At 62.6% G+C, this 230,686-nt stretch carries 193 protein-coding genes and 3 pseudogenes (2 of these 196 running past the window's edge); 96 read left to right on the top strand and 100 right to left on the bottom strand.

The annotated features are described in order from the left end of the window. Nucleotides 1-1,012, top strand: partial view of a S1 family peptidase gene (locus ACZYHG_RS31685; RefSeq protein ID WP_464611951.1) — the 3' portion only. The gene continues 44 nt to the left of window position 1, outside the view; the window shows 1,012 of its 1,056 coding nt (coding positions 45-1,056); the start codon falls outside the window, past its left edge; the stop codon is at nucleotides 1,010-1,012. A gap of 64 nt (nucleotides 1,013-1,076) precedes the next feature. After that, the gene (locus ACZYHG_RS31680) at nucleotides 1,077-1,349 is read left to right on the top strand and encodes a hypothetical protein (RefSeq protein ID WP_464611950.1); all 273 of its coding nucleotides are present in this window, start codon (nucleotides 1,077-1,079) and stop codon (nucleotides 1,347-1,349) included. Nucleotides 1,350-1,458: 109 nt separating this feature from the next. On the opposite strand, the gene ACZYHG_RS31675 is transcribed toward ACZYHG_RS31680, so the two are convergent. The 3 genes from ACZYHG_RS31675 to ACZYHG_RS31665 are packed head-to-tail and all read right to left on the bottom strand — an operon-like array spanning nucleotide 1,459 to nucleotide 3,310. Further along, nucleotides 1,459-1,935 carry a HEPN domain-containing protein gene (locus ACZYHG_RS31675; protein WP_464611949.1) on the bottom strand — a complete coding sequence of 159 codons (477 nt, stop codon included), beginning with the start codon at nucleotides 1,933-1,935 and terminating at the stop codon, nucleotides 1,459-1,461. Further along, nucleotides 1,932-2,342 carry a hypothetical protein gene (locus ACZYHG_RS31670; protein ID WP_464611948.1) on the bottom strand — a complete coding sequence of 137 codons (411 nt, stop codon included), beginning with the start codon at nucleotides 2,340-2,342 and terminating at the stop codon, nucleotides 1,932-1,934. The genes ACZYHG_RS31675 and ACZYHG_RS31670 overlap by 4 nt, the downstream gene beginning before the upstream one ends. After that, nucleotides 2,339-3,310 carry a hypothetical protein gene (locus tag ACZYHG_RS31665; RefSeq protein ID WP_464611947.1) on the bottom strand — a complete coding sequence of 324 codons (972 nt, stop codon included), beginning with the start codon at nucleotides 3,308-3,310 and terminating at the stop codon, nucleotides 2,339-2,341. The genes ACZYHG_RS31670 and ACZYHG_RS31665 overlap by 4 nt, the downstream gene beginning before the upstream one ends. Nucleotides 3,311-3,476: 166 nt before the next feature. On the opposite strand from ACZYHG_RS31665, the gene ACZYHG_RS31660 reads away from it, so the two are divergent. Further along, nucleotides 3,477-5,105 carry an IS1634 family transposase gene (locus ACZYHG_RS31660; protein ID WP_464611946.1) on the top strand — a complete coding sequence of 543 codons (1,629 nt, stop codon included), beginning with the start codon at nucleotides 3,477-3,479 and terminating at the stop codon, nucleotides 5,103-5,105. A gap of 2 nt (nucleotides 5,106-5,107) precedes the next feature. On the opposite strand, the gene ACZYHG_RS31655 is transcribed toward ACZYHG_RS31660, so the two are convergent. Further along, the gene (locus ACZYHG_RS31655; RefSeq protein ID WP_464611945.1) at nucleotides 5,108-5,428 is read right to left on the bottom strand and encodes a hypothetical protein; all 321 of its coding nucleotides are present in this window, start codon (nucleotides 5,426-5,428) and stop codon (nucleotides 5,108-5,110) included. A 167-nt stretch (nucleotides 5,429-5,595) separates the two neighbouring features. Between ACZYHG_RS31655 and ACZYHG_RS31650 the strand changes: the two genes are divergently transcribed. Then, entirely contained in the window at nucleotides 5,596-5,742 is a 147-nt protein-coding gene (locus tag ACZYHG_RS31650; RefSeq protein WP_464611944.1) for a hypothetical protein, read from the top strand. Nucleotides 5,743-5,784: 42 nt separating this feature from the next. On the opposite strand, the gene ACZYHG_RS31645 is transcribed toward ACZYHG_RS31650, so the two are convergent. The 10 genes from ACZYHG_RS31645 to ACZYHG_RS31600 form a co-directional block, all read right to left on the bottom strand. Further along, on the bottom strand, nucleotides 5,785-7,785 hold the full coding sequence (locus tag ACZYHG_RS31645; protein ID WP_464611943.1) for a DEAD/DEAH box helicase: 2,001 nt from the start codon (nucleotides 7,783-7,785) through the stop codon (nucleotides 5,785-5,787). A 144-nt stretch (nucleotides 7,786-7,929) separates the two neighbouring features. Further along, nucleotides 7,930-10,464: a DEAD/DEAH box helicase gene (locus ACZYHG_RS31640; RefSeq protein WP_464611942.1), complete on the bottom strand. Its 2,535-nt coding sequence runs from the start codon at nucleotides 10,462-10,464 to the stop codon at nucleotides 7,930-7,932. Continuing rightward, the gene (locus ACZYHG_RS31635; RefSeq protein WP_464611941.1) at nucleotides 10,461-11,468 is read right to left on the bottom strand and encodes a HamA C-terminal domain-containing protein; all 1,008 of its coding nucleotides are present in this window, start codon (nucleotides 11,466-11,468) and stop codon (nucleotides 10,461-10,463) included. The genes ACZYHG_RS31640 and ACZYHG_RS31635 overlap by 4 nt, the downstream gene beginning before the upstream one ends. Before the next feature lie 156 nt (nucleotides 11,469-11,624). After that, on the bottom strand, nucleotides 11,625-12,872 hold the full coding sequence (locus ACZYHG_RS31630; RefSeq protein ID WP_464611940.1) for a type II toxin-antitoxin system HipA family toxin: 1,248 nt from the start codon (nucleotides 12,870-12,872) through the stop codon (nucleotides 11,625-11,627). Next, on the bottom strand, nucleotides 12,865-13,200 hold the full coding sequence (locus ACZYHG_RS31625) for a helix-turn-helix domain-containing protein (RefSeq protein WP_010185539.1): 336 nt from the start codon (nucleotides 13,198-13,200) through the stop codon (nucleotides 12,865-12,867). The genes ACZYHG_RS31630 and ACZYHG_RS31625 overlap by 8 nt, the downstream gene beginning before the upstream one ends. Before the next feature lie 563 nt (nucleotides 13,201-13,763). Next, on the bottom strand, nucleotides 13,764-15,395 hold the full coding sequence (locus ACZYHG_RS31620; RefSeq protein WP_464611939.1) for a GNAT family N-acetyltransferase: 1,632 nt from the start codon (nucleotides 15,393-15,395) through the stop codon (nucleotides 13,764-13,766). A gap of 38 nt (nucleotides 15,396-15,433) precedes the next feature. Then, entirely contained in the window at nucleotides 15,434-16,774 is a 1,341-nt protein-coding gene (locus tag ACZYHG_RS31615) for an HlyD family type I secretion periplasmic adaptor subunit (protein ID WP_464611938.1), read from the bottom strand. Between the two features lie 15 nt (nucleotides 16,775-16,789). Then, a complete protein-coding gene (locus tag ACZYHG_RS31610; RefSeq protein ID WP_464614837.1) occupies nucleotides 16,790-18,955 on the bottom strand; it encodes a type I secretion system permease/ATPase in 2,166 nt (721 codons plus the stop codon). A 756-nt stretch (nucleotides 18,956-19,711) separates the two neighbouring features. Next, entirely contained in the window at nucleotides 19,712-21,739 is a 2,028-nt protein-coding gene (locus ACZYHG_RS31605; RefSeq protein WP_464611937.1) for a type I secretion protein, read from the bottom strand. Between the two features lie 137 nt (nucleotides 21,740-21,876). Further along, nucleotides 21,877-23,838 carry a hypothetical protein gene (locus tag ACZYHG_RS31600; protein WP_464611936.1) on the bottom strand — a complete coding sequence of 654 codons (1,962 nt, stop codon included), beginning with the start codon at nucleotides 23,836-23,838 and terminating at the stop codon, nucleotides 21,877-21,879. A gap of 715 nt (nucleotides 23,839-24,553) precedes the next feature. Between ACZYHG_RS31600 and ACZYHG_RS31595 the strand changes: the two genes are divergently transcribed. Both ACZYHG_RS31595 and ACZYHG_RS31590 read left to right on the top strand, forming a co-directional pair. After that, nucleotides 24,554-25,318, top strand: coding sequence for a helix-turn-helix transcriptional regulator (locus tag ACZYHG_RS31595; RefSeq protein ID WP_464611935.1), 765 nt, complete (start codon nucleotides 24,554-24,556; stop codon nucleotides 25,316-25,318). 9 nt (nucleotides 25,319-25,327) lie between these two features. Next, entirely contained in the window at nucleotides 25,328-25,810 is a 483-nt protein-coding gene (locus ACZYHG_RS31590; protein ID WP_464611934.1) for a hypothetical protein, read from the top strand. Nucleotides 25,811-25,963: 153 nt separating this feature from the next. Here the strand turns inward: ACZYHG_RS31590 and ACZYHG_RS31585 are convergent, their stop codons facing one another. Beyond that, nucleotides 25,964-27,613, bottom strand: coding sequence for a GNAT family N-acetyltransferase (locus ACZYHG_RS31585; protein WP_464611933.1), 1,650 nt, complete (start codon nucleotides 27,611-27,613; stop codon nucleotides 25,964-25,966). 208 nt (nucleotides 27,614-27,821) lie between these two features. Continuing rightward, a complete protein-coding gene (locus tag ACZYHG_RS31580; RefSeq protein WP_464614836.1) occupies nucleotides 27,822-28,352 on the bottom strand; it encodes a transglutaminase-like cysteine peptidase in 531 nt (176 codons plus the stop codon). A 436-nt stretch (nucleotides 28,353-28,788) separates the two neighbouring features. On the opposite strand from ACZYHG_RS31580, the gene ACZYHG_RS31575 reads away from it, so the two are divergent. The 6 genes from ACZYHG_RS31575 to ACZYHG_RS31550 all read left to right on the top strand — a co-directional run bounded on the left by ACZYHG_RS31575 (nucleotide 28,789) and on the right by ACZYHG_RS31550 (nucleotide 36,563). Beyond that, nucleotides 28,789-29,235, top strand: coding sequence for a hypothetical protein (locus ACZYHG_RS31575; RefSeq protein ID WP_464611932.1), 447 nt, complete (start codon nucleotides 28,789-28,791; stop codon nucleotides 29,233-29,235). A 322-nt stretch (nucleotides 29,236-29,557) separates the two neighbouring features. Continuing rightward, nucleotides 29,558-29,821 carry a hypothetical protein gene (locus tag ACZYHG_RS31570; protein WP_464611931.1) on the top strand — a complete coding sequence of 88 codons (264 nt, stop codon included), beginning with the start codon at nucleotides 29,558-29,560 and terminating at the stop codon, nucleotides 29,819-29,821. A gap of 1,339 nt (nucleotides 29,822-31,160) precedes the next feature. After that, on the top strand, nucleotides 31,161-33,710 hold the full coding sequence (locus tag ACZYHG_RS31565; protein WP_464611930.1) for a caspase family protein: 2,550 nt from the start codon (nucleotides 31,161-31,163) through the stop codon (nucleotides 33,708-33,710). A 140-nt stretch (nucleotides 33,711-33,850) separates the two neighbouring features. After that, the gene (locus ACZYHG_RS31560; protein WP_464611929.1) at nucleotides 33,851-34,036 is read left to right on the top strand and encodes a hypothetical protein; all 186 of its coding nucleotides are present in this window, start codon (nucleotides 33,851-33,853) and stop codon (nucleotides 34,034-34,036) included. 174 nt (nucleotides 34,037-34,210) lie between these two features. Next, nucleotides 34,211-35,311, top strand: a complete 1,101-nt coding sequence (locus tag ACZYHG_RS31555; RefSeq protein ID WP_464611928.1) for an OmpA family protein — start codon at nucleotides 34,211-34,213, stop codon at nucleotides 35,309-35,311. Nucleotides 35,312-35,318: 7 nt separating this feature from the next. After that, entirely contained in the window at nucleotides 35,319-36,563 is a 1,245-nt protein-coding gene (locus ACZYHG_RS31550; protein ID WP_464611927.1) for a caspase family protein, read from the top strand. A gap of 6 nt (nucleotides 36,564-36,569) precedes the next feature. Here ACZYHG_RS31550 and ACZYHG_RS31545 read toward each other — a convergent pair whose 3' ends face one another. Then, nucleotides 36,570-37,145, bottom strand: a complete 576-nt coding sequence (locus ACZYHG_RS31545; RefSeq protein ID WP_464611926.1) for a DUF6931 family protein — start codon at nucleotides 37,143-37,145, stop codon at nucleotides 36,570-36,572. Between the two features lie 188 nt (nucleotides 37,146-37,333). Between ACZYHG_RS31545 and ACZYHG_RS31540 the strand changes: the two genes are divergently transcribed. Beyond that, nucleotides 37,334-37,870, top strand: a complete 537-nt coding sequence (locus ACZYHG_RS31540; RefSeq protein WP_464611925.1) for an OmpA family protein — start codon at nucleotides 37,334-37,336, stop codon at nucleotides 37,868-37,870. 10 nt (nucleotides 37,871-37,880) lie between these two features. On the opposite strand, the gene ACZYHG_RS31535 is transcribed toward ACZYHG_RS31540, so the two are convergent. From ACZYHG_RS31535 to tagH (ACZYHG_RS31500), 8 genes are all read right to left on the bottom strand, one after another. After that, entirely contained in the window at nucleotides 37,881-39,497 is a 1,617-nt protein-coding gene (locus ACZYHG_RS31535) for a caspase family protein (RefSeq protein ID WP_464611924.1), read from the bottom strand. A gap of 186 nt (nucleotides 39,498-39,683) precedes the next feature. Beyond that, a complete protein-coding gene (locus ACZYHG_RS31530) occupies nucleotides 39,684-42,107 on the bottom strand; it encodes a peptidoglycan DD-metalloendopeptidase family protein (protein WP_464611923.1) in 2,424 nt (807 codons plus the stop codon). After that, nucleotides 42,104-42,514 carry a DUF1036 domain-containing protein gene (locus ACZYHG_RS31525; protein ID WP_023767725.1) on the bottom strand — a complete coding sequence of 137 codons (411 nt, stop codon included), beginning with the start codon at nucleotides 42,512-42,514 and terminating at the stop codon, nucleotides 42,104-42,106. The genes ACZYHG_RS31530 and ACZYHG_RS31525 overlap by 4 nt, the downstream gene beginning before the upstream one ends. 108 nt (nucleotides 42,515-42,622) lie before the next feature. Further along, entirely contained in the window at nucleotides 42,623-45,190 is a 2,568-nt protein-coding gene (locus ACZYHG_RS31520; RefSeq protein WP_464611922.1) for a serine/threonine-protein kinase, read from the bottom strand. Nucleotides 45,191-45,195: 5 nt separating this feature from the next. Further along, entirely contained in the window at nucleotides 45,196-45,969 is a 774-nt protein-coding gene (locus ACZYHG_RS31515; RefSeq protein WP_464611921.1) for a PP2C family protein-serine/threonine phosphatase, read from the bottom strand. A 159-nt stretch (nucleotides 45,970-46,128) separates the two neighbouring features. After that, nucleotides 46,129-49,686 (bottom strand): type VI secretion system membrane subunit TssM, encoded by a 3,558-nt coding sequence (tssM, locus tag ACZYHG_RS31510; protein ID WP_464611920.1) that lies wholly within the window; start codon nucleotides 49,684-49,686, stop codon nucleotides 46,129-46,131. Nucleotides 49,687-49,708: 22 nt separating this feature from the next. Further along, nucleotides 49,709-51,220: a type VI secretion system protein TssL, long form gene (gene tssL / locus ACZYHG_RS31505; RefSeq protein WP_464611919.1), complete on the bottom strand. Its 1,512-nt coding sequence runs from the start codon at nucleotides 51,218-51,220 to the stop codon at nucleotides 49,709-49,711. A gap of 297 nt (nucleotides 51,221-51,517) precedes the next feature. After that, nucleotides 51,518-52,570, bottom strand: a complete 1,053-nt coding sequence (gene tagH / locus ACZYHG_RS31500; protein ID WP_464611918.1) for a type VI secretion system-associated FHA domain protein TagH — start codon at nucleotides 52,568-52,570, stop codon at nucleotides 51,518-51,520. A 249-nt stretch (nucleotides 52,571-52,819) separates the two neighbouring features. Between tagH (ACZYHG_RS31500) and ACZYHG_RS31495 the strand changes: the two genes are divergently transcribed. The 3 genes from ACZYHG_RS31495 to ACZYHG_RS31485 are packed head-to-tail and all read left to right on the top strand — an operon-like array spanning nucleotide 52,820 to nucleotide 56,746. Next, nucleotides 52,820-55,144, top strand: coding sequence for a type VI secretion system Vgr family protein (locus tag ACZYHG_RS31495; protein ID WP_464611917.1), 2,325 nt, complete (start codon nucleotides 52,820-52,822; stop codon nucleotides 55,142-55,144). Nucleotides 55,145-55,154: 10 nt separating this feature from the next. After that, complete coding sequence (locus tag ACZYHG_RS31490) at nucleotides 55,155-55,577, top strand: DUF6484 domain-containing protein (protein ID WP_464611916.1); 423 nt, start codon at nucleotides 55,155-55,157, stop codon at nucleotides 55,575-55,577. Nucleotides 55,578-55,585: 8 nt separating this feature from the next. Continuing rightward, nucleotides 55,586-56,746, top strand: coding sequence for a hypothetical protein (locus ACZYHG_RS31485; RefSeq protein WP_464611915.1), 1,161 nt, complete (start codon nucleotides 55,586-55,588; stop codon nucleotides 56,744-56,746). Here the strand turns inward: ACZYHG_RS31485 and ACZYHG_RS31480 are convergent, their stop codons facing one another. The 18 genes from ACZYHG_RS31480 to tssA are packed head-to-tail and all read right to left on the bottom strand — an operon-like array spanning nucleotide 56,747 to nucleotide 76,749. Beyond that, a complete protein-coding gene (locus tag ACZYHG_RS31480; RefSeq protein WP_464611914.1) occupies nucleotides 56,747-57,796 on the bottom strand; it encodes a hypothetical protein in 1,050 nt (349 codons plus the stop codon). It abuts the gene before it with no gap. Continuing rightward, nucleotides 57,784-58,869 carry a DUF2169 family type VI secretion system accessory protein gene (locus ACZYHG_RS31475; RefSeq protein WP_464611913.1) on the bottom strand — a complete coding sequence of 362 codons (1,086 nt, stop codon included), beginning with the start codon at nucleotides 58,867-58,869 and terminating at the stop codon, nucleotides 57,784-57,786. The genes ACZYHG_RS31480 and ACZYHG_RS31475 overlap by 13 nt, the downstream gene beginning before the upstream one ends. Nucleotides 58,870-58,872: 3 nt before the next feature. Continuing rightward, entirely contained in the window at nucleotides 58,873-59,370 is a 498-nt protein-coding gene (locus ACZYHG_RS31470; protein ID WP_464611912.1) for a hypothetical protein, read from the bottom strand. A 3-nt stretch (nucleotides 59,371-59,373) separates the two neighbouring features. Further along, entirely contained in the window at nucleotides 59,374-59,793 is a 420-nt protein-coding gene (locus tag ACZYHG_RS31465; protein ID WP_464611911.1) for a hypothetical protein, read from the bottom strand. After that, a complete protein-coding gene (locus ACZYHG_RS31460) occupies nucleotides 59,790-60,671 on the bottom strand; it encodes a PAAR-like domain-containing protein (protein ID WP_464611910.1) in 882 nt (293 codons plus the stop codon). Before ACZYHG_RS31460 ends, ACZYHG_RS31465 begins: the two co-directional genes overlap by 4 nt. Further along, nucleotides 60,668-61,207 (bottom strand): type VI secretion system-associated protein TagF, encoded by a 540-nt coding sequence (gene tagF / locus ACZYHG_RS31455; protein ID WP_464611909.1) that lies wholly within the window; start codon nucleotides 61,205-61,207, stop codon nucleotides 60,668-60,670. Before tagF ends, ACZYHG_RS31460 begins: the two co-directional genes overlap by 4 nt. Continuing rightward, complete coding sequence (gene tssM / locus ACZYHG_RS31450) at nucleotides 61,189-64,725, bottom strand: type VI secretion system membrane subunit TssM (protein ID WP_464611908.1); 3,537 nt, start codon at nucleotides 64,723-64,725, stop codon at nucleotides 61,189-61,191. Before tssM (ACZYHG_RS31450) ends, tagF begins: the two co-directional genes overlap by 19 nt. 1 nt (nucleotide 64,726) lies before the next feature. After that, complete coding sequence (icmH, locus tag ACZYHG_RS31445; RefSeq protein WP_027033807.1) at nucleotides 64,727-66,049, bottom strand: type IVB secretion system protein IcmH/DotU; 1,323 nt, start codon at nucleotides 66,047-66,049, stop codon at nucleotides 64,727-64,729. A 4-nt stretch (nucleotides 66,050-66,053) separates the two neighbouring features. Then, nucleotides 66,054-67,388, bottom strand: a complete 1,335-nt coding sequence (tssK, locus tag ACZYHG_RS31440) for a type VI secretion system baseplate subunit TssK (RefSeq protein WP_464611907.1) — start codon at nucleotides 67,386-67,388, stop codon at nucleotides 66,054-66,056. Nucleotides 67,389-67,427: 39 nt separating this feature from the next. Beyond that, nucleotides 67,428-67,880 (bottom strand): type VI secretion system lipoprotein TssJ, encoded by a 453-nt coding sequence (gene tssJ / locus ACZYHG_RS31435; protein WP_464611906.1) that lies wholly within the window; start codon nucleotides 67,878-67,880, stop codon nucleotides 67,428-67,430. 3 nt (nucleotides 67,881-67,883) lie between these two features. After that, a complete protein-coding gene (tagH, locus tag ACZYHG_RS31430; protein ID WP_464611905.1) occupies nucleotides 67,884-69,350 on the bottom strand; it encodes a type VI secretion system-associated FHA domain protein TagH in 1,467 nt (488 codons plus the stop codon). Beyond that, nucleotides 69,347-70,432, bottom strand: a complete 1,086-nt coding sequence (gene tssG / locus ACZYHG_RS31425) for a type VI secretion system baseplate subunit TssG (RefSeq protein ID WP_464611904.1) — start codon at nucleotides 70,430-70,432, stop codon at nucleotides 69,347-69,349. The genes tagH (ACZYHG_RS31430) and tssG overlap by 4 nt, the downstream gene beginning before the upstream one ends. After that, nucleotides 70,396-72,270 carry a type VI secretion system baseplate subunit TssF gene (tssF, locus tag ACZYHG_RS31420; RefSeq protein WP_464611903.1) on the bottom strand — a complete coding sequence of 625 codons (1,875 nt, stop codon included), beginning with the start codon at nucleotides 72,268-72,270 and terminating at the stop codon, nucleotides 70,396-70,398. Before tssF ends, tssG begins: the two co-directional genes overlap by 37 nt. A 1-nt stretch (nucleotide 72,271) precedes the next feature. Next, the gene (gene tssE, locus ACZYHG_RS31415; RefSeq protein ID WP_464614835.1) at nucleotides 72,272-73,027 is read right to left on the bottom strand and encodes a type VI secretion system baseplate subunit TssE; all 756 of its coding nucleotides are present in this window, start codon (nucleotides 73,025-73,027) and stop codon (nucleotides 72,272-72,274) included. Continuing rightward, a complete protein-coding gene (locus tag ACZYHG_RS31410) occupies nucleotides 73,014-73,475 on the bottom strand; it encodes an Hcp family type VI secretion system effector (protein ID WP_032926026.1) in 462 nt (153 codons plus the stop codon). Before ACZYHG_RS31410 ends, tssE begins: the two co-directional genes overlap by 14 nt. 46 nt (nucleotides 73,476-73,521) lie before the next feature. Continuing rightward, the gene (gene tssC, locus ACZYHG_RS31405) at nucleotides 73,522-75,027 is read right to left on the bottom strand and encodes a type VI secretion system contractile sheath large subunit (RefSeq protein ID WP_464611902.1); all 1,506 of its coding nucleotides are present in this window, start codon (nucleotides 75,025-75,027) and stop codon (nucleotides 73,522-73,524) included. Nucleotides 75,028-75,030: 3 nt separating this feature from the next. Next, nucleotides 75,031-75,570, bottom strand: coding sequence for a type VI secretion system contractile sheath small subunit (tssB, locus tag ACZYHG_RS31400; RefSeq protein WP_027033816.1), 540 nt, complete (start codon nucleotides 75,568-75,570; stop codon nucleotides 75,031-75,033). A 6-nt stretch (nucleotides 75,571-75,576) separates the two neighbouring features. Next, complete coding sequence (gene tssA / locus ACZYHG_RS31395) at nucleotides 75,577-76,749, bottom strand: type VI secretion system protein TssA (RefSeq protein WP_464611901.1); 1,173 nt, start codon at nucleotides 76,747-76,749, stop codon at nucleotides 75,577-75,579. Between the two features lie 336 nt (nucleotides 76,750-77,085). On the opposite strand from tssA, the gene tssH reads away from it, so the two are divergent. The 10 genes from tssH (at nucleotide 77,086) to ACZYHG_RS31345 (ending at nucleotide 92,076) form a co-directional block, all read left to right on the top strand. Continuing rightward, entirely contained in the window at nucleotides 77,086-79,890 is a 2,805-nt protein-coding gene (tssH, locus tag ACZYHG_RS31390) for a type VI secretion system ATPase TssH (RefSeq protein ID WP_464611900.1), read from the top strand. Between the two features lie 624 nt (nucleotides 79,891-80,514). Next, nucleotides 80,515-81,495, top strand: coding sequence for an AraC-like ligand-binding domain-containing protein (locus ACZYHG_RS31385; RefSeq protein WP_464611899.1), 981 nt, complete (start codon nucleotides 80,515-80,517; stop codon nucleotides 81,493-81,495). Between the two features lie 104 nt (nucleotides 81,496-81,599). Next, on the top strand, nucleotides 81,600-83,627 hold the full coding sequence (locus ACZYHG_RS31380) for a hydantoinase/oxoprolinase family protein (protein WP_464611898.1): 2,028 nt from the start codon (nucleotides 81,600-81,602) through the stop codon (nucleotides 83,625-83,627). Between the two features lie 3 nt (nucleotides 83,628-83,630). Continuing rightward, nucleotides 83,631-85,598, top strand: coding sequence for a hydantoinase B/oxoprolinase family protein (locus ACZYHG_RS31375; protein WP_464611897.1), 1,968 nt, complete (start codon nucleotides 83,631-83,633; stop codon nucleotides 85,596-85,598). Between the two features lie 156 nt (nucleotides 85,599-85,754). Further along, nucleotides 85,755-86,612 (top strand): FAD binding domain-containing protein, encoded by an 858-nt coding sequence (locus ACZYHG_RS31370; RefSeq protein ID WP_464611896.1) that lies wholly within the window; start codon nucleotides 85,755-85,757, stop codon nucleotides 86,610-86,612. Continuing rightward, complete coding sequence (locus ACZYHG_RS31365; RefSeq protein WP_464611895.1) at nucleotides 86,603-87,100, top strand: (2Fe-2S)-binding protein; 498 nt, start codon at nucleotides 86,603-86,605, stop codon at nucleotides 87,098-87,100. Before ACZYHG_RS31370 ends, ACZYHG_RS31365 begins: the two co-directional genes overlap by 10 nt. Next, nucleotides 87,093-89,441, top strand: a complete 2,349-nt coding sequence (locus ACZYHG_RS31360; protein ID WP_464611894.1) for a xanthine dehydrogenase family protein molybdopterin-binding subunit — start codon at nucleotides 87,093-87,095, stop codon at nucleotides 89,439-89,441. Before ACZYHG_RS31365 ends, ACZYHG_RS31360 begins: the two co-directional genes overlap by 8 nt. A 12-nt stretch (nucleotides 89,442-89,453) precedes the next feature. Next, nucleotides 89,454-90,185, top strand: coding sequence for a 5-oxoprolinase subunit PxpA (gene pxpA / locus ACZYHG_RS31355; RefSeq protein WP_464611893.1), 732 nt, complete (start codon nucleotides 89,454-89,456; stop codon nucleotides 90,183-90,185). 95 nt (nucleotides 90,186-90,280) lie between these two features. Next, nucleotides 90,281-91,663 carry an aspartate aminotransferase family protein gene (locus ACZYHG_RS31350; RefSeq protein ID WP_464611892.1) on the top strand — a complete coding sequence of 461 codons (1,383 nt, stop codon included), beginning with the start codon at nucleotides 90,281-90,283 and terminating at the stop codon, nucleotides 91,661-91,663. Continuing rightward, entirely contained in the window at nucleotides 91,660-92,076 is a 417-nt protein-coding gene (locus tag ACZYHG_RS31345) for a nuclear transport factor 2 family protein (protein ID WP_464611891.1), read from the top strand. Before ACZYHG_RS31350 ends, ACZYHG_RS31345 begins: the two co-directional genes overlap by 4 nt. A 100-nt stretch (nucleotides 92,077-92,176) precedes the next feature. Here the strand turns inward: ACZYHG_RS31345 and ACZYHG_RS31340 are convergent, their stop codons facing one another. The 10 genes from ACZYHG_RS31340 to ACZYHG_RS31295 all read right to left on the bottom strand — a co-directional run bounded on the left by ACZYHG_RS31340 (nucleotide 92,177) and on the right by ACZYHG_RS31295 (nucleotide 101,380). Next, the gene (locus ACZYHG_RS31340) at nucleotides 92,177-93,373 is read right to left on the bottom strand and encodes an ABC transporter substrate-binding protein (protein WP_027059549.1); all 1,197 of its coding nucleotides are present in this window, start codon (nucleotides 93,371-93,373) and stop codon (nucleotides 92,177-92,179) included. 42 nt (nucleotides 93,374-93,415) lie between these two features. After that, the gene (locus ACZYHG_RS31335; protein ID WP_464611890.1) at nucleotides 93,416-94,504 is read right to left on the bottom strand and encodes a branched-chain amino acid ABC transporter permease; all 1,089 of its coding nucleotides are present in this window, start codon (nucleotides 94,502-94,504) and stop codon (nucleotides 93,416-93,418) included. A gap of 3 nt (nucleotides 94,505-94,507) precedes the next feature. After that, on the bottom strand, nucleotides 94,508-95,413 hold the full coding sequence (locus ACZYHG_RS31330) for a branched-chain amino acid ABC transporter permease (RefSeq protein ID WP_464611889.1): 906 nt from the start codon (nucleotides 95,411-95,413) through the stop codon (nucleotides 94,508-94,510). Nucleotide 95,414: 1 nt separating this feature from the next. Then, the gene (locus tag ACZYHG_RS31325; RefSeq protein WP_464611888.1) at nucleotides 95,415-96,149 is read right to left on the bottom strand and encodes an ABC transporter ATP-binding protein; all 735 of its coding nucleotides are present in this window, start codon (nucleotides 96,147-96,149) and stop codon (nucleotides 95,415-95,417) included. Further along, a complete protein-coding gene (locus ACZYHG_RS31320) occupies nucleotides 96,146-96,898 on the bottom strand; it encodes an ABC transporter ATP-binding protein (protein ID WP_464611887.1) in 753 nt (250 codons plus the stop codon). Before ACZYHG_RS31320 ends, ACZYHG_RS31325 begins: the two co-directional genes overlap by 4 nt. Before the next feature lie 249 nt (nucleotides 96,899-97,147). Then, complete coding sequence (locus ACZYHG_RS31315; protein WP_464611886.1) at nucleotides 97,148-98,119, bottom strand: 5-oxoprolinase subunit C family protein; 972 nt, start codon at nucleotides 98,117-98,119, stop codon at nucleotides 97,148-97,150. Continuing rightward, nucleotides 98,109-98,984 (bottom strand): 5-oxoprolinase subunit B family protein, encoded by an 876-nt coding sequence (locus ACZYHG_RS31310; protein WP_464611885.1) that lies wholly within the window; start codon nucleotides 98,982-98,984, stop codon nucleotides 98,109-98,111. Before ACZYHG_RS31310 ends, ACZYHG_RS31315 begins: the two co-directional genes overlap by 11 nt. 9 nt (nucleotides 98,985-98,993) lie before the next feature. Continuing rightward, a complete protein-coding gene (locus tag ACZYHG_RS31305; protein WP_464611884.1) occupies nucleotides 98,994-100,358 on the bottom strand; it encodes an acetyl-CoA carboxylase biotin carboxylase subunit in 1,365 nt (454 codons plus the stop codon). Further along, complete coding sequence (locus ACZYHG_RS31300; protein ID WP_464611883.1) at nucleotides 100,358-100,591, bottom strand: acetyl-CoA carboxylase; 234 nt, start codon at nucleotides 100,589-100,591, stop codon at nucleotides 100,358-100,360. Before ACZYHG_RS31300 ends, ACZYHG_RS31305 begins: the two co-directional genes overlap by 1 nt. Before the next feature lie 66 nt (nucleotides 100,592-100,657). Continuing rightward, nucleotides 100,658-101,380 (bottom strand): LamB/YcsF family protein, encoded by a 723-nt coding sequence (locus ACZYHG_RS31295; protein WP_464614834.1) that lies wholly within the window; start codon nucleotides 101,378-101,380, stop codon nucleotides 100,658-100,660. 135 nt (nucleotides 101,381-101,515) lie between these two features. Here ACZYHG_RS31295 and ACZYHG_RS31290 point away from each other — a divergent pair, with 135 nt between their 5' ends. Next, nucleotides 101,516-102,421 (top strand): LysR family transcriptional regulator, encoded by a 906-nt coding sequence (locus ACZYHG_RS31290; RefSeq protein ID WP_027033829.1) that lies wholly within the window; start codon nucleotides 101,516-101,518, stop codon nucleotides 102,419-102,421. A gap of 189 nt (nucleotides 102,422-102,610) precedes the next feature. Here the strand turns inward: ACZYHG_RS31290 and ACZYHG_RS31285 are convergent, their stop codons facing one another. The 4 genes from ACZYHG_RS31285 to ACZYHG_RS31270 form a co-directional block, all read right to left on the bottom strand. Beyond that, entirely contained in the window at nucleotides 102,611-103,318 is a 708-nt protein-coding gene (locus ACZYHG_RS31285; RefSeq protein ID WP_464611882.1) for a CBS domain-containing protein, read from the bottom strand. Nucleotides 103,319-103,380: 62 nt separating this feature from the next. Further along, the gene (gene cydX / locus ACZYHG_RS31280; protein WP_464611881.1) at nucleotides 103,381-103,524 is read right to left on the bottom strand and encodes a cytochrome bd-I oxidase subunit CydX; all 144 of its coding nucleotides are present in this window, start codon (nucleotides 103,522-103,524) and stop codon (nucleotides 103,381-103,383) included. A gap of 14 nt (nucleotides 103,525-103,538) precedes the next feature. Continuing rightward, entirely contained in the window at nucleotides 103,539-104,687 is a 1,149-nt protein-coding gene (gene cydB, locus ACZYHG_RS31275) for a cytochrome d ubiquinol oxidase subunit II (RefSeq protein ID WP_464611880.1), read from the bottom strand. Between the two features lie 17 nt (nucleotides 104,688-104,704). After that, nucleotides 104,705-106,288: a cytochrome ubiquinol oxidase subunit I gene (locus ACZYHG_RS31270; RefSeq protein ID WP_464611879.1), complete on the bottom strand. Its 1,584-nt coding sequence runs from the start codon at nucleotides 106,286-106,288 to the stop codon at nucleotides 104,705-104,707. 150 nt (nucleotides 106,289-106,438) lie between these two features. On the opposite strand from ACZYHG_RS31270, the gene cydD reads away from it, so the two are divergent. Both cydD and cydC read left to right on the top strand, forming a co-directional pair. After that, entirely contained in the window at nucleotides 106,439-108,211 is a 1,773-nt protein-coding gene (gene cydD / locus ACZYHG_RS31265; RefSeq protein WP_464611878.1) for a thiol reductant ABC exporter subunit CydD, read from the top strand. Then, a complete protein-coding gene (gene cydC, locus ACZYHG_RS31260; RefSeq protein WP_464611877.1) occupies nucleotides 108,208-109,863 on the top strand; it encodes a thiol reductant ABC exporter subunit CydC in 1,656 nt (551 codons plus the stop codon). The genes cydD and cydC overlap by 4 nt, the downstream gene beginning before the upstream one ends. A gap of 24 nt (nucleotides 109,864-109,887) precedes the next feature. Here cydC and ACZYHG_RS31255 read toward each other — a convergent pair. After that, nucleotides 109,888-110,154: pseudogene (locus ACZYHG_RS31255) on the bottom strand (helix-turn-helix domain-containing protein); the annotation flags it as partial. 230 nt (nucleotides 110,155-110,384) lie between these two features. Here ACZYHG_RS31255 and ACZYHG_RS31250 point away from each other — a divergent pair. The 6 genes from ACZYHG_RS31250 (at nucleotide 110,385) to ACZYHG_RS31225 (ending at nucleotide 118,876) form a co-directional block, all read left to right on the top strand. Next, nucleotides 110,385-111,575, top strand: coding sequence for an acetate/propionate family kinase (locus tag ACZYHG_RS31250; RefSeq protein WP_464611876.1), 1,191 nt, complete (start codon nucleotides 110,385-110,387; stop codon nucleotides 111,573-111,575). Continuing rightward, nucleotides 111,575-114,196, top strand: a complete 2,622-nt coding sequence (gene mgtA / locus ACZYHG_RS31245) for a magnesium-translocating P-type ATPase (RefSeq protein WP_464611875.1) — start codon at nucleotides 111,575-111,577, stop codon at nucleotides 114,194-114,196. The genes ACZYHG_RS31250 and mgtA overlap by 1 nt, the downstream gene beginning before the upstream one ends. After that, a complete protein-coding gene (locus tag ACZYHG_RS31240) occupies nucleotides 114,193-116,589 on the top strand; it encodes a phosphoketolase family protein (protein ID WP_464611874.1) in 2,397 nt (798 codons plus the stop codon). The genes mgtA and ACZYHG_RS31240 overlap by 4 nt, the downstream gene beginning before the upstream one ends. Nucleotides 116,590-116,775: 186 nt before the next feature. Further along, nucleotides 116,776-117,783 (top strand): Acg family FMN-binding oxidoreductase, encoded by a 1,008-nt coding sequence (locus tag ACZYHG_RS31235; protein ID WP_464611873.1) that lies wholly within the window; start codon nucleotides 116,776-116,778, stop codon nucleotides 117,781-117,783. A 41-nt stretch (nucleotides 117,784-117,824) separates the two neighbouring features. Beyond that, entirely contained in the window at nucleotides 117,825-118,148 is a 324-nt protein-coding gene (locus ACZYHG_RS31230; protein WP_464611872.1) for a hypothetical protein, read from the top strand. An 11-nt stretch (nucleotides 118,149-118,159) separates the two neighbouring features. After that, the gene (locus tag ACZYHG_RS31225) at nucleotides 118,160-118,876 is read left to right on the top strand and encodes a DUF6920 family protein (protein WP_464611871.1); all 717 of its coding nucleotides are present in this window, start codon (nucleotides 118,160-118,162) and stop codon (nucleotides 118,874-118,876) included. Nucleotides 118,877-118,964: 88 nt separating this feature from the next. On the opposite strand, the gene ACZYHG_RS31220 is transcribed toward ACZYHG_RS31225, so the two are convergent. The 4 genes from ACZYHG_RS31220 to ACZYHG_RS31205 all read right to left on the bottom strand — a co-directional run bounded on the left by ACZYHG_RS31220 (nucleotide 118,965) and on the right by ACZYHG_RS31205 (nucleotide 122,169). Further along, nucleotides 118,965-119,711 (bottom strand): SDR family NAD(P)-dependent oxidoreductase, encoded by a 747-nt coding sequence (locus ACZYHG_RS31220; protein WP_464611870.1) that lies wholly within the window; start codon nucleotides 119,709-119,711, stop codon nucleotides 118,965-118,967. 5 nt (nucleotides 119,712-119,716) lie between these two features. Then, nucleotides 119,717-120,493, bottom strand: coding sequence for an SDR family NAD(P)-dependent oxidoreductase (locus ACZYHG_RS31215; RefSeq protein ID WP_464611869.1), 777 nt, complete (start codon nucleotides 120,491-120,493; stop codon nucleotides 119,717-119,719). Continuing rightward, complete coding sequence (locus tag ACZYHG_RS31210; RefSeq protein ID WP_464611868.1) at nucleotides 120,490-120,615, bottom strand: hypothetical protein; 126 nt, start codon at nucleotides 120,613-120,615, stop codon at nucleotides 120,490-120,492. Before ACZYHG_RS31210 ends, ACZYHG_RS31215 begins: the two co-directional genes overlap by 4 nt. Nucleotides 120,616-120,843: 228 nt before the next feature. Next, complete coding sequence (locus ACZYHG_RS31205) at nucleotides 120,844-122,169, bottom strand: NAD(P)/FAD-dependent oxidoreductase (protein ID WP_464611867.1); 1,326 nt, start codon at nucleotides 122,167-122,169, stop codon at nucleotides 120,844-120,846. Nucleotides 122,170-122,392: 223 nt separating this feature from the next. Between ACZYHG_RS31205 and ACZYHG_RS31200 the strand changes: the two genes are divergently transcribed. Continuing rightward, nucleotides 122,393-122,869: an Lrp/AsnC family transcriptional regulator gene (locus ACZYHG_RS31200; protein ID WP_027033867.1), complete on the top strand. Its 477-nt coding sequence runs from the start codon at nucleotides 122,393-122,395 to the stop codon at nucleotides 122,867-122,869. 129 nt (nucleotides 122,870-122,998) lie between these two features. Here ACZYHG_RS31200 and ACZYHG_RS31195 read toward each other — a convergent pair whose 3' ends face one another. The 7 genes from ACZYHG_RS31195 to ACZYHG_RS31165 form a co-directional block, all read right to left on the bottom strand. Beyond that, nucleotides 122,999-124,654, bottom strand: a complete 1,656-nt coding sequence (locus tag ACZYHG_RS31195) for an ABC transporter ATP-binding protein (protein ID WP_464611866.1) — start codon at nucleotides 124,652-124,654, stop codon at nucleotides 122,999-123,001. Next, nucleotides 124,651-125,496 carry an ABC transporter permease gene (locus tag ACZYHG_RS31190; RefSeq protein ID WP_464611865.1) on the bottom strand — a complete coding sequence of 282 codons (846 nt, stop codon included), beginning with the start codon at nucleotides 125,494-125,496 and terminating at the stop codon, nucleotides 124,651-124,653. Before ACZYHG_RS31190 ends, ACZYHG_RS31195 begins: the two co-directional genes overlap by 4 nt. 2 nt (nucleotides 125,497-125,498) lie before the next feature. Next, nucleotides 125,499-126,449: an ABC transporter permease gene (locus ACZYHG_RS31185; protein WP_027059577.1), complete on the bottom strand. Its 951-nt coding sequence runs from the start codon at nucleotides 126,447-126,449 to the stop codon at nucleotides 125,499-125,501. Nucleotides 126,450-126,537: 88 nt separating this feature from the next. Continuing rightward, a complete protein-coding gene (locus ACZYHG_RS31180) occupies nucleotides 126,538-128,148 on the bottom strand; it encodes an ABC transporter substrate-binding protein (protein WP_464611864.1) in 1,611 nt (536 codons plus the stop codon). A 64-nt stretch (nucleotides 128,149-128,212) separates the two neighbouring features. After that, complete coding sequence (locus ACZYHG_RS31175; protein ID WP_464614833.1) at nucleotides 128,213-128,905, bottom strand: HAD-IA family hydrolase; 693 nt, start codon at nucleotides 128,903-128,905, stop codon at nucleotides 128,213-128,215. 269 nt (nucleotides 128,906-129,174) lie between these two features. Then, complete coding sequence (locus ACZYHG_RS31170) at nucleotides 129,175-130,548, bottom strand: aminotransferase class III-fold pyridoxal phosphate-dependent enzyme (protein WP_464611863.1); 1,374 nt, start codon at nucleotides 130,546-130,548, stop codon at nucleotides 129,175-129,177. A gap of 13 nt (nucleotides 130,549-130,561) precedes the next feature. Next, on the bottom strand, nucleotides 130,562-131,401 hold the full coding sequence (locus tag ACZYHG_RS31165) for a GNAT family N-acetyltransferase (RefSeq protein WP_464611862.1): 840 nt from the start codon (nucleotides 131,399-131,401) through the stop codon (nucleotides 130,562-130,564). 319 nt (nucleotides 131,402-131,720) lie between these two features. Between ACZYHG_RS31165 and ACZYHG_RS31160 the strand changes: the two genes are divergently transcribed. Beyond that, nucleotides 131,721-132,389 carry a haloacid dehalogenase type II gene (locus ACZYHG_RS31160; protein WP_464611861.1) on the top strand — a complete coding sequence of 223 codons (669 nt, stop codon included), beginning with the start codon at nucleotides 131,721-131,723 and terminating at the stop codon, nucleotides 132,387-132,389. Nucleotides 132,390-132,405: 16 nt separating this feature from the next. Continuing rightward, nucleotides 132,406-133,680 carry an NAD(P)/FAD-dependent oxidoreductase gene (locus tag ACZYHG_RS31155; protein WP_464611860.1) on the top strand — a complete coding sequence of 425 codons (1,275 nt, stop codon included), beginning with the start codon at nucleotides 132,406-132,408 and terminating at the stop codon, nucleotides 133,678-133,680. Nucleotides 133,681-133,713: 33 nt separating this feature from the next. Here ACZYHG_RS31155 and ACZYHG_RS31150 read toward each other — a convergent pair whose 3' ends face one another. The 6 genes from ACZYHG_RS31150 to argE (ACZYHG_RS31125) all read right to left on the bottom strand — a co-directional run bounded on the left by ACZYHG_RS31150 (nucleotide 133,714) and on the right by argE (ACZYHG_RS31125) (nucleotide 140,292). Next, the gene (locus ACZYHG_RS31150) at nucleotides 133,714-135,171 is read right to left on the bottom strand and encodes an NAD-dependent succinate-semialdehyde dehydrogenase (RefSeq protein WP_464611859.1); all 1,458 of its coding nucleotides are present in this window, start codon (nucleotides 135,169-135,171) and stop codon (nucleotides 133,714-133,716) included. 17 nt (nucleotides 135,172-135,188) lie between these two features. Next, nucleotides 135,189-136,232, bottom strand: coding sequence for a tartrate dehydrogenase (locus tag ACZYHG_RS31145; protein WP_464611858.1), 1,044 nt, complete (start codon nucleotides 136,230-136,232; stop codon nucleotides 135,189-135,191). A 10-nt stretch (nucleotides 136,233-136,242) separates the two neighbouring features. After that, nucleotides 136,243-137,706 carry an aldehyde dehydrogenase family protein gene (locus ACZYHG_RS31140; RefSeq protein ID WP_464611857.1) on the bottom strand — a complete coding sequence of 488 codons (1,464 nt, stop codon included), beginning with the start codon at nucleotides 137,704-137,706 and terminating at the stop codon, nucleotides 136,243-136,245. 148 nt (nucleotides 137,707-137,854) lie between these two features. Next, nucleotides 137,855-138,208: a cupin domain-containing protein gene (locus ACZYHG_RS31135; protein ID WP_464614832.1), complete on the bottom strand. Its 354-nt coding sequence runs from the start codon at nucleotides 138,206-138,208 to the stop codon at nucleotides 137,855-137,857. A gap of 23 nt (nucleotides 138,209-138,231) precedes the next feature. Further along, on the bottom strand, nucleotides 138,232-139,155 hold the full coding sequence (locus ACZYHG_RS31130) for a 2-hydroxyacid dehydrogenase (RefSeq protein WP_464611856.1): 924 nt from the start codon (nucleotides 139,153-139,155) through the stop codon (nucleotides 138,232-138,234). Nucleotides 139,156-139,167: 12 nt separating this feature from the next. Then, the gene (gene argE, locus ACZYHG_RS31125; RefSeq protein WP_464611855.1) at nucleotides 139,168-140,292 is read right to left on the bottom strand and encodes an acetylornithine deacetylase; all 1,125 of its coding nucleotides are present in this window, start codon (nucleotides 140,290-140,292) and stop codon (nucleotides 139,168-139,170) included. 237 nt (nucleotides 140,293-140,529) lie between these two features. Between argE (ACZYHG_RS31125) and ACZYHG_RS31120 the strand changes: the two genes are divergently transcribed. The 10 genes from ACZYHG_RS31120 (at nucleotide 140,530) to ACZYHG_RS31075 (ending at nucleotide 151,340) form a co-directional block, all read left to right on the top strand. Then, the gene (locus ACZYHG_RS31120) at nucleotides 140,530-141,432 is read left to right on the top strand and encodes a GNAT family N-acetyltransferase (RefSeq protein ID WP_464611854.1); all 903 of its coding nucleotides are present in this window, start codon (nucleotides 140,530-140,532) and stop codon (nucleotides 141,430-141,432) included. Between the two features lie 479 nt (nucleotides 141,433-141,911). Next, complete coding sequence (locus tag ACZYHG_RS31115) at nucleotides 141,912-142,901, top strand: ABC transporter substrate-binding protein (RefSeq protein ID WP_464611853.1); 990 nt, start codon at nucleotides 141,912-141,914, stop codon at nucleotides 142,899-142,901. Nucleotides 142,902-143,022: 121 nt separating this feature from the next. After that, nucleotides 143,023-143,847 carry an ABC transporter permease gene (locus ACZYHG_RS31110; RefSeq protein WP_464611852.1) on the top strand — a complete coding sequence of 275 codons (825 nt, stop codon included), beginning with the start codon at nucleotides 143,023-143,025 and terminating at the stop codon, nucleotides 143,845-143,847. Nucleotides 143,848-143,861: 14 nt separating this feature from the next. After that, a complete protein-coding gene (locus tag ACZYHG_RS31105; RefSeq protein WP_464611851.1) occupies nucleotides 143,862-144,665 on the top strand; it encodes an ABC transporter ATP-binding protein in 804 nt (267 codons plus the stop codon). Nucleotides 144,666-144,670: 5 nt separating this feature from the next. Beyond that, nucleotides 144,671-146,269, top strand: coding sequence for a GMC family oxidoreductase (locus ACZYHG_RS31100; RefSeq protein WP_464611850.1), 1,599 nt, complete (start codon nucleotides 144,671-144,673; stop codon nucleotides 146,267-146,269). Between the two features lie 141 nt (nucleotides 146,270-146,410). Further along, nucleotides 146,411-147,685 carry a flavin-containing monooxygenase gene (locus ACZYHG_RS31095; protein WP_464611849.1) on the top strand — a complete coding sequence of 425 codons (1,275 nt, stop codon included), beginning with the start codon at nucleotides 146,411-146,413 and terminating at the stop codon, nucleotides 147,683-147,685. A 55-nt stretch (nucleotides 147,686-147,740) separates the two neighbouring features. Then, entirely contained in the window at nucleotides 147,741-148,157 is a 417-nt protein-coding gene (locus ACZYHG_RS31090; RefSeq protein ID WP_464611848.1) for a RidA family protein, read from the top strand. 4 nt (nucleotides 148,158-148,161) lie between these two features. Beyond that, complete coding sequence (locus ACZYHG_RS31085; RefSeq protein ID WP_464611847.1) at nucleotides 148,162-148,836, top strand: DUF1028 domain-containing protein; 675 nt, start codon at nucleotides 148,162-148,164, stop codon at nucleotides 148,834-148,836. Nucleotides 148,837-148,864: 28 nt separating this feature from the next. Continuing rightward, nucleotides 148,865-150,355 (top strand): aldehyde dehydrogenase, encoded by a 1,491-nt coding sequence (locus tag ACZYHG_RS31080; protein ID WP_464611846.1) that lies wholly within the window; start codon nucleotides 148,865-148,867, stop codon nucleotides 150,353-150,355. A gap of 49 nt (nucleotides 150,356-150,404) precedes the next feature. Next, nucleotides 150,405-151,340, top strand: a complete 936-nt coding sequence (locus ACZYHG_RS31075) for a LysR family transcriptional regulator (RefSeq protein WP_464611845.1) — start codon at nucleotides 150,405-150,407, stop codon at nucleotides 151,338-151,340. A gap of 98 nt (nucleotides 151,341-151,438) precedes the next feature. Here ACZYHG_RS31075 and argE (ACZYHG_RS31070) read toward each other — a convergent pair whose 3' ends face one another. After that, complete coding sequence (argE, locus tag ACZYHG_RS31070) at nucleotides 151,439-152,614, bottom strand: acetylornithine deacetylase (protein ID WP_464611844.1); 1,176 nt, start codon at nucleotides 152,612-152,614, stop codon at nucleotides 151,439-151,441. Between the two features lie 275 nt (nucleotides 152,615-152,889). Between argE (ACZYHG_RS31070) and ACZYHG_RS31065 the strand changes: the two genes are divergently transcribed. The 14 genes from ACZYHG_RS31065 (at nucleotide 152,890) to fghA (ending at nucleotide 168,047) form a co-directional block, all read left to right on the top strand. Then, a complete protein-coding gene (locus ACZYHG_RS31065) occupies nucleotides 152,890-154,959 on the top strand; it encodes an oxidoreductase (protein ID WP_464611843.1) in 2,070 nt (689 codons plus the stop codon). Nucleotides 154,960-155,346: 387 nt separating this feature from the next. Continuing rightward, a complete protein-coding gene (locus ACZYHG_RS31060) occupies nucleotides 155,347-156,768 on the top strand; it encodes an LLM class flavin-dependent oxidoreductase (protein ID WP_464611842.1) in 1,422 nt (473 codons plus the stop codon). After that, complete coding sequence (locus ACZYHG_RS31055; protein WP_027059616.1) at nucleotides 156,768-157,535, top strand: ABC transporter ATP-binding protein; 768 nt, start codon at nucleotides 156,768-156,770, stop codon at nucleotides 157,533-157,535. The genes ACZYHG_RS31060 and ACZYHG_RS31055 overlap by 1 nt, the downstream gene beginning before the upstream one ends. Before the next feature lie 7 nt (nucleotides 157,536-157,542). Next, nucleotides 157,543-158,424, top strand: coding sequence for a branched-chain amino acid ABC transporter permease (locus tag ACZYHG_RS31050; RefSeq protein WP_464611841.1), 882 nt, complete (start codon nucleotides 157,543-157,545; stop codon nucleotides 158,422-158,424). Nucleotides 158,425-158,435: 11 nt separating this feature from the next. Then, on the top strand, nucleotides 158,436-159,485 hold the full coding sequence (locus ACZYHG_RS31045; RefSeq protein ID WP_464614831.1) for a branched-chain amino acid ABC transporter permease: 1,050 nt from the start codon (nucleotides 158,436-158,438) through the stop codon (nucleotides 159,483-159,485). Between the two features lie 95 nt (nucleotides 159,486-159,580). Then, nucleotides 159,581-160,921 carry an ABC transporter substrate-binding protein gene (locus ACZYHG_RS31040; protein WP_464611840.1) on the top strand — a complete coding sequence of 447 codons (1,341 nt, stop codon included), beginning with the start codon at nucleotides 159,581-159,583 and terminating at the stop codon, nucleotides 160,919-160,921. A 28-nt stretch (nucleotides 160,922-160,949) separates the two neighbouring features. Further along, entirely contained in the window at nucleotides 160,950-161,720 is a 771-nt protein-coding gene (locus ACZYHG_RS31035; RefSeq protein WP_464611839.1) for an ABC transporter ATP-binding protein, read from the top strand. 48 nt (nucleotides 161,721-161,768) lie between these two features. After that, on the top strand, nucleotides 161,769-162,998 hold the full coding sequence (locus ACZYHG_RS31030) for an acyl-CoA dehydrogenase family protein (protein WP_464611838.1): 1,230 nt from the start codon (nucleotides 161,769-161,771) through the stop codon (nucleotides 162,996-162,998). A gap of 102 nt (nucleotides 162,999-163,100) precedes the next feature. Beyond that, a complete protein-coding gene (locus ACZYHG_RS31025; protein WP_464611837.1) occupies nucleotides 163,101-163,358 on the top strand; it encodes an alpha/beta hydrolase in 258 nt (85 codons plus the stop codon). Next, nucleotides 163,253-163,612, top strand: a complete 360-nt coding sequence (locus ACZYHG_RS31020; RefSeq protein ID WP_464611836.1) for an alpha/beta hydrolase — start codon at nucleotides 163,253-163,255, stop codon at nucleotides 163,610-163,612. Before ACZYHG_RS31025 ends, ACZYHG_RS31020 begins: the two co-directional genes overlap by 106 nt. Before the next feature lie 312 nt (nucleotides 163,613-163,924). After that, entirely contained in the window at nucleotides 163,925-164,428 is a 504-nt protein-coding gene (locus ACZYHG_RS31015) for a hypothetical protein (RefSeq protein ID WP_464611835.1), read from the top strand. Between the two features lie 137 nt (nucleotides 164,429-164,565). Beyond that, nucleotides 164,566-165,267, top strand: a complete 702-nt coding sequence (locus ACZYHG_RS31010; protein WP_464611834.1) for an SDR family oxidoreductase — start codon at nucleotides 164,566-164,568, stop codon at nucleotides 165,265-165,267. Nucleotides 165,268-165,499: 232 nt separating this feature from the next. Further along, entirely contained in the window at nucleotides 165,500-167,029 is a 1,530-nt protein-coding gene (locus tag ACZYHG_RS31005) for an FAD-dependent oxidoreductase (RefSeq protein WP_464611833.1), read from the top strand. A 145-nt stretch (nucleotides 167,030-167,174) separates the two neighbouring features. Next, on the top strand, nucleotides 167,175-168,047 hold the full coding sequence (gene fghA / locus ACZYHG_RS31000; protein WP_464611832.1) for an S-formylglutathione hydrolase: 873 nt from the start codon (nucleotides 167,175-167,177) through the stop codon (nucleotides 168,045-168,047). Between the two features lie 25 nt (nucleotides 168,048-168,072). On the opposite strand, the gene ACZYHG_RS30995 is transcribed toward fghA, so the two are convergent. The 6 genes from ACZYHG_RS30995 to ACZYHG_RS30970 form a co-directional block, all read right to left on the bottom strand. Continuing rightward, complete coding sequence (locus ACZYHG_RS30995) at nucleotides 168,073-169,005, bottom strand: nucleoside hydrolase (protein ID WP_464611831.1); 933 nt, start codon at nucleotides 169,003-169,005, stop codon at nucleotides 168,073-168,075. A gap of 11 nt (nucleotides 169,006-169,016) precedes the next feature. Continuing rightward, nucleotides 169,017-170,030, bottom strand: coding sequence for a nucleoside hydrolase (locus ACZYHG_RS30990; protein ID WP_464611830.1), 1,014 nt, complete (start codon nucleotides 170,028-170,030; stop codon nucleotides 169,017-169,019). 11 nt (nucleotides 170,031-170,041) lie between these two features. Further along, complete coding sequence (locus tag ACZYHG_RS30985) at nucleotides 170,042-171,028, bottom strand: ABC transporter permease (protein ID WP_464611829.1); 987 nt, start codon at nucleotides 171,026-171,028, stop codon at nucleotides 170,042-170,044. Then, the gene (locus ACZYHG_RS30980; RefSeq protein WP_464611828.1) at nucleotides 171,016-172,056 is read right to left on the bottom strand and encodes an ABC transporter permease; all 1,041 of its coding nucleotides are present in this window, start codon (nucleotides 172,054-172,056) and stop codon (nucleotides 171,016-171,018) included. The genes ACZYHG_RS30985 and ACZYHG_RS30980 overlap by 13 nt, the downstream gene beginning before the upstream one ends. Beyond that, entirely contained in the window at nucleotides 172,056-173,621 is a 1,566-nt protein-coding gene (locus tag ACZYHG_RS30975) for an ABC transporter ATP-binding protein (RefSeq protein WP_464611827.1), read from the bottom strand. The genes ACZYHG_RS30980 and ACZYHG_RS30975 overlap by 1 nt, the downstream gene beginning before the upstream one ends. A 107-nt stretch (nucleotides 173,622-173,728) precedes the next feature. Next, the gene (locus tag ACZYHG_RS30970) at nucleotides 173,729-174,733 is read right to left on the bottom strand and encodes a BMP family lipoprotein (protein ID WP_464611826.1); all 1,005 of its coding nucleotides are present in this window, start codon (nucleotides 174,731-174,733) and stop codon (nucleotides 173,729-173,731) included. 255 nt (nucleotides 174,734-174,988) lie between these two features. Here ACZYHG_RS30970 and ACZYHG_RS30965 point away from each other — a divergent pair, with 255 nt between their 5' ends. Further along, nucleotides 174,989-175,573, top strand: a complete 585-nt coding sequence (locus tag ACZYHG_RS30965; RefSeq protein ID WP_464611825.1) for an amino acid synthesis family protein — start codon at nucleotides 174,989-174,991, stop codon at nucleotides 175,571-175,573. Continuing rightward, nucleotides 175,570-176,154 carry an amino acid synthesis family protein gene (locus ACZYHG_RS30960; RefSeq protein WP_464611824.1) on the top strand — a complete coding sequence of 195 codons (585 nt, stop codon included), beginning with the start codon at nucleotides 175,570-175,572 and terminating at the stop codon, nucleotides 176,152-176,154. The genes ACZYHG_RS30965 and ACZYHG_RS30960 overlap by 4 nt, the downstream gene beginning before the upstream one ends. 3 nt (nucleotides 176,155-176,157) lie before the next feature. Here ACZYHG_RS30960 and ACZYHG_RS30955 read toward each other — a convergent pair whose 3' ends face one another. From ACZYHG_RS30955 to ACZYHG_RS30945, 3 genes are read right to left on the bottom strand one after another with little or no spacing between them, the layout of a single operon-like run. After that, the gene (locus tag ACZYHG_RS30955) at nucleotides 176,158-177,351 is read right to left on the bottom strand and encodes an amidohydrolase family protein (RefSeq protein WP_464611823.1); all 1,194 of its coding nucleotides are present in this window, start codon (nucleotides 177,349-177,351) and stop codon (nucleotides 176,158-176,160) included. A 43-nt stretch (nucleotides 177,352-177,394) separates the two neighbouring features. Continuing rightward, on the bottom strand, nucleotides 177,395-177,937 hold the full coding sequence (locus tag ACZYHG_RS30950) for a MarR family winged helix-turn-helix transcriptional regulator (protein ID WP_464611822.1): 543 nt from the start codon (nucleotides 177,935-177,937) through the stop codon (nucleotides 177,395-177,397). Nucleotides 177,938-177,983: 46 nt separating this feature from the next. Next, the gene (locus ACZYHG_RS30945) at nucleotides 177,984-178,628 is read right to left on the bottom strand and encodes a cysteine hydrolase family protein (protein ID WP_464614830.1); all 645 of its coding nucleotides are present in this window, start codon (nucleotides 178,626-178,628) and stop codon (nucleotides 177,984-177,986) included. A gap of 235 nt (nucleotides 178,629-178,863) precedes the next feature. Here ACZYHG_RS30945 and ACZYHG_RS30940 point away from each other — a divergent pair, with 235 nt between their 5' ends. Continuing rightward, nucleotides 178,864-179,718, top strand: a complete 855-nt coding sequence (locus ACZYHG_RS30940; RefSeq protein ID WP_464611821.1) for an NAD-dependent epimerase/dehydratase family protein — start codon at nucleotides 178,864-178,866, stop codon at nucleotides 179,716-179,718. Then, the gene (locus ACZYHG_RS30935) at nucleotides 179,715-180,521 is read left to right on the top strand and encodes an SDR family NAD(P)-dependent oxidoreductase (RefSeq protein WP_464611820.1); all 807 of its coding nucleotides are present in this window, start codon (nucleotides 179,715-179,717) and stop codon (nucleotides 180,519-180,521) included. The genes ACZYHG_RS30940 and ACZYHG_RS30935 overlap by 4 nt, the downstream gene beginning before the upstream one ends. Nucleotides 180,522-180,565: 44 nt before the next feature. Here ACZYHG_RS30935 and ACZYHG_RS30930 read toward each other — a convergent pair whose 3' ends face one another. After that, nucleotides 180,566-181,849 carry an NAD(P)/FAD-dependent oxidoreductase gene (locus ACZYHG_RS30930; RefSeq protein WP_464614829.1) on the bottom strand — a complete coding sequence of 428 codons (1,284 nt, stop codon included), beginning with the start codon at nucleotides 181,847-181,849 and terminating at the stop codon, nucleotides 180,566-180,568. A gap of 298 nt (nucleotides 181,850-182,147) precedes the next feature. Here ACZYHG_RS30930 and ACZYHG_RS30925 point away from each other — a divergent pair, with 298 nt between their 5' ends. The 5 genes and pseudogenes from ACZYHG_RS30925 to ACZYHG_RS30905 all read left to right on the top strand — a co-directional run. Next, entirely contained in the window at nucleotides 182,148-182,921 is a 774-nt protein-coding gene (locus tag ACZYHG_RS30925) for an SDR family NAD(P)-dependent oxidoreductase (RefSeq protein ID WP_464611819.1), read from the top strand. A gap of 82 nt (nucleotides 182,922-183,003) precedes the next feature. Beyond that, the gene (hisD, locus tag ACZYHG_RS30920) at nucleotides 183,004-184,326 is read left to right on the top strand and encodes a histidinol dehydrogenase (protein WP_464611818.1); all 1,323 of its coding nucleotides are present in this window, start codon (nucleotides 183,004-183,006) and stop codon (nucleotides 184,324-184,326) included. Between the two features lie 15 nt (nucleotides 184,327-184,341). Beyond that, complete coding sequence (locus ACZYHG_RS30915) at nucleotides 184,342-185,367, top strand: zinc-dependent alcohol dehydrogenase (RefSeq protein WP_464611817.1); 1,026 nt, start codon at nucleotides 184,342-184,344, stop codon at nucleotides 185,365-185,367. Between the two features lie 31 nt (nucleotides 185,368-185,398). Beyond that, entirely contained in the window at nucleotides 185,399-186,130 is a 732-nt protein-coding gene (gene hutC, locus ACZYHG_RS30910; protein WP_464611816.1) for a histidine utilization repressor, read from the top strand. Nucleotides 186,131-186,390: 260 nt separating this feature from the next. Further along, nucleotides 186,391-186,828, top strand: a pseudogene (locus ACZYHG_RS30905) (ABC transporter substrate-binding protein); the annotation flags it as partial. A 123-nt stretch (nucleotides 186,829-186,951) separates the two neighbouring features. On the opposite strand, the pseudogene ACZYHG_RS30900 reads toward ACZYHG_RS30905, so the two are convergent. The 3 genes and pseudogenes from ACZYHG_RS30900 to ACZYHG_RS30890 all read right to left on the bottom strand — a co-directional run. Continuing rightward, nucleotides 186,952-187,461 (bottom strand): annotated as a pseudogene (locus tag ACZYHG_RS30900) (ABC transporter ATP-binding protein); the annotation flags it as partial. 245 nt (nucleotides 187,462-187,706) lie between these two features. After that, on the bottom strand, nucleotides 187,707-189,599 hold the full coding sequence (locus ACZYHG_RS30895) for an ABC transporter ATP-binding protein (protein WP_464611815.1): 1,893 nt from the start codon (nucleotides 189,597-189,599) through the stop codon (nucleotides 187,707-187,709). Next, nucleotides 189,599-191,455: an ABC transporter ATP-binding protein gene (locus ACZYHG_RS30890; protein WP_464611814.1), complete on the bottom strand. Its 1,857-nt coding sequence runs from the start codon at nucleotides 191,453-191,455 to the stop codon at nucleotides 189,599-189,601. The genes ACZYHG_RS30895 and ACZYHG_RS30890 overlap by 1 nt, the downstream gene beginning before the upstream one ends. A 255-nt stretch (nucleotides 191,456-191,710) precedes the next feature. Here ACZYHG_RS30890 and ACZYHG_RS30885 point away from each other — a divergent pair, with 255 nt between their 5' ends. Continuing rightward, on the top strand, nucleotides 191,711-193,144 hold the full coding sequence (locus ACZYHG_RS30885; RefSeq protein ID WP_464611813.1) for an NAD(P)-dependent oxidoreductase: 1,434 nt from the start codon (nucleotides 191,711-191,713) through the stop codon (nucleotides 193,142-193,144). A gap of 45 nt (nucleotides 193,145-193,189) precedes the next feature. Here the strand turns inward: ACZYHG_RS30885 and ACZYHG_RS30880 are convergent, their stop codons facing one another. The 5 genes from ACZYHG_RS30880 to ACZYHG_RS30860 form a co-directional block, all read right to left on the bottom strand. Continuing rightward, nucleotides 193,190-194,686 carry an HAL/PAL/TAL family ammonia-lyase gene (locus ACZYHG_RS30880; RefSeq protein WP_464611812.1) on the bottom strand — a complete coding sequence of 499 codons (1,497 nt, stop codon included), beginning with the start codon at nucleotides 194,684-194,686 and terminating at the stop codon, nucleotides 193,190-193,192. 142 nt (nucleotides 194,687-194,828) lie between these two features. Continuing rightward, nucleotides 194,829-195,932 carry an alcohol dehydrogenase family protein gene (locus ACZYHG_RS30875; RefSeq protein WP_464611811.1) on the bottom strand — a complete coding sequence of 368 codons (1,104 nt, stop codon included), beginning with the start codon at nucleotides 195,930-195,932 and terminating at the stop codon, nucleotides 194,829-194,831. Nucleotides 195,933-195,940: 8 nt separating this feature from the next. Beyond that, nucleotides 195,941-197,320: an aminotransferase gene (locus ACZYHG_RS30870; RefSeq protein WP_464611810.1), complete on the bottom strand. Its 1,380-nt coding sequence runs from the start codon at nucleotides 197,318-197,320 to the stop codon at nucleotides 195,941-195,943. Between the two features lie 33 nt (nucleotides 197,321-197,353). Next, nucleotides 197,354-198,847 carry an NAD-dependent succinate-semialdehyde dehydrogenase gene (locus ACZYHG_RS30865; RefSeq protein WP_464611809.1) on the bottom strand — a complete coding sequence of 498 codons (1,494 nt, stop codon included), beginning with the start codon at nucleotides 198,845-198,847 and terminating at the stop codon, nucleotides 197,354-197,356. A gap of 129 nt (nucleotides 198,848-198,976) precedes the next feature. Continuing rightward, a complete protein-coding gene (locus ACZYHG_RS30860; protein WP_464611808.1) occupies nucleotides 198,977-199,468 on the bottom strand; it encodes an Lrp/AsnC family transcriptional regulator in 492 nt (163 codons plus the stop codon). Between the two features lie 82 nt (nucleotides 199,469-199,550). On the opposite strand from ACZYHG_RS30860, the gene ehuR reads away from it, so the two are divergent. The 10 genes from ehuR to doeB all read left to right on the top strand — a co-directional run bounded on the left by ehuR (nucleotide 199,551) and on the right by doeB (nucleotide 209,343). Next, a complete protein-coding gene (gene ehuR, locus ACZYHG_RS30855) occupies nucleotides 199,551-200,936 on the top strand; it encodes a MocR-like ectoine utilization transcription factor EhuR (RefSeq protein ID WP_464611807.1) in 1,386 nt (461 codons plus the stop codon). Between the two features lie 125 nt (nucleotides 200,937-201,061). Next, nucleotides 201,062-201,856, top strand: coding sequence for an ectoine/hydroxyectoine ABC transporter ATP-binding protein EhuA (ehuA, locus tag ACZYHG_RS30850; protein WP_464611806.1), 795 nt, complete (start codon nucleotides 201,062-201,064; stop codon nucleotides 201,854-201,856). Nucleotides 201,857-201,942: 86 nt separating this feature from the next. After that, complete coding sequence (gene ehuB, locus ACZYHG_RS30845; protein WP_464611805.1) at nucleotides 201,943-202,794, top strand: ectoine/hydroxyectoine ABC transporter substrate-binding protein EhuB; 852 nt, start codon at nucleotides 201,943-201,945, stop codon at nucleotides 202,792-202,794. Between the two features lie 226 nt (nucleotides 202,795-203,020). Further along, a complete protein-coding gene (gene ehuC / locus ACZYHG_RS30840) occupies nucleotides 203,021-203,680 on the top strand; it encodes an ectoine/hydroxyectoine ABC transporter permease subunit EhuC (protein WP_464611804.1) in 660 nt (219 codons plus the stop codon). Beyond that, complete coding sequence (gene ehuD / locus ACZYHG_RS30835; protein WP_027033945.1) at nucleotides 203,680-204,339, top strand: ectoine/hydroxyectoine ABC transporter permease subunit EhuD; 660 nt, start codon at nucleotides 203,680-203,682, stop codon at nucleotides 204,337-204,339. Before ehuC ends, ehuD begins: the two co-directional genes overlap by 1 nt. Nucleotides 204,340-204,342: 3 nt before the next feature. Beyond that, nucleotides 204,343-205,122, top strand: coding sequence for an ectoine utilization protein EutA (gene eutA, locus ACZYHG_RS30830; RefSeq protein WP_464611803.1), 780 nt, complete (start codon nucleotides 204,343-204,345; stop codon nucleotides 205,120-205,122). A 5-nt stretch (nucleotides 205,123-205,127) separates the two neighbouring features. Beyond that, on the top strand, nucleotides 205,128-206,114 hold the full coding sequence (gene eutB, locus ACZYHG_RS30825; protein WP_464611802.1) for a hydroxyectoine utilization dehydratase EutB: 987 nt from the start codon (nucleotides 205,128-205,130) through the stop codon (nucleotides 206,112-206,114). Then, nucleotides 206,111-207,103, top strand: coding sequence for an ectoine utilization protein EutC (eutC, locus tag ACZYHG_RS30820; RefSeq protein ID WP_464611801.1), 993 nt, complete (start codon nucleotides 206,111-206,113; stop codon nucleotides 207,101-207,103). The genes eutB and eutC overlap by 4 nt, the downstream gene beginning before the upstream one ends. Before the next feature lie 39 nt (nucleotides 207,104-207,142). Continuing rightward, on the top strand, nucleotides 207,143-208,333 hold the full coding sequence (gene doeA / locus ACZYHG_RS30815) for an ectoine hydrolase DoeA (RefSeq protein WP_464611800.1): 1,191 nt from the start codon (nucleotides 207,143-207,145) through the stop codon (nucleotides 208,331-208,333). Nucleotides 208,334-208,338: 5 nt separating this feature from the next. Then, a complete protein-coding gene (doeB, locus tag ACZYHG_RS30810) occupies nucleotides 208,339-209,343 on the top strand; it encodes a N(2)-acetyl-L-2,4-diaminobutanoate deacetylase DoeB (RefSeq protein WP_464611799.1) in 1,005 nt (334 codons plus the stop codon). An 11-nt stretch (nucleotides 209,344-209,354) separates the two neighbouring features. On the opposite strand, the gene ACZYHG_RS30805 is transcribed toward doeB, so the two are convergent. Then, the gene (locus tag ACZYHG_RS30805; protein ID WP_464611798.1) at nucleotides 209,355-209,579 is read right to left on the bottom strand and encodes a hypothetical protein; all 225 of its coding nucleotides are present in this window, start codon (nucleotides 209,577-209,579) and stop codon (nucleotides 209,355-209,357) included. On the opposite strand from ACZYHG_RS30805, the gene ACZYHG_RS30800 reads away from it, so the two are divergent. From ACZYHG_RS30800 to ACZYHG_RS30785, 4 genes are all read left to right on the top strand, one after another. Then, a complete protein-coding gene (locus ACZYHG_RS30800) occupies nucleotides 209,578-210,699 on the top strand; it encodes an acyltransferase family protein (RefSeq protein WP_464611797.1) in 1,122 nt (373 codons plus the stop codon). The genes ACZYHG_RS30805 and ACZYHG_RS30800 overlap by 2 nt on opposite strands. Nucleotides 210,700-210,842: 143 nt before the next feature. Then, nucleotides 210,843-211,523 carry a GntR family transcriptional regulator gene (locus tag ACZYHG_RS30795; protein WP_464611796.1) on the top strand — a complete coding sequence of 227 codons (681 nt, stop codon included), beginning with the start codon at nucleotides 210,843-210,845 and terminating at the stop codon, nucleotides 211,521-211,523. A 112-nt stretch (nucleotides 211,524-211,635) separates the two neighbouring features. After that, nucleotides 211,636-212,430 (top strand): DeoR/GlpR family DNA-binding transcription regulator, encoded by a 795-nt coding sequence (locus ACZYHG_RS30790; RefSeq protein WP_464611795.1) that lies wholly within the window; start codon nucleotides 211,636-211,638, stop codon nucleotides 212,428-212,430. 77 nt (nucleotides 212,431-212,507) lie between these two features. Further along, on the top strand, nucleotides 212,508-214,985 hold the full coding sequence (locus tag ACZYHG_RS30785) for a GcvT family protein (protein ID WP_464611794.1): 2,478 nt from the start codon (nucleotides 212,508-212,510) through the stop codon (nucleotides 214,983-214,985). Here ACZYHG_RS30785 and ACZYHG_RS30780 read toward each other — a convergent pair. Beyond that, nucleotides 214,982-215,851: a LysR substrate-binding domain-containing protein gene (locus tag ACZYHG_RS30780; RefSeq protein WP_464611793.1), complete on the bottom strand. Its 870-nt coding sequence runs from the start codon at nucleotides 215,849-215,851 to the stop codon at nucleotides 214,982-214,984. The two genes, ACZYHG_RS30785 and ACZYHG_RS30780, sit on opposite strands and share 4 nt — an antisense overlap. Before the next feature lie 153 nt (nucleotides 215,852-216,004). On the opposite strand from ACZYHG_RS30780, the gene ACZYHG_RS30775 reads away from it, so the two are divergent. The 10 genes from ACZYHG_RS30775 to ACZYHG_RS30730 all read left to right on the top strand — a co-directional run bounded on the left by ACZYHG_RS30775 (nucleotide 216,005) and on the right by ACZYHG_RS30730 (nucleotide 228,611). Further along, nucleotides 216,005-217,711, top strand: a complete 1,707-nt coding sequence (locus ACZYHG_RS30775; RefSeq protein WP_464611792.1) for a Na/Pi cotransporter family protein — start codon at nucleotides 216,005-216,007, stop codon at nucleotides 217,709-217,711. 142 nt (nucleotides 217,712-217,853) lie between these two features. Further along, nucleotides 217,854-219,053: a 2-aminoethylphosphonate--pyruvate transaminase gene (locus ACZYHG_RS30770; RefSeq protein ID WP_464611791.1), complete on the top strand. Its 1,200-nt coding sequence runs from the start codon at nucleotides 217,854-217,856 to the stop codon at nucleotides 219,051-219,053. Nucleotides 219,054-219,078: 25 nt separating this feature from the next. Beyond that, nucleotides 219,079-220,335 carry a phosphonoacetate hydrolase gene (gene phnA, locus ACZYHG_RS30765; RefSeq protein WP_464611790.1) on the top strand — a complete coding sequence of 419 codons (1,257 nt, stop codon included), beginning with the start codon at nucleotides 219,079-219,081 and terminating at the stop codon, nucleotides 220,333-220,335. A gap of 265 nt (nucleotides 220,336-220,600) precedes the next feature. After that, the gene (gene phnY, locus ACZYHG_RS30760; RefSeq protein ID WP_464611789.1) at nucleotides 220,601-222,058 is read left to right on the top strand and encodes a phosphonoacetaldehyde dehydrogenase; all 1,458 of its coding nucleotides are present in this window, start codon (nucleotides 220,601-220,603) and stop codon (nucleotides 222,056-222,058) included. A gap of 73 nt (nucleotides 222,059-222,131) precedes the next feature. Beyond that, complete coding sequence (gene pbfA, locus ACZYHG_RS30755; protein WP_464611788.1) at nucleotides 222,132-223,490, top strand: (R)-1-hydroxy-2-aminoethylphosphonate ammonia-lyase; 1,359 nt, start codon at nucleotides 222,132-222,134, stop codon at nucleotides 223,488-223,490. Nucleotides 223,491-223,492: 2 nt separating this feature from the next. After that, nucleotides 223,493-224,503 carry a 2-hydroxyacid dehydrogenase gene (locus ACZYHG_RS30750; RefSeq protein WP_464611787.1) on the top strand — a complete coding sequence of 337 codons (1,011 nt, stop codon included), beginning with the start codon at nucleotides 223,493-223,495 and terminating at the stop codon, nucleotides 224,501-224,503. A gap of 255 nt (nucleotides 224,504-224,758) precedes the next feature. Continuing rightward, nucleotides 224,759-225,790 carry a 2-aminoethylphosphonate ABC transporter substrate-binding protein gene (locus tag ACZYHG_RS30745; protein WP_464611786.1) on the top strand — a complete coding sequence of 344 codons (1,032 nt, stop codon included), beginning with the start codon at nucleotides 224,759-224,761 and terminating at the stop codon, nucleotides 225,788-225,790. Between the two features lie 58 nt (nucleotides 225,791-225,848). Then, entirely contained in the window at nucleotides 225,849-226,961 is a 1,113-nt protein-coding gene (locus tag ACZYHG_RS30740) for an ABC transporter ATP-binding protein (protein WP_464611785.1), read from the top strand. After that, nucleotides 226,954-227,811, top strand: coding sequence for a 2-aminoethylphosphonate ABC transporter permease subunit (locus ACZYHG_RS30735; RefSeq protein ID WP_464611784.1), 858 nt, complete (start codon nucleotides 226,954-226,956; stop codon nucleotides 227,809-227,811). The genes ACZYHG_RS30740 and ACZYHG_RS30735 overlap by 8 nt, the downstream gene beginning before the upstream one ends. A 2-nt stretch (nucleotides 227,812-227,813) precedes the next feature. Next, nucleotides 227,814-228,611, top strand: a complete 798-nt coding sequence (locus tag ACZYHG_RS30730) for an ABC transporter permease subunit (RefSeq protein WP_464611783.1) — start codon at nucleotides 227,814-227,816, stop codon at nucleotides 228,609-228,611. Nucleotides 228,612-228,622: 11 nt separating this feature from the next. Here ACZYHG_RS30730 and ACZYHG_RS30725 read toward each other — a convergent pair whose 3' ends face one another. The 4 genes in view from ACZYHG_RS30725 to ACZYHG_RS30710 are tightly spaced (at most 10 nt apart) and all read right to left on the bottom strand, a layout consistent with a single transcriptional unit that may run on beyond the window. Continuing rightward, entirely contained in the window at nucleotides 228,623-229,072 is a 450-nt protein-coding gene (locus ACZYHG_RS30725) for a MaoC/PaaZ C-terminal domain-containing protein (protein WP_464614828.1), read from the bottom strand. Beyond that, a complete protein-coding gene (locus ACZYHG_RS30720; protein ID WP_464611782.1) occupies nucleotides 229,069-230,145 on the bottom strand; it encodes a Gfo/Idh/MocA family protein in 1,077 nt (358 codons plus the stop codon). The genes ACZYHG_RS30725 and ACZYHG_RS30720 overlap by 4 nt, the downstream gene beginning before the upstream one ends. Then, a complete protein-coding gene (locus ACZYHG_RS30715) occupies nucleotides 230,138-230,467 on the bottom strand; it encodes an L-rhamnose mutarotase (protein WP_464611781.1) in 330 nt (109 codons plus the stop codon). The genes ACZYHG_RS30720 and ACZYHG_RS30715 overlap by 8 nt, the downstream gene beginning before the upstream one ends. A gap of 10 nt (nucleotides 230,468-230,477) precedes the next feature. Further along, nucleotides 230,478-230,686, bottom strand: the 3' portion of a protein-coding gene (locus ACZYHG_RS30710) for a mandelate racemase/muconate lactonizing enzyme family protein (RefSeq protein ID WP_464611780.1). Its footprint extends 904 nt past the window's final position; only the last 209 of its 1,113 coding nucleotides appear in the window; the start codon falls outside the window, past its right edge; the stop codon is at nucleotides 230,478-230,480.

The raw sequence follows: 230,686 nt of genomic DNA, 5'->3' as shown, positions 1-230,686 counted from the left end.
AGGAGCCGTGGCGTTCGTCGCCATCATTGATGGAAAGGGGGACGAGGGGATCGGTTCGGCGTTTCACATCGGCCAGGGAATTTTCGTCACAGCCCGGCATGTGATCGATGGGGTCACGATCAAGGAGATTGCCACCACAAAGTCGGCGCGTCTCAGTGAAGAAGCTGGCGGCAAAGTGGCCCCGCCGCGCCGACTGGAGATTGTCGACGGACCCTATTTTGGTCCTGACGGCCTCGACGTCGCGGTTTTTCGCGTCGATCTTGGCGACGCACCGCTGCCGGCGATCGCCGTCAGCCAGCACACGGACGCGTCGCTGGGAGAGAATGACCTCGTGCTGTCCGATATTCTCGTGATCGGCTATCCGCCGATCCCGTTCACAACGATTCCGAGCCAGGTCGTCACGCTTGGACAGATCAATGCCGTGGTGCGCGTGCGTCATTCTCCGGTCCTGCATTTCATCGCATCGGCTATGGCACGCGGCGGGTTCAGCGGAGGAGCGGCGCTCGATCAGTCCGGCACCGCCCTGGCGCTGGTGACCGAGAGCCTGGGTCAAGGCGATATGCCGGTGGAGACCGGCTATATGAGCCTGTTGTCGATCGAGCCGGCGGTGGATCTCGCTGCGGAAAAATTCGGGTTCAGTACTCACGGCGCCTATCCCGGCCGCTACAGCGACACGCTGTTCGCGGCGAAGTTCTCGAACCCGTCCAGCGACACACTCAGTTCGTTCATCTACGACGCAAGCCTGTACGTATATGATGACGATCGTGACCTGTTTGTTGAAATCAATTGCGCGGACGAAGCGCTGCTTGCCGAGGCAATCGCGACCTTTCATGCAATCACGCCGGTGAAGCGTGTCGATGTCGTCGACGGGTCGGTCCTTTATATCCCCGAAGAAAATCCCTCGGCGGCGCTGTTGCTCGAGGCAGGGGAATCTGTCGCCGTGCTGTTCGAGCAGTCTGGCTATCGGCGGATGGCGTCGGAACGTAGCCAATGGCAGCTCAAGAAGGCGTAGGGGGTACTAACTCCCAGTTGGGGCGATCAGAGTGGCTACTCAGGCTGACGGCAGGCAGTCAGATTTGGTGACGGCGAACCTCACACCCTCCATCGGCGAGAAGTGTTTGGAGCCGCGCGGCCCGACTCTCGGGGATCGCGATCGCAAAAAGGCGCTCCGCCCGCGAAAGGGGCTGGAATTTCCCGGAGTGTGGGTGGTGATGACGACTAAGACCGCTGGCGCGATCATCGGGGTGATCGGACGGTGCGAAAGGCGCAAACAATTCCCGATGCAGGTCGAGCGGATCAGCCACGATAGCCTGTCGCCGATGGGGATTTGCAACGATCTCGGTCAATAGCTGTCCGCAGCGCGCGGACACGGCGGCGTCATGTCTTTCGTCGAGTGCGCTTGCCATCGTGGCGGGCGCTTCGTCATTGCTCAGTTCTCCCCGGCTTGTGTCGCGCGCTTCAAATGAGGAATGGTTGGCGTGGGCCGGGCCACTCGTCGGTTTCCATCTGGAGCGCGAGATCTGCGCTGGCGATGCGCCGCAGGCTCGATGCGGCGATGAACTGCACCCCCAAAGCGAGCTTGACCACCTGCAGCCGCTTCAATCCTGCCGGCTTGTATCGGCTTTCGACATAGAGCGGCAGGGCACCAACGACGGCCTCCACGCGTCGATCATCGCGGTGTGGGCGCGCGTCCGCCATACGGCGGGCAAGCGACGACAGATTGTGGCCGTCCTTGCCCTTTCTGAAGGACTCCGGATCGACACCGTCCTGGACAAGGGCCGCCTTCATCGAAAGTTCGGCCACCATACAGATCGGCTGGATTACCGAGTCATGGCTGAACGTAGTCGGGAGGGTGTTCGCCACATCTTCGAGATTGGACCGCGCCATGCGCCAGAGCGTGGTCGCCGCTGGATTCCCTTGTTCGACTTCGTTCAAACCACTGGTGAGATCGTGGAGATCGGCGACCGCGAGAGAAACTTCACCGGCAATTGCCCGATCCTGCCTACACCAGTTCCACCATTCCTCGGCGCTAGGAACCCTGCTACCTGCCAGGGCTGGAGCGACACCTGGCCGAACACGACCGGGAAGGTGAGCTTGCGGACCTGATCGACGGACGCAGCGAAACCGATCCCAGCACCTGGCCAGCTCGTGCTGACCTCGGGCACCATGGCGGCATAGGTGTCCATGATCCGTTTGACTTCGGGGTTTCCGCCGACCCCCATGACGAAGTTGGAACCGAGAAGCTCCATTGCGGCACGGAATGGCCGCTGATGGACGTGGACGCCTTCCTCCGCGTATTTCAGATCGAGCCGGCGAAGATCGTCCAACGTCCATGCGGTCATGTGCGATTTTCCTTCCTTGCGGATTTCAGGATTCCAAGATCTTCGGAAATCCGCTTTTGAGACGGCGCGAGGGTCGAGAGCGCTCCGACTGCCGCCCACCACCAACAGAACCGCGGTCCCACGTCTTCTTCATTCGTAAGCTCCCCGAACAGCCCGATCATGAGATCACCGTCGTAGAGCGAGAACGGAATCTCGACATAGTGGTCGCGATGGCGAGGCAGCGCGCGACCATCGTTCGGGCCGCTCTTGGTGTGGCCGCGAACGTGCTCTCCACCTTCCTTGATGTAGGGCAGCACAACGAGGCGGCCGTGATTGGTGGAGAGGATCGTCCCTTCCTTCCAGATCGTCGCGCCTTCGGACTCGCGCGTCGACGATGTCTCCTTGACCTGCCAGCCGACACCACCATCCGGCTCGTACCAGAAGACGATGCCATTTGAGACGAGCACACGTTCGCCCCGCGCAAGCGCTTCGGCGAGCATTCGCTGAACGCTCGCGAGTTGGAGCAATTGATTGGCGCGGGGCAGAAGGATCTTTCGGATCTTGGCCTTTGCCTTTCCCCAATGGGTGCTGGCGCTCAGATCGAATCCATTGGCGATCTTCGCGCGTTCTGCGGTCTGCGCGGCCTTCTCGCCGGCGTGATAGGGCTTCGACCAAATGCCATCCGGGCCCAGGTACAGGAGGGCGTGGGTCCATCGGTTGTTCGAGCGACCCACCTTGGCCACCCTCAGATACGGCATTCCGGCCAGTTGCTCGGCGAGATCCTGACGGTAGCGCTCGGAATCCGGCGCGAGCTTCAGGGCGGCGGCGTCCGACCGTTCGTCATCGGCGTGACGGCGCAAGGCTTCCGCGAGCATCAGCGCTTCTTCGTCTTGAAGACGCTTTTTGGCCTGCAGGGCCTTGTCGATCTTGAGTTCGAGCGATCGCTTGACGATGGGGTCCAAGGCGCGCGCGGAAAGCGCCTGCAGCAAGGCCCGCCTTGAACAGTTGGAGGTGAACGGATGGCGAACGCTGTCCGTTAAGCTATTGAATTCACTCGCCTTGAGTTTTCGGCGCGAAAATGCGTGGTAACAACATTTGATCTGCTAGCCGTATGTTGTATGGATTTGATGGCATTTATTCGCTAACAACGCTGGCATGTTTGTTGTTGAGAGAGTCGCGCGCGGCCACCGCTATCTTTACCTCGTGGAAAGTGTCCGCGACGGCAAAACCGTTCGCCAGCGCACGATAAAGGCGCTGGGCCGCAAGGATGCGCTGGTTGCCAGCGGCGAACTTGACAGATTGGCGGCCTCGATTGCGCGCCATGGCGAACGCAGCCTCATCCTGTCCGACATTGACGCGGGGCGAATTGCCTCTCGCCGCATCGGCGGTCCGCTGTTGTTCGGGCGGCTGTGGCAGCGGCTCGGGATCGGCGAGGTGCTGGAAGAGGTGCTGGAAGGGCGCCAGTTCGGCTTTGCGGTGGAACGGGCGGTGTTCGTTGGCACGCTGCATCGGCTGTTCGTCTCGGGCTCGGACCGCGACTGTGCGAACTGGATGGCCGATTATGGTATCGAGGGCGCCGAGGGTCTGGCGCTCCATCACTTTTACCGGGCAATGGCGTGGCTGGGCGAGGAACTCGGCGAAAAGGCGCAAGGCGCGCTGGTGGCGCGCTGCGTGAAAGACGCAATCGAGGAAAAGCTCTTCGCGCGCCGGCAGGACCTGTTCACCGACCTCAGCCTTGTGTTCATGGACACCACCTCGTTATCCTTCTACGGCGCGGGCGGCGAGACGCTGGGCAAGCGCGGGCATTCCAAGGACTTCCGCCCCGATCTGGCGCAAATGATCCTGGCGCTGGTCGTTGATGCCGAGGGCCGGCCGATCTGCACCGAGATGGTACCCGGCAACACCGCGGACGTGACCGTCCTGTTGCCGGTGGTCGATCGGCTGCGAACGCGCTTCGGCGTCACACGCGCCTGCGTTGTCGCCGATCGCGGCATGATCAGCGCCGATACCATCGCCGCGCTCGAAAAGCTGGGCATGGAATACATTCTGGGGGCCCGCGAACGCTCGAGCAGCGTGATCCACAACGTCGTGCTCAATGACGCGGCACCGATGGTTCCGCTCGTTCTCGAGCGCCAGCGCGGTGAAACTCAGTTGTGGGTCAAAGAGGTCAAGGTCGGTAAAGACCGCTACATTGTCAGCCGCAATGACGCCGAGGCCGAGAAGGACAAGGCCGACCGCCAGGCGATCATCGCCGGCCTCGAGGCACAGCTCAAGAAGGGCGACAAGGCACTGGTCGGCAACTCGGCCTACCGGCGTTACCTCAAGGCCAGCGGCAAGAACTTCAAGATCGATGTCGGCAAGCTTGCCGAGGAAGCCCGGTACGACGGCATCACCGTGGTGCGGACCAACGCGAAGGTGACCCCGCTCCAGGCCGTGCTGCGGTATCGCGATTTGCTCGAGGTCGAGAGCCTGTTCCGCGCCGCCAAGGCAACCTTCAATACCCGGCCGATCTTCCACCAATCCGATGCCGCCATCCGCGGGCATGTGTTCTGCTCGTTCCTGGCGCTCGTGCTCAGCAAGGAACTGTACCGCCTCTGCCGGGCCAAAGGCCTGACGCCCGAATGGCAGCCGCTTCTACGCGATCTCGACCGCCTCCAGGAAGCCACCATCGAAAAGGATGGTCGCATCGTCACCACCAGAACCCACGTTACGGGCCAAGTGGGCAACGTCTTCAAGGCAGCTGGCATCGCTCTGCCACACAACCTCGACGAACAACTCGCCTGAGATCATCCCCAAAATGTAGTGGTAACACGCGCCGGCGCGCGCCTAACGTGCTGATATAATAACATATTCTTACAGGCGGTGTTTAAGTGGGGCAAGGTTGGATTGAGCGCTTTGGCGGCCGCGATAGCAGCTTGGCGATCGGGATAATGGTCGGCAAAGACCGTGTCGTTATCCCCCGGCACCATGCGCTCTCGCCAAATCGGCGCTAGCTCGCCCTTGTCGATGAGCTCTTGCATGAACCAACGCTCGAACAAGGGACGATAGTGGGGCCAGACGGCCAGGACGACATCGGACGCCCGTTTCAACTCGGACCATTTCACCATAAATAGGCGCCTCCAACGCGAGGCCGCGTGGCCTGAAGTTTCATCATCATGCGGCCTTCTTCCTACGAAGCCGTCGGCCGTCACGAGTTCTGACGGCCCGCCCCAGCCCCAGCCGTTAGACCTGGGCCTGGAGTACCGCTTCGATCGCCAACAAGTCGGTTTTTGTCTTGTCCACGATCTCCTTCGTGCAGGCGATGCAGAAGATGGGTCGAGCGGTGAAACCGCTCTTCTGCTTCGGTATCTGGAAGCAGGCCGCCGCAGTCGCGATTCTCTCTTCGCAGCGATCGCAGTTTGTCGCCTTGCCACAGGTGTGAAGAACCGGCGACCCAGTTGACATGGAGAGCAGCGACGGGGTCTTACCCTTTGGCTTTGTCACCCAAGATCCCCTTATATCTTTTTGTTAAAATGTTGAGGATTTCTTCGAGGCTCTTGATGGAGCCTTCAAATTCTTCTGTCGACCAGTCTTTGCGTTCTTTAGGATTATTCTTCTTTAGTTCTTTATTTATGAGAGTGACACAGGCGACGAAGTTATTTGTGGCGGGCACGCCGCTGTTGATAATCTCGCGGCCCGCGCGATTGATACCTAACCTGTTCACGAGCATATTTGCTGCGCGGTTGACCTCATCGTTGAGGCCTTTACGGCGCATTTCCCACTCGCGGATGGGAAGCTTCTGATAGGGCTGTGCGGCCTTCGAGGTCGTTCGAGCAGTCGAACGCGCGAGCACGATGGCCTCCGCCTGGTCCGGGTCCAAGCCAAGCCGCTCGAGATTTTCACGCAGCTCCCTGATAATGTCTTCTTGTTCTGCGGACGTGAATTGCTCTTCAATGAGGGAGTCTACGATCTCGTAATTCACGACGACCGGCTCAGACAACTTCATCCTCGCCTCGCCAGATTTTACTTCCTCTGGCGGCTCCGGTTCCTTTCCACCAATGATTTCCTCCCAGAACTTCTGGTCGTCGCTTTCGAACAATTTGAATTCGCGGAGCCGCTCATCCAAGTTCATGCCGGCGTGTGTCACGACGTGACCGTAATTGTCGGGATGGCCAGGACTATTTTGTACGATTACGCGCAGGATCCGACCGACGAATTGAATGTACGGTGCCAGGGTGCGAAACGGTCGGAAGATCGCCGCAACGCTCAATTTGGGATGGTCGAAGCCCTCGCCGAGCATCTGGACTTGAACGATGCAGTCGAGCTCGCCGCTTGTCAGCCTCCGCTTGACCTCGACCTTCTTCTCTTCGTCCATCTCGCTGTAGATGAGGTCCGCCTTAAAACCCCGCGCTTCATACATCGCCGTGATCCTGCGAGCGTGATTCACGCTGCAGGCGACGGCGATCAGCTGATGGGCAGTGCCGGTCTCTCTCAACAGCTCAAGTTTTTCGAGGCTGTTATCCACAATGGTTTGGTTGCATGGGTCTGAGAGCGCGATCCCTCGGCTAAACCAATCCTTGTCTTTCATCGCCAGCACGTCGTCGAGCGAGTAGACCTTAGTCTCGCCCTTCGCCGTGAATTCAAGTTCGGTCGGTGCTGCGTAGGATGCCGTGATCCGCTTGATGTAGCCTTTGAACGTCGCCTTCTTGAACGGATATCGATAGACGAGATCACCGGCGATTTCCTGGCCGTCGCCGCGAAACGGCGTGGCAGTCATATTGATGACGCGCGCACCGTCGAAGTGCTCAAGTACCTTTTTCCAACTTTCAGCGGGCGAATGGTGAGCTTCGTCAACGACGATCAGGTCGATGAAGTCCTTGGGAAATTTGTAGAGCCATTTGTCTGTGTTAGTTGCGAGCTGCTGCACGTTCGACACGATGAAATGGGACTTCTCACAAACGGATATGTTTCCGGTGTCCAGCGTAGTCGCGAACGGCCCGCCGATCATCGCCTCGTCAGTGAGGATATTTCGTTTCCGCCAGAAACACTTCTGCCTATTCGTGACATCAAGCGCCTCGAACAGCCCCTCCTTGATCGTAAGGTTGGGCGCAACCACGAGCACGCGCCCCCTTGCGATCCCAAACGGTGCAATCGCGGCGATGCCGGATTTCCCGCAACCGACGGGAATCTGGATGATGGCTGTCTTGCCGCCCGCTTTGAAATATTCGTACAGGGCCTGGTAAGCTTCGATCTGCGGTTCGCGGAGTTGTAGGTTTTCCTCAATGTGTGCGGGTGTTTTAAGGAAGTACTGTTCCAGCGGGATGTTTGAGCGAACCCACGCATCCAAATCGGTTTTGCTGAAGAGCCATTTGCTTCCTACCTTATTGGACGGGAGGGAGCCTTCACGCGCGAGGTCATACAGCGCCGTTTTGCCGAGCTGCAGATAGCGCGACGTTTCCTCGATCGTCATCCATTCGTCGGCCATATCGAGACTCCTTCTTATCGGAATCTATCATATGGTGCCAGATGATGCAATGACGCCACTGTGACGAGCCGGCGCCTCCTTGCACGTTCGCGTCGAGGCGGCGCGAACGGACCGTCCTCAAATCGGAACTTCGAATGTGTACCTCTAGGTAATCGCAATCGCCCGGACCTCAGCAAGCAAGAGGGGCGAAAGTCCCAGCGCCTCGAGCGGACGAGTCCGCAACCACTGCAGCGCTCCAGCGGTATCAAGGTCTTTCCGCGCTGACATTTCGTTCAGCTTCATCGCGGTAACCCGCGATAATCCTAAAGAGATAAAGCTGATCATCGTTTTGTCGGATGCGCCGATCTCCAGGTAGAGTGGCAAAGACGGAATGCTGGATACCATGTCCACCAAGCCCGCGCTGTCGAGCGCGTAAACAAGAAGCGCGCTGTAGCAACCAAACAGGCGGACAGCTTGGAAACGGATATCCCCTTCGATTAAATCCAACGTGCTTCTGATCGTCGTTCGAACAGGTTTGGAGGCATTGCGCGAAATTTGCTCGTCGATGATCTGGGGAAGTGGGAGGCCAAGCATCCAGCGTCGCGCAATCAGGGCATGGAACCGATGCAGGTTTTTCGACGTGTCGATACCGAGGATAATCTCGTGGCACAGCTCCAAAACATCTGCGTAGGACTGAAACGCTTCGCTTTCCCGGGGGTGCGAAGGAATGAGGGTTCGCGCCGCATCGGCACCTAGCGCTATTTTCGCGCTCAGCCGTTCATAAAGGCGCTGCTGTTTGTGGGCAGAGATGTTCGGAGTTCGGCGGAGAACCGCCGCTGGCAGGGTGAGTTTTTCGCTGGCCGACGCAAGTGCGGCTTCTAACAGACCGGACTGGGTATCGCCCACCGCGAGGCCGGCCCGTTCGAATGTCTGATTTAAATCGCCACCTTTGAAATCGGTATAGAGGCGAACGAAAATTGTCTCGAGATCAGTCTCATCGCTGCGGCCTGTTGTCGGGGCGCCGGCAATCACAGTCATCAACTGGTCATGATGTTCGTTGAGGCTGCTCTCAATCGCCGGAGTGACGACCGAATCTTTTGGGCCGTCGAGCGGCTTCTTCTTCCATTTGTCATAGTCGATGAGGAAGATGTTGCCTTGAAACTCCCGCTTGAGCCTGCCGGCGCGACCAGCAAGGTTCCAGAAGTCTGTCGACTCCAGTGCTCTGGTCCGACCTTTTTCCGGAGCGAACATAAAGATATTCTTGGCAGGTAGGTTGACGCCTTGAAGCAACGTGCTCGTGCAGACGAGATAATCGATCTCACCAGACGATACGGCGGCTTCGATTGCACGTCGGAGCTGGGTCGGGATATTGGAGTAGTGAAATGCTACCCCGTGTTTGACGCACTCGACCAGTGCGTAGTTGGCGTGCACCGCTTCCTTCGCCAAGTCGGATAGAGCGAGGCGTGCTTCGGTTGGCTCGCGATCGGACATCAACTCCGCGAGTTGGAGTGCGACGCTTTCCGCTTCAGCCGCACCATTCGCGTAGATGATATTTGAATGCCCCTGTCCAAGCACCGCTGGGATATGGACGAGCTTCTCTGTTCGGCTCGCCACCGTGCGCCCCAGCTGCAGCGTTGCGACTTGCCGCAGCGTTCTTGATCCGTCGCCAGCGGTGTGGATCACCAGCTTCCCTTTGGTGGCGGACTCGACGGTCGTGACTAAAAAATTTTGGGCAACGGTCGGCTCTACGGACGAGAACTCGACCACATCGTCCAGGCCAAATAGCCGTCCAAAGACATCCAGATTACGGATCGCTGGGCTGGCGAAGAGGATTTGCGATGCTGGGTTACGGATTAGTAGATCGTCGATGACCCATTGCAGTAGTACGCCGCGTGATCCGTCCGCGATCGAATGCGCTTCGTCGACGATGATGACGCTGGCGCTGAAGTCGGGGTGAGCTCCCAGCGCGAGTTGTACCCTCTCTTGAGTCATTACGTAGATGGCACGCTCGGCGAGGGGCGTTTCAGCATCGATCGGGACCGTCACGATGTCGGGGACATCTTCGTGCATTCCCTGAAACTGGATTTTCAGATCTTCGGCCACCTGGGCGATCAGGGCGCGGGTTGGGACGAGATAGACGACCGACTTTGGCTGCTCGTTGTCGAAGAGCGCCGACAGATATCCCTGCAAGACAAATGATTTTCCCGCGGATGTAGGTGCCGCCAACGCGATGCGTCGACTTTGGATGAGGTTCAGCCACAAATTCTGCTGGAAATCTGTCAACAGCACTGTTTGGCCGTTGATCGTAACCTCATGAGCATCAGCCGACGCTATTTCCTCTGCCGCAAGCATGAGCGGTAGACTTGCCCGCGCGGAGGCCACGTCCGCGCGGGTGCCGATAGAAGGAAAGTTGCCGAGACGCGTGAGCACAACACGTAGGGCTTGGTCCAAAGGTACTTGGCCAGTTCCGAACAAGTCGTACGCACAAGTCGCCACTCTGAACGCCGAGCGTCGATGATCTGCCGTCTCGGAGCAAGCCAAGATGGCCGCCGAACGCATCAATCGCGTGGCGTCCGCGATGTCGGCGTGGCCATCGACAATGCCGCCGATTTCTTTGGTTAGCCACGCAATCTCAATGCGATGCGCCGCATCGTGGAAGCCGGGGTTTCCCCAAACCTTGTCAGCCAGTTCCTGCATCATGGCAGCCAGCCAATCCGAGCCTGAAATAAATCGCGAAATTCCTGGACGGCAGGGAGCGGAAAAAAGAACAACTCCACGTCCTGGGAATCCAGCCCGGCCGTCTGGAATGCGGCTGCGACCTTCGGGGCAACTGCTGCAAGCTTCTCTTTCGCCAGGGCTCGAAATGTATCTTCAGCGGCTTGATCACCAGCAGCGCTGGCCTTCTGGAAGCCATCAAAATCGAAGCCGATTAGGCATGTGATGACATCCTTACGTTCGTTGTATTCTTCCTCATGGGGGTCCAGGTAGCGCAGTAGCGCCGCTTTTCCGTCAGCTCCTAGTCCTGTAAAATCTATATTTCGCTGAACAAGCTGGAGTTCGTGGCCCAGCTCGTCGGGCTCTAATGATTTTGCAATCGATGTCGCGGCAGCGCTGATAGCCGCACCGACATCACCGTACATTTTCGACTCGCCCCAATAGAGGAAGAGCCGCGCGGTCTCCGGGCAGTAGCGAACGTGGACCCCATCCGCGCCGTGTACAGGCATCTGCGAATTAGTTTTTAAGGTCATCTTGGCGATGAACTGCGGTGCGCCTAATATCCACTCGGTCAGCAGATAGAGCAGCAGTTCGCCAGCTTCGCCATTTCGGTTCGTCGCTTTGTGCGCCTTAATGAAAAGCTTGGCTGCCGTATCGTTTAGCTGTGTGGTTTTGATCAGAAAATCGTCGAACGGCAGGGTCGACTGAAGCGCCTTTACTGCATCGATTTCCTTTCGAGTCAGCGCAAAAGGCGTCAGGTGAAGCCATGCCAACTCCACCAATTCATGGATGGTGGTTTTGCCTTGTCGAAAGGCGGGGAAATGCAGACGAAGGGTGGCACCGGCACACTCGCACGTAACCTCGTGCTGTAGCTCCCTTATCCTCGGGCCTAGCTTCGAATAATCGCGGTGAAGCGCTGCCAGGACTACGTCCAAGTCAGAGCTTTCGGCCTGGCCTACATTCGGCTGATTCAACTCACTCCCGGTCAAATTTATCCCTCCCAGGATTAGAGCTGAGAATTGCTAATGTAAGTAGATATTCGTCCTCTGCGATCCAGCTTAAAATCGCGGAACCCAATTTTTCTAAAGCTGTATCGATCGCTTTCGGCCAGCTCGCGAAGTGTGTCGGCGATCTTGTTGCTGCCTTCATAGCGCCAGCGCCCGCTTGAGATCATCGTGCTCGAAGGCGCTGGCCATCCGTGTAATTTCTGCAGAGCGGGCGCCGGCGGCCTTGGCGGTTTCACGCCACGTCGCGGTCACGGTCGCGACCTCTTTGATGATTACGCGGGCCTGCTGCAGTGTGAGGCCAAAGAACTCCGAAGCCGCCTCAAGCAGGTCGAGCGAGCAGGTGCCCTCGTCCAGGTCGATGTTCGTCGTCAGCACACGCGCTTTGAGGTCGGTGGGCACAGGGTTGAGGTCGTAGGCGGGAGAGAGAGACCATCCCGCCTTGCCGAGCCAAAGGAAGCCATGGTTGCGCAGGTGGTCATCGACATTGGAAATCAGCACGTTGAAGACGACCCGCCGATAGAGGGCATGAGCGTCGGTCTTCCCCTGCGCGCCATATTGCGTAAGAGCGTCGACGATCTCTGGGTAGCTGCCGCGCTCACCGTCCTTGGCGCCCATCATCGCCATCGCTGACAGGAAAGGAATGCGGGTCGAGCCGGAGCGATCGAAGCGTCGCGACAACATCACCGCCTTGCCGGCGACCTCGATCAGCTCATGGTGTGGCGTGGTAATACCGGACTGCTCGGCCAGCCGCAGCGCGATCTCCTCCCATGTCTCCATGCTGTAGTCGTCTGTTTCCTTCGGAAACTTGGCGATGGAGAGATGTCCGTGCTGGTCGATGACCGATGCTTTCGGCCGGGCACCGCCGAGGGAAGAGCCGGGGGCGAAGATTAGTTGAAGGTCCTCGTCCGTTTCCTCGTCCCGGAGGATCCGTTCAGTGATCTGGAGCAGCCGCCCGAGTTCGATCAGGGCGGGGACGCCGGCGCGGATAGGCGCCTGGAACGTCTCTTCGCCTGCCCAGCGGAATCTGAGGGCGCCTAGGCGGGTCTCGTCGGCGACGCCGAGCAGGTAGTCGCTTTCCGCAAGGGTGCGAACGGCGCGGCCTTCGCGTTCGGCAAGGCGGCGCTCGGCCCGTTGCATAAGACGGCGCCCCCATGTGTCGGGAGCTGAGTCTCCGATGGAGCCGAAAGTCACCAGTCCGGCAGGAGGGGCGAAGGCGCCGCGGGTTAGGGCAAGGGCAGGTTCAAGCGAGAACCGGTCTGGATCGGCGAGCCACGCGCCATCATATTCGAAAAGGATAGTCTCCGTGCCTCGAACGCGATTGCTCCTCGCCAGTCCGATAGGGCGCGTGCGTCCATCCAGGTCGATATGTGCCTCGAAGTCAGCCATCGCGAGATGATCCGACTGTTCGCTTGAGATGGACGTGCTTGGGCAGTTCCGCGCTGGCCAGCGCTTGTCCAACCGGGTCGTTGCCGATGTCGGCGATCTGGCCCAGACCGTCGAGCAGGCCGAGCGCCTGAAGGACACCCGCATAAATGCCGATGCTGACATTGGTATCCCCAGCCTCGACCTTTTGCAGGGTCGAGCGGGACGTGAAGGCGCGCTCTGCGACGACAGCCATTGGCAGCCGGCGACGCCGACGGGCATCGTGGATGTCTGCACCGAGCTTGCGCAGGACGCGCCGCACAGCGGCGGGAGGGTTATGTGGTGTAGGCATTTGAAACCTTCGCACTGCAGATTGGCCAGATATGTAGCACGAAGATTACAATTTTTCTAGCCCATCGCGCGATGCTTATCCCATTGAGGGAGGGGATGGCGGACCGGGCCGGTGACGGTATAATTCCGGGAAACTGAATGGTGGCCGGCGTAGTCTGGCGTAGAGGCGGCGGTGCGGGCTGAGGTGAGTTTCGGGGTGATGTCGCCGCCGCGCCTGCCGATAGATGGCGGAACCACAATTTCCGCGATCTGCCAGAAAAAGCCAATGATTTCAAAGGCCGGTACTTTTGACGGTCTATATGACGGTATACGGAAATCGATAAAATATTTTTCGTAATGAATTCAGATGCTTAATATGTCAGTTGATAATCGAGTGGGAGTGAGGGGCAATAGTGTGTTTTCGGCGCGAATGTGCGCAACCGCTACTGCCATTGCCTGCTGCCAATTGATGATTTTCAAGCTCCTTTCAAAGACACGATCGATCTGAAAGCGGCGCGCTAGAGATGTAAAGCGCCGCAGCGCCCTCAGAGGGCTGTGGCGTACCATGGCGTGCAAATCGGCCGGTTATCGGGGGTTGAGAGAACTCGCTATGCTGGCCTGCGCAAAGGTCGGTGAAGTTCGCTCCGGTGGAATCATGCGAATGTAGCTAGGGTTCATGTCTTGCTTCAGCTTGTTCAGTTGAATGCGTGCCTTGGCGCGCAGTGCTGGGTCCGACCGATCCTGCACCGCGCTCAACAGCTTCGCTGCTTCCTCCAGTTCTCGGAGCTGCGCCAGGCTGCGGCCAAGGCCATACTGCGCGCCAGGAAGGTCCGGATTGAGCTCAAGCACTTTGCGAAAGGCGTTGGCAGCCTCGGCATGGCGACCTAACGCTTGGTACTCGATGGCAAGTCTCGACCAAGCCTTGATCGATTTTGGTGCGATCTCCACCAGCGAGCCGAAGCTGTCGACTGCCGACCAGTGATCGCCTTTGGCGACGAGCAATTGCCCCAATCCGTACAGGGTACGCGCATGGCGAGGATCGGTATCGAGGATCTGGCGATAGGTGTTTTCGGCATTGACCAGGTTGCCTGCCTCGTGGAAGGCGGTTGCCTGCTCGAAGACGGCGCCCACGGACCTGGCGTCGAGTCGATCGCCGAGATTGCGTCCTGTCCTGGTCTTGACCAGAACGCAATGGATCGTGGTTTCCTTGACGCCGAACGAGTATTTGTAAGGCTCGTTGCCGCGCAGGAAGTCATAGCTGCGGAAGCCCTGCTCGATCGCCCGGCGAATGCAATAGCCATGAAGCACAAGTCCCGACGGGATATCGTTTGCGGTCTCATCGCGCCCGGCGAGATGGAAGAGCATTGCCTTCTTGACCGGGTCGACCAGGAACGCCAGGCCTCCGAGTGGCTTGTCGCCTTGCCAGAGGATCGGCAGAAACAGCGTTCCGCTCTCGAAGGCATCCCTGAACAGCATCTGGTTGGACCTGATCAGTCCCGGCAGCAAATTGCCTTTGCGTGGTGCCCATTTGACGCGCCACATTTCGAGGATGATGCCGATGTCGCGTTCGATCGTACCGGCGTCGGCATGAGTGATACGAAATTCATCGGAACCGTCGAGCTTGCGTAGGAAGCGCCGAATCTTCTGGCGGGTGTTCGAGCTGGTCTTCTGCTCAAGATAGCTGTCCCAATCTCCCGGCAGTTCGGCGGCCGGGCAGATGCAATTGTCGACATTGTCGATTTTGTTGAAGCGCGGCAGCTTCTGGGCGATCAGCCGCTTGTCGGCAAGGTTGTCGAGCAGCAAGCGCCGCCGCTTCTCCGACATGCGCAGATTTTCGAGATGCAGGATGGCCCAGTTCATCTTCATCAGATGCCTGGCGAGCGCCGGGATCGCGCGATCGGCATAGCCCGGCGCGCAAATGATACCTGCATAGTCGGCCGAGTAGTTGCCTGCCATGTTGATCTCGTTGTGGCAGAGGCCGGTCTTCTTGTTCAGCCTGGTGCGCAGCCGCAGCGGCAACAGGGCAACGTAGGGAGAGCCTGGCGCACCCGACCGTACCGCCAGGATGGCCCAGGCGTCTTCATAGCGGCGGACATAGGACGACAGGAACGTCCAGGAGAGGAAGAACTGGGCTTCTGGATCCTTTTGATAAAGATCATCCCAGTTCTGCCTGAGAGCGTTCAGTTCCTCCCGTGTCGTGATGACGTCGATCTGCATGGTTTCCCCCGATTACTCCGTTGGTTCCTTGTTGGAGCTCACTGTTCCATGAATGCCCTGGACATGCTGTCGGCGATCGGCTTCGTCAGGTAGCTGAAGAATGTCCGTGGACGCTCTTGCACCATTATTTCGGCCGGCATGCCTGGGGTTGGCGAAAAACCGTGCACCTTCGCCAATTCGCTCGCCGGCACGCGCACGCGCGCCAGATAGACTTCCTTCGGAACCGGACCCTGCATTTCAGGCAAGGCATCGGCTGAGACATAGTAGATCTCGCCCTCCAGCACCGGCGTGGTGCGCCGATTGAGCGCAATTAGCCGTATCGAAGCCTTTTGCCCGACCTTGACGTTGTCGATATCGGTGCGTGGAATCTGCGCTTCGATGACCAAAGGTACATCCGAAGGCAGGATCTCGAGGATGGCCTTGCCGCTCTCAATGACGCCGCCGGCGGTATGGTAGTACATGCGAATGATGGTCCCGGGCACGGGTGCATTGATCGTCACGCGACGAAGCACGTTGTCCGCCTCGCGCGATTGCTCCTTCACTGTGTCCAACTCCGCTTCCAGGCTTTGCAAGTCCTGGAGCGCCGACTGCCGATAGGTGTCTCTCGTCTGTGTGATCTGCTGCTCGAACCTGACGATCTGTTCGCGATTCTCGGAGACTTCCGCCGCCATCTTCCCGACCTGGCCCTCGGCGTCGGCCATCGCCCGCTGAATAGCCTTCACCTCGGGCGCCCGGATAAAGCCCTGGTCAAGAAGCATTTTCTTGCCCTGATACTCTTCCTTGAGGAGCTGCAATTGTCGCCGAACCGATGAGATTTGCTCCTCAATTCCTTCGTTGCGGAATTCCATGGCTTTTATGTTCTGGTCAAAAAGCGCGATATCGCTCTCGCGTTTGCTCTCGGCTGCATCGAAATTGAGCTGCTGGCTTCCCATGATGGGCGAGACTTCCGGGTCGTAGCGATTATCGAGGATGATTGGAGGAAACTGGATCTTGCCGCTTCCCCGCACCTCGGCATTGAGCCGCGCTGCGATAGCCTCGAGCCTCGCCATCTTTAAAAATAATTGCCGTGCATTGGTTTGGGCGGCGGTTTCATCGAGCTTGATGAGCGGCTGATCCTGGCTGACATGATCGCCTTCGCTGACCAGGATTTCCTTGATGATGCCGCCTTCGAAATGTTGGATGATCTTGTTTTGCCCGGTGGCGACGAAACTGCCTTGAGCAATGATGGCCGATGCCAGCGGCGCCGTGAATGCCCAGCTGCCGAAGCCGCCGAATGTCACGAGCATGAGCAGCAGGCCAAACATCGTCTGTTTCGAGATCGAGCGTGGCACTTCAGAGTACCACTCTATGTCATGAACTTTCGCGATGTCGGTACTCATCTTCAATGTCCCCCGCTATTGGATCTGATGACCGAACGAACCGCCTTCAATGCTGAGCCCGCGGTTCGCCAACGCCTGCAGGACATCCTGCCGCATGCCGAACAGGGCGACGGTGCCGTTGGCCAGCAGAAGTATCTTGTCGACGCTCTTCAGCAGGGACGGCCGCTGTGTGATGGTGATCACTGTGATCTTGTTTTCCTTGGCGTGCTGGAGCGCACGCTCCAGTGCGGCGTCACCGGCCATGTCGAGGTTGGAGTTCGGCTCATCGAGTACGACAAGGCGCGGATTGCCGAAAAAGGCGCGTGCAAGGGCGACGCGCTGTTTCTGACCGCCGGACAGTGGGGCTCCATCAGCAGCCACGAACGTCTCGTAGCCGTGTGGCAAAGTGGAGATCATCTCGTGGACGTCGGCAAGTGAGGCGGCCTGATAGATCTCGGCGTCCGTTGCATCGTCGCGCATGCGGGCGATATTGGCCTTGATCGAGGCGGGGAATAACTGAACGTCCTGCGGCAGGTAGCCGATGTTCTCGCCGAACTGACGCGGATCCCAGTTGCGCAGGTCCATAAGGTCCAGCCGGACATTGCCTGATGTCGGTAGGATCGAGCCGACCAGCATCTTGCCCAAGGTCGTCTTGCCGGCGCCGGAATTGCCGATGATCGCCAACGAGTCACCCGGCGAGAGCGCGAACGAAATGCCGTTCAGCACGACGCGCTTGGTTCCCTGCGGCACGAAGAGAAGGCGCTCGACATCGAGGCGCCCCTCGGGACGCGGCAAGTTCAACCGTTCGAAATTGAGCGGCGACGTCTGCAGCAGCGATGCAATGCGGCCATAGGCAGCGCGGGCATGCACGACGTGGTTCCAGCCCTCGATGGCGCCTTCTATGGGTCCCAGCGCCCGGCCGGCGATAATCGATGCGGCGATGACCATGCCGCCGGTCAATTGACCATCGATCGACAGATGCGCGCCCCAGCCAAGCATTGTGACCTGGGTCAGAAGCCGCACCGCCTTCGACACCGACGCAAAGACGATGTTGCGATCCTGCGCGATGACCTGTGCGCGAAGCGAGTTCGCGGTATCCTTGCCCCAGATCTTCACCGCCTCGGGGATCATGGCGAGTGCGTTGATGATCTGGGAGTTGCGCGACATCGAATCAAGATGGATGTTGGCCTTGGTCTGGTGCGCATTCGCCTCGCTGAAGGCTGCGGCCGTCGCGCGTTGGTTGATAAGGGTGATGAGCAGCAGCAGCAGCGCCGAGGTGGCGACGATGAACCCCTGATGTGGGTGAATGAGAAACACCGCCAGCATCATGATGGGGGCCATCGGCGCGTCGAGGAACGATAGCAAGGTGCCGGATGTCAGGAAGGTTCTCAACTGCTGCAGGTCGCCCAGGACTTGGTATTCCTTGCCGTTGCTGTTCAGCGAAGCCCTGGCCGCCGCACTGAGGATCGGCGCGCCCAGCTGGGCCGCGACTTCCACAGCGGTGCGCATCAGGATGAAGCGGCGAAGCGCATCGAACATCGACTGCAGGACTACGGCGCCGACGATCACCACCGTCAGCATGATCAAGGTGTCGCCGGAGCGGCTGGTGAGAACGCGATCCGAAATCTGGAACAGATAGATCGGAATCGCCAGGACGAGCACGTTGCACGCCACGGTGAACATCATCACGATCAGCAGGTTTTTCTTGACCGCTCCCATTCCGGCCTTGAGAGCAGCGCCGAAATCGACCGGGCCGAGGCGCTTGTGAAAGATGCCGCCGCCGCCACCGCCTCCGCCACGCCGACCGCTGTCATCGCCACCGCCGGGCGGCGACCCGCCCTGGCTCGGTTCCTTCGCCTTTATCGGACCGGTGTCGCCGTCTATTGTGATCACGCCCGGCGCCTTAGGGACGTCCTTCATCTCGGAAATTGATGGTTTGTCAGGCGTTTCGGGTGTCACCTTGGCCTGTGGTTCGGCAGGCCGTTGCTGCGTTGGTTCCGGCTTTGGCGATACTGGAGCGCTTGGCTTTTCCGCTGGCGAAGCCGTCTTGGCCTCGGGTTCCCCAAGCCGCTGTTGCTGCGCGGTCTCTGGCTTTGCCGCCGCCGGTGCGGCCGCGGCACCTTGCTTCTCTTGCGTCGACGCTGCCCTTGGTTCTTGCGCGGGACGCGTTGGCGCGGTCTCGGGTTTTGTCACAACCGGCATGGGGGAGGGAACCGCCGAGGGGCGGCTCTCCGTGGCGCTCTGGCCTGACGGCCGGGCCGGCTCCGGCCTGGTGGGGAGCGGGTCTGCCTTGTCGGTGGCGGGCGCCACCTTCGGAGTTGGTGACGCCGCTGCGGGGGCTGCATGCAGACGCACGATGTTCGACGAGATCGACAGCTCGGCGGAATGCTTCATCGTATGCCCGTCGGGAGTCACTTTTTCCTCGGGCCGCGTCTCCGGTATGGCGGAGACTGGCCTGGCAGGTTCGGGCTGAGACTTCTTCGCCATCGATGTCTGCGGGGCTGCAACCGAGGTCGACCGTATTTCGGCTTGCCTGGTCTGACTGCCCCTCTCCGCGGACACAGGCCCGGTGGGCGCGGCCGTTTGTGTTGCCAGCATCACCCTGGGCTGGGACGCCGCCGCAGCCGGTCTGGCCTGCTCCGCGGTGAATGCGGCTTTGTGGGCAGCCCCCGCTGCCTGCAGGCGGGCCTGGGTTTCAACTCCATCCTGACCATCCTTGGGGGCGGGCTGTGCCGCGACGTCGTGCAACTGGCCGACAACGGTGTCGATCGCCTTCATGGTGCGATCGATAGCCCGCTCATGTTGCCGCAGGGCGCTTGAAAGTGTCTTACGAGGCATCGCCGAACTCGGCTTCCGCGAGGCGCCCTCGTCATCCTGCAGGGCGGCTTCGAGGTCCTCGGCAAATGTTTCCCAGGACAGGTCGCGATCGTCGGTCATGATATCCCCCCGGATTTCCGATCAACCCAGTATTGTTTGCATGCCGTCAGCCTGGACGTGGTCCGGCGTCGGCGCGATTTGATGGTCTGGCTGCGCAGCGTCGTGTGAAGTGTCGTCGGCTAGGAATGCGACCGCTTCGCTGGTCAGTGCGTTGGGATTGTGTCCACCAAGGTCCGGTTCGCTCGAAACAAGGTTTGCCTGGATCAGTATCTCATCCGAATAGTGCTCGCCGCCGACATAGGTCTTGCCGGTCCCGTCGACATCGACGATGCCAGCGAAATTGGCCACCTGGTTGCCGCCGGTCGTGGTCGTCCAATGCGCCTCGGGATGGGCAACGAACTGGTTCATTGCCAGGGCGACCTGGTCGCTGTCGCCAAGTATATTGGTCTGGGAGACGTATTGAATATTAAGCAGGTCGCCGGAGATGTAGAGGACCCGCAGGGCACCGAAACCGGCGAAGGCGGGGTCGTTCAGGATGTCGCCAGGGCTGGCGCCCTTGCCGGCGGCAAGATCCCGGGCTGCCGTCAGATAGGAGTCCGGCAGAGAGTCGAATTGTTTTCCGCCAACGTTAATGATGGCGGCGCCGTTCCAAAGCAGGTTCCCGGCGGTCGAGTACGAGCCTTCACCGGATGTCTCGAAGCCATCCACCGCGCCGATCTGGTCATTGTTGACCATGATGTTCAGCTGATGGATGATGTTCGCGTCGTAGATGTGACCACCGATGATGATCAAGTCGTAGTTGTAGCTCAGTTCATTGAGTGAAATGTCGTTTACCGCCGTATTCCCGCCGGTGCTGACCATAGTATTGACGCCGGAGGAAGACAGGACCGTGGTGTCGTTGTCGGTCATGAAGCTGTACTGCTGGAGCCAGTTCATGATGACGAGGTCACCGGTGACCTGCGTGACGACCCACGCCGCCGGGAATCCATCGGCGTGTGTCGGCGCTTCGTTGGCGGCCGACGGATCGATATGCTTGAACGCGGCGATGTTGAATGCCTCGTCAGGCGCCGTGCCCAGCTTCCAGCCGTTCAGGCTCGAGCTGACCGCCGCGCTGTCGCAGATCTCGTTGATCTGGACGATGGCATTTACTTCATAGACGTTGCCGACAACGGCGATGACCGGCGCTCCGGTCCAGTCGTTGGTCAAAACCGCGGAATTGAGCATTGTATTGCCGCCGGCGTCCAATTCGACGGACGGAGCCAACGTACCGTTGCCCCAGCCCGACATGAAGTTGGAAGAGTCAGGCGCCACGGTGTAATCATCCTTGGCGCTGCCGTCGTTCGAGCTGTCGCTGTTTTGGTTCTTCAGGTAGTTGAGATGGTCTTCCAGTTTTGGCGCAGCATCATCGCTGACAAGTTGCCCGTTGACGTAGGTTCCTTCGATAGGCCCCGATGCGGCGTCCGCACGCAGTATGAAAACGTTCGCGTCGCCATTTGAGCTGTCGGAATAGGCCTCGATCCGCTCACCCGCAGTCACGACGGTTGCTGCCATGTCGGCGTCGGAGCCGGGCATCGCCAGATCGTCGAGCGGAGACACTTGCGCCGCGTGGTTCATCAGCAAAGCCAGTTGGCTGCTGTCGTCGACCGTCGGAGTGAACGTGAGACCATGACCTCCCGCGCTCACATAGTCGTTGTCTGACAGGCGGTTCTCCTGATTGATGTAAACGGCGACCGAGCCTGGTGGCTCGACAATCGGCAGGATCATGCCGCCGCCGATACCCGGCAGATGCGGAAGGTGAAAATGATGGTGGGCCGGGCTCAGATGCCCGTGCATATGGATTTCGGGAGGCCTGTACCAAAAGTTCGAACTGACGGTGTACGGCACCAGATCCGGCTTGATCCCCATATAAGGAACATGCGGATCGAAATCGTCCAGCGTGTACGGAGCCTTGATAGTGATCTTGGCGCTGGGAAGGTCGGTATTGTCTTGCTTCGCGGCCTCGTCGATCTTGAAGTCGTCGTAGGTCTTTAACTGCCGTGCCTCCTCAACCGAGACCTCGAACATTCCGATGAAATGCGAGATTACTTCGGTGATCTTGTCCAGCTGCATGGAGTACACGGTAGCCTCCGTATCTTGAGATCATTTCGCGCTCGGTCCGGCGGCATGTCTCCCGGATTGGCCGGACTGCGCGGAAATATCCGCGCAGTCCATTTTGTCGCTGATCTGCTTCGAGATCAGCCGATCTGTCATGCACCGGTATGATCAGAAGAGCCTTCACCGGCAACGGTGTGATGGTAGTCGCCACCCACCACGGTCTGAGAGACCAGGTTTTCTTGCAGGTTGGCGCCCATCACGAGCTGCTGGTTGAACATGCTCGGGGAGATCGTGGCGTCCGCCGAGGCGTGGCTGTCGCCGGTCACGTAGCCGTCGTGGCCGTTGCTCGAGCCCCAGGTCCCGCCGTCGCCACCGGCGCCGCCGTCACCAGTGTAGGCCGTGCCGCCTGCGCCGCCGTCACCAGCAGCACCACCCAGGGTGAAGCCACCCTGCGCATCGCCGCCTGTGCCATCGGCCCAGGCGCCGCTCAGCGCATGACCGCCGTCGCCGCCAAGTGCCAATGCCGAGCCGCCGAGGCTTGCGCCGCCGGTAGCGCCGCCGCTGATCGCGCCGCCGCCGGTTCCGTCACCGCTCGTTCCGCTACCGCCGGTTCCGTCACCGCTCGTTCCGGCACCACCGGCTCCGGCACCGCCGATTCCGCCGTCACCACCGGTGCCCGAACCCGAGCCCGCGCCATAGCCTGAGCCATAGCCAGCGCCGAGAGCGTTGCCGCCGTCTGCCTCGGAATCGCCACCGTTCGAATGGGCATTGCCGCCATCGGCCTTGGCGTTGCCGCCATCAGCGTCGGCACCGCCGCCGCCGCCACCGCCGCCGCCACCGCCGCCACCGCCGGTGGCATCGCCGCCGTCACCCTTGGAGTTGCCGCCGTCGCCATAGCTCAGGACCGGAATCTTGGCATCGATGCCGTCGCCTGCATGGCTACCATTGCCACCGGTCACGTCGCCGCCGTTGCCGCCATCGCCGCCATTGCCGCCATCGGCCTTGGCATCGCCACCGTCAGCCTTGTTGTCGCCGCCTTCGGACTTGGCGTCACCGCCGTCCTGGGCCTTGGCGTCGCCGGCTTCAGCTGCACCGACACCGAGCCCGAGACCGAGGCCCAGACCGAGGCCGAGGCCATCGCCGCCGTTGGCGTTGCCGCCATCGCCGTCGCCGCCCTTGGCATTGCCGCTGTCGCCTTCGGCGCCCTTGGCATTGCCGCTTTCGCCGTCGCCGCCCTTGGCGTTGCCGCTCTCTCCGCCGCTGGCCTTGGAGTCGCCGGCATCAGCCTTGTTGTCGCTCTTGGTGTCACCACCGATGGCTGCGCTGAGCGCAAAGCCACCCTTGCCGTCGCCAGCTTCGACGTCGCCGGACTTGGCATCGCCGCCATTGCCGCCCTCGGCGCCGTTGGCCTTGGCATCGTCACCGCCGCTGCCGCCGCCGCCGCCGGCCGAGATGCCGTCAGCTGACTTGGCGTCGCCAGCCGTGGCGTTGAAGTTCAGGTTGAGCGGAGCGTTGTTGCTGACAGTCGCGCTGTCGATCTTGTCGTTGTCGTCCAGCTTGTTGACTTGGTTGATGATGGACGCGCTGTTGTTGCCCGAACCCGTCATCGAATTGTTCAGGATGTCCTTGAAGGTGATGTCGTCGCCAGGATCATAAGTGACGTTGCCGTCCTTGTTGCTTATGATCGTGTTGTCCTTCCAATCGCCGGTGCTATTCTTGCCAATGTCGGCGAAGTCGTCATCGGAATTACCGAGCTGACCTTCAAGCTTGACGCCGACATCGACATTGACGTCGACCTTGGTGTCGTTGACGTTCTTGTTCTCGTTCGAGTTTTCGTTCTTGGTCTCGTTCGAGTTTTCGTTCTTGTTCTCGTTCGAGGCCTGATTCTTGTTTTCGTTCTCGTTCGAGGACTTGTTGTCGTTCGAGTTGTCGTTGTCGGTCTTGTTGTCGTTTTCGTTAGAGGCCTTGTTGTCGTTTTGGTTCTCGTTCTTGGCGTCGGCCGTGTTCTGGTTCTTGTTTTCGTTCGAGTTGTCGCCACCGCCGTTGCCGAATTCGCTGTCGACGATCTGCAAACCGAATGCGTTGATGTTGTTCTTGTCGAGGTCGAGAGACATGGTTGTGTCCTCAGTTTGCCGCGACTGCCGAACCGCATTCTTCTCTTACGCGGTTTTGGGCTCTACGCGGACGTTGCGTTTAATGCGGTGAATGGATTGTCGGACCGAGGGGACTGAGGTCCGAAATCCGGAAGTCATCATCAATTTGCTTGAATACCTCCCGTTGACGTGGGGAGAGGCGGCCCAGTCAGGCATTACCGAGCGAGCGCCGGACCAGCATTGGTCCGGTCGTCAGAACGGTGAAGTCTGGATGTTCCCCAATCCCATCTTGGAACCTGAGAAGTCTGTGACCAACGGCGGTGGATTGTAAGCTGACAGTTCGGGCTAGCCCGTTTGGCAGGAATGCGAGAGACGCGTTCCTGCGTGGTCAAAACGGCTGGATTTTGCCTTGACTGAAGTCAAGACGACATCGCCGGGACACCGGTGGTCGCGACGGAACATGGTCGGCTTTGCCATAGCTCCTCAGAACTATATCAGCCCGTGCTAATTTGGTGTATAAGTCCTTAAGATTAGATCGACGTCGCTCAAAAAGCCCCCCGTGTGATCGACGAAAGACGTGGAAAGGAACAATTAGGCGCTTCGCGTAAATCTGCTTGGACGCGCCGTGCTTTGGTTTCACGAGTTGGAGAACCCCTCCGTTCGAAGGAGGGGCGAGGGCTCGAATGTCGAAATAGAAAAGTCGTTTAGTCGTGTACTATAGGGTGGGGTGGAAACAATGTCCAAAATGAACATGCGGGGCGCCGTGGGTAGCGGCGCAGGTGAAAACTGGACGAGCAGAACCATACTAACCGTTTCTCCGGTCGATAGGTTTCCGGAATGTCTTGTCTACGCAATAGAGAGGGAATTTCCCTTGATAGCCGTGGAACAGGCCACCAGCCTTGAAGCCGCCTGTGCGACATTCGAGAATCCCGTTTGCTTGATACTCGTCGACACTGAATTCCTGGACCGGATTGGCGACCATGCTGCCAGTCTTATGCGGCTCCATCCAACCGCACCGATCGTTCTTGCGCAGCGAGATAGCCGGGTGTCTATTTCCGTCCAGGACGTCCTCGATGCGAAAATCGTGCGTGGTGTTGTGCCGATGGATCTCAGGCTTGATGTCTGGCTTTCCGTCGTCAGGCTTGTGCTTCGAGGTGGCGAGTATTTTCCGCTGGCCATGTTTCAGTCATATGCAAACGGCTACTCCGACAAAGGTCCGGACACCGGACAAGCTCTTACTGCGGCGCGCCGCGATGCAAGTTTCGACGAGATGGGCGAACTGACCGAGCGCGAATTTCAGATTCTCGAGATGGTGGCACGCGGATTGCAAAACAAGATCATCGCCGCAGCGCTCCATCTTTCCGAGCATACGGTCAAGATTCATCTGCACAACATCATTACCAAACTCGGCACGCACAACAGAACCGAGGCCGCCGCGATATTCCATGGTCGCAAGGGCACACTCAACGGCGATAGGCCGCCGCACATTTCTGAGTCCTAGCGGCCGGTGATGCCCCGCTTTCAGGAAATCCTGCTGCTCGTTGGCCAGTTGAACTATACCTGGACCAACACTGAAAGCCTTTTGATCTACCTGATTGCCGGCTTGGCGAAGGTCGACAAGGAAACAGCGATCATCATTTTCCTGACGCTAAACACGACACGCGCGCGGATCGAGCTGGTCGAACGACTGGCGAAGATGCCGAAAACCTCGGCGGCCTGCCGTCAGGCGGTCCTGACAGTTACCGAAAAACTCACGCGTCAGGCGAAGCTGCGAAACAAATACAGCCATTGTATTTATTCGTTCGATGAAACAGGAACCCATGCAAGCACGCAATTGATGCGCATTGTCGATGGGAAAGATGAGGTCAGGTACGGAAAAATAGAGGCGTTGGATGACAGGGAAATAAATAAAATCCAAGAATCGATCGACTGCATAAGAGACATAAACAAAGGCATATGGTCGATCGTCGAGGGAAATTCGTTTCCAAGGTGAGGCTCGCCCGATTTGTTGTCTGCAGGCCGCGAGAAGGATGGGCCGTAGGACCACGCCATCGAGGACAAATGGCATTGCACCCGTTCGCCGGTCGCCTCTGATCGGGCAGCGGGTTGATCTGCCGTCACGTCGACAGTCGGCCAGGGATGCGCTTCAGGCCGAGATGGCCGGCGAGGCCTTCGTTTTGGCGGCGCTCGCGACAGGCTGACGGGTTTTTAGCACTTTGTCGCGGAGGGCTAGGGCCTGGCCGTGACCCGGCTCAAGCTCCATGCAGTCATCCAGACTTGCCAGGCCTTCCTTGATGCGGTCGAGCTTTATCAGCGCCAGACCACGATTGTAGTGCGCCGCGGGCACATTGCGCCTGATGTCTATCGCCTGGGTGATCTGCTGTTCCGCCTCTTCGTATCGCCCCTGTTGAAGGAAGATCACGCCGAGGAGATAGCGCACGTCAAAATGGCCAGGCTCGATATCCAGGATCTCGCGATACATCTTTTCCGCGTCGGCCAGCTTTCCAGCCTGATGCAAGCGGGCGGCCGCGCTGAGACGTTGCGGCAGAAGCGACCGTCGCGCGGCCTCCGATTGCTGAAGCAGCTGGAGCGCCCCGGCATGGGCCGGATCGGCATCCAGGATCTGCCGGCAGGCGCGAGCGGCCCCTTCGAAGTCGCCCGCCTGATGGAGCCCTTCTGCTCGCGTGAGTACAACGGGCAGGCTCCGTCTCTCCAGCCTGTCGCGGAGATTGCGGCGGGTGGCTGTGCTCACGAGAAGGCACTCGATCCTGCGCTCGAGGCCGCCAAAATCATATTTGTAGGAGAAGTCTCCAGTCTGGAGATCATAGACGGCAAAGCCGTTCTGGATGGCCCAGCGTATGCTGTAGAGATGAAGCGCAAAGCCAGGCGCCGGCTTCTTGATTTCGAGATCGCGTCCATTGAGCATGCCGATCAGCGACCGGTTCTTCCGATCGATCAAGGTGGCCTGCACCCCGATCGCGCTCTCGCCATGCCAGAGGACGGGAAGATAGAGGGCATTATCCTCGAATGCGCACCGCAGCATGTTGCGGAAATTGTTCATCATTGCCTGGGGCAAGCCCGGATGATATCGCGCCGCCAGTTTGGCGCCCCATTGATTTTCCCAGAACTGAAGAAGCGTCTGCAGGTCGCGTTCCAGCGTCGCGGCGGTGGTGTTGGTGACGCGATACTCGGCCGCATCGTCGATTGCCCTCAGCGTGCGCCTCGCGGCCTTGCGCGTCGCCGGGCCTAGTCTGTCGTTCAGGAATTCATCCCAGTCACCAGGCAAATTCACGTAGACATAGATGTCATGATCGATGTTGTCCCCGTCGTCTGGCCGCCTCACCTTGCCGGTCTGGAATTCCGGCTCGGAAAACGCCCCCCGAAACGCGTTCAGCCGCCGTGGCGACACGAACATGTTTTCAAGGTGCAGCTTGGCCCAGTTCAACTGCTTCGTTCGTTCGGCGAAGGCGCGGACAACGACCTCCTGAGCCTCCGGGTCGCAGATGAAGCCGGCATAGCCGGCAAAATATCCGCCGCCGGTTCTCAATTCGTTGTGGAATGAGCCGTCCCTTGCCGTCTCGGTACGAAGCTGCAGGGGGAAAAAGCCGAGATAGTTCGATGAATCGTCTTCCCTGGCGGCCAGAACCAGCCATTGATAGCGGAGTCGCTTGAACCAGCCTGCTATCCATGCCCAGGACATGAAATATTGAGCTTCGGGATCTGCCTCATAGACCGCATCCCAATCGCCTCTCAGTTGAACGAGAGTGTCGAAGCTGTCGATGACATCCACACGCATGGCGTTGACCTTGCTCGAAGAGCTTCGGCAAACAGGCGGTGATCGCGGTACTGGCTGCCCCCCGAAGCCGAAAATAGCTTTGATGGTCCCATGCAGGGATTGGCCTTGCAAGACGATCAAAGGATTGAGGGATCGCAGGAAATCCGCACCAAAACCTGCCGCCGGGCGCGGTCAGGCACCGCGGGTGGCCAATGGCCGAGGCAATCGGCTAGGATTCGATCCGCGTCCACTTGCCGGTTGCGCCCTGGGATTGCCGGGCAAAGTAGTGATAGGAGGTCTGCGACCAATTCTTGACGGCGCTGCTACGGTTGTCGAGGATAAGGTCGCCCTTGTCGGTGCGTACGGTAAGGACCGTATGTCCCGCACCGCCAAGTGTCACGACCGTCAGAAGAAGGGCTGAAGCAGGCCAGCCGCGCTTCATGAGCTCGGATTTCTTCAAGATCGCAAAATCCTCGCAATCGCCTTCTGTCGTCGGGAGGCGCCAATCGTCGGCACTGCCGGCGGAAGAGTCGCTACGTTCTCGGATCCTGGCGTTGACGGAACTGTTCACGGCCTGCAGTTCAGCCTGGCGCGCCGCCGTGAGCTTCACCTCTTTTGTTGGCCCGCTCGTGCTGCAGAGCCGCGGCTGTCTGGCGCAGAATGGCCGGAAGGCCGGCGGGGCGAATGCGTACCCCTTGGTGACCATTGTCGCGGAAATGCTGCTGGTATTCATGCTCTCGCTGCAGCCAGCTGTCAGCATGGCCACGGCTACAATCGCAGCCAAACGAATCACTTTGTCGTCCCCTTCTGTCAGTGGGCGACAATCAGCATTTCAGAACATACTAAATCAACCCTTGCTAATGGGGTTTGCACAGCTTTCAAAACAATGTATAGTTAACAATATGTTTCCGGTGGTCGGAAACGTTGATATAGCGCCCAGTTTGGGGACGGGAGCGCCTTTTTTCCCTTAGGAGGAAGAAATGCACCTGTACCCAGCCCGCGCGAGCAGGGTTCGCTCAACCTTGCTTGTTTCATCCGCCCTTATGGCGGCGACTTTCGTAACTCCAACAGCAGCACAGAACAATGTTCGGCCGCGCATGACGGCCGCCCAATGCCAGCCGCTGACGGAATCCAACTACGCGCTTTGCTGCATCGCGAGCAATCGCAGGAGTATCCTGACGCGTGCCCAAATCGAAATGTGCCCTCCGATCACGACTGCACTCATCGCATCTGTTACTGCAAGCGATGGTGAAGGCGGCGGTGGCGGGTCCGGTGGTCGAGGCGGTTCCGGCGGCTCGGGCGGCGGCTCGGGCGGCGGCGATGGCGGCGGCTCGGGCGGCGGCTCGGGTGGCGGCGATGGCGGCGGCTCGGGTGGCGGCGATGGCGGCGGCTCGGGTGGCGGCGATGGCGGCGGCTCGGGTGGCGGCGATGGCGGCGGCTCGGGTGGCAGCGGTGGATCCGGTGGGTCCGGCGGCAGCGGTGGATCTGGCGGCGGCTCAGGTGGCTCCGGCGGCGGCGGCGGTTCGGGTGGCTCCAGCGGGAGTGGTGGCTCCGGTGGGTCCGGCGGAAGCGGTGGGTCCGGCGGGTCCGGCGGCGGTGGTGGATCTGGCGGCAGCGGTGGATCTGGCGGTGGCGGTGGCTGAGCACCGCTCAAGCAGATAGCCACACCACGTTCGAAATACGGACGGGCGCCTCTATCGGGCGCCCGTTCGATTGTTTGGTTGGCCCCAAGGAGCGTGGAGAAAACGGAGTTCGCCAGCGTTGCGCAGCCGCCCCCGGGTACCATGAAGGGCCCGGTTTCTATCGGCGCTGCAATCAATACAGTATTACTCAGATGCAAAACCGCTTCACAACGCTGTGAGTTGCGAAAAAAGGTGGGGACTCCTCATAGGGGCGGCTTTTCATTTTCAATCGATTGTGATTGGTTTTGCTTGCTTGTGTTGCGCAGAATGCCGGAGGGGGCTTGTGCGACTTCTTTCGATAATGATCAAACTCGGCGTGATTGCCGGTGGGCTTGGCTTTGAAACCGAAGCACAGTGTCGAGACTTGGCGGCAATGGCGACCACTTCAATCCGCGATCCGGCGGAAGCAATGCGTCTTCAGGAAGAGCTGGCGACGCAGTTTTCGTTGCTATCCTATGGCTCCGGCATAGGGGCCGAACTTTCGCGTCCGTGGGACGAACTGCTCGACCTTGTCGAGTCGGTGCGATGCGCGTCTCATCTAAATTGACTGACCGGCCCGGCGAAAGGTCTAAAGCTGCCGCAGCACGGGCTGCTGTCAAATTCGCACGGCGCCTTTAAAGAACATTGCGGCCTTGCCTCGTCAGTCTCTTTTGCAGGTCACATTCAACGTTTGTTGGATGGATTTCGGCGCTCCAGACCACCGAAGAGGTCCAGACGGTCGATGTCATTTTTCATGCTCGTGAAAGGCGTTCCGAAGGCCGCTTGAGCTCCCCTAGACGTCAGAGCACGGTCTTCCGTGTAACGGAACGGTGCCCGGATTGAAGATTAAAAGTAAGATGGTCCGCCAGCTAGGCTTATCGATCTAAGCCCTATCGAGCTAATTGAGTTAATGGCAAAATAGGGACAATATGTTGCTTGCCGAGCTCAGCAAAAAAGTCACCTCCTGCTGGGATTTGCCTCGGATTGTTTGCCGAATCTCGCCTTCCCCCCCGAAGCCTGTCGGCAGGCGGGGCGGACCCGGTGTCCCCAGGGTCCGCCCTTTTTTAGAATTCTGATCCGGTACTGCGATAGGCAAGTCTCGCGCGAGGTATTGGCGTGGGTCGATCTCCACACAGCGCGGACAATTCTGTCCGTAGTGCCTGCGACGTAACGGGACACAAGCGATCTGGACGAGGCGGTGACCGCTCTCTCACGGAACGGCCGATACAGGCTTCGCTACCGGGCGAGCGAACCGCCTACGATCTAGTTCTTGCCGCCTGCTAGCTGTGCGTCCAGGGCGTCGGCGATGGCCTGCATGAGGGGGCGGCGATAGTGCGGGTTCGGCATTGTAGCCTGCGCTTTTACCATTCCTCCAGTATCAGGCGCCTTCCCAAAAGATGGCGGTAAAGCTGAACGCTGAACGTGCCAGGCATTGATGTAAAGCGCCCTTAGAACCGTGTCGCGCTTTGGCCTACAATGACGTGCAAATAGGCGGGTGAACCAGCCGCGATGGATGAATTTTAAAATCCAGTATCGCTCGCGGCGTGCCGCATGGCCTTTTCTTAGACAATCTGGCGCAGCCAGCGGTTCGGAATGGAATTGCCGCTGGTCTTGTCTTTGGCCATTGCATGACGAGGCCTTCCGACTCCACTGCACCCCGTCGCTGGGTTGAAGCTTGGCGAATGCGTCGGATCCGGACGGCAGTGCCGGTGCGGTTAGACACTCATTGCGGATGGGTCTGCTCTGAGGTACCTTGCACATTCGGATGAGGAAGGTGCCTGCTGCCGCGACGGTTTTCAGTCTTTTTCCTGTTGCTGTTTCGGCGGATTGTGAGTTCTTCAACAGACCTTGATACCGCAATCTGGGGAGCTTGTGGTCGTCAGGTCGCGGCGGTTGAGGCGGTTGCCATGCTCCGGCTTTGCGGATTCATCGCGGTTTTCCTCGTGGCCGCCTTCACGACCTTCGATGCGTCGGCCGATCGAAGGGTCGCGCTGGTGATCGGTAATTCCGAGTACCGGGAAATCCCCGCCCTCAAGAATCCTGACAAGGATGCCGAGGACGTATCCAAGACGTTTCGGCTGGCCGGCTTCGAAGTGTTCGTCGCCAAGGACCTCACAAAGCTGCAGTTCGAGGAGCAGTTCCGCAACTACCTTGCGGCGGCGGACGGCGCCGATCTGTCTGTTGTCTACTATTCCGGTCACGGCTTTCAGATTGGTGGCGAGAATTTCCTGATCCCCGTCGATGCCTCGCTGAAGAATGCGGCCGACATAGAGGTCCAGGCGATCAAGCTGGATGATGTCCTGCAGCAATTGCGCGCGAAATCGAAGATCCAGGTGATCATCCTCGACGCCTGTCGCAACAACCCGTTTCCGCGCAAGGATTATTGGTTGAGGGACCAGCTGATCACGGCCGGCAACACCGGTCTTGCACAGGTCAAAAGCTCGCTGAATACGCTGATCGCCTTTGCCACCGAGCCAGGGGCGGTCGCCTATGATGGAGGGGGAGACCTCAGCCCGTTTTCGTCCGCATTTTCGCGCCGGGCGCTGGCGCCGAACCAAGAGATACGCACGGTCATGGCCGCGGTGCGCCGGGATGTGGTCGAGGCCACCGACGGCAAGCAGGTCCCCTGGGAAAACTCCTCGCTCATTGACGATGTTGTCCTGATGCGCCGTGCCAGCCGGCCTTCGCTGCCGCCGGTTCTTGAGAAAGTCGTGCCGTCGGGTGTCGGGCCTGTTGCCCTTGACCTGCCGGAACCGGTCGATGTCGATGGCGGCTCCATCACTGTCAGCGTCGAAAGGCCGCCCGCGCTCGGACGCCTGCTGCTAGACGGCAGGGCCGTCGCGGTCGGCGAAGAGATCCAGGGCGTGGACCTGCCACGCCTGAAGATGGATGTGCCCAAGGGCGCCGGTGCGCCCGAAGAGGTGGACATGCTGGCCTACGCCACGCATGACAATTGGGGTGGCGAAGCCCGGGGCATCATGGTGTTCCGTGTCAAGGATGGCCAGGGCGCCCAAGGCGAACAGATTGTGGCTTCGCTCGAAACCGAGCAGAAGCAGCAGGTGCTGGAGCGGGGCATCCATATTACCGGCGCCGCCGAGGCGATCGAAAACCGCGAGATCAGCATCCCGGTTGGCGTCGGCCCGGTTCCGCTGAAGCTGGACTTCCCGACAAACGATCCCACGGTCAGCCTGAAACTCGCGAGCTATCCGGCAACCGGGACCCTGTCCCTGCCTGATCGTGCCCTGCCGCCGGAGTCGAGCCTGATGGCGGACGAGGTCGACCAGCTGCGCTACGAACCCCAGATCGGTGCTGCCCAACCGGTCGAGGTCGGCTTCGAAATCCGCGCCGACAGCAATTCATCCAAGCCCGCCACCATGAAGCTGTCGCCACGCGTCGATCCTTGCGACCAGGCCGCCGGCGAGCCTCTCGACCTGCAAGGCGTCGTCGCCGGCCTGCTGCCGAATGAAATCGGCACCGAGGCCGTGAAGGCCTGCGAGGCGGCGGTGAAGGCCTATCCCGACGTCGCCCGCTTCCGGTACGAACTGGGCCGAGCGCTGCTGGCAGCCGGCAAGGTCGAAGACGCGAAAAAAGCCATCCAGGCGGCCGCCGACAAAGGCCACGTCCGCGCCATGTTCGAGCTTGGCTACTTCAACGCGACAGGTACGGGAATGCCCATAGACCGCAAGCAGGCCAATAGCTTTTACGCGGCGGCATCCGACAAGGGCGATCCTTACGGAATGACTTCATGGGGACGTGCCCTGTTCAATGGCTATGGCGTCGAGCGCGACACCGTCAAGGGGCTGGACCTGCTGCTCAAGGCGGCCGCCATGGGCCATACCTACGCGATGAATGATCTTGCCGCGATCTTCACGGAGGGCCGCAATGGCGTGCCCGCCGATCCAGCCCGCGCCGTGGCCTTTCTGAAGGCAGGCGTGGAGCGGCAGGACATGTATTCGATGAACCTGCTCGGCCGCAACTACTTGGCCGGTGTGGGCGTCGGGAAGGATCCCCGGCAAGCGCAGGGGCTTTTCCAGAAGGCCATGGATCTCGGCCAGCCTTACGCTCCGGCTAGCCTGGCCCGCATGTATCGGGATGGTGTCGGCGTCGGGCAGAACCTTGATGAAGCGCAAAGACTGTTCGAGTTGGCCACGGCACGCGGCGATCAGTCCGGCGCATATGATCGCGCGGCTCTCGAAATGCAGAAGGGCGACAAGGCCGACCAAGCGATAGCGGTGCGTTATCTGGCCTTCGCGGTCGCACTTGACCTTCGCAAGGAATTACCGGGCGCCCAAGCGACGCTGACAAAATTCGGAGCGAAGGCGAAAACGGCGGCGCTCAAGCAATTGCGTGGCGAACTCAAGTCGAAGATCCCGGCGAACGGCTCGCTGGACGACCAACTAGTCACCACGGCCAGAGCGGTCTGGGAGCAAGCAAATCCGCGTCGGGACCTGTTTTGATCAATGAGGAGGCGATAGTGGGCAGGGCAATGAAAATGGTGGGCACAGCAATGAAGCAGACACTGATTGCGACCGTTCTGGCCAGTGCTCTGGCAGCGCTAACCGGCTGCATGTCCGTCGCGCCCTAGCCCGAACCGGCGGTGACGACGACGAGGCACCGGCCGAAGCTGGTTCGCACGACGTCCACGCCAAAGATCAACCAGCAGAAGAAGGTCACCGCCAAGAAAGTTGTCAAGCCGGTTGAGGACACGGCACCAGTCGTCGTTCCAGCTTTGGGCGGCGGTGGGACTGGTGGTGGTACCGGTGGTGGTGGCGGCTGGGGATAAGCGTTTGAAGGCAAGTCAGGGTCGGCCCCGTCATTTGGCAGACCAATCCCGCGTCCTCGGCCTTGACTAGAGGACCAACTCCAACTGCTCGCCAAGAGAGCGCAAGTACTCTATGCTCCGATAGCATTTGCGCGGTGTCAGTGTCGATACGGTTGTCCTGGGCAGGGGCGTTCCATGTACGAAGTCGTCGCATTCTGGTGGAAGATTATGTCGAAAGGCCCCGCTGCAAGGGCCCTTGGCCTGATCGTCGCGCTATTCGGCCTGTTGCTGCTCGGACCGCAAGCCGCCAGCGCAGCGCCGAACTGGACGCTCGATCCCGCCGCTTCGGTGATCACCTATCAGTCGGTCAAGAAGAACACGATTGTCGAGACCAACAAGATCAGGAACATCACCGGCACGCTTAGCGCGGCGGGCGATGCCAAGGTCACCTTCGATCTCAATTCGGTCGATACCGGCGTCGACCTGCGCAATGTGCGCATGCGCTTCCTGTTCTTCGAGACATTCAAATACCCGACGGCCGAGCTGACGGCGAAGGTGGATCCCGCCGCATTTGCCGACCTCGCGACAAAGCGCAGGGTGAAGGCAACGCTGCCATTCCGCCTCAATCTGCACGGCGTCGACAAGGATCTCGAGGCCAGCGTCGTCGTCACCATGATCAGCGACACCATGGTGTCTGTTGCTTCGGAGGCCCCGGTCGCTGTCCATGTTGAGGATTTCGGCCTGTTGCCGAACGTCGACAAGCTGCAGCAGGCGGCCAATGTCACCAACATCGTTCCCACCGCGTCGGTATCGTTCGATTTCGTCTTCGCCGCCGACGGCAGCAAGCCGGCCACTACCCAGGCCGCCGCGGCGAACTCGACTGATGTGGGGCCTGTTACCACCGATGCCGCCAAGGCGAACTTCAGCGACGAGGAGTGCCTGAACCGGTTCGCCGTGCTTTCGCGCACCGGCGCCATTTACTTCCGGCCGGCCAGCGCGCGGCTCGATGCAAAGAGCCGGCCGCTGCTTGAAGAGGTCGAAGGTGTCGTCGGCAAATGCCCGGGCCTGAAGGTCGAGGTCTCCGGTTATACCGATTCCGACGGCTCGCCGGAGGCGAATAAGCAATTATCCGAACGGCGGGCCCAGGCGGTCGCCAATGCCATTGTTGCCGCGGGGATTGCGCGCACGCAGATAACGGCGACCGGGTATGGCGAGGAGCGGCCGGTTGCTGCCAACGATACGCCCAAGAACAAGGCGCTCAATCGGCGGATCGAGTTTTCCGCGACCAAGCTTTGAGGGTGCGGTGAGGTCCGGTCTGATCGCCCGCTGCGGCGGCCTCTATCGCGCGGCCGGTCTGGCAGTGCTCGCCCTGCTGTTGACTGTGACGGCCGCCAGCGCCGAGCGCCGCGTCGCCCTTGTCCTCGGCAACGCCCAGTATCAGCACGCGGCACCCCTCGCCAATCCGGTGCGCGACGCCCAGGCCATGGCCGATCGCCTGAAGAATCTCGACTTCGAGGTGGTTTCCGGATTCAACCAGACCAAATCGCAGACGCAGGCAACGATCGCCCAGTTCGCAAAACAGGTGCGCGGCGCCGATATCGCGCTGTTCTTCTACGCCGGCCACGGCTTGCAGGTTTCGGGCAAGAACTACCTGCTTCCGGTCGACGCCGCGCTGGAGGACGAGACCTCGCTCGACTTCGAGGCCGTGTCGGTTGATTTCATTCTGCGCCAGATGTCGCGCGAGACCAGCATCAGGCTGGTGCTTCTCGACGCTTGCCGCGACAATCCTCTTGCCGAAGTGCTGGCCAAGACCGCGGGCGTCCATGGTGCGATGAGCGGTCTGGCCGAGATCCCGATCGAGAATGGTGGCGCCGGCACGCTCGTCGCTTTCGCCGCCAGTCCCAATCAACTCGCCTATGACGGGTCGGGCGAGCACTCGCCGTTCACCGCCGCACTGCTTCAGCACATCGGCGAAACCAACGTCTCCATCACAGAGGCGATGAACCGGGTGACCGGTGACGTCTTCAAGGCAACCGCCGGCAAGCAGCGCCCCTGGCTCAACGTTTCGCTGACCACGGAGGTCGTCCTGCACAAGGTCGATCTCAATGCGCCATTGATCGTGGGTGAGGCGAGCGCACCTCAGGCCGAAGGCGGCTCCGATGCGCGCAACACCAGCGCGGCTAGTGCGTCAGGCCAGAGCAACGACCAGCTTGCGCTCGATGTGCTGCGCCAGAAAATCCCCAAACTGGCGTCGGATGCCCCGATCCTTTTCAATCATCCGATCGACTTCGGCGATGCGGCGATCGACGGCAAGAGCATCGCCGAACTGATCAAGGGCAAGCCCCTGTTCAGCCCGGTGGAGGGGTTGGACAAGTCGATCTGGGAAGGCAAGCACTGCGACGGCTGCCATGAATGGAACGAGGCCCGGCTGTGCGATCAGGCGAAGAATTTCGCCGCCAATGATGTCTCTGTCTTGCGCCTGCAACATCCGCTGGGAACACGCTTCAAGGTGGCGCTGGCCAAATGGGCGCAAGGCGGCTGCAAGTAAGCGGCTCTAATAGGCATCAGCCGATTGGCGCGCCTCGATCTCGGCCATCTGGATGCCCATTTCGACAAATGCCGAAAGAACCGCAAACCGGTCCGCGAGAGCGACACGCGCCAGGCCGTTCAGAATCCCGGCATTGACGGCGTGGGCAGCAGGTAATGGCTGCAAGGCCGGTGTTATCGTCGCGTCCATGGCCGAACTATTGTCCCGCCATCCGGCAGCCAGCAGAATCCAGCCGACCGGCGTTGTTGCTGGTCTCGTCGCGGCCGTGCGGACGGCTGCCTGATGGCGGGGATTGTCCGGTTCAGCCACCCAGTCGCGAACATGCGCAAGCAATTCCTGATCGGTTCCATCGAACAGCTCCGTCAGATGGCTCAGGCATTCATGCGCCCACCAGACCGCGGCCCGCTCGGCAAGCAGGTAGGCACAGAATGTGATCGCTTCTTCGGGAATGCGCCCGGCCAGCAGCTCGCGGCAAAACGCGATGGAGTTTTGGTCGGTTGGAAGGGTTCTCATGTCCTCGGCAATAGCCGGACAAGCCGTGAAAAGATCTCGTGCCGTCTTGAATCGGAGCCCATTGGCCATGACCGCCACGCTTTCATCGAGAAGCCTTGGTCACTCAAGCCTCAGGCGCGGCGCGGGTCAAGTCTCGACCAATGATCCGGCAACAGCCAACGGCACTATCGTGCCGCCGGCGTTTATCGACAGACAATTGCCTTGGAATTGGGTATGATCGCCATCATCGAAACCGGATGCTCAAGGGAGTAACCGCTATGCAGTGGGGTAGTTCAGCCTTTATGTTGGCGGTCGTGTTTTTCTCGACCCACGCTTCCGCCGACCCCGTTCAGAAATCAGAAGACATCGTGAAGTTTTTTGCCGGCGCGGCCGATCTCGGTAAGTCGCGGGGAATTTGCGTCGGCACCGAGGAGGAGTGCAAGAGCAAGACCAAGGCAAAGGACGCGCCGGGGGAAAAATCCAGTCTCGATATGCTGATCAATTTCGGCCTGGATTCGGCCGCACTCGACACCACCGCGCGCGCTGAACTTGACGAGTTCGCCAAGGCGCTGAAGGATAGCCGGCTGAGCACGTTCAGCTTCGTCGTCGAAGGTTACACCGACGCCACTGGCACGGTGCATTACAATGAGGGCCTGTCGCAACGACGAGCGAAATCGGTGGCAGCCTTCCTGACGGCTAGCGGCGTCGAGGCTTCCCGTATCAACGCGATTGGGATGGGTGAAAAGAATCCGCGCAGCCCCAACCCGTATGATCCGGTCAACCGCCGCGTGGAAATGCGGATTAAGGCGCAGTAACGCGCGGCGGTCAGTGTTTGAGCACGCTGCCCACGGCCACACCAGCGCCGAAGATCAGTGCCCTGGCGAGGAAATTGTCCCGCGGCGGAGCAGGTTCATCCCGCCGCACCATGATCTCGCGGTCGCGCCACTTCTGAGCGACCTGCCGTTGTTTGCGGGGTCCTTGTGCCACCGGCTTCATCGTGCGGGCCTTCTGCACGATGGGCTTCTTCGGCTGTGCCGTACGGGCTTGATCGGCGGCATATCTGGCGCGCACGGCTGCCATTATCGGATCTGACTGGATCACGAGGAACGCCAGTTGCTCGCTCGTCAGATAGGTGGTTTGCGGCAGTCCGTTATCGGCTTGCCAGATGCCGATCGCCTCACGAGTCTGAGAGCCCAGGGTTCCGTCGATGTGCCCAATCACGTTGCCCAACGCTTCGAGCCGCAACTGCAGGTCGATGCGACCCTGGCGGTCGAGGCCGATCGCACTTTCGGACAATTCGGTGCCCGGCGTCTGCTTCACCTCGTCCGGAACGCTGACAGAGGTCCGCACGGCAGAGCTGGAACTGGCGTTCGCCTGGTTCGTATCCAGTGCCGCGACCTGCCGGTTTTGAGCGTTCGGACCGTTCAATTCGTCGATGTTCAACCGCGCCACGGTGGCGAAGCGACCGTTCGGAAACTGGTCGAGATAGGCTTGGTAGAACGGCCCGGAATTGTGCTTCGAAGCTTCATCCCAAAGACGTTGCTCAACTTCCCAGGAAAGAGAACCATTGGCGACAGGGGCAGGGGCGGATGTCGCGGATGCGTCGGCTACCGGATTTACGGCCGGCGGCGCCGCAGCGGCGACGGGTTTACCCAGGAAAACCTCGCGTCCCAGCGATGCGTTATGCCACGGCCGCTGGCGACCTTGCGTGGTTTCGGTCACCTCGCCGCGCACGCGCGTCAGCGCGCTCTGGATTTCGACGCCAGGTTCGGTCAGATGCTTGGCGAGCGCGGTGGAGTAAGGACTGTCGGCCCCGTCGCCGTCGAAGGCGATGGCGCCCGGATCCGTTGCATAGGCAATAAGCAGGCCACCAGTACCGACGCCGTCCGATCTTGCTTCGACCGGTGCCAGGCCGGTGCCCAACGAGGTGGATCGGCTTTTCGGCAGCGAGGCCGCCAGCGTCCTTGCCAGCGGATTGTCGCGGCAAGCGTCGAGGATGATGACGCCGATCGCCGGGTCGGGCGGCAGCGCGGCCATGAAGTCGTCGATCTGAATGGTGCGCGTCTTGAGATAGGCCGGCGATGTCAAATCGGCGTCGACCGGTATCAGGTAGTTCTTGCCGTCGACCTGCATGCCGTGACCGGCATAGAAAATGACCGCCAGGTCGGCGTCGTAGGCTTGCTCGGTGAACCGGCTGATGAGGCTGTGCATGCCGGCATTGTCCTGATCGACCCCTTCGATCACCTCGAAGCCGGCATTGCGCAGCGTCGATGCGATAAGGCGGGCATCGTTGGCGGGGTTGGGCAAGGTAACCGCATGGACATAGTTGCTGTTGCCGATCACCAGCGCGACGCGCTTGGCGTCAGGCACGGCTGCCTCGGCGCCGAAGGCGGCAACGAAAGCCAGGATAATCCCGCTCAGAAAGACTGTGATCGTTTTCATGGACCAGCCCTCTACCCACTGGGGGCACTGTTGATGTCTGCGGATGCCAGATTTCGTCGGCGACTGGGTCGCTTGTGCCAAAAATGGCTCCTTGGACATATGTGGTCCTGAGCGCAACTTTGGTTCACGGAGGCCCGAGGGATAGTGACACCAATGGCCTGAGGGGCTGATGCCGCACGGGCCGGGTCAAAGCGTATTCTGAATCGAGCTGATGAGGGCGGTGACGGCCTGCTTGTATTTTTCGAACTCCGGCGAAGTCTGGCGGATCTCCGTAGTCGTCGTCGGCGGGTTGGCGTCGGTGGCCACACGGCTCAGCTTCTGGCCCATCTTCCTTTCGGCCCAGTCCACCACATAGCTGGCTGTCTTGCCCGTGAGAAACGGGTTGGCCTGGATGACGGCGGACCCCAGCACGGCGCTCAATTGTGCCGAACCTGGCGCCGACAGCACCTGATGCGCGCCTTCCATTCCCAGGAAATGACAGAGGTAGAGCCGGCCGGCCGTGATCTGGTGACCGCGCGCCCGAAGATACGCTTCGCCCTCGCGCGCCAGGTTGCGAACCATCTCGCGCGAGATCGTGGCGTCGTAGCGCAGGGCGAGCAGGTCGGCGGTCGACAGCGAGCGCGCGAGGTCCGGACGGTAGGTATTCATCATCCGAATCCAGGTCTTCGTTATGAACTGGCCGGCGCCGGTCGCCGAGGAATTCGGGTTCTTGGCGCGGGCGCTGCCGCCACTCTCGACATGAACGATCCGCTCGGTCAGCGTTTCGACGGCGACATCGCCGGAATTGCCAGAATTGCCGGAATTGCCAGTCTCGTAGGTGGCGACCGTGGTGACCGTCCCTAGCGGATCGATCGCCTCGCCGTTCTGGTAGAGCTCGAAATGCAGATGCGGGCCGGTCGAAAGCCCAGTGGTGCCGATGTAGCCAATGACGTCGCCGGCCTTCACCTTGGTGCCGACGCCGCTCGCGATGGCGAATTTTTGCATATGCGCGTAGCGCGTCTCGCGCCCGTTCGCATGCGAGATCTTCACCAGATTGCCATAGCTGCCGCCATCGCCCTGGAAGCTGATCTCGCCGTCGAAGGCCGCCATGATCGGCGTGCCGACAGGGGCTGCCCAATCGACACCCTTGTGGATACGAACGACGCCCAGGATCGGGTGCTTGCGTGGGCCGAAGGTCGAGGTCATGACCCCGTTCACCGGCGTGACCATGCCGTTGGCGACAGTCAGCGAGCGCACCTCGTCATTGCCGGTAACGCAGGCGAACTGGCCGTCGCTTTGCTGGAAGACGAAACAGTCGATGGTCTTCTCACCGCCCTGGACGCCGACATAAAGGACCCGCCCGGACGTTTCTTCCTTGCCGCGCGGCGTCTGCGAGTAGATCAGCACCAGGCGCTGGTCCTCGCTGGCAAAAGCGTCGAGGTCCTGTCCTCGCGACAGGTACATGATCGCTTCGCCGATGACGCCGGTCGGAACCTTGTTGCGCGCAGCCGTCGAATAGATCGCATCGAGCAGGCGGTATTGACGCTTGGGCCCGCCTTGATCGGCACCGGAGTAGTTGAACAGATCCTCGCGCACCCAGGGATCGACACCCGACACGAAGGCGCCCGCGGCGTTGCGCGTCAGCGTGCCGACGAAGACATTCTTGGCGTAGATCGAGACCTGCATGAGCGACATCGTCGTCGTCTCGCGGTTCGGCCGGAATCCGCGCATTGCGACGACATAACCCGCTTCCAGGCCGTCCCGGTTGAAGAGCGCCTTCAAAGCTTCGCCCGCCAGCTTGGCATCGTCGGCGGAGAAATGCGCATCGAGCGCAACGCTGTCCAGGCTGCGGTCGTTGAGGATTTTCACGAAGGTGTCTTCGGTCGCCTCGAAGCGCTGGTACTCGCTGGTGGCGGTTGCGACGGTCGTATTGTTCTCGATCTGGGTCTTCTTGAAGGCGGGCAGCGCTGCCTCGCCCTGATCGATGGTCTCTCCCCAGCCGGCCTCCGGGTCGTCGGCATCCGCCTTGGGCGCCGAACCGGCCGGGGCTTCGCTCGCATCGGGTGCCGCCAGGTCATTTTCCAGGTCGCCCTGCTGGTCGTTCGGTGCCACCGGCGGGGCAGGCGGAGCGGCCTGCTCGGTGGGTGCGGCAGCCGGCGATGTCGGAGCGGTCCGCCGCTGTGCCTGGAAGAAGGCGAAGTCCTCCTGCGTCGACGGGATCGTCGTCATGAACTTTTCGCTGGCACTCAGCATGACGTCGGAGAGGATCTCGATCTGCGGTGAGGCGCCGGAACTGTCGAGCTCGGCCGGGCGCGCCACCGCATGACCCTTGCTTGCCGTGTCGGCATCGGGCGCTAGCGTAATCCACATCGGGTCTCCGGCCAGGTCGATAATGGCAGGCACATAGACGGATGCATCGGCCGGCACGTCGTCGGCGCCTTCGACCGCGTGCAATTCCTCGTCCTCGTCGCCGAACGACCAATAGTCCGCGGTGAGATAGAAGCCGGCGGCGATCGACAGCAGGACAACTACGGCGAGGCCGGCAATGAGCCGGCGCCAAAGCATGCGCCTGCGCAGCGCGGCGCGCGCCAGTTTTTTCTCCCTGAAGCTGGTGTCGATACTGTGCGTCACGGATTGCTTCCGGTCAGGAAGAAGGTCCACCGCGCCTGTTCAAGCGTATCGACTTCGAGAAATTGCGCCGCGATATGGCCGCGCTGCCAGCACTCATCGATGCCGCGGATCGAAAACCGCCGCCGCTCGATGCACATCTCGGTCGACCCGGCCAGGATCGCATGGCCAAAGACATCCGTCGCATAGATGTAGATGTAGCGGTTCGTCAGTTCCTCGCGGATGACGTTCACACATTGATTTGCGCCGATGGTCCACCAGCCGTCGGTCTGGTCCGCATTGTCGACCTTCTGGCCGACCGCGAGATTGACGACGTCGAGCGTCTGGTTGCAGACCGTGAATTCGGCGCGCGCTTCGCTGGACGACAGCACAGCCAGCAGTGCCGCTCCTGCCATGACCGCAAGCTTCATGCGGCCCGTCAGGGCAACCAGGGCTCGAGCCGGCTCACGCTGCCCTGAGGGCAGGTCGGCGGACGAGTTGGGCAAACACGAGCGGCAGCGTTCCATCGGGCGCCCATGCTATCCGCCGAGCCGGAAATACTTGGCAGTGGCTGAAAATTGCGATCCGTCGGTCTCGATCTCTTCGAGAATCTTGGGCAGCAGCACCGAGGCCGGCGTCGGCGTCGAGAAGGCCGCCGCCTGGATATCCTGCGGACCCGTGATCACCATTATGATCTGCGGCACGGCCTTCCCGGCGGCTTTGTCGGCGGCGCCGAGGCCAATCGGGATGCTGAAGGTGGCCTTGTCGGATTGTGCGACGATGCGGTCGTCGAGATTGAACACCATGCCCTTGTGATCGATCAGCAGGACGCTGGAAATGAGCCCGCCATGCGTCACCAGCGTGCCGCTGATCGGCGTACCATCAGGCACCGAAGTCCGGTCGAGAGCAAGCTGCGGCTTGTCGGTTCCAGTCTGCCCGAGAAAGCGCAGAAAGTTCGTGACCTCGCATTGGCTCGGCTCGATGAGGCGGACGCTGATGTCCGGCTCGACATGGAATTTTGCCTGGAAATCGCCCAGCATCCGTTCGAATGGCTGGACCGCCGTGCCAAAGCCCTCGATCGCGGCGGCCTTGTCGGTCGATGACGTCATGGTCGCATAGAAACAGTCGCCACCGCCGAAGTCGCGAACCCAGGAGACACGTTGCGCGCTATCGTCAAGGACCGGGGGGATCGCCGGTTTGGGCACGTTCAACGCAACGACTGGTTGGTCCGGCTGTTTGGTCGGCGGTGGCGAAGCGTCTTGGTCCTCGGCGTTAGCGGCATCCGTCTGGCTCGCGGTGGGCGCCGGCACGGTCGCCTTGGGCGCTGGCGGCTGGCTGATCTGCGGCTCGGGCTTTGGGGTCTCCACAACCCTTGGCGCGACCGGCGGCGGTATTGCGGTCTTCTCGGCAGGTGGGGCCGGAGTTGTCGCCTCAGGCGCTGGAACTGCCGTTTGACTGTTGCTGGCCATCGTATCCGGCCGGATTGCCGGCGATGCCGTTTCGGACGGCTGCTTCACCTTCGGTACGGATGGCTTCGAAGGTTCTTCAGTTTGCGGGGAGGCAGTGGGCTTCACCGGCTCCGGCGCTTGCACAGGCTTGGCATCTGCCTGGCTTTCAGCTGGTGGCGCGCTCGCCTCTGTTTGTGGTTGCGCTGCCATTGCCGGCGGCTTCACGGGTTCCTCGGCCTGCGCGGGGATTTCGGCGGGCTTGGCCGGCAGAGGCTTTTGAGCCGCCGCGGCATCTGGCTGTTTTTCGGCCGGCGCGACGCTGGCCTCCGGCTGCGCGGGCGGAACCGTCTTTGCCGGTTCCGGGGCGTTCGCGACCTTGTCCGTCGGGGTCGGCTTCGACGTTTCCGCTACAGGCTTTGACGGTTCGGGCGAAAGCGACGTCTTGCCGGCAGTCGGCGTCGCCGGCGTCATGAAGCCACTCAGATACAGGCCCGTGCCCGAAGCGACGGCCAGCGCCGCCAGGGCAGCGATCGCGATGGTTCGGGTCTTCGCGGATTTTCCGGGGGCATTGCTCGCGGCTGTGCGCGGCGGGCTGGGGACGGCCTGAGGCTGCGGCTCCGACAAATGCGCGGGCCGGACATGCGGGACGAAGCGCTGTTCGCCCGGACCCGTTGCCGCCGGCGCGTCGTGCCCCGCGACATTGGAGGGCTGGGGCTGGGGATCAGGAACAAGGGTATGTCCCGCCGCTGGCAAAGCCGGACGGTCGCGGGGTGTCCTGGATGGCGGTGGCGTTGTCGCTTCGTCTTCGCCGCGCGTCATCCTGGCGATGTCAGCCATGCTGACTGGCCGGTCTTGCGGATCCGGCTGCAGCATGGCTTCGACGATGCCCCGAAAGTCGTCGTCGATATCGGAGAGATCAGGCACGGTCCGGCGCTTTTCGATGATCTCGTACTGTGATCCGCTCATGTCGATCGGCTTGCCGCGCAGGGCGGCGGCCAGCACCAGCCCAAGGCTGTAGATGTCGGATTGCTCGCTGACGTCGCCGCTGTACAGCCCGAGCTGTTCGGGTGAAACGTAGTTGTATTTTCCCGCGAACTTGCCGCCGATCAGCGTCTCCCCGCCCACCGTCGCTGATCGCGCGATGCCGAAATCGATGATCTTTGCGCGGTCTACCCGGCCCCCCGGCAGGATGATGTTGTCGGGCGACAGGTCGCGATGGATTGCTCCGGCCTGATGCACGGCGGCCAGGCCGGATGCGAGGCGATGGCAGAGCTTGCGCACCTCTTCCGTCGGCATCGGCCCCCTTCGCATGATGTCGAACAGCGACTCGCCGTCGACGAATTCCATGGCGAGGTAGGGACGGCCGATCCCGGGATCGATGGTGAAGACGTGGTATCGAACGACCGCGTCATGCGACAAATGGTTGAGGATCGAGGCCTCCTTGCGGAACAAGGACAGGATCGTCTGGTCACGGGCAAACTCGGGCAGCACAATCTTGATCGCGACGTGGTCGCCGGTCTGGATGTTGTGGCCGCGATAGACCTCGCCCATGCCGCCAAATGCGATCCGCTCGTCAAGTTCGTAGATGCCGCTGAGCTGCGTGCCGACCGCGGTGTTGGCCACCTGCGGCGATATTCGCGTCTTGTCATCGGCGCTCATCGGCCTCAGCCCTCCGCTCTGGACAGATCAGGGTGAAGCGATTGTCCATTGCGCCCGTTTCCGATCTTTACCAGCACAATGGTGACATTGTCCGTTCCGCCCCGCGTCAGCACCGTTTGCAAAAGATTTTCGCAGGCCGCCTGAGGCGTTGCCGACACCACCGCGGCCTCGATCTCCGCATCGGTGACATGTGCCGTCAGCCCATCGGTGGCCAGCACGAAAATGTCCCCCGGCATCAGTTCGCCCTGCTGAAAATCGATCACGAAGTCGTCGCTGACGCCGACCGCATGCGTGATGACGTTGCGGCGTGGCCAGGTCAGCGCCTCGGCCGCGCTGATCATCCCTCGATCCAGTAGTTCCTGCACTTCGGTGTGGTCTTTCGAAATCTGCGAGATCGCGGCGTTGCGGATCAGATAGACCCGGCTGTCGCCAGCCCACAGGCAGGCAAACCGTCCGTCCATCGCCAACAGGGCGGCGACCGTGGAGCCGATGGTGATGCCGCGCGATTCAGATATGCTGCGGATCTCGGCATTGGCCCGGCTCAGCCTGTCCTCGAAGCGCGCCCGCAGGTCCGGAGCGGAGCTTGCGATGCCTATCGTGGCCAGGTGGTCGACAATGCTGGCCGAGGCGACTTCTCCGGCCTCATGCCCGCCCATTCCGTCGGCCACCACCCAAAGCCCGGTTCGTGGCTCGAGCAGGTAGTTGTCCTCATTGTGCTCGCGGACACAGCCCTTGTGGCTCACGCCGAAACTGTCAAAGGGAAGGGCGACATCGCTCACCTTGCCACCAAACGCTTCTCAAGCGTCCTCTGCGGCGCACTCCCGGGCGCCCGCTCACGGCAGTCTGCCACAGGCTCGACCATTAAAGTATCGAAATTAAGGTCTCGACGCCCACGGCTCGTACACGGTGTCAACGCTCTGAATAGTTCGACCTCCATCTCAAAACGCCTTCGGACAGCTGAATCCGGAAAGTGCCGGAAGCAGGAACGGGTTGGGGCCGGAGCCGGTCTGGATCGTATAGGTGACGTCGCGCCCACCAATCACGAAGCGCGCTTGGACATTATTGTCGGTGCCGGTGATGGACGCCTTGTCCATGAGCCGCTTCAGCGCCCACGGCCCTTCGAACTTAATGGTGGATTCGCGGCCTGGCATCTCCGGCGACAGGCTCAGGCTGGCGGATCCTGAGGCCGCGCCGCTCGGCCACGTCACGGTGCTCGGCGCGTTGCCAGCCTGGTTGCTCTGGACGGTCTGACCGTCGACATCGAGCACCGCCGCATCGGCATCGCCATGCAGTGAGAACGGCGTGAAGGTGATGCCGACCGAAGGCGTCGAACCGCCCTGGGGAAAGAAGGCGCTACGGATTTCGGCCGCCAACTGGAAGTTTTTCAGCGTCGATTTCGACAGGTCGCGGCCGAAACGCGCATCCTGTTTCCAGCTCCAGTCCTGGCCACTCATGTCAATCAGCGATGCGAGGTTCTGCGCGAAGAACCGGTCAAGCAGCCCGCCCGGCGCGAACAGTTTCATGAAATCCGCCATCGCCATGTCCTCGGTGCCATCGCTGGAGAAAGGATAACGGCCGTTGATCGCCGCCTCGCAAGGAGCCGTAACCGCCTGGTCGAGCATCTGGTTCAAGTTCGCCACCGAGGTCTCCGTCGCGTTGCTTTCGAACTCGTCCGCCGTCGCATTGACCATTTTGGCGAGTTGCTTGGGCAGTCGCGAGGAATTGGCGCGAAGGGTGGCTATCTGCAGCTGCAGATTGGCGTTGACGCGTTCCGTCTGCGACGGCACGTCGGTCGCCAGTTGCAGGCTCTGGTAGATGTCGCGGAAATTCTGGGTCAAGGCATCGATCGGTCGGCGTCCGGCAGGGCCGCTCACCAAGGCCTGGAACGACCTGAACTGCGCTTCGATATTGGCCCCGGGATTCTGGTTTGTTGCGGATCCTGCGCCGGCACGGCTTTGCGATTTTCCGGTAGCTATTTGTATGCCGATCCGAGCCAGACCCCCGGCCATCTTGATGGCGTCCTGCGACTGGCCTTGAACCGTGTCGGCTTCAACCCCGGTGGCTGGCTCCTTGCCAGAAGCAGCGCCCCGCGTAAGGTCAGTTTCGGCGGCGATCGCCGTAAACAGCTGTTCGATCGGCGAGTTTGGCGATGCGACGGCGGAAAGCGCGATATAGTGCGGCTTGTCCTTCAGCATCGCTTTGAATTTCAACCCATCGAGGACGCTGTTCCACGCGGTTGCGAACTCCTTGCCATAGCGATCGAGGAGCTCGGGGCCGAGCTTCAGCAACTCCTGATCGATGCCGCCCTGTTCGCCGCCGCCGCCAAGGACCCACTGGTCGTCGACGAGCATCTGCGCAATGCGCGAGAGCTGTCCGAGATAAAAACGGTTGAAGCCGGCATAGGTATAGAGGCCGGGAACACGAAGGCCTGACAGGTCGCCGCCGTCGACACGCTCGAATACCAGCGGCGTTTCCGGTCCGCCCTTCGCGGAAACGGAGAAATCGTCCAGCGCCGCCGCGTATACGGCAGACCTGATCAGCGCGGAGGCACGGTCGGCAAGGCTCATGCGCCCAAGCGAGCGCTGAGCGGCTTCGACGAGCGGCTGGTTGAGTTCGAAAACCGGATCATAGGCGTCGTCCAGGACAAGCATGGCGCGAAGGTGCTTTTCGAGCTGCTCGCGTCCTGCGCGGTTGTTTTCGCCTGGATAGCGGTTTTGTTCCCAATCCTGCTTCATCCACGAAACGATCAACGCGTCGTCGACCTTCGGCGCCTTGCCGCCGAGCATCAGGTAGATCTTCAACGGTTCATAGAGCGCGGCGGGATCGGCCATCTTGGCCTGGATCGTCCGCTCGGCCTGGATCAGCAGGCGCGATCGGAACATTCGTTCGAGCGCTTGCCGGTAAGCCGTCCTGGATGCCGAAAGCAGTCTTTCCCGTTGGCTGAGGCCGAACGTTTCCTCGATCGGTGTCGGCACGTCGCCGGTTTCGAACCCGGCCGGCAGATCGCGCAACTGGTCGAGTGGGCCAATGACGTTTTCGAGGTCGACATCGGTGACCTCGGTGCTTTTGAGCAGCGCGTCCGCCGTCGTGCGATACTGGCCCATGGCCTGTGTGGTGGAGGCGATGAGCGACCTGTTGGCGATGAAGCTTAGGGCCAGGATGCCGAGGGCCACCGCGGCGATCAACGCGATAGCGCCAAGCCCGGCAAATCTGGCGATCGCCGCCCGCCTTGCCGCCGATTTGTCGTACGAGACCCATCCGGATTCGGCAAAAATGACGCCTGTCAGCAGATCATGCAAAAAGAAGCTCTTGCCGCTTCCGGAAAGATGGGCGCTGGAACTGTTGCCGAAGCTGCGGCCGATCGCCCCCAGCACCTGATCGATGGGCGTTCCCTCCTGCGTGCCTGACGAAAAATAGAGTCCCCGCAGGCTGGCATTCACCTGGCTGCGGCCCGGATCGAACAGGCCGGCGATAAAACTCGCAATTCGGCCCTTCAGCGCGCCGAACTGCGCCGGAAAGCCAAAGACGGATATGCGCGCGACCGGGTCAGCCTCTTCTTGAAGTCGGTCGGGCATCTCCTCGACCAGGCGCCTCGCCAGGGCATCGAACTCAGCCGGAGCCTCGGCGGCCATGTTCTTCGTTCGATCGCTGGTCTGGAATGTCGCGCCCCAGACCTTGCGCCGGCGCGTCTCGTCGAAACCACCGAAATAGTCCATGAACCCGACAACAAGATCGGCCTTGGTGAACAGCAGATACACCGGAAACTGGATTTTCAGCGTTTCGTGGATTTCGCGCAGACGGCTGCGTATCTCGGCGACGTGAGCGTCAAGCTGCTGATCGTCAAGGCCGATGAGATCGGCAAGGCTGATCGCCAGGATGACGCCGTTTATCGGTTGCCGTGTGCGGTATTTCTTAAGCAGCGACAGGAAGGCGAGCCAGCTCTTGCTGTCGCTCTGGGCATTGGACTCCTGCGTCGTGTAGCGTCCGGCGGTGTCGATCAGCACGGCCTGGTCGGTGAACCACCAGTCGCAGGCGCGCGTGCCGCCAACACCGGCGATTGGCTGGGCATTACCCGAACCGGCCAGCGGAAAATTCAGGCCAGAATTGACCAGTGCCGTTGTCTTGCCTGCGCCCGGCGGACCGATGATGATGTACCAGGGGACCTCATAGAGGAAATTGCGCTTGCCGCTCGACCGTTTAAGCGCGGCGATCGCCTCGTTCATGCGCGCCTCGAGCACCTGCGAGTCGTCATCCCGGTCGTCGTTGCGGGTAACGGCGATCTCCAGCGCCTTTTGCGCCTTGCGCATCCGCCAGAAACGCAATCCGTAGAAGAGCGCTACGGCCGCCACGATCACGCCGATGATTGCCGCACGCAGCCAGACAGGCCCGAGAGGACGGCTATCGGCGAAGCGGATCAATGGTCCGGCAAACCACACCGCCGCCGCAAATCCGGCCAGCGCGATCATGCTGAAGATCCGCAGCAGCCAATGCGTCATCGGCGCTTCCAACCGGCCGTGCTCACAATGTTTCCTCCTTGGCGATCATCACATCGACACGGCGATTAGCGGCGCGGCCTTCCGGTGTTGCATTGTCGGCGATCGGCTCGTCCTCGCCCTTGCCGTCGACGGTCAGTCGCGAGGGATCGCTGAACTTCGTCGCCATCATCGTTTCGACAGCCTTCGCCCGAGCCACGGAAAGGTCGAAGTTGGACTTGAACGGGCTCGATTTTCGCGGCTTCACATTGTCGGTGTGGCCGACGATCCTGATCGGTCCGCGCTCGGGTTCCAGGGCGGCAGCGATATCAGCGGCTATGGGCTGGAACTCTGGTTTCGCATCGGCCTTGCCGGACTGGAACAGCAGGAGATTGTTGATTTCCACCACGATGAAGTCGCCCTTGGTGTCCACGGTCAACCCGCCGGCTTCGACTTCCTTGGCCAGCGCCGAGCGGATGCGATCGATCTGCGTGGTTGTGGCAGGAGGCGGGGTGACTTTCGCCGGCTCGGCTAACGGCGCCACGCTGGCCCGTTCGATGGCGATCGGCGTCGATGGGTTGAGCGTCAGCAATTCACCCGCGGCGGCGTCGCCTTCATTGGTGATGAAGACCCGCAACGCGAAGAATGCGGCAGTCAGCACCGCTGATGCCGCTGCCGCAACGACCCAGAGCGGCAGGCGTGTCGACGACTGCGTCACCGTCGCCGCCAGGCCCTGCCAGCGGGGCGAGATGTCTTCGTTCGCGCGGGGCTTGAAATAGCGAAGCGTTTCGAAGGCGTCGCGCCGGACGCGTTCGAGATTGGTGTCGTCGCGTGTCAGGCCGCGATACTGGCCCTCGAACCCCAGCGACAGGCAGACATGCATCAGTTCGAGCAGATCGTAATGTGCCTCCGGGCTGGCCAGGACTTTGTTCAGCGCTTCGAAGAAGCCCGTGCCGTTGGGCTCGACGTGGAAGAACTGCGTCAGCATACTGTGCTTCACCCAGGCGTCTTTTCGTGGCCAAGGCAGGTTGCCGATGAGGTCGTCGGCTGTTTCGCACAGGACAAATTTCGCGATCCGCCCATCCTCTTCGGCAACGCCCGATTTCTCCAATGTCCGGTCGAATTTATCGATCGCCTCAGCGACATGTTCGGCCAACGGCTCCGCTTGTCTCTCGACTGGGACAAGCCTGAGCTGGCCGAACAGCATCAGCAACGGTGCGGCCGCGGCAAGGATCGGGTTTGCCGCGGAATATCGGACACTGTCGGTGACATTGAGCAGGTTCTCCTGCCGCAGAGCAGACGTCGGCGCAGCCGCGGGAGCGCCGCTTCCTGCTGCCACCGAAGGAGCTCCCTGATAAATCACGGTCCCGGACGTCCAGCCCGGCGGTGTCAGCCGGCCGACGCCGGGATCGAACACTGTGGAGTCCCTGATCTGCGAGGGTTGGCCGCCATCCGCGACAGGCTCCTGGGGGACCGGCGCCGGCTTTCGCTCGCGCCGTGGCGTGGCGCGAATGACGGTCTTGCCGGCCGGGCCGAAAGGATCGTCTTTCGAGCTCATGGCCAATCGTCCGTCCGCGCCTGACGCCCGCGCTCTTGCCGGCCAGGCGCAAAGCTTCTCGCGGTCAGGCAAAGCAAAGGCAGGCCCTGCAGGGCAGGGCTCTGTCTTAAGGAAGGTTGGCTATATCTTGCTATCCCGCCGTAAGATGACATTGTCGCAGACCCCCAGGTCGATCAGCCTTACCCGCTTGGCGAATTGTCGTATGCGATCGTAATCTCAGAAACTCTTGATTGGAACCGGATGTCGCGCACCGAAGAGTTGTCTTCGTCGGCTACAGCGCCACGGCTCCTGAAGCGCCTATCTCTGCTTGTCGGCCTTGGCATAGGCTTCGCTGAAATAGGCCAGGAATATGTCCAGCATGCCGTTCTCGTGTGCTTCCTCCATGGTTCGCCAGGTCGCGACAAAAGCGTCCCATGCCTGGCTCTTCTTCGACGAGAACAATGTCGGCGGAAGCTTTCTTCCGATCGCTTCCGGAGACAGGTCGTCAAGCAGCCGCGACAGCGCGGCCTGCATGGCGGCATAGGTGGCGAATTCGTGGGTCTTGAGATCGCGGAATGCATCTTCGATGCTGCGCCTGGCATCGAGATAGCCGGCGCGGCGCCGTGCGAACATGATTTCGAGGATATCGTCGGTTCCCGGAACGAACTTCAGGGGGTTGTTGTCGGCGGCACTGATCATCGTTCGCTGTGTGCTCTTGGCCAGCATTTTCGCCGCCGCGCGCGCCTTCAGCAGAAGGGCCAGCTCCTCGACCACCGTTCGCAGCACCGCACCGATTTCGGCGGCAACTTCATGCGGGTCGCGCGATTGCAGCAATTCCGGCGAAATGCCGGCTCCGATGGCGATTTCCCTCAGCACTTCATCCCTGGTCGAGGGCAGGGGCGGTTGCGACGGGAACGTCGACGCCGCAACGCGTTGCCCGGACCGTTGCTCCGAGGGATCGAAAAACGGCCCATCTCCGAATTCCAGCGAGCGGCCTGCCGCAACCGGCATTTCGCGCTGCGTCGAACCGTGGCTGGGATGGCCGGTCGCAGCGCGCTCCTCATCGATCGACACGAAGACGACATAGCGGCCGATGAGCATCCGGTCGCCGTTGGCCAGCCGATGCGGACCGGTCATGCGCTGGGTTGAACCGTTGATGTAGGTTCCGTTGCGCGAGACGTCGTGCAGCCAGAACGCGCCTGCCTCGTAGCGGATCTCGCAATGCCGGCCCGAGATGAACTTGTCGGGGTCCGGCAAGGTCCAGTCGCAAGCATCGCGTCCGATCTCGAAGCTGCGATCCCGCGCCGCGTAGCCGGTCGAGATGCCCTGAGCCAAGGCGTCGACATTGTTGATTTGCAGACTGATGTACATCCAGGATCGCCGTCGAACACTGACCGATACTCCACATTCTAGCAGTTTGCACATACAACAGGACAGCAGCGTTTCGAGGGATGCATCGACAGGGTAAGGTTTTTCCGCCGTGCGTCCTCTTTGGTCGGCGGGACAACATGTGGTAGGCTCAACATGGCCTGGTGCGGCGGGTCCTGACAAGTTCCTGGGTAGATGGCGGGAACTTCAAATCCACCGCGCCGGCGGCCGCGTCCAGGAGGGGCACGACCCATGCCGAACGAACGTGCCACGGTTGTGCAGACACCGGTCGGCGCCGAGCTGACCTTCACGCATCTTGTCGGGCGCGACGAGATCAGCCGCTGCTTTGCCTATACGGTCGGGTTCGTCGGGCCAAGCTCCGAGATCGATCCGCTGAAGATGCTGGGTGGCATGGTTTCGGTCGAAGGCGAATCCGATCCGAAACGGTGGTTCAGCGGCTTGGTGTCCGAATTTCGCCTGACCCGAATCGAGGACCGGCTGGCCTACTACGAAGCGGTCGTCAGGCCGTGGCTCTGGTTCCTCGGCAATGCGACCGATTGCCGAATCTTTCAAAACATGACCGCCGTCGAGATCGTCGAAAAGATCTTCTCGAAATACGGTACGGCGAAATTCGAGAAGCGGCTGCAAGGGTCGTACCCCTCGCGCGAATATTGCGTGCAGTACGACGAGAGCGATCTGGATTTCGTGCAGCGCCTGCTCGAGCACGAAGGCATCTTCTATTTCTTCGAGCATGACGAGGGCAAGCACACGCTCGTGCTGTGCGACGCGATGAGCAAGCTGAAGCCGGCGCCGGGCTACGAGAAGATACCGTACAATTTCGAGGGACAGGGCTCGCGGCGCGACGTCGAATACATCACCGAATGGATTCCGGGCAGTTCGGTGCGGCCGGGGGCCTATGCCCATACCGACTATGATTTCCAGAAGCCTGGCGCCGATCTGATGGCGAAGTCCGCCCAGCCGTTCAGCCACAAGGAAGCCTCCGGCGAGAATTATCGCCAGCCCGGCGCGCACCTCGATGTCGGGCGCGGCGACACCCTGGCCGGTATCCGGCGCGAGGAACTCCAGGCCGTGCACCAGCGCATCACTGCCGTCGGAACCGTGCGCGGCCTCCATTCCGGCTGTACTTTCAAGCTGGAGAGCTTTCCGCGCGATGACCAGAACCAGGAGTATCTGGTCATCAGCGCCGAATACAGATTGTTCGATCCGGGCTACCGAACCCAGAACGAGGCCCACAGCGAGAATTACAAGATCGTGCTGGGCGTCGCGCCGACTGCCTTGCCCTATCGACCACCGCGGATCACGGCGCGGCCGATCATGCGCGGGCCGCAGACGGCGACGGTGGTCGGCCCTTCCGGCGAGGAGATATTCACCGACAAATATGCCCGGGTGAAGGTGCAGTTCCACTGGGACCGCCTGGGCAAGAAGAATGAAAACAGTTCTTGCTTCGTCCGTGTCTCGCAGACCTGGGCCGGCAGCGGCTGGGGCTTCATCCAGATACCGCGCATCGGCCAGGAGGTGATCGTCGACTTCCTCGAAGGCGACCCCGATCTGCCGATCATCACCGGCAGGGTCTACAACGCCTCGCAGATGCCGCCCTACGGCCTGCCGGGCAACGCAACGCAATCGGGGTGGAAATCCAATTCGTCGAAGGGCGGCGGTGGTTACAACGAGTTGATGTTCGAGGACAAGGCCGGCTCCGAACTGGTCAACTTCCAGGCGCAGAAGGACCACCACCTTCTGATCAAGCACGACCGCACCAAGCTCGTCCAGCACGACCAGTCGGACCGCATCGACCACGACGCCAAGCACTCCGTCGGCCACAACCTCGACGAGGACGTCGGCAACAACAAGACGGTCAAGGTCGGTGTCGACCAGACCACGAATATCGGCTCGAACGACACCGAGACGGTGGGCAAGAACCGCTCACTGACGGTGGGGTCGAATGAGACGATCGGCATCGGTTCGAACTCGACGGAGACGATCGGCTCCAACCACTCCCAGACCGTGGGGATTGTCCAGACGGTGACTGTTGGCGCTGCCCGCATCGATACGGTCGGCGCATCCGAGACACGAAGCGTTGGCGGGCCGCAGACAAACACCATTGGCGCGACACGGTCGGTCACCGTTGGCATCAGCCAAAGCCATGATGTCGGAACTTCCGATAGCTGGAACATCGGAGCTGGACAAACCGTCAATGTTGGCGCGGATCAAAGCGTGACAGTCGGAAGCGCTCAGACTTTCAGTGTCGGCGCCGCGCGCAGCGCCAGCATCGGAGCCGACGATTCCGCGACGGTCGGAGGAGCTCATTCGCTGGGCATCGCAAAGGGCAGTTCGATCAGCGTCGGGGAGGATAGCTCGATCAAGGTCGGTAAGAACTTGATAATCGACGCCGGAGATTCGATCACCCTCAAATGCGGCTCAGCTACGATCACGATGAAGAAGAACGGCAACATTGCCATTGAAGGCAAGGACATATCCATCAAGGGCAGCGGCAAGATCAACATCAATGCGGACAGCGATGTGAACATCAAAGGCAGCACCGTCCACAACAATTGAGGATTCGGGAATGGATGTGTTGGATAGAATAGATGGGGTCGTCATAGGCCTGCTGATTGGGTTCGAGGATGGCGCCCCGCTTGTGGTCTTCGTTGGCAATCCCCGCGAAACGGCCATTCCTGCGCGAAGTCTGGCAGATCTCGATATGGCCGCCGTCGGTTCGGAAGTGGCGCTGCTATTTGAGGGTGGTGATGCATCGAAGCCGCTCGTTGTTGGCCGTATCGTCGACCCGGCGCGCAATCGCAGCGGCGCCAAGGTAGTGCGCGACGGGGAGACAGTCACGATCAACGCAACGGATCGCATCGAGCTGCGCTGCGGGCTTGCATCGATTATCCTGGAAAAGGACGGGCGCGTCTCGATACGCGGCAGTCAACTCAATAGCCACGCCAGCGGGATCAATCGCGTCCGCGGCGCGGCAGTTCACCTAAACTAAGCGGTGCCATGAGCATGCAGCGCGTCGCGGCGATTGCTGCCATCGTAGTCCAGCATGTCGAAGATGCCTCTTTCCTGTGGTCGAGGCGCCGACGTGAGATCGACGGCCAAATTCTGGGTGAGGTCGATATCGGCCGTATTGACCAGCGCCTTCACGCCAATATCGAGGGCATGTTCGCTTCAGGCGAAGCGGCGTGGACATTGGCCTTGGCGCGCTTCTCCGACTATGAGGCACCTGCGGAACTTTTCGCCATGGGCGTGCTCGCATTGCACTGGGGCGACAAGAATTTGTTGGATGCGGCGCTCGAAGGTGCCCGCGCCATAGATGGCGGCATGGCTGGCATATCCGGTGCGATCGCATGCACGAGACGTGACAAGCTCCGCTCTTATCTACCGCAATGGCTGGATGAGCGGGACCCGTTGCTGCAGGCTCTGGGACTGAGCGCTCTGACACACCACCGGGTAGACGCTGGCGACCGCCTGCGGGACCTTATTTTGAACCCCGCCGTCGGCGTACGGAGCCGCGCCATCCGGCTGGCTGGAATCATGCGACGGTCTGACGTGATCGCGGATGTTTCCACCGCGCTGGAGGCAAACGATCCGCGCGAGAGGCTGGCGGCGGCGTGTGCGCTCTGCCTTCTCGGCGAGGCGCGGTATGCTTATGCAACCCTGGACAAACTGGCCCGGACAGACGGGCGCATAGGCAGGGAAGCGATCGACATCCGTCTCTTGACTACGCCGAAGCTGGAAGCAAAGAGATGGCTGCAAGAGCGACTTGACCAGCCATCCATGCGCCTTGCAGCGCTCGGTGCGATCGGAGTGTTGGGTGAAACGTCGATCATGCCATGGCTGGTCGAAAAGATGCGCGATCCATCGCTCACCTATGCCGCCGGTCTGGCCTTGCGCGATCTTGTCGAGACGGATTTCAACGATACGGACGTTTTTACCCTGGATCCGTCATCGTTGGGCAAGGAGTTCGACAAGGTCGAGGACTTTCCGCTACCGATCGCCAACAAGGTCGAAGCATGGTGGAATAACAGCAATGGGAAGCCCAAGCGCTTCCTGTCGATGCGGCGTCTCAAGTTCGACGCCTACCGCACCGCACTTACCAATCCGTCAGCACCGCTCGCCGATTGGCGAAGGACACGGCAGTATCCAGCCTGGATGTAGCTATCCGGCGCGGCTAACCAGGGCCGCGGCGCGAAATCCGCCTTCCGAGGCCACCTCGACCATTACCACCGGTCCTGGCGCGTAACCCTTGGTCAGGCTGTCTGCCGCGACCATCAGTGCCAGCGCCCCGCTGGCCGAGCCGACATCGCCGACGGTCATGGCAGGGTACGCCGTGGGGAGGATTTCACGGCGAGTGCGATAAAAGCGAGGCTGCGCGATCATCTGTTCCCATCCATCGTAACGCTCGCCATTGCTGTTCCTGACGACGAAAATGATATCGGGCTCGGTTGGACCTGCCCCGTCAAGAGCCTCCTGCAACGCCGCGAGCATCGCACGACCTTGACTGAAGCGCTCGGACAGCACCGAGTTGCTCTCGGTCGCCATCCCAACGCCATGAATCTGGGCCAAAGGTGTTCCCCGCAGTCTGTTCGCTTGGCCGGTAATCCTAACGAAGGCTGCCGCCTCGCCAGGTATCAAGCCGTCCGAATTGGCATCGCTGCGCAACCGTCCGGCCGCCCCCAGTCGTACGATATCCGTGTCGTTCACGAGGCTATCGACGCCGCCGAGAAGAACCTGCTGCACGTCGCCTCGCGCGAAAACTTCCGATACTCGCGTCAGAAGGCCCAATCCTGCCGCTGCGCCACCATCGGTGGCGCGGGACGAAGAGTGAAATTCACGTCCGGTCGCTCCGACCACCGCGCCGAGGAAGTCGCGCTGCGCGATATCAGCGAAGGCCGGATGGTCGCGAAATCCCTCGGGCGGAGCCAGAAGTATGCAGGTCGACCTGGCATCGACGTCTCCGCTTGCCATCGCTTCTTCCAGAGCCCTCGCTGCCATGTTGACGAGCCACTCGCCATGTGTACGCCGGAGCTGCTGATGTGCTGGGATACGGGAAACGGTTTGGACCGCCCCGAACGGATCGCCGACAACATATTCGCCATGTGCCGAGAGGCCGGCACGAATGGCGGCAATGGTTTGGCCCGAATTGAGACCGGCCGCGGTTACGGCGCCGGCGCCGCAGATGTAGAGTGGGGTGGTTAGCTTCGCCATGTCGGCCTACCCGCAATTGTCCCGTTACCTCCACGCGGATCGAAGTATTTCTTCCCTTTCCGTCGAGCGATCAGGAAAGCAGGCGTCACGTGTCCAAGGATCACCTCGCGCAATGCGGGGATATTGCGGCGCGTCACACGCGCAATGCGCGCCTTAAGGGTTACCCGCAGATTGTCCGGTTCGATCAGTACCGTGTCGATGCGTAGTGTTTCGTCCTCCGATCGGTCTTCGTAGATGAATCGCACAGGCACGGTGAGGGTCGGCAGTCGAAAGTCCCAGCGTCCCGATGGAGTCATGCCAATCACCGTTACGGCCTCACCGCCGCGAAGGGCAGGAAGTTGCTGATCAGCCGGCGTGCACAAGTTATGGCGCGGATCGTAATCCTTGGGTGGAAGAGGCCATTGTGTCGCCAACCAATCTGCATCGAACGTACCTGCATATTTCAATCGCGGCTGCCAGCCCCTGCCAACAGCTCCGAAAGCGGCGGGCGCGGGGCGATCCGTAGCGGCTTGGAAGGGCTCGTTCGGATAGGTCACATTCGGAGCCTCGGACCGTACGGCAGGATCGGCCGACGTGGCATTCCGATACCCGATGCCTACCGGATTTCGCACTTCGACATTTCCATCGGGGGTGGTCCCGCCATAGGCGCGTTCGTACACGATAGGCATCTTCGCAAAGGGATGGGGCGCGCTGTATCCGCCAGCTTCATGAACGCGGTCGCCGACGACATTCAGCACTTTGCGCAGTGCTCCTATCCGGAACCCGACCTGCATCTCCCGGACCGCTTTGCCGTCAGGCGCGTGAGCCGCGCCATTGATGATGACCTCCGCGGCTGGCTTTACGGTTGCGATGTCCGCCTCGTAGCGCGTCGAGGAAAGCATTGGATTGCCGAACGGGATATCGGAGAAAGCGATTGGCAATTGGGCGGAAACTGGAGCGAGCACGGTGCCGGAGTTTTCGCCGTGGAATGTCGCGGAGAATATGACGACAACGACCTCCTGGCCGTCCGCGTTGGGTTCGACATGTGTATCCGCGAGAAATGGCGTCCGGTTCTCGACCCAGATATCAGACATGGTTCAACACCACATTCCGCGGGCGTCCAGTCCGATCGGCCAATAAGGCATTCCGGTTAGGACGGTCCTTTCGATCGATTTCTCCGGCAGCCAGGCTAAGAGAAAAACCTCGGGCGCGACCCTGTCGGCCTTCTTCAGGGTCTCACCGATATGACAGACTTTCAGCCAGTGTTCTCGGACCGCTTCAACCACCCGGTCATTGGACGACGGGCCTGCCGGCCATCCCGAATACGCTGCCACCAGTCCTTTCTTGAAGTCACCCGCCTCCTTTTCGACAAGGCCATCCACGACGTCGTTCCACCACTCGCCCGCTTCCTCCACCGCATCGTGCAATCTGGCCCTGTAGTGCTTGAACAAGGTGCCATAACCGGGATGTGCCTCCTTGAGGTCGATCTCCTTGGCACAAAAATTCGCATGCTGCGGAATGTCCTTGGGGGACTCCATTAGCCTCTGGAAACCCGTCTCGATATTGTGAACCATGTATTTTGCCGGAAGAGCCACGGATCAGTCCTCACCATAGAGTTCGCCGAAATCGTCCGCTCCTATCGGGATAAACATGAAGTATCGAAAGTGATCGCCGAGCGCAGGATTTGCCTGAATTAGGTCTTCGATGAGAATCGACTGTGGCTTGGCGATTCGGTCCCCTTCGCCAGTTTCTCCCTTCTCCCAAAGGTCCTGTTTAGACAGATGTGGTTCGTCGATTCTTTTCTGATGCTCGTCATTAACGCGCAAGATCTCCAACATATACCGGCGGTAGATGGCAATGAAACGTGGATGACCAGAAAGCCCTAGGGGCCAGCGGTCGTCACGTCCTGTCTTCCCGCGCTTGACGCTGGCGATTTCTGACCACCAGCGCTCCAACTGAGGCAGGAGTTCCAGAACTTCGCTTTCGTAGCTGGAGTAGATGTCTGTGTAGAGGCTCATACCGCACCTATCGCAGCCATTAGCTTGTTCATCGCAGCCTCACCGTTCGCGCCGCCGCAAGAGCCGCCTTGCGACGCCGAGCATTTGGCGCATTGGGGCCGGATGCAGTTCGGGTCGTCAGCCCAGTTGTTGAATTTCTGCCGGCAGGCTTCGTCGGCGGGCGCCGGGTCGCAGGCACCTTTGCAGCCGCCAAGTTTGAGCCAGACATAATCCTGAGGCGGCTGATGGTCAGGCGTCCAGCATTTGCCCCGATTCCACTTCGTACCATTTCCGAAGGTCCCCTGGTTGCGTTTCCGCTTGCAGGACCAACATCCTCCCTGACTACCCCCACGACCTCCAATCTCATCGGCTCTCGTCTGTTGATCGGTTGTGGGATCTCGTCGCTTGAACTTACTCTTTTCGCAGTCTGTGCACTCGTATTTCTCGTCGAAGCCGTGTGCGCTCAACGTGTCTCGAATGACTTTGGAGCGTGCGCAGACAATGTTCTTCGGCGTCGACATGCCGTTCTGAAACATTGGGTGGCTGTGGCAACAAGCGCCCTTGCCCTCCACTTTCACGACGAAAGACCAAAGGAGGAACGATGCGGTTCCCTTGGTCTTGTGCGTAACGACACCCCCGCCCTGTGTGCCACCCTCGTCGCCACTGCTCGTCGAAACTTCCGACACATTTTCCATTGCCGTCGGATTGCCACCGTCAAAAAGAACGGACTTGCTACCGTTGGACAGGTCGGATGCAGAGCATGTGTTGACGTATGGCACCGGCACAGGGCCGGTTGGAGGCGGTGGCGGGCTAAGGCATACATCTATTGGCGCCGTGCCGGTGCCGCCACTGCCTTTGTGAAAAAAGCCGTTGCCCTCCGCGAAGGTCTGGCAGCTCACACGACGTCCCTCTCTTCATGACGGGGAGATCGCATTGCAGGCAGACCATTAGCAGCCAGATCATGAATGTCGGTGAAATGGAGTTCGTGGACTTCCCAGTCGTCGCGCCAGAACATAATAGGGTTTGCTCCTCCCGACGCTGGCGGCGGTAGTCCGCCCAACGCCTCGGAAGCAGATGCGCCGGCTTGCCGCCGTTCGATGCAGGCTGCCAAGATTTCCGTAACTCTGCCGAACCAGGGATCCGCTGGCTCGGGCATGGCGCCCACGGCGACGACTACGAATGGATATCTGCGTCCGACCCGATCCTGGCTCATGCGCCACACACCGGCGCAAGGTAGGTCGCCGAAGATGCCGGCCGGCACCGTGAACCGCCAGGCTCTTGGGTCGAGTTCCCCCTCATCGGGCCGCGCGCGCAACTCCATCGACATCCAGCGGTCCCAGCGGTCGATGAAAGTCCGCGGCAGGTTGGCGGCGACGAAATCGCCGGTCGCCGGGATCTTGCCGAAGAATCCGATGTTTATATCTGCGGCGGACATGAGAACTTCTTGAACATCTGCAGATTGTAGGGGTTCTCGACGCTGGCGGCCTTGAGTTCGAAATCGGCCCACATTCCCTTCGTGCCCAGGCGCAGGCTGTAGACATCGGAGAGCGACGTGCCGGCGAAACGGCCGTTGCGCAGCATCCTCAGCCACGCCCAGCTGCCTGTCTCGTTGAGCATGATTTCGGGCGAACCGTCGATCGGCTGGAAGGCGAGCGAAATGACCCCGGTGCCGTCTTTGCCGGGCCAGGTCATCGGTTGCGGCCGCGTCGCATTGTTGAAATAGACGAGCGTCTGACCATCGAGATTGAGCGTGACGCGCGTGACGTTGGGAGACAGGTCCTTCGGTTCGAGCGTGAAGCTCATCACCGGTCCGGTGCCTCCGGGAAAGAGATCGTCGCGGATATGCCTGGCCTGCTCGAACGCCGCCAGCGCCGAAGGATCGAGTCCGAAATCGGCGCGCCATTTCCACGGCTGGCTGGTGGTGTCGACATAGTTGATCAAATGGTCGTTGATGAAGCCGTCGATCAGTCCGGCCGGTCCGAACAGGCGGGCGAAATCACGCACGTTGACGTCCACCGCGCTGTCGGCGCTGAACGGATAGCGGTCGTTCAGCGCTGCCTGGCAGAAAGGCAGTATGTCCGCGCGCCAGATGGCGTTGAGTTCTGACGTGACCGCCTTCTGCGTCAAATTGCTGGTGTCACCGGCGATTCCGCTAAGCCAGACATTGATGGGGTCCGGCAGGATTTGTGCTTGCCTCGCGACCGCACCGGTCAGCTCGGCGAGGCCGCCTTGCTTCTTGATGGCATCCTGCGGATTGGGGTTGGCGGTGACCGTCTGCAGGACGTTCGACAGCGCGGTCAGCGCGACAACGGCGGCATCCAGTGCCGGCGGCTGGCCGTCGACCTCGGCAATGGTGCTCTTCAGCGGTTTGAAATGTTCGGCCACCAGATTGCCGGTCAGGTCCACCTCGCTGGCTGACCCGGCGCGGGGCAGCAGCTTCGCACCGCTCGTCGCCAGCTTGCCGAGCTTGCCCAGCTTGCCGAGCAGTTTCGAGGCGCCCTTGGCCGCCGCCTTGTCGTCGGCGGGCGCGTCGTCGGAACGCGTCAGTTCTGTTTCCTGAACGACTGCGGTCAGCAGCCGCTTCAGCGCTGAATCGGCACTCGAGAGGTCCTTCAGATTTTCGCTGGCGACATTGAGATCGGTCAATGGCGCGAGCCGCATGTCGCGTAGGAAGCTGTCCCATTGCGCGATGTAGTCGTCATAGTAGAGCTTCAGAATATCCTCGGACAGAGCCGAGACCGAGGTCTCGGAATTCTCCGAGCAGCCGCCGGCGAAAACCGCACGATCGAGCGCCGCCTGGGCGGCGACATCGTCGATGCGGTCGAGAATGGCGTCGTGGAAGCCGGCATAGGTGAAGGCTCCGGAAATGCCGACGCGAAGTGTCTTGTCGGACCGCCGCGCAAACACCTTGCCACCATTGGGGCCGGCGAAATTGGCAGGGATCCACTCCTTGAGCCCGGCCACCTCCGGATCAGCCAGCAATTGCTTGTAGGCCCGCGCCGGCAACGAGATCGTGCACACTGTTTTCAGTGCTTCGGCAACCAGCGCCTGGTCGGGCGCGACATAGCTTTCGTCGACCGCCATGCGGCGGATGGCGGCAAGTTGATGCTCTTCGGCATCGGCGGTCGGAAAGGGTGCCGCGGCCGCGAATTCCGGCAGGCTGTTCACCCACCAGTTCTGGGCGAAGTCGGGGTCCATCTGCGACAGGCCCGTCATCATGCGATAGGTCTTCAGCGCTCCGAGCATGAAATCCGGATCACGGATCTGCCGCCACATGGTCGCCTCGAGCAACGCGACCATTCGCGGCTCGAGCACGTTGCGCAGGGCGTGGTCATAAGTGTCGGTCTGTGCCCGTACCAGTTCCGCTGAGGCCGACGGTCCCAGCAGATCCTGGGGCGCGCTCGGCGGTGCTGTCCGGGCGCTTGCGACCGCGTCCATCGCCTCGAGCGCGCCGTCGATGGTTGGCTGCTGCACCGACGCCGGATTTGCGGCGGTAGCGGTCAGCGGCGCTTGCAGCGCTTCGAATTGGCCTGCCTGGGCCGTGATCGCGTTGCGGTTGTCAAAATAGGACCAGGTAAACAGCCCGCCGGCCAGCAAGGCTGCCGCCGCGCATGCAGCCGCAGCACCGCGCCAGATCCAGGCGCGGCGGCGCTGCGCCAGCGGATCGAACGTGCCTAGGCCGGCTTCCCTGAAGATGACCTCGGTGAGCAGGTTCTTCAGGAAGAAGCTGCGTTTCTCGACCCTCGGTGCGGGCAGGGCCCGCCGTGGCGGCAGGCCGAACGACGACGACAGCGCCGCGGTCAGCCGGTCGATGGGCGCCCCTTCCTGCGTCGCCGATGTCAGATAGAGCCCACGCAACCAGGCGGCCTCTTCATACCGGCTTTCGCCGAACATCGCCTCGATCAGCACCTGGATCGGTTCGGACAGGCTGGACAGTTGGGCGGGAAACCTGAAGATCTCGGCACGGGCGGCCAGTTTGTCCTCATCCTCCAGGCGCGGCACCAGCCGCCGCTCGAGTTCCGTCGAGAGCGTCGAAATTTCGCGTTCAATGGTCTTGGCGTCCACACGCGCATCCAGCGCGAAGGTCGTTCCCCAGACCTGCTCGCGCGCAGCGGTGGACAGGCTGCCGAAGAAAGCCTCGAAACCCTTGATCAGATCGGCCTTGGTCAGCATCAGATAGACCGGAAGGCGGATTTCGAGCCGGTCGTTGAGTTCGGCCAGCCGGCGGCGGATCTTGCGGCCGTGTGCCTTGATGGCTTCGTCGCCCTCCGAAAGCGCGTCGATCGAAAGCGCGACGATCACACCGTTAAGCGCGCGGCGGCCGCGATGCTTCTTCAGAAGGTCGAGGAAGCCCAGCCATTCCGCCGCGTCGACATCGGGCTGGCTCTCCTGCTGGACATAGCGGCCGGCGGTGTCGATCAGAACCGCGTTCTCGGAAAAGAACCAGTCGCAGTTGCGCGTGCCGCCGACCCCTTGCAAATCGTCGGTGAGGTCGATCGGGAAGTTCAGTCCGGACTGCCGCAGCGCCGTGGTCTTGCCGGTGGCCGGCGGCCCAACGATCACATACCATGGCATCTCGCGCAGGAACTTGCGCCCGCCGAGCTTGCGGCGCTTCAGTTCGGCCATCACCTCGGCGAACTTGGCACCGACGGCCGCGACGTTCTCTTCGCCGGGGCTGAGCGGCTTTTCCGCCACGGGTGCTGCGATCTCGGCGACGAACATGCGGTTGGCGCGGATCGCCCGGCGCTGGGCGACGATCAGCCAGATCAGCCAGAAGATGACCAGCAGCGCGATGATGACGATGCGCACATTTTCCGAGGCGAAGGGTTCGTAGGGTCCGACCCTGACGATCGGACCGAACACCCAGATGACCAGGGAAAGCAGCGTGATGCCGATCAGCGTCCACAGCCAGCGCGACGTCAGGACCGCCCAGAGGAAGCGCAGGATGAACATCTCACAGCCTCTTTTCGACGAGCACCTCGACGCGGCGGTTCAAGGCTCGCCCCTCGCGCGTGCTGTCGCTGGCCACCGGGTCGGTGGCCGCGCGGCCTTCGGAATGAACGCGGTCCTGCGGCACCCCGTTCTGCACCAGCATGTCGGCGATCGTCTGGGCTCGCGCCTCCGACAGTCGCTGGTTGGTCGACAGCGGGTTGGTCTTTTGCAGGGGAACGCCGTCCGTATGACCGATCACGGTGATGTTCCCGATCAGCTCTTGATTGGCGAGGATCACCTTGGCGATCGAACCGATCAGCGGCTCGAAGCCGTCGCTCAGTTGGGGCCGCGACGACTGGAACAGTTCGGGGTTGGAGGCCTGGATGATCAGCTTGGCCAACGATACGCTTTCGGTGCCGCTGAGGGCGGATTTGAGATCGGCCGGCGCCCCGGCCTGGAATTCGGGCAACAGCGCAAAATCCACTTTTTCAGGGGGCGGGGCATCGACCTTGGGCGACGTACGGCTGATATCGCCGCGTGCGGGCGGCGGCAGAGCGCGCACAAGGGCGGAAAGTTCGACTGCCTGGCCGCTCAGCCCCATCGACAACCCGATATGGATGGCTGTGGCAACAACCGCCGCGCCGAGCGCCATGACCCAGATAGGAACGATGAAGCGCTGCGGCTCGTCGGATGCGATGACGCCCTTCCAGTTTGGCGACAGCGGCGCACCTTCGGCATCGGCATCGCGCAGGAAGCGTGCTGCGGTCAGGCGAACCGCATTGAGCGAGCGATCGCCTGACCGGCCGGGCACACGATATTTGCCGCGGAAGCCGAGCGCCATGCAATCATACTGCAGCTCCAGCAATTCGCGATCGCGGTTGGGGTGGCGCTCCAGTTCGTCGAGCCGCGTGAAGAACTGCGTGCCGGCATCGACATCGCCGCGCAGCATCACCACAAGCGGCTGGCGCGGCCAGGCGCTGGCCCCGCCCCATGGCGTGTTCAGGGCCAGATCATCGAGCAACGCCGCGACGACCCAGGCTGCCTGATCGGCCCGCTCCATCGAGGACCCTGTCGACATTGCCGTGTCGCGTGCCCTAACCAGTTCCTCAAGCAGCCGGGTGCGCAGCGTTTCCGGGTTCTCCGGCGCCAGTGCGCTTTCAAGCTCCGGCGCGAATTCCAGCAAGGGCGCGAATGCGTTGACGAGCGCGTTCGGGTGAGTGCGCGACCGCTTTACCGCCGCGCCCGGCAACAGCGGCGCCATCGGCCTCGGCGTCGGCGCGCCGGTCAGCCGTATGCGGGTGCGTTCGCGATCCTCCGACAGTCCGAAAGGATCATCGCGGCTCATGATCTCACCTGTTCACCGAGTAGCAGTCCACCTGCGGCTCGCTTGGCAACACGCCCGAAACGCCGATGACGAAGCCAGGAGCATCGAGCAGCGACGCCCAGTGCTCGCTCTTCTGGTCCAGCTCAAGGCATAGCCGATCGCCATCGTAGGGGATCTCGCGCGGCTGGGAATGAAGCGGTTTCAGCGGAATGCCGGGCAAACGCGATTTCCACAGGCCTTCGAACTGGTCGGCCGAACCGACTGTCGCCTGATTGACGAAGATCTTGCGTAGCGCGTCCTCCGACAGCTCCGAACCGACCCGGATGACGATGCGGCTGGCCACCAGCAGCTTCGGGTTGTCGATGCGGATTTTCCAGACATTGGTCGAATGCCGCATGACCGGCAGCGCACGCGATTTCGGCTCGATGTAGCGCAGGCTGAGGATGAGCGAGCGCAGCGCGTCGGCCAGCGCCATGTACGCGGGCCCCGGTGCCATGTGGTCGTAGGCGGGCAACTCGCCCAGCCGCCGCGCGCTCGATCCATAGGTCGCCATCGAGCCGGCGAGCCCGGCAAGCTCCAGGTAAAGCTCGGCCGGATGGAAGACATCCTGCGCCAGCATGTGGGCCAGCCGCGGCCGCGCCGCATTGGCGAGATTGAGCATCAGCAGGTCTTCGACACTTCGCCCCGGTCCGCCCATGACCATCTTGCCATGCGCTTCGGCGATCTGGTCGAGGCCCGTAACAACCTCCAGAAGCAATTGCCGGTACCAGGCCACCGCACCGGTAACCAAGGTCGGCGGCAGGAAGGTCTCGTCCAGCGAGACGCCGCCATCGGCTCGAACCCCCTTGAGGTCGGCGATCGGCAAGGCGGTGTAGCCACCGACGGACTTGCCTGGTGCGAGCAGCAGCGCCTGCGGAACGGCGAGTTCGATTTCTTCAGGGTCCGAACCGCCTTGGACGGCGTCACGTACCGAGACGATCCGCCCATGATAGCGTGCCCCCGAAGTGGCGGCGTGTGCGGGATCGAAGCCGACACCGCCGGGAGGTTCGAGCGGCAAGGCCACCAGCACCGGTCCGGCAGCCGTGTCTGGCGTCACCGGCAACGGCCGCGGCGCGTCCATCATCTCCGGAATGGCGAAAGGTGTTCCGTCCGGGAAGATGCCGCGAGCAGACAGGATGGCGACCTGGCCTGCATCGAGTAACGCCTGGTCCAGCGTCAGCTGCTGAAAGCCGAACGTATGCAACTGCCCGGCCTGCAACGCGCCGCGCACGGTCGCCTCGAAGAAACGATCCTGCTGCTGAAAATGCTGGGTCCGCAGGAAAAGACCCTCGGACCACAGCACCCTGTTTGCATCGCTCATGCCGTTACTCTCTGCATCGAGCTTCCCTTGCCCTGGCCGCTAGGCGGAGATACCGCCCTTGCCAATCGTGACATTGATCGTGAATTTTGATCCCGGCGACACCGACTTGGTCGTGCGCCAGTTCCTGCCGGTGGGCTCGCGGATCAATGCGACGAAGCCCAGCGCTGTCGCATCCGGCTCGACGGTGATGGTCTTGGACGCGGATTTTCCCGGCCCGACGGCGATCTGGTCGGATCCGATGAGATCGCCTGCCAGCGCCGATCCGGCATCGCCCTGCAGGGCAAAGTAGTCGGCGGAATTGAATTTGCCGGTGCTGCGCAGCCGCATGACGAGAACCGTCACCGGCCGGTCGCCGCCGCCTGGTCCAGGGTTCATGCCTGCCCCACCGGTCACATTGATGGTGATTACCGAAGGTTTTGGCGGACCGCTCTGGCAAGCCGCAAGCAGTCCGGTTGCGCCCAGGGCAACGATGAATTCGCGTCGGTCGATCATGTCTCACTCCTCCTCATATGCATCCCGAAAATCGGCGCCGATTTCGCCCAGAAAGCTTTTCTCCGCGCTCTCGGCGATTTCACGATGGCGTTTCTGGTAGAGCTCCCACAGCTTGGCGCCGCGCCCGCCCGAAAGCAGGGTGCCGATCGCGGAATTTGATTTCAGCTCCTGCTCGATCGCTGCTGGCTCAAAACGGTCGACCATCCGACGCAGGGCGGCTTGAACGCCGCGCCAGGCACGCACGTGGTGCTGCGCGAGATCGCGAACCGCGTCGGCGATTGCCGCTTCGCCGGCGAGAAAGCCGGGGCTACGTTCGGCAAGGAGCGTGACGATGGCATCGTCGACCGTCGGTAGGAACTTCAGTGGATTGACTTCGGAAGCCCCGACCATGGTCTGGGCGACACGGGCATTGCCCTTTTCCTCGGCCCGCTTGCGCAGAAGCTGCATCAGGCCTTCCATCATCAGCCGGTATTCGCGGCCGAACTTCTCCATTTCCGCGATGCTGTCGCGGCCGGGGAAATCGGCTTCCTCGACGCCCATGCCGTGCAGGAATGCGGAGCGAAGCGCCTTGTCGCCCGGCTGGGCCACTGCCGGCGGGCGGGCGGGCGTAGCGGCAGCACCTGTCCGCGCTGGGGCCGGGCTATCAGCCGCCTGCCCGGGCAAATCCCAGGGATTGGCGGGTCGCTGGGCGACGCGCTCGCGCTGGCCAGTCGAACCGACGCCGTTTGCCGAACCGGTCGCGGCGGCGGGTCCGAAACCAAAATCATCATTGAAATCGGACGGTTTTCCATGAGCGATTTGGGCTCCACGGCCGAGGGACGGCACGAGGTCGAGGCTGAATGGATCCGTTTGGCTCGCCGCGCCGCCCGGTTCGAGGTAAGGGGCGGCGTCTTTCGCCACAGGCGTCGAAACCGGATCGAGGCTGAATGGGTCATCGAAAGCAGGCGAGCTGCGCTGGCTGGAGGCGGCACGCTCGAACGCGCCCGCAACCGGCTGCTCGAACGGATTCGGCAGATCGGCCGGACGTGGCCGTCGCGGCTCCTGCTCGACCTTGGCGGAAAAGAAGTCGTCACGGCCGATGCTGAGCGGCGCCCGCGATGCCGGCGGCAAGCGTTCCGCAACCGGCTGGCTGGCGGCAGGCGCCTGGGCAGTTGGAGTCTGTAGGTCGACATAGACGACGTAGTCGCCAAGTCTCAGCCGCATGCCGCTTTGAAGGCGCGTCGACTGGCCGGCACCAAGCGGGCTGTCGGAGTCGTTTATGAAAAGTCCACTGCTCGACGTGTCGGTGACGAAATAGCCGTCTCGCCCGCCCGTGATCTTGCAATGGGCGCGGGAAACGAACATGTCGGGATCGTTGATCTGCCAGCCCGCGTCCGCACTGCGGCCGATCACCAGCTCACCTTCGTCAAGCCGGGTCTGCCGTACCGCCTGGGTGCGTGGCCCTTGCTCCAGCGTCAGCAGCAGGCTCATGCCGCGACCCCCGCCATTTCCGGCCGCCATCCGACAATTGTCCGCAGCCGCAGATCGTCAGCATCGCCCCTTTCGGCGGGCCGCGCAAGCCAGGCGGTCCGGCCAAGCTGGACCGCTCCGAGACGGGGTTGCGGCACCGCTTCACGCGCCAGCACGATGCGCAGGTCGACGTCGAGCGATTCCCCGACCATGTCGCGAACGGCGTGCTTGAACAGTTTGAGACGCGCGCCTCCCGGCAGGAAGGCCTTGAACTCCTCAAAGGAGAGAGGGCCGACGCGCAGCTCGATCCTGCTTTGGCGGTTGAAAACGCGCGGGCCGATCGTCGCCCCCCGACCGAGCCCGGCATAGGCTTTTGCGAGGCGGGTCTGCAGCTCGGCTGGTATGGCTATCCAGGCGGCGATGAACTCCTTGATTTGAACCGGCACCCTGAACGCTTCCGCCAGAAACAGCGTCAGCCGCTCCGGGCCGTCGATCTGGCTGGCGAGCGACGCGGCCTGGCGAAGCTTGACAGCGTCGAGATCAGGATTGCGGGTGCCGGGAAGTCCGATCCCGGCCATCGCTTCCAGCATGGCGCGGACGCGGCCACCGACCGCGCGCTCGACCTGGACCGCCGGATGCGCATCCGCCCAGGCCCGATAGTAAAGGGCAATCATGCGGTGCTGGAGGATGTTGACGAAGTCCATGAAGGTCGTGTCGCTGGTCTGCTGCGCGTCGGCACCGGCAAACCAGCGCTGCGACAGGCGGTCGAGCACCCAACGTGTCAGATGCAGCGGCATCGGCCCCTCGGGTCCCAACAGACCGAGATTTGCAATCGTGACTCGGGCCGGTGCCTCGTCGGCAGCCTCGCGGAATTGCACCAGGTCCCGCGCGGAAAAGGCGAGGCGCACGTGCTGGCCGAGCCTTGCCGGCTCGCGGTCGGGGCGTCCGGAATGGCCGAATAGACCGTTCCGCTGTTCGAGACGGCGCAGCAGTTCGAAAAAGTCGAATGCTTCAGACAGACCTTCTGTCCGATCCGGGCCGATCCTGTCGAGATCAGATGTCTTGTCTAGATCAGGTAGCGATTGCCGGGCGTCATCGGCCATGGCACATCCTCCTGTTTCTGCAGTAGCCGCGTACGGGTTCGCACGAAGCCGTTTATTCCGGCGTGACGTGCAAACAGCCGCGCCAGCAAGGCCGAAAGCAGCAAGGTGCTTTGCCCCGCCAGCACCGACTGATCGACATGCAACGTCACTTCGGTGCCGCGCCCGAAGCACATCGGCCCGTCGATCTGCAGCCGTTCGATGACCGACCGCGAGTCAATGCGCACGATCGAATGCACGTTGCGGGCAAGGCTCGGATCGCCGCGGTCGGCATAAAGGTCGAGCAGCGCATGCAGCGGATCGACGCCGCGGCCCTCCTTGGCAAGGCTCAAGAAATTGAGCGCCAGCTGCGCCACCAGTCGCCAGGCGAGATCGTCGGCCCTGGATTCGCCGTCGGCCCCTGTGGGCAGCGCCGCGGGGATGGCCGGCTGCGGCGGACGCAACGCACCGAGCAGCCGAACGGATTCGACCGGGTCGCCGGCCTCTAACGTCAAGGTCGGATTGTCATCGAGGATCGGCAGGTCACGGTTGGTGCAAAGCGCCGCGATGTCGAGACGCTTCAACGGTCGGTTCGGGGGACTTGCGAGTGGCCGGGATACGGCCAGGAAGACATCGTCCCCGGTGTATGACGTGCGGGTCAGGCCGTCGCGGCGTTCATCCTCCGTCGCCCGGCGTGGGCGCCGTTCCGTCGAATAGACCCAGCCGCTGCCGCGGTTCTGCCCGAGGCTGAACAGCTCCGGTATCTCGGCATCGCTGCCTTCACTGTCGGCATCCTCGACGCGGAGAACACGATAAATCTCGAAGTCGCGCGCCCGTGTGCGGTCGGCGTGCAGCACCTGCCGTGTCTTGCGCGGATCGAGCTCGACGACGTTGCACTCACGCTCGAACAGATTGATGATCGGCGTCGCGAAAAGTTCGAAATCCGCCGGCGTCAGGTCGGCGAGTTCGGGCGCCGGGCGGCGGAACAGGAAGATGATCTCCAGTCCGCCCTCGCAGTTGCGCACCACGGGCTGCAGCCCCAGGACCCGGACATAGTGAAAGCGCTCCGGCATGACGAAGTATTCGCGCAGCAGGCGGTACCCTTCGAATGTCGGGCGGGTGCGCGGCATCAGGGCCTCGTCGTCGCTAATGCCGACCATTTCGGGTGCCGCCAAGGGCGACAGCCGGTTGCTCTTGCCTTCCGGCCTTGCGCCAATGGCCACGCAGGCGGCGAAGATCGCATCGAACAAAAGCGGCGCCTTGGTGCGTCCGGCAAAGTAGAGGTCCAACCGGTCGAGCGCCAATTCGTCGAGTTTGCCTTTTCCGGTCCGCGTCAGCGCCAGACGCAGCGCCGCCTCGCCGCCGGTGCCGCCGATCGGCCCTATGCCGGCCGCCGCCAGCGCACTGCGATCCTGAAAATAGCTGACCGAAGTGATTGCTATCGGCCAGAGCGTTATGTCCTGCGCGGTGGAGAAGGTGCAGCGCGTTGACAGGCCAGGTTGCAGACTGGCGACCAGCCGCGTGTTGCGCCTGACGACGTGGCCGGCGAGCATGGTCTGCACGTGTTGGCCGGGTTTCAGCACGGCCATCGCCGTTGCGGGCGCCGGTGTGACCAGATCGGGATAGAGGACATCGAGCACGCTGCGCGAAAATCGCGAGCGCTCGGCGTCGACTTTCAGCCGGGTGCGTGCGGCGAGGAAGGCGACGCCGTCCAGCAGCCGTTCGACATAGGGATCCGGGCAGGGCACAGTATCGAGGGACAGGTTGCGCGCCACTGCCGGATGCATGTCGGCAAATTCCGCCGCAAGGCCGCGGATATGGTTCAGTTCCTCCTCGTAATATTCGACGAAAACCCGATCCATCTCAGGCGTCCCTAATTTCGGTCCGCGCCAAGCCGTTGTCGAGATTGATCGTGGTGCGCAGGCGCATACGTTCCGGTGTCGGCGTCATGATCAGCACGGCATCGATCTCGATCTTCAGCCCTACGGTCTTATCACCAAGGGTGACGGTAACCTTCGTCGCACTTTCCTTGAGGCGGGGCTCGAAGGTGGCGAGCACCGAGCGGATTTCGCGCGCCAGCACGTCGCGGTCAAAGTCGCGGGACGACCGGCCCGAGAAGGAAGGCACGCCGTAATTGACCACGCTTCGGCGGACCTCCGGAAAATCGGCGAGCGACGGTGGATTGTCCGACATCTGCTCGTTTTCCAGGTCGGAAAGCAGCGGTGTGGCCTCGAAGCGCTCGGTGTTGAACAGCGCCTCGATGTCGCGCCGCACCGCTTCCCTGAGCACACGGGCCGATACCACCACACCACGGCTTTCGATCTCGACGCGGTGCTGGGTCTGAAAGGCTAGGCGATGCAGACGCCGTTTCTGATCGGGCGTCAGCTCCGCATCCGCGTCGATGGTCCGCGCACTGCCGGCAACCAGGGTGTCGAGACGGTCCGCGCCAAGCTCGTTCAGCAGGACATGGCGCAGCCCGTCTATCTCCGAGGTTAGGCCCGGCAGGTCGTTGACAAGGCGATCCCACAGCGACGGCTGGACGGCCTCGCTTTTCGCCCGCAGGCTGCCCGCGATCTGCTGCTTGCCCGCGCCGGGCCGCCGAACCTCACTTGCCGACATAGACATCCATTTCGGCTTCATCATTGCCGTCATAGACGAACTTGATCTTCTTGTAGGCGAAGCTGACCGCTTCCTCGATCAGGTCTGCTTCATCGTCAGCCTGCGACATGTCGTATTCCATGATAGAGGCGTCGGTCAGGGTAACGACCAGGTAATCCTTGCTTTCGCCATCGATGGTCCGCCGTGCCGAAAACACCACCTCATTGAGGGCCTTGTTCTCGAACAACGCCTTTGCCAGGTAGGGCGAGGATTTGTCGTAGTGTTTGGTGAACTTGATCATGCCCATGGACACGCGGCCACGGCGTGAGAGCGAATTCGGATCATAAGGTGCGACCATCTTGTAGTCGACGCCATGGACTTCGATCTCGTCCGAGTGGCCGTCGCGGGTGCTGGGGCCCTTGATATCGGGAACCTTCAGAAAGCCATCAATCTTCATGGTCGTGGGCATTTTCTCTCTCCACCGCTTTAAAAAACCAAGATGTTGTTGCTGCAAATCAAGTCTTCACGGACGGCAGTTCCGACACCAGTCGGAGCGAGGCATTGATGCCCTCCAGCTGGTAGTGCGGGCGCAGATAGAAGCGGGCATTGTAGTAGCCTGGCCGCCCCTCCACGCTGTCCACCTGGACCTCGGCAGCGGCAAGCGGGCGCTTGGCGCGCGCCTTGTCGTCGGCGAAGGCCGGGTTGGCCAGCACGTAGCGGTTGATCCACTCGGTCAACCAGATCTGCATGTCGGAGCGCTCCTTGAACGAGCCGACCTTGTCGCGCGCAATGGCCTTGAGGTAGTGCGCAAAGCGCGAGACCGGGAAGAGGTAGGGCAGGTTGGCGCTCAGCCGTTCGTTCGACTGTGCGTCGGGGTCGACCAGCCGGCCGGCGCGCGTTTCGTCGTCCTGCAGCGAATGAGCGCCGATGAAGGCCGCCAGATCCGTGTTCTTACGGTGCAGGATCGGCATCAGGCCGAGCTTGGCCAGTTCGGCCTCGCGCCGGTCGTCGATGGCGACTTCGGTCGGGCATTTCATCGCGATCGAGCCATCATCGGTCGGGAAGCTGTGCACCGGCAGATTGAGCACCGTGCCGCCATTCTCGACGCCGCGGATCTGCGTGCCCCAGCCGAAAAGCTTGTGGCTGCGGTTGATGTTGACGCCCATCGGGAAGGCAGCGTTCATCCAGACGTATTTGTTGTGGTCGCCCTGCACCTCTTCCTCGAAGGTGAAGCCTTTCACCGGAACGGTGTCCGTGCCATAGGGCAGCCTGGCCAAGACGCGAGGCATGGTTAGGCCGATATAGCGAGCGTCCTCGCTCTCGCGCAGGGACTGCCACGAGGCATAGGCCGGGTTGGAGACGATCTGCTGCAGGTCTTGCGGGTTCGGCAATTCCTGCCAGCTGTCCATGCGGAACAGGCGCGGCGAGGCGGCTGCGATGAACGGCGTGTGCGCCGAGGCGCAGATGCCGGAGATGTTGCGCAGCAGGCCGACGTCGCGCGGGTGGTTGGAGAATTCATAGGCACCGATTACACAGCCGATCGGCTCGCCACCCAGCATCGAATACTCGTCCGTATAAACCTTCTTGAAGATCGGGCTCTGATCCCACATCTGGCCTTCATAGTCTTCGAGCGTGTCGCCCAGCTGCTCCTTGGAGATGTTCATCACCCGGATCTTCAGCTTCTGGTCCGTCTCGGTGTTGTTGACGAGATACCAGAGGCCGCGCCAAGTGCCTTCCATCTCGCGCACTTCCGGTGCGTGCAGGATCTCGTTGACTTGTGCCGTCAGCATCTTGTCGATGCCCGCGATCAGCGACTTGATCGATTTGATCGCATTGGACGAGATGGTGGTGCTATCGGAACGCGACTGTGCCGCGAGTGCGAGATTGCGCACGAGTTGCTGCAGCTTCTCGCTGTCGTCCTTCTTGACCTTGAAATCCTTCTCGAGGAGGCCGCTGAATTCGTCGAGGTTTATGGCTTCGGCCTCGGCGGCGACGGCGGCGGTCTTTTGCTGTTCGGCCATGGTTTACTCCCCTGCCTTGTCGTCGTCGGCGAGCGCCTGGCCGGCGATCTTGCCAAGCAGCGGCTCGTTGTTCAGCAGTTGCGCGATGCGTTTTTCGGCGTCGACTCGGCCGTCCATGAAGCCCAGCAGCTCCTCGAGCTGGCGGCGCATCTTGAGGATCTCGGCCAGTTGCGGCACCTGCGCGGCAATTTTGTCGGGAGCGAAATCACCCATCTTGGTGAAGGTGAGATCGAGCGCCAGTTCCTCGTCGCGCTCCTGGCCCTCGGCCTGCGGCAGCGTGTTCTTCACCCGGGCTTTGACGCGCGGCCCGAGCGCCTCCATGAACTTGGGGAAGCGGTTGGCGTCGGTCTCGACGAAGGATCGGTCCAGCACCGATTTTGACGCTTCCTTGGTCTGCGAAGCGCCGGAAAGGTCGGCCATCACCGCCATCACAAACGGCAATTCGATCGTGGTCGGGCTACCGTAGGTTTCCACGTCATAGGCGATCTGCACCCGCGGCGCGCGATTTCGTTCGATGACCTTCGCTTTGCTTTCGGCTGGCATATGCTGTTACCTTTCATCCTTCTGGGCCGTCTTCTTGACATCGGGAACGCCGGCAAGGAGCCGGAATTCCTTCAGCCCCGACGGGGCAAGATCTTCCATCAGTTCAACGAAATCCATGTGCACCATGCGGCGCACGCGCCGTGCCAGGTGCGGTATAGGGCTCGACGGTTCGGTGCGGTCGTAGAAGGCGACGACCAGGTCGAGGCACTTCACCACGTCGTCGCGCGAGGAGATCCGGTCGGGAAGCCCCGTGCTCGAGTTCGAGTAGCTTGCCGCACTTGCCATAGTATCGGCTCCATGACCGTTTCGAGCAGGCATTGCCGGTTCTCCCGGGTTGGGCGTCCTGGCCGAGCCATTCGCCACGGCGCCGGCTGCCGAGTTCCGTTCGAGGGTCGTCAGCAAACGCTGCAGAAACCGCTTTAATTCCGGAACGGGAGCGCCGCCGCCTTCGAGGCGGGCGTTTAGGGCGGTTTCGACCGCGTCAAGAGCCGCGATCGCTGCCCGGGTGTCGGCGACGAGCGCGACCATCTCTGCACCGGCCTGATCGATCTGTGCAGCACATCCGGCACGCACCCGGTTCAACAATTGTCCGTGGGCACTGACCAGTGCGGCCTTTTCCGCCGTGTTCAATCCCGAGGCGGCTTCCTGGAGCATGACACGGTCGTCGAGCGCGCTTTGTTCCAGGTCGCGTCCGCTGATCGGTCCGATCGCGCGTGGCGCAAAGAAAATCATTTGCCGCAGGTTCGCCAGCAACCCGTCCTGACCATTCTGGAGGTCGAGCAGCGCGTTGATACGGCGCAAGGCGGCATCGCGAGGCGTAGCGTTGGACCGCAGGGCCGGATGCATGGTTTCCCAATGCTGGTCGAAGGTCTGCGCAATGAGGGTCAGACCCTGCGCCAGCCCGGCCAGTCCGTCTTCATTGGCCAGCGCACGCGTGACGATGACCAGCAGGCGCAGGTCGCGGCCATGCGCGCGCAAGTCCGCCGCCTTTGCCAGCACCGCGGACCAGTCGACCGGAATGGTGCTTTGCGACGTCGGCTTGTTGTTGCCGTCGTGGACGACCTTGACCTCGGGCTCCGTCAGGCGCTCCAGCTCATGAAAAGCCGGGTCGTTGCGCAAATCCTCACCTGACGGGTTTCCACCGTCGAGCGGACTAAGCCAGAGCGCGGCATCAATCACTCAAACCCCCAGCGACCGACCTCAAACCGTAAGTGACGCGACGTTATCACAAGGTTGCACTTTACCACAATTAAACGACGGCTCAAAAATTAACAGAAGCTAAACGCCACCGCCTCCAGAGTGCCGAAATCCCTGGTGTGGTTGCCGAAGCTGCAGGCGAACCGCATCGCGGAGTGGCGCCCACGTCCGTGGCCGTTTACAGTCAGTGGTGCGGAACTTTCCACAATGGAAACGAGCCGGCTAAACCGGGCATCGCGACAGCGGTCCATCAGGCGCTTTGTCAAGTGATGGCTTATGTGGCAATTTATCGGCTGGCAGACTGCAGGAGCACGTTCGATGGAACAGCGCCGGTCATCGCAGACTTTCAAGCGCAAGGAACTGGTCGGCAAGCTCAATCCTGTCGGTGTCCGCGCCTTCAAGGCTGCTGCCGACACCGCCAAACTGCGCGGCAACCCTTACGTCGAACTCGTCCATTTCGTCGAGCAGTTGGTGCTTTCCGACCGCTCGGACGTGCAGATGATCATCGCCGATGCGGGCGTGGATGCGAGCCGGATCACCGCCGATATGACCCGCGCCGTCGACAAGCTGCCCTATGGCGCCACATCGATCGAGGAGTTCTCCGACCATATCTTTCATGCCATTCAGGAAGCCTGGAACCTGGCTACACTTGAGTTCGGCGTGGAGGACGTCCGCAGCGCCCATATTCTGCTTGCCTGCCTGAAGACGCCGGTGCTGGAAGGCCTGCTGTCGAAGATCAGCGGCGAGTTCGACAAGATCGATGCCGACGCGGTCATCGCGCGGTTCGCCGATGTCGTGGAGGGTTCACTCGAAGCCGGCACCTCGACCACGGTCTCCGTCCCGGAGGCACCGAAGCGGGCTCCGGGCGGGGATTCGGCGCTGGCGAAATATGCCACCGACCTGACCCAGCGCGCCCGGGACGGCAAGATCGATCCGGTCGTCGGCCGCGATCCAGAAATCCGGCAGATCGTCGATATCCTGATGCGGCGCCGGCAAAACAACCCGATCCTGACCGGCGAGGCCGGGGTCGGCAAGACGGCGGTTGTCGAGGGCTTTGCCTTGCGTATCGCCGAGGGCGACGTGCCGCCCTCCTTGCAGAATGTCAGCGTGCGCATGCTCGACGTCGGATTGATGCAGGCGGGCGCCAGCGTGAAGGGCGAATTCGAAAAACGGCTGAAGACCGTCATCGATGAGGTTCAATCGTCCGAAACGCCGGTCATCCTGTTCATCGATGAAGCCCACACCTTGATCGGCGCAGGCGGTGCTGCCGGAACCGGCGATGCCGCCAATCTCCTGAAGCCAGCGCTGGCGCGCGGCGAGCTTCGCACCATCGCGGCAACTACCTGGGCCGAATACAAACAGCATATCGAGAAAGACCCGGCGCTAACCCGCCGTTTCCAGGTCGTCAAGATCGACGAGCCGTCGGAGGCGGTGGCCGTTCTGATGTTGCGCGGTGTGGCCGGCGTCCTGGAAAAGCACCACAAGGTACAGATACTGGATGAGGCGATCGAGGCGGCGGTCGGCCTGTCGCACCGCTACATCCCGGCGCGGCAACTGCCTGATAAGGCGGTGAGCCTTCTCGACACCGCTTGCGCCCGTGTCGCCATTTCGCAGCACGCCACGCCCGCCGAGGTCGAGGACATTATACGCCGCCGCCAGGCGCTGGAAGTCGAGCGCGGCATCATCGGTCGCGAGGCTGCGATAGGCATCGAGGTGACTGACCGGCAGGCCCGGGTCGACACCGGACTTGCCGAAACCGAGCTCACATTGGCCTCCGCCCGGCAACGCTGGGATCGGGAAAAGGCACTCGTCACCGAAATACTCGAACTGCGCGCCAGACTGCGCGGCGAGGGTGTTCCGCTCGATGCGGTGGAGACGCCGGAGAGCAATACCGCAACGGCGGGCTCCGACACTGTTGAGGCTCCGCCGCCGAAGACCGAAGCGCCTAAGGCCGAAGTGCCCAAGACTAAAACGACGAAAGCCAAAACAGCCAAGAACGATGTAGAAGGATTGGCCGCTGCCGCTGCACCCGATCCTACCGCCGATCTTGTGCGGCTGCGCGAACTGATGGCCGAACTGGCCGAGGCGCAAGGCGAGACACCGCTGATCTTGCCGTCGGTCGACCGCAACGCCGTCGCGGCTGTCGTCCAGGATTGGACGGGAATCCCGACTGGGCGGATGCTGTCCAGCCAGACCGAAAAGGCGCTCAAGCTCGCCGCCACTTTGTCCGAGCGCGTGGTCGGGCAGGATCATGCGATGGAGATGATAGCCAAACGCGTGCAAACCAGTCGCGCCGGGCTCGGCGCGCCCGAAAAGCCGGTCGGCGTGTTCCTGCTCTGCGGCCCGTCCGGCGTCGGCAAGACCGAAACCGCATTGGCACTGGCCGAGACGCTCTACGGTGGAGAACAGAACCTGATTTCGATCAACATGTCCGAATTCCAGGAGGCGCACACGGTCTCGACGCTCAAAGGCGCGCCGCCCGGCTATGTCGGCTACGGCAAGGGCGGCATCCTGACCGAAGCGGTTCGTAGAAAACCCTATTCGGTGATCCTGCTCGACGAGGTGGAGAAGGCGCATCCCGACGTGCACGAAATCTTCTTCCAGGTTTTCGACAAGGGCATGATGGATGACAGCGAGGGCCGCCGGATCGACTTCAAGAACACGCTGATCCTGCTCACCTCCAATGTCGGCTCGGAGGTCATCATGGACCGCACCAAAAATGGCACGCTGCGGGCCGGGCTCGACGATCTGGACGCCGCCTTGCGCAGCCCATTGCTGAAAGTCTTCCCGGCGGCCTTCCTCGGCCGGGTGGTGACCATTCCTTATTATCCGCTCTCTGATTCGATGATCGAAGCAATCACCCGTCACCAGTTCGCCAAGATCGCACGCCGGCTGCGGGCGACCAACGATGCGGAATTGATAATCGGCGACGGTGTCATGGATCTGATCAAGGCCCGCTGCACTGAGATCGAATCCGGCGGGCGGATGATCGATGCCATCCTGACCAACACGCTCCTGCCGGAACTGAGCCGCGGCGTGCTGAACCGCTCGCTCGAGGGCGAAAAGATGACTAAAGTCACCGTCGGCGCCTCCAAGGAAGGGTTCACCTATTCCTTCGAATAGGAATGTTGATGACGATTTGCTTGGGCGTCTCGTGCATGGGCAGGCTGAGCCAGCCAGCTTGACGATTTTTGAGGGTATGGAAGTCCCTGCCTGCCGCCAAAGGGCGAGTTTGTGTGGCGTGATTGACCTGCTGACGGTACTTTTCGCAGCGCAAGGGTCATGACATCGAGACGCTTCAGTGTGCAAAAATCGAGCGATTGTTCCCGATAGTTGGTGAGACCTCGAAATATTTTTCGCTGCGATTTTCCCTTTAAAATCAAAAGCGTAACTTTTGACGGACCATGCGTCGTTGAGCAGAGACAGCGCGGCGAGACAGTACCGCCACCCGCAATGATCCTGCCTTCGTCCTGGTGACCCTCATCATGGCTGCTGCCGTTCGAGGCAGGCGGTGAGTATCAGTGCGGCCAAACAAGATGCGGGCGCGGGGGCAGGTGGTACTGGCGGCCGCACGGCGATTTGCGAGCCATCGCTGGGAGGTTTTAGGCAATTGCGACGGCATGGGAAAGCGAGCCAGCTGCCGAACGACCACATAAGTTTATTCGTTTTTGACCAATACGCGCCGGCGGATTCCTGTAATCTCTGGAAAAACACCGGGCTAACCGGGCCAACCAGAAAGGTCGGGGAATGAAATACGTCGTCGATACGATCGGCGGTCCCGCAGGCGGTGATGCCTGGCAAGCCGCTGTTACCGAAGCTTATTTTCCACTCGACACCGAGTATCGGAACCGTCGCGAATTTTCCGGCACGCTGGAAACCTTCTCGCTTGGGCTCGTCAGCGTGTCTAAAATGCGCTGCGATGCCGTAAGCTATCGCCGCCATCGCCGCCACTTCCTCAACGAGCGTGACGCCAGCCTGCTCATCACCATCCCGGAGATGTCGGAGGTGAATTTCTCGCAAGGGTCGAGAACCGTCAATTGCACCCCGGGAGGCTTTCTCGTCGAGAGGGGGGATGCGCCTTACGAATTCTGGCACGGCAAGCCAAACGCGCTGTGGGTCCTGAAGGTGCCGTCATCGAGCGTTCGGGCCCGGATCGGATCCGCCGAACGGCTCAGTGCGCTCAGTTTCGACGCGACCCAAGGCATCGCCGCGCTGTTCCTCGACACGGTGCGAACCACGATCGGCCATCTCGATGAGATCACTGAAGTCGCTCGTGAGATGATGGGCAGGCACATCCTGGAAATGCTGTGCCTGTCGATCGTGAGCGACGATCGCGTGCTGGACAGCAGCATCTCATCGATCCGGGCCGGCCATTTGCATCGCGCCGAGCAGTATATTCGCGACAATTTGAAGAATTCCGGCCTCGGCCCGCAGGCGGTGGCTGATGCCTGCGGCATCTCGCTGCGTTACCTGCAGGTCCTTTTTCAGGACAGCAACCAGTCGATCAACGGCTTCATCCGCGACGCCCGGCTTGAACTTTGCGCCGAGGAGCTGATGTCGGTGACCAACATCAGCAGCGTTGCCGAGATCGCTTACCGCTGGGGCTTCGCCGACCAGTCTCAGTTCTGCAAGCACTACCGGACGCGGTTCGGCTGCGCACCGACGGATACCCGTCGCGAAGCAGCGAACCGGGCAGGCCGCACCTCGACCTCGAGAGAGCGGCACTAGACCCGACGAAATCCGGGCCAATTCCACCATCTATGGAGACGTCGCCCCGCCAAGGGGCGGCGAAAGCCGGGCTTTGCCCGCAAAGACCTTGCGAAGGAATTGTCATGAGCCGAATCAGAGTTGCCGTCGATGTCGGAGGGACCTTCACCGACATCTGCATCATGGACGAAGACAGCGGCGCGATCCGTATCGAAAAGACCGCCTCCACGCCTGACGATCCCATGCAGGCCATCATGAATGGCGTCGAGCAGGGCCGTATCGATCTTTCGCAGGTGACCATGTTCTCTCATGGCACGACGGTCGCCACCAATGCGTTGATCACCCGCCGCCTGCCACGCACCGCAATGGTCTGCACCGAGGGTTTCCGGGACGTTGTCGAGATCCGTCGCGCCAACAAGGAAGATCTCTGGGACACCTACAAGGATGTCGCCAAGCCCTATATCCCGCGCCGCGACCGGCTGACCGTCCGGGAACGGGTGAGTGCCGAGGGCACGATCCTGGAGGCGCTGGACGAAGAGGCCGCGCGCCGCGTCGCGGACATTCTCAAGAAACGGCAGGTCAAGTCCATCGCCGTCTGCTTCATGAACTCCTATGTCAACGGCGCGAATGAGCGCCGCATGCGTGAGATCCTGAAGGAAGCAATGCCGGATCTGCCGGTCTCGATCTCCTCGGAGGTCATGCCGGAAATCTTCGAGCACGAACGGTTTTCGACCACCATGGCCAACGCCGTCTGTGCCCCGGTCGTCGTCGACTACGTGTCGCGGCTTGGAGAAAAGCTTGCCGCGGCCGGATACAAGCGGGATCTCCTCCTGCTGCACAGCGGTGGCGGGGTCATGACACCCGCTAGCGTCAAGGATTTCTCGGCTCGGCTCGCGGGATCGGGCATCGCCGCCGGCGCGATCGCAAGCCGCTTCATCGGAAATCTCTGTGGCTTCCCGAACTCGATCGGCTTCGACATGGGCGGCACCAGCACCGACGTCTCGCTTGCATGGAACGGGGAGTTGCGCATCACGAAAGACTGGTACATCGAATTCGGATATCCGATCCGCTTCCCCTCCATCGAGGTGCTGACCATCGGTGCGGGCGGCGGGTCGTTGGCATGGCAGGACGAGGGCGGTAGCTTGCGCAACGGACCGCAGTCCGCCGGCGCCTTTCCAGGCCCGGCCTGCTACAAGAACGGCAACCGCACCGCCACCAACACCGATGCCAATGTTGTGCTCGGCCGTCTCGGCACCAGCCTCGCGGGCGGCAAGATCACGCTCGACCCCGCTCTGGCCGCCCAGGCTGTGCAGGAGACGGTTGCAGCACCCTTCGGCATGGAACTCCCCGAGGCGGCCGAGGCGATCATTGCCGTCGCCAACGCCAATATGGGCAACGCCGTCCGGCTTCTCTCCATCAGCCGAGGCTATGACCCGCGCGACTTCGCGCTCGTCGCATTCGGCGGTGCGGGCGCGTTGCATGGAGCGGCCGTGGCCAAGGAGCTTTCGATTCCAACCGTGATCGTGCCGCCCAATCCCGGCGTCACCTCCGCGCTCGGTTGCCTTCTCGTCGACGTGCAGCACGATTTCTCCGAAAGCTTCATGGCCGATGCTTCGACTGTTTCGCCGGCCGAAATGCAGACAGCCTTTGTTCAAATGGAAAAACAGGCCGTTGAGCGCCTGGCCCATGAGGGCGTGGCGCAGGAAGACATGGCGCTGCAGCGTACGGTCGAGATGATGTACCTGGGCCAGTGGCGCTCGCTCGCGGTGTCGGCGCCGGCGCGGATCGAGAGCATCTGCTCGCTGATCGAGGCATTCCACAACGAGCATGAACGCGAGTTCAACTACCGCCGCGAAGAGGCGCCGGTGTCGATCTTCCGCATTGCGGTCAAGGCGATCGGCATCGTCCCGAAAGCCGAGATACCGCGGCACGAAGTCTTGCCTCATGTGCCCGAGCCGCTCGGGCGCCGCCGCGTCTGGTTCGACGGCGTATCGCATGACGCGGCCGTGTATGAACGCGACCAACTGAGCGCCGGCGCCGCCTTCGCAGGGCCTGCCATTGTCGAACAGTTCGATTCCACCACCGTGGTTCCGCCGGGAATGAGCGCGACCGTCGATGGCTTCCTGAACATCCTCATCGTGACGAAAGGCTGAGACATGACAAAGCTGATTGAAACGAGCCCCGGCCTCGATCCCGTAACGTTCGAGGTGCTGAAGAACTCCTTCATCACCACCGTCGACCAGATGGCCGAACAGATGCTCCGCACCTGTTATTCCTTCGTCATCTACAACAGAGACTTTTCGAACGCCCTGCACGACGCCGATGGCAACTCCGTTGCCCAGGGCAACTACGATATCGCGGTCCATGTCGGCACACTGCACAACACGTGCAAGGAGGTGATCCGGGTCTTCGAAGGCGACATGGCACCCGGCGACGTCTACGCGATCAACGATCCCTATGCCGGCGGTACTCATTTCAGCGATGTTCGGCTCGTCCGGCCTATCTTCGACGAAGACAAGCTGATCGGCTTCTCCCAGTCGAACGGCCACTGGTCGGATCTCGGCGGCTCCGTGCCGGGTTCCTTTGACGTCACCGCCCGCGACATGTTCCGCGAAGGGTTGCGGATCACGCCGCTGCGCCTTTTCCAGCGTGGCCGTTTCTGCTCCGACGTCGCCAACATGATCGCGGCCAACACGCGCGATCCGGCATCGATCATTGGTGACATCCATTCCCAGGCGCAGGCGACGCAGGCGGCCGAGCGCGAGCTGTTACGGCTGGTCAGGAAGTACGGGCGTGGCCAGGTCATGCGCGGTATGGAGGAGGTTCAGGACTACGTCGAACGCGCCGTGCGAAAGCGTCTCGCGGAGCTGCCCGACGGCACCTGGGAGACGGTCGACTACATCGATCGCGATCTCGGTGCCGGCGAGGGCATGATCCCGATCCGCATCAAAATGACGATCAAGGGTGACACGATCCACTACGATTTTACGGGAAGCCATTCGACCATTGCCTCGATGTACAATTCCGCCCCGGGCGCGACCTTCTCGGCCGTGGTCGCCGGTATGAAGACGTTCTTCCCGGACCTCCCACTCAACAGCGGGTTTTACCGGATGATCGAGGTTACCGCGCCGAAGAACAGCGTCGTCAGCGCGGAATGGCCGGTGGCCGTGACCGGGTTCCTGATGCCGTTCGAAAAGATCATGAATGCGATCTTCGAGATGTGGTCGAAGATCATGCCCGAACGCGCCATCGCCTGTGCCTTCAACCTCGAATATCTGTTGGCCGGGGGACGGGACGCGCGCAAACCCGAAAAGCCGATCTTCATGTTCTACGAATGGCTGCCCGGCGGCTGGGGCGGACGCAACGGCAAGGATGGCGCCGATGTCACCACTGCCTGCTTCGGAACGGGGCTGATGTCGCAACCGAACGAAGGCAATGAGCGGGTGAACCCAACGCGGACGATCGAGTTCCAGATCAAGCAGGACTCAGCCGGTCCCGGCAAATGGCGGGGCGGGGTCGGCGTGCAGAAGACCTCGTTGTTGCTTGAGGCCGAAAATGCCGTCATGTCCTATATTTGCGACCGCGAGCGCGCTGTCGTCTGGGGTGTAGAAGGAGGCCTGCCGTCGATGCCCCACGGCTTGACCATGAAACGCGCCGGAGAGGGGACCGAGATTTGGCTCGGCTCCGTATTCTCCGATTACCCCGTCCACACAGGTGACCAGTTCGCTCGTCCGACGGCCGGCGGCGGCGGTTTCGGCGATCCACTGCAGCGCGAGCCGCGCAAGGTGATGGAGGACGTGATCGACGATTACGTCTCACTGGAGCGTGCCAGGACCGACTACGGCGTGGTCATCCGCGAAATCGACCGCGACCTGTGCCAGTACAAAATCGACGAGACGGCAACCGAAGCCTGCCGTGCCGACATCCGGGCGAAACGGAAGAGCTGGGCACGCATGGATCCCGAAGAGGTCGCGCGCAAATACCGCTCCGGCGAGATCGATACGCTCGATGCGGTTCGGCACTATGCGGTGATCCTCGACTGGGAGACTGGCGAACTGCTTCCCAAAACCACCGCCCAGTTCCGTGAGAGCTTTGAGAAACGGACAGTCGCCCACTGGGGCTGAGCGCTAACGAGCGCGCCGCAATTTTGCACGCGCTCGCATGAAGCTATCTGTTTTTTCGATACCATATTCAAAGAATTACTATTTCACAGGAGCCTGAAGCTGGAGCAACAATGTTGCAGCGCCGCGAAAGACGGCTGCTTCCGAGGGGTATGACAGATGGCACCAGGCGTGGAACGATCGTTCACCGCAGCCAGTACGCTTGAAGAGGCATTGGCCGCACGCCGGCAAGGTGCTGCGGTGCTCGCCGGCGGCACCTGGATGATGCGTGATGCGCGGCGCGGGGGCGAGCTTCCCGATGCGGTGGTCGCACTCCACCGAATACCGGCCTTGTCCAAAATCGAAATCGAACCGGACCATGTCGTGATCGGCGCGGCTGTTACCCACGCGGTGCTGGGCCGCGCATTATACGCTACAGCGGCCTTCGAAGGTCTGGTTGCCGCCGCCGAAGGAGCAGCCAATCCCGGTATCCGAAGGGTCGCCACCGTGGGCGGCAATCTCTGTGCCCTCGACTTTGCCGCCGCCGATCTCGCCCCTGCGCTTCTAGTCTGTGATGCGACGGTGGAGCTGCAGACGTTCGAAGGCCCAAAACTCCTCGGCATTTCGGATTTCCTCGAAGACAGACATACACTGCTGACCGAAGCGATTGTGACGAGAATTCATCTGCGCCGCGACCTGATCGCAAGCGCTCATATCCGCCTGCCGCTTCGGAAAGCCGGCGACTACCCGGTCGCCATCGTCTCGCTTGCGGTGGACAAGGACAAGCGCTGTCGCATTGCCGTCGGCTCGGTGGAGCCGGTAGCGCGACGCTGGACGGCGCTCGAACAGGCCATGGCGGCAGGGCCGGCCTCCCCTCTCGATCCGAAACGCGCCGCCGAGCTTGCACTTGCGCACAATGATTTTCAGGGCCATGACGGCAGGGAAGCGGAGGGTTGGTATCGGCGCCAGGTTCTTCCGCCGCTGGTCAAGCGCGGTGTTGCTGCACTTCTCAAGATGGAAGGCCTGGCATGGTTGTGACATTCCAGCTGAATGGTGAGGACTGCCGCTTTGACGGCGATCCGATGACGCCGCTCGTCGACATCTTGCGGCAGGAACGATTCCTGACAGGGACCAAAGCCGTGTGCCGCGAAGGCTTCTGCGGCGCGTGCACGGTGCATGTCGACGACGAAGCGGTGCCGTCCTGCCTGAAGCCCATTGGTCTCGTCCAGGGATGCGCGGTCACGACCATCGAGGGATTGAGTTCCGGAAACCAGGCGCTGCACCCGCTTCAGGCCAGTTTCGAGGCGGCCGATGCCGTGCAATGCGGCATGTGTTTCCCAGGAATGGTCATGAGCCTTTCGGCGTTCGTGCGTGACAATCCGCATGCGAGCCGTCCCGAAATCAAGGCCGCAATGGTCGGCAACATCTGCCGTTGCACCGGATATGAGCGGATCGTCGACGCCGTGGCCGACTGCCTCGACCAAGCCCGCAAGGCGGGCCAGTTGGTAGGAGGCATCAATGTCTGAGCTGGCCGCCACGGTGATGAATCTTCCTCGCCGCGATGCCCAGGACAAGCTGCGCGGGCGGACGAAATACACCAACGACCGGGTTCGCCCCGACATGCTGCATGCCGTGCTGCTGCGGTCGAACGTTGCCGCGGGGCATATCCGCAAGCTCGACGTTTCGGCGGCACTTCGCTGTCCTGGCGTGCGCGCGGTGGCGACCGGCGCCGATGCGCCGGGGCTCTACGGCATCGGCATTGCCGACCATCCGCTCCTGGCCATCGACACGATCCGCTATCACGGCGAGCCAATCGCTGTCATCGCCGCCGAGACGGAGAAGCAGGCGCGGGCGGCACTTGCCGCCATAGTGCTCGAGGTTGAACCGCTGGCACCGGTGTTCACCATGGCTGACGCGCTCCAGCCCGCCGCCCGCCTCGTCCACGAGGGTTGGCGCGGCTACGAGGTGATCACGGAAGGCGGTGCACGTGCCGGCAACATCGCATGGGAGGCAAAATCCAGTCGCGGCGACGTCGACGCTGCCTTCGCCCGTCCCGACATACGCATTGTCGAGAGCAGTTTCACCGTCGGCCGGCAGAGCCATGTGCCCTTCGAACCGCGCGTTGCCATAGGCTCCTGGGAGGACGGCCGTGCGCACATCCAGACCTCGACGCAGGTGCCCTGGACGGTGCGCAACGTCACCGGAAGGGTCATGCAGCTTCCACCCGGGCGTGTGCGGGTCACTGTGCCGCCTGTCGGCGGCGGGTTCGGCTTGAAATTCGATGCGTCCATCGAGCCTATCACGGCACTTCTGGCGCGGATGACCGGGCGCACCGTGGTCTTGGAAAACACCCGGCAGGAAGAGATGGCAACCTGCCTCTGCCGCGAGAATGCGGAAATCCGCATTCGCTCCGCCGTCACCGCCGAAGGATACATCGCCGGGCGCGAGGCGGTAGTGCTGATGGACTGCGGTGCGTATGGCGGCGAACAGGTTTTTCTGACGACGATGACGGCGCATACGCTGGGCGGCAATTACAAGGTCGGCGCCACGCGGCTCGTCAGCCGCGCGGTATACACCAACACACCGCCCAACGGTGCTTTCCGGGCTTGCAACGGCGTCTACAACACCTTCGCGTTGGAGCGACATACCGACGAGATCTGCGATGCGCTAGGCTTCGACCCGATGGAGTTCCGGAAGAAAAATGTGCTGGGAGATGGCGATCTCGGTGCCACTGGCCAGGTTTTCGAGGCCGACGTGCTGGGTCCGATGCTCGATCGCATGGAGACATTGCGCGCCAGTACCGGGACATCGGAGGCCAAGGCCGACGGCAGGCTCTACGGAATTGCGACCACGGTCGGCACATGGTTCGTTTTCGTCGGACCCTCGGCGGCGACGGTGAATTTGAACGCCGACGGCAGTGCAACATTGGTCACGTCGGGTGTGGAGATTGGCTCCGGCACGATGGTGCAATCCCTGCCGCAGATCGTGGCCGGGCAGCTCGGCCTCGCTCCCGAGCAGGTGATCGTGCGCGAAGCCGATACGGATGCCGCCGGTCTCGATGTCGGCGTTGGCGGTGGGCGCACCACCGTGTCCATCGGCGCGGCGAGCGTGGCTGCCTGCGCGGAGGTGCGCGAGAAGCTGCTGCGGACCGCCGGCGAGATGCTGCAGACCCGACCGGAAGACTTGGTGCTGCGGGAGGGGCGTGCCGAGATCGCGGGGCGTCCCGGTTCCGGCATGTCGATCCCCGCTGTCGTCGCCCATGCGCAGGCAACCACCGGCCCGATCACCGGAAGCGGAGCCTTTACGGCCAGGAACACGCCGGCCATGGCGGGCTGCGCCGTGGGGCATTTCATAGATGCGCTCGACATCCCTGTCTTCGTCGTTCACGAGGCCGAGGTAGCGGTTGATCCGGACACCGGCCATGTCGAGGTGCTGGCCTATCGCGTGGTGCAGGATGTCGGCCGCGCGCTCAACCCGCGCGCGGTCATGGGCCAGATACAGGGCGGTGTCGTGCAGGGTCTCGGCTACGCCTTGCATGAGGAGGTGACGATCACCGCTGACGGACGCATCGCGCAGGACGATTTCGAGACCTATCGCCTGCCGCTGGCGCAGGACGTGATCCCGGTCGCCGCCGACCTTTACGAGGGCGCGCCGTCGATGGGGCCGCTCGGCACAAAGGGAGCGGGCGAGGTGCCCATCCTGGCCGTGGGCGCGGCGATCGGCTGCGCGGTGGCACGCGCCATCGGCAAGCCGGTGCGGCAGCTGCCACTGACGCCGCCACGCGTGCTTCGACTGCTGCACGAGCGCGAACCACAGCCGGAATTCCCGCACATCGCCCCCGGCTGGGCATCAAACACTCTGGGCTGAGGCAAGCAAACCATGGTCACCCTGAACTGCGACATGGGGGAAAGCTACGGCAACTGGCGCTTCGGCGACAATGCCGGCATCATGCCTCATATCGATTGCGCCAACATCGCCTGTGGCTTCCACGCCTCCGATCCGTGGACGATGCTGAAGACTGTGCGGCTCGCGCTCTCGCATGGCAAGCAGGTCGGCGCGCATCCTTCCCTTCCCGATCGCGAGGGGTTCGGTCGACGGGAAATGAAACTTCAGCCAGAGGAACTGACAGCCGCCTTCCTCTACCAAATCGGTGCTCTGACAGGGATGCTGGCCGCCGAGGGCGGACGGCTCGGCCACGTCAAGCCGCATGGCATCATCTACGGCGTGGCCGCTAACGACATGGACACCGCCCGGGCAATCGCCGCCGCGGTCAAGCCGCTCGGTGTCCCGCTCTTCGGCATGGCGGGAACCTGCCACGAGACGGCGGCAGCGGAACTCGGCGTCGCCTTCGTGGGCGAGTTCTTTCCCGATCTTGCCTACGCTGCCGGTGGTAGCCTGATCATCCCGCGCGTCCAGTCGGCCATCGACCTGACGCTTGCCGAGCACGGCATGGTCGGAGCGCTTACACGACGCGAACTCGTCACGGTAGACGGCACGGTCCGCCCGGTCAAGTTCGACACCGTCTGCATCCACTCCGATCCGCCGAATGCGCGCGACGTCGCGGCGCTGATGCGGCGGATCATCGACACGCATTCGAAAAGCCTCCCATGATTCATTTTTCTGTATCGTGAAGGCTCCGCGCATGGGATCGAGGACTATCTCGAACTCAGAACCCGAACCATTTCCACAAGCCGCTGAGGACTTCCATGGACGCGCTTTCCAACTCTCTCGCCGCCGCCGACATCGCCACCACCATGCACCCCTACACCAACCTGCGTCAGCACGAAAAAACCGGACCGCTGATCATTAGCCGCGGCGACGGCATCCGTGTGTATGACGAACGCGGCAAGGAATATATCGAAGGGCTCGCCGGGCTGTGGTCGGTGGGCGTCGGCTTTTCGGAGAAGCGGTTGGCCGACGCTGCCTATCAGCAAATGTTGAAGCTGCCCTACTACCACACCTTCTCCTCCAAGGCGCATGAGCCGTCCATCCGGCTCGCGGAGAAACTCGTGGAAATGACGCCGGAAAACCTGACGCGTGTGTTCTTCACGTCGTCGGGCTCGGAAGCCAACGACACCATCGTCAAGATGATGTGGTTCATGAACAACGCGCTCGGCCGGCCCAGGAAGAAGAAATTCCTGGCACGGACCAAGGGCTATCACGGCATCACCGTCGCCTCCGGCAGCCTGACGGGCCTGCCGATCAACCACCGCGATTTCGACCTGCCGGCGATTCCGGTTCGCCATCTGACCTGCCCACACTTCTATCGTTTCGGCACGGAAGGCGAAGACGAAGCCGCCTTCACGGCGCGCCTGCTCGCCGAGCTGGAAGCAGTGATCGCGGAAGAAGGGGCTGATACGATCGCGGCCTTCATAGGAGAGCCGCTGATGGCGGCTGGCGGCGTTCTGCCGCCGCCGATAGGATACTGGGAAGGCGTGGAGAAAATCTGCCGGGCAAATGAGATCATTCTGATAGCGGATGAGGTGATCTGCGGTTTTGGCCGTCTCGGAACACCGTTCGGCGCTCAGAAATACGGCTTCACGCCTGATATCATGACGGTCTCCAAGCAAATCACGTCGTCTTACATGCCGCTTGCCGCCGTCATTTTCTCCGATGCGATCTATCAGGCGATTGCAGACAATACCGCCACGATCGGCAATTTCGGCCACGGCTTCACGGCATCTGGCCATCCGGTCGCGACAGCCGTTGCGCTGGAGAATCTCGCCATCATCGAGGAACGCGATTTGATGGGCAATGCGGCCCGGATGGAAGCGGCCTTCCAGGCGGGCATTCGCTCGTTTGCCGGTCATCCCCTTGTCGGGGAGGCCCGCGGCACCGGCCTGATCGGAGCGGTCGAGCTGGTTGCTGACAAGGCGACCAAGCGGCCCTTTGCAAAAGTAGGCCGCGCGGGCGCGATAGCGTCGGCCATCGGTCACGAAGAAGGTCTCATCTTCCGCAGCATCGGCGATCAGCTGGCGCTTTGCCCACCGATGATCGTGACGGGAGAGGACGTCGCGGAAATCATGACCCGCATGTCGAGATCGCTGGACCGGCTAACCGGAGCCGTTGCGAAGGAGGGGTTGGAATGATCGGCGGACCTGCGGACCAGACAGTCATGACCGGGGGTGATCTTCCGGCACAGCGATCCGCGCTTCTTGGCCGGTTTATGGCGGCGTGGAACGCCCACGACCTCGACGGCCTGATGGCCTGCATGGCGCAGGATTGCGCCTTCCATGGCTCGGCTGGACCCGAGCCGAGCGGTCGCCGTCACATTGGACGGGAAGCCGTGCGCGCTGCCTATGCCGCTATCTTTTCAACCTTTCCGGACGCTGCCTGGTCAAATGGCAGCCATGTGGTCAGCGGAGAAACCGGACTGTCTTCCTGGCGCTTCACGGGAACAACGGCGGCGGGAGACAAGATAGAGGTCGACGGCTGCGACATCTTCGTTTTTTCAGGCGCACGGATTGCGCTCAAGGATTCCTATCGCAAGGCCCGCACGTAAAAGGTGATGGACTGATAAATTGAACCCGGCCCGCATCATGCGGGCCGGGTTCTCGCGTTGCGGGATGGGAAGAACGGCCGGACCGAGCCGGCCGCCACCACTACTTCAGGAGCGCGTCAAGCGGGATCGGTTCGGAGATCGTCCAGCTGTCGACGATCGCTGGTTTGCCTTTCTCGGTGTCGGCGATCAGGTATTTGGTCTGGTTCTGGTGGTGTAGCTCGGAGGTGAAGGTGCGGGGACCAAAGAGGGTCGGTTCGTTCTTCATTTTTTCGAGTTCCGCGACAACGGCATCGGCATCGATGCTCTTGGCGCGTTCAACGGCCTTTGCCCAGACGTCGATCATGACATAACCTGGATAGACATACATGGAAGACGGGTCGGCGCCGGTCTTGGCCTTGTAGGCCGCGTTGAATTTGTTGACTTCCGGATTCGGGTCGTCGCCGTAGATGGAACCCTGAACCGGAACGTAGAAATTGGAAAGGTCAGGCACAGCCGAAAGCCAGTAGCTGCCGTCCACGCCGGAGCCGTTGAGAATCATCGAATTGATGCCTGCGGCGCGGATCTGTTTTATCGCCGAAACAGAGCCCGGCATCATGGTACAAAGCATGATCGCATCGGGCTCTTTTGGCAGGGCCTTGATACGGCTGATCTGGGCAGCGATTGAGGGGTCGTCGTTCTTGAAAGTATCTTGACCCACGAGTTTGGCGCCCTTGGTCTCCAGCTTGGGCATCATCCAGTCGAAGCCGTCGCAGATGCCCTTGTTGTATTCCGTCCAGGTGTCGAGCAGGCGATAGAAGGTCTTGGCCTCCTTTTTGTTGTATGCCCATTCGGCCATCGTCGCTCCCTGCACGGCCGCCAGCACCGACGCGGAGAAGCTGTGCGGGCCTACGCCCTGGATGCCCGCCTTGACCGATTCAGCGCAGAGGAAGAAGGAAACCTTGCCAGCCGCCTCGGCGGCGAGTGCCGCTGGCGAGCCGAAGTCGTAGTCGCAGGAGACGACGACGAGGTCTGCGCCCTGGTCGAGAACGGAAAGACCGGCCTTGGCGCCTTCGGCACGGTCGGACTTGGTGTCGGCTTTCACCACTTCAATCTTCTTCCCCAGAAGACCGCCGGCGGCGTTTATTTCGTCGATGCGGATCAGCGCGGCATCGGTGGCAGGTTTGTCGTAAGCCTCCATGAAGCCCGATTCCGCCGTGGCGAAACCGACCACGATCTTGCTGTCGTCCGCCAAGGCTGGAAAGGCAGCCGTTGCGGTGAAGAGCATCGTTGCTGTCGCTATTTTTAGTTTGTTTATCATAGACTTCTCCTTTCAAGGTTACGGCGGCTTACAATCCGCCGGTCAGTCACCGCGGTTGCGGGTTAAAGAGATCTCGCGATTGCCGAAAACGCCTGCCGGACGAAGCGCCAGAATGATGATCATGATGATGCCCAGTGCGATCTCCTGAAGGCCTTTCGGTATGGCGAAGGCGACGTCGCCAATGGAAACCCCGGCTTCCAGCCAGCGCAGGGTCTGGATGAGGGCCGAGAGGAACACGACACCGATCACGGCGCCCGAAAGGCTGCCCATGCCGCCAACGACAAGCATGGCGATGGTGATGAAGGTGAGGCCGAGATAGAAGGTGTCCGGCGTTACAACCCCGATGGAGTGGGCCATCAAGGCGCCGCCGAGACCCATTATGGCCCCTGAGATCACAAAGGCGACAAGTCGCTCCCTGGGAATATCGACGCCGGAGGCCGCCGCTGCCGTCGGTTCGTCACGGGCGGCGCGCAGTGCCAAGCCCGAACGCGATATTGCGTGTGCCCAGGCAATGAAGATCGAGATGATGGCGGCGATCAGGTAGGGCCAGATCGAGCGGATGATCGGGATCCCGACGACCGACGATGTCCCGCCGGTGACGGTTTCCCAGTTGGAGTAGATCGTGTTGATCATCGCCAGCATGGCGAAGGTCGCGATGGAGGCGGCGATGCCCGACAGCCGCATCAGGATCCGCCCGAAGATCAGCGCAGCCAACCCCGCAAAGATCGCGGCGATGATAGCCGCCTCCCAATAGGGCATTTGGGTTTTTATCAGCCAGCCGGGAAGACCGGTAAAGGCCATCTCCTTCATGACGGGATTGATCGTCAGCCACGCCGCCACATAGGCGCCCAGGCAGGTGAAGCCGATATGGCCGAAGCTCAGCACGCCGGAATTGCCAATAAATACATAAAGGCCGACGACGAGGATAACCCGGAGGAAGACGTCAATGATCACCTGATTGAATGGTCTCGATCCGGTCATCATCGTCAGCAGTGCAATGGCGATCATCAACAGCGCCAGCAGGATCGGCGTGATGATGGTACGGCGCGCCAGCACGAAGGGGCGGGGGGTTTTGGCGACGATGGCGCCGGTGGTCAGGTGCGGCTCGATGGCCGGGGACGCTGCGGACATGGATCAGACCCTTTCCTTTGTGCCACGGGCCGAAATCAGGCCTTGCGGACGGAAGAGGAGGACGAGGATGACCGCTCCATAGACAAAGGCATCGCGGAAGGGCCGGGCGTCGATGGGCAGTATGACCTGCATGATCACCGACGCGGCACCGAGCAGGAAGCCCGCCAGCACGGCGCCAGCCAGACTGCCAAGGCCGCCGATAACCGTTGCGATGAACGCCATCAGCATGATTGCCGCCCCCATCTGGATATCGGCGGTGCCGGTCTGGGCCACGAAGATCAAGGCAATGGCACCGGCCAGCGCGCCGGACAGCGCGAAAGCCCCCATGATGACCCGGTTGGCGCGGACGCCGAGCATGCGCGCCATGGAGAAATTCTCCGCCGCCGCCCGCATTTCCAGTCCGAACCGGGTCCGGCGCAGAAAGACGGTCAGGCCCAACAGGATCAACATCGTCGCGACGATGGTGATGAGCTGGAGAAGCGGCAGCCGGGCGCCGAAAATTTCGACGGGTTGGGAGAGTTCGGGAAGGAGATTGATCGACTTCGGCCGGCTTGAGAAAAGCATCAGCAGAAAATAGCGAATGACGAAACCGAGCGCGAAGGAAGCAATCATCATCGTCGCCGGATTTGCCTTGCGGAACCGTCTGAAGACGACGATTTCGCACAGCACCGACAAGCCGGCCCCGCAGAGGAGCACGAAGGGCACCAGCAGGTACCACGGCAATTGGCCGGCGAAGACGATGGCCATGGCATCCGTCGACGGCCACAGCAGCGCGAAGACGCAGAAGGCGATGACGTCGCCATGCGCGAAGTTCACAAGCCGCATGACGCCGAAGATGAGGGCAATGCCCAGCGCCCCGAGCGCGTAGAGCGAACCAAGCGAGAGTGCGTCGAACAGGATCTGGAGCATCTCAATGGTCCTCGTAGCCGAAATAGGCAGCCTGGATCGCCTCGCCGTTGCCGAGCGTCCGGGCGTCGCCATCGAGCACGATCTGTCCGCCACGCATCAGGATCATCCGCCCGCCCACCATCATCGCCCGGGCCGAGCTCTGCTCGACGATCAGGAGCGTGAGCTGGCGCTGCGAACGCAGCGCGATCAGCCGCTCGTAGACCTGGTCGTTGATGTTGGGGGCGAGGCCCAGCGAGGGCTCGTCGATGGCTATAAGCCGCGGATTGGTCATCAGCGCGCGTCCGATGACGAGCATTTGCTGCTGCCCGCCGGACAGCAATCCCGCTTGCCCGTGCCGCCTCTCCTTCAGCATCGGGAAGGTTGCGTAGACGGCTTCGAGTTCGTCGGCCGTTCGGCTGCGCCAGCCGCGGTCGCGGGCGTGCATGCCAGCGCCGACCAGAAGGTTCTCTTCGGTCGTCAGCGAGCCGAAGACATCGCGCCCCTCCGGCACCATGGAGAAGCCGAGCCGGGCGATGTTCTCCGGCGCCTGGCCGGTGATCTCATGGCCCGCAAGGTCGATCCGGCCGCCCGCCACCGGTGTCACGCCGGCGATCGCGCGCAGCAGGGAAGACTTCCCGGCTCCGTTCGGGCCGGTGATGAACAGGATTTCTCCTTCGTCCATGGAGAAGGAGACGTCGCGGACCGCGGTCAAACGGCTATAACGGATGGTGATATCGGCCAGGGCGAGCAGGCTCATTCCATCACCTCCAGCACCGGCAGGTCGGTGTTGACGGCCGTGCCCATATAGGCGTGGCGCACCTTCTCGCTGTCGCGGATCGCGGCGGGTGGGCCTTCTTCGATGATCGCTCCGGAATCGAGCACGACGATGTGTTCGCAAAGACCGAGTACCAGCCCGACATTGTGCTCGATGAGCAGGACACCGCAGCCAAGATCGCTGGCGATATGTCTTATCAGGGCCGAAAGCTCACGCGCCTCCGGCGTGCTCATGCCGGCCGCGGGCTCGTCGAGCAGAATGTATGCGGGCCGTCCCATCAGGGCGCGGCCAATGGCGACACGGCGCTCATCCGTATAGGGCAAGGTTCCGGCGATGCGGGAGCCCAGCGCGCCGATGCCTATCCAGTCGAGCATCGCTTCCGCTTCGGCGACGGCGGCGCGCCGGCTCATTCCCAGACCAACGCCGGTTACCTCCAGATTGTCGAGCACCGGCAGGTCGCGGAAGAGCCGCCCACCCTGGAAAGTGCGGGCGATGCCGCGCCGACGGACCTGATGCGGCTTGAGACCCGTGAGTGCTGCTCCGTCGAGCTTGATGGTGCCTTCCGTCGGAGCCTGGAAGCCCGTCAGCACGTTGACCAGCGTGGTCTTGCCGGCACCATTGGGGCCGATGAGGCCAACGATGCGGCCAGGTGTAATTTGGAGGTCTACCGATGACAGGGCCTTTAGCCCCGCAAACGACACCGAGACGTTCTCCGCGCTCAGATGACTCATGTCCCTTTCCTTCTTTTGACCGACGGAAAGGCGCGAAGCATCCGGCCTTGCGGCCAGTCACATTGCTAATGTCTTCCCCTGTCGGTTCCGGCGGTCTCTAACGGACTGCTCGGATGCCAAATTCACGCCGTTGCCCGGCGTCGTCTTGTCGTTTCGCGCACCGGATTTTGTCTTCCGCCACGCGCGGTCGGTTTTGGCCGACCGATCTCCTCGCCTCCGGCTCCTCCGCCGGCATTCTCCCGGCCGACGTCAGCCGGCCAGGTAGTCTTCAGCGCGCGCCAGCGCGGCGCGCTGTTCGGCTCGCGCGGCAAGCGCGCCTTCCAGCGTCACCGAAACGAAGCGCGCCGGAGTGTGCGGCTGGAGCTGGGCGATCAGGTCCATGTCGGCCGATATCACCACGCCCAGCATCATGTAGCCGCCGCCCGAAACCGCGTCCCGGTGAAGGACGATCGGCTCCGTGCCACTTGGCACCTGGACGGATCCGTAGGGATAGCAGGCGTCGACGATGTTCGAGGGGTCGGAACCCGCGCCGAAAGGCTGCTCGCGCTCAACGAACTCCAGCGGCGTTCCACCACGGAAGCGATAGCCGATGCGGTCGGCTTCGGGCGCGACCTTCCAGGTTTCCTCGAAAAACCGATTGCCGGCGGCTTCAGTAATCCGATGCCAGTACAGGCCAGGAAGCATTCTGAGTTCCGCCGGACTATTCCGCGCGCGGCGCAGATTTTCAGGCAGAGAAAGACCGGCTTTGCTCGAGCCTTCACCGATAGGAAGCTCATCGCCCGCCTTCAGCGTGCGGCCCTGATAGCCGCCGAGCGCGCCCAGAATGTAAGTCGAGCGCGAGCCGAGAACCACGGGTACGTCGATGCCGCCGGAGATGGCCAGATAAGCGCGTGCACCGCCCTTGAGGAAACCAAAGGAAAGCCGGTCTCCCGCCTTCACCGCAAAGCTTTCCCAGGTCGGCCGTTCCTCGCCATTGAGTTTGGGTGGGAGCTCTCCACCCGTGACGGCAATGACCGCGGATTGGGTGAATTCGAGTTCGGGGCCCATGAAGGTGGCTTCGAGCACCGCGGCACCCGGATCGTTGCCGACAAGCAGGTTTGCGATGCGTGTGGCAAAGCGGTCCATGCCGCCGCCTTCGGGGATGCCGACATGATAGTGGCCCGGTCGGCCAAGGTCCTGCACGGAAGTGGAGAGGCCGGGAGAGATTACCTTAACGGCCATTGATAAGCTCCATCAGCTTTGCATTGGTGCCGTAGATGTCGCCGTTGAAGTCCTTCAGGCTGAAGGTGCACTCGCGAACCGTCGGTTGCCACCGATTGGCTTCGATCTCCTCCAGCGTGGCGTCGTAGTCATCGCGGCCAATGGCCTTGAACTTCACGATGTCGCCCGGCTTGAACAGGCACATATCATCGGAGAGGTAGCGCACCTTCATGGTCGGGTCGTAGATCGGTGCCGGGGTTATGCCATACATCTGGTAGCCGCCAGCGCCGCGCACCGAATAGATCGCGGCAAAGCAGCCGCCGTGGCCAATGGTGAGCTTGGGAGTGTCGGTGCGCGGACGCAGATATTTCGGCGCCTGGATCTGTTTCTGGCGCTCGACCATCTGGTACAGGAAGGGCAATCCGGCGACGAAGCCGACCATGGACACGAACCATGGCTGGCCGGAATAGGCCGCGACAAACTCTTCCACCGTGGCGTAGCCGTTGATGCGTGCCGAATATTCAAGATCGGTGGAGGACGGGTCCTGGTGGCGCTCGCGGAAGCGCAAGCAGGTTTCACGCGTCCATGGATCCTGGAAGTAAACCGGCAGCTCGATGATCCGGGTCTTCAGAACCGGGTCTGCCTTTGAGGCCGCCTCTTCCATCGACTTCAGTTCGCTGAGCAAATCCTGCGGCTTGACGATGTCGGGGTTGAAGCGAATCTGGAAGCTGGCGTTGGCCGGACAAATCTCGGTGACGCCCCGGATGCCTGCCGCACGCACCGCGTTGGTCATCGAAAGGCCGGTAAAGAAGGAAGTGAGCGACATCTCCTCGGACACCTCGCCGAAGATATGTTCGTCACCGCCGAAGTTGAATCGTATCGACATCGGTCCTCCTTAGCCCGCCAATGCTGCGGCGTTTTCGATGAGCCAGCCTTCCAGCCAGCGTGTATGCACGTCTCCTGCCCGCACCGCGGGATCGGCGGCGAGCGCAAGAAACAGCGGCTTGGTGGTCTTGAGCCCGCCGATCTTCAACTCGTTGAGTGCGCGGATCAGGCGCATGATCGCCGCCTCGCGTGTCTCCGCATGCACGATCAGCTTGGCAAGCAGCGAGTCATAAAAGGGCGGCACCTGATAGCCTTGGTAGAGCATGGAATCGAAACGTACGCCCGGCCCGCCAGGAATGCGAAGCTCGGCCACCTGCCCGGGGAACGGAGCGAACTCCTTCGCCGGATCTTCGGCATTGAGCCGGACTTCGATCGCATGCCCCTTGACGGAGACATCGCCCTGCCGAATCCGCAGCTTCTCGCCGCCGGCTATGCGAAGCATCTCCGCAACGAGATCGATGCCGGTGATCGCCTCGGTGACAGGGTGCTCGACCTGAATGCGGGTGTTCATCTCGATGAAGTAAAAGCGGTCGGCGTCATCGTCATAGAGATACTCCACCGTGCCGGCACCGGAGTATTTGACCGCCTTGGCCAAAGCGACCGCCGAAGCGCAGAGCTCCTCGCGCAGCCCGTCGGAAAGTGCGCGCGACGGCGCCTCCTCCCAAACCTTCTGGCGTCGCCGCTGCAGTGAGCATTCCCGCTCGTAGCAGTGGATGGCGTCGCTTCCGTCCGCCAGGACCTGCACCTCGATATGGCGGGCCTTGCCGATCACCTTTTCCATGTACAGACCACCGTCGCCAAAGGCGGCGAGGGCTTCCGCTTCGGCCTGCGGAAAGGCCTGTTCGAATTCGGCGAGCGAGTTGGCGATGCGGATGCCCCGCCCGCCGCCGCCCGCCGCAGCCTTGATCATCACCGGAAAACCGGTTTCGGCCAGCACCGTGCGGCCAGTCTCGAGGCCATCGACCCGGCCAGCCGAGCCTGGCACCACGGGGACACCCGCGGCGGCGGCGGCCGATCGCGCCGAGACCTTGTCTCCCATCATCCGGATGGCATTTCCCGAAGGGCCGACGAAGACCAACCCAGCGCCTGTGACCGCGTCCGAAAACGCGGCATTCTCGGCAAGGAAACCATAGCCAGGGTGAACGCTGTCGCAGCCGGTGTCGCGGGCGGCCGTCAAAATTGCTTCGATGTTGAGATAGGATTTCTTTGCCGCGGGTGGGCCGATATTGACCGCTTCGTCCGCAAGCTGGACGTGGAGCGACCCAGCGTCCGCGGCTGAGTACACCGCCACGGTGGCGATGCCCAGATCTTGTGCGGCCCGGATGATCCTGACCGCTATCTCGCCCCGGTTGGCAACCAGAAGCTTTTTCAGCATCAGTCGAGATCCGCAAGAGGTGCGCCGGCCATGATGGGTTCCTCATTGTCGGCAAGGAAGCGGATGTTGGTACCGGCCGTCTCGGCCCTCACTTCGTGGAACGACTTCATAACTTCGATGAGACCGATTACGTCGCCGGCGGCTACCGCGTCGCCATCCGCCTTGTAGGGCGGCTGATCTGGCGAGGCGCTCCGGTAGAAAGTGCCGGGAAGAGGCGAAAGGATCTGGGCCATAAAGAGCTCCGGAAAACTGCAGACAGGCTAATCTGGAACCGCCTGCGGAGGCGGGTTCGATAGGCTTCAGTGCCAAGGGGCGATTGCAGTGCGCACGGCCCTGGCTATTTCGATAGCGTTCGGCGTATCGGAATGCACGCAGATGGTTTCGCAGCGTACTGGGAAGAAACTGCCATCCTCTGCCGTTCCCTCGCGCTTGCTGATGGCGCGCACGCAACGCTCGGCCATCTCGGCGGGGTCCTTGGCGTCATGAACGCGTGTCAGGATTAGCTTGCCGGAGGCATCGTAGTCGAGATCGGCATAGAACTCGGCGACGAATGGGATACCGCGCTCCTGGTAGATCTTCTCGTGCAGGGTGCCTGTCATGCCGAACAGCGGCACGCCGAAGACCTCTGCCGCGTCGCACACGCCATGGGCGACCGCCTCCTGCTGCATGGCCATGAAGTAAAGGCTGCCATGCGGCTTGATATGGTGGAGTTCCACACCTTCGGCCTTGAGGAAACCGGCAAGCGCTCCCACCTGGTAAATGATGGTGTTCCTGACTTCGTCGCGGGTCATCCGCATCTCGCGCCGGCCGAAACCCTGAATGTCCGGCAAGCCTGGATGGGCGCCGATCCTTACGCCACTCGCCTTCGCGCTGCGGACGGCGGCGTGCATGTGATCGGGATCGGAAGCGTGAAAACCACAGGCGACATTGGCGACGTCGATGATCGGCATCATGCCTGCATCATCGCCAACCTTATAAAGACCAAAGCTTTCGCCCATGTCGCAGTTTAGCGTCACCGCCATCGCATTGTTACCCCTCGAAGCTGCCGTCTTTGCGGCGTTGCAGCATTTTTTGCGCATGCGGGGGAATTTGTGAAATAGTAGTTTATTGATTGTGATATCAAAAAAACAGATAATGGTTCTGGGCCGGAGTGCGCCATGACCATCACCTTGAAACAGCTCGATTATTTCATAGCAACCGCGGAGAGTGGACAGGTCAGTCATGCCGCAGTGGAACTCAACATCTCACAATCAGCGGTCACCGCGGCGATAAAGACGCTGGAGGCTGACCTGGGCGTACGGCTTCTGGAGCGCAACCATGCTGGCGTAAGGTTGACGATGGAGGGCGCGCGGTTTCTTGACCACGCGCGTATTATCACCGGTGCTGTCGCGGCCGCTGTCCGAAGCCCGTTGCGCGACCGGAAGGGTCTGGCGGGCAAGCTGCGGCTGGGCATGACCTACACCGTCGTCGGATACTACATGTCGCGCCACTACGCACGGTTCCGGAAGACCTATCCCCAGATCGAGGTCGAGGTGTTGGAACTGCCCCGCGACGCTCTCGAAAGCGGCTTGATGAGCGGGGAGATCGACATGGCTGTGATGCTGGTGTCCAACCTGGCGCACACCGAGGAGTTGGCGCAGGAGGTCTTGATGCGGTCGAACCGCCGGCTCTGGCTTTCGGCGGATCATCATTTGCTCGGGCGGCCGGAAATCAGCCTCGCTGACGTGGCGGCGGAAGATTATGTCATGCTGACGGTGGACGAGGCGCGAACGACGGCCGCCCGTTACTGGGATGCCGCGGGGCTTTCGCTCCGCCCGGTCCTCACGACCAGTTCGGTCGAGGCCGTGCGTTCGCTCGTGGCTGCCGGCATGGGAGTCACTGTCCTCTCCGACATGGTTTATCGACCATGGTCCCTGGAGGGGCAGCGCATCGAAGTGCGCCGGCTTGTCGAGCCGATCCCCAGTATGGATGTCGGCCTTGCATGGTCGCGTGACAGACCGATCGGCCCGGCGGCGGCTGCCTTCCGGGCCTTTATGTCCGTAACCATGGGCGGCGGCGGCTAAGCTGCGGCCGTGGGACAGACGCTTTGCCCCGGACTCGCTGGTTGAACAGCGGGTAGCCTAGAAGCGCGGAATACTGCGGCGGCAATCTGAATTGGCGCACAGACACCCAAAGTCATCTCGCTCGGCAGGCGAGCTTTTCCCGGATGGGGGCGTCGCCGGCCGTTGGCTCCATAGTATGGGAGCCGCTGCTCAACCCGACGGATCGACCACCATGCCGGACAACGGCTCAACCCAGAAAAGGTGATCCGTCACGGCTTTGACGCCCACGACATTTTCGGCTGCGACACGAGCCGCCAGACGCTCGCGTTCGTCAAAGATTGCTCCGCTCAGTTCGGCGATACCTTTGTCTACATTGACGTGGATCATGCTGGTGCCGGACCAGATTTGGCCAGCCAGTTCGGTGACTATGTTCTGGCGGATCTGGCCGTCGGCGACCCCCGACGAGTCCGAGATTGGCAGGACGCGAAGCAATGCACGCAGCAAATCGGAGCGGGCGATGATGCCGACAACTTTCCTGCCATCAACCACCGGAAGCCGTTTGACATGATGACGGGTCATCAATTCGACGACGTCCGCAAGGGACGCGTCGCGGGTCGTCGTGACGACGCCGTCGGACATCACCTCTTCAACCCGACGTCCGTTGTCATGAACATATTCATCGGCCACCTTTCCCGGACTGACAAGAAATTCTAGCCAACGCGAACGCTTGCGTTTGGTACCCAGTTCTCCCCGGCGCAAGAAATCGCCCTCGCTGACAATCCCCACCAGAGTGCCGTCGCCGTGAATGACGGGAAGGCCGCTGATTTTCCTGGAGAGCATCAACTTTGCCGCATCGGCGATCGACGCGGATGGTTCGATGCCGACGACAGGTGATGTCATGACGGCTTCGACTTGCATGATCGTCTCCTTCAGACGTCTCGCGGAATCTTGTGATTGGTCGGTATCAGCCATTGGGGCGCTTATCGATCGTGACCGCCGGCGCCGGGCCTGCTCGCTTGTACGGCTACAGTTCGACGATCCCCGCGCATCTCGAACCACATGGCGTTGAGGATGGCGAAGGAGCAGGCGAGGCCGACCCCGAGGATCCAGGAAAAGTACCACATGACGTTCAAATCCTTCAGTAGGCGTTCGGGTTGCGGTCAATCGAAGTGGCCGTGACGGTGCCGCGCATGACCCGGTAGACCCATGCGGTGTAGGCCAGAATGATCGGCAGGAAGACGATGGTCGCCAGCAGCATGACGAACAGGGTCAGATGACTGGAGGACGCATCCCAGACTGTCAGGCTGGCGTTGGGGTTGAGCGAGCTCGGCAGCAGGAAGGGAAACAGCGACAGGCCAGCGGTCGAGATGATGCCCACGATGGCCAGAGTGCTGCCGAGAAGGGACGTTTTCCAGGCCTGGCTCTTCAAACCGGCATACGCGACGAGCGGGCCAAGCAGGCCGATGGCTGGCGCGATGAGCATCCAGGGGTGGGCACCATAGTTGCTGAGCCATGCGCCGGTGCTCGTCGTCACCATTTTGTTGAGCGGATTCGATGGGCCGAGCGGATCCTGCACGCTGGTGACCACATAGCCGTCCATCAAGAACGACACCCATAGTCCTGCAAGAGCGAACAGCACGATGCTGGCGACAGCGGCATAGCGGCCATAGACCCTTGCCCGCAGGGCGACCATGCCTTCGGTTCGCGCCGCGATGATAACAGCGCCGTGCGTCACCAGCATGGCGACGCTGAGCAGACCGGACACCAGCGCGAAGGGCCGCAACAGGCCGAAGAAGTTTCCAGCGTAAGAGGGCCTGAGTGTGGCATCGAGGTTGAAAGGGACACCAAGCAGGACATTGCCGACCGCGACACCGAAGATCAGCGCCGGCACGAAGCCACCGATGAACAGTGCCCAGTCCCAGGTAGCGCGCCAGCGCGGATCCTTGATCTTGCCGCGGAACTTGAATGCGACCGGTCGCAATATCAGCGCCAGCAGCACTGTGATCATCGCCAGGTAGAAGCCGGAGAAGGATGCGGCATAGAGTGCCGGCCAGGCTGCGAAGATGGCGCCACCACCGAGCACAAGCCAGACCTGGTTGCCTTCCCAGGTCGGGCCGAGCAGGTTGATCAGGACGCGCCTTTCCCCGTCGGAGCGGGCGACGAACGGCAGAAGCGCACCGACGCCAAGATCGTAACCGTCCATGACGGCAAAACCGATCAGGAGGACGCCGAGCAGAAGCCACCAAATCAGCCTGAGGGTTTCGTAATCGAGGGGGATCGAGTTCATGGTTGCGTGCTCCTCGCTCAGCGTTCGGGATGGGCGAATGCGCCCTGGGGGATTTGGACCGCGCCATCCGCGCCATCGGTGATGACATCTTGCTGGCTGGGGCCGGCCTTGATGGTTTTGACCATCAGGATGACCATGACGATCAGCAGGCTGGTGTAGAGCGTCAGGAAGAAACCCAGGCTGATTGCGAGGTCGGTCAACGTCAGCCCCGACGCGGCGTAGAAGGTGGGAAGTACACCTTCGATCGCCCAGGGCTGCCGGCCATATTCCGCCACCAGCCAGCCGGACTCGATCGCGATCCAGGGGACTGGCAGGCTGAACAGTGCGATCCTGAGCAGGATGCGGTTCTCGCCGAGCTTGTTGCGGGCGCTCAGCAGGAAGGCGGTGGCGAAGAACAGGATCATGTAGAAGCCGAGGCCGACCATGATCCGAAAACTCCAGAACAGGGTGGCGACGTCGGGGATGGTATCGAGCGCGGCCTTGTGGATGTCCTCGGGCGTTGCAGCCTGCACATCGTCGCGATAGCGCTTGAGCAGAAGCGCATAGCCAAGATCGTGCCAATTCTGCGCGAAGTCCGCGCGCGCCACCTTGTCGGCAGGGTTCTTGCGGATCGCGTCGAGATCGGCCGATGCGATGATGCCGTTGCGGATGCGTTGTTCGGCGTGATCGACGAGCTGATGGATGCCGGGGAGTTCGGTGTTGAGGCTGCGCGTGGTGACCAGGCCCAGTACCCAGGGGATCTTGACCTCGAACCGGTTGCCGTCCTTGCCGGGAATGGCAAAGAGCGTGAGGCTGGCCGGCGCGGGTTCCGTGTCCCACATGGCTTCGAGTGCAGCAATCTTCATCTTCTGCTGTTCGGTTGCGACATAGCCGCTTTCGTCGCCAAGCACGACGACTGAGAGCGCCGAAGCGAAGCCGAAGCTGGCCGCGACCACCATCGATCGCTTGGCGAGCTCGATATGCTTTCCACGCAAAAGGAAGAATGCGCTGATGGCCATCATGAACATGGCGCCGGTGGTGTAGCCAGCGCTCACCGTGTGGACGAATTTGGCTTGCGCCACCGGATTGAAGATCACGGCCATGAAATCGGTGACCTCCATCCGCATCGTATCGGGATTGAAGACGGAGCCGACGGGGTTCTGCATCCAGCCATTGGCGATCAGGATCCACAGCGCCGAGAAATTGGCGCCGAGCGCGACCAGCCAGGTCACGGCGAGGTGGCCGACCCTCGGCAGCCTGTCCCATCCGAAGAAGAACAGGCCGATGAACGTCGCCTCGAGGAAGAAGGCCATCAGCCCCTCGATGGCGAGCGGTGCGCCGAAAACGTCGCCGACATAATGGCTGTAGTAGCTCCAGTTCATGCCGAACTGGAATTCCATGACGATGCCCGTCGCGACGCCCATGGCGAAATTGATGCCGAACAGCGTGCCCCAGAACAGTGTCATGCGCCGCCAGATATCGCGGCCTGTCATGACATAGACGCTCTCCATGATGGCCATCAGGAAGGAAAGGCCGAGCGTCAGCGGCACGAACAGAAAATGGTACATCGCGGTGGCCGCGAACTGCAGCCGTGAAAGGTCGACAACGGTGAAATCGATCATGCCTGCCTGTCCCGATTGATGCCGGCCGGTTGCCGGGCGTCTCTTCAGCTAGGCCGTGGCGATGGGGCCGGCATTGATTTCGATCAAAGCGATCAGGCGCGCCTGCGGGCAAGAGCTAACGACATGCGCCGCGACATCAGGACAAACGGAATGCAGCAGACAGATTCAACGCAAGTCGACGCTATCCGTGACCAGGGGCGCTGGATGATGCGTCTGTGGCGGCATGCGCGCGCGCCGATGGTTGTCGCGATCACACTGCCTCTGATCTCGGGCCTGCTGCTTGTCGGGCAAGCCTATCTGCTTGCTTCGGCTCTGCATCGCGCGATCGTTGAGGGCGCTTCGCCGCATGCCCTGCTCACACCCGTCCTTGGCGTTGCCAGCCTCTTCGCCGTTCGTATCGGGCTTGCGATCGTCGCGGAACGCTGCGGCATCGTGGCCGCCGAGCGCATCAAGTTCTTTCTGAGATCCGCGTTTCACGCGACCCTGCTGGATCACAGGCCCGACTGGACGGCCGCCCGGTCGTCAGGAGCACTGAGCTCGGCGATCATCGACCAGATCGAGGCCCTGGATGGATTTCTTGTCCGCTTCCTGCCGGCGATGGTGCAGGCGGCGATCCTGCCGCTCGCCTTCGCCGTCATGGTTCTGCCCTTCGACTGGGTCGTGGGCCTGCTCTTTCTTGTCACCGCACCGATGATTCCGCTTTTCATGGCATTGGTCGGCTGGGGCGCCGAAGCCGCCAGCCGGGCGCAAGCCGAAGCGTTCACGCGTCTGTCAGGCCTGTTCGCCGATCGCTTGCGCGCCATTGTGACTCTCAAGCTTTTTGGCCGGGCCGAGAGCGAGACCCGCACGGTGATGCTGGCGAGCGAAGGTCTGCGCCTGCGCACCCTGGCTGTCCTCAGGATCGCCTTTCTGTCGTCCGCGGTCCTGGAGTTTTTCGCGGCACTCGGGGTAGCAGGCGTGGCGTTGTATGTCGGCCTGACTTTGCTCGGTTTTGTCGATCTCCGCCTTTCGGTGCTAACGCTCCAGGCGGGTCTGTTCTGTCTGCTGATGGCGCCGGAAGTCTATCAGCCATTGCGGCTGCTGGCGGCGCACTATCATGACCGTGCCGCCGCCAAGGCGGCCGTGGGCGAACTGGCCAAGCAGTTCGACGGCTTGCCGGAATTCGACGTGCCGAAAGCAATCCTCCAGCCGACTTCAGACAACCATTCTGCCGCGCCAATCAGCGTGGATATGAACAGCATTACCTTGCGGACCCCGGACTTTCGCCGTCTTGTCATCGACAAAACGTCGCTCCTGATCCCCGCCGGACGGCATGTGGCGCTGGTCGGCGAGAGCGGCATCGGCAAGTCGACGCTGCTCGAGGCCGTTGCCAACATGCGGGCTTTCGAGGGCACGATCCGGCTTGACGGTCAGGGCCTTGCTGCCATCGCCGAGCCTGAACTGCGGGCGCGCGTCGCCTTTCTTGGACAGCGCCCCCGCTTGTTCCATGGCACCATCGCCGAGAACATCAGGCTGGGCCGCAGGTCCGCCAGCGATGCCGAAGTGAACGAAGCCGCCCGGCGCGCCGCGGTCCTGCCTTTCGCGACCCAGTTGCCGGATCGCCTCGATACGCTGATCGGGGAGGGCGGGATCGGGCTTTCAGGTGGAGAGGCGCATCGCGTGGCGCTCGCCCGGATTTTCCTGCGCGATCCCGGGCTCATTCTTCTCGATGAGCCAACCGCGCATCTCGATGCCGAGACCGAGACCGAGGTGCTCGATGCCCTGATGGCCTTCGCCGCCGGCCGGACGATGATCGTTGCAACCCATTCGGCGGTCGTCGCCGCGCGAATGGACAGCGTTTACAGGATTGTCGGGGCCAAGGTCCTTTCGGGGCCGCATGTGCGGGCCGCACGGCCGGCAGCGGCATTGAGGAGCGTGGCATGACCGCATTCTGGTTCTTCCGCCCCCTGTTCAAGCGCCATGCCGCGCGACTGGCGTGGACGCTGCTGTTGTCGCTCATCACGCTCGCCGCCGGCATCGCGCTTCTTTCCGTCTCCGGCTGGTTCTTGACGGCCGCGGCGCTGACGACGGCCGCCGCGAGTTTCAATCTGTTTGGTCCGTCCTCGCTGATACGCGGGCTGTCCTTCATTCGCATCCTGTCGCGCTATGGCGAGAAGGTCTTCGGGCACGACGCAACGCTCCGCCTGCTGGCCGATCTGCGGGGATGGCTGTTTGCCAGCCTGTTTCCACGCGTGCCGCTGGCCGATCGCAGCCTTCGTCACGGCGATCTCGTCAGCCGCCTGACCGCCGACGTCGATGCGCTGGATACGGTATTTCTCGTCGCCATCGGCCCAATGCTCGCCGCGCTCTTGCTTGGATCGGCCATGGCGACCGCGCTCTGGGTTTTCATCCCGGCGGCGGGCGTTTCCTATGCGATATTGGTTGGCCTCGCTATAGTGGCTGTGCCCGCCGTGCTGGTACTGGCATCGCGTCGCATGGGGACAGAGCTGGTCGAGGCGTCCGCCGCCGCACGCATCGCCGTGCTGGATGGCATTGACGGTCATGCCGACCTGATAGCCTTTGGCGAAACCGCGACCGCGAGGGCATCCTTCGCTGGCTCGGCGGCACGGCTCGCTTCCGCGCGCCGACGATTGGGGATGGCTGGCACGCTGGCGGCAGCGGCCACCCAGGCGCTTGCCGGTGCCGCGATGGTCAGCGTGCTCTGGTTCGGCATTGCGGCCGTTCATGCCGGAACGATCGGCGGGCCATTGCTCGCGGGTCTGCTGCTGGGCACCATTGCCAGCTTCGAAGCAACCGGCGCGGTCGTCCGTGGCGTGGCGAGATTGGGCGTGTCCGCCGCCGCCGCCGCTAGGCTCAAAGCCATCTCAACCAGCAAACCCATGGTCAATGACCCGGTCCGCCCGCAACTCTTGCCCACCGGCGACGTGTGCTTTGAAAGCGTCGTCTTCGGACATGACCCTCGACGCCCTGTGTTGCGTGGCCTCGATCTGTCCGTAAAGCAGGGTAGCCGTGTCGCGATCATCGGTCCGAGCGGTTCGGGAAAGTCGACCGTTCTTGCTCTGCTGTTGCGCCTGTACGATCCGCAGGCCGGCACGATTTCCATCGGCGGCGCGGACATCCGCACCGTCGCCCAGGGGGATCTGCACAAGAAGGTTTCGTTGTTGAGCCAGGACTCGCCTGTTGTGCTGGGGACGATCCGCGAGAACCTTTTGATCGGCCGTGCCGATGCAAGCGACGCCGCACTCTGGCATGCGTTGGCCAGTGCCCGACTTGCGGATTTCGTGCGTGGGCTGCCCGAAGGGCTCAGCGCATTTGTCGGCGAGACTGGGCGAACCCTCTCCGTCGGCCAGGCACGTCGGCTTTGCCTGGCGCGGACGCTGCTGTCGCAAGCGGAGATCCTCGCCTTTGATGAGCCGACATCGGGTCTCGACCGGGAAGCAGAGCTGGCATTCCTGGCCGATCTCAACACGGCAACGGCCGGGCGCACCGTCATTCTTGCCACGCACGCCGCACTGCCGCTGGGTGCGGCTGATCACATATTTCGTATGATGGATGGACGGTTGGAGACTGCTTGAGAAACCGTGTCGACGGCAGAGCGACTATTCGCCCATGCCATGCCATGCATCCCATTTCGCGATTTCAACGGTGCGCAAGGACGGAAGCCTGATGATGCCTCTCTCCTTGAGCTTCAAGAAGATGCGCGACACTGTCTCGATGGTCAGGCCTAGATAGTCGCCAATGTCGGTGCGCGACATGAGAAGCTCGACGTGGCTGAGTCCGCCCTGGCGTTCCGCCATATCGACAAGGAATGCCGCGACACGCTCGATGGAATTTTGCCGACCGAGCACCAGGAGATGCTCCTGAGCCCCGGAGTGGGCATCGATCACGATCAACGAAGAGGGCCGTCAAAGGCACCGTGACGAAAGCGCATGTTCTTGACCGGCGTCAAAGCGTTGGCCGTTGGCAGGTGCTTTTCATAGCCGCACACCTAAGGGCGTCGCCACACAGAAACGCCTTCAGGGCAACCTAATCGTCACCCAGCCGTTGCTGATGGCAAGTTCGCGTCGCGCGAGCAGAACAGTGATCAGATCCTACCATGACCGGTCCTGTTCTCCTGACATTCAATCCCGGATCCTCGACGATCAAGCTGGGCTTGTTCGAGATGAAGGCGAATGTGCCGCATCGCCTTGGAAAAGGTGTCATCGACCTACGCCATCTCCCGCTCTCGCTTCAGATAGCCGAGGGTCCGACCGTCGCGGATATTCCGCTCAAGGCGGCCGTTTCCGACGATCTGCACGAAGTCATCGAAGAAACCCTCGGCTGGTTGGCGCACCATTTTTCAGTGAATGCGCTGGCTGCGGTTGGACACCGCGTCGTTCATGGCGGCGACCGGTTCGCTGGGCCTGAGGCGATCACCGACGAGACGCTCGCTGCAATCGAGGCGCTGGTGCCCCTGGCGCCGCTGCACCAGCCACAGAGCGTTCGCTTGATTAAGGCAATCCGGCATCTGCGGCCCGGCCTGCCTCAAGTCGCATCTTTCGATACGGCCTTCCATCGCAGCCAGAGCGATCTCGTGCGCCGCTTCGCGCTACCGCGTTCGCTCTTTGACGAGGGCATCAAGCGCTATGGCTTTCACGGCCTCTCGTACAAATACATTGCCGCGCAACTGCGGCAGGTCGCGCCGGACATCGCCAGCCGCCGCATCGTTGTGGCGCATCTGGGCAGCGGCGCAAGCCTGTGTGGACTTGAAGGCGGCGTCAGCCGCGACACCAGCATGGGGTTCTCGACGCTGGACGGCATCCCGATGGCAACACGTTGCGGAAATCTCGATCCGGGCGTGCTGATCCATCTGGTGAAGCAACGCGGCCTGTCGATCGAGGCGGTTGAGGACATGCTCTACCACCGCTCCGGGCTGCTCGGCGTTTCCGGCATCAGCGCCGACAGCCGCGATCTGATCGGCAACGACTCATCGGCTGCTCGCGAGGCACTGGACCTGTTTGCCTTCCGCATCGCCCGCGAGACGACGGCAATCGCCAACACGCTGGGCGGGCTCGACGGCATCGTCTTTACCGCCGGTATAGGCGAGCATCAACCCCAGATCCGAGCAGCCGTCTGCAGTCATCTTGCCTGGCTCGGCGTTGCCATCGATCCCGTGGCGAATGCCGCGAACGCGACGCGGATCGAGGCGCCGGACGCCAGGGTAGCCATCCTCGTCATTCCAACCGACGAAGAACAAGTCATAGCCGAGGAAACCTGTTCCGTTTTCCAGGCAGCAAAGGCGCGTTGATGATCTCGGCAGCCAATCTCGCGAACAAGCCCGCACGGGAAATACGCCCCGATAACCTCGCTGCGTTCTGGACGCGCACGCCGGATTTTCTCTACACGGCTCTTCATTGTGGTGGCGACGGCCTGAGCTCAGCGGATGCCGAAGCCAGGCTTGCCCAATATGGTCCCAACAGCGATGCGGCGGCGAAGACCGACGATTTGTGGCGCGCGATCCTGCGACGTCTTCTCGAGCCGCTTTCGCTGATCCTGCTGGCGGCGGGCATAGTGTCGTTGGCGACGGGCGACGTGATCGGAGGCGGGATCATCGTCGCGATTCTTGTCCTTTCGATCGGCCTGGATACCGTGCAGGAGGGACACGCGGTCAAGGCGGCCGAAGTGCTGCGGCGTTCCGTGGCGCTGAAGGCCGAAGTCAAGCGAGACGGCTCCTTTCGCCAGATCGACGTCGAAAACGTCGTCCCGGGCGACATCCTGCGCGTCCGTGCCGGCGACATCATTCCCGCGGACGCCCTGATCCTCGACAGCACGGCCTGCACCGCCGGCGAGGCGGCGCTGACCGGTGAACCTTATGCGGTCGAGAAGCGTTCGGGCGTGGTCACGGCGACAAGTCCCGGTGAAGCGTCTAATGCCTTGTTCCGGGGCGCGGTCACGCAGACCGGTGAAGCGATAGCGCTCGTCGTCGGGACCGGCCGGTCGACTGTGTTTGGCGCCGCCGCGTCGGCACTCGCCGAGGCGCAAGCTCCATCGCCGTTCGAGCGCGATCTCCATCAGTTCGGCCTCGTCATCGCGAGGCTGAGCCTGGCGCTGGTGGTTGTCGTCCTTGCCACCCGCGTGCTGCTTGGCCGCTCGGTGCTGGACTCGGTCCTGTTCGCGGTGGCGCTTGGCGTCGGCCTGACGCCCGAGCTTCTGCCAATGATCACGACCGTCACCCTGTCGCGTGGCGCGATGAGGATGGCGCGGCGCAAGGTCATCGTCAAAAGGCTTGCCACGATCCATGACCTTGGCGCGATGACGGTGCTGTGCACGGACAAAACCGGCACGCTGACCTCGGCGGAGATCACGCTTGCCCGCAGTCTCGACCCGGCCGGCAGCGAGGATCCGCGCGCCGCCCGGCTCGGCGCCATCGCGGCCGATCTCGGTGGCGATCGCGGGTCGCTCGATGCGGCGCTGACCCAGGGCTCGGCCGATGCATCGCGGGACTGGACCCTGTCGGGCCGGCACGCCTTCGATTTCAGCCGGCGGCTGGGTTCCGTGCTTGCTGCTGGTCCCGACGGTCTGTTGCTGATCGTCAAGGGCGCGCCGGAAGCGGTTCTGGCGCTTTGTTCTTCGCAGCGAGCCGGAGACACGTCCATACGGATGGGGGAGCCTGAACGAGCTCAGGCGATCGAACGGGTTCATGCCCTGGCAGGCGATGGTTTGAGAACAATCGCCGTGGCCTCTCGCCCATGGTCGGGATCGACCCATGACGTGGGATCGGCCGACGAGGTAAACCTCGTTTTCGAGGGGCTATGCGCCTTCGCTGACCCGCCCAAACCTACTGCCGCTGCCGCGATAGCCCGCCTTGCAAATGCCGGTGTCAGGCTGAAGATCCTGTCCGGAGACGATCCGGTTGTGGTCAAGCGACTTGCGGGACTTGTCGGCCTAAATGCCGGGAAAGTCCTGTCCGGCGCCGACGTCGTGGCGTTGAGCGATGAAGCGCTCGCGGTCCAGGTCCAGTCGGTCGACGCCTATGGACGACTGGCGCCGGACCAGAAATCCCGGATCATAAAGGCGCTGCAGGCCAGGGGCGCCATTGTCGGCTATCTCGGCGATGGCATCAACGACGCGCCAGCACTCAAGGTTGCCGACATCGGCCTCTCGGTCGACGGAGCAAGCGGCGTGGCGCAGGCCGCCGCCGACATGATCCTCCTGGCATCCGACCTCGAAGTCGTGGCCGACGGCGTCGAGGAGGGCCGGCGGACATTCGCCAATATCCTCAAATACGTGCGCATGGGCGCCAGTTCGAATTTCGGCAACATGCTGTCGATGGCGGTCGCGGCCATGGCACTGCCATTCCTGCCCATGCTGCCGACGCAGATCCTCTTGAACAACCTGCTCTACGACCTCTCCGAACTCGGCATTCCATTCGACGGCGTTCGAGCCGAAGCCACGGCGCGGCCGCAGGTTTGGGACATGCGCGGCCTGATGCGGTTCGCCGGCGTCATGGGACCGCTCTCCTCGCTGTTCGATTTCCTGACCTTCGGGGCGTTGCTGCTGATCTTCCATACCTCCGCGGCGGAGTTCCGCACCGCCTGGTTCCTGGAATCCATGGCGACGCAAATCCTCGTCATCTTCATCATCCGCACCAATGGCCGGCCTTGGCAGGATCTTCCCCGCTTGCCCCTGGCGGCTTCCTCGCTCGTGGCATTGGTCGTTGCCATGGTTCTGCCGTTCACGCCTCTGGGCCTCTGGTTTGGTTTTGAAACGCCTTCCGTGCCCATGCTGGCAGGCATCGGCGCCATCGTGATCGCCTACCTCGTGTCGGCGGAACTGTTGAAACCTCTGGCCGTCGGCCCGGCATCGCGCGCCCGGACGGGATCCACGCGTGACCATTCATTTTTGACGACATCAGGAGCATCGCAATGACAGTACATAAACCTCAGGGTTTGGCGACAGACGCAACTGTTCTGGAGCCGGATACGCTCAAGCTCATGCACGCCTGGTGGCGCGCGGCGAATTACCTGTCGGTGGGACAGGTCTATCTCCTCGACAATCCGCTCCTGCGTGAACCTCTCAAACTCGAGCACGTCAAGCCGCGCCTGCTCGGCCATTGGGGGACGACGCCAGGCCTGAACTTCATCTATGTCCATCTGAACCGGGTCATCAAGGCGAGGGATCTCGACGTCCTGTTCATCGCCGGCCCCGGACATGGCGCGCCAGGTATCGTCGCAAACACCTATCTCGAGGGCGCCTACAGCGAGCTCTATCCCGACATCTCCCGGGACGAGGACGGATTGCGCCGCCTTGTGCGGCAATTCTCGTTTCCGGGTGGCATTCCAAGCCATGCTGCGCCCGAGACTCCCGGCTCGATCCATGAAGGCGGTGAACTCGGCTATTCGCTTGCGCATGCCCACGGCGCCGTCCTCGACAATCCCGATCTGATCGTTGCCTGTGTTGTCGGCGACGGCGAAGCCGAGACCGGCCCGCTGGCGGCATCATGGCACTCCAACAAGTTCCTCAATCCGGCGGCCGATGGCGCGGTGTTGCCGATCCTGCACCTGAACGGCTTCAAGATCGCCAACCCGACGGTGCTGGCGCGCATTTCCCCGGAGGAATTGGAGGCTCTCTTTCGCGGCTACGGCTACGACCCGATCTTCGTCGAAGGCGAAGAGCCGGAGATCATGCACCAGAAGATGGCGGCGGCCATGGACGAGGCCTTCCAGCGGATAAAACAGATCCAGGATGACGCGCGCAAAGCCGGCGTCTCCGCGCGCCCGCGCTGGCCGATGATCGTTCTGCGCAGCCCCAAGGGCTGGACCGGGCCGAAGACAGTCGATGGCCTCAAGACCGAGGGCTCCTGGCGTTCACACCAGGTGCCGTTCAGTGACATGACCAAGCCGGGGCATCTCAAACTGCTGGAAGACTGGCTGCGCAGCTACCAGCCGCTGGAATTGTTCGACGAGACTGGACGGTTGCAGGCCGAGATCGCGGCGCTGGCGCCTGCCGGCAACAGGCGCATGAGCGCCAATCCGCACGCCAATGGCGGCGCCCTGAAACGTCCGCTGCGTTTACCCGACTACACCAGCTATGCGGTTGCCGTGGCGTCTCCGGGCGCTGCTGAGGCCGAGGCGACGCGGGTGATGGGAACATTCCTGCGCGATGTGATGAAGGCCAATGATGCGACGCGCAACTTCAGGGTTTTCGGGCCCGACGAGACGGCCTCCAACCGCCTACAGGCACTCTTTGAAGTCACCAACCGTGCCTGGGATGCGAGCGCCACATCGGAGGACGATCATCTGGCACCTTCGGGACGCGTCATGGAGGTGCTCAGTGAGCATCTTTGCCAGGGTTGGCTGGAAGGCTATCTGCTGACCGGACGCCATGGGTTGTTTTCCTGCTACGAGGCCTTCATCCACATCATCGATTCGATGTTCAACCAACATGCGAAATGGCTGAAGACCTCGCGCGACGTGCCATGGCGGCAGCCGATCGCGTCCTTGAACTACCTGCTCACGTCCCATGTCTGGCAGCAGGACCACAATGGCTTCAGCCATCAGGACCCGGGCTTCATCGACCACGTCGTCAACAAGAAGGCCGATACCGTCCGCGTCTACCTGCCGCCGGATGCCAACACGCTGCTCTACGTCACCGACCACTGTCTCAGAAGCTGGGATCGGATCAACGTCATCGTCGCGGGCAAGGCGCCGGCGCCGCAATGGCTCGACATGGATGCGGCAATCAAGCACTGCACGCAAGGCATCGGCATCTGGGAATGGGCCAGCAACGACCGCGGTGGCGAACCGGACGTGGTGATGGCCTGCGCCGGCGATGTGCCCACGGTCGAGACGCTTGCCGCCGTCGACCTGCTTCGTGGGTACATTCCGGATCTGAAAGTGCGGGTCGTCAACGTCGTTGACTTAATGACCCTGCAGCCAAAGTCCCAGCATCCGCATGGTCTCACGGACAGCGATTTCGACGGATTGTTCACCAAGGACAAGCCGGTGATCTTCGCCTATCACGGCTATCCCTGGCTCATTCATCGTCTGGCATACAAGCGCACCAATCACGACAACATGCACGTTCGTGGCTACGAGGAAGAAGGCTCGACGACGACCACCTTCGACATGGTCGTCCGCAACAGGCTCGACCGCTTTCATCTTGTCGCCGACGTGATCGACCGGGTGCCAAGGCTTGGCGCGGCGGCCGTCTACGCCAAGCAAGCGATCCGCGACAAGCTGGTCGAGCACGATCGCTACATCCGAAAGCACGGCGTCGACATGCCGGAGATCCGGGACTGGCGATGGTCCGCCAATTCCTAGGGCACAGTCGATTTTGCGAGTTAACTCATTTGAAGACACCGCACCGGTCGTTGTTGGCCGCTTCGCGATTGTCGAAGACAGATCGGCCACAAAGCGATGAACAGGCGGCAATATCTGGTTGGCGGAGGCGCCCTGATCGTGGCCGGTGTCGGAGCAACCTGTTTGGGGCTCCGAAGCATGGGGTCGATGGCGGAATACAACGCCTCCGTGGCCGCGACCCGCTTAGCTTTGGAACAAGCGCCGGGGATGAGCGACCTGATCCGCTACGCGACGCTCGCGGCGAACAGCCACAACACCCAACCGTGGCAGTTCAAGATCAGTGATGTCGGGATAGAAATCCTGCCCGACATGGCGCGACGGATCGCGATCGTCGACCCGGACAATCATCATCTGTTTGCCAGTCTCGGTTGCGCTGCGGAAAACCTGGCCATCGCCGGCAGCGCGCGTGGAAAGCCGGGCGAACTCAGTTTCAACCCGGCGAATGACGGTGCCGTTATGTTCGCGTTCGGCAGCGGGTCGCCTTTAGAGCCGGAGCTGTTCGATGCGATCCCGAAACGGCAATCGACACGTGGCGACTATGACGGCAAAGCCATCAGCAGCGGCGATTTGCGGACGCTTTCTGCTGCGGCCACCCTGCCGGGCATCGATCTCGTTCTTATCACGGATCGGCCACGGATCGACCGCGTGCGCGACCTGGTCGTCGCGGGCAACAATGCGCAGATCGCCGACGCCGCGTTCGTGCGGGAACTGAAGACCTGGCTGCGCTTCAGCCCCCGGCAAGCGATCGCAACCGGTGACGGTCTCTTCAGCGCATCAACCGGCAATCCCGCCCTTCCGGAATGGCTTGGTCGGGTCATGTTCGATCTCGTTTTCAAAGCCAAAGCCGAGAACGAAAAATACGCTCGACATCTCGCCTCTTCGGCCGGCGTCGCCGTCTTCGTCGCCCAAAAGGAAGACCGCGAGCATTGGGTTCTGGCAGGCCGCGCCTGCCAGCGCTTCGCGTTGCAGGCCACCGCGCTCGGCCTTAAGCATGCTTTCATCAATCAGCCGGTCGAAGTCGCAGGCCTGCGGCCGGAACTGGCGACGCTTGTCGGCATGCCCGGGCGACGTCCCGACCTCGTCATGCGCTTCGGTTACGGAGCAGCACTCCCCTTCTCGGCGCGCCGGCCAGCGGAAAGTGTAATCATATCTTGAACGCTCCCGTTCAGAGCCCACCCGCATCGGCGGCACGGCTCGTGACAATCAAGGCCATTCACACTGTCGTCTGGGCTTTTTTCGTCGCATGCATCCTCGTGATCTGGGTGTCCGCCTTGCGGGGCGACTTTTTCCAAGCGGCGCTGTCGATCGGCGTCGTCCTGGTAGAGGTGCTCGTGCTGGTCCTGAACGGATGGCAATGCCCCCTCACATCCGTCGCTGCGGGTTACACCGGCGACCGACGCGATAACTTCGACATCTATCTTCCGGAATGGCTCGCGCGTCACAACAAGCTGATCTTCGGGACCCTCTATGTGGGCGGGATAGCGGCCACGCTCGCGAGGTGGAGCAGTGAGTCAACATAGAGGAAGGCCGCATGATGGCTGAGGATGATCTTCTGATCAGGAAGCGGTTGCCAGCCGCTGTCTATGACCTGGCCCGCCGACTCGGCGCCAGTCCCGAGATGAGCCGAACGACGGTCAAGCTCAAGCAAACCGGACGGATGAAACAGCGGCTTGGCGCCACGTCCTGGATGTCATTTTCCGCAACACAAACAGTCTCCACGTGCGAATGTGCCTTCGACTGGCGGGCACGGTTTGGTCCCTTCGGTATGATCTCGGTGCGCGATGCGTTGAAGGGCGGCCAGGGGCGGCTGGATGTCATGGCGCTCGGGGTCATCCCGATCGCCCGCGCCGAGCACTCGTCGGCGCTGATGCGCGGCGAGCTGATGCGATATCTTGCAGAACTTGCCTGGGCGCCCGACGCTATTCTCTTCAATACCACCCTGCGTTGGCGTGAAGACGGTCCCGACAGGCTGGCCGTGAGCGCCGGCGTAGGAGAGACAGCGGCCGAAGTCACGCTCAGCCTCGACAGTGACGGAAGGATTGCCGGTGCGTTTGCGCCCGATAGGCCGCGTGCGGCCACGGCACCAATCCTGCCAACTCCGTGGCGCGGCCGTTTCTCCGACTATCGTCGTCACGGCAATATGTGGCTTCCGTTTGCCGGAGAGGTCGCCTGGGAAATCGACGGGAAGGAAACCGTCTACTGGCAGGGTCGGATCGAACGTTGGGACGCGTCCAACGATAGTGTTTGATCTGTGCGATTTTATCACTTCCGCGCCGGCCCGGCGTCCGGCTTCAGCAATCCGGCGTGCGCTGCCGCGATTTTAGGTGGTTTGCAAATCAATAGGTGGCGCGACCGCCTGACAGATCGAAGACCGATGCGGTGGTAAAACTGTTTTCCTTGGAGACCAGCCAGGCGACCATGTTTGCCGCCTCGTCGACTTCCAGGAACCGAGCACGCGGGATCTTGGACAGCATGTAGTCGATATGCTCCTGTTTCATCTGGTCGAAGATCGGCGTGCGCGCAGCCGCCGGCGTGATGCAGTTGACCGCTATGTCGTAGCCGGCAAGCTCCTTGCCCAGCGACTTGGTCAGCCCGATGACGCCCGCCTTGGACGCCGAGTAGGCCGAGGCGTTGGGATTGCCTTCCTTGCCGGCGATCGAGGCGATGTTGACGATGCGGCCGTAATTGCGCGCCTTCATCGCCGGCACGACGGCGCGGTTGACGTGAAAGGTGCCGTTGAGATTGATGTCGATGACGCGCCGCCAGGCGTCGAGCGGGTACTCATCGAGTGTGTGGTTGGGGCCGGCTATCCCTGCCGAATTGACCAGGATCGAGACGGCTCCTGTTTCCTTTTCGGTGCGGGCGTGCGCGGCAAGCACTGCCTCGGCATCGGTGATGTCGACCACGACTGCACTGGCCGCATCGCCGAGCCCAGCAACCGCCGTCGCCAGCTTCGCCTCGTTCATGTCCCACAGGCTCACCTTTGCGCCCGATGCGATCATCCGCCTGGCAAAGGCCAGGCCCAGTCCCTGCGCTCCGCCGGTCACGACGGCGGCCTGTCCTTCAAGATCTATTCTGTTCATTCCGTTCAATCCCTGGCGTTGTTCGATAGGTCCGCGGCGACGCGCTCTTGCAGCCCCGGCTGCCGCACATCGACATAGTCGCCGGCAAGGTCGTCGGCCAAACCGGTTGCAAGCCAGGCGATCATCTGCGCCGCGCGCTCTGGCGGGTCGAGGTTTTCGCGGGGAATGTCGGAGACCGCATTGATCCTGGCGTCGCGGATGGCGGCTTGCATGCCGGTGTCGACGAGTCCGGGCGCAAGGGCGAATCCCAAGATGCCGCTGGCTTCGCCTTCGAGTGCGATCGACTTTGTCAGCATCAGCAAGGCCGCCTTGGAGGCGCAATAGGCGGCCCAGCCGGACATGGCGTGATTTGCCGCGCCGCTGACGATGTTGACGATACGGCCGCCGCTGAAATGCGGCCATAGCGCTGTCGTCAAGGCGGCCGGGCCGCTGACATTGATGGTCAGCGCGGCATCGAAAGCCTTGGCGTCGAGCTCGGCGAGACGCGCCATTGGCGCAATCGTCGCGGCATTGTTGACGAGAATATCGATGCACCCATGCAGTTTGAGGGCTTCGGCGACGCGATACGGGATCGCATCCAGATCCGCGACGTCGAGCATGAAATCGCAAGCCTTGCCGCCGGCCACTGTCACGGCATCGACAACCGCGCCGCAATCTCCGGCTTGGCGCCCGGAGGCAATGACGGTGGCGCCAAGCCCCGCCAGGGCAGCCACGGTCGCGGCACCGAGTCCGGTCCGCGCGCCGGTGACCAGCGCGACTTTCCCCTCCAGCAGACGCTTCACTTCGACGGTCCCCGCAAGCCGGCTTCCCGCACCGCGTCAGCGGCAGGGGTCGCGGCATAGGCCTGGAAGCCGCCGGTGATGTTGATGAGTTCGCCGGTCACGAAGCTGGTGTCCGGCCCCATCAGCCACGCCACCGGGCCGGCCACGTCCCCCGGCCTGCACCATACCATCTACATGTTATACCAGCATACCAGATAGGCAAGCCGGTACCGGAACTCGCTGATGCGTTGACGAGAGCGAAACGCGGCCGATCGTTTCGTCGTCCTTAGCTTTGGCCAGTCGGGCCGGTTCCGCCGGCAAGGGTAACGGGATTCCGGAGAGCATGTCTGGCTGTCGGAACGGATCGCGTCTTAGAAGTCGGCGACCTTCCCCCAGGCTGAAGCGTCGAAGCGCCTGGGATCATAGGATTGCGGATCGACGATCGGGTGCGACCCGGTCATCAGATCGGCGACGAGGTGCCCGGCGCCAGGCCCGATGCCGAAGCCATGCCCCGAGAACCCGGCAGCCAGGAAGAAACCTGGAACGGTATTGATCTCGCCGATGGCAGGCACGCCGTCCGGAGTGCTGTCGATGTAGCCGGCCCACGTCGCGCTGATCCTGGTCTGGCGCAGTGCCGGCAGCAGCTCGAGCGCCCGGGCGTGGGCCAGGCGGATGGTTGCCTGGTCCGGAACCGGGTCGAGGATGCGCATCCGCTCCATCGGTGTCTGCTGGTCGAGCCGCCAGTGTCGGAGCGTTTCGTGGCCCGAGCGCATGCCCTGCAGGCCGCCTGGCGCGAGGCTGCGCCACCGCTTCAGAAACATGGGCAGGAACTGCGAGGAGAACCGCAACTGCTGCGGCGTCACGTCCACACGGCCGCGTCCACTAATGGCGAGCGTGTAGCCGCCGTCGCTGCGACGCGTGACCGAGATCCCTTTCGTGTGCAGCGCATCCGGCAGACCTTCCGCGCCTGGCGAGACGGACAGAATGGAGGAGCGGATCGACGCCTGCGGAAAACGGAAACCGAACTGCCGGCAAAAGGAGGAGGCCCAAGCGCCGCCGGCCAGCACCGCCACCTTGGTCCGGATCGTTCCGCTTTCGGTGACCACGCCGCTCAGGCGCCCGCCTTCGGTCTCGATACCGCGCGCGGCGCAATTCTGGTGGACGGAGCCACCGAGCTTGAGGATGGCGCGGGCGACCGCGGGCGCGGCCCGCGACGGATCGGCGGTGCCGTCGGTCGGTGAGAAGACGCCGCCCTTCCAGGTCCGGCCCGTGGCGCGGCCCCGCTCGCTGGCTTCGGCGCTGTCGAGCATGTGCGTGGTGACGCCGGCCGTCCTGGCGAAGTCACGCCATCGTGCCCAGCCAGCCAGTTCCGCCTCGTCATTGCTGAGATACAGCAGGCCGCAGCGGCGAAAGCCGGTGTCTTCACCGGTTTCCGCCGCAAAGCTGCCCCACAGGTCGATGCTTCTTGTTGCCATCGGCAACTCGCGGGCGTCGCGGTTCTGCTGGCGGCACCATCCCCAGTTCCGCGAGGACTGCTCGGCGCCGATGCGGCCCTTTTCGACAAGCGCGACCTTCAGGCCACGCCGTGCCATGTAATAGGCCGCGAAGATGCCGACGATGCCGCCGCCGATCACCACCGCGTCGGCGGATTTCGGCAGTTCGCCGGATGTCTCGATTTGCTGCAGTGGTGCGCGCATGGTGTCTCTGCCTTGAAGCGCCAATCTACCGTGTTGCGCAGGCAGCCGCTGCCGCAGTTGCGGCCGAAGCAGAATTTTATTCCGTACGCTCGGGTAAAATCGGGAGCCGCTGCGTTCCAAAGCGCTGCCCGCTTGGATGGACAGGCCAACGGGCTGTGGTAGTGTCGATGGCTGTTGGTATGGCAGCATTTTGTGCTGCTGCATACGTTCTGCGGAGACGGCCATGAAACTGGATCGGATCGATATCAAAATTCTTCACGAATTGCAGAAGAACGGCCGCATTACTAACGTGGAACTGGCTGAGCTGGTGCATTTATCGCCGAGCCCGTGCCTGATGCGGGTCAAGAGACTGCAATCGGAGGGCTACATTGAGGGCTATTCCGCGCAGATCAATATCGGCAAGCTTGGCCAGACGCTGACCGTGTTCACCGAAATCACCTTGAAGAACCACCGCCAGGTGGACTTCGCCCGGTTTCTCGCTGTCGTGGAGAAGATCGACCAGGTCATCGAATGCCATCTGGTCTCGGGTGGCTACGACTATCTGATGAAATTCGTGACCGCCGGCATAGCCGAGTACCAGACCATCATGGAGCGGCTGACCGACATGGATATCGGCATCGACAAGTATTTCAGCTTCGTTGTGCTGAAGTCCCCCATCGTCAAGGCACATATGCCGCTGCCCAGCCTGTTTCCCCGGTAAGGCTCCGCCGTTTTTGGTCTTTGCTTTGATGCATGTCGTTGCCCCAGAACCGTGCACGTTCTAGGCGACATGCATTGGTTTTGACGCAATTCCGGACGGAAAACCGTTCACACTTTTCCTGGAATTGCTCTAGCGGTGGCCGTACTGGCTGACCAGCTCGGGGTCGCGGTCGAGGCCATCGAGCCATGTCGGGTCAAGCTTCGGCACTGAGGAGAACAGAAGCTTGGAATAGGGGTGGGTGGGCGCCTGCAGTCTGTCGGGCGTGATCTGCTCCACCCGCTGCCCATTATACATGACCATGATTTCGTCGCAGATCGCTTCGACGACGGAGAGGTCATGGCTGATGAAAATGTAGGAAAGGCCTAACTCGCGCTGCAGCTCCTTGAGCAGTTCGATCACGGCTGCCGCCACCACCGTGTCGAGCGCCGAGGTGATTTCGTCGCAGATGATGAGCTTGGGGTCGGCCGCCAAAGCGCGCGCGAAGTTCACGCGCTGCTTCTGGCCGCCGGAGAGCTCTGACGGATGGCGGTAACGCAGGCCCCTCGGCAGGCGCACCATGTCGAGCAGCTCGTCGACGCGCTTCGAGCGCGCCTGCCTGTCGAGCCGGTGATAGAAGGCCAGTGGGCGGGAGATGATGTCCTCCACCGGCTTGGCTGGATTGAGCGCGGTGTCGGCATACTGGAACACGATCTGCATCTCGCGCAGCTGGTCCTGGCTGCGCTTTCCTGCGGTGCGCTCCAGCTCCTTGCTGTCGAAAATGATGTCGCCGGCCGCCGCCGGATGAATGCCGGCGATGACACGCGCCAGCGTCGATTTTCCGCAGCCGGATTCGCCGATGACGCCGAGATTGCGCCCCTTCTCGACGACCAGGCTGACGGAATCGACGGCCCGGATCAGTGGCAGTCCGTTATCCCGTACCGCGCCATAGCCGGCGGTCACATTGTCGATACGCAGCAGCTCTTTCGTCCCGGCATCCGCGTCCGCATGGGCTTGCCGAGGCCTAGGTTCGAAGGCGGCCAGCAGTTCGCGCGTGTAGGGATGTTGGGCAGCCGAAAGGATCGCCGCCGTGGTGCCGGTCTCCTGCACTTCGCCGCCCTTCAGCACGACGATGCGGTCGGCGATCTGGGCGACGACCGCGAGATCGTGGGAAACGTAGACCCCAGCTATCCCGCCCGCCCGCATGACCGACTTGAAGGCCCTCAGCACGTCGATCTGCGTCGTCACGTCGAGTGCCGTCGTCGGCTCGTCGAAGATCATCAGCTTGGGATCGCCGATGAGCGCCATGGCCGCCGCCAGCCGCTGCAATTGCCCGCCCGAAACCTGGTGCGGATAACGCGCGCCGATCCCTTCCGGATCTGGCAACGACAAGGCCCGGAAGAGTTCGACCGCGCGCTGGCGGGCCTGCTCGGGTGGCATCAGGCCGTGGATCCGCGTGACCTCGATGACCTGCTCCATGATCGTCGACGAGGGGTTGAATGCGGCGGCGGCACTTTGTGGAACATAGGCAATGTCGGTGCCGCGCAACTTGGCACGTTCCTTTTCGGAAAGTGCCGCCATGTTCTTGCCGTTTACATTGATCTCGCCGCCGATGATCCGGCAGCCGGGCCGCGCATAGCCCATCAGCGAGAGCGCAACCGTCGTCTTGCCGGAGCCGCTCTCGCCGATCAGGGCGACAATCTCGCCGTCCGCGATGTCGAGGCTGACGCCCTTGATGATTTCGACAAGCCGTCCGGCGTCCGTCGTCGCCTGGATCCTCAGGTTCCTGACCTCGACGAGATTGGTCATGCGTCCCTGTCCCTGATCTTCTGCGGCAGGTTGTCGATCAGCAGGTTGACGCTGATGGTGAGGCTGGCGATCGCCAGCGACGGCACGATGACGGCGGGAGCCGCGAAGGGCAGGCCGCCGATGTTCTCGCGCACCAGCGCGCCCCAGTCGGCGAGCGGCGGCTGCAGGCCGAGCCCCAGGAAGGACAGGCCTGAGAGCAAGAGCACGATGAAGACGAAGCGCAGGCCGAAGTCGGCCAGCACCGGGCGCATGATGTTGGGCAGGATCTCGGACCCGATGAGATAGGCTGTGCTTTCACCGCGGACACGGGCGACGGTTATGAAGTCCATGGTGTTGATGTTGACCGCGAGCGCCCGCGCGAAGCGGTAGGCGCCCGGTATATAGATGACGGCGAGCGTCACGATCAACGCCGGGATCGACGAGCCGACCGCGGCGACGACCACAAGGCCGAACAGCTTGCTGGGGATGGAGTTCATGGCGTCGAGGAAGCGGCTGAGGCAGCTGTCGAGCCAGCCGCCGGTGACGGCCGCGATCATCCCCAGCACGACGCCTGAGAAGCAGGCGATGCAGACGGCCGCGAGCGATATGCCGACAGTGTAGCGCGCGCCCATCAGCACCCGCGAAAGCATGTCGCGCCCCAGATAGTCCGAGCCGAGCCATAGGCCCTGACGCATCGGGCCGAAATAGTCGTCGTCGACGATGTCGCCGATCGAATGGGGAATGATGGTGGGCGCGAAGATGGCGATCAGCGTCCACGCCAGGATGACCAGCGAGGCCACGACGCCCACGAGATTATAGCTGTGGCCCAGGAAGGATCGTCGGGAGGCTACGGCACGCGCCATCGTTATCTGAGCCTCGGGTTGGAAATGACGGCGATGATGTCGGCGGTCGTGATGAGGACGAGATAGCCGAGGCAGAAGATCATTGCGCAGCTCTGGATGAGCGGCAGGTCGCGGGTCGCGACCGCATCAACCATCAGCTTGGCAATGCCGGGATAGTTGAAGATCGTCTCCACGATGATGACGCCGCCGACCAGATAGGACAGCGACAGCGCAACCGCGTTGACGATCGGCCCGAGCGCATTGGGAAGCGCGTGCTTGAGCACCATGCGGCTGCGTGAGGCGCCCTTCAGAAGCGCCATCTCGACATAAGGTGTGGAGAGCGTTTCGATCACCGCGGCGCGGGTCATGCGGATCATCTGGGCGGAGATGACGAAGGTGAGCGTGATCACCGGCATTGCATAGATGCGCACGAGGTCGGTCAGCGAATGCGCCTCATTGACCGAGGACAGCGCCGGCAGCCATTTGAGATAGACGGCGAAAAGCAGGACCGCCAGCGTCGCGACCATGAATTCCGGGACGGAGATGATGCCGATCGAAAGAATGGTGACGGTGCGGTCATAGAAGGAACCGCGCAACATGGCGGCGGTGATGCCCAGCGTCAGTGCCAGCGGCACCGAGAGCAGTGTGGTGATGCCGGCCAGCTTCAGGGTGTTGACGAAGCGGCCGCCGATCAGTGCCGCGACCGGCATGTCATTGGCATAGGAGGTGCCGAGGTCGCCGTGGAGCAGACCGAGAAGCCAACGCAGGAAGCGCAGGATTGCAGGATCGTTGAGATGCATGGCATCGCGCAGGCCGGCGACGGCTTCCGGGGTCGCTGCCTGGCCGAGCAGGATCGACGCGGTGTCGCCGGGCAGCATGCTGGTGGCGAAAAACACGGCAAACAGAACGATCAGAAGCGTGACGACCGCAATCCCCAGCCGCTTCAGCACCAGGTTGAGAACCCCAGACGTCATGGAAGCGCTCCCTGCGGTTGCATTCAGCCAAACAATCTTGCGCAATGCAGTGCCGGGGACCGGCCGACCGACCCCCGGCAGGTGCCCCTCAGGCTTCGAGCCAGAGATATTCCGCCATTGCGTAGCCCATCATGCCACCAAGCGGGTTCGCCTCCAAACCCTTCACCTTGCTGGAGAGGGCATCCACGTTGGAAATGTAGGCCGGGATGATGGTGCCGGCCTCCTCGGAGACCATTGTCTGCATCTGGCCGTAGATTTCCTTGCGCTTGGCCTGGTCGAGCGAGCCGCGCGCCTCGATCATCAGCTTGTCGAACTTCTCCGACTTGTACTGGCTTTCGTTCCAGGGCGCGTTGGAGGCGTAGAGGAGCGAGAACAGAATGTCCGGCGTCGGGCGTGGATTGATGTTGCCGAAATGGATCGGCGCCTTGAGCCAGTAATTGTCCCAATATCCGTCGGACGGGACGCGCTGGACGTCGAGCTTCATGCCGATGTCGGCGCCGGCGGCCTGGATGATCACCGCCATGTCGATCGACGAGGTCGCGGCATCGGAGGCGACCACGGGGATGGACTGACCGAGCAGGCCCGACTTCTGGAAGTGGAACTTGGCCTTGTCCGGGTCGAAGGCCTTCGGCTTGAGGTCGGCATTGTGGAAGATGTTCGCCGGCGAGACAGGCTGGTCGTTGCCGATTTCGCCAAGACCGCGCAACGCCGATTTGACGATCTGCTCGCGGTTGACGAGATACTTCATGCCGGCCACGAAGTCGGCCTTGTTGCCCGGATCCATGTCGAGCCGGATGTTGAGGTCGGTGTAGTTGCCCGACGTGGTCTTCGACAATTCGAAGCCCTGCTGGCCGCCAATGAGCTTCATCGCACGTGGATTGATCGCGGCCGCAAAATTGATGTCACCGGAAAGCAGCGCGTTGACGCGGGCGCTGTCGTCGCTGATGGCGATGAATTCGAACGAGTCCAGGTAGGGCTTGCCTGATTTCCAGTAGTTCTTGTTCTTGGTGACGACCGACCGCACGCCCGGTTCGAACGTCTGCAGCACGAAAGCGCCGGTGCCATTGCCCTTCGAGAAGTCGGTGGTGCCGTCCGCCACGATCATGAAGTGGTGCAGCGCTAGGATGGTCGGCAGGTCGGCATTCGGATCGGCCAGCGTGATTTCGACGGTTGACTTGTCGACCGCCTTGAAGCCGGTCATCTGGGCGGCAATCTTGGCGACTTTGGAACCGACCGCCGGATCGAGATGGCGCTTCATCGAGAAGACGACGTCGTCCGCGGTGAGATCCTTGCCATCGTGGAAGGTGACGCCCTTGCGCAGCTTCACGGTCCAGGTCTTGGCGTCCCTGCTGTCGAAGCTTTCAGCCAGCTCCATCTGCGTGACGCCATCCTTGTCGAGGAAGGTCAGGCGGTTGTAGAGCGAGCAGCAGCGGACATAGTCAGTCGACAGCGACGCCTTTGCCGGATCGAGCGTGTCGGCGGTCGAGGACGACCAGCCTGCCGCCTTGAAGGTTCCGCCGGAAACCGGCGTGGCGGCGACGGCATTGGTGGCTCGGCCGAGCACCACGCTGCCCGCGGCAACCGCGGCGCCGCCGGCCAACAGCATCTTGAGAAGTTCGCGGCGGCTCGCGCCCCGCCGAATGGCATTTTCGACCATGGCATCGTCTGCGCTGGTCCAGTTCGTGATCTTGTCGGTCATATCATTCCCCTTTCTGTTTGTTTTTCCGGGATGCTCGTCTTGTTGCGGCTTTCCGGGCTTGGACTCAGGTTCGTTCCTTCAGGCTTTCCCGCACTGCCGCCGCCAACGCGGCCATTGAGGTGAAGTGGTAGTCCGGCACGGTGAAGCGCTCCGGCTCGATTGTGCCGCCATAGCCCTGCTGGGCGTGCCGGCGCTCGATCCAGCAATTGGTCATGCCAAGCGCCCGGGATATGCCGATGTCGTGGTACTGGCTTTGCGCGACGTGCAGGATGTCGTCCTTGCTATCGCCTCGGGAAGCCACGAAATCGAAGACCTTCTGGAAATAAGCCGGGTCCGGTTTCTCCGTGCCGGTGTCGTCGGCGGTGAACGTGGCGAAGAAGGGCGATCCGAGTTGCTTCTCGAAATGATCAAGCGCCCAGCGCCGAGCGTTGGTCATGGCAACCAGCTTGTGGGATTTCGCAAGCTCGGCCAATGCTGCCGCGCCGTCGGGGAAGCCTTGCCAGACGCTGGCGGAATCCCTCAGGCGGACGCCGTATTTCTCCTCGGCCGGCAGGCCGAGCCGCGGCGCGATGACCATGTAGACACGCACGAGGTCGTCGGGAAACAGGCCCGCATCGGGCATGTACCGGGCTTGCCGATACAGGGCCAGCGCTGCTTCGCCATCGATCGACACGCCAGCGTCGGCGGCAATCCCGGCCAAGCAGGTCGTGATGCCGCCTTCGAAGTCGATCAGCGTGCCGACGACGTCGAAGCTCATATATTTGAATTCGCTGAAACCCCTGGCCAAAATTTAGCTCTCCTCTGCGCAGGGCCGAATTACATCGTGCTGAACAGAACAAAATTCCGTGCTGTCCGGGGCGCTGGCCTTTTTCTAAAACCCGGAAACATGGGCTTTCTGGCCTTGTCTTAAACGCAGTCTGGCACTTCCCCCGCGCTGGATTCGCCGAAAAGGCGTGAGGGCGCGGCACAAAATTGCGAAATCGTCTGTCCCGGCGCTATTTCGAAACGCGTGGTACTCGCCGCCCGTCATGCCAGGGCCTGGCGGACATCGGGATCGTCCAGCGTCTGGTCGAGCGTCCGCTGCGTGCGCTCGACGATCGCATCGATTTCGGCGTCGGTGCAGCAGAGCGGCGGCGCATAGCCGAGAACCCCATGCGCAAAGGCACGGATGATCAGGCCGTTGTCCCATGCCCTGTCGAAGACGCGCCGCGCCGGCATCGCCGATGCCGGAAGCGGTGTCTTCTTCTGCTTGTCGACCACCAGTTCGATCGCGGCAAGCATGCCGCGGCCGCGCACGTCGCCAACCAGCGGATGGTCCCTCAGGCCCTCCAAGCCCGCCATCAGGCGGGCGCCGGCCTTGATGCCATTCTCCAATAGGCCGTCTTCGTAGAGCTTCAGCACTTCGAGCGCGACGGCGGCGCTGACGGGGTGGGCGGAATAGGTGTAGCCATGGCCGACCGCCGAGGCGCCCGCGCCATCGGCGATGACGTCATAGACATGATCGGCCATGAACACGGCGCCCATGGGAACATAGCCCGAGGTCAGCCCCTTCGCGGTCGTCATGAAATCGGGAACGATGTCCTCATCGGTACAGGCGAACAAGGGTCCCGTGCGGCCGAAGCCGGTGATCACCTCGTCGGCGACGAACAGGATGCCGTACTCCCGGCAGAGCTCGCGCATCGCCTTGATCCAGCCTTTCGGCGGAACAATGACGCCGCCCGAGCCCTGGATCGGCTCGACATAGAAGGCAGCGACCCGCTCCGGCCCGATCTCCTGGATCTTGGCCTTCAGCGCGGCGAGCGATGCGGCAATGATCGCGTTCCCGTCCTGGCCCACCGGGTTGCGATAGGGATAGGGTGAGGGGATCTTGTGCTGCCATTCAAAGGGAATGCCGAAACCGGCGTGAAAGGCGGGCAGGGCGGTCAGGCCCGCGCCGACCACCGACGACCCGTGATAACCCTGCTCGATGGAAATGAACTGGTCGCGCTTTGGCTGGCCCCTAGCATTCCAATAGTAGCGGACGAAACGGATCGTGCTGTCGACCGCGTCCGACCCGCCAAGCGTGAAAAAGACGTGATTGAGATCTCCCGGCGCGCGCTCTGCCAGCTCCGAGGCCAGCCGGATGGCCGGCTCTGAGCCAAGGTCGAAATAGGCGGTGGCGTAGGGAAGCTCGCGCATCTGCCGGGCCGCCGCCTCGACGATGCTGTCGTGGCCGTAGCCGGCATTGACGCACCATAGCCCGGCGAAACCGTCGACGAGTTGCTTGCCGGACGCATCGGTCACGGTCGCACCCTTTGCCGATTTCAAGACGCGCACGCCAATCGCCTCATGACCAAGGTATGAAGAGACCGGGTGGATGAGATGGGCGCGATCGAGTTCAATCAGGGAATTGGCGAGCATTGTTGTTCTCCGACTAGCCCAGCGCCTGGTTGGCGAGGGCGTAAACTTTCGGTCTGGCCTGTTCCATGCTCGTCTTGGGTGGACGGTCCATGGCCACGCCGCCGCCAACATGGGCGAGGCCGATATCCTCGAGCCAACTGGCGATGCCGGTCCCGCTGCCGGTATCCACGCGCAGGAAGGCGCCGGCGCGTGGGGCGGCGAAGAAGCGGATCAGGTCTTTGGCGGCTTCGACGCTTCCCGCGATGACCGGACCGATCACCTCGCCGCGTCCGAATGGGCGGATCGCGGCATAGGCCTCGATGGCGCCGTTGCGGCGGATGACCGCGAATTGGCCGCGCTCCGCCAGCGCATCGATCAGAGTTTCTCGGTCGGCGCCGTAGGCGTCGCGGTCCAGCGCCTTGATTTCCGGGAGATCAGCGGTGCCTGCGGCTTCCACACCGTCGGGCGCACCAAGCTTGGCAACGCTGCCCTGATGTTGCCGGATCGTACCGGACGGCACGAAGCCGAGCTTTTCATAGAGAGGCATGCCGTCCGCTGTCGCGACGAGCCGCAGCGGACGGTCGCCGGCAAGGGCGAAGGCCTGATCCATCAGCCGGCGCCCGAGCCCCTTGCCCCGCACTGTCCTGTCGACGATCACCATGTTGATCATGGCGCAGTCCATGCCGTAGGGGGTGACCAGGATTGTTCCGGTGACGCGGCCCTGGTCGTCGAGCGCGACCGCGCCGTTCGAGAGCTGCAGCGCCATCTGCCAGTCCTGCGGGCGATGCGGCCAATTCTCCTGGCGAGAAAGCAACACCGCTCCCTCAATATGGTCCGGACCGAAGGCCCGGAGTTCGATCTCGCCCTGCTGCATGAGGCATCCTTCCGTCTGACCCCAAGTTTCGGCCATCGGCGCGCCGCAGATCGTCTGAAGGCGTCGGTCTCAGCGGTATCTTTCGCCGTAGCGCGACGGGTGCACCGCATCTTGTGCTGACGCTGGCCGCGGCGGATGCGCTTCAGATCGCAGACGCGCCCTCATTGGCCGCCAGGATGCTACAGCGTGCCAAACCAGCGGGTGGATACGGAACTTTCTGCTTTCGGAAGGGCGATTTCGGTCAGGTGGGTCGCCACCTGCCATCCTATGATGAAATACATCCCAGCACGGATGTGCTTTCCACCGGAGATCGACGGACATGGCTTCCTTCAGGCCCAAATACATAACCTTCGACTGCTACGGCACGTTGACCTTTTTCCAGATGGCGGAAGCGGCGCGCGATCTCTACGGCAGCCGGCTCGACGAGCCGTTCATGCTGGAGTTCATCAAGAGCTTCGCGGCCTATCGGCTCGACGAGATCATGGGCGACTGGAAGCCCTATGCCGATGTCGTTCATAACGCGCTTGAGCGCGCCTGCAAGCGCAACGGCGTTGCCTTCAGCGCCGAAGATGCTGGGATGGTCTACGAGCGCGTCCCGACCTGGGGGCCTCACGCGGACGTTCCGGCCGGCCTGGCGAAGGTGGCCAAGGAGATTCCGCTGGTCATCCTGTCCAACGCCATGAACGCGCAGATCATGTCCAATGTCGAGAAACTCGGCGCGCCGTTCCATGCCGTCTACACGGCCGAGCAGGCGCAGGCCTACAAGCCACGTTTCAAGGCCTTCGAATACATGTTCGACAGGTTGGGTTGCGGCCCGGAGGATATCCTTCACTGCTCGTCCTCGTTCCGCTACGACCTGATGTCGGCACACGATCTCGGCATCAAGAACAAGGTCTGGGTCAATCGTGGCCACGAACCGGCCAACCCTTACTATGGCTATGTCGAGATATCGGACATTTCGGGTCTTGCAGGCGTGGTCGGTCTCTGAAACAGGCGGATTGCCAATGAAGTTCGTCTCCTACTGGCACGACACCGCCCCGGCCTTTTCCGGCGGGGCGCAAGGCCCGGTCGACGGGCACTACGATGCCGCCATCATCGGCGGCGGCTTCACTGGTCTCGCCGCCGCGCGCCAGCTGGCGAAGGCCGGTGCCAAGGTGGTCGTGCTGGAGGCGGAGCGGGTGGGCTGGGGCGCATCCGGTCGCAATGGCGGGCACCTCAACAACGGCCTCGCCCACGGCTATCTCTCGGCCAAGGCGGAGCTCGGCAAGGAGCGAGCAATCGCGCTCTACCGGGCGCTCGACGACTCCGTCGACACCATCGAGGCGCTGGTCGCCGAGGAAGGCATCGACTGTAACTTCCGCCGTGCCGGCAAGCTGAAGCTTGCCTCCAAGCCGCAGCATTTTGAAGCGATCGCCCGCAACTTCGAAGCCCTCCATGCCGAAGTGGATCCGGATACGGCGCTGCTGTCGGCGGCCGACCTCAAGTCCGACATCGGCTCACCCTTCCACGGCGCGATGCTGTCGAAGAAGAGCGCCATGATGCATATGGGCCGCTATGTGGCCGGCCTGGCCACTTCAGCCGTTCGTCATGGCGCTATCATCCACGAAAACGCGGTGGTGACCGACCGCAAGCAGGCCGGCAAGCGGCATGAGCTCACCACTTCCCGAGGCCAGATCAGCGCCGACAATGTGCTGGTGGCGACCGGCGCCTACACCACGCCTGACTTCGGCTACTTCCGCCGCAGGATCATCTCCGTTGGCAGTTTCATCATCGCCACGCGGCCGTTGAGCGACGCCGAGATCGCCGAGACCATGCCGGGCAACCGGACATGCGTGACCTCGATGAACATCGGCAATTACTTCCGGCTTTCGCCCGACAGGCGCCTGATCTTCGGCGGCCGCGCACGCTTCTCGGCGACATCGGACCAGCGCTCCGACGCCAGAAGCGGACAGATATTGCGGGCAGGCCTGGCGGCGATCTTCCCGCAACTCGCCAAGGTCGAGATCGACTATTGCTGGGGCGGGCTGGTCGACATGACCAAGGATCGCTTCCCACGCGCAGGCTATCATGACGGGGTCTGGTACGCGATGGGCTATTCCGGCCACGGTGCGCAGCTCTCCACCCATCTCGGCATGATCCTGGCCGATGCCATGCTCGGCCGCGAAGATCGCAATCCGATGAAGGGGCTCGAGTGGCCGTCCATTCCCGGTTACTCCGGCAAGCCCTGGTTCCTGCCGATGGTCGGCCTCTACTACAAGGCGCTCGACCGGATTCAGTGATCGTCGAACCGGCCCGGCTTCGGCAAAAACCGCTCAGCCGAGCCCGCCGATGTGGAAGCTCTTCATCTCGAGATATTCCTCGATGCCGGCCTGCGCGCCCTCTCGTCCGAGGCCGGACAGCTTGACGCCGCCGAAGGGGGCGACCTCGATCGAGACCGAGCCGGTGTTTAGACCCACCATGCCGAACTCCAGCGCCTCGCCCACGCGCCAGGCGCGTTTCAGGTTTTCGGTGTAGAAGTAGGAAGCAAGCCCGTAGGGCGTGCCGTTGGCCAGCGCGATCGCTTCCTCTTCCGTCTCGAAACGGAAAAGCGGCGCGACCGGGCCGAACGTTTCTTCACCGGCAAGCTGCATGTCTTTTGTGGCGCCGGTCAGCACCAGCGGCGCGACATACTGAGGACCGTTGGGCAATGCGGGCTTCTCGGTGATGATCGCAGCGCCCTTGGCGAGCGCGTCCTCGACATGGCGGTTGATCTTCTCGACCGCCGCCATGTTGATCATCGGCCCGATGGCGACACCTGGTTCGGTGCCAGGCCCCACCATCATGGCGTTGACGCGCGCGGAAAGCTTCGCGGCGAAGGTTTCATAGACACCGGCCTGGACGAGGATGCGGTTGGCGCAGACGCAGGTCTGGCCGCCATTGCGGAACTTGGAGACCAGCGCGCCCTCGATGGCGAGGTCGAGATCGGCGTCGTCGAAGACGATGAAGGGTGCATTGCCGCCGAGTTCGAGGCTGAGCCGCTTCACGCTGTCGGCCGCCCCGCGCATCAGCAGCGAACCGACACGCGTCGATCCGGTGAAGGAGATCTTGCGAACGGTCTCGTTCGCCATGATCTCGTTGCCGATCTCGGCAGGCATGCCGGTAACGATGTTGATGACGCCGGCCGGGATGCCGGCGCGCTCGGCAAGCACGCCGAGCGCCAGCGCCGAATAGGGCGTGAATTCGGACGGTTTGATCACCACCGTGCAGCCGGCGGCCAGCGCCGGCGCGACCTTGCGGGTGATCATCGCATTGGGAAAGTTCCACGGCGTGATGATGCCGCAAACGCCTACCGGCTCCTTCAGCACGATGATGCGCCGGTCTGGCGTGGGCGAAGGGATGGTGTGGCCATTGATGCGGCGAGCCTCCTCCGCGAACCATTTGACGAAGGAAGCGCCATAGCGGACCTCGCCCTTGGCCTCGTCCAGCGGCTTGCCCTGTTCCGTCGTCAGGATCAGCGCGAGGTCGTCCAGATGCGCCAGCATCAGGCCATGCCAGGCTTCCAGGAGACCAGCGCGCTCGGCGTTGGTCTTCTTCTTCCAGTCGGCATAGGCGGAAGCCGCGGCCTCGATGGCAGCGCGGGTCTCCGGACCGGCCATGTCGGGGACCGTGCCGATCGCCACCTGGGTTGCCGGATCGATGACATCGACCGTCCTGCCGGAGCCGGCCGCGACCCATTCGCCGCCAATCAGGCCAGCTTCGCGGAAGAGACTTTTGTTTTTCAGGTTTTTCATCGGATACGACCTTGCAATCAGGTGAGTGCCGCGACGATGGTGGCCGTGATGGCTTTCGTGCTGTCCTTGCCGGGAGTTGTTCCGATGCCGCGCGCGGTTGTCGCTTCGACCGCTTGCATGATCCGGCCGGCGGCGGCCGTTTCGCCGAGATGTTCGAGCATCATGGCGCCGGACCAGATGGCGGCGATCGGGTTGGCGATGCCGAGATGGGCGATGTCGGGCGCCGAGCCGTGCACCGGCTCGAACATGGAGGGTGCCGAGCGGCCGGGATTGATGTTGGCGGAGGCGGCGTAACCGAGCCCGCCCTGGATCGCCGCGCCGATATCGGTCAGGATGTCGCCGAACAGGTTGGAGGCGACGACCACGTCGAGGCTCTCCGGCGCCATGATCATGCGGGCGGCAAGCGCATCGACATGATAGCTGGTCACAGTGACATCAGGATAGTCCGCCGCCAGCTTGCGCGTGATCTCGTCCCAGAACACCATCGAGTATTTCTGCGCGTTGGACTTGGTGACGGAGGCCAGCTTGCCCCGACGCGCCCGCGCCTGTTCGAAGCCGAAGCGCAGGATGCGCTCGACGCCAGCGCGGGTGAAGATCGAGGTCTCCACGGCGACCTCGTCCAGCGTGCCCTGATGCACGCGCCCGCCGGCACCCGAATATTCGCCTTCGGTGTTCTCGCGGATGCACAATATGTCGAAACCTTCCGCCCGCAGCGGTCCTGTCACGCCAGGCAGCAGGCGGTGTGGCCGGATGTTGGCATATTGCACGAAGGCCTTGCGGATCGGTAGCAACAGGCCGTGCAGCGAAACGGAATCCGGCACCTGCGCCGGCCAGCCGACGGCGCCGAGAAGGATGGCGTCGAAGCCGCGCAAGGTCTTGATGCCGTCGTGCGGCATCATGCGGCCGGTATCCTTGTAGAATTTGCAGGACCAGGGGAACTCGGTCCCGGTCAAGGCAAAGCCAGATTGGTTGGCTGCGGCCTCCAGCACCGTCCAGGCGGCGGCGGTCACATCGCTGCCGATGCCGTCACCGGGGATCGTAGCGATCGAATAGGATTTCATCGACATCTCTCTAGAGGCTGATCAGGACGCTTTTGGTCCTGCGGTTGGCGAGATAGGCCTCGCGGCCGAGATCCTTGCCGATGCCGGAGCGCTTGTAGCCGCCGGTCGGCAGGATATGGTCACGCGAGCGGCTGTAGCGGTTGACCCAGACGGTGCCCGCTTCAAGCTTGCGCGCGAAGCGGATGGTGCGAGACAGGTCTGATGTGAATAGGCCGGACGCCAGCCCGTAGGCCGGATGGGAAGACAGCGCCAGCGCCTCTTCCTCGGTCTCGAAGGTCTGGATGGTCAGGACCGGGCCGAAGATTTCCTCGACGATCGCCGGATTGGCCTGATCGACATCGGCGATCAGCGTCGGCTGGTAAAAATAGCCTGGGCTGTCCATAACGCTGCCGCCGGTCAGGCATTCGCCGCCGGCCTCGATCGCTGCCCGCACGATGCTGTCGACACGCGCCCGCTGCCGCTCTGAGATGATTGGCGAATATTGGGTCGCGTCATCCCAGGTCGGGCCTGGCCGCACCGCCTTCAACTTCTCCATGATCGCGGCCGTCAGCCTGTCGGCCACGCTGCTCTCGACGATCAGGCGCGTGCCGGCCACGCAGGCCTGGCCGGCGTTGAAGGTGACGCTGCCGGCGATGGCCGTCGCCGCCATGTCCAGATCGGCATCGGCAAAGACGATCTGCGGGCTCTTGCCGCCGAGTTCCAGCGTCATCGGCTTGACGCCGGTGCGGGCGATATTCTCCATGATCGCCGATCCGGCGCGGGTCGAGCCAGTGAAGCTGACCTTGGCGATCTCGGGATGGCCGGTCAGCGCCGTGCCCGTCGTCGGACCGTCTCCCAGCACCACGTTTATGAGCCCTGCCGGCAGGCCCGCTTTGACGGCGAGTTGCGCCATATGGACTGCCGAAAAGGGCGTCATTTCCGACGGCTTCAGCACGACCGCATTGCCAGCGGCCAATGCCGGACCAAGCTTCCATCCGGCCATCGAGATCGGAAAATTCCACGGCGTGATCGCGCTGACGACGCCATAGGGCTCGCTCATGATCATGCCGAGAGTGGCGTCGTCGGTCGGCACGAGCTCGCTGCCTTCCTTGTCGGCGAATTCGGCAAAGAAGCGGATCTGCTCGGCGGTGACGGCGATGTCGCCGGCAACGAGCTGGCCGACAGGCCGGGTGGAGCACAGCGCCTCGATCCTGGCCAACGTTTCGGCTTCCGCCTCGATCAGGTCGGCCCAGGCCTGGAGTGCCCTGGTGCGCTCGCGCGGCCGAACGCCGCCCCAGTTGCTGGCCTTCAGCGCCGCCCTGGCGCTTTCTACGGCACGGCCGATCATATCGACGCCGGCCACGGGGCAGGCGGCATAGGCCTTGCCGTCCGACGGTCGGCGCATCTCGATCGCACCCTCGGCCGCGATCAGCTCGCCGCCGATGAAATGGCCGACGGGAAGGGAGACGGTATCCGGGTCGAAGCTCAGGCCCATGGCACCCACTCTGGACTATTCTGCAGGAGCCTAGCGCGAGCGGCAGCGCAGCATGCACCGTTCGGCGATCGGCCGCGGATGATTGTTGTGTGTCGGCGATGACAAACGGCAAAATCTGTTGCGGAGGGCACGCGCCTCGTGCGCTCCGTTACCCCACGGTCACGTAGATCTTGCGGACTGTTTCGATGGTCTTCCAAATCCCGGTGAAGCCGGGTTTCATCACGAAGCTGTCGCCGGCGCGGTAGGTCACCGGCTTGCCGCCGTCGGGCGTGATTTCGATCACGCCCGAGAGGATGTGGCAGAACTCGAAAGTCTCGCCCTTGATCGAGCGCGTTTCGCCGGGCGTCGCCTCCCAGACGCCGGTATGGACGAGGTCGTCCTTGGCGACATCCTGCGCCCAGGTCTTGAAGGCGGGGTGGCCGGCAATCAGCCGTTCGGGCAGCGCCGCCGATTCGCGCGGCTGGAAGCCAGGGCTGGTATCGACGGTCTTGAGCAGGGACAAGGGATGGCCTTTCATGTTGGACTTCAATAGCCGCGCGAGCGGTCGACGAGCCCGATCGGGTCGAGCCCGGCGCGGTGGCGTCGGATGTTTTCGATGACGGTCCGCGCAGCGGTCACAGGTTGGGTGACGCTGGCGACATGCGGGGTCAGGATGACCTTTTGATGCGACCAGAACGGATGGCCTGCCGGCAGCGGTTCGGGATCGGTGACGTCGATCATCGCCGCCGAAAGATGGCCGCTGTCGAGCGCGGCGACAAGGGCCTCTTGATAAAGCTGCGGCCCCCGGCCGGTATGGACGAGCGCCGCGCCCTTGGGCAGCTTCGCAAACAGGTCGGCATCGAGGAAACCGCGCGTGTCCTCGGTCAGCGGCAGCAGGCAGATCAGTATGTCGCTGGCCGCGAGCATCTCCTCCAGCCCAAGCTCGCCATGATGACAGGTCACCCCCTCGATCTGCCGCGGCGAGCGGCTCCATCCAGCAAGTGGAAAGCCGAAGGGCTTCAGCCGGTCGAGGACGGCTTGGCCGAGCTGCCCGAGGCCGAGCACGCCGAGCCGGCGCGACCCAGCCTGCAACTGGGGGATGTCGCGCCATTCGCCGGCGCGCTGCTGCGCCAGATATCCCGGCAGGTTGCGATGCAGGGCGAGCACGGCAAGCGTCACATACTCCTGCATCATGCGCACGATGCCTTCCTCGACCGTACGCACGATCTTCACCTGTTCCGGCACGCTGTCGAGGCGGAACTGGTCGACGCCGGCGCCAATGGAAAACAGGATCTCCAGCTTGCTGTAGCGGGCGAGGTCTTCTGGCGCTGTCCAGGTAATGAGATAGCGCACGGCGTCGGGATCGACCGTTGCGGCATCCATCGTGAAGGGGATATCAGGCAGTTCCTTGGCGAAGGCATCGGCGAAGATCGCCCCGCGCTGTGCATCGGAATTGAACAGGAATGTCATTCCGGTTCCCCTTCAAGCCGCGCAGTGGGCGCCCAGCGCCTCGATCAATCGCTGGCAGGCGACGAGTTCGCTGTTGAGAATGTACTCATCCGGCTTGTGGGCGCGGTCGATGTCGCCGGGTCCGCAGATAATCGCATCGAGTCCGGCGGCTTGGTAAAGCCCGGCCTCCGTGCCGTAGCTGACGGCGGCAAGCGGCACCTCGCCTGTCAACTCGCGCAGCAGTCCCGCAAGCGGCGCGCCTGGCGGCAGCGACATCGCTGGATAGGCGCTCATCGGTGTCCACTCGATGCGAAAGCCATCGGCCACAAGGGCCTCTGCCCGCGCCTTTACAGGCGCCAGCAGGCTCGCCGGGTCGATGCCAGGTATGGCGCGTGCCTCAAGGTCCAGCGTACAGGTGTCGGGGATGATGTTGACCTGATGTCCGCCCGCCACCACGCCCGCCTGCAGCGAGGAGTAGGGTGGCTCGAAGGCAGGGTCGAACGGACCGTTCATCAGCCGATCGGCTTCGCTCACGGCGGCGCTCAGCGCACCGGCCATGGCGTGGATGGCGTTGAGGCCGAGATCGGGCCGCGAGGAATGGCCGGAGCGCCCGCTGATGATCACGCGAGCGGCCGCCTTGCCCTTGTGGCCGCGCACGGCGCGCAGGCCGCTCGGCTCGCCGACGATGACGCCGAGCGGCTTGGCGCAAAGCTCGTGAAGGCGGGCGATCAGATGCGGCACGCCGCGGCACCCTACCTCCTCGTCATAGGAGAAGGCGAGGTGGATTGGCCTGGCAAGGCGCTGTCCCGCCAGCATGGGCACGGCCGCGAGCGTCGCGGCAAGAAACCCCTTCATGTCCGTGGTGCCACGTCCGTAGAGCCGCTCGCCCTCCCGGCGCAACGCGAAAGGGTTCGAACTCCATTGCGGCTCACTGGCGGGGACGACGTCCATGTGGCCGGACAGGATGTAACCCGGGACATCGGCGGGGCCGATCGTCGCGAAAAGATTGAAACGGTCGCCTTCCGGCCCTGGTAGCAGGGTGACCTGCGTGCTGTGTTCAGCGAGATAGGTCTCGATCCAGCCGGCGACGTCACCGTTCGGCTTGCCGGCGACCGATGGAAAGGCGACGAGACGGTCGAGGATGTCGAAGACGTCCATTCCAGCCCTCAAGCATTTCGGGTTCGCCGGGATCGGTGCCGTCGACCATACTTCCAACATTGCCGGAAAGGATGTGCGCGTTCTGACGCGATTGCGTGCCGAAGGCGAAAGTGTTTCAGTTGAATCTTGCGTTGCTGCGCGGCTTTCGAGCAAATCGTACCGATCGGCTCGTTCTAGCGTTACGGGGCAGGGCCGGCCATCGGTGCGCCGCGCTCTAATGCGGTATCTTTCAGGGGCATGGAATTGAAGCCGTCCGGAAGCTTGAAAATCGACACCTTCTCGATGCGCATCGACGACATCGAAGGTGTCGAGCTGGACCGTTTGCACGCACTCTCGCTCTCCGTGGGATGGCCGCATCGCGCCGAAGACTGGCAATTCCTGCGCCAATCGGGACAAGGCCTCGTGGCGCTCGATGAGATCGGCCGGGTTCTCGGTTCTGCCATGTGGTTCACGCATGGCGCCGACTTCGCGACCGTGGGCATGGTCATCACCTCGCCGCGGCTCCAGACGCTGGGGGCGGGACAATGGCTGATGAAGCGGATCTTCGACAGACTAGTCGGACATGACTTGCGCCTCAATGCAACCCGCGCGGCAAGGCGGCTCTATCTCTCGCTCGACTTCCAGCCTGAGAAGACCGCTTATCAATGCCAGGGCATCGCCCGCATGCAGACGAAGGATAGGCCGGCAAATATTCGAGGCGATGTCCGGGCTTTAGACGCAAATGATATTTCCGCCGTGATTGCGCTCGATGCGACAGGCTTCGGCGTGAGGCGGGCGGCGCTCATCGAAAGGCTTTTCGCACACTCGGCCGGCTATGGTCTTTTCAAGGGCGATAGGCTGACCGCTTTCGCGCTCTGCCGGCCGTTTGGACGGGGCCATGTCGTGGGGCCGGTCGTGGCGGAAAGCGACGCCGACGCCGTGGCGATAGTGCGGCCGCACGTAGCCGACCATTCGGGGTCTTTCCTGCGGATCGACACCCACATGGACCATGGCGAGTTCGCTGCCTTTCTGTCGCACAGCGGAATGCCGGTTTTCGACACGGTGCTCACCATGTCGCTGGGCAAACGCCTCTCCGATTTTGCCGTCGGCGCCGCGGTTGCACCGGTGACCTATGCACTCGCCAGTCAAACTCTCGGATAGTGCATTCCAGGACGCGGGCCGTGGGCACGCCGTCCAACGCTGCAAGTGCAAAAAATCGCCGATTGGTCCCGATAGTTGATGAACCCTCGAATATTTTTGCGGCGATTTTCCCTTTTCCGTTAATTTGCGGTTGCCCCCTCGAGGTGACAATCGGGCCAGGAGGGACGTTCAGTTCTTACTGTCAGTCAGAAATTGCCGCGCTTGCGCTTTTCCGTCCGTCTTGCCTCGCGCGGTCCATTGGGATTGTCGACGCCTTCTCGCGCCAACGTTTGCGGATGGGGCGGATGCAGCGCCGGTCTGGTTAGGTCCAGCCTAAGCCGAACGACTGAAAATCATAATTTGTGCAGCGCACCCAGCGTGCTTTGCTCCATCGTCGGCTGAGAAAAGAAAAAATGAACAGGCGACAGGCTTCGGCGATGCGTCGGAGCGGAATTTGGTCGAGCGCGGACAACGCCCGACCTCAAAAACAGGGGAACGTGATGAAGACGATAATCTCGAAGTTTCGCCGGGCCGCGCTTGTGGCCGGGATTGCCCTCAGCGCCATATCGGTGAGCCTCCACGCCGAAGCTGGCAGCTTGAAACTGGGCATGACGACCTGGGTAGGATACGGGCCACTCTTCCTTGCCCGTGACATGGGCTACTTCAAGGAAGGTGGGCTCGATGTCTCGCTCGAAATCATCGAGGAAGCATCGCTGTACATGGCGGCTGTTGCCGCCGGCGAGCTCGACGGCAGCGCCTCGACCATCGACGAGATCATGAAATACCGTTCGAAGGATGTCTGCTTCAAGTCGGTCTATGCGCTGGATGACAGCCATGGCGGCGATGGCGTTCTCGCGCCCAGCGGGATCAAGAGCGTCGCCGACCTCAAGGGCATGGACGTTGCGCTGAACGAAGGCTCAGTGTCGCAGTTCTGGTTCAACATCCTGCTCAAGCAGGCCGGTCTCACCCAGGCCGATGTGAAGATCACCAACATGACGGCGGACGATGCCGCCGCCGCCTTCATGGCCGACCGCATTCCTGTTGCCGTCACCTGGGAACCGCATCTGACGCTGGCCAAGAAGGAAAACAAGGGACAGGTGCTGATCGACTCCTCGAAGACGCCGGGCTTGATCGTCGATGTGGTGGCGCTCAACTGCGACTACATCACGAAGAACCCCAAAGATGTCGAGGCGCTGGTGAAGGGCCTCTACAAGGCCAACGAGTTCATCAAGGAGAATCCGGAGAAGGCCTATGAGGTGATGGCCAAGGGCGTCGGCGGCTGGCTGAAGGAGCCGAAGGACTTCGCCTCCTCGGCCGCGGGCGTGAACTTCTACGGCAAGCAGCGCAATGCCGAATTTTTCGCCGGCGGCGAGACTGGTGAAGCCGGCAAGCTGATCAAGCTGGGCGGCGATATCTGGGGCGGCTTCGGCAAGCTCAAGATGGACATCAAGTACGACGACCTCATCGATACGTCCTTCCTCGGGAAGTAACTTGACCTTGCAAAGTTGATTTGGCTGAACCGGAGGCGGACCTCGCGCCTCCGGTCCAAGCGGCCCAAAAAGGTATCCCGTGACACTAGCACCGAACACGAGCTCTCTGGTCAGCAACGGCGTGACCGCGAGAGTGGAAGAAGGTCAGGCCGGTCGATCCGTCCTGAAAGTCATCGCGACACCGTTTCGGGCTGTGCCGCGCTCTCTCTCCATCACGCTGGGCTTCATGGTCTGGATCGCCGTCATCGGCGGCTGGTTCGCGTTGACCTATTCCGGAGCGGTCAAGGAAATGTTCCTGCCTCGCCCCGAATCCGTGTTGACCACCACCATCAGGATGGCCGCCGACGGGTCGCTGTGGGAGCACGTTTTCGCCAGCGTCCAGGTGGTGTTGATCGGCTTCGTCATTTCGAGCATCGTTGCGGTGCCGCTTGGATTGACGATGGGCACCTACCGCATCGTCCAGGCGGTGCTCGAACCGTTGGTCAATTTCATCCGCTATCTGCCGGTGACCTCCTTCGTGCCGCTTTTCATCCTGTGGATCGGCATTGGCATCGAGCAGCGCGTCGCCGTCATCATCTTCGGCGTCTTCTTCCAGCAACTCGTCATGATCGCCGACAGCGCCCGCGGCGTCCAGCGCGACCTGGTCAACGCGGCCTATACGCTTGGTACCAAACGCGGCGACACGGTCTTCCACATCGTCTTTCCGGCCACGCTTCCGAATGTGCTGGATGTGCTGCGCGTCACCATGGGTTGGGCCTGGACCTATCTCGTCGTGGCCGAACTCGTCGCCGCCCGCAGCGGACTTGGCTACATCTCGCTCAAGGCGATGCGTGGCTTCCAGGTCGACGTGATCTTCATGGCCATCGCCATGATCGGCATCCTTGGTCTTTGCACTGACCAATTGTTCCGGGGCATCCGCCGCCTCGTCGCCCCCTGGGCCAATTGAGGAGTTTCGCTGACATGGACGCCCTGACACTCACGACGAAACCGAAGAGCTCCGACATCGCCATCGACAATGTGGTCCTGCGCTACGGCACAGGCGACAACGCCGTGCTGGCGCTGGACGGCATCTCGTTCCATGTCGTGCCCAATGAGTTCTGCGTGATCGTCGGCCCATCCGGCTGCGGCAAGTCGAGCCTGCTCTATCTCATCGCCGGCCTCGAGGAGCGCACCGGCGGCATGATCTCTGTCGGCGGCAAGCCGGTCACCGAGCCAGGTCCGGATCGCGGCATGGTGTTTCAGGCCTATACGCTGTTTCCCTGGCTGACTGTGGCGCAGAACGTCGAATACGGCCCGAAGCGGAAGGGCATGACGGCGGCCGAGCGCAAGGCCATCGTCGAGCATTTTCTCCATGAGGTCGGGTTGGCGAAATTCGCCAACCATTATCCCTCGCAGCTGTCGGGCGGCATGAAGCAGCGCGTGGCAATTGCGCGTGCGCTCGCCAATGATCCGCAAGTGTTGCTGATGGACGAACCCTTCGGCGCGCTCGACAGCCAGACCCGTCACTCAATGCAGAAGCTTTTGCTGAGGATCTGGGATCATTCCAAGAAGACGGTCCTGTTCGTCACCCATGACATTGACGAGGCGATCCTGCTGGCGGACCGGGTGCTCGTCATGTCCGGCCGGCCCGGCCAGATCAAAAAGGAAATCCGCGTCGGCTTGCCGCGTCCGCGCAGCATGGATCTGGTCATGGAGCCGAACTTCATCGCCATGAAGCGGGAAATCCTCGAGCTCTTGAAGAACGACGAAGACGAAGAGCACTAGCGGGCATGAGCATCGAGACCGCGGAATTCGACTATATCGTCATCGGCGCGGGCTCGGCCGGTTGTGTCCTGGCCAACAGGTTGAGTGCCAATCCTGCAATCCGTGTCTGCCTGATCGAGGCTGGCGGCAGCGATGACCGCACAAGGGTGCGCGTGCCGGCCGGCATTCTCTCGCTCTACGGCAATCCGACTTTCGACTACGGCTACAAAGGCGTGCCGCAGCCGCTGCTCAACAACCGCCGTATACCAGTCAACCGCGGCAAGGTTCTCGGCGGGTCGAGTTCGATCAACTCGATGGTCTATATTCGCGGTGCCGCGCAGGACTACGATGAGTGGGCGGCACGTGGCTGCGTGGGTTGGTCCTACGCCGACGTGCTGCCTGTCTTCAAGAAACTGGAACGGAACCTCCTGTCGCAGAACCCGGCCTATCACGGCTTCGAGGGTGAACTGCTGGTCGACAATCCGCGCGATCCCAACGTCGTGTCCAGACTGTGGGTAGAGGCAGGCAGGGGCTTGGGCCTGCCCGAAAACCGCGACTTCAACGCCGATGGCCAACTCGGCCTCGGCATCTACAATGTCACCCAGGACAAGGGGCAACGCTTCTCGGCCTACACCGCCTTCGTCCGGCCGGTTCTCGGCCGCCCGAATCTCCAGGTTCTGTCAGGCGTCGAGGTGCTTGATCTGGCAGTCGAAAGCGGGCGCGTCACCGGTGTCAATGTGATCCGGGACGGGAGAGCCCAAAGGTTGACATGCCGCGCCGAAGTGGTGCTCAGCGCGGGCGCGATCGGATCGCCGCGCATCCTGCTTGCTTCCGGCATCGGCCCGGCCGAGGAGCTGAAGGCGGCGGGGATTGAACCGGTCATGAATGTGCCGGGCGTCGGCAAGAACCTGCGCGACCATGTCGACGGCATGATAACGGTGCGGTCAAAGAGCACCAGGACGCTCGGTCTGTCGCTCGCCAATCTTCCGGCGATGCTGGCGGCACCGTTTCAATATTTCGTCCGCCGCAAGGGCATGCTGACGACCAACTATGTCGAGGCGGGCGGCTTCGCCAAGACCAGATATGCCGGCGATGTTCCCGACGTCCAATTCCACTTTGTCCCCGGCTATCGCAGCCATCGCGGCCGGCTCGTCGAATATGGCCACGGCTATGCCGTGCACACCTGCGTGCTGCGGCCCGGAAGCGTCGGCGAAATCACGCTCGAGCGCGACGGCACCCGCCGCAACGTGCACATCGATCACCGCTTCTTCAGTGACGAGCAGGATGCCCTGACCCTCGTCGAAGGCATCAAGGTCGCGCGCTCCATTCTGGCCTCGCCAGTCTTTGCCGATATTCGCGGACCGGAAATCCTGCCCGGACCCGATGTCGTCACCGACGACGAGATCCTCGCCTATCTGCGCGCCGAGGCGCTCACCGTCTATCACCCGGTAGGTACCGCCAAGATGGGCAAGGACACCATGGCGGTGGTCGATCCGGCCAGCCTCAAGGTGAACGGCTTCGACAATCTGCGCGTCGCGGATGCCTCCATCATGCCGACATTGATCGGCGGCAACACCAATGCGCCATCCATGATGATCGGCGAAAGGGCGGCCACAGCGATGTAGTCGTAGCCGCATTTAGGCACAAGCTAACCATTGCCACATGAAATCGTAATTTTCGCTGCTCGGTCCCTCCGGTAGACCAGCAATCTGATCTCCGTCGCATCCGCGGAAATCTCGGGGAGAGAGCCAGAAAGGACCGCTGCAATGTCAGTTGAAAAAATAGACACGCTTGTTGTCGGCGCTGGCCAGGCGGGGCTGGCCATGAGCGAGCATCTGAGCAAGTGCGGCGTGCCTCATCTCATCCTTGAGCGGCAGCGTATCGCCGAGCGCTGGCGCTCCGAAAGATGGGACTCGCTGGTTGCCAATGGTCCGGCCTGGCACGATCGGTTTCCCGGCATGGCGTTTCCGGATGCTGGCCCAGATGCCTTTATCGGCAAGGAAAAGGTCGCCGATTATTTTGTCGCCTACGCGGAGATGATCGCTGCCCCCATTCGCTGCGGCGTCGAGGTCAGGAAGGTGCAAAGGCTGGTCGGCCGGCCGGGTTTTCAGGTCGAGACCTCGGATGGCGTGATCGAGGCCAGAAGTGTGGTTGCCGCCACCGGAGCGTTCCAGCACCCCGTCATTCCCGCAGTCGTTCCCAACGATGCCGGACCAATACAGATTCATTCCAGCGCCTATCGCAATCCCGGCCAGTTGCCCGCAGGTGCGGTGCTGGTAGTTGGCTCGGGGTCTTCCGGGGTGCAGATCGCGGACGAACTCCAGCGTGCGGGGCGGCGTGTCTACCTCTCGGTCGGACCGCACGATCGGCCGCCGCGGGCCTATCGCGAGCGCGACTTCTGCTGGTGGCTGGGCGTTCTCGGCAAGTGGGACGCACAGGCCCCCGCGCCTGGCACGGAACACGTCACCATCGCGGTCAGTGGCGCGCGTGGCGGCCAGACGATCGATTTCCGGCGTCTTGCCGCACAAGGGATAACGCTGGTTGGCCGGACGGAGTCTTACAAGGATGGCGTCATGGGCTTTGCCCCTGATCTCACCCGAAATATCGCCCGCGGCGATGCAAACTACATGTCGGTGCTGGACGAGGCGGACGCCTATGTTGCCCGCAACGGCCTCGACCTTCCCGAAGAGCCTGACGCCCGCAAGATCGGGTCGGACCCGCAATGCATGACAAATCCCATCCTCCAGTTGGATCTGGCAAAGGCGGGAATAGGTTCGATCATCTGGGCAACGGGATTTACCGTCGATTACAGCTGGCTCGGCGTTGATGTGTTCGACGAAAAGGGCAAGCCGAGGCATCAGCGCGGCGTTTCGACCGAGCCCGGAATCTATTTCCTCGGGCTGCCGTGGCAGTCACGCAGGGGATCCAGCTTCATCTGGGGCGTCTGGCACGACGCTCAGCATGTAGCCGACCACATTTCCACGCAGCGCAAGTATCTGGCTTACCATGCGTCCGCACGACGCGAGACCCAGGCGGCATAGCCAACAGCAGCTGCAACGGACGCCCAGACCTCGAGCCGATCCGACGGAGATCACGATGGCCCATACAAGAATTCGCAAGTTCAACACCAAGGACACCTATCCGGAGCAGAAACTCGACAACGATCTGTGTCAGGCCGTCGTTACGCGGGGAGGCAGAACCGTCTATCTGCGTGGCCAGTGCCCGCAGGACCTCGATACCGCCAAGAATATCGGCAGCCATGACCCGGCCGAGCAGACGCACAAGGTGATGCAGAACATCCGCCAGCTGATCCAGGAGTGCGGCGGCACCATGGAACATCTGGTCAAGGTGGTGGTCTACATCACCGACGTGCGCCATCGCGAGGCGGTCTACCGCACCATGGGCGAGTACATCAAAGGTGTGCATCCCGTCTCGACCGGCCTCGTCGTGCAGGCCCTGGCGCGGCCGGACTGGCTGGTCGAGATCGACGGCACCGCCGTCATTCCGGATTAAAGCCATGACTTTTTCCATCGTCGCGCGCTGCAGCCGCACCGGCATGTTCGGCGTCGCGGTGTCGTCCTCCTCTCCGGCGGTGGCGGCGCGCTGCGCGTATGCGCATGCTGGCGTGGGAGCGGTCGCCAGCCAGAACGTCACTGATCCGACACTTGGGCTGCGAGGCCTCGAATTGCTGGCGCGCGGCGCTTCGGCCGCCGAGGCAGTCGCGATACTGAAGCGCACCGGCGCCTATCCCGAATACCGGCAGGTGCTGGCTGTCGATGCCGCTGGCACGACCGCGATCCATTCGGGACCCAGGGCTCTGGGCATCTGGGCGGAAGCACGCGCGGAAAACGTCGCTTGCGGCGGCAACATGCTGGCCCATGACGGCGTGCCGCAAGCCATGGTCGAAGCCTTTCTGGCGTCGGAGGGGCATCTGGGCGACCGCCTCATTGCGACCATGCGCGCCGCGCTGAGAGCGGGTGGCGAGGCCGGCCCGGTCCATTCCGCCGGCATGAAGCTGGTGCGCGAGGTGGCGTGGCCGGTCGCCGATTTGCGCTGCGACTGGACCGACGACTGCCCGATCGAGCAGCTGGCGAGCCTTTGGGAACTCTACAAGCCACAGCTCGATGCCTATGTGACCCGCGCGATAAATCCATCCGCTGCGCCGAGCTACGGCGTGCCGGGCGATGAATAGTCAAGACTTGGGCCAGGGGTCACCTGCCATGAGCGAACTCAGCCACAAGGACTGGATCGGCAGGGCGTCGGCGGTCCGTTTTCGCGACAAGGCGTTCATCGACGGCAAGCCGGTTGCGGCGCGGTCCGGCCGGACCTTCGCCTGCGTCAACCCGGCAACCGGCGAGACGCTGGCCGACGTGGCGTCCTGTGGCGAAGAAGACATCGATCTGGCGGTTGCCGCTGCACGGCGCAGCTTCAACCACGGCGTCTGGTCTCGGACCAGTCCGGGGCACCGCAAGGAGGTGCTGCTGCGGCTGGCACGGTTGCTGCGCGAAAACCTGCATGAACTGGCGCTGCTTGAATTGCTCGACATGGGCAAGCTGGTCAGGGACGCCACTTCGGTCGACGTCCCCGGCTCGGCAGCGATCTTCCAATGGTATGGCGAAGCCATCGACAAGATCTACGGCGAGGTGGCGCCGACCGGCGAAGGCGATCTGGTGTTGGTGCGGCGCGAGCCGCTTGGCGTGGTCGGCGCTGTGGTGCCGTGGAATTTCCCGCTCGACATGGCGACCTGGAAATGCGCGCCCGCACTGGCGGCGGGCAATTCGGTGGTGCTGAAACCCGCCGAGCAGTCGCCCTTGTCGGCGCTCCGGCTGGCGGAACTGGCCATGGAAGCGGGCCTGCCTGCCGGCGTGCTCAATGTGGTGCCGGGCCTCGGCGAAACCGCGGGCCAGGCGCTTGGCCGCCATATGGATGTGGATTGCCTTGCCTTCACCGGTTCGACCGCCGTCGGCAAGATGTTCCTGCAGTATTCCGGTCAGTCGAACATGAAGCAGGTCTGGCTGGAAACCGGCGGCAAGAGCCCCAACCTTGTCTTTGCCGATTGCAGGGATCTCGACGCGGCGGCCGACATGGCGGCCTTCGGAATCTTCTTCAATCAGGGCGAAGTCTGCTCCGCCAATTCGCGTCTGCTCGTCCAACGCGGCATCAAGGATGCTCTGGTCGAGAAATTGGTTCAGCGTGCGGCGGCCACCCAACCCGGCGATCCGCTCGATCCGGCTTCGAAAATGGGCGCCATGGTCGATGCCCGCCACGCGACCAATGTCATGCGGTTTGTCGAGGCTGGCAAGAAAACCGCGCGTCTGGTTGCCGGCGGCGATCTGGTCACCGTCAACGGCCGCGGCAGCTTTATCCAGCCCACCATCTTTGACGATGTCGCACCCGCCGATCCGATTGCCCGCGACGAGATTTTCGGGCCGGTGCTGTCGGTCATCGCCTTCGATGACGAGGCGGAGGCGATCCGTATTGCCAATGACAGCCCATACGGGCTGGCCGCATCGCTGTGGACCGATAGCCTGTCGCGTGCGCACCGCATCGCCGGCCGGCTCCATGCCGGCACGGTTTCCGTCAACACCGTCGACGCGCTGAGCCCGATGACCCCGTTCGGCGGCTTCAAGCAATCCGGCTTCGGCCGCGACCTGTCGCTGCATGCGCTCGACAAATACACCGCGCTGAAAACGACATGGATCAAGTACTGATGGGCGCCAAGGCTTGATCGCAGCATCCAAACCGGCAACATAGCCAGCCATGCCGCTACGCTTCACGCTCAGACAGCTGGAATATTTCGTCGCCGTGGGCGAAGCCGGCTCCATCGCCAAGGCGGCCGAACAGGTCAATGTCTCGCCGCCATCGATTTCGGCCTCCATCGCGCAGCTGGAAACCGAGTTCGGCGTCCAGCTTTTTGTCCGCAAGCATTCGCACGGTCTCTCGCTGACGGCCGGCGGCCGCGTCTTCCTCAAGGAAGCCGCGCGGCTGCTCAACGATGCCGACGCCTTGCATGATGTCGCCGGCGATTTTGCCGAGAAGGTGCGCGGCCCGCTGGCCGTCGGCTGCCTGCTGACGTTCGCGCAGATTGTGCTGCCGGCTCTGCGCATGCGGTTCGAGCGCGCCTATCCCGATGTGCGGGTGCGGCAGTTCGAGCGCAATCAGGGGCAATTGCTGGAGATGCTGCAGCGTGGCGAAATCGACCTTGCCCTGACCTACGATCTCGAACTGTCGCAGGACATGACCTTCGAGCCGCTGTTGCTGGTGCCGGCCTATGTCATGCTGCCGGCCGGTCATCGCTTCGCGGCAAAGCCGTCGATCACGACCGAGGAACTGGCCGACGAGCCGATGGTGCTGCTCGACCTGCCGTATAGCCGCGAATATTTCCTGTCGGCGTTCCACCAGCGTGGTATCAGGCCCAACATTGCCGAGCGCACCGGCGACATCGCCGTCATGCGCTCGATGGTGGCCAACGGCTTCGGCTACGGCATCGCCAATATGCGCCCGCTCAACACGCTGGCGCCGGATGGCAAGCCGCTTGTCTTTGTGCCGCTGGACGGCGACTTGCGGCCGCTGACAATGGGCGTCGCCTTGCCCAACTCGGACCATCGCACGCAAACCGTCCAGGCGTTCATCGACCATTGCCGGCATTTCGTGGTCGAGCAAGGCGTGTTCGGCGCCGAACGGGCAGTCGGCTAGAGCAGTTCACCGTTTCAAAGAAACGGCAAACCACTCTACCTCTTTGTTTTGACGCAATCCCGGACGGAAAACCGTTTCACACTTTTCCTGGAATTGGTCTAAAGCAAGCCGTTTTCAGTGAAGCTCTGGTCGGCAAGCCGCTGCAGCAATTTTTCAAGCATGTCGTCGCAGCGGCGCATTTGCTCGACGCTGACGAATTCGTCCGGCTTGTGCCCTTGCGCCATCGAGCCCGGTCCGCACACGACCGTCGGTGTGCCGAGATCGCGGCTGAACAGGCCGCCTTCGGTGCCGAAGGCAACCTTGATGGTGTCGTTGGCGCCGGTCAGCGATTTGACGAAAGCCACGGCTTGCGAACTGGCTGGCGTATCCAGGCCGGGATAGGTGTTGGTGATGTCGATGTCGATCGCCGCCTCGGGCGCGATCGCCGAGGCTTCAACAGCAATGCGCGCGGCCTCGGCGCGCAGGCGGTCGAGAATCTCGTGCGGGTCGTCGGCCGCGACATTGCGGATTTCGAAATCGACCTGGCAGAGGTTCGGGACAATGTTCAGCGCCACGCCGGCATTGATCTTGCCGACGTGGACGGTGGTGTAGGCAATGTCGTAGTCGCCGTCGCGTGCGCCATCGCGCGCCAGCCGGTCCTGCTCGCGGCGCGAGGCGGCGACGAAGTCGCAGCCGAGATGGATGGCGTTGAGCGCCAGCGGCGCCAGCGCCGAATGGCCTTCGCGTCCCCTGCAAAGCGCGCGTGCGGCAAGCTTGCCCTTGTGCCCCGTCGCCACCTGCATGCCGGTCGGCTCGCCGACGATGCACAGCAACGGCCGTTGTGGGGCGGCCTGCAGCATGTCGATCAGGCTGCGCACGCCGATGCAACCGATCTCCTCGTCGTAGGAGAGTGCCAGGTGCAACGGCGTCCGCAGCGTCATTTTCGAAGCCGTGAGACATGCCGCCAGCGCACAGGCAACGAAGCCCTTCATGTCGGCCGCGCCGCGTCCGTAGAGCTTGCCGTCACGCTCGGTCATCCCGAAGGGTGGCAGCGTCCAGTTCTGCCCGTCGATGGGAACGACGTCGGTGTGGCCGGACAGCATGATGCCGGAAGCATCGGCCGGTCCGATGGTGGCAAGGAGATTGGCCTTGTGTCCGTCCTCGCTCCGGATGATCTGGCTGGCGACACCATGCGCGTCCAGCATCTCCGCCACATACAAGATGAGGTCGAGATTGGAGTCGCGGCTCACCGTCGGAAAGGCGATCAGCTTTTCAAGGATGCGGATGCTGTCCATGCGTCTCATGTCTCTTTGGCCGTGCGCGTATCTAGCATCGCGTGGCATCGGCATTGAAGTCGCATTTGGCTCAGCCGGGAATAACCGGATTCTAACCCAGCCGGGTCGATTAGGCGCGCCCTAATCGGCACAGAAGAAATCTGTAGTTTTCCAGCGCGTGCCGCAACTTATGAGTAGGTTCACGGCATCAACCCACTGGGCCGGCCGGCTTGCGCGGGGGCTCGAAACCATGATCGGGCATGCTGCAAGGCGACGCTGGCAGGAAGGCAAATCCCATGCGTGATCCACGCTACGACATTCTATTCGAGCCTGTGAAGATCGGTCCAGTGACCGCCAAGAACCGCTTCTATCAGGTTCCGCATTGCAATGGCGGCGGCTACCGCGATCCGTCCGCCGCGGCCGAGATGCGCCGCATCAAGTCGGAGGGCGGTTGGGGCGTCATCTTCACCGAGCAGACCGAGATGCACCACACCTCGGAGATCACGCCCTTCATCGAACTCAGGTTGTGGGACGACGCCGATATTCCGGCACTGGCCAGGATGGCCGAGGCCATGCACCAGCATGGCGCACTGGCCGGCATCCAGCTCGCCTATTCCGGCATCAATGGCCCGAACCTCTACACCAAGGAAGTGCCACGCGGCCCGTCGGCCTTGCCCATCCGCACCTTCACCAACGATCCCGTTCAGGCGCGTGCCATGGACAAGCAGGATATACGTGACCTCAGGCGCTGGCACCGCAATGCCTTCAAACGTGCGAAACTGGCGGGTTTCGATCTGGTCTGTCTCTACGGCGCGCATGGTTTCGGTATCATCCAGCACTTCCTGTCCACCGCCACCAACCAGCGCAGCGACGAATATGGCGGCCCGCTGGAAAATCGTTCGCGGCTGATGCGCGAGTTGATCGAGGAAGGGCGCGACGCCATTGGCGATACATGCGGCCTGACGCTGCGGTTGTCGCTGGACGAGATGATCGGGGAGCTTGGCTTCGCCAATTCCGAAGTGCGCGACATGATCGAGATGCATGCCGAGCTGCCCGACCTCTGGGACCTGGCGCATGGCGCCTGGGAGGATTGCTCGGGGCCGTCGCGCTTCAAGGAGGAGGCCGCGCAGGAAAGCCTCGTCTCCGGTATCAAGAAGCTGACCTCGAAGCCGGTCGTGGGTGTCGGGCGCTTCACCTCGCCGGATATGATGGTCAGGATGATCAGGTCCGGTACGCTTGATTTCATCGGCTGCGCGCGTCCGTCGATTGCCGATCCCTTCCTGCCGAAGAAGGTGGAGGAGGGGCGAATCGCAGACATTCGCGAATGCATCGGCTGCAACATCTGCATCACCGGCGACATGACCATGTCGATCTCGCGCTGTACGCAGAACCCGACCTTCATGGAGGAGTGGCGCAAGGGCTGGCATCCAGAACGCATGCAGGCCAAGGGCGACAGCGACAGCGTGCTGATCGTCGGCGCCGGCCCTGCCGGGCTGGAGGCCGCGCGCGCGCTCGGCCTGCGCGGCTATCAGGTGGCCATTGCCGAGGCAGGCACCGAACTCGGCGGCCGCGTCGCGCGGGAGTGCCGCCTGCCTGGCCTTTCCGCATGGGGCCGTGTGCGCGACTATCGCCAGTACCAGCTCAGCCAGATGTCCAATGTCGACATCTATTTCGAAAGCCGACTGTCTGCCGAGGATATCCTGGCCTTCGGCTTTCAGAACGTCGCCATCGCCACCGGATCGACATGGCGCCGCGACGGCGTGGCGCGCGCCCATGTCGTGCCGATGCCGATCGACCTGGCCATGCCGCTCTACACGCCGGACGACCTGATGGGCGGCAACGTGCCGACCGGCAATGTCGTGTTGTTCGACGACGACCACTACTACATGGGTGGCGTTCTGGCCGAGCTGATGGCGCGCCAGGGCGCGAGGGTGACGCTGGTGACGCCATCCGCCTATGTCTCCGACTGGACCCGCAACACGCTTGAGCAGGGCGCCATCCATCGCCGGCTGGCCGGGCTCGGTGTCGAGATCGTTCTGAACAGGACCGTGACGCGCATCGTGTCCGGAGGTGTTGCCACTGCCTGTGCCTACACCGGTGCCGAACGCGATATCGCCGCCGACGCCGTGGTGCTGGTGACGTCGCGCCAACAGGATGATGGGGTCGGGAGCGAATTGAAGGCGCGGCGGGACGAATGGGCCGACAGCGGCATTCGCTCGATCAAGGTCATCGGCGATGCCGAGGCGCCGGGTCCGATTGCCTGGGCGACCTATGCCGGCCACCGCTTCGCTCGTGAACTGGACGAACTCGATATCGGCGACGCGCTGCCGTTCCGGCGAGAAGTGACGGCACTGGCCGCTCAATAGAGGACGGGATCACGTCTTTCGTTCTTTGCGCCGTGCAGGCCGATTTCGATGACTGGGAACGCCCGAAGGCATCGGCGCTGTCAGTTGGAGGTGAAGTCGACGTTTTGGGACGTGGCGATCTTGGCGGATCCCTAAGCATCACGCTCGGCAGCGCCGCGCTCGATACGGCTGCCCGCCGATCTCGTTGCGCGCTTGTTCCAGCTTTGCCATGGTCACCCTCTTACAGTGTTCCAAGCCGTGCTTCGGGGAAAAACCACGATCCGCGCCAAGGGCGAAATAATAATTCTCTATATAATCCATAGACATTATATTCTGCCTTCGTCGACAGCCACCCTGTCGGTAGTTTCCTCCCGCAGTCGCCCGACAGGGCTATCAAAGGAGTGACGGATGGGTCGGCATATTCGCTTCAACGCTTTCGACATGAATTGCGTTAGCCACCAATCTCCTGGCCTGTGGAAGCATCCGCGCGACAAGTCTTGGAAATACAAGGACCTGGACTACTGGCAGGATCTGGCTCGAACGCTCGAGCGCGGTATTTTCGACGGCATATTCATCGCCGACGTCATCGGCTACTACGACGTCTACAAGGGCTCGAACTACCACGCCATCGAGCAAGCGGCGCAGATTCCGGTCAATGATCCCTTGCAATTGGCAGCGCCGATCGCCCTTGCCACCGAGCATCTCGGCATCGGCATTACCGCCTCGACCTCGTTCGAACATCCCTACACATTCGCCCGCCGGCTTTCGACCGCCGACCACCATACCAAGGGGCGCGTGGGCTGGAACATCGTCACGTCGTATCTCGAAAGTGGCGCCAAGAATGTCGGCCAGACCGGCCTGAAAAGCCATGACAACCGTTACGAGGTCGCGGCCGAATATGTCGAGGTGCTCTACAAGCTGTTCGAAGGCAGTTGGGAAGAGGGCGCGGTGCTGCGTGATCCGGTCCGTGGCATCTTCACCGACCCCAGCAAGGTCCACGAGATCGGCCACAAGGGCAAGTTCTTTGAAGTGCCTGGCTACCATCTGTCGGAGCCATCGCCGCAGCGCACTCCGGTTCTCTATCAGGCGGGCGCCTCGGGGCCGGGCAAGGCCTTCGCCGCTGCGCATGCCGAGTGCGTCTTCGTCGGCGCGCCGACCAAATCGCTGCTCAAGGCCTATGTTTCCGAAATCCGCCAAAGAGCAGCCGCCGCGGGCCGAGATCCGAACAATGTTCTGATCTACAATCTCACCACGCTGATTATCGATGAGACCGACGAGAAGGCGAAGAAGCGCCTCGAGGAATACCAAAGCTATACATCCTACGATGGCTCGCTGGTGTTCATGTCGGGTTGGACCGGCATCGATTTCGGCCAGTATGCGCCAACCGACGCGCTCAAGAAGGTCGAGACCAACGCCATCGTTTCGATGGTCGAGCACTTTGCCGGCAAGGACAAGGCCTGGACCGTCGAGGAGCTGGCGAAATGGGGCGGCATCGGCGGCGTCGGGCCGGTCTTCGTCGGCTCGCCCGGCACCATCGCCGACATCCTGCAGGAATGGGTCGATGAAACCGGGGTCGACGGCTTCAACCTCGCCTATGCGGTGACGCCCGAAAGCTTCGAGGCGGCCGTCGATCTGCTGGTGCCGGAATTGCAGAAGCGCGGCGTCTATCCCACCGCCTACAAACCCGGAACGTTGCGCGAAAAGCTGTTCGGCCATGGGCCCTATCTTCCCGCGACGCATCCCGCCGACGGCTACCGTGACATCGAGGCGGTCAAGCGTCGCGAAGCCGACCGTGCCTCGGCGTCCCGCCTGAAATCCGTGAATGCGTGATGAGCGGCCTGCTGGAACTCCACGACGTGTCGCTGTCCTTCAAGGGCGTACGAGCGCTGAATGCGCTGAGCTTCAGCGTCGCCAAGGGTGAGATCTGCGCCTTGATCGGGCCGAATGGCGCCGGCAAGAGTTCGCTTCTCAACGTCATCAATGGCGTCTATCGCGCCGACGCCGGCGACATTGTCTTCGACGGGCTGCGCTTCGAGGCGATCCATCCGCAGAAGGCGGCCCATCTCGGCATCGGCCGGACCTTCCAGCACAATGCGTTGTTCCGCCGCCTGTCGGTGCGCGAAAACGTGTTGGCTGGTCTCTCTCGTCATGGCAACGCCAGCTTTTTTGAAAACATCTTCCGGCTGGGCAGGGACGGCGCCGAGCGCCACGGCTTCCTTGCCCGCGCCGAGCGCACCATGTCGTTCCTCGGGCTCGATCGCCATGCGGGAAAGATCGTTTCGACACTTCCCTACGGTCTTCAGAAACGCGTCGATCTCGCCCGGGCATTGGTCGCCGGCCCCAAGCTGCTGCTGCTCGACGAACCGATGGCCGGCATGAATCAGGAAGAGAAGGAGGAGATGAGCCGGGTGATCCGCGAGGTCAATCGCGTCTTCGGCTCAACCGTGGTGCTGATCGAGCACGATGTCGGCATCGTGCTCAACCTCGCCAGCCATGTGGTGGTGCTCGATTACGGCCGCAAGCTCGCCGACGGAGCACCCGACGAGGTGCGCAAGAATCCCGACGTGATAGCCGCCTATCTCGGCACGGTTCACTGAGGAACTCATGTCCTATTTCCTTGAAACATTGGTCAGCGGTCTGTTTGCCGGAGTGATGTACTCACTTGTCGCGATCGGCTTCGTGCTCATCTACAAGGCATCCGGGGTCTTCAATTTCGCGCAAGGGGCGATGCTGCTGTTTGCGGCGCTGACCTTCGTCACCCTGATCGAGAAGGGCATGCCGTTTGCCCTGGCCTTCATCGTCACATCGCTCGTCATGGTGGCGATGGCGATCCTGATCGAGTGGCTGGTGCTGCGGCCGCTGCGAAACCGCGATCCGTTGACGCTGTTCATGGCCACTTTGGGATTGAGCTATGTCATCGAGGGCTTTGCCCAACTGCTGATGGGCATGGATGTTCACATGCTCGATCTCGGCATCCCCGATGTCGCGGTACAGGTCGGCGGCATCTATGTCAGCCAGTTCGACATCATTGCCTCGTTGATTGCGCTGACGCTGGTCGCCACGCTGGCCATCGCTTTCAACAAGACACGCATGGGCATCTCGCTTCGGGCGGTGGCTTCCGACACGCTTGCGGCGCAGTCAATCGGCATCCGCCTGCCTGTCATCTGGCGCATCGTCTGGAGCGTCGCCGGCATCGTGGCCCTGGTTGCCGGCCTTGTCTGGGGATCGCGCCAGGGCGTGCAATATTCGCTCTCGCTGGTGACGCTCAAGGCGCTGCCGGTGCTCATTATTGGCGGCTTCTCCTCCATTCCGGGTGCCATCGCCGGCGGCCTGCTTGTCGGCGCGACCGAGGCGTTGGCCGACATCTATATCGGCCCGCTGGTCAATGGCAGCGTCTCCACCTGGTTTGCCTACATCCTCGCTGTCGGCTTCCTGCTGATCCGCCCGGCCGGCCTGTTCGGCGATCGCGAAATCGAAAGGGTCTGATCGTGACCACGTTGCAGGAATCCGCCTCGACCAAGCCGCTCCGCCGGCCTGCCTTTAGCGTTGGCACCATCGCCGTCGTCGCTGGCCTGGTCGCCGCCTTCGCGGTGCCGGCCCTTGCCGACGATTACTGGCTGAGCTCGATCATCATCCCGACGGTGATCATGGGGCTTGCCGGCATCGGGCTGAACCTGCTGATGGGCTATACCGGGCTGGTGTCGATCGGTTCGGCTGCCTTCATGTCGATCGGCGCCTTCTCGACCTACAATTTGCTGCTGCGCGCGCCGTTCTTGCCGCTGCCGGTCGTCCTGATCCTTGCCGGCCTGATCGCGGCTGCTGCCGGCGTCATCTTCGGGCTGCCGTCGCTGCGCATCAAGGGCTTCTATCTCGGCGCTTCGACGCTGGGTGCCCAGTTCTTCTTTGAATGGCTGTTCACCAATTTCAGCTGGTTTTCGAATGACAGCCAGTCGCTGACCATCTCGGCGCCTCGACTGCAGATCCTCGACTACGACCTCCAGTCGGCCACCGGCCGCTACTATCTGGTGATCGCGACCACGGTGCTGCTGATCGCGCTGGCCTTCGCCATCGTCAAAAGCCGTGTCGGCCGCGAATGGATAGCGATCCGCGACATGGATGTCGCTGCCTCGGTCATCGGCATCCGCGTTGCGCGCCGCAAGCTGCTGTCCTTCGGCATAAGTTCGTTTTTCCTTGGCATCGCCGGCGCGCTCTGGGCCTTCGGATATCTTGGCACCTCGGATGCGCATGCGTTCAATCTCGATAAATCGTTCCAGATCCTGTTCATCGTCATCATCGGCGGCGTCGCAACCATCTTCGGCAACTTTCTCGGTGCCGCCTTCATCGTGCTGACGCCGATCCTGCTCGACCGGTTGTCGCTGATCATCGATCTTTCTTTCCTCGGCGATCAGGGCGCGTTGGCAAACCTGCAGCACATCATCTTCGGCACGATCATCATCGTGCTGCTGATCAAGGAACCGGATGGATTGTCGAGCCTGGGAAGGCGCGGCGTGCAAGCCCTTCGCTCGCGAACACGATCATCCGGTTGAATTCAGACAGACAAAACACCTCGGCGCCGGGTGTTTCGCCTCCTCCCAAGCATCGGTCGTCACTTTCGCCAAACCACTCAAACAAGGGTTGCACAATGTCATTGTTAACCAAGACCATGTCGCTGGCGGCCGCTGCCGCGATGGCCGTCACGCTGCTGAGCAGCGCGTCCTTCGCCGAAGACGGCACCGGCCAACAGCTCTATCCGCTGTTCACCTACCGCACCGGACCCTATGCTCCGTCGTTCATTCCCTTCGGCGCCGGCAACATCGATTATCTCCGCTACATCAATGAGGTCGAGGGCGGCGTCGACGGCGTCAAGATCCTGGTCCAGGAATGCGAGACGGCCTACACGATCGAGCGCGGCATCGAATGCTACGAACGCTACAAGAACGGCTACAACGGCGCGCTGACGGCGGCGATCTATCCGCATTCGAGCGGTCTCGACGTCGCGCTCACCGACAAGGCCCGCATCGACAAGATCCCGATCGTCAGCCCTGGCGGCGGCCAGAACATCGCCACCGACGGTCGCGTGTTTCCCTACCAGTATCCGTTGGTGTTCGACTATTGGAGCGAAGCCCAGATCATCGTCGACTACATCGCCCAGCAGGCGGGCGGCTATGACAAGCTCAAGGGGCTGAAGATCGCGACGCTCTATCACGATAGCGGCTATGGCCGCGACACGATCGAGCCGCTCGGCATCCTCTCCAAGAAATATGGCTTCGAAGACATCCAGATCCCGGTTCCGCATCCCGGCGAACAGCAGCAAACACAGTGGCAGCAGATCCGCCGTGCAAACGCCGACTGGGTCTTCCTGCGCGGCTGGGGCGTGATGACGCCGGTGGCGATCAAGACCGCGGCTCGCGTCGGCTTCCCGGCCAATCGCATTATCGGCGATATCTGGAGCGGTTCGGAAGACGATGCCCGTCCGGCGGGCGCTGCCGCCAACGGTTACCTCGCCGTCTCCGTCTTCTCGCCGGGCACCAACTACGGCATCTTGAAGACGCTGAAGGCTGACATCCTCGACAAGGGCAAGTCCGACCTGAAGGACAATTCGAAGTTCGGCACGGTTTACTACAATTACGGCGTGATCGAAGCCATCACCTTCGTCGAGGCGCTGCGCACCGGCCATAAGAAATTCGGCAACAGGCCATTGACCGCCGCCGAAGGTCAGTGGGCGCTCGAAAACCTCGACATCGATCAGAAGCGGATCGCCGAGCTTGGCGCGGAAGGGCTCATCAGCCCGCTGAAAACCTCGATCGACAACCACAAGGGCGAAACCATCGCCGCCAAGATCATCCAGTGGAACGGTCAGTCCTGGGACACAAGGACCGACTGGATCAAGGCCGACGCCTCGCTGTTTGCCGACGTCATCAAGGCAAAGGCAGCCGCCTACGCCAAGGAAAAGGGCATCGAGCCCCGCGTTGCAACGAACTGACGCCTACCCGCACGGACAGGATCGACACATGACCATCGCAGCAAAAAGCTTCCTCGAGATCCAGAATATGGAAGCGCTCTATGGTCAGGCGATCCTGGCGGTGCGCGACGTGTCGCTCAAGGTCGAACAGGGCAAGATCGTTGCCCTGCTCGGCGCCAATGGCGCGGGCAAGACCACAACGCTGAAGGCGGTTTCCAATCTGCTTGGACCAGAGCGCGGCAAGGTCAGTCGCGGCAACATCCTGTGGCAGGGCGAGCCGGTCAGCGGCCTTTCGGCTTCCAGGCTCGTCGCCAAAGGTGTCGTGCAGGTGCTGGAGGGCCGTCATTGCTTCGCGCAATTGACGGTCGAAGAAAATATCCTCTCCGGCGGCTTCGTCCGCAAGCCGAGCAGGGCAGACCTGCAGCACGACATCGAACGGATCTACACATGGTTTCCGCGCCTCAAGGAGAAGCGCAAGGTGAAGGCCGGCCTGACTTCCGGGGGCGAACAGCAGATGGTGGCCATTGGCCGCGCGCTGATGACCAAGCCGAGCCTCGTACTGCTGGACGAGCCGTCCATGGGTCTCGCGCCGATCATCGTGCAGGAAATCTTCGAGATCATCCGCATTCTGAACCGTGAGCAAGGCGTCAGCTTCCTGCTTGCCGAGCAGAACGCCAATCTCGCGCTTCGCTACGCCGATTACGGCTACATCCTCGAAAATGGCCGCGTTGTTCTGTCGGGAACGGCAGAGGAACTGCGAGCCCGTGAGGATGTCCAGGACTTCTACCTGGGCGGTGCCCATGTCGCCAAACCACACTGACCGCCTCACCCGCACCGGGTGGGACAGCCAATTTCAGGACAATGCAAAATGACACAGATCGATACCGCTTGGGGCGCAGGCCCCAGCGCACGCTATGAGACACTGGCAGAACGGTTCCGGCCGATATTTGCTGAGATCGCCGCTGGTGCGGTCGAGCGGGAGCTTGGCCGCGAACTGCCGGCAGAAGAGATTGCGAAGTTGAAGCAGGCGGGCCTGGGGGCGCTGCGCTTGTCTGAAGCCGAAGGTGGCCTTGGCGCGACGCTGCCTGAACTGGCCAACATCCTGATCGAGCTGTCGGCGGCAAACTCCAATATCACCCAGGCGCTGCGCGGCCATTTTGGCTTTGTCGAAGATGTCGTCAACAAGACATCAGGCGAGAGCCGCAAGCGCTGGGCGGAGCGCATTGCCCGCGGCGAGATCGCCGGCAATGCCTGGACCGAGATCGGCGATGCCAAACAGGACGTCTTCTCGACGCGCATCTCGAACAAGGATGACAGGCTGGTGCTCAATGGCACCAAATACTACACCACCGGTTCGCTGTTCGCCGACTGGATCGATGTCGGTGCGACGGGGCTCGACGGGGAAGGCATCGTCTTGCAGGTGCGCCGCGACGATCCGGGCGTCAATGTCGTCGACGACTGGGACGGTTTTGGCCAGACGCTGACGGCCAGCGGCACCACGATCTTTACCGATGCCACGGTCGACCCCGGCGATGTCGTCGTCGACGACGACAAGTTCCGCTATGGCGCCGCCTTCTACCAGCTGGTGCATCTTGCCACCCTCGCCGGTATCGGCCGGGCGATAGCCAACGAGACCGCCGCCGCTGTTGCCGCGCGCAATCGCTCCTATTCCAATGCCGCCAGCCCGCGCTCAAGCCAGGATCCGCAAGTGCTTCAGGTCGTCGGCCGTATTCGCAGCAACGCTTATGCGGCAGGCGCCATTGTCTTGCAGGTCGCGCAAGCCATCGATCGCGCCTATCAGGCACACTTTGCCGGCGATGCCGATGCCGAGGAAAAGGCCAACGCTGTCGCTGAACTCGAGACATCGCAAGCGGTGACGGTCGTCACGAATCTGGTTCTTGAAGCGTCGACGATCATCTTCGATGCGCTGGGCGCGTCCTCGACCAGGAAGCCGATCGGCCTCGATCGCCATTGGCGCAACGCTCGCACCCTGTCTTCGCACAACCCGCGCATCTACAAGGACCGCATCGTAGGCGACTACGCAGTCAACGGCACACCACCACCCTATCAGTGGCGGATCGGGCGCAGCCCGGTATAAGCCAGGACGTCATTTGCCGCGCAAGAATTGGTTCTCTCTCGCCTTGCTCATCACCACCAGGCGGCAATCGCTCAATTCCCTGGGGAAGCGCTGCGCAAGGTCGTGTTGGTCGGCCACAGCTATGGCGGTGCCGTCATCAGCGAAGCCGGCACGGACGCCAACGTTGCGGGCCTCGTCTACATCGCGGCCTTCGCTCCAGACAAGGATCAGTCGATCATAGACATGCTTGGCCAACCCCGAGAAAACAAGACCCGGTGCCGCCGATCCTGCCGCCCGTGGACGGCTTCCTGTTCCTCGACGAGGCGAAGTTCCACACGTCTTTTGCAGGCGACGTCAGCAATCAACTCGCCGGATTCATGAACGCCTCGCGGGTGCCTTTCGGCCTTGAAGGCGCGGCCGGCAAGGTGAGCGACCCGGCCTGGCGGGCAAAGCCGTCCTGGTATCTGTTGACCACCAACGACAAGATGATCCCGCCACGTGTCCAGAAATTGATGGCGGATCGCGCCAAGTCGCAAATCACCGAGGTCGCTGCCAGCCATGCGGTCTACGTGTCGCAGCCCAAGGCCGTGGCCAAGATCATCGAGACGGCGGCCCAGGCTCTCTCGGCTCAATGAGCCAAAGCGGCGGGGGAGGTGCTCCACCGCCGCCGCTCCCATCCACGAGATTTGAAGAAGAAAATGAGGAACTCGGTCAAGACGTGGTTCCCGTTCTCGTCGGCTGCGTCAGGCTCTCTGGAAGCCTTTGGATAGCGCATTTCGGTCGACCTGCAAGACCAGTTGACGGACCAGTCCGCGCCGCGGCATCACATTCCCCGCTGAAACGCAGCCGGGCACGGATTAAAGCGCTATACACATGGCATCGGACGGTAGCGTAGAATGACGTGCAATGGTTTGCGCCCGGCCGACAGTTTTGATGTGGAGAATTCGATGCGGAACATGATGCTGGGCTTTGCGGCGATTGCCTTGGTCGCGTGCCAGTCGGCACCCGCGGAACCGCCACCCACCGAACCTGCGTCGGATCCCGCTACCGTTCCTCCTCAACCTGGCCTGGCTCCGGCCGCCGTTGCTCCTGGTTCGGCAATCATGGATCAATCCGTGACCATCACTCCCCCCGCACCGGGCGTCCCAAAGAAATACGCGGCCTTTTCGGGCATGTGGGCTGGGCGATTGCAGGGGATGTATGACGCGGAAGTCGCCGTCCAGACGATTTCTGCGAACGGCAATGTGACGGTCACCGTCGCCTGGGGAAAGCTGGGCGACAACAATCCGGGAGAGGCCGCCGGCACGGGAAGGATTTCAGGGACGACGTTGAAGCTCCAGCGTCTGCCGAATGGCGCCGACATCAGTTTTACGACGTTGTCCGACCGGACGTTGGCCGGAACCTACACACTTGCCGGTCAGATCTATACGGGCGACTTCATCAAGCAATGAGCAAAGAAGCCGATCACGGCGCCAGGATTGATAGGTGGCCGTATCTGTCAGGAAGGACTGCGCATGGACCTCGGCCTTGAAGACAAGATCGCAAGGTGTCGGGCGGCTCCAAAGGCATAGGGCTTGCTTGCGCAAAGTTGCTCGCAGCCGAAGGCGCAAGGGTCGTCATCTGCTCCCGGTCGCAATCCAACATCGATGCCGCCCTTTCGGTGCTTCCCGGTGCCGTTGGGATCGCGGTCGATCTGAGATTGGGCGATGACGCGAAAGAGGCTGTGGAGAAGGTTTTGCGGGACGTCGGTCCGATCGACATCCTTGTCAACAGCGCCGGTGCGGCAAAGCGCACGCCGGTACAGGAGCTCAGCCCGCAAGCCTGGCGGGCCGCGATGGACGACAAGTATTTCCCCTACATCAACGTCATCGATCCGGTGGTCAAGAAGATGGCGGACCGCGGCTCGGGCGTGATCGTTAACATCATCGGCAACGGCGGCAAGGTCGCCTCGCCGGTCCATCTGCCCGGAGGCGCCGCCAACGCGGCGCTGATGCTGGCGACGGTCGGTCTGGCAAACGCCTATGCCGCTCGCGGCGTGCGCATCATCGGGCTCAATCCCGGCCTCACCCAAACAGGCCGGGTGAGTGAAGGCATGAAAGCGGTTGCGGCAAGCCAGGGGATCAGCGAGCAGGAAGCCCTGCGCCAGGCGACGGACGCCATACCCATCGGCAGACTGGCCGATCCCGCCGAAATCGCATCGGTCGTCGCCTTCTTCTGTTCCGCGAATGCAAGCTACGTGACCGGTGTCGTCATCAACATGGATGGCGCGTCGGTGCCGATCGTGGTGTGACGGGCAAGGATATTTCCCCTGTCGCTGCTGGTCGACGGGTACGAGTACGTGGCGTTCCCGAACTGCTCGTCATCTATCTCTTGTTTTTTCAGTTCGATCGAATTCGTCACCAAGGCGATCACTGCTTTCGGTGTCCTGTCGGTGGCATGTTTGTGTACTGAGTACACATTTTCATTGACATTCCATCACGCGTGTGAAAATCATATACTGAGTACATATTGGGATTAAGTATATGAAAAATCGCATTGATGTTGTGGTGGTTGGAGCCGGACCTGTCGGGCTGCTGACGGCCATCGAACTGACTTTGGCCGGTGCGCGCGTTCTCATGCTGGAGCGTCTGGCCGCGGCAAGCACGGCCAGCAAAGCAATGGGCATCGGGCCGCTAGGAAGCGAAGCGTTGCAGCGTCGCGGGATGGCTGCCTCTATTGCCGCGGCGGAGGCACGCACCTTCGCGGCAATCAAGCAATTTACCGAGCAGGCCGGCGGCCCCGACGTGCGTGGTCGAGGGTCGAAATTCACGGGCCATTTCGCTGGATTGTCCCTTATCCGAAAGGACGCGCAGAAAGAGCCGGAACGGCGTGCCCGCCCTGTGGATCAGCAGGCCGTGGAAGCCATGCTGGCCGACCGCGCGTGCTCTCTGGGCATCGAACTGCGTCGTGAGTGTGATGTGACGAACGTCGTCCAACAGGAAGACGCGGTGGACGTGGAATGGGTTTCTCCGGCGGGCGCCAGCCAGATACGCTGCAGCTACCTCGTTGGCTGCGACGGCGGGCGCAGCTCCATCCGCAAGATGGCGGGCTTTGCTTTCCCCGGAACGGCGCCGACAATGACGATGTACCAGGCGGTCGCCGAGATCGACCATCCCGAACGCCTGCTGCCCAGTGGTTGGCATCGCACATCAGGTGGCGTGTTCTCCTACGGACCGTTTCCCGGCCGATTGGTGATGCTGGACTTCAGCGGTCCGCCTGAAGACCGGCAGGCGCCGGTCACGGGCGAGGAAATCGAAGCCGTCCTGCGCCGTGTCAGCGGAGCGGATGTCAGCGTGAGGGCGCTCGAAAGCGGCAGCCGGTGGACCGACAATACGCGGCTCGCCGACAGCTGCCGCCGAGGCAGGGTGCTGATTGCCGGTGACGCGGCACATGTCCATACGCCGTTCGGCGGTCAAGGCCTGGGCCTCGGGCTTGTGGATGCCGCGAATCTCGGCTGGAAGCTCGCCGCCGTCATTCGCGGCGAGATGCCCGACCGTCTGCTCGACACCTACACGGCCGAGCGGCGGCCCGTCGCCGAAGCCGTCCTGGCCAACACGCTTGCCCAGATGGCCATCATGCGGCCTGATCCGCAAGCGGGTGCGATCCGCGACATCGTCGCCAATCTCATGCAGTTCGACGACGTCAACCGGTTCATCGGCGAGATCATGAGCGGCCTTTCCATCCGTTACGACCTCGGCTCGGAGCGCGACGATGTCGGGCGGCTGATTGGCGACAGGCCGGTCCGACATGGCGATGCGAACGTCTCGCTCTACGATCTCATGCAGGATGGCATGGGTGTTCTTCTCGACGCTACAAGTGATGGCAAGGCTTCCAGGCTCGTTGCGGCCCGTACGCGCAGGATACGTTGCGTCGCCGTCGAGGAGGGACCCTCGATGCTGATCCGTCCCGATGCCTGCATTGCCTGGGCCGGCGAGAAGACTGATGGATTGGCGGAAGCGCTTGGTCGCTGGTTCAACCCGGCCCTGGATGACCGGTCGCGATCCCAAAAATGAGCATTTCTGCCGCAACCCGAGCCACTCTTCGGTCGGCAAAGGAGTCTGGGAAACATGGTCCAATCCATCCGGGTTGCCGTGGTCCCGATCGATGCCGTAGACAGGCGGCCGACAATGACGTTTGCCAATGGCGGAGAAGAAATACATGTCGGACCAGACGAAGACCATCTCCTCCGCCAAGTCGCACGGTGGGGTGCAGGGCGTGTACTCCCATGCTTCGGATGCCTGCGCCTGCGACATGATTTTTGCCGTCTTCGTGCCGCCGCAGGCCCGTGAAAAACCTTGCCCCGTCGTGTGGTATCTCTCTGGTCTTACCTGCACCCATGCCAATGTCATGGACAAGGGTGAGTACAGGCGTATGGCCGCCGAGCTTGGCCTGATCATCGTCTGCCCCGACACCAGCCCGCGCGGCGCTGATATTCCCGATGAGAAGGACAATTGGCAGTTTGGCGGCGGCGCCGGCTTTTACGTCGATGCCACGCAAACGCCCTACGCCACGAACTACTGCATGTATTGCTATGTCACCGAGGAATTACCGGCGTTGATCGCCCGGGAATTTCCAGCCGACATGACGCGCCAGGCGATCTTCGGCCACTCGATGGGCGGGCATGGCGCACTGACGATCGCGCTCAAGAATCCCGATCGCTTCAAAAGCTGCTCGGCCTTCGCGCCGATCGTGCAGCCGAGCACTGCCGGCTGGTCGCGCCCGGCCTTCGAAAAATATCTCGGCACGGACGAGACCGCATGGCGAGGCTACGATGCCACCTTGCTCATCGAGGATGGCCACCGTTTCCCCGAGCTTTTCGTCGATCAGGGGACGTCGGACGGATTTCTCAAGGATGGGCTGAGGCCCTGGCTTCTGGATGCGGCCTGCGCCAAGGCCGGCATCCCTCTGACACTGCGCATGCAGGACGGCTACGACCACTCGTATTTCTTCATTTCGACATTCATGGATGACCATCTGCGATGGCACGCCCAAAGATTGTCTGACCCGGTTGTCGGCACCGGGTCATGCTGAAGCAAGGGAATATCCCCGAGCGGGTCTAGTCCCGCAGCAGGTCGAACATCAGCTTGAAGAAACGATCCGCGTCGACCTCGTGGGCGATGCGGGCATTGTCCTTTTCGCCGCGCTCGCTCCAGAAATCGGCGACCGTCGCACCGAACGCATAGGTGCCGGACAAATCGACGCCGATATGGGCCGGGCGCGTGCGCACCAGCGTCGGGTCGATGGCCAGCGCCAATGCCAGCGGATCATGCATGGCACCGCCGACGCCCATCGAGTTGCGATGCAGCTTCTCGTAGAACAGCAGCCAGTCATTGACGAGCTTGCCAAGCGGCGTGTCGATGGTGGCGAGTTCGGCATATTGCGGCGCCTCGATCAGCACCTGCATGGTGACATCAAGGCCAACCATCAGGATCGGCACACCGCTGTCCAGCACGATCTTCAGCGCTTCCGGATCGCAGAAAGCATTGAACTCCGTCGGCGTGATGATCTCGCTCTTGCGGTAGAACACGCCGCCCATCCAGATCAGTTCCTTGATCTTGGGCAGCACGTCGCGGTGCTTGAGGATCATCAGGCCGATATTGGTCAGCGGGCCGGTGGCGACGACCAGGATCGGCTCGGCTGAAGCGCGCAGTTTGTCGGCAAGGAAATCAACCGCGTGCTGGTCGACCGGCTTGATTGTGGCCTGCGGCAAATAGGGTGACCCCTCAAGTCCGCTCGGACCATCGGCGGTGCCGAGCACCAGCGGCCGCGCCAGCGGACGGTGACAGCCTTGCGCCACAGGCACGTCGCCTGCGCCGATATATTCGAGGATGCGCAGCGCATTGGCCGTCGTCTTCTCGACCTCGGCGTTGCCGCAGGTCGTCGTGACGCCGAGCAGTTGGATGGCCGGTGAACGATGCGCCATGACCAGCGCGATGGCGTCGTCGTGGCCGGGGTCGCAATCGAACAGGATAGGAGTTGCAATGGTCATGTTATCGGTCCTCACGCCGCTTGTTCGTAGCGCGCGATGGTTTGCTTGAAGATGTTCAGGAAGCGGCGGCCGTCGAGATCGGTGCAGATGCGCGTGGTCTTGGGCCCGCCGCCGGGCAGCAGCTGACGGCCGCGATGGGCGACCGTCTGTCCACGCGCGAGGCGGCCGTCGAGCACGACATCGACGAAGAGCGGCTCGGTCATGGTGGCAAGGCCGGGATCGAAGGCCAGCGCCACGGTGATGACGTCATCCATCGGGAAGCCGACCAAGTCGAAGAATTCGCGCCAGATGTCGATGTAGATCGGAAAACTGTCGGCGATCATGTCGAAGACGGGGTTCTTCCGGGCAACGCCCTGCATGTCGGCGATATCGTCGCGCGTCAGCATCGAGGCGGCGACGCGGTTGTCCTCGCAAATGTCGAGCGGCACCAGGATCTTGTCGACATCGGCGTTGAGCACGATGCGTGAAGCCTCCGGGTCGGCCCAGATGTTGTATTCCGATAGCGGGGTCATGTTGCCGGGCGTCTGGAAATTGCCACCCAGCACCAGCAGCCGCTTGAGCGCGCCGGTCAGACGCGGCTGCTGCAGCAGTGCCATGGCGGCATTTGTCAACGGGCCCGTCGTGACCAGTGTGATCTTACCCGGGTTGGCCATCACCGTGTTGATGATGAAGTCGACCGCATGACCCGGCGTCGCCTGGCGTGAGGGCGTTGGCGCCGGCGGATTGAATTTCTTCAACCTGTCGCCGAAACGGGCGATCAGCCGCTTCTCGAAATGCACCGGCGCCTCCATGTCGGCCTTGGAATTGCCAACGATCGGCCGCCAGGCGCCGGCGTGGACCGGGATATCGTCGCGCCCGGCCAGCGTCAGCGTGTTGAGGACGACATTGGTGACCTGTTCGATCGGGCCTGCGGCACCGGTGACGGTGGTGACGCCTTCGAGCCGGACATTCGGGTTCGCCGCGGCAAACAGCACGGCCAGAATATCGTCGCCGGCAGAATCCACGTCGAGGATTATGCGTTCCATTGAGAGTTCCTTCATTGCGGATTTTTGTCGGCCGTGGCGCTGTTCCTGTCCACCGACAGGAGTTTTTGCATCGACGCCAGCGTCTCCTTGACGATTTTTGGCCGCGCCCGGTAGGACAGCGCGAACAACGCCGTCAATGCGACCACGTAAGGCACAGTGAGCACCAGATAGGACGGGAAACCGAATGTCTGCAGGCGCAGCGAGAAGGCATCGGCGAAGCCGAACAGCAGGCAGCCGGCCAGCACCTTCAGCGGGTCGCCATTGGAGAAGATCAGGATCGCCACTGCCATGAAGCCACGGCCCGAGGACATGTTCTCCGTGAACATCGTGATGTAGCCGAGCGACAGATGCGCGCCGGCGAGGCCGGCCAGCAATCCGCACAGCAGCGAAGCGATGTAGCGGACGCGGGTGATCGAGATGCCGAGCGCTTCGGCGGCTTCGGGTTTCTCGCCGACGACGCGGATATAGAGCCCGAGCCGGGTGCGGTTGTAGAACAGCACCAGCAGCGGCACCGCGATGAAGGAGACATAGACGATCGGCGTGAAACCGGAGATCAGCGGCGCCCATGAGCCGAGCAACGCCTGGGCACCGGGTATCTGCACCTTGGGCAGGCCGACAATGCCGTGACCGACGATCGATCCGCGGGTGCCGAAAATCGCCTTCATCAGCGAGATCGTCATGCCGCCGGCAAGGATGTTGAGCGCCAGCCCGACGACCACCTCATTGGCCCGGAACGTCACCACCAGCACGGCAAAGGCAAGGGCTAAGACAAGTGCCGCGGCGACGCCGCAGGCGACCCCTGCGAATGCCGAACCTGTCCAGATCGAGCCGATGACGGCGAAGAAAGCGCCGACAAGCATCTGGCCTTCGAGGCCGATGTTGAAGATGCCGGCCTTGGTGGTGAATGACCCGCCAAGCGCGACCAGGAGAATTGGCGCGGTGGTGCGAAGCGTCGCGGCGATCAGCGCGACGTTGATGAGCTTATCTAGAATTTCCATCGCCGCTCCCCCGCCTGGCTGTCGCCACGGCGTTTGATCAGGACCTGCGCCGAGACGCTGAGGATGATCAGCGCCTGGATCACGGTGATGATTTCACGCGACGCGCTGGTATCGACCTCGAGCAGCAGCGACCCGCTGCGCAGCGCGCCAAAGAACAGTGCCGTGACGATGGTGGCAACCGGCGAGCCATTGGCGAGCAGGGCGGCGATCAGCCCGTCGAAGCCGAAGCCGGGAGCAAAGCCCTCCATGAACCGGTGATGCACACCAAGCGTCTCGACACCACCGGCCAGTCCGCCGACGGCGCCCGAAAGCAGCAGCACGATGAAGCCCTGCCGCTTCACATTGACACCGCCATACTCGGCGAATTTCGGCGCCGACCCGACCATGGTCACGCCGTAGCCCCAACTGGTGTAGCGGAAGACCAGCGCCACGCCCACCGCCAGCAGCAGGCCGATGAACAGCCCCCAATTCAGCCGCGAGAAGGAAAAGATCTCCGGCAGATAGGCTGTCGCCAGGATCGGCGGCGTCTCCGACCAGCCGCCGGGCCGCTTGAACAGGAAGATGGTGAAATAGGAGGTAAGCAGCACGGCGATGTAGTTCGACAGGATCGTCGAGACAACTTCGTTGGTGTTGTAGCGGGCGCGGAAAAAAGCGGGGATGGCGACCCAGGCCGCGCCTGCAACGACCGCCAGCGCCAGCGCCGCCAGCGTGTGGATGCCCGCGGGCAGGGAAAAGGTGAAGCCGACCCAGGCGGCGGCAAATCCGCCCAGGAACAGCTGGCCCTCGATGCCGACATTGAACATGCCGCCGCGCAGGCCGATGCAGGCGGCGACGCCGCAGATCAGGATCGGCGTCGTCTGCAGCAAGGTGCCGGCAATCTTCTCCTGGTCACCAAAGGCACCGCGCAGCAGCGTCATCAAGACACGGAGCGGGCTTTCGCCGACCAGCAGGATGATGATCGCACCCAGCAGCAAGGCTACGCCCACCGCGATGATCTGGCCGGAAAAGGCGCGTAAACGGTCACTCATCATGCGGGCTCCAGCTGCGGCGATACGCCCGCCATCATCATGCCGATCCTGTCTTCGTCAGCGTCGTCGCCGGCGACTTCGCCCATGATCCGCCCGTTGAACATCACTAGGATGCGGTCGGCGAGCGCCGCCAGTTCGTCAAGCTGCACGGAAATCAGCAGGATCGCGCGGCCGGCGGCGCGCTGGCGCATGATCTCGTCATGGATGGCCTCCTGGGCGCCGATGTCGACGCCGCGCGTCGGTTGGTCGATCAGCAGGAAGTCGGCGCCGTTGGTGAATTCGCGCGCCAGCACGACCTTCTGGATGTTGCCGCCGGAAAGCCGCTTGACGGTATCGTTGGCCCCGCGCGCACGGATGTCGAAACGCTTGATCAGTGCGCCGGCATTCTGGCCGATCGCCTTCCAGTCGAGCACGCCATTGCGGCTCCACGGCGCACGATGCTGGCGGCCCATCAGTGTGTTTGCCGCGATCGACGCGTTGCCATCGACCCCGTGCACCATGCGATCGCCAGGGACATGGGCAAGGCCGGCCTCGCGGATCGCGGCGGGGGAGAGTGCGGCGAGATTCTTGCCTTTCAGCCAGGCCTCGCCATGGCTTGCCGGCCGCAGACCGGAAAGCACTTCTGCTAGTTCCGTCTGCCCGTTGCCGGCGACGCCGGCAATCCCCACGACCTCACCGGCACGGACAATGAAGCTGGCGTTGCGAAGCGCCGGCAAGCGGCGGTCGTCGCGCGCCCACAAATCCTTGACCTCAAGGATCACATCGCCTTGCAACTCGGCGCGCGGACGGCGCTCGAAACTGACGTCGCGGCCGACCATCATGCGAACCAGTTCGTCTTTGCTGAGTTCCGATGTCGGGCGGGTCGCGACCTTCTTGCCGTTGCGCAGCACCGTGACCGTATCGGACACCTCCATCACCTCTTCCAGATGGTGCGAGATGAAGATCACGGTCATGCCTTCGGCGACGAAGCTGCGCAGCGTCTGGAACAGTTCGCGGCTCTCCTGCGGCGTCAGCACCGCCGTCGGCTCGTCGAGGATGATGGTGCGGGCGCCGCGCACCAGAACTTTCAGGATTTCGATGCGCTGCTCGATGCCGACCGAGAGCAGGCCGACGCGCTCGGTCGGATCGACATGCAGCCCGAAACGCTTCGACAATTCGCTAGTGCGCGCGATCTGCGCGGCATGGTCGATCAGCCCGTGGCGGCGGATTTCCATGCCGAGAAAGACGTTGTCGGCGACGGAGAGCGAAGGCACCAGCTTGAAATGCTGGTGCACCATGCCGAGCCCAGCCTTGATGGCTTCGGCCGGGTCTGCCACCACCGTCGCCTCGCCATTCAGCCGGATCGAGCCTTCGTCGGGCTGCAGCAGGCCGAACAGGATGTTCATCAGTGTCGTCTTGCCGGCGCCGTTCTCGCCGATAATGGCGTGAATCTCGCCCCGGCGAACAGCAAGGTCGATGCCGTCATTGGCAACAAAGGCGCCAAAACGCTTGGTGATAGCCGTCAACTCGACGGCCATCGCGGCAGGACTGTGGATGGTCGATGATCCCGGCGCGTTCGACACCATGGCTCTCGCAGATTGAGGGCTCTCTCGCAGATTGGTCACTGATCCGTCGCGGCATGCCGCAACGGATCAGTGTAGCGCTTTCTTGGGAGGGATGCGCTGTTGCTGGCTTACTTCGCCTTGGCGATGACGATCTTGCCGTCGAGGATGCCCTTCTTGATCTCGTCCAGCTTGGTCGTCACGTCGGCCGGGATCTTCGGTGCGATGTCGTCGCAGACCTTGAACTCGACGCCGCCAGAGGCGAGGTCGAAGGTGCGGGTGCCGGCGGTGACCTTTTTGCCGCCGACCTCGTCCTTGATCAGTGTGTAGACGGCGATGTCACCGCGCTTCAGCATGCTGCCGAGCACATTTCCGGGCGCGGTGGCGCACATGTCGATATCGACACCAATCGAATATTTGTCGGCCGCGGCACTGGCCTGCATGACGCCCTCACCGGTCGGGCCGGCAACGTTGTAGACGATATCGGAACCCTGGCCGTAAAGCGCCTGGGCAAGCTCGCTGCCCTTGGCCGGATCGTCGAAGGTGCCGGCGAAGACGGAGTTCACCTTGACATCGGGCGCGGCGTATTTGGCGCCTTGCTCGTAGCCGCCGAGGAAGTTGCGGATCACCGGGATGTCACGGCCGCCGACGAAGCCGATTGCCTTGCCGTCGCCGATCTTGGGAAACTCGCTGCCCTTGGCCTCGATCATGCTGGCCAGCGCGCCGGCGACGAAGGAGCCCTGTTCCTCGGCGAAGTTGGCGTAGATCATGTTGGGATTGTCGAGCACGCCATCGATGAAGACGAAGCGCTGGTCGGGATACTCCTTGCTGACCTTCTGCAGGGAATCCACCAGCTCCCAGCCCATCACGAAGATGAGGTCGTACTGTTTGCCCTTGGCGAGGTTTTCGAACTGCTCCTGATAGTCCAGGGCGCGATTGCCGGTGTCGACCAGCTTGAGGTCGATGCCGAAATCGGTCTTGGCCTTGTTGAGGCCGTTGACGATCGAAACGCCAAAGCCCTGTGCGAAATATCCCGAGATGGCGGCCACGGAAACCTTGGTCTGTGCGGCAGCCGATCCCAACGAAATGGCAAGCATCGTGCCGGCCAGACATAAACTCTTGAGCGCCCTTGTCATATCATTCCCCTTCAGCTTTTTTCAGCTTTTGAAGCCACGCCTTGACCATCCCCACATGTCACCGGAATGCCGGCAAGTTCGTTGATGGTCATATGAGTTTAGGAGCGGCTAAACAGGCTGTCAATCGTCATCCGATGCAGTTTTCTCAGGTCTATGATCCGCGTCCTCCACCGCGACGCTTGACAAATATCGACGATCCATAATTGTTGATACTCTAACGAGTTTTCATGAGTGACGGGACGAAGGATACGCGCAATGCCAGCAGTGGTGGTCAGGAAATTTCTGGTCCAGGTCGAGGAGATCTTCCATGAGGGTGGGCCTCCCGCGGTACGCCCGCCCAAGCGCGGCGCGATCGTCGCCGTCATCGCCAACCCTTTTGCCGGGCGTTACGTCGAAGAGATCACCGGCTTCATGGAGGATCTGAAGCCGCTCGGCCTCGAAATGGCGCGGCGCCTGATCGATGCCTTGGGCGATGGCGTCGCCGCTGTCGAAGGCTATGGCAAGGGTGCCATCGTCGGCGCCGCCGGCGAGCTTGAACACGGCGCACTGTGGCACAATCCGGGTGGCTACGCGATGCGCGAACTTCTCGGTGACGCCAAGGCAATCGTTCCCTCGACCAAGAAGGTCGGCGGCCCCGGAACGCGCATCGACATTCCGATCACCCACATCAACGCCTCCTATGTGCGCAGCCATTTCGACGCGATCGAGATCGGCGTCGGCGACGCACCGCGCAGCGACGAGATGGCGGTCATCCTGGCGATGACGACCGGCGCGCGCGTTCATGCGCGGGTCGGCGGCCTGGCGGCGGTCGACATCAAGGGCGAGGACGGATTGCGATGAGCACGGAAATCCGGCGCATCATCACCATCGTCGAGGAAACCCGCATCGAGGGTGGCCGCCCCGTCGACCCGCCGACGCGGCGTGCCGCAGCCATCGCGGTGATCCGCAACCCTTATGCCGGTGCCTTTGCCGAGGATCTATCGGCGTTGAGCGCCATCGGCGAGGTGCTCGGCGATATCTTGCCCAGGCGGGCCGTCGCTGCGCTAGGCATTGCCGGTGATCAGGTCGAAAGCTTCGGCAAAGCAGCCGCCGTGGGTGCCGACGGCGAGCTTGAACATGCCGCAGCCATCCTGCATCCAAAGCTAGGCGCCCCGTTCCGCGATGTGCTGGGCAAGGGTGCCGCGCTCATTCCCTCATCGAAGAAGCGCGGCGGCCTCGGCGTGCCGCTCGACATACCGCTCGGCCACAAGGACGCGGCGCGGGTGCGCAGCCATTTCGACGGTATGGAGGTCCGTGTTCCCGATGCACCGCGTGCCGACGAGATCATCGTTGCCATCGCCGTCACCGATTCCGGCCGGCCGCACCCGCGCGTCGGCGGGTTAACCAAGGACAGGATCGTCGGGGTTGACGGTGTAAGCTGACCGTCAAGCCGCCAGAACTTCGGGCACCCGCATCGCCGGTGGGGTATTGCGGCTGCGGCCGGTCCGCACCTCGCCGTCGATGACGACCATGCCGATGCCCGGCAAATTGCCGAGCGCGACGCTGTCGAGCAGCCCGTCGCCGGCGCCGCCGATCGCCTGATCGATGAAGATCAGGTCGGCGGCGCGGCCGACCTCGATGATGCCGCGGTCAGCCAGTCCGCGCACGCGCGCCGTGTTGCCGCTGGCAAGACAGAACGCCACTTCCGGCGCGATGCCGCCCAGCGAAGCCAGCATGGTCAGCGTCCTCAAAATGCCGAGTGGCTGCACGCCGGATCCGGCCGGGCTGTCGGTGCCCAGGATGACACGCGAAAGTTCGCCGCGCTGCCTCGCCAGGTCGAGCACGAACAGTCCGGTGCGCAGATTGCCGTTATGGACGATTTCCAGCGCGCGCGAGCCGTTTTCGCAGATCTGCCGGATCTCGGCTTCGGGGAGCGCCGTCGGCCCGCCATTGACGTGGGCAACGATATCGGCGTCGACCTCCAGCACGACATCCGCACCGATGCGGCCGGAGCCGGGCAGGGACGGGCCACCCGTATGCGTCATCGAGGTCATGCCGTATTTGCGCGCCCAGGCGATCATCTGCCGGCCGGTTGGGCCATCCTTGACGCCGCCAAGTCCGACCTCGCCGACAAGCGTCACGCCGGTCTCGGCGAGGTATCGGAAGTCATCCTCGGTGAGGCCCGGCTCTAGGATGGGGGCTCCGGCCAGGATCTTCATGCCATTGGGCCGGAAGTTGGAGAATGTCCGCTGCGCCGCGATCGCCAGCGCCTTCAATCCGACCAGGTCGCGCGGGCGGCCCGGCGTGTGGACCTCACCCGCCGAGATGATCGTGGTGACGCCGCCATGCACGGTCGAATCCATCCAGCCGATCTGGTTCTGCCGTGGCGTCCAGTCGCCGGCCACCGGATGGGCATGGTTGTCGATAAGCCCTGGTGCGACCGCGCAGCCCATCGCATCGATGATTGTTGCTGCGTTGCCGCTGTCGACGTCACTAGCCTTGCCAATGCCTGATATGCGCCCGTCGGTCACGACAATGGTGTCGGCATCGATGATCGGTTGGCCGAGGTCACCGCTGAGCATGAGGCCGATATTGCGGACGACGAGCGTGCTGGCAGACGACTTGGGGTCGGGCGACATTGGGTCTCATTTCTACTGGTATGGAAAAGGGCCTGGACGCGGCTTACTTGCCGCCGTTGCCATTCGATGGGTCGTCGTCATTGATGCGCTTCAGCAGGCGCAGCAACGTCGCCTGTTCGCTGGGTGACAGCGGCGACAGGAAGCGCCGTCCGACCTCGACGCTGCGTTCGAGCCGCTCGAGCGTGTACTCGGTCCCTTTTTCGGTCAGCGCGATCATCGACAGGCGCTGGTCGGTGTCGGAAGCGCTGCGCGTGATCAGACCGTGCTTGAGCAGCTTGCGCATGACGATGCTGATTGTGGACGGGTCCATCGCCGTCAGCCGGCCGAGATGGTTCTGCGAGACTTCGCCGTGTTTGAGGATCGTGGCAAGGGCCGCGAACTGGGTCGGCGACAGATCTTCGCCAGCCATGACCTGCTGGAAACGCAGCGTCGCGCGCTGATGCGCCTTGCGGATGATGTGCGCAGGATGCTCGTCCAACGCGTATCCGGTCCCGGCGTATCGCTCCAGCACCTGCTCGCGGCTCAGTGGTTCTGCATTGCCGCGCTTCGGTGCCGGGCTTTTCGTGGATTTGTTTTCGGTCGTCAAACCGGACTCCTGTTGCCTGTATCGGATGCCGCCGGCTCTGGATAGCTCAAGCCGCGACCTCGGTCGGTTGCAGTGACGCTCCATCGCGAAGAGCAGCAACCACATCAGCCGAATTACTGACCACGCCGAAATGCGTCGCTATGTCGTAGAGCGAGCTTTCCTGCTCGCGCGGTCCGGTCGCCGCGCAGCAATCGCTCGGCACCACCACCTCATAGCCCTGGAAAAAAGCGTCGTGGACTGTGGAGCGCACGCAAATGTTGGTGACCACGCCGAAGATGACCAACTGGTCGACTTGCATGTCCTTGAGCGTCAGGTCGAGGTCGGTCTGAAAGAAGGCCGAGTAGCGACGCTTGATGACATGGATCTCATCATCTCGAGCCCCGAGGTCCTCGATGATTTCAGGTCCCCAGCTGCCTTCCAGGCAATGCGGCGTGCGCTTGACCCATTCGCGCTCGCGGCGCATGCCCGGCCGGTGCGCATCGTGAACCCAGATCACCGGGACACCGCGCGCGCGCGCCGCCTCGATGACGGCCAGTTGCGGGCCGACCAGCGTCTCGTATCCAGGCAGGACCATGGCCCCGCCGGGCTTGCAGAATTCATTGACCATATCGATGACGACAATTGCCGCGCGCTGCGGATCGAGGCGCACCGCGTCGTCGTGCCGATGTGAGGAAAAGACGTCCACGGCCATGGCGATCTCCTTTGGTCGATCGTTGATGCTCATACAAAAAACCCTGGCGGATGCCAAGTCAATCCCGTTCGACGCAAAGCTGTAGCCGTCGGCCTTGCGCACGCCGCTGCGACAAGCGTATGCGCTATTTGTCCAGCGCGATATGGTCTTGACAAGAGGCCGCAACCATGTGCTCGATTTGTATGATCATCAATGATATTCGGGCCGCTGAGTTTGCCGAGCCGAGGGCCGTGATATGAGGACGATCGTCACCGGAGCCAGCGGCTTGCTTGGCCGCCATGTCGCCGAGGCTTTGCTTGCCGCCGGCCACGATGTGCTGGGCATCGATACGGTGACGCCGGTCGGCGGCGCATGGCGGCACGCCACCGCCGATCTGACCGATCTGGGGTCAACCCTGCAGCTGGTGCGCGATTGCGATGCCGTCGTGCATGTCGCGGCCATTCCGCGGCCAACCGGGCGGGCCGGCGGCGAGGTGTTCAGCACCAATATCGCGACCGCCTACAATGTCGTCGAGGCCGCCGCCATGGCTGGCGCCAGGCGCTTCGTCTATGCCTCGTCCTTCAGCGTCTTCGGCTATCCCTTCTTCGAGAAGGCGGTCATTCCGCCCTATCTGCCGGTCGACATGAACCATCCGGTCGGCGCGCAGGATCCGTACGGCCTGTCGAAATGGCTGGGCGAGGAAATCGTCGACGCGGCGGTGCGCCGCGGCGCCTTTTCGGCCGTCAGCATCCGCATGCCATGGATCCAGACACCAGGCTCGTTCTTCGAGGGCGTGGATCCGCGCCGCGCCACCGCCGACAGTGCCCGCGACCTGTGGGCCTATCTCGACGCGCGCGACGCCGGGCAAGGCTTTCTGCGGGCGCTCGAATGGCAAGGCCAAGGCCATCTGCGCGTCCTGCTCAGCGCCGCCGACACCTTTATGGAAGAGGAGACCGAAGCGCTGGTGAGCCGGGTCTATCCAGGCGTCGCCCTGTCGCGGCCGATCGCCGGTTTCGGTTCCGTCCTCGACACGGCCCATGCGCGCGAAACGCTGGGCTTCGAGCCGGCCCATTCATGGCGTTCCTATCCAACGCCGGAGACTAGGGGATGAAGCGGTTCGACCGGAAGATAGTTCTTGTTACCGGCGGAGCCGGCGCCATCGGCAGTGCCGCGGTCCGGCGTTTCCTGGACGAAGGCGCGCGGGTCGCCATTGTCGACCGCAACGGCGCGGCTGCCCGCGAGCTGGCTCGCTCGCTGGGAAAAGAAACCATCGCCATCGAGGCTGACGTCACCGATGAGAAGAGTGTACGCGGCGCCGTTGAAACCACCGTCGAGACATTCGGCGGGCTGGATGTGGTGTTCAACAATGCCGGCATTTCGGGCGTCGTCGCTCCCGTGCACGATTTGCCGGTGGAGGATTGGGACACCATCATCCGCATCAATTTGCGCGGTATCTTCCTTGTGCTGCAGGCTTCGCTTCGGGCGATGATCAAGGCCGAAACCGGCGGCTCGATCGTCAATATGGGGTCCTCCATGGCCGGCTGGGACGTGCTTGCGGGCGGCGCCGGCTATGTCGCCTCGAAACATGGCGTGGTCGGGCTGACGCGGGTCGCGGCGCTCGATGCTGCACCCTACGGCGTCCGCGTCAATGCCATCTGCCCCGGCGTGATCGAGACGACGCTCGGCGTGCCGGCTTCCGGCGACGGCGATTTCAAGAGCAGCGTCCAGCATTTCGCCGACCGCATCCCGTTGCGCCGCATCGGCCAGCCGGGCGATGTCGCGGCCGCCGTGGCGTTCCTGGCCTCGGACGAGGCAAGACATGTCACCGGCGTCGACTGGTTGATCGACGGCGGCCAGACCTTGCAGAGCTGGGCCAACGCGCCGGCCGGCGGCGCGTTTCCAAAGTTTCGGTAGGAAGGCCACAATCAAGGCCCTTCAGGCCGGGCAAGCTCTGCGCGTCAGAGGCCGAAGCGGTCCTTCAATCGCCCCGAAAGGATCGCCGCCTTCACCCCGAGCGGCCAGAAGCGGTGAAACCGGATCGGCTTGAGCGGCGAAATCGGCATGGGAAACGGCGACGTCTCGTCGCCGCGCAGGCGCTGCGCCAGGGCAGCGCCCATTGCCGAGGCCATGGCGATGCCACGGCCATTGTAGCCAAGGCAGATCAGCACGCCATCTTCCGGCTCGTGAATGTGCAGAAGATGATCCTTGGTGATCGCAACCCGGCCGTTCCAGGCATGTGTCCAGCGTGTTCCCGCAACTGCTGGCCAGAGCCGCAGCGCATAGTCGGTGAGGTAGCGGATGGCGGAGGCATCGCCGATCGGTTTCATCGGCCCGCGGCCGCCCATGAGCAGGCGCCTCTCGGCATCGATGCGGTAGTACACGGTGATGTTGCCGGCCTCGTAGACGACGGGTCTTCCGGGTAGAATTGCGGCCGCGACCGCCGGCGCAAGCGGTTCGGTCGCCGCGATCGCGCTGAACACCGGAACCAGGGATTGTTCCAGGCCCGGCCACAGGGCTCCCGTATAGCCATTGGTTGCGACCAGCACCTTCTCTGCGCTGACGGAGCCGCTCGCGGTTTTGAGGAGCCATCGTCCGGCGTCCCTGCGCAGCAAAAGGACTTCGCTGTCGCCGAATATCCGCGCGCCGGCGCCCTGCGCGGCGGCGGCCAGGCCAAGTGTGTATTTCAAGGGATGCAGGTCGCCGCCGCGAGCGTCGAACATGCCTGAAATGTAGCGGTCGGTTCCGGTGCGCACCGCCATCGCTTGTGCGTCCAGCATTTCGACCGGCATGCCCCGCCGCACGCATTGCGCGGCCGTGGTCCGCGCCGCGGCTTCAGGCTTGGGCCGAATGGCTGCGCGTATGGTGCCGTTCTGCCGCGCCTCGCAGGCGATCGACAGGCGCTTGATGAGACCGAAAGTGAAATCCGGCGCGCCATAGGAGAAATCGATCATCCGTGGCCCAAGCTCGGGGCCGAACATCGCCTCGATCGTGTCGGGATCGTATTTGAGGCCGGGATTGACCTGACCGCCATTCCTGCCCGACGCGCCCCAGCCTGGCTGCCGGGCTTCGAGCACGGCAACCTCGTCGCCGGCTTCCGCCAGATGCAAGGCGGTGGAAAGGCCGGTGAAGCCGCCGCCGACAATCGCGACCCTTGCCCGCTGTGCGCCGGCAAGGGCGGGGTAGCTGCCGGTGGCGCCCGCCGTTTCGCGGTAGAGGCTCCTGGGCGGGCTGCTTTCAAGCATATTGGGCATTGTCGCTGCGACCGAAAGCAATGCAAGTCAGAAAGGCCGGGCTGAAGCCATCGGGCGAAAGGGGATGCGCCACCTGCGGGAAACTCCATGTGGGAACGGCAGACCGTCCAATATCGTGCCGGGTGCGCGCCAGGCAATTCAGCACGGCTTTCGGGAAATCACAACAGTTGCGACAGGCTCATAAAGTGAAGCCCAACCCTCGCACTCAAAGTTATTTGTACATGCTTGTATATGTAAGTCGGTCTGATAGTCTCGGCGCAACGGAACCGAAGCGGCCAAGGAGGATCACATGCGCAACGCTTCTCTGTTCGACCTCTCCGGCAGGAAAGCGCTGGTCACCGGCGCCAGCCGCGGCATTGGGCGCAGCATCGCCGAGGCGCTGAGCGCTGCCGGCGCCGACGTCGCGGTCACCGCGCGCAGCCTGGCCTCCCTCGATGACACGACAGCGGCCATCCGCGCGGCCGGCGGGGTGGCGCACGCCGTTGCGCTCGACGTCACCGATGTCGGCCGCTGCCGTGCGGCCACCGCCGAGGCTGCCGGTCTGCTTGGCGGTCTCGACATCCTCGTCAACAATGCCGGGATGGAAGAGGTCCGGCCTTCGCTCGATGTCGATGAGGCGCTGTGGGATCGGATCGTCGACACCAATCTCAAGGGAGCGTTCTTCTGCGCCCAGGCGGCGGCGCGACAGATGCGCGAGGCCGGCCGGTCCGGCGCCATCATCAATCTTTGCTCGCTGACTTCAGAAGTCGGCATTCCGACCGCTGTGCCTTATGGCTCGTCGAAGTCGGGCCTGCTCGGCATGACGCGGGCGCTGGCGGCCGAGTGGGCCGATCTCGGCATCAGGGTCAACGCCATCGCCCCGGGCTATTTCAGGACGGCGATGACTGACGTGTTCTACAGCAACGAGGCATGGCAGCAGTCGATGCTGGCCAAGATCCCGCAACACCGTTTCGGCGATCTCGGCGACCTGCACGGCGTTGCCGTGTTCCTTGCCTCGGAAGCTGCGGCCTACATAACCGGCCAGTCCATTCCGGTGGACGGCGGTTTCCTGGCATCGATTTGAGGCGGCTGGCCATAGGTTCGAAATCAAAGCCTTCCGCACTGTGACCGACCGGCACGTTGCGCTCCAACAAAGAGGAATACCCATGTCCGACATCAGCTTCCACGATCTGTCTTCCCTCGATGCCAGCGAGCGCGCCAACCTGCTGAAACGCGCCGAGGGTGATCTGTCGGTCTTCGTCGAAAAGGTCCGCCCGATCATCCAGGCCGTCAAGGACGAGGGCGATGCGGCCCTGATCCGTTTCGCCCGGGAACTCGACAAGGCCAATGTTGCCGAGGGCGCGCTGAAGGTGTCGGAAGCCGAGTTCGATGCGGCCTTTGACACGGTCGAAAAGGATGTCGTCGAAAGCATCGGCTTTGGCATTGAGAACATCAGGCGTTTCCATGAGGAGCAGAAGCCAGAGACGATGTGGCTCAAGGAAATCCGGCCTGGCGCCTACGCCGGCGACCGGTACACGCCGATCGCGTCCGTTGCGCTTTACGTGCCGCGCGGCAAGGGCGCCTTTCCGTCGGTGACGATGATGACGTCGGTCCCAGCTGTCATTGCCGGCGTACCGCAGATCGCCATCGTGACGCCACCGACATCGGACGGTTCGGTGGATGCGGCGACGCTGGTTGCCGCTCGCCTTGCCGGCGTGCACACCGTCTACAAATGCGGCGGCGCCCAGGCCGTTGCCGCCGTTGCGTATGGCACCGAGACGGTGAAGCCAGCGCTCAAGATCGTCGGCCCCGGTAGTCCATGGGTGGTGGCGGCCAAGAGCGTCCTGTCCTCGATCATCAACACCGGTCTTCCGGCCGGCCCGTCGGAAGCCATCATCTTCGCCGATGACAGTGTCGATGGCGGCCTTGCCGCGCTCGATCTTTTGATCGAGGCCGAGCACGGGCCGGATTCCTCGGCCTATCTGGTGACGCACAGCCGCAAGGTCGCCGAGGCAGCACTTGCAGCACTTCCTGAGCACTGGTCGCGGATGACCGAACAGCGCGTGGAGTTCTCGCGCGCGGTGCTGACCGGCAAGCGAGGCGGCATCGTGCTGACCGCGTCGCTGGAAGACAGCTACCGCTTCATCAACGACTACGCCCCCGAACATCTGGAGATACTGTCGAAGGAGCCGTTCGCGCATCTCGGGCACATCACCGAGGCGGCCGAAATCCTCATGGGGCCGCACACGCCGGTGACGCTGGCCAACTTCGTGCTTGGGCCTAATGCGGTGCTGCCGACCAGCCGCTGGGCGCGAACCTATGGGCCGCTCTCGGTGACGGATTTCGTCAAGCGCTCGTCGGTCGGCTATGTCACCTCGGCCGCCTATCCGGAACTGGCGAAGCATGCCCGCAGGCTCGCCCGCTACGAGGGCTTCAGTTCGCATGAGAACGCGGTCTCGGAAATTCGCGACCGCTACCTCGCCGGCTGAACGGAGGCGATCGCAATGAAGGCGGCACGACTTTACGGACCCGGCGATCTGCGCTTGGACGACATTGCTGCTCCAGGCATTCCGGACGTCGGCTGGGTGAAGCTCAGGGTCGATGCCGCCGGCATTTGCGGTTCGGATTTGCACAATTTCCGTACCGGCCAATGGATAAGCCGGTCACCATCGACGGCCGGCCATGAACTGACCGGCACGGTGATCGCGCTCGGCGATGGCGTCGACACCGTGGCAGTCGGCGATAGGGTGGTCGCCGATTCCCGGTTCTGGTGCGGGGAGTGCGCGCAATGCGGTGCCGGCAGACGCCATCTCTGCGCGTCGCTGGGTTTCGTCGGCGAAGTCTGCGACGGCGGCTTCGCCGAACAGGCGGTGTTGCCCGCGCGTCTGCTGCATGTCATCGATGCGGCGATTGACGAACGGGTCGCGGCAATGGCGGAACCGCTCGCGGTGGCATTGCACGCGGTGCGGCGTTTGCCGAAGACGGCGGGCTCCGTGCTGGTCGTCGGCTGCGGGCCGATCGGCGGTCTTGCCGCGTTGCTGTTATCTAGAACGTTCGCCGGTACCGTGCTTGTCGCCGACCGCAACCAGGCGCGCTCTGCCCGCGTCGCGCAGGTGACCGGTGCGAAAATTGTCGACCTCGATCGCGATGCCATTGCCGCCGCAACCGGCAATGCCCCGTTGCTGGCGGCTATCGAGGCGACCGGCAGCATCGCTGCATTCACTCAGCTGCTCGGCGTTCTCGATCCCGGCGGCGCGGTGGCGATGGTCGGCATCTTCCATGGCCGTCTCGACATCGACCCCAACCTCCTGGTCGAACGCGAGATCGCGTTGCTGGGATGCCATGCCTTCGCCGACGAACTGCCCGACGCCGTGCGGATGCTGGGTGAACTGAGCGAACCGCTGCTGGCCCTGATCGATCGCGAGATCGGCCTCGACGACATTCCCGCAGCCTATGAGCGGCTGTTGGCGGGGGAGAGCGACGGCTTGAAAACAATCATCCGCATGCGGCAACCTGTTGAGCCGGCGTGAGTTCCGATAATTGCCGGAAAGGACTGTTGGAATGATCGATTTGCCCGATACGGCGAGCCCTCTCTACGAGAAGGTGAAGGACTACATCCTGACCAACATCGGATCGGGCAAGTGGGGCAAGGATCGCAAGCTGCCCTCCGAGAATGAGCTGGTGGTTTCGCTGGGCGTATCGCGGATGACGGTGCACCGGGCCTTGCGTGAACTGACCACGGCGGGTTTCCTGATCCGGCTGCAAGGGGTGGGCACGTTCATCGCGCCGCCCCGGCCGCAATCGACGCTGATCGAGATCAACAACATCGCAGCCGAGATCGTCGAGCGCGGCAACAGGCATCGTTCCGAAGTCCTTGTGCTCGAAACCGTCATGCCGACGAAGGAGCTCGCGCTGTCGTTCGAGTTCCCCAAGCGCGCCTCGATTTATCACTCCGTCGTCGTCAATTTCGAGAACGATTTGCCTGTGCAACTGGAGGAGCGCTTCGTCAATCCGAGCCTGATCCCCGACTACGACAAGCAGGATTTTTCAAAGACGGCGACCTATGACTACCTCATGCAGAAGACCCCGGTGACCGAGGTCGAGCATATCATCTCCGCGATCCCGGCCGACGCCGAGACGGCACGACATCTGAACATTGATGTTGGCAGCTGCTGCCTGTTTCTGCACCGTCGCACATGGACGGGCGCGGTTGTGGCGACGATCAGCAGGCTGACTTATGCCGGCAGCCGTTACTCGCTCGGCAGCCGCTATTCCCCCTCCAGAACCAACTGACGGCAACAGGCGAATGCGTGGCAAATGGCGGGAGGCTGATGGGTCGGATCGACAGGAATTTGTGCCAGCCCAACTTGTATATGCATGTATGTATTTCAGCCTTGACATCGGCTCCCGCTGACGCTGAAATATCCCTGCACTTCACCATGAAGTGGTGGGCAAGACGCCGAGGCACCGTGCCGCAAGAGCGCAAACCCGCAGTCTCACCAGACCGGATGCCTGGGTAAAAAAGCGGTCTGATCATCAAGGGGAACACGATGATGCGTAACCTAGCAGGACAATTTCGCGCGCTCATGATGGCAGCCGCCATCGGGCTCGCCGCCGCGCCAGCGGCCCACGCCGCCGATGCGGCCATTCCCACCACGCCCGAGGCCGGATCGTTCAAGATTGGCATCGAGCCCTGGCTTGGCTACGGCCAGTGGCATGTCGCCGACGCCAAGGGGCTGTTCAAGGCAAACGGCCTGTCGGACGTCCAGATCGTCAACTTCGCCGAAGACAAGGACATCAACGCGGCGTTGGCCAGTGGCCAGCTCGACGCCGCCAACATCGCGACCCACACGGCGATGGGCATGGTGGCGGCCGGCCTGCCGGTGAAGATCGTGCTGCTGCTCGATGTCTCCATGACGGCCGATGCCATCATCGCCGGCAAGGACGTCACCTCCATCAAGGACCTCAAGGGCAAACAGGTCGCCTTCGAGCTGTGTGCCCCATACCGCTCCTATTATGTCCCGTTCGGAATCCTCTGATCTATATGCGCCCATGGCACCCGCGTTCGAGTGCCGTGGCTCCGTCAGGATCAGCAACATCTGAGCGCCCGGATGCTACGCCATTTCGGGACGTCTTGAGGCTTCGCGGATCGCCTTGTGGACGCCGCGCTGCAAGTCCATGAAAGCCGGGGTTTCCATCACCTCTTCCCGGCGCGGGCGCTCGATGTCGACGTTGAAGGTCTGCATGATGCGTCCCGGGCCGATCCCCATGATGACGATGCGATCCGACAGATAGACTGCCTCCTCCACGTCATGCGTGACGAACAGCACGGTCAGCCGGTGCTCTTCCCAGATCTGAGTCAGCAGTTCCTGCATCTGGTGCCGGGTCAAGGCATCGAGCGCGCCAAAGGGCTCGTCCATCAGCAGCATCTTGGGACGATAGGACAGCGCGCGCGCAATGGCGACGCGCTGTTTCATGCCGCCCGACAGTTCGGACGGATAGCGATCGGCACTCTGCGACAGCTTGACGAGATCGAGATGCTCGAGTGCGATCTCGCGGCAGGCCACGCGATCGTAGCCCGCGGCCTTCAGGGCAAACTCGATGTTCTGCCGCGCTGTCAGCCAGCTCTTCGGACTTGGCGACTACGCTGGACATGTCGTGAACCGGTCGGCGTCCGCTATGCCATTGACCGCCATCTCGCTTCTCCCGTGGTCAAGGGGCGAAAGCGTGATCGACTCTTTCAATCGCCAGCGCCCATTCACAGGCTGGCGACACCTGCTTTGTACGCTTCCGACAGTCAGTTAGCGAGTCGTTACGCGTGCCGCTGAATTGTCGGCCGATACGCTGATCTTCGCTGGAACGGCACCGTTCACGTCGCTTTGCCGACCGCCGCGTCCATTCCCATCTCTTCCTGCGAAATGTCGTCGAAAGAGGCGTAGTTCATGTTGTAGAGGCGAGCGTAAAGGCCCTTCCTCTGCATCAGCTGTTCGTGGTTGCCGCTTTCGACGATCTCGCCATTCTGCAAGACGATGATGCGGTCGGCGCCGCGGATGGTGGCCAGCCGGTGGGCGATGACCAGACCGGTACGGCCCTCCAGCAGTTTGATCAGCGCCTTCTGGATCAGCATCTCGGTGTAGGAATCGATGCTGGCGGTGGCTTCGTCGAGCACCAGGATTTTGGCGTCGGCGACCAATGCGCGCGCAAAACTGATCAGCTGGCGCTGACCGAGCGAAAGGTTGCCGCCGCGTTGTTCGAGTTCGGTGTCGTAGCCATCGGGCAATTGCTCAATGAAGTCGTGTGCGCCGACGGCCTGTGCCGCGCGCACCACTTCGTCGCGGCTGGCTGATGTCTTGTGGTAGCGGATGTTCTCCAGCACCGTCCCTGAAAACAGGAACGGTTCCTGCAGCACCATGGCCACCTGGTCGCCGAGCGAGTCCTGCGTCAGGTCGCGCACATCATGACCGCCGACCAGGACCTCACCCGACCAGACATCATAGAAGCGGTGCACCAGCGCCATGGAACTCGACTTGCCCGATCCGGTCGGGCCGACCAAGGCAACGGTCTCGCCCGGATTGACGCGGAAGGAGATGTTCTTCAGCACCGGCTGGTTCGGCCGGTAGCCGAAGGTGACGTCTCTGAATTCGACCGAACCGTCCATGTCGCGCGACAGCGCCACCGCATTGTCCTTGTCGCTGACATCCACCGGCACGTCGAGCACTTCCGAGATGCGCTGGCCCGAAGCCATGGCGCGCTGCATGACGCTGTACTGCATGGTGAGCGAGCGGATCGGATCGAAGAAACGCTGGATGTAGAACAGGAAGGCCACCATGACGCCGATGTCGAGGCTGTGTGACAGCACCATCGAGCCGCCGACGACAATGACTGTCGCCATGGCGATGCCGGTCAGGGTATCGACGATCGGCACCATCACTTGCGCGTATCTGGCCGACCTCAGATGGGCATTGAGATTGGCCAGCACCTTTTCGTCATAGAGGTCGAAATTGACGTGCTGGCGCTCCAGGCTCTGCACCGTGCGCACGCCATGGATGCCTTCGGCCAGCGCGCCGTTGGCGATCGAATTGGTCTCGTGTGCCGCCATGAAGGCGACCTTGGCGCGCGGCAGCCAGAACAGGCGCACGATGAACAGCACCGGCATGGTCGACAGCGTCAGCAGCCCGAGCCGGAAGTCGAGCCACAAAAGCACGGTGACGATGCCGAACAGAAGCACGATGTCGCCAACCGACATGACGGAGGTTTCGAGGAATTCTTGCATCGAGTTGACGTCGCCCTGCAGGCGCGACATCAGCCGGCCGACCTCGGTCTTGTCCATGAAGCTCAGCGAGACACGCTGGAGATGGCTGAACATAGCGCGGCGCAGGTCGGACAGCACATTCTCGGCCACCTTGCCGACGACGCTTTCCTGCACATGGCTGGCGGCGTAATTGATGAGGATGATGACGGCGAAGATGCCGGTAGCCCAGACCATCACCGAATGGTCGAGCTTGCCCGCCGCCATGCCATGGTCGATGGCGTAGCGGATGACCAGCGGAATCGCCAGCTGCGTCAAAGTGAACACCAGCACCGCCGCCACCGAGATGAAGATCCGGCCCTGATAAGGGCTGACGAAGCTCCAGATGCGCCTGACGATGCGCGGATCATAGGCCTTGCCGAAAACCTCTTCCTCGTCGCGGTGCGAGCCGACGACCGCCTTGGTCGGCCGCCCGCTTTTGTCTTCCTTCTCGTCGTCGTCCCGCGTCGACATCATGCGGCTCCCTCGAGCCGGTCGTCGTCCGGCCGCAGCTGCAGGTCATAAAGCGCGCGATAGCGTCCACCAAGCGCCAGCAACTCCTCATGTGTGCCGCGCTCGACGATACGGCCGCCTTCGACGAACAGGATCTGGTCGGCATGCATCAGCGAGCTCAGTCGGTGCGAGATGATGAGGGTGACGCGATCCCGGGCAAAACGCTTCATCGCCGCCCGGATTCGCTGCTCGGTGCCGGCATCGATGGCCGCGGTGGAATCGTCGAAGACCAGAACCGAAGGCCGCAGCATCAGGCTGCGCGCGATGGTCAGCCGCTGCCGCTGGCCGCCGGACAACGACGCGCCGCGCTCGCCGACGACGGTAGTGTAGCCGGCCGGAAGCCCGATAATGTAGTTGTGCAACTGGGCATACTCGGCGGCCTGCCCGATGCGGGTCTCGCGCGCCCAGGGATTGCCATAGGCGATGTTGTTCTCGATCGAGGTGGTGAACAGGAACGCGTCCTGCTGCACGACGCCAACCGCCTTGCGCAGCGATTGCAGCGTGATCTTGCTGATGTCCTGTCCATCGATGGTGATCGCGCCTGACGTGACGTCGTAGAAACGCGGAATCAAATGCGCGATGGTCGACTTTCCGCTGCCAGGCGGCCCAACAATGCCGATCGTCTCGCCGGGCTTCGCCTCGAAGGAAATGCCGGACAGGGTCGGCCGGCCGCCCGCGCCCGCATAGCGGAAACCGACATTGTCGAACCGCAGCACGCCCTCGGTGATGACGAGATCCCGGGCATCGGGCGCGTCCTTGATGTCGAGTTCGGTGTCGAGCAGTTCGAACAGCCGCGTGCCGCAGGTCGAGGCGCGCGCGAACGAGTTGACCATTAGCCCGAGCTGGCGCACCGGCATCTGCAGGATGGTCATGAAGGTGAGGAACTGGGCCAGCGTGCCGACGCTGATCTGGCCCGATATCACCTTCTGGCCGCCGAACCACAGCACCAGCCCCATGGCGGCCAGGAAGGAAAAATTCATGGCACTGGTGTTGGAAACGCGAATGTCGACGCGCTCATTTGCCAGCTCCAGCGCGTCCTGCTTGGCGCGGTCGAATTTCGCCAGTTCATGGCGCTGCGCCGCGAAGGCACGCACGACACGGATGCCGCCGAGATTCTCATCCATCACGCGGCTCAGCACCGACAGCCGCTCCTGCAGTGTCAGCCATGTGCTGCGCAGTGCCAGTTGCGTCACCGAGGAGCGCCAGGCGACGAACGGCACGAAGCTGAGGCTCAACAGCCCAAGCACGAGATCGGTGCTGATCAGGAGATAGGCGCCAACGCCGATCAGCACGCCAAGCAGCACCACTCGCAATATGCCGGTGGAAAAGAACATGCGCACGCCGTCGAGATCGAGCAGCCCGAGCGTGATGAGATCGCCGGTATGGACCTTGTCGTGATAGGCGAAGCTCAGGCGCTGGATCTTTTCGTAGAAAGCCAGGCGCAGTTCATAACCGGTGCGATGGCCGACCGCCTCGCCATAATAGTTCTGCGCCATGGTGAAGAGGCCGCGCAGGATGCTGATGACAAGCAGGGTGAGCGCGGTATTCCACAGCGCCTGCTCCGCCGCGGTGCCGGCGCCCGCGGCCATCACGCCTTGCGCCTGGTCGATGGCGCGTCCCAGCAAGCGTGGGATGAAAAGCTGCAGTGTCGCGGCGATGAAGGTCGAGACGAGGGTAATGGCGACTTGCCAGGGGTGGCGCAACGTCATGCGCACGATACGCAGCAAGGTGCTGAGGCCCTTGCCCCAGGAGGCTTCCGCCACATGGGCAAATGATTTGCCGCGCCTGCCCGCGCTGCTGGTTGCATCCGTTGCCAAGGAAAATATCCAGTCCAATCCGGACATTAGCCCGGACGAATGAAGCAGACTCAGTTCTGATGGTGCGATGTTACGCGTGTCGGACTTGGCCGTTCAAGGGGCCAATGGCGGTATCGCACTGTGCCTGACAGCGATCGTGTCGCAACTTGCCGCCGGTTTGCCGCCGGCGGTCGATCTGACGCCTTTGCAGGTGGATAGGTTCTGATTATTCAGGGCTGGCGCAGCAGGCCCTGCCGTTCTTGCATGGGGAAAGACGTGAACACAAGCACACTGGCCGCGGAGCCGATCGATCCGCAGAGGATCTACGCCGTGCTGATCTGCGATCTGGTCGGCCTGCGTTTTGGGCCCGACGGCAAGCCCGACCCGAGCGAAGTGCGCGCCCATATCGAAGCCAAGGGCGGTCGCTTTCACCTGTCCGCGCTTGACGACAAGGCGGGTCTCGAACGTGGCCGCGTGCATTTCTTCTACCAGCCGGACCTGAGCACCCGCGACGAGCTGATGGAGGCCGCTGGCGATGGGCGCTATGACGCCGTCATTGCCGCGGCGACCTTCCTGCCCGCCGAAACGGCCTTTCCGCTGGCCGGCGTGCGAATTGGCGCCGGGACCGGCAATATGGGCTCGCGCTCCTGGGGCGGCGGCAGCGGCGAAGGCGGCACCGCGGTGCTGATGAACACGCCGGGTATCAACAGCCGCGCCACGGCGCAGATGGTGATGAAGGCGATCCTGAAAGTGCTGCCAGACCTCCCGGTCGACTTGCTTCACCAGCGGGTGGCGGCCGGTGCCTTCGACACCGGCAGGGAGCTGCGCGATTTCCCAACCGGAAAGCTCGAAGGCAAGACGATGGCCATCATCGGCTACGGCAATATCGGCCGTGAGGTTGCCAAGCTCGCCCGCGCCTTCGGCATGCGCGTGGTGATCCATGCACGACCACGGCACCGCGACTGGGTGGAAGCCGAGGGCTTTGTCTTTGCGCCGGACCTCGTCGAAGCAGCTGATAGCGCCGATGTGCTCAGCGTCCATGTCGGCCTGGGCAAGCAGGACGGGCAGACCGGCCGCTACGCCAATGCCGGGCTCGTCGGCGCGGATGTCCTGTCCCGCATGAACAAGGGTGCAGTGCTGGTCAATTACGATCGCGGCGAACTTGTCGACGTTGCAGCACTTGGCGATGCCCTGGACACCGGGCAGGTGCGCCATGCCGCCATCGATGCCGACCTGTTCAGGGACGCCTCGACCGGCAGCCTGTCCGGGCCGATGCTGCCTTATCTCGACCTCGTCGAGCGCCATGGCGCCAGGCTCGAACTTCTGCCGCATGCCGCGGCCGATACGGACCATCCCTCGCGCGTCGCCGGCGCCAAACAGGCCGTCGACCAGCTGTTCGATGTCATCTGTCGCAAATCGGTGAGCAACGCAAAAGGCACCGTGCCGGCGGGCTATCTTTCCCTCGGTGCATCGACGCCCCCCGGCATCGGGCCGGTGACGGCGGATCATCTTTTGAAATTGACATCAGGCGAATGCTCCGAACTGGCGGATGTCTGTGACCGGCAAAGCCGGTTGTGGAAAACCCTGTCAGACACGTCGCCCACCGAGCGCGGCAGGATCGTCGCCGAGCAGGGTGAGGAACTCGTCCGGCTGATCGACCGCTTCTGCCTCCTGGCCGAGAAACTGAATCTCAGGGGACCGTACCAATAGTATCGGCCTGCCGTGGAAAACGGGTACGGGTGGAGGGGCGCTGGCTCAGTCCCTCGGTCCCGCCACCATCCGCGCCATCCGCGTCATGTCCGTGCTCATCTCGCGGTCGTCGTCGAGCGGGCTGACGAGCGCGCGCACAGCGGCAAAGGTGCGCTGCGGTCCTTCGCCCATGCTGTCGACGACGCCGCGCAGTTCCACGCCGGTGGCCGCGAAGATCAGTTCCATGGCCACGAGATAGCGCATGCGCTCGATGATCTCGGCGGTCTTGGCCACCACGCGCGGTGCCATCGACGACTGGTCCTCGATGCCATCGGAAACAGCCAGCGGGCTGAGCGACATCGGGTTGGCCAGATGCCGGATTTCGGCTTCCAGCGCGGACAACGGCTTCTGCAGTTCCGCGTAGCCCTGACGGCTGCCGCCTCTGGCCGACAGGAAACGCGGCAGGTCGGCGATAACAGGTGACATCAGCTTCATGCAGCGGTTGGCGGTGCCGACGGCGCAATGGGCAAGCGCCTGGCCAAGCTGTTCAAAGGCCAGCGTCATCGCCGTGAGATCGAAATTGCCGTTCGAAATCACCCGTTCGCTCTCAGCCAGGATCACGGGGTTGTCGCCCGAATGGGTCAGTTCGATCTCTGTGGCCAGCCGCGCCTGTTCGAAGGCATGGAGCAGCCCACCCCAGACCTGGGGTACGCAGCGATAGCTGAGTGGATCCTGCAGGCGCCGCGCCGCTCTGTCCTTCCACAGGCTGCTTCCCGCCAGTTCCGTGCGCAGCCGCGCGCCGATCTCGCGCTGGCCGAAGGCTGGTCGTGCTGCGAGCGCATCCTCGTCGATCGCGGTGAGGGACGAGCGGAACGCCTCATAGTTGAGAGCGACAGCCGCCAGCGCCCAGTCGATAAGATGGGCGACGTCTTCGAGGCACAGGCACGCCGTTCCAGTGGACAGGCTGTTGGCGACGATGATGGCGTGGCCGTCCTTTTCGCGCAGGTCGAGGGGTTCGAGCCCGGCGAGCGCCAGCGCCTCGGCGGAGGGCATGATCCTGCCCTGGAACTCCGCTTCGCCGTCGCCGCGCAGCGACCTTGCCATATGGCCGAGATGGGCAAGGTCGGCGGCGCCGATCGAACCCCAGGTGGGGATCACCGGATGGACGCCCGCATTGAGCGCCGCCACCAGGCCCATGACGACACGCTCGGAGGTGCCGGTGCCGCCGGCGGCCATGCCTGAAATACGCGCGACCATCATCGCTCGCACCGCCTCGGTCGGCAGCGCCGGTCCAATGCCCATGCTGTGGCTGAGCGGCACGCTGTGCTGGAAGGCGATCAGGTCGGCCTGCGCGAGCGGCGTGTCGACACAGGCGCCGAGGCCCGTCGTGACGCCGTACATCGGCTTGCCAAGCCCAGTCAGATGCTCGATGAGGGCGCGGCTCGCGCGGATGCGGTTCAGTGCCGCTTCACCCAGGATGAGCCGGGCATTGCGGCGCGCGATCTCAGCGACGTCAGCCACGCCGAGCGGCCTGGCGTCGAGCAGTATCATCCGGGCTGTCATGTCTCGCCTGTATCCTGTGACCAGAGGCCCGGACCAGCGGCGGGCGTCACTGTTTGTGGCGGCTTGCCGGCTGGACTGCAAGCCATTCCCATTGGGGCAGAGGGAGAGGGCAGGCGGAGGCGAGGATGCCAGATTTCTGAACTTATGCAGACCGCTCCGCGACAGCGTCGGGCACCACCACGAGCTTGCCGACAAAATCCTTGGCGACGAAATCGGACTGCGCTTGGTGGAAATCGGATAGCCTGTAGACGCCTCCCACCAGCGGCCGGATCTTTTTCGCCTCGATATATCCGACGATGCGGCGAAAATCGGCGCGCGTCCCTTGGCTCGAGCCATGCAGTTGAAGTTGCTTGAGATACATGGTCCTGAGATCGAGCTGGACAACCGGGCCGGCGATCGCACCGGCGGTGGTGTAGCGCCCCTCCGGCCTCAGGATTCGCAACAGATCGTTGAAGATCGCGCCGCCAACGAGATCAGCAACGACGTCGATTGGCTGGCCACCGGTGGCCTCGTGCACCGCTTGCGGCAGGTCGGTGACACCACGGGTAATGACCGCCTCGGCGCCGATGTCGAGCACGGCTTGCTCCTTGCCCTTGCCGACAACGGCATAGGGAATGGCGCCGCGCGCCCGCGCCAGCTGTACGATGCCCGAGCCGACACCGCCCGAGGCGCCGGTGACGAGCACGCGTTCGCCGGTCTTCACACCTGCGCGCTCCAGCATCTGTTCGCCGGTGAGGTAGGCGCAGCAGAAGGTGGCGAGTTCGACATCGCTCATGCCGGTCTTGACGACATGCGCATTCTCCGCCGGCACCGTTTGGTACTCCGCATAACCGCCGTCGCGGCCATGGCCCATATAATCGATGTCGGCGAGTGAATTGTCGTCGCGGTTGTAGATCGAGAAATCGACCATCACCCGTTCACCGACCCGATCCGGCGAAACGCCTTCGCCGACGGCAACGATGCGGCCCACAGTGTCGGTGCCCTGGATGCGCGGGAAAACGAGCGTGTTGCCTTGCCGCCGCCAGGTGGACACGGCGGCAGCGTCCTCTTCCGTGCCATAGGCGCCCTGGCGCACCCAGACATCGGTGTTGTTCATGCCGCAAGCGGTGACCTTGACCAGCACTTCGCCAGGCGCAGGCGCGGGCACTTTCACGTCGGTGCAGTAGACGAGTTTTTCCGGTCCGCCGTGCCCGGTGAGCAGCACGGCGGCCATGGTGGCGGGGAGGGTCTTGGTCATCGCATTCATGGTCGATCTCAGAGATTGGCAAATACGCTCTTCACCGCGTCCGCCGTCTTCGAAACGACGATGTCGGCTTCCTCACGCGTCAGGCAGAGCGGCGGCGCAAAGCCAAGGATATCGCCCTGCGGCATGGCGCGGCCGATGACGCCGCTGGCGGCCAGCGCAGTCGCCACTTGCGGTCCGATCTTCTGCGAAGCGTCGAAGAACACCCGGTCATCCCGATCGGCGACGAACTCGACCGCAGCCAGCATGCCGTCGCCACGCACATCGCCAACGTTTTTATGGCCGCCGACCGCCTTGGCCAGTTCGGCACGGAAATAGGCGCCGGTATCGCGGGCGTTGGTCACAAGGTCCATCTCGTCGATCAGTTCGAGATTGGCGACGCCGGCGGCAACGCAGATCGGATGCGCCGAATAGGTCCAACCATGGCCGAGCGAACCGAGCTTGTCGGAACCTTCAACCAGCACCTGCCACATCTTGTCGGCGACGATCACGCCCGACAGCGGCGCGTAGGCCGAGGTCAGCCCCTTGGCGATGGTGATCAGGTCCGGCTTGAGGCCGTAATGGTCGGAGCCGAACATGGTGCCCAGCCGGCCGAAGCCCGTCACCACCTCGTCGGCGACCAGCAGCACGTCATACTTCTTCAATACGGCCTGGATCTTTTCCCAATAGCCGGCCGGTGGCGGCACGATCCCACCGGTGCCGAGGATCGGTTCACCGATGAAGGCGGCGACTGTTTCAGGCCCTTCGGCCAGGATCATCTCCTCGAGCTTGTCGGCGCAATGCTGCGAGAACTGCTCCTCACTCATCGAGCGATCGGCGCGGCGGAAGTAATAGGGCGCCTCGGTGTGCAGGACCGGCGCACGCGGCAGGTCGAAGGCGTTGTGAAACAGGTCGAGCCCGGTCAGCGATCCCGTCATCACGCCCGAGCCGTGATAGCCGCGCCAGCGCGAGATGATCTTCTTCTTCTCCGGCCGTCCCAGCACATTGTTGTAATACCAGATCAGCTTGATGTTGGTTTCGTTGGCGTCAGAGCCGGAGAGGCCGAAATAGACCCTCGACATGCCCTTCGGCGCGCGGTCGATGATCATCTTGGCAAGCGTGATCGAGGCCTCGGTGCCATGCCCGACATAGGCGTGGTAGTAGGCAAGGTTCTTCGCCTGGGTCGCGATGGCATCAGCAATTTTCTGGCGGCCATAGCCGACATTGACGCAATAGAGGCCGGCAAAGGCATCGATGCTCTTCTTGCCATTGTTGTCCCAGACGGTGACGCCTTCACCGCCAGCCATGATGCGCGTCGGGCTCTCGCCTCGCGCGTGCGTACCCATATGGGTCGAGGGATGGAAGAAGTGGTCGCGATCCCAGGCGGCGAGTTCGTTGGACTGGTCGAGCATTCTTTTTACTCCTTGAGATGTGGCCGGACGGACTTACGCGACGTCCAGACAGAGATACTTCAGATCGGTGAAGGCTTCGAGCCCGTGGCGCGAGCCTTCGCGGCCGATGCCGGATTGCTTGACGCCGCCAAAGGGGATCGGCGCGCCGGTGATCTTGACGCGGTTGATGGCTACCATCCCATAGTCGAGCGCGCGGCCCATGCGCTGCTGGCGCGCGCCGTTCTCGGTCACGACATAGGCGACGAGGCCATATTCGGTGGCGTTGGCGCGGGCGATCACTTCATCCTCGCTGTCGAACGGGGTCACGGCGGCGACCGGGCCAAACGTCTCCTCGCGCATGATCAACGCCTCGTCAGTGACGTCGGCGAGCAGCGTCGGCTGGTAGAAAAGCGACCCGGCCTGATGACGCCTGCCACCGGCGAGGCAGCGCGCGCCATGCGCGATGGCATCGGCGACCTGTTCTTCGACTTTCGTCACGGCGCGCTCATGCATCAGCGGCCCGATGTCGATTTCCTGGGCAAGGCCGTTGCCGGTTCGAAGCGCTTCGATGCGCTTGGCGAAGGCAGCGCAGAAGCGCTCGTAGAGCGGGCGCTGGACATAGATGCGGTTGGCGGCGAGGCAGTCCTGGCCCGATGTGGCGAATTTGGCATCGATGGCGATGCTCACCGCTCTGTCGATATCGGCATCGGCAAAGACGATCAGCGGCGCGTGGCCGCCAAGCTCCATCAACAGCCGCTTCATCGTTGGCGCACTCTGGGCTGCGATCAGCCTGCCGATCTCGGTCGAGCCGGTGAAACTCATGGCACGGACGCGTGCGTCCTCGCATATACGACCGACGATGGTCGCGGCCTTGCCGGTGATGACATTGAAGACACCGGCCGGGATGCCGGCGCGCTCCCCAAGTTCCGCCAGCGCCAGCGCCGACAGCGGCGTCTCGGAGGACGGATGCGCAACAATGGTGCAGCCGGCTGCAAGCGCGGCGGCCGCTTTGCGGGTCAGCATCGCCGATGGGAAATTCCACGGCGTGACGACACCGACGACACCGAGCGGTTCACGCCGCACCATCATTTCCGCATGCGGCAGATGGCTGGTGACGCTCTCCGCGTTGAGGCGCTTGGCTTCCTCCGCATACCATTCGACAAAGGACGCTGCATAATCGATCTCGCCCAGCGACTCCTGCAGGGGCTTGCCCTGTTCCAGCGTCATCAGCAGAGCGAGATCGTCTTTTGCGGCGATAATCAGCTCGAACCATTTTCGCAGGATTTTAAAGCGCTCCTGCGGCAACAGCGACCGCCAAGCCGGAAAGGCGCGGGCAGCGGCATCGATTGCCTTGGTCGTTTGCTGCGCATCGAGCGCCGCGACGAAAGCAACAGTGCTGCCGGTGGCCGGATCGGTGACCTCAAAACTTTCCGCCGCCTCGCTTGCCGTCCAATGGCCATCGACATAGGCGAGTTCGCGCAGCAGCCGACGGTCGGCGAGGCGGTCGAGCGCCTCATGGCGATGCGAGCGGGCGAAATGCGCGGACATGGTCGAGGCCTCCCGGTTCGGACTATGCGGGAAGACTATCCGTGTCGCGCAGACAGAGAGGCTGTTTGGATGCCCTGACGTAGAGAGATTCTCTCTATTGCGCCGCGCTGGCAGACAATCTCTCCGGGCTCAGGCCGACGCCGGCAGCAGGTCGGCGATCGGCAGCGCGATCTCTTCCTTGACTGTCTTGGTGACGATGTAGGTGAAGTAGCGGTCGATGCCGATCTCGCGGTCGAGCAGGCCGTCGACCAGTCGCTGATAGGCGTCGATGTCGCGCGCCATGACCTTCAGCACATAGTCGACGCCACCGCCCACCGACCAGCAGGCGACGATTTCGGGGATGTCACGGATGACGCGCTCGAAGCGGTCGAAATCGGCCTGCCGATGGCTGGCCAGCGTCACTTCCATCAGTACGGTGGCAATAGGCGCCACGACGCGCATGGCGATCCTGGCATGATAGCCCGAGATAATGCCGGCCTTCTCCAGCTTGCGCAGCCGCATCCAGCACGGTGTCGGCGACAGCCCCACCTGTTCGGCCAGCGCCAGCTTGGTGATGCGCCCGTCGCGCTGGATGGCGTCGAGGATTTTCAGGTCGATCGGGTCGAGTTTCGCAGCAGTCATCGGTATCCACTTTTCATCCAGAGTACCATGATTACCCAATATTTCGATTGTCAATTGCACTGATTTCGATCTCTAATAAGTCATGACATTGTGGCAACCCGATCCTGCGCTCATCCGGCGGCCAGCCTATCAATCGCTTGCCGACCAGTTCGCGCGCGCCATCCATGATGGCCGCCTTGCCAATGGCGCACGGCTGCCGACGCATCGCCGGCTGGCCGACGATCTCAAGCTCTCTGTGCAGACGGTCAGCCGCGCCTATGAGGAACTGATCCGGCGTGGCCTGATTTCAGGCGAGATCGGCCGCGGCAGCTTTGTCCAGACGCAGCGCCGCGAACCGGAGCCGCCCTATCTGCCGGAACGCCTCGGCGAGGTCATCGACCTCTCGATCCTGAAACCGGTGTGCGAGCCGATGCATCTGGAGCGGCTCAAGCAGGCGTTGGGCTGGCTGGCCGAAAACCTGCCGTCGAGTTCGGCGCTGTCCTTCCGGCCCAACATGGTGTTCCCGCGCCACCGCGCGGTCGCCGTCGAATGGCTGAAACTATGCGGGCTCGATGTCTCCGCGCAGAACATCAGCCTGACCAACGGCGCTACCGCCGGCATGACGGTGGCGCTGATGAGCGTGGCGCCGCCGGGCTCCACCGTTGCCACCGAGGCGATCGGCCACCACACGCTGGTGCCGCTCGCCCGCTATCTCGGCTTCAATCTCGAAGGCCTGCCGATCGATGACAACGGCCTGATCCCGGAGGCGTTGGACGAAGCCTGCCGGCTTTCCGACATTCGCGCCGTCTTCGTGCAGCCATCGGTGATCAACCCCACGGCGACGCTGATGGACGCGAGGCGGCGCGAAGAAATCGCGGCGGTCGCGCGCAAGCACGACATCGCCATCATCGAGAATGACGTGCTGGGTCCGCTGGTCGAGGACCGGCCGGCGCCGGTCGCCGCCTTTGCGCCGGAACGTACGCTCTACGTCACCTCCTTCACCAAGATCACCGTGCCCGGCCTGCGCATCGGCTACCTCGCCGCGCCCGATCGCTATGTCGCCGCCGTCGCCAACCGGCACCTGGTTTCGAACTGGATGGCAACGCCGCTGGTGGCCGAGATAGCCACCAAATGGGTGACCGACGGCACCGCGATAGAACTCGTTCGTTGGCAGCGCGCCGCACTGCGGCGGCGGCAGGATATCGCCGCCGAGGTACTGGCCGGGATCGATTATCGCGCTCGGCGCGACGGACTGCATGTCTGGCTGCAACTGCCCGATGACCGAGCCGAGGAAAGCTTCGTCGCCCAAGCCCGGCTGCAGGGCGTGGCGATCGCGCCTGGCACCTCCTTCCGCATTTCCGACGCGCCCTGGCATCCGGCCGTGCGCATCTCGCTGGGCTCGACCACCGAGGGGGAACTGCGCGCCGGTCTCGGCGTTGTCACCAAGCTCTTGCTTGGCGATCCGGAGCATCTGCTGCTCGCCATCTAGGCCGACGATGATTCGAAAATGTGCGCAATCAGAAAAATTGTCATGATATTATTTTCTCAATTGACATGATTTGCCGCGTTCCGCATCGTTAAGGGCACAGGCTTCTCCAGCACGGGGAAATTCATTTGTCCGCAACCGCCGCGCCCATCATCAAGATCGACGGCATCTCGAAAAGCTTCGGCAGCTTCAAGGTGCTCGACGGCCTGTCGATGCAGGTCATGCCGCGCGAAAAGCTGGCGCTGATCGGCCCGTCCGGTTCGGGCAAGACGACGATCCTGCGCATCCTGATGACGCTGGAGCGGATTGATGGCGGCCACATCCAGATCGAGGGCGAGCAACTCTACCACATGGAACGCAATGGCCAGCTGTTGCCGGCCGACGAGCGCCATCTGGCCCGGATGCGCCAGAAGATCGGCATGGTCTTCCAGCTGTTCAACCTGTTTCCGCACAAGAGCGTCATCGACAATGTGACGCTGGCGCCGATGCTGACCAAGGGCACGCCGCGCGCTGCCGCCGAGAAGCGAGCGATGGAACTGCTCGAGATGGTCGGCATGGCCGACAAGGCAAAGGCGATGCCGGCGCAGCTATCGGGCGGCCAGAAGCAGCGCGTGGCGATCGCCCGCGCGCTCGCTCTGCAACCGAAGATCATGCTGTTCGACGAGGTGACGTCCGCGCTCGACCCAGAACTGGTAGAGGAGGTGCTCAACGTCCTGTGGCGGCTCTGCGCCGAGACCGACATGACCATGCTGCTTGTCACCCACGAGATGGGGTTTGCCCACGATTTCGCCGACCGAGTGCTGTTCTTCGATCGCGGCAGGATCGTCGAAGAAGGCAAGCCCGACGAGATTTTCCGAAATCCCAAGCAGGAGCGCACGCAAGGCTTCCTGAAGAAGATCATCGCGGCCGGGCATCGCGTCTGACCGCCGTGGAAAAGGGTGGCGGACAGCCGCCCTTCAACAACACCGGAATCAACAAAACCAAGACAAGAAACAAGGAGTTGGGAACAATGAAGAAACCTGGCATTCTGGCTGGCGTCGCCGGCCTTGCATTGACGGCGGTGCTCGCAACCTCGAGCGTAGGTTCGGCTGCCGACAAAAAACTCGAACAGCTAAAGACCCAAGGGTTCGCCCGCGTCGCGATCGCCAACGAGCCTCCCTATACGGCGGTCGCAGCAGACGGCAAGGTGTCAGGCGCCGCGCCCGATGTGGCGCGCGAGATCTTCAAACGGCTCGGTGTCGCCGATATCGTCGCCTCGATTTCGGAGTATGGCGCGATGATCCCCGGCCTGAAGGCCGGTCGTTTCGACGTCGTCACCGCCGGCCTGTTCATGAAGCCGGAGCGTTGCGCCGCTGTCGCCTATTCCGAGCCCGTGCTGTGCGACGCCGAGGCGATGCTGGTGAAGAAGGGCAATCCGAAGGGCTTCAAGAGCTATGAGGATGTCGCCAAGGACACATCAGCAACGATCGGTGCGCCGGGCGGCGGCACCGAGGAGAAGCTGGCGCTCAATGCCGGTGTGCCGCGCGAACGCGTCATCGTCGTGCCGGATGGCCAGAGCGGCCTGAAGATGGTGCAGGATGGCCGCATCGATGCTTATTCGCTGCCGGTTCTGTCGATCAACGACCTGATGAAGAAGGCCGCCGATCCGAACCTCGAAGTCATAGCCCCGGTGCAGGGCGCGCCGGTTTATTGCGACGGCGCCGCCTTCAAGAAGGGCGACGAAGCGCTGCGTGACGCCTTCGACGTCGAACTCGCCAAGATGAAGAAATCCGGCGAGTTCGCCAAGATCATCGAGCCCTACGGCTTCTCGGCGGCGGCCGCGATGTCGACGACACGCGACAAGCTATGCTCGGCGAAGTAGCGCCCCTTTCTTCCTTCTCCCCGTTCACGGGGAGAAGGTGCCCTGAAGGGCCGGATAAGGGGCAGCGCCAGCATTTCAAGGTTCGCGCTGCCCCTCATCTGCCTGCCGGCTTTCGTCGCTCGAAAAGCCAAGCAATTGGCTTTTCGCCCGCTACGCGGACCGCTCCTCAACTCCCCGTAAACGGGGAGAAGGATTCTAAAACCAAACGTTGGAAACCTCGAATTTCATGACCCAGTGGTCCGGCTATCTCGGCCTGATATTGCAGGGAGCGCTTGTCACCATCGAGCTGACGCTGATGGGGTCGGTGCTTGCCCTGATCATGGCCTTTCTTGCCGGCATGGGGCGGCTGTCGCGCTTCTTTGCGCTGAGGGCACTCGCCACCGCCTATATCGAATTCTTTCGCGGCACATCGATCTTCGTGCAACTGTTCTTTGCCTATTTCGTGTTGCCGCTGATTGGCCTTGAGCTGACCCCGCTGCAAGCCGGCGTGCTGGCGCTGGGCCTCAATGTCGGCGCCTATGCCGCCGAAGTGGTGCGCGGCGCTGTGCAATCGATCGGCCGCGAACAGCATGAGGCCTGCATCGCGCTCAATCTCGGCCGCTGGCAAGGCATGCGCCATGTCATCCTGCCGCAGGCGTTCCTGGTGATGCTGCCGACCTTCGGCAACAACGCCATCGAACTGCTCAAGGCCACATCGGTCGTCTCGCTGATCTCACTCGCCGACCTCACTTTCCAGGCGCAGGTGGTGCGCGCCCAGACCGGCAACACCATGGTGCCGTTCACCACCATCCTGATCATCTATTTCATCCTGGCGCTGCTCATCTCATGGGGCGTGCGCTCGCTGGAACGCCGCATGGCGCGTGGCCTTGATGGGGTGCGCGTCTGATGGAGTGGGATTGGGATTTCGTATGGCAGATCATGCCGACGCTGATCCAGGGGGTGAAGATCACCATACTGGCGACGCTGCTCGGCTCGGTGCTGGCGGCGATCGTTGGGCTGGGCATCGCGCTGGCGCGCCGCTCGCCCAACAAGGCCTTGTCACGCACTGTCGGTTGGGCGGCCGAATTCATCCGCGGCACACCGCTTCTGGTGCAGCTCTATTTCATCTTCTACGTGCTGCCCGACATCGGCATTCTTCTGCCGCCGCTGGTCGCCGGCGTGATCGGGCTTGGACTGCATTACGGTACCTACACGGCGGAAGTCTACCGCGCCGGCATCGACAATGTGCCGCGTGGCCAGTGGGAGGCCGCCAAGGCGTGCAATCTCAGCGCCCGGCAGACCTGGACGCACATCATCATTCCGCAGGCCATCCCGCCGATGATCCCGGCGCTGGCCAACTATTTCATCGCCATGTTCAAGGAGACGCCGCTGCTGTCGGCGATCACCGTGCTGGAGCTGATGAACCAGGCGAAAAGCGTCGCCAACACTTACTATCGCTATATCGAGCCGATCACGCTGGTCGGCGCCTTCTTCCTCGTCATCAGTCTCTGTTCGGTCGTGCTGTTGCGCTGGCTGGAACGCCGCTACGGCAAGATCGAGAGGTAGTTCGTGAAACCTTTGCCCGAGATCAAGGTCCACCCAAGTCGGCCCGCGCTCGATGATCGCCCGCTGGAGCGGCGCGTCGGCCTGATCATCCTGGCCACGGATCACACCAGCGAGCCGGACTTTCGCCGCATGGTGGCAAGCGAGCGCATCGGCGTCTATGTCGCGCGCATTCCCTATGCCAACCCGACAACGCCGGAGAACCTCCGCAAGATGCAGCCGGCGCTGACGGCGGGCGCTGCCCTGATCCTGCCCGACGAGAAGCTCGATGCCATCTGCTACTCCTGCACCTCGGCCTCGGTGGTGATCGGCGATGCCGAGATCGAGACGGCGATCCAGGCCGCCAAACCCGGCATTCCCGTGGTCACGCCGCCGATGGCCGGCGTCCGTGGGCTGAAGGCGCTGGGGGCGAAAAAGATCAGCATCCTCACGCCCTACACGGTCGAGACCTCCAGGCCGATGGCGGCCTATTTCGCAGCACGTGGCTTCGAGATCGCCAGCTTCACTTGTCTGGGTTTCGAGGACGACCGCGAGATGGCGCGCATCGCCCCGGCGGCGCTTGTCGATCTCGCGCGCCAGGCGACCGATGCGAGCGCCGAGGCGCTGTTCGTGTCCTGCACGGCGCTGCGAAGTGCGCTGGCGGTCAGCGGTATGGAACAGGCGATCGGTCGCCCGGTCGTGACCAGCAATCACGCGACCGCGTGGAATTGCTTGCGGCTTTGCGGCGATGAGACAGTTCATCCGGAATTCGGCCGGCTGATGACGCTGCCTCTGGCGCGCGATTGACGATCATGGCAACCGTCACTCTTAGCGATATCCGAGCCGCGCGTGAGCGCATTGCCGGCAGGGTTGAGCGCACGCCAACTGTCTTGTCCCGTAGCTTGTCGGAACGTCTCGGCATCCCCATCCATCTCAAGCTCGAACATCGCCAGACCACCGGCAGCTTCAAGCTGCGCGGCGCCTCGAACGCCGTCGCTTCGTTGAGCACTGAAGAAAAGGCACGCGGTGTGGTCGCGGCGTCGACCGGCAATCACGGCCGCGCGCTGGCCCACGCCGCGAAGCTCGAAGGCATGCGCGCGGTGATCTGCATGTCGCGGCTGGTGCCGGACAACAAGCTCGACGAGATCCGCCGACTTGGCGCCGAAATCCGCATCGTCGGCAACAGTCAGGACGACGCGCAGCAGGAGGTCGAACGGTTGGTGGCACATGAAGGGCTGGTGATGCTGCCGCCTTTCGATCATCCGGCCATCATCGAGGGGCAAGGCACGCTCGGGCTGGAGATGATCGAGCAGGTCCCGGATGCCGCTCTCGTCCTTGTGCAACTCTCCGGGGGCGGGTTGGCCTCCGGCATCGCCGCCGCCGTCAAGGGCGTCAGCTCGGGCACAAAGATCATCGGCGTCTCGATGGCGCGTGGCGCGGCGATGAAGGCTAGCCTCGACGCTGGCAAGCCTGTGCTCGTGGAAGAACTGCCGACGCTGGCGGATTCGCTCGGTGGGGGCATTGGCCTCGACAATCGGCTGACCTTCGCCATGTGCCGTGATTTGCTCGACGACGTCATTCTGCTCGGCGAGGACGAGATCGCCGCCGGCATCCGCCATGCCTATGCGCAGGAGCGCGAGATCGTCGAGGGCGCCGGCGCCGTCGGCATCGCCGCGCTGCTTGCCGGCAAGGTCAAGCCGACTGGGCCGGTGGTTGTTCTTCTCTCCGGCCGCAACATCGACATGAATGCACACCGCAGGATCGTCTGCGGTGAGGCAACCGCGGAGCGCGCCGCATGAGCCGGATGACGATCCTCACCGAAGCCGAGTTGCGCAAGATCGTTACGCTGGATCTCGATGCCGTCGCCTGCATCGAAAACGCTTTTCGAGCGCTCGCCACTTTGCCCGTCGCGATGCCGCCGATCCTGCGGCTCGACATTCCCGAGCATCGCGGCGAGGTCGATGTGAAGACCGCCTATGTGCCGGGCATCGATGGCTTCGCCATCAAGATCAGCCCTGGCTTTTTCGACAATCCGAAACTCGGCCTGCCCAGTGTCAACGGCATGATGGTGCTGTTGTCGGCTAAGACCGGGCTGGTCGAGGCGCTGCTGCTCGACAATGGCTATCTCACCGACATTCGGACGGCTGCCGCCGGTGCGGTCGCGGCCAGGCATCTGTCGCGGGCGGATTCGTCTGTTGCCGCAATCTTTGGCGCCGGGGTGCAAGCCGGGCTGCAACTCGAAGCGCTCATGCTGGTGCGGCCGATCACTGAGGCGCGCATCTGGGCGCGCGATGCGGCGAAGGCAGAGGCAACTGCCAGCGCCTTGCGTGAGAAGCTTGGCATTGTCGTACGTGCCGAGCCCGATGCAGCAAATGCGGTTGCCGGCGCCGACGTCATCGTCACCACCACGCCGTCGACCGAGCCGCTGATCAAGGCGGGATTCGTCTCCGCCGGCCAGCACATCACCGCGATGGGCTCGGACGCCGAACACAAGAACGAGATAGCGCCGGCCATCCTGCGCATGGCCGATCTCTATGTCGCCGACAGCGCCCGCCAGACACGGCGGCTGGGTGAACTGCATCATGCCATTGCAGCTGGCGTGATGGCTGGAGATGCAGAGGTGACCGAACTTGGCCAGATCATCGCCGGCGCAAAGCATGGTCGGCGTTCGGCCAGCGACATCACCATCGCCGACCTCACCGGTACCGGCGTGCAGGACACGGCGATTGCGACGCTCGCCCGCGACCGGGCGCGAGCGGCCAGTTCCGGGACGATTTTCGAAAGCTGACATCTGGCCGCCAGGCCCAACAAACGAGGATCAAGAACAATGCGACCAAACCTGAAATTCTCGCGCGGCGAATTTGCGGAACGCCTCGCCAAGACCCGCAAAGCCATGGAGGCCAAAGGCGTCGATCTCCTCATCGTCAGCGATCCCTCCAACATGGCCTGGCTGACCGGTTATGATGGCTGGTCGTTCTACGTCCACCAGGCCGTCATCGTGCCGCCAACGGGCGAGCCGGTCTGGTACGGCCGTGGCCAGGACGCCAACGGCGCCAAGCGCACTGCCTATCTCGCGCATGACAACATCGTCGGCTATGCCGACCACTATGTGCAGTCGACCGAGCGGCACCCAATGGATTTCTTGTCCAGCGTTCTTGCCGATCGCGGCTGGGGCAAGCTCAGCATCGGCGTCGAGATGGACAATTACTGGTTCTCGGCCGCCGCCTTCGCCTCTTTGCAGAAGCATCTGCCCAATGCCCGCTTCGTCGACGCAACGGCGCTGGTCAACTGGCAGCGTGCGGTGAAGAGCCCGGCCGAGATCGACTATATGCGCAAGGCCGCCCGCATCGTCGAAGCCATGCACCAGCGCATCGTCGACAAGATAGAAATCGGCATGCGCAAATGCGATCTCGTCGCGGAGATCTATGATGCCGGCACGCGCGGCGTCGATGGCCCAGAGGGGCGATTTGGCGGCGATTACCCGGCGATCGTGCCGCTGCTGCCGTCAGGCGTCGATGCCTCGGCGCCACATCTGACCTGGGACGACCAGCCGATGAAGCGGGGCGAGGGCACCTTCTTCGAGATCGCCGGCTGCTACAACAGGTACCATTGCCCGCTCTCGCGCACCGTCTTCCTCGGCAAGCCGACGCAGGAATTCCTCGATGCCGAGAAGGCGACGCTGGAAGGCATGGAGGCGGGGCTTGCTGCCGCAAAGCCGGGCAATGCCTGCGAGGACATCGCCAATGCCTTCTTTGCCGTTCTGAAGAAATACGGCATCGTCAAGGACAACCGTACCGGCTATTCGATCGGTCTGTCCTATCCGCCGGATTGGGGTGAACGCACGATGAGCCTGCGCCCCGGCGACCGCACCGAACTCAAGCCCGGCATGACATTCCATTTCATGACCGGCTTGTGGCTGGAGACGATGGGGCTGGAGATCACCGAATCCATCCTCATCACCGAAACCGGTGTAGAGTGCCTGGCCAATGTACCGCGCAAACTGGTGGTGAAGAATTGAGCCCGATGTCCAGCCTCCGCCCGTCGCCGATCGCGCCGACCGTCGAGTTCGAGCGTGACGGCGTCCAGCATGGTTTCCTGCGCCTGCCCTACAGCCGTGACGATTCAGCGTGGGGTTCGGTGATGATGCCGATCTGTGTCATCCGCAACGGCATGGGGCCGACGGCGCTGCTTTCCGGCGGCAACCATGGCGACGAGTATGAGGGCCCACTGGCGCTCTACGATCTTGCCCGCACGCTCGACCCGAAGGACGTCAGCGGCACCGTGATCATTGTGCCGGCGATGAACTATCCGGCCTTTCGTGCCGGCACGCGCACCTCGCCGATCGACAAGGGCAACATGAACCGCAGTTTTCCCGGCCGGCCGGACGGAACGGTGACCGAGAAGATCGCCGACTATTTCCAGCGTGAATTGCTGCCGCGCGCCGACATCGTCTTCGACTTCCATTCCGGCGGCAGGACGCTGGACTTCGTGCCATTCTGTGCCGCGCACACTTTGCCCGATAAGGCGCTGGAGCAGAAAGCCTTTGACGCGGTGGCCGCATTCTCCGCCCCGTTCTCGATGCGCATGATCGAGATCGACTCGGTCGGCATGTACGACACGGCGGCGGAGGAAATGGGCAAGGTCTTCGTCAGCACCGAACTTGGCGGCGGCGGCACCTCGCGCGCGCAAACCGTGCGCGTCGCGCGGCGCGGCATTCTCAATGTGCTGCGCCACGCCGGCATTGTTGCTGGTGCGGTCGAGAAGGGCAGAACCCAGTGGCTCGATATGCCCTCGGGCGATTGCTTCTCCTTCGCCGAAGACGACGGCATGATCGAAACCATGGTCGATCTCGGTGATCCCGTTGAGAAGGGCGCGGTACTGGCGCGCATTCATTCTATCGGTCGCACCGGCGTCGCCCCGCAGGAGATCCGGGCAAAAATGTCGGGCATGCTGGCGGCGCGCCATTTCCCGGGGCTGGTCAAGGCCGGCGACTGCGCGGCGGTGGTTGCCGTCGAAGTGGAGGGATAGGCGAGGCGCCTTCAAGTCACGGTCTGCAGCTCGTCGACCTGGACGCGCCGGAAGGTGGGATGATCAGTGCGTGGCAGAACTGAATTTTCCTGGCAAACAGAAGCATAAATTAACGAGAAGAGAACAAAATGAGGACGGTAGCGGAAATCCTTGGTCCGGATTTCCGCGCCGACGCGAGCGTGAATGGCGGCGCAGCGTGGCAACCATTCCAAACGCGGGCACTCGGTCTCAACCATGAAGTCTTCGACTGGAGAACACTATCCGGCGCTGGACCATGTTCGCGGCCTGGCAGCTTTCCTGGTTTTCACCTGGCATTTTCTCCACCAGTCGCCTCAGGGTCCGGTACCCTATGATTTCGTGCCAGCCGTGCCCGTCTTCAGCCTTCTGGATGAGGGGAACACGGGCGTTTCGCTATTCATGGCGCTCTCCGGTTACCTGTTCGCCAAGCTTCTTGATGGAAAACGGGTCCGCTATCTGCCCTTCTTTGCCAACCGGGCGCTGAGGCTGCTGCCGCTTCTGCTGGCCGTGATAGCCATCGAAGCCTGCCGCAGATATGAGGCCGGCCAGCCCCTCGGCGAATATCTGACAGACATCGACAGGGGATTGATTTTTCCAACCCTTCCGAACGGCGGCTGGTCGATAACAGTGGAGGCCCACTTCTACATTCTGCTGCCGTTCCTGCTGATGGCGTCCAGACGGTTCCTGTTTGCGCCCTTGCTGTTCATCGCGGCGGCGGTTCTGCTGAGGTCGGCGCTCTATGTCCACTTCGGCGAGGTGCAGTCGGCGGCGGCCTGGACCATCATCGGCCATGCGGATCAGTTTCTGGCTGGCATCCTTGCCTTTCATCTCCGCGCCTATGCGAAGGACCGGCACTGGCTGGCACTGGCCGTTCTCATGGCCTTTTCCGGGTTCTTCTGGTGGTTCGATGCCGCAGGGGGATTCTATCAGCTTGGGCACTATCCCTCGCCGCATTGGATATGGATCATCCTGCCAACCGGGGAGGCGGCGGCCTATGCGTTCGGGATCGCCTATTACGACACCAGCTTCGCAAGGAAACGAGAAGGCCTGCCGTTCAAGATCCTGGAGAAGGCGGGGGCCTACAGCTATTCGATCTACCTTCTGCACCTGTTCTTCGTCATGCAGCTTGCGGCGTTCATCAACACGAACGTTATGAGCATCAGCAATTTCTACATTGCCTGTGTCTGGTCCTTGCTGTGCTTTCTGGCGACGATCCCGATTGGCTATCTCAGCTACACCTGTATCGAAGCACCATTTCTGCGCCTGCGCATGCGATATACGGAGCCAACAACTGCTGATCCGATCCTGTTCAAGGATCAGCCCGCCACGGCCGCATAGGCGGCGCGCCCGAGGGGCAGCGCATGCCGCTGTTAACTTTGGCTGGTCTGTAGCGGGATGGGGGGCCGGAACTCGTACACGAGGATACTTATATCCCTATCGGTTTTCCACTACGCTCGATCCGCGTGACAGGGGAGCATCGATTGCGCGGATTTGCGGAAAGCTTGATCGAGAGGCCGCAGACGGTGGCGGAGCAGGTCGCCAACGTCCTGCGCGAGGCCATAGCCAGCGGGGCCCTGAAGGCCGGCACCGCGCTGCGGCAGGACGAACTGGCCGAGCAGTTCGGCTTCAGCCGCATGCCTATTCGTGATGCGCTTCGCCAATTGGAAGCCGAGGGCATTGTCTCTATTCACCCGACCAAGGGTGCGCATGTTGCCCAGATGGACGGCACCGAAATCAGCGAAATCTACGCGGTGCGCGAGTTGCTGGAATGCGAAGCGCTCCGGCTGTCCGTGCCTGCCCTGTCCGGCGGCAAGCTCGACGAGGCGGAACAGGTGCTCGACCAGATCGACGCCGAGCGCAATGTCGGCCGCTGGGGTGCCCTGAACAAAGTCTTTCATCTCTCGCTCTACGATGCCTGTGGCAACCACCGTCTGCTCGGCCTGATCGAGGCGCACCACAACGCGGCCGATCGCTATGTCCGCATCCTCTTGTCGAATCTCGACCATCGCACCCGCTCGCAGAGCGAGCATCGCGACCTGCTGGCCGCCTGCCGCCAGCGCGAGGGCAAGAAGGCCGTCAGCGTTCTGCGGCAGCATCTGCGCGAAGGCAGCGACACGCTCGTCAACGCGGTAGAGCGTGGCGGCTTGGCGCGAAACCCCTAGGCTCGACCGGCGATACTGAGGCTGATCGATATCTGCCAGATCAGGCGCGGTTGCGTGTGCGCAGTATCACTGCCACATATTGCAACATCAATGTTCGACATGAGGGATCGCCATGTCTCCCGTCAGCCGCCTGCCGGCGCGCGCCCTTGCCCCGCGCCGCCATGACGAGATCCTGAGACGGCTGAGTGCCCAGGGCTCCGTCAGTGTTGCCGAGCTGGCTGAATTCTTCGACGTTTCCCGCGAAACCATCCGCCGCGATTTGAAGCTGCTTTCGGATCAGGGCAGGCTGGGCATCGTGCATGGCGGTGCTGCCCGCTTCGAGCCGAGCGAACCGGCGATGAGCCTGCGCAGCCAGGAAAATGCCGGTGGCAAGGCGGCGATCGGCCGGGCGGCCGCCGGCCTGGTCAGGAATGGCATGGTGGTCTTTCTCGATTCCGGCACCACCACTTTGGCCGTCGCGCAGGCCATGGCCGGACTGCACGATCTCACCATCTGCACTGCCAGCCTGAAGATTGCGCTGCAGCTGTGCCATGTCCCCGGCATGCGCGTGCACATGCTGGGCGGCGAAATCGATCCGGGCGAGGAGGCGGCTTCCGGCATCGATACGCTCGATGCCATGGCCCGCTTTCGCGTCGACATCGCCTTTCTCGGTGGCGGCGCCCTGTCGCCCGATGGCGAGGTGACCGACTTCACCCGGGCCGGCGCCGAGCAGCGTGGCCGGATGATTGCGCTCGCCGGCAAGGCCTACTTCGTGCTCGACAGCAGCAAGTTCGGCAAGCTGACGCCGCTCCGGATTCCGAATTTCGAACGCGCGGCCGGCCTGATCGTCGACGCCAGTCCAGAACCGACCCTCGTCGAGGCGCTTTCGCAAAAGGGGCCTAAACTCATCGTTGCAAGTTTGATGTGATATTTTGTGACTTTTTGAGTTGATATTTGGCTTTCCTGTGGTAGTGTTCGCCATCCCTTCAACATGGCGGACCAATCATGGCACATGAATTTCCCACCCAGGCGCGTGTTGTCATTGTTGGCGGCGGCATCATCGGCTGTTCGGTCGCTTATCACCTGACCAAGCTCGGCTGGACCGATGTCGTGCTGCTCGAGCAGGGCCAGCTCAGCGGCGGAACCACCTGGCATGCCGCCGGCCTTGTCGGGCAGCTGCGCAGCCATTCCAACATGACCAGCCTGATCAAATATTCGACGCAGCTCTACAGTGAGCTGGAGGCCGAGACGGGGCTCGCCACCGGCTGGAAGAATTGCGGTTCGCTGTCGGTGGCGCGCACCGCAGACCGCATGACCGTGCTGAAGCGCACGGCCGCGTCAGCGCGGGCGCAGGGCGTCGAGATCGATGTCATCTCGGCGAAGGAAGCCGGCGATCTGTGGCCGGTGATGGCAACGGACGATCTGGTCGGCGCCGTCTGGCTGCCCGGCGACGGCAAGGCCAATCCGACCGACCTGACACAATCTCTGGCCAAGGGCGCGCGCAACCGCGGCGCCAGGATATTCGAGCGGGTGAAGGTTACCGGCATCACGGTGAAGAACGGTGTCGCCTGCGGTGTCGAGACGGACCGGGGCGACATATCAGCCGAGATCGTCGTCAACTGCGCCGGCCAATGGGCGCGCAAGGTCGGGCTGATGTGCGGCGTATCGGTGCCGCTGCACTCGGCCGAGCACATGTACATCGTCACCGGCAGGATCGAGGGTGTACATCCGGACCTGCCCGTCATGCGCGACCCTGACGGCTTCATCTACTTCAAGGAAGAGGTCGGCGGCCTGGTCATGGGCGGTTTCGAGCCACACGCCAAGCCGTGGGGCATGAACGGCATTCCCGAGAATTTCGAGTTTGCACTGCTGCCCGACGATTGGGACCAGTTCGAGATCCTGATGGAGAACGCGCTTGTCCGCGTTCCGCAACTGGCTGAGGCCGAGGTCAAGAAATTCTACAATGGTCCTGAGAGCTTCACCCCGGACAACAATTTTATCCTCGGTGAGGCGCCCGAGCTGAAGAATTTCTATGTCGGTGCCGGCTTCAACTCGATGGGCATCGCCAGTGCCGGCGGTGCGGGCAGGGCGTTGGCCGAATGGATCGTCAACAGCGCGCCGACCATGGATTTGTGGCCGGTCGACATCAGGCGCTTTGCCTCCTTCAACAACAATCCGCGCTGGCTGCACGACCGCGTGAAAGAGACGCTCGGCCTGCACTATGCCATGCCGTGGCCGAACCGCGAACTGGACACCGCGCGGCCTTTCCGCCGCTCGCCGCACTACGACCGGCTTGCCGCCAAGGGTGCCTGCTTCGGCTCCAAGATGGGATGGGAGCGCGCCAACTGGTTTGCCGCTCCCGGCGAGAAGGCTGAGAACGACTACGCCTTCGGCCGCCAGAATTGGCACGAGGCGGTCAAGCGCGAGATGAAGGCGACGCGTGAAGCGGTCGCCATCTTCGACCAGACATCTTTCGCCAAGCTTCTCGTCCAGGGCCGCGACGCCTGTGCCGTGCTCAACCGGATCTGTGCCGGCAATGTCGATGTGCCGGTCGGCACCTCGGTCTACACAGGTGTGCTCAACCCGCGTGGCGGCTATGAAAGCGATCTCACCGTGATGCGGCTCGGTGCGGAAAAATTCCTCATCGTCACCGGTTCAGCGCAAGCGGTTCACGATGCCGACTGGATCGTGAAGAACATCCCGGCCGATGCCCATGCCATCCTCACCGACGTCACCTCGTCCTATGCCGTGCTGGCTGTGATGGGACCCCGCTCGCGCGATCTCCTGAGCAAACTGTCCTCGGCCGATCTCTCCAATGCCGGCTTTCCCTTCGCCACCATCCGCGAGATCGATATCGGCTATGCCACAGCTTACGCCAACCGCATGACCTATGTCGGCGAGCTCGGCTGGGAGCTGATCGTGCCGACCGAATTTGCGGTGGGTGTTTACGAAGCGCTGCATGACGCCGGCCGTGAATTCGGTCTGACCGACGCCGGCTACTACGCGCTCGATGCCTTGCGCATCGAAAAGGGTTTTCGCGCCTGGGGCCGCGAGCTCACGCCCGATATCGACCCTTGGCAGGCCGGGCTCGGCTTTGCCGTGGCCATAGACAAGCCGGACGGCTTCATCGGCCACGATGCACTGGTCAAGGCAAAGCCATCGGCGGCGGCGGCAAAGCGCGTCGTGCTGTTCACGCTCGACGACGCGGAGCCGATGCTGTGGGGCGGCGAACTGATCCTGCGTGACGGCAAACCGGTGGGCGAGGTTCGCTCGGCCGCCTATGGTCACACGCTTGGCCGCTCGGTTGCGCTCGGGCTGATCGAAAACGAGGCCGGGGTCGATGCCGCGTTCCTCAACGGCGGCCGTTTCGAGATCGACCTCGCCGGCATTCGCCATGCCGCGACAGTGCATCTGCGTAGCCCCTACGATCCGAAGTCGGAGCGGGTGAAGGCGGATGTGGTGGAGGTGAGGGCGGCGGCCTAATCCACCGACATCGATCTTGCCATGTCGAGGAAGGCACGCACCAGCTTGCCGCCGCTGCGTTCGCGCAGGCAGATCAGCGCTTCGTCCATCAAGGTTTCGGGCGCGTCGATCGCGATCGGCACCAGGCGCGAATCCTGGCCGAACTCGGCCGCCGAGACAAAGCCGATGCCGGCGCCCGAGGCGACGATCTCGCGGACCGCTTCGCGCCCTTCGGCCTCGATCACCGGCCTCAGTTCGATCTTGGAAGCGGCGGCGAGGTCCTCGAGTTTCTGGCGTGTCTTCGAGCCTCGTTCGCGCATGACGAGCGATTCCTGCGCGAGTTGTTTCAGCGTCAGCGACTTTTTACCCGACAGCGGATGGTCGACGGAGGTGAAGGCGATGATCGGGGTGGAGTTCAGTTTCAACACCTCGAAATCACGCCCGGTCGGTATCTCGCCCAGGACGCCGATGTCGGCATCGTAGCTGTAGAGGCTGCTGATCACCGTCTCGGTATTGCCGGCACGCACCGAAACCTGGACGCCGGGATAGCGGGCCCGGAAACTGCCGAGGATGTGCAGCAGGTGATGCGCGGCATCGGCGACGATGCGCAGCGTGCCGGAGCGCAACGCGCGAGACTCTGTGAGGAGCTCCAGCGCTTGCTGTTCGGTGTCGAACATGCGGTGGGTAATCTCGAGCAGTTTCTGGCCGGAATGGGTCAGCGTGACTTGCTTCTTGTTCCGGTTGAACAGCAGCACATCATACTCTTCCTCGAGCTTGCGCACTTGATCCGATATGGCCGGCTGAGTCAGGAACAGCGCCTCGGCGGCACGCGAAAAACCGCCTGATATGGCCACCTGATGAAAGGCTCGAAGCTGAACGTAGCGCATCGTCTGTGCCTCCGAGACGCTGAAAACGACTACAATCTACCATAAGGCGTGCTAACTAAAAGATAGAAACGAACGATTTGACTTATGTTTAGCCGATCGTCAGCCTGAGGATGGTCGACGTCCCTGCCGGCCGTTGGCATCGGAGGCGCGGCCATGCAATTTTCCATCATCCTGCTGCATCTGGCGGGTGCCGTCATGCTGCTGCTCTGGGCAGTGCGCATGGTGCGCACCGGAGTGGAGCGCGCCTGCGGCCCCACACTGCGCGATGCCCTGAGACAGGCCCGGGGCGCCCGGATCAGGTCGGCGGGCGTCGGCACGCTGCTTGCGGTACTGCTGCAGAGCTCCACCGCCGTCGCCATGCTCGCGGCCGGCTTTGCCACCAGCGGCATGGTGTCGGTGTCATCAGGGCTGGCCATCCTGCTTGGCGCCGACCTTGGGTCGGCGCTGGTGGTGCAGGTGCTGTCGTTCGACCTCAGCTGGCTGGTGCCGCTGCTGATCCTGGTCGGCGGCGTGATGTTCCTGAAATTCGAGGCGCGCGGCATCAAGCAAGGCGGGCGCATCCTGATGGGCATCGCCTTTGTCCTGTTGTCGCTGCACATGATCGGCGAGGCGACCGCGCCGATGCGGCAGAGCACATTGCTGCCCCTGATGATTTCCTATTTGCGCGCCGACTACTTCACCGCCTTTGCCGCCGCTGCGCTGTTCACATGGCTGATCCATTCCAGCGTGGCGGCGATCCTTTTGTTCGTCACGCTCGCCGCGCAAGGCGTTTTGCCCGTCGAGGTCGGTCTGTTCTTCATCCTCGGCGCCAATTGCGGCGGCGCGCTGATTGCCGTGTGGCTGACGCGTGGCGAGGCTGTCCAGGCGCGCCGTGTTCCGCTCGGCAACCTGATCTTCCGTGGCACGGCAGCACTCGCCGCCTTATTCGCGCTTCAGGCCGTGGCGTTCCCCGCGGCTCTGTTCGGCGCGACCGAAGGCCGGCAACTGGTCAATCTGCATCTCGCTTTCAACCTTTTGCTGGTCGTCTGCTGCCTGCCTTTCACCGGCATTGTGGAAAGGCTGGTCACCTTGCTGGTTCCCGACAAGCCCCCGGCAAAGGCGGGCGAGGATGCGGACCTCATGTCGCGTCGAGCCAGCGCGCTTGACCGCAGCGTCATGCGCACGCCGGGCCTTGCTTTGGCCAGCGCCACGCGCGAATTGCTGCGCATGGGCGAGGTCGTCGAGGTGATGCTGCGTCCGGTGATGGACTTCTTCGACGTCGGGACCGCCGAGCAGATCCGCCAGGCACAGAAGCTCGATGACGAGGTCAACCGCGCCCACACCGAGATCAAGCTCTACATTGCCGAGGTCAATCGCGGCAGCATGACCGCGGCCGAGGCCCAGCTCGGCATCGAGCTCACCGACTTCGCCATCAATCTCGAACGCGCCGGCGACATCGTCGCCAAGAACCTGCTCGTGCTCGCCGGGGAATTGCGCGACAAGAACCTGCGCTTCTCACGCGATGGCTGGGGCGAACTGGCCGGGCTTCATAACCGTGTCATGGCCAACATGCAGCTTGCGCTCAACGTGCTGGTTTCGAACGATCTCGACTCCGCGCGCCAACTCGTCGTCGAGAAGGAGCGGATGCGCAGGCTGGAACGCATGAGCCATGACCGTCACCTCAAGCGCCTGCAATCGGGAATGCCGCAAAGCATCGATACCAGCGACATTCATCTCGAGGCGGTTCGGGCGCTGAAGGAAATCAACTCGCTGATGGCCTCGGTCGCCTATCCCTTGCTGACGCAAAGCGGCGATCTGCTCGAAAGCCGGCTGGCGAAGGGCGGCGGGGTTGCGGACGAGATGGCTTCCGCAGTGGCATGACAGGGCGGAACTGCTCGATGAAGCCGGGAAACTTATCCATCGCAAAAATCGATACTTCGATACAAAATAACGATTTTACAAATATGTCGTTCGGGCCGAAAGTAAGGCTATATCAAAAAGCAGCGATCTGTCGGAGGACACCATGCTCGCCGAGACCAAATTTGCCGCGGAGCCGCTGGCCAGTCCGGCACTGGGCGAGCCCTATCTCCTGACTCCGGGCCCACTGACCACGGCCTATTCGGTCAAGCAGGCGATGCTGCGCGACTGGGGATCATGGGATGGTGATTTTCGCGGCATGACGTCAGATATGCGCCGCCGCCTGCTGGCGCTGACGGGCGACACGAAAGACGAATTCGACTGCGTGCCGATGCAAGGCAGCGGTTCCTTCTGTGTCGAGGCGATGCTCGGCTCGTTCGTCCCGAAGGACGGTAAGGTTCTGGTGCTGGCCAACGGCGCCTATGGCCTGCGCGCCGCGCAGACCATGCAGTATCTCGGTCGCGCCTACACGCTGATCGACAAGGGCGACTATCTGCCGCCGCGCGGCGACGAGGTGGCCGCCGCGCTCGAGGCTGACCCCGCCATCACCCATGTCATCGCCATTCATTGCGAGACCAGTTCCGGCATCCTCAACCCCGTCGCCGAGATTGCCGAGGCCGTCCGTGCCAAGGGCCGCAAGCTGCTCGTTGATTCCATGAGCGCCTTTGGCGCCGTCGCGCTCGACGTCAACGAGATCCGTTACGAGGCGATGGTTTCTTCCGCCAACAAATGCATCGAGGGCGTGCCTGGCTTCGGCTTCATCATCGCCCGCAAGAGCGAGCTCGAAGCCGCCAAGGGCCGCAGCCATTCGCTGTCGCTCGATGTCCATGCACAATGGGCGCACATGAACAAGACCGGTCAGTGGCGCTACACGCCGCCGACACATGTCGTTGCCGCCTTCCTCGAAGCGCTACGCCAGCACGAAGCCGAAGGCGGCGTTGCCGGCCGCGGCGCCCGCTATACCAGGAACCGCGACGTCATGGTGGCCGGCATGCGCGACCTCGGCTTCGAAACCTTGCTCAGAGATCGTTGGCTGTCGCCGATCATCGTCACCTTCTTCAACCCGGCCCATGCCAATTTCGCCTTCGAACGCTTCTACGAGCTGATGAAGGACAAGGGCTTCATCATCTATCCGGGCAAGCTGACCGCCGTTGATAGTTTCCGCGTCGGCTGCATCGGCCAGATGGACGAACATGTCATGCGCCGCGTCGTCGAAGCGGCGGCTTTCTCGCTTCATGAAATGGGCGTCGACACCGCCGCTCCACCCGCCGCGGCGCTCGCCGAACGCGCCAAACTCGCCGCCTGAAGCGGCCGATCTCGAGGATTTTTCGATGAACCAGATGTCTCCCATCAACGTCGCGGTCAACGGCCGCACCTACGCCTGGCCGCGCGTGCCGGCGATCGCCATCTGCCTCGACGGCTGCGAGCCGGCCTATCTCGACGAGGCGATCAAGGCCGGGCTGATGCCGGCTTTGGTCAGGATCAAGGAGAAGGGCACGGTGCGTTTTGCCCACTCGGTCATTCCGAGCTTCACCAACCCCAACAATCTGTCGATCGCCACCGGCCGGCCGCCGTCAGTGCATGGCATCTGCGGCAACTATCTCTACGAGCGCGAGACCGGCAAGGAAGTGATGATGAACGACCCGCGCTTCCTGCGCGCGCCGACCATCTTCCAGGCTTTCTACGATGCCGGCGCCAAGGTTGCCGTGGTCACCGCCAAGGACAAATTGCGCGCGCTGCTCGGCAAGGGTCTCGCTTTCGACGAAGGCCGCGCGCTGTGTTTCTCGGCGGAAAAGTCCGACACCACGACCAAGGCCGAGCACGGCATCGACAATGCCTCGAAGCATTTCGCCCTGCCGGTGCCGGAAGTCTATTCGGCCGAACTGTCGGAATTCGTCTTCGCCGCCGGCGTCCAGCTGCTCAGGGAATTCCGCCCCGACATCATGTACCTGACCACCACGGACTATGTGCAGCACAAATATGCGCCAGGTGTGCCGCAGGCCAACGCCTTCTATGAAATGTTCGACAAATACCTGACCGAACTCGATGCGCTGGGCGCGGCGATCGTCGTCACTGCCGACCATGGCATGAAGCCCAAGCACAAGGCCGACGGTTCGCCCGACGTCGTCTATGTCCAGGACCTGCTCGACGAATGGCTGGGCAAGGACGCGGCCAGAGTCATCCTGCCGATCACCGATCCCTATGTCGTGCACCACGGCGCACTCGGCTCGTTTGCCACCGCCTATCTGCCTGATGGCGCCGACCAGGCCGGCATCATGGCGCGGCTGGCCAAGATTGACGGCATCATGCTGGTCGTCGACAGCCCGACGGCCTGCGAGCGCTTCGAACTGCCGGCCGACCGCATCGGTGACATCGTGCTGATCTCGACCGAGAACAAGACGATCGGCACCTCGGAGCATCGCCATGATCTGGCGGCGCTCAACGAGCCGCTGCGCTCGCATGGCGGGCTGACCGAGCAGGAGGTGCCGTTCATCGTCAACCGCGTGCTGCCGGAATTGCCCAACGAATCGACGCTGCGCAATTTCGACGCCTTCTACTACGCGACGATGGCAGCGGCACTGGCGTGACGGGGGAGTTGGGGCGCCAGTAGGGTGTGTAGCCGTCCATAATGGCGCTGGTCGACCCCCACTCCGGCCCTTCGGGCCACCTCTCCCCCGATCGACGGGGGAGAGGAAGGGCGCTGAGCTCGCCAGACTTGGCTCCCTTCCTCTCCCTCCGGAGGGGGAGAGGTGGCGCCGCGAAGCGGCGACGGAGTGGGGGAAGCCATTGCGAGGCGCGATGGCCTGGCCGATAGAAGATCAATGTGGCTCACTGAGCACCGGGAATACTCACATGACCAAGCTTGACCCTGCCATCAAAGTTCGCCACGAGCCGATGCGCATCGCCGGCAGACGAGTCGATGCCGAAGGCGTCGTCGAGGTGCGCTATCCCTGGAACGACACTGTGATCGGCACCGTGCCAGCCGGCCGCGCCGAGCACGCGCGGCAAGCCTTCGAGATCGCCGCTGGCTACAAGTCGAAACTGACGCGCTACGAGCGCCAGCAGATACTCTTTCGCACCGCCGAAGCACTGGCGTCGCGCCGCGAAGAAATCTCCGACCTCATCACGCTCGAACTCGGCATCTCCAAGACGGATTCGCTTTATGAGGTCGGCCGCGCCTATGATGTGTTCACGTTGTCGGCGCAGATGTGCATACAGGACGACGGCCAGATATTCTCCTGTGACCTCACTCCGCACGGTAAGGCGCGCAAGATCTTCACCACTCGCGAGCCGCTGAAGGCGATCTCGGCAATCACGCCGTTCAACCATCCCCTCAACATGGTCTCGCACAAGGTGGCGCCGGCGATCGCCACCAACAATTGCGTGGTGGTCAAGCCGACTGAACTGACGCCGATGACGGCGCTGCTCCTGGCCGACATTCTCTACGAAGCCGGCCTGCCGCCGGAAATGCTGTCGGTGGTGACCGGCTGGCCGGCCGATATCGGCAACGAGATGATCACCAACGAGAACATCGATCTGATCACCTTCACCGGCGGCGTGCCGGTCGGCAAGATGATCGCCCGCACCGCCGGATACAAGCGCCAAGTGCTGGAACTCGGCGGCAACGATCCGCTGATCATCCTCAACGATTTGTCGGACGAGGATCTGGCAAAGGCGGCGGACCTGGCAGTGGCCGGAGCAACGAAAAACTCCGGCCAGCGCTGCACCGCGGTGAAGCGCATTCTCGTCCAGGAGAGCGTCGCCGATCGCTTCGTGCCACTGGTGCTGGAGCGGGCGAAGAAAATCCGCTTTGGCGACCCGATGGACCGCTCGACCGACCTTGGCACGGTCGTACACGAGAAGGCGGCTGCGCTGTTTGAAGCCCGCGTCCACATGGCCGCCGAGCAAGGCGCCGACATCCTCTACAATCCGGGCCGCCAAGGTGCGCTGCTGCCGCCGATCGTCGTCGATCGCGTGCCGCACACCTCCGAGCTGGTGATGGAAGAAACCTTCGGGCCGATCATCCCGATCGTACGTGCGCCGGATGATGATGAGGCGCTGATCGCGTTGTCCAACTCGACCGCCTTCGGCCTGTCGTCGGGCGTCTGCACCAACTCGTTTCCGCGCATGCAGAAATACATTGCCGGCCTGCAGGTTGGCACGGTCAACATCTGGGAAGTGCCGGGCTACCGCATCGAGATGTCGCCCTTCGGCGGCATCAAAGACAGCGGCAATGGCTACAAGGAAGGCGTCATCGAGGCGATGAAGAGCTATACCAATGTGAAGACATTTTCGCTGCCCTGGTCCTGACGGGATCAAACCAACTGGCAGACCAACCGAGGGGGCGTTTCGACGCTCCCTCATTCGCGTTTCGGAGACCATGATGGCCGCGATAACTGAGCTTGTGCATACAGAGGGCGACTCCAACACTACGGCCGCACGTAGCCGCTGGGACGCCGGCCAAAGTGATCCCCGCATCCGCGGCCTACTCGACCGCGACGCGGCTGCCTTCATGCACCAGAGCCTGTCCAGCCCCTGCCTTTCGACGATCGCCACGGCTGAAGGCATCTGGATCGAGGACACGGCCGGGCGCCGCTTCATGGATTTCCATGGCAACAGCGTGCACCACCTCGGCTACGGCCATCCCAGACTGGTCGCTGCGATCAAGAAGCAGCTCGACGACCTCTGCTTTGCGCCGCGCCGCTTCACCTGCGAGCCTGCGGTCGAGCTGGCGGAGAAGCTGGCAGCACTTGCGCCCGGCGATCTCGGCAAGGTGCTGCTCACCACCGGCGGCTCTGACGCCATCGAGGTGGCACTGAAGATCGCGCGCGCCGCCACCGGACGCTTCAAGACAGTGTCGTTCTGGGATGCGTTTCACGGCGCCGGTTTCGGTGCGGCAAGCGTCGGCGGCGAAGCGACCTTCCGCTCGCACATCGCAGGCCCGATGATGACCGGCACCGAGCATGTCGCGCCATGGGATGGCTATCGCTGCCCCTACGGCCACGATTCCCTGGAAGCGTCGGGCCTCGCTTGCGCCAACATGATCGCCTACGTGCTCGGCCGCGAGCAGGATGTGGCGGCGGTCGTCGCCGAACCGATGCGCGCAACGCCCAACCCGCCGCCACCCGGCTTCTGGAAGCGGGTGCGCGAGGCCTGCGACCGGCACGGCACGCTGCTGATCTTCGACGAGATCCCGACCGGTCTGGGCAAGACGGGAAAATTCTTCGCCCATGAGCATGATGGCGTAACGCCCGACATTGTCGTGCTCGGCAAGTCGCTTGGCGGCGGCATCCTGCCGATCGCAGCCGTAATCGCCCGCCGCGACCTCGACGTCACCGGCGGCTTCGCCATAGGTCACTACACCCATGAGAAGAACCCGGTGACGACGCGCGCCGCCCTGACCACCATCGATATCATTCTGGAGGAAGGTTTGGTCGAGCGCGCGGCCGAACTTGGCCGGCATATGCTCGGGCGCATGCAGGACCTGATGGCGCGCTCCGTCCATGTCGGCGACGTCAGGGGCAGGGGGCTGATGGTCGGCGTTGAGCTGGTCGAGGACCGCGCCACGCGCCAGCCAGCGCGAGAGCTTGCCGAGCGCGTCTTCTACGCTTGCCTCGAACAGGGCCTGAGTTTCAAGATCAGCCAAGGCAATGTGCTCACACTGTCGCCGCCGCTGGTCATTTCGAAAAGTGATCTCGACCGCGCGCTCGACATCGTTGAGTCCGCAGTGCTGGCGGCCTGACCATGAAGGCTGTGCGCACCGATAGGGAACTCGAATGCCCCGGCATTGACGCCGGTCTGCGAGCGAGAGGCGTCAAACTGGTGACGCTGCCCGACGGCATTCCAGAAGCCGATCTCATCGCCGCAGTCACCGACGCCGATCTTCTTTTGATGTGCTACACGCCGATCACCGCGCGGGTGATCGACGCAGCGCCGAAATTGAAGGGCATCGTCAAATATGGCGTCGGCATCGATGCCATCGACACCCCGGCCGCGATCCGTCGCGGCATTCCCGTCGTCAACGTTCCGGAATATGCCGAGGAAACCGTCGCCGAGGGTGCGTTCGCCCTGATGATCGCGCTGGCCAAGCGGCTGCCCTCCATGATCGCGGCGGTGTCTCGCGATGGCTGGGTCTGGCCGGAGCAGCGCTGGCTGGGACGTGACATTTCCGGCGCCACGCTCGGCCTCGTCGGCTGCGGCAAGATCGGCCGCAGCATGGCGCGCATGGCAGGCCAAGGGTTTCGTGCCCGCGTACTTGGCTTCGATCCCGGTGTCGATGCGGCTACCATGAAGGCCGCCGGCATCGAGAAGGTCGATGACCTCCAGGCCATGCTGCGCGACTGCGACTTTGCTTCGCTCCACTGCGTGCTCAATGACAAAACACGCGGCTTGATCGGCAACGTGGAACTCGCCTGCCTGAAGCCCTCCGCCATCATCATCAATGTCTCGCGCGGCGCGCTCATCGACGAGGTAGCACTTGTCGAGGCGATCGTTGCGGGGCGCATCGGCGGCGCTGGGCTCGACGTCTATTCGGTCGAGCCGCTGGCCAGATCAGGCCATCCGATGAGCGCCCTGTTCGATCGCGACAACGTGATCCTGTTTCCGCATCTCACCTTCTTCACGCACGAGGCGATGCGCCGGCTCGAGGACGACACGCTGGCGCGCTGCTTCGAGATCCTTGACGGCCGGCCGGTGACCATCCGCTCGCATGATCCGCGTTTGCGGGCGCAGACATCAGGCGTTTTATTCGGCTGATAGCCGTTATTTTTCAGATTGATAGGCGCCGTCAGCGCAGCTGCGATCGCGCCCACGACAGGGATGCGACAGTTCCATGACAAATATCAGCAGAAACTTTGCTGTCATAAAATAAATAGATTTTACTTATCGATCGCCAATCCCCAAAGTTGTCACAACGACGACATCCAATCGGCTCAACGTCCGCCAGAGACACGAAGCCGGTCGGTCCTAGTGCATCGCAGAATGTGCCTTCAATCACAGGGGAACTGATCCATGAAATCGCGAAATCTCACCATAGCCATGGCCTTCACCGCGTCGCTGCTGGCGTCGTCGGCTCTCGTCGCTCCGGCGCTCGCCGACGGCGTCGTCACCATCTATTCCGCCGACGGCCTGCATGACGGCAATGGCAGCTGGTACGAGACCGAATTCGCTGCCTTCACCAAGGCGACCGGCATCACCGTGCAGTATATCGAGGCAGGCTCGGGCGGCGTCGTCGAACGCGTCGCCAAGGAGAAATCCAACCCACAGGCCGACGTGCTGGTGACCTTGCCGCCCTTCGTCCAGCGCGCCGCCGCTGACGGCCTGCTGCAGGACTACAAGCCGGAAGGCGCCGACCAGATCGATGGCGGCACCGACAAGTACCGGCCTGTCGTCAACAACTATATGAACTTCATCTACAACAGCGCCGTGCTTTCGGAAGCGCCGAAGAGCTACAACGATCTGCTCGATCCGAAGTTCAAGGGCAAGATCCAGTATTCGACCCCCGGCCAGGCCGGCGACGGCACAGCCGTCATGCTGCAGATCATCCATGCCTTCGGCGGCGAGGATGCCGGCTTCGCCTTCATGAAGAAGCTGCAGGACAACAATGTCGGTCCGTCGGCCTCGACCGGAAAGCTCACCGCGTTGGTCAACAAGGGCGAACTGCATGTTGCCAATGGCGATCTGCAGATGAACATGTCGCAGATGGCCGGCAACCCGAATATCAAGGTGTTCTGGCCAGCGGGGCCTGACGGCGTGCGCTCCACCTTCGCGCTGCCCTATGAAATCGGCCTGGTCACCGGCGCACCGAACGGCGACAACGGCAAGAAGCTGATCGACTTCCTGCTCTCCAAGGAAGCCCAGTCGACGGTAAGCTCCGTGGCTCTTGGCCTCCCGGCCCGCAAGGACGTGAAGCCGGATGATGCCAACTTCGCCAAGGCGCAGGAGGCGATGAAGGGCGTCATCATCTGGTCGCCAAATTGGGACGAGGCGCTGAGCAAGCTTCCCGACTACGTCAAGAAGTGGAACGAGGCGACCGGAAGCTGAGGACAGGAATCCGGAGGACCAAGCCATGTCGGCGGTTGCTTTCACAGGACCCAGTGTCATGGACATCGACGCCGCGAAAATTCGCGGCGCCGGTTCCAACGTCCACTTCGACAAGGTCAGCGTCGCCTATGGCTCGCATGTCGTCCTGCATCCGCTGACCCTGGATATCGCGCCCGGCGAAATCCTGGCGATGATCGGCCCGTCCGGCTCCGGCAAGACGACCGCTCTGCGCGCCGTGGCCGGCTTCGTGCGGCCGGCGAGCGGCCGCATTCGCATCGGTGCTACCGATGTCACCGATCTGCCGCCTTACGAGCGTGGCCTCGGCATGGTGGTCCAGAACTACGCGCTCTTTCCCCATATGCGGGTCGAGGACAACGTCGCCTTCGGCCTCCGGGCACAAGGCGCCGACAAGGCGCTGATCGGCGAACGGGTGAAAGATGCGCTCGCCACTGTCGGCATGGCGACTTTCGCCCGGCGTTATCCCCGCGAGCTCTCGGGCGGCCAGCAGCAACGCGTCGCGATTGCCCGCGCGCTTGCCGTGCGGCCGCGCGTGCTCCTGCTCGACGAGCCGCTGTCGGCGCTCGACGCGCAGATCCGCCGCAACATGGTGGAGGAGATTGCTCGCCTGCACCGCAGCCTGCCGGGCCTGACCATCCTTTATGTCACCCACGATCAGACCGAAGCGCTCACGCTCGCCGACAAGATCGCCATCATGCGCGACGGCAGGGTCTGTTCGCATGGACCGACGACGGAACTCTATCGCCGTCCGCCGAACCGCTTCACCGCCGAGTTCCTCGGCCGCGCCAACCTCTTGCCGGTGACGGTCGCCGAAGCGGTCGGGTCGAAGGGCTTTGCCAAGGCAAGGCATGGCGATGTGGTGCTGACCGGCGCTGGCCGTGACGAGAAGGCCGGCGACAAGAGCCTGCTCTGCATCCGGCCGCAGCACCTCAGCCTGACACCCGACGGCGAGCACACCAACCGCATCGTCGGCACGCTCAGGGAAGTGCACTGGCAGGGGGAACTCACCCACCTCGTACTCGATGTCGACGGCACGCCGGTGCGCGTCTCGGCAACGAAACTGCCGGTCGAGCTGCCCGAACCCGGCGCGAAGGTGCCGCTGTTCTTCGCGCCCGCCGACACCTCGCTGCTTCCGGAAGACGCCGGTGTCTGACGCTGTCGCAATTGGCGCGCCGGCGATCAGGCGGGAACCCGGCAAATTCTGGATCGTGCCGCCGGCGGCCCTGCTGGCGCTGCTGTTCTTCTATCCTCTGGCGCTGATTGCCCGCCAAGCCTTCCTCGACGACAGCGGTGTCGCCAATCCCGCCGAGATCATCAGGGTCTTGCATTCGCGCTTCTTCCTCAACGCGCTGATCAACACGGTGACGATTTCGGTTTCCGCCACGGCGGGATGCTTGATCGTCGGCCTCGTACTCGCGCTGATCCTTGCCTTCGTGCCGTTCCCCGGCAGCGGTTTCATCGCCCGGCTGATCGATACCTTCATCGCGCTGCCAACTTTCCTCGTGACGCTAGCCTTCACCTTCCTCTACGGGTCGGCCGGCATGCTGAATGCCAGCCTGATGGAGACCTTCTCGCTGCCGCTGCCGCCTGTCGATTTCCTCTATTCGACCTGGGGCGTGGTGCTGGCGGAAGTCACCGTCTACACGCCCTTCATCCTCCGCCCCCTGCTTGCCGCTTTCTCGCTGGTCGATCGCGGCCAGATCGAGGCCGCAAGCGTACTTGGCGCGCGCCCGTTCCGCATCGTCCGCCAGGTCATCCTGCCTGCCGCAATCCCGGCACTCATCGCCGGCGGCAGCCTCTGCCTGCTCTTGACCGTCAACGAATTCGGCATCGTGCTGTTCATCGGCGCCAAGGGCGTCATTACGCTGCCGCTGCTGATCTATGGCAAGGCGATCCAGGAATCGGCCTATCAGGTCGCCTGCATCATCGCCGTGGTCAACATCGCGCTGTCACTCGGCCTGTTCGGCCTCTATCGTTTCGCCGCCGGCCGGTTGGGAGTCTAGCCATGCTGGTCTGGTCGCGCCCTGGTCGCATCGTGCTGTGGCTGCTCTTCGCGCTGATCTTCGGCGTGCTGTTCCTGGCGCCGCTGGCGGTCATCCTGTTGTCCAGTCTCGCCGATCAATGGAACGGCGTGCTGCCCAATGGCTTGACCACCGAGCATTACACCGATGTCGTCCAGGGCCAAGCGTGGAACGCGGTGAAGGCGAGCCTGATCACCGGCTTTCTGGCGAGTGCTCTGGCGCTGGTCAGCGGCACCTGGGCAGCGCTTGCGCTCCGCGTCCAAGGCGCCACGCTGAGCAAGGTGCTCGGCTTGCTGTTCTTCATCCCCAGCGCGGTGCCTTCGGTATCCGTCGGACTTGGCCTGCTGGTCGCCTTCAGCCATCCGCCGCTGCTGCTCAACGGCACCGTGGCGATCGTCATGATCGCGCATTTAGTGCTGATCTCGGCCTTTACCTTCGGCAATGTCTCGGCCGGTCTGGCGCGGCTTTCACCCGACTTCGAACAGGTCGCGTCGAGCCTTGGCGCGCGGCCCGCCTACCGGCTCTGGCATGTCACGCTGCCGCTGCTGGCACCCTATCTGGTCGCCGCTTTCGGCTTGAGCTTCGCGCTGTCGATGGGCGAGCTTGGCGCCACCGTCATGGTCTATCCGCCGGGCTGGGTGACGCTGCCGGTGTCGATCTTCAGCCTGACCGATCGCGGCGACATCTTTGCCGGAGCAGCGCTCACCATGATCCTGGTGGCGGCAACGCTCGTCCTGCTGCTCGGGCTCGAGCGCATCACCAAGCGCGCCACCGGCGCGTAGCTGACACTGCCTCAGGCCGGCTTGCGTTCGACGATATAGATGTGGTCGGCCGCCAGCACGACTTCATTGCGCTGGTTGATGACCTCGCAGCGCTCGATCACGCGTCCTGAACCCGGCCGCTTCGGATCGTCCTCCTTGGCCGTGATCGTGGTGCGCGTGCGGATCGTGTCGCCGATGAACACCGGCTTGATGAAGCGCAGCCGGTCATAGCCATAGGAGAAGGCGACGGGATTGACGATGCTTGCCGTCAACCCGATGCCGACTGAGAACACCAGCGTGCCATGCGCGATGCGCTGGCCGAACGGCGTCGTCTTCATGTATTCGGCATCCATGTGGTGCGGGAAGAAATCGCCGGTGTGGCCAGCATGGACGACAAAGTCGGTCTCGGTGATGGTGCGACCGGAGGTGAGGCGCGACACGCCGATCTCGTAGTCCTCGAAATACTGGATCTGTTCCATCAGGGCCTTTCCGTGATCGGCGTCGCCGGCGCCGCGCTCGATTTATACGCGGCTTCCACCAGCGCCATCGTGTTCCAGGCGTCCTCGACCGAGCTGACCAATGCTTCGTCCTCGCCTGCGGCAAAACGCTGGACATTGGCCATACGGCCGACAAAGGCGTCGGGGAACCATTCGCCGGCGAGCGGTACGGTAACCCAGTCCGTCCCGCCTTTCGGAAAGATTTCCAGTATATCTGGCTCGCCCCGGGGATAGTCGAGGTTGAGGCCAAGTTTGAGATAGGCCGCACCTTGGGTGCCGCAAATTCGAAACTCGCAGGCCTGGTGCCGGCGGCCGAACTTGTGGTCATGGTTGATCGACAGCGCGCAGCGCACCGTGTCGCCATAGTCGAGAATGGCGCTGGTGCGCGTCTGCGCAACCTTGTGGTTGGGATGGCCAAGTGTCTTGGCGTGGATGCCCTTGGGATCGCCAAGCAACTGCCGGATGAGGTCGAGATAGTGGATCGAGTGCATGGCGATCTCGACACGCGGTGCCTTGAGCAGGAACTCCCAGAGCTCCCACGGCGTCGCCAGCGCCAGCCAGGCGTCGAAGTCGACAACTTCGCCCAGCCAGCCCTTGGCGATGGCGTCATTGAGCGCCAGCATCATCGGCGCAAAGCGGAGCTGGAAATTTACGGCCGCCTTGAGCTCTTTGGCGCGGCAGATTTCGAGGATCTCGGTCGCCTCGCCGAGGTAGTTACCCATCGGCTTCTGGATTAGGGCGACCGAACCATCAGGCAAGGCTTTCAGGATTTCGGCGTGCCGTCCCGGCGGCGTCGCCAGATCGAAGATCGCATCCTTGACGGCTGTGGCTTCGTCGACCGAGCGGAATGCCGTCACGCCCCAGGTCTCGGCCAGTGTCCGTGCCTTGGCCTCGTCCGGATCATAGAGGCCGGCAACCGGAAACCCTGCCTTCCGGTAGGCCGGGAAATGCGCGTCGCCGACGATCGACCCGGCGCCGAAAGTGACGATCGGCCGAGGCTTCGAGGGTCTGGGCCAGGACTGGATGAGCGAGCTAGGGTCGAAACCGCCCTCAGTCATGATGGAAGACTTCGTCCATCGACGCCCACCATTCGCCCTCCTTGCGGGTCGCCAGCGGCTCCTGGCATGGCATGCAGACAGCCCACCATTCCTGCGTCCTGGGATCGGCAGCCATCTTGGCCATGTCGGCCGCATAGTCGGTGCCGTGATATTCGAAGTAGGAAAACAACAGGTTCTCGGGCCGCTTCAGATAGATCGAATAATTCTTGATGTTGCAGGCCGAGATCATGGTCAGGACGTCAGGCCAGACGGCGGCATGGAGGCGGACATACTCCTCGACCTTTTCAGGCTTCAGCCCCAAGACCATTCCCATCCGCTGCATGTCCATTCCCCTATTTCGTGATCGTCGTGGTGAATTCGGCGATGCTCATGGCCTTGACCGCGTCCCAGTCCCAGTCGATGCCGATGCCGGGCTCGTTTGGCGCCAGCGCATGCCCATCCTCGATGCTCATATGCTTGCCGGTCAACTCATCGAGTTGCGGAATATACTCGACGTACCGGCCGTTCTGAACAGCGCAGGTCAGGCTGACATGCAGTTCCA

Source organism: Mesorhizobium subarcticum (assembly GCF_055456085.1).
This window is presented reverse-complemented; position numbering and strand designations above follow the sequence as displayed.

Coding starts and splice junctions, on each gene's coding strand:
- ACZYHG_RS31670 (WP_464611948.1), bottom strand. CDS start 2,342: ATGACCGCATGGACGTTGGACGATCTTCGCCGGCTCGATCTGAAATAC.
- ACZYHG_RS31660 (WP_464611946.1), top strand. CDS start 3,477: ATGTTTGTTGTTGAGAGAGTCGCGCGCGGCCACCGCTATCTTTACCTC.
- ACZYHG_RS31655 (WP_464611945.1), bottom strand. CDS start 5,428: ATGGTGAAATGGTCCGAGTTGAAACGGGCGTCCGATGTCGTCCTGGCC.
- ACZYHG_RS31645 (WP_464611943.1), bottom strand. CDS start 7,785: ATGGCCGACGAATGGATGACGATCGAGGAAACGTCGCGCTATCTGCAG.
- ACZYHG_RS31640 (WP_464611942.1), bottom strand. CDS start 10,464: ATGATGCAGGAACTGGCTGACAAGGTTTGGGGAAACCCCGGCTTCCAC.
- ACZYHG_RS31630 (WP_464611940.1), bottom strand. CDS start 12,872: ATGGCTGACTTCGAGGCACATATCGACCTGGATGGACGCACGCGCCCT.
- ACZYHG_RS31625 (WP_010185539.1), bottom strand. CDS start 13,200: ATGCCTACACCACATAACCCTCCCGCCGCTGTGCGGCGCGTCCTGCGC.
- ACZYHG_RS31620 (WP_464611939.1), bottom strand. CDS start 15,395: ATGCAGATCGACGTCATCACGACACGGGAGGAACTGAACGCTCTCAGG.
- ACZYHG_RS31615 (WP_464611938.1), bottom strand. CDS start 16,774: ATGAGTACCGACATCGCGAAAGTTCATGACATAGAGTGGTACTCTGAA.
- ACZYHG_RS31610 (WP_464614837.1), bottom strand. CDS start 18,955: ATGCCGGTTGTGACAAAACCCGAGACCGCGCCAACGCGTCCCGCGCAA.
- ACZYHG_RS31605 (WP_464611937.1), bottom strand. CDS start 21,739: ATGCAGCTGGACAAGATCACCGAAGTAATCTCGCATTTCATCGGAATG.
- ACZYHG_RS31600 (WP_464611936.1), bottom strand. CDS start 23,838: ATGTCTCTCGACCTCGACAAGAACAACATCAACGCATTCGGTTTGCAG.
- ACZYHG_RS31595 (WP_464611935.1), top strand. CDS start 24,554: ATGTCCAAAATGAACATGCGGGGCGCCGTGGGTAGCGGCGCAGGTGAA.
- ACZYHG_RS31590 (WP_464611934.1), top strand. CDS start 25,328: ATGCCCCGCTTTCAGGAAATCCTGCTGCTCGTTGGCCAGTTGAACTAT.
- ACZYHG_RS31585 (WP_464611933.1), bottom strand. CDS start 27,613: ATGCGTGTGGATGTCATCGACAGCTTCGACACTCTCGTTCAACTGAGA.
- ACZYHG_RS31580 (WP_464614836.1), bottom strand. CDS start 28,352: ATGCTGACAGCTGGCTGCAGCGAGAGCATGAATACCAGCAGCATTTCC.
- ACZYHG_RS31575 (WP_464611932.1), top strand. CDS start 28,789: ATGTGCCCTCCGATCACGACTGCACTCATCGCATCTGTTACTGCAAGC.
- ACZYHG_RS31565 (WP_464611930.1), top strand. CDS start 31,161: ATGCTCCGGCTTTGCGGATTCATCGCGGTTTTCCTCGTGGCCGCCTTC.
- ACZYHG_RS31555 (WP_464611928.1), top strand. CDS start 34,211: ATGTACGAAGTCGTCGCATTCTGGTGGAAGATTATGTCGAAAGGCCCC.
- ACZYHG_RS31545 (WP_464611926.1), bottom strand. CDS start 37,145: ATGGCCAATGGGCTCCGATTCAAGACGGCACGAGATCTTTTCACGGCT.
- ACZYHG_RS31540 (WP_464611925.1), top strand. CDS start 37,334: ATGCAGTGGGGTAGTTCAGCCTTTATGTTGGCGGTCGTGTTTTTCTCG.
- ACZYHG_RS31535 (WP_464611924.1), bottom strand. CDS start 39,497: ATGAAAACGATCACAGTCTTTCTGAGCGGGATTATCCTGGCTTTCGTT.
- ACZYHG_RS31525 (WP_023767725.1), bottom strand. CDS start 42,514: ATGAAGCTTGCGGTCATGGCAGGAGCGGCACTGCTGGCTGTGCTGTCG.
- ACZYHG_RS31520 (WP_464611922.1), bottom strand. CDS start 45,190: ATGAGCGCCGATGACAAGACGCGAATATCGCCGCAGGTGGCCAACACC.
- tssM (WP_464611920.1), bottom strand. CDS start 49,686: ATGACGCATTGGCTGCTGCGGATCTTCAGCATGATCGCGCTGGCCGGA.
- tssL (WP_464611919.1), bottom strand. CDS start 51,220: ATGAGCTCGAAAGACGATCCTTTCGGCCCGGCCGGCAAGACCGTCATT.
- tagH (WP_464611918.1), bottom strand. CDS start 52,570: ATGTACATCAGTCTGCAAATCAACAATGTCGACGCCTTGGCTCAGGGC.
- ACZYHG_RS31495 (WP_464611917.1), top strand. CDS start 52,820: ATGCCGAACGAACGTGCCACGGTTGTGCAGACACCGGTCGGCGCCGAG.
- ACZYHG_RS31490 (WP_464611916.1), top strand. CDS start 55,155: ATGGATGTGTTGGATAGAATAGATGGGGTCGTCATAGGCCTGCTGATT.
- ACZYHG_RS31485 (WP_464611915.1), top strand. CDS start 55,586: ATGAGCATGCAGCGCGTCGCGGCGATTGCTGCCATCGTAGTCCAGCAT.
- ACZYHG_RS31480 (WP_464611914.1), bottom strand. CDS start 57,796: ATGGCGAAGCTAACCACCCCACTCTACATCTGCGGCGCCGGCGCCGTA.
- ACZYHG_RS31475 (WP_464611913.1), bottom strand. CDS start 58,869: ATGTCTGATATCTGGGTCGAGAACCGGACGCCATTTCTCGCGGATACA.
- ACZYHG_RS31465 (WP_464611911.1), bottom strand. CDS start 59,793: ATGAGCCTCTACACAGACATCTACTCCAGCTACGAAAGCGAAGTTCTG.
- tagF (WP_464611909.1), bottom strand. CDS start 61,207: ATGTCCGCCGCAGATATAAACATCGGATTCTTCGGCAAGATCCCGGCG.
- tssM (WP_464611908.1), bottom strand. CDS start 64,725: ATGTTCATCCTGCGCTTCCTCTGGGCGGTCCTGACGTCGCGCTGGCTG.
- icmH (WP_027033807.1), bottom strand. CDS start 66,049: ATGAGCCGCGATGATCCTTTCGGACTGTCGGAGGATCGCGAACGCACC.
- tssK (WP_464611907.1), bottom strand. CDS start 67,388: ATGAGCGATGCAAACAGGGTGCTGTGGTCCGAGGGTCTTTTCCTGCGG.
- tssJ (WP_464611906.1), bottom strand. CDS start 67,880: ATGATCGACCGACGCGAATTCATCGTTGCCCTGGGCGCAACCGGACTG.
- tagH (WP_464611905.1), bottom strand. CDS start 69,350: ATGAGCCTGCTGCTGACGCTGGAGCAAGGGCCACGCACCCAGGCGGTA.
- tssG (WP_464611904.1), bottom strand. CDS start 70,432: ATGGCCGATGACGCCCGGCAATCGCTACCTGATCTAGACAAGACATCT.
- tssF (WP_464611903.1), bottom strand. CDS start 72,270: ATGGATCGGGTTTTCGTCGAATATTACGAGGAGGAACTGAACCATATC.
- tssE (WP_464614835.1), bottom strand. CDS start 73,027: ATGTCGGCAAGTGAGGTTCGGCGGCCCGGCGCGGGCAAGCAGCAGATC.
- ACZYHG_RS31410 (WP_032926026.1), bottom strand. CDS start 73,475: ATGCCCACGACCATGAAGATTGATGGCTTTCTGAAGGTTCCCGATATC.
- tssC (WP_464611902.1), bottom strand. CDS start 75,027: ATGGCCGAACAGCAAAAGACCGCCGCCGTCGCCGCCGAGGCCGAAGCC.
- tssB (WP_027033816.1), bottom strand. CDS start 75,570: ATGCCAGCCGAAAGCAAAGCGAAGGTCATCGAACGAAATCGCGCGCCG.
- tssH (WP_464611900.1), top strand. CDS start 77,086: ATGGAACAGCGCCGGTCATCGCAGACTTTCAAGCGCAAGGAACTGGTC.
- ACZYHG_RS31385 (WP_464611899.1), top strand. CDS start 80,515: ATGAAATACGTCGTCGATACGATCGGCGGTCCCGCAGGCGGTGATGCC.
- ACZYHG_RS31380 (WP_464611898.1), top strand. CDS start 81,600: ATGAGCCGAATCAGAGTTGCCGTCGATGTCGGAGGGACCTTCACCGAC.
- ACZYHG_RS31375 (WP_464611897.1), top strand. CDS start 83,631: ATGACAAAGCTGATTGAAACGAGCCCCGGCCTCGATCCCGTAACGTTC.
- ACZYHG_RS31370 (WP_464611896.1), top strand. CDS start 85,755: ATGGCACCAGGCGTGGAACGATCGTTCACCGCAGCCAGTACGCTTGAA.
- ACZYHG_RS31365 (WP_464611895.1), top strand. CDS start 86,603: ATGGTTGTGACATTCCAGCTGAATGGTGAGGACTGCCGCTTTGACGGC.
- ACZYHG_RS31360 (WP_464611894.1), top strand. CDS start 87,093: ATGTCTGAGCTGGCCGCCACGGTGATGAATCTTCCTCGCCGCGATGCC.
- pxpA (WP_464611893.1), top strand. CDS start 89,454: ATGGTCACCCTGAACTGCGACATGGGGGAAAGCTACGGCAACTGGCGC.
- ACZYHG_RS31350 (WP_464611892.1), top strand. CDS start 90,281: ATGGACGCGCTTTCCAACTCTCTCGCCGCCGCCGACATCGCCACCACC.
- ACZYHG_RS31345 (WP_464611891.1), top strand. CDS start 91,660: ATGATCGGCGGACCTGCGGACCAGACAGTCATGACCGGGGGTGATCTT.
- ACZYHG_RS31340 (WP_027059549.1), bottom strand. CDS start 93,373: ATGATAAACAAACTAAAAATAGCGACAGCAACGATGCTCTTCACCGCA.
- ACZYHG_RS31335 (WP_464611890.1), bottom strand. CDS start 94,504: ATGTCCGCAGCGTCCCCGGCCATCGAGCCGCACCTGACCACCGGCGCC.
- ACZYHG_RS31330 (WP_464611889.1), bottom strand. CDS start 95,413: ATGCTCCAGATCCTGTTCGACGCACTCTCGCTTGGTTCGCTCTACGCG.
- ACZYHG_RS31325 (WP_464611888.1), bottom strand. CDS start 96,149: ATGAGCCTGCTCGCCCTGGCCGATATCACCATCCGTTATAGCCGTTTG.
- ACZYHG_RS31320 (WP_464611887.1), bottom strand. CDS start 96,898: ATGAGTCATCTGAGCGCGGAGAACGTCTCGGTGTCGTTTGCGGGGCTA.
- ACZYHG_RS31315 (WP_464611886.1), bottom strand. CDS start 98,119: ATGGCCGTTAAGGTAATCTCTCCCGGCCTCTCCACTTCCGTGCAGGAC.
- ACZYHG_RS31310 (WP_464611885.1), bottom strand. CDS start 98,984: ATGTCGATACGATTCAACTTCGGCGGTGACGAACATATCTTCGGCGAG.
- ACZYHG_RS31305 (WP_464611884.1), bottom strand. CDS start 100,358: ATGCTGAAAAAGCTTCTGGTTGCCAACCGGGGCGAGATAGCGGTCAGG.
- ACZYHG_RS31300 (WP_464611883.1), bottom strand. CDS start 100,591: ATGGCCCAGATCCTTTCGCCTCTTCCCGGCACTTTCTACCGGAGCGCC.
- ACZYHG_RS31295 (WP_464614834.1), bottom strand. CDS start 101,380: ATGGCGGTGACGCTAAACTGCGACATGGGCGAAAGCTTTGGTCTTTAT.
- ACZYHG_RS31290 (WP_027033829.1), top strand. CDS start 101,516: ATGACCATCACCTTGAAACAGCTCGATTATTTCATAGCAACCGCGGAG.
- ACZYHG_RS31285 (WP_464611882.1), bottom strand. CDS start 103,318: ATGCAAGTCGAAGCCGTCATGACATCACCTGTCGTCGGCATCGAACCA.
- cydX (WP_464611881.1), bottom strand. CDS start 103,524: ATGTGGTACTTTTCCTGGATCCTCGGGGTCGGCCTCGCCTGCTCCTTC.
- cydB (WP_464611880.1), bottom strand. CDS start 104,687: ATGAACTCGATCCCCCTCGATTACGAAACCCTCAGGCTGATTTGGTGG.
- ACZYHG_RS31270 (WP_464611879.1), bottom strand. CDS start 106,288: ATGATCGATTTCACCGTTGTCGACCTTTCACGGCTGCAGTTCGCGGCC.
- cydD (WP_464611878.1), top strand. CDS start 106,439: ATGCAGCAGACAGATTCAACGCAAGTCGACGCTATCCGTGACCAGGGG.
- cydC (WP_464611877.1), top strand. CDS start 108,208: ATGACCGCATTCTGGTTCTTCCGCCCCCTGTTCAAGCGCCATGCCGCG.
- ACZYHG_RS31250 (WP_464611876.1), top strand. CDS start 110,385: ATGACCGGTCCTGTTCTCCTGACATTCAATCCCGGATCCTCGACGATC.
- mgtA (WP_464611875.1), top strand. CDS start 111,575: ATGATCTCGGCAGCCAATCTCGCGAACAAGCCCGCACGGGAAATACGC.
- ACZYHG_RS31240 (WP_464611874.1), top strand. CDS start 114,193: ATGACAGTACATAAACCTCAGGGTTTGGCGACAGACGCAACTGTTCTG.
- ACZYHG_RS31235 (WP_464611873.1), top strand. CDS start 116,776: ATGGCGGAATACAACGCCTCCGTGGCCGCGACCCGCTTAGCTTTGGAA.
- ACZYHG_RS31225 (WP_464611871.1), top strand. CDS start 118,160: ATGATGGCTGAGGATGATCTTCTGATCAGGAAGCGGTTGCCAGCCGCT.
- ACZYHG_RS31220 (WP_464611870.1), bottom strand. CDS start 119,711: ATGAACAGAATAGATCTTGAAGGACAGGCCGCCGTCGTGACCGGCGGA.
- ACZYHG_RS31210 (WP_464611868.1), bottom strand. CDS start 120,615: ATGGGGCCGGACACCAGCTTCGTGACCGGCGAACTCATCAACATCACC.
- ACZYHG_RS31205 (WP_464611867.1), bottom strand. CDS start 122,169: ATGCGCGCACCACTGCAGCAAATCGAGACATCCGGCGAACTGCCGAAA.
- ACZYHG_RS31200 (WP_027033867.1), top strand. CDS start 122,393: ATGAAACTGGATCGGATCGATATCAAAATTCTTCACGAATTGCAGAAG.
- ACZYHG_RS31195 (WP_464611866.1), bottom strand. CDS start 124,654: ATGACCAATCTCGTCGAGGTCAGGAACCTGAGGATCCAGGCGACGACG.
- ACZYHG_RS31190 (WP_464611865.1), bottom strand. CDS start 125,496: ATGGCGCGTGCCGTAGCCTCCCGACGATCCTTCCTGGGCCACAGCTAT.
- ACZYHG_RS31185 (WP_027059577.1), bottom strand. CDS start 126,449: ATGACGTCTGGGGTTCTCAACCTGGTGCTGAAGCGGCTGGGGATTGCG.
- ACZYHG_RS31180 (WP_464611864.1), bottom strand. CDS start 128,148: ATGACCGACAAGATCACGAACTGGACCAGCGCAGACGATGCCATGGTC.
- ACZYHG_RS31175 (WP_464614833.1), bottom strand. CDS start 128,905: ATGAGCTTCGACGTCGTCGGCACGCTGATCGACTTCGAAGGCGGCATC.
- ACZYHG_RS31170 (WP_464611863.1), bottom strand. CDS start 130,548: ATGCTCGCCAATTCCCTGATTGAACTCGATCGCGCCCATCTCATCCAC.
- ACZYHG_RS31165 (WP_464611862.1), bottom strand. CDS start 131,401: ATGCAGCAGGGCGAGATCGAACTCCGGGCCTTCGGTCCGGACCATATT.
- ACZYHG_RS31160 (WP_464611861.1), top strand. CDS start 131,721: ATGGCTTCCTTCAGGCCCAAATACATAACCTTCGACTGCTACGGCACG.
- ACZYHG_RS31155 (WP_464611860.1), top strand. CDS start 132,406: ATGAAGTTCGTCTCCTACTGGCACGACACCGCCCCGGCCTTTTCCGGC.
- ACZYHG_RS31150 (WP_464611859.1), bottom strand. CDS start 135,171: ATGAAAAACCTGAAAAACAAAAGTCTCTTCCGCGAAGCTGGCCTGATT.
- ACZYHG_RS31145 (WP_464611858.1), bottom strand. CDS start 136,232: ATGAAATCCTATTCGATCGCTACGATCCCCGGTGACGGCATCGGCAGC.
- ACZYHG_RS31140 (WP_464611857.1), bottom strand. CDS start 137,706: ATGGGCCTGAGCTTCGACCCGGATACCGTCTCCCTTCCCGTCGGCCAT.
- ACZYHG_RS31130 (WP_464611856.1), bottom strand. CDS start 139,155: ATGACATTCCTGTTCAATTCCGATGCACAGCGCGGGGCGATCTTCGCC.
- argE (WP_464611855.1), bottom strand. CDS start 140,292: ATGGACGTCTTCGACATCCTCGACCGTCTCGTCGCCTTTCCATCGGTC.
- ACZYHG_RS31120 (WP_464611854.1), top strand. CDS start 140,530: ATGGAATTGAAGCCGTCCGGAAGCTTGAAAATCGACACCTTCTCGATG.
- ACZYHG_RS31115 (WP_464611853.1), top strand. CDS start 141,912: ATGAAGACGATAATCTCGAAGTTTCGCCGGGCCGCGCTTGTGGCCGGG.
- ACZYHG_RS31105 (WP_464611851.1), top strand. CDS start 143,862: ATGGACGCCCTGACACTCACGACGAAACCGAAGAGCTCCGACATCGCC.
- ACZYHG_RS31100 (WP_464611850.1), top strand. CDS start 144,671: ATGAGCATCGAGACCGCGGAATTCGACTATATCGTCATCGGCGCGGGC.
- ACZYHG_RS31095 (WP_464611849.1), top strand. CDS start 146,411: ATGTCAGTTGAAAAAATAGACACGCTTGTTGTCGGCGCTGGCCAGGCG.
- ACZYHG_RS31090 (WP_464611848.1), top strand. CDS start 147,741: ATGGCCCATACAAGAATTCGCAAGTTCAACACCAAGGACACCTATCCG.
- ACZYHG_RS31085 (WP_464611847.1), top strand. CDS start 148,162: ATGACTTTTTCCATCGTCGCGCGCTGCAGCCGCACCGGCATGTTCGGC.
- ACZYHG_RS31080 (WP_464611846.1), top strand. CDS start 148,865: ATGAGCGAACTCAGCCACAAGGACTGGATCGGCAGGGCGTCGGCGGTC.
- ACZYHG_RS31075 (WP_464611845.1), top strand. CDS start 150,405: ATGCCGCTACGCTTCACGCTCAGACAGCTGGAATATTTCGTCGCCGTG.
- argE (WP_464611844.1), bottom strand. CDS start 152,614: ATGGACAGCATCCGCATCCTTGAAAAGCTGATCGCCTTTCCGACGGTG.
- ACZYHG_RS31065 (WP_464611843.1), top strand. CDS start 152,890: ATGCGTGATCCACGCTACGACATTCTATTCGAGCCTGTGAAGATCGGT.
- ACZYHG_RS31060 (WP_464611842.1), top strand. CDS start 155,347: ATGGGTCGGCATATTCGCTTCAACGCTTTCGACATGAATTGCGTTAGC.
- ACZYHG_RS31055 (WP_027059616.1), top strand. CDS start 156,768: ATGAGCGGCCTGCTGGAACTCCACGACGTGTCGCTGTCCTTCAAGGGC.
- ACZYHG_RS31050 (WP_464611841.1), top strand. CDS start 157,543: ATGTCCTATTTCCTTGAAACATTGGTCAGCGGTCTGTTTGCCGGAGTG.
- ACZYHG_RS31040 (WP_464611840.1), top strand. CDS start 159,581: ATGTCATTGTTAACCAAGACCATGTCGCTGGCGGCCGCTGCCGCGATG.
- ACZYHG_RS31035 (WP_464611839.1), top strand. CDS start 160,950: ATGACCATCGCAGCAAAAAGCTTCCTCGAGATCCAGAATATGGAAGCG.
- ACZYHG_RS31030 (WP_464611838.1), top strand. CDS start 161,769: ATGACACAGATCGATACCGCTTGGGGCGCAGGCCCCAGCGCACGCTAT.
- ACZYHG_RS31015 (WP_464611835.1), top strand. CDS start 163,925: ATGCGGAACATGATGCTGGGCTTTGCGGCGATTGCCTTGGTCGCGTGC.
- ACZYHG_RS31005 (WP_464611833.1), top strand. CDS start 165,500: ATGAAAAATCGCATTGATGTTGTGGTGGTTGGAGCCGGACCTGTCGGG.
- fghA (WP_464611832.1), top strand. CDS start 167,175: ATGTCGGACCAGACGAAGACCATCTCCTCCGCCAAGTCGCACGGTGGG.
- ACZYHG_RS30995 (WP_464611831.1), bottom strand. CDS start 169,005: ATGACCATTGCAACTCCTATCCTGTTCGATTGCGACCCCGGCCACGAC.
- ACZYHG_RS30990 (WP_464611830.1), bottom strand. CDS start 170,030: ATGGAACGCATAATCCTCGACGTGGATTCTGCCGGCGACGATATTCTG.
- ACZYHG_RS30985 (WP_464611829.1), bottom strand. CDS start 171,028: ATGGAAATTCTAGATAAGCTCATCAACGTCGCGCTGATCGCCGCGACG.
- ACZYHG_RS30980 (WP_464611828.1), bottom strand. CDS start 172,056: ATGAGTGACCGTTTACGCGCCTTTTCCGGCCAGATCATCGCGGTGGGC.
- ACZYHG_RS30975 (WP_464611827.1), bottom strand. CDS start 173,621: ATGGTGTCGAACGCGCCGGGATCATCGACCATCCACAGTCCTGCCGCG.
- ACZYHG_RS30970 (WP_464611826.1), bottom strand. CDS start 174,733: ATGACAAGGGCGCTCAAGAGTTTATGTCTGGCCGGCACGATGCTTGCC.
- ACZYHG_RS30965 (WP_464611825.1), top strand. CDS start 174,989: ATGCCAGCAGTGGTGGTCAGGAAATTTCTGGTCCAGGTCGAGGAGATC.
- ACZYHG_RS30960 (WP_464611824.1), top strand. CDS start 175,570: ATGAGCACGGAAATCCGGCGCATCATCACCATCGTCGAGGAAACCCGC.
- ACZYHG_RS30955 (WP_464611823.1), bottom strand. CDS start 177,351: ATGTCGCCCGACCCCAAGTCGTCTGCCAGCACGCTCGTCGTCCGCAAT.
- ACZYHG_RS30945 (WP_464614830.1), bottom strand. CDS start 178,628: ATGGCCGTGGACGTCTTTTCCTCACATCGGCACGACGACGCGGTGCGC.
- ACZYHG_RS30940 (WP_464611821.1), top strand. CDS start 178,864: ATGAGGACGATCGTCACCGGAGCCAGCGGCTTGCTTGGCCGCCATGTC.
- ACZYHG_RS30935 (WP_464611820.1), top strand. CDS start 179,715: ATGAAGCGGTTCGACCGGAAGATAGTTCTTGTTACCGGCGGAGCCGGC.
- ACZYHG_RS30930 (WP_464614829.1), bottom strand. CDS start 181,849: ATGCTTGAAAGCAGCCCGCCCAGGAGCCTCTACCGCGAAACGGCGGGC.
- ACZYHG_RS30925 (WP_464611819.1), top strand. CDS start 182,148: ATGCGCAACGCTTCTCTGTTCGACCTCTCCGGCAGGAAAGCGCTGGTC.
- hisD (WP_464611818.1), top strand. CDS start 183,004: ATGTCCGACATCAGCTTCCACGATCTGTCTTCCCTCGATGCCAGCGAG.
- ACZYHG_RS30915 (WP_464611817.1), top strand. CDS start 184,342: ATGAAGGCGGCACGACTTTACGGACCCGGCGATCTGCGCTTGGACGAC.
- hutC (WP_464611816.1), top strand. CDS start 185,399: ATGATCGATTTGCCCGATACGGCGAGCCCTCTCTACGAGAAGGTGAAG.
- ACZYHG_RS30895 (WP_464611815.1), bottom strand. CDS start 189,599: ATGTCGACGCGGGACGACGACGAGAAGGAAGACAAAAGCGGGCGGCCG.
- ACZYHG_RS30880 (WP_464611812.1), bottom strand. CDS start 194,686: ATGACAGCCCGGATGATACTGCTCGACGCCAGGCCGCTCGGCGTGGCT.
- ACZYHG_RS30875 (WP_464611811.1), bottom strand. CDS start 195,932: ATGAATGCGATGACCAAGACCCTCCCCGCCACCATGGCCGCCGTGCTG.
- ACZYHG_RS30870 (WP_464611810.1), bottom strand. CDS start 197,320: ATGCTCGACCAGTCCAACGAACTCGCCGCCTGGGATCGCGACCACTTC.
- ACZYHG_RS30865 (WP_464611809.1), bottom strand. CDS start 198,847: ATGTCCGCGCATTTCGCCCGCTCGCATCGCCATGAGGCGCTCGACCGC.
- ACZYHG_RS30860 (WP_464611808.1), bottom strand. CDS start 199,468: ATGACTGCTGCGAAACTCGACCCGATCGACCTGAAAATCCTCGACGCC.
- ehuR (WP_464611807.1), top strand. CDS start 199,551: ATGACATTGTGGCAACCCGATCCTGCGCTCATCCGGCGGCCAGCCTAT.
- ehuB (WP_464611805.1), top strand. CDS start 201,943: ATGAAGAAACCTGGCATTCTGGCTGGCGTCGCCGGCCTTGCATTGACG.
- ehuC (WP_464611804.1), top strand. CDS start 203,021: ATGACCCAGTGGTCCGGCTATCTCGGCCTGATATTGCAGGGAGCGCTT.
- ehuD (WP_027033945.1), top strand. CDS start 203,680: ATGGAGTGGGATTGGGATTTCGTATGGCAGATCATGCCGACGCTGATC.
- eutB (WP_464611802.1), top strand. CDS start 205,128: ATGGCAACCGTCACTCTTAGCGATATCCGAGCCGCGCGTGAGCGCATT.
- eutC (WP_464611801.1), top strand. CDS start 206,111: ATGAGCCGGATGACGATCCTCACCGAAGCCGAGTTGCGCAAGATCGTT.
- doeA (WP_464611800.1), top strand. CDS start 207,143: ATGCGACCAAACCTGAAATTCTCGCGCGGCGAATTTGCGGAACGCCTC.
- doeB (WP_464611799.1), top strand. CDS start 208,339: ATGTCCAGCCTCCGCCCGTCGCCGATCGCGCCGACCGTCGAGTTCGAG.
- ACZYHG_RS30800 (WP_464611797.1), top strand. CDS start 209,578: ATGAAGTCTTCGACTGGAGAACACTATCCGGCGCTGGACCATGTTCGC.
- ACZYHG_RS30805 (WP_464611798.1), bottom strand. CDS start 209,579: ATGGTTGAGACCGAGTGCCCGCGTTTGGAATGGTTGCCACGCTGCGCC.
- ACZYHG_RS30790 (WP_464611795.1), top strand. CDS start 211,636: ATGTCTCCCGTCAGCCGCCTGCCGGCGCGCGCCCTTGCCCCGCGCCGC.
- ACZYHG_RS30785 (WP_464611794.1), top strand. CDS start 212,508: ATGGCACATGAATTTCCCACCCAGGCGCGTGTTGTCATTGTTGGCGGC.
- ACZYHG_RS30780 (WP_464611793.1), bottom strand. CDS start 215,851: ATGCGCTACGTTCAGCTTCGAGCCTTTCATCAGGTGGCCATATCAGGC.
- ACZYHG_RS30775 (WP_464611792.1), top strand. CDS start 216,005: ATGCAATTTTCCATCATCCTGCTGCATCTGGCGGGTGCCGTCATGCTG.
- ACZYHG_RS30770 (WP_464611791.1), top strand. CDS start 217,854: ATGCTCGCCGAGACCAAATTTGCCGCGGAGCCGCTGGCCAGTCCGGCA.
- phnA (WP_464611790.1), top strand. CDS start 219,079: ATGAACCAGATGTCTCCCATCAACGTCGCGGTCAACGGCCGCACCTAC.
- phnY (WP_464611789.1), top strand. CDS start 220,601: ATGACCAAGCTTGACCCTGCCATCAAAGTTCGCCACGAGCCGATGCGC.
- pbfA (WP_464611788.1), top strand. CDS start 222,132: ATGGCCGCGATAACTGAGCTTGTGCATACAGAGGGCGACTCCAACACT.
- ACZYHG_RS30750 (WP_464611787.1), top strand. CDS start 223,493: ATGAAGGCTGTGCGCACCGATAGGGAACTCGAATGCCCCGGCATTGAC.
- ACZYHG_RS30745 (WP_464611786.1), top strand. CDS start 224,759: ATGAAATCGCGAAATCTCACCATAGCCATGGCCTTCACCGCGTCGCTG.
- ACZYHG_RS30740 (WP_464611785.1), top strand. CDS start 225,849: ATGGACATCGACGCCGCGAAAATTCGCGGCGCCGGTTCCAACGTCCAC.
- ACZYHG_RS30730 (WP_464611783.1), top strand. CDS start 227,814: ATGCTGGTCTGGTCGCGCCCTGGTCGCATCGTGCTGTGGCTGCTCTTC.
- ACZYHG_RS30720 (WP_464611782.1), bottom strand. CDS start 230,145: ATGACTGAGGGCGGTTTCGACCCTAGCTCGCTCATCCAGTCCTGGCCC.
- ACZYHG_RS30715 (WP_464611781.1), bottom strand. CDS start 230,467: ATGCAGCGGATGGGAATGGTCTTGGGGCTGAAGCCTGAAAAGGTCGAG.